Source organism: Actinacidiphila epipremni (assembly GCF_012034175.1).
Lineage (GTDB): Bacteria > Actinomycetota > Actinomycetes > Streptomycetales > Streptomycetaceae > Actinacidiphila > Actinacidiphila epipremni.
The window spans coordinates 1-227,973 of sequence record NZ_JAATEJ010000010.1; the positions used below are offsets into that span (position 1 = coordinate 1).

A 227,973-nucleotide genomic window follows, 5' to 3' on the forward strand; every position below is an offset into this window, starting at 1 on the left:
AAACCACCCCTGATACCCGACAGTGATCTTGCCCACAACATCGCCCGGGGAACTGGCCGCGGAGGCGCTTCCGGCGAGTGCGGTCTGTGCGATTCCCACCGTTCCGGTTGCGGTGGCTGCAAGCGCGGCCTGTAACACCGTCCGGCGTGTGACACCCATCTGGACTCCTCGCAGCGGTCGGCAACTCCCGCCGTCGCACGGCCGATCGGTCTACGGCAGCGGACCGGGAGTCTGGTGCGGGGATCGTAACGACGGGGTTACGCCTCCGCAATAGATCGCGCATCAGGCGAAATATTTGACAGAAGTCACGCAAGAAGCGCTCACCCTCGCGTGACACCCTGACCTGCGGAAAACACCCCACTCAGCCAAGTCGGTACGAAAATCTTAGGAGAATGAAATATTCCGGTCTTAGCGTCTGGACCATGACGCACGCACCACCAGGACCACCGCACGGCGGGCGCGCCCGAGGGCGTTCCCGATCCCACCGGCGGCGGCCCAGGACACCGTGGTGGAAGCGCCCCGCGGTCGTCTCGGCGGCCGTGCTCGGCACGATAGGGCTGGTGACGCTGGCGGTCGTCACCCGCTCGCCGTCGGCGAAGGCCCATGACGACGACCCCGCCGCCGACGCCAAGGCGTCCGGCCCCACGACCGCCGCGAGCACCGCGCCGGCCACGACCGCGGCCCCCACCACGACCGCCGCCCCGACCCCCACCGCGCTGCCCACCAAGTCGCCGGCGCAGGCCAAGAGCGAGCTCAGCGCGGCGATCAAGGAGCTGTCCGACAAGCGCGGCGGCCGGCTGTCGGTCGCGGTCACCGAACTCGACGGCGACGCGGGCGTGAGCTACGACGACGGCTCGTCGACGTACGACACCGCGAGCATCGTCAAGGTCGACATCCTCGCCACCGTCCTGCTGCGGCACCAGAAGGCCGGCACGACGCTCACCTCCACCGAGCGGTCCGAGGCCACGGTGATGATCCGGCAGAGCGACAACGACGCGGCGACCGCGCTGTGGCACGCCGCCGGCGGTACGTCCGGGATCAACGCGGCCAACAAGACCTTCGGCCTGAAGCACACCAGGGCCGGCGCGGGCGACCTGTGGGGCCTGACGCAGACCACGACCGCCGACCAGCTCGCGCTGCTGCGGGTGGTCTTCGGCGGCTCCGACTCCCCGCTGTCGGAGGCGTCCCGCACGTACATGAAGGGCCTGATGGGCACGGTCACCAAGGGCCAGCAGTGGGGCGCGTCGGCGGCCGACGAGGACCACGCGGGCTTCGCGCTGAAGAACGGCTGGCTCCAGCGCAGCGGCACCGGGCTGTGGGACATCAACAGCGTCGGGCAGGTGCAGTACGGCGGGAAGACGCTGCTGGTGTGCGTGCTGTCGTCCGGCAACAAGTCGGAGCAGGCCGGGATAGACAAGGTCGAGGCCGCCGCGCTGGCCGCGGCGAAGGCGCTGCTGTCCTGACGCCGGGCCGCGGTACGGGCCGGCAGCCGGTGTCGGCAGCCGGCCCCGCGCCGGCAGCGGGCCCGGCGTAGGCACCGGCACCGGGCCCGTACCGCGGCCCGGCGTCAGGGGGCGACGTCGACGAGCACCTTGCCGATCGCGTTGCCCTCCACGGCGTCGTGCGCGTCGGCGGTGCGCTCCAGCGGGAAGCGGTGCAGCGGCAGCCCCGCGTCCTCGCCGACGCGGAAGGCGCCGTCCGCGACGGCCGCGGCCACCGCGGCGACGGCGTCGTCCTTGGCCGCGGCCGGCACGGTGTAGACCAGCACGCCCTGCCAGCGCAGGTTCCGCGACATCGACGGCCACGGCGGTACGGCCACGGTCCCGGCGTCCTGCGCGTAGAAGGCGACGACCCCGCCGGGCGCGAGCACCGCGGCGTCCAGCGCGGCGTTCGCGCCCGGCGCGACCTCCACGACGATGTGCACGCCGTCCGGGGCGAGGTCGCGGATCGCGGCGGCGGCGTCCTGCGTGCGGTAGTCCACGGTGTGGTGCGCGCCGGCCGCGGTCGCCAGCGCGGCCTTCCGCGGGCTGCTCACGGTGCTCAGCACGGTCGCGCCGGCCCAGCGGGCGAGCTGGATCGCCGCGTTGCCGACCGCGCCCGCGCCGCCGGCGACCAGCACCGTGACGCCCGACAGGGCGCCCGGGGCGAGCCGGGCGGGGCCGCCGTCGGCGACGGTCAGGGTGCGGTGGGCGGTCAGTGCGGGGATGCCGAGGCTCGCGCCGAGGTCGAAGGAGGCGCCCTCGGAGAGCGGGACGGCCTGCCGGGCGGGCAGGGTGACGTACTCCTGGGCGGTGCCGTTCTCCCGCTGCCAGGCCGCCTCCCACAGCCATACCCGCTCGCCGATCCGGGCCTCGTCGACGCCGGGGCCGACGGCGTCGACGACGCCGGAGCCGTCCTGGTTCGGCACCTGCTCGGTGCGGGGCGCGGTGTTCGCGCGGGCCTTCCAGTCCGTCGGGTTGACGCCCGAGACCCGGACCGCGACGCGCACCTCGCCCTCGCCGGGCGCGGGCAGGGGGCGCTCGGTCAGCGCCAGGACGGAGGAGGGGCCGTTGCCGGTGTACGTGATCGCCTTCATAGCGCGTACAAGCTACCGGCCCCGCGCTTTCTTCCCCCGGCGCCGCGCCCGGCCCCGCTCAACCGAGCAACTCCTCCGCCTTCGCCAGGATCTCGGTCACCCGCAGCCCGAACCGGGCGTCGCACGCGTGCGGTTCGGCCGAGGTGAGGGCGTCGATCGCCCGGGCGTACGCGTCCGTCGCGGCGAACTCGCCGCCGGGGTAGGTGGCGACGCCGTGCGTGCCGCGGAACTCGACGCAGACCCCGGCGGCGGCCGGCGGCGCGGTGAGGGTCAGGGCGGCGGTGCTGGAGGCGCCGCTGTCGTGACGCAGCGTCAAGTGCACGGTGTCGCCCGGCCCGTGGGCGGCGGCGAGGTCCGTGACGTCGCCGAGCACCGGCAGCAGTACGGACAGCGCGTGCGGCCCGACGTCCCACAGCCCGCCCTTCTCCTTGCGCCACGGCGAGTCGGCGAACGGGCTCGCGCCGGGGCCGAAGACGGCGCCGTACCAGTCGGCGCGGGCGGTGAACCAGCCGCCGGCGGCGGCCTGTTCGGCGAGCCAGTCGCTGGTGGGCCCGTCGAAGCGCAGGGTGAAGAAGACCACCGACCGCACCCCGCTCGCCTCGACGGCGGCGGCGACCTCCCGGGCGCCGGCGACGGTCGCGGCGAGCGGCTTGTCCAGCAGCAGATGCCGCCCGGCGCGGGCGGCCCGGGCGGCGAGCGGCGCCTGGAGGGCCGGCGGCAGCGCGATCGCCACCGCGTCGACGTCGGCGATCAGCGCGTCGGGGTCGGCGTAGGCGCGGGCGCCGAACTGCCCGGCGACCTCCGCGGCGGCCTCCGGCCGGCGGCCCCACACCCCGGCGAGCTCGACGCCCGGGTGCGCGGCGAGCGCGGGGCCGTGCGCGAGCCGCGCCCACGGGCCCGTACCGAGCAGTCCCACCCGCAGGGCGCTCATGGCGCCACCGCCCGCGGCTCCTCGTGCCGCGCGTACGCCTCGCGGTCCAGGTCGCGCAGGTCGACGGAGAACTGCACCTCGAACTGCGGGGTCGGCGCGGTGTGTTCGCGCAGGGCGGCGAGCACCGCAGCGGTCAGGGCGCGCTTGGTTTCCGGGTCGCGGCCGGACAGCAGCGCGACCTCGACGTGGATCATCGCGCGGTGCGGTGAACCGTCGCCGATCCACAGGTCGTCATGGCGTACGAAACGGGTCTTGCAACCGGCGGCGCGACCGCCGGCGATGGTGACCAGGGCCTCGTGCAGGGCTGTGCCGAAGCCCGGTTTGTCCAGGGCCCCGGTGAGCGTTCCGGAGTATTCCACGGTGGTATGCGGCATGTCCGGACCCTAATCCCGGCTGGTCGCGGGCGGTAAGTGCGTCTCACGGCGCAGGACGGTGACGTCCGACACCTCGGTTACGTCCTGTTAACACAAGGGCAATGGACGGGAAAACCGTCCTTGCGACGCTGCCCTCGGCCCGATCGCAGACGCTCGGCCGCCCACGCGCTCACGTTCGTTAAGGATGGCGTCACCGTGACCTACAAGGCTGAGTACATCTGGATAGACGGCACCTCGCCGACCGCGAAGCTCCGCTCCAAGACGCGGATCCTGGCCGACGGCGCGGAACTGCCGATCTGGGGCTTCGACGGATCCAGCACCAACCAGGCCGAGGGCCACGCCTCGGACCGGGTGCTCAAGCCGGTCGCGTCCTTCCCCGACCCGATCCGCGGCGGCGACGACGTCCTCGTGATGTGCGAGGTCCTCAACATCGACGGGACGCCGCACGAGTCCAACACGCGTGCGGCGCTGCGCGAGGTCGCCGAGAAGTACGCGGCGCAGGAGTCGCTGTTCGGCATCGAGCAGGAGTACACCTTCTTCCAGGGCTCGCGCCCGCTGGGCTTCCCGGAGAACGGCTTCCCCGCCCCGCAGGGCGGCTACTACTGCGGGGTCGGCGCCGACGAGATCTTCGGCCGCCCCGTCGTCGAGAAGCACCTGGAGAACTGCCTGGCCGCCGGCATCGGCATCTCCGGCATCAACGCCGAGGTCATGCCCGGCCAGTGGGAGTTCCAGGTCGGCCCGCTCAGCCCGCTGGAGGTCGCCGACCACCTGTGGGTCGCGCGCTGGCTGCTCTACCGCACCGCCGAGGACTTCGGCATCTCCGCGACGCTGGACCCCAAGCCCGCCAAGGGCGACTGGAACGGCGCGGGCGCGCACACCAACTTCTCCACCAAGGCGATGCGCGAGAACTACGCGGCGATCATCGAGGCCGCCGAGTCGCTGGGCCGCGACGACAAGCCGCTGGAGCACATCAAGAACTACGGCGCCGGCGTCGAGGCCCGCCTCACCGGCGCGCACGAGACCGCGCCGTGGAACGAGTACAGCTACGGCGTGTCCGACCGCGGCGCGTCGGTGCGCATCCCGTGGCAGGTCGAGGTGGACCAGAAGGGCTACATCGAGGACCGCCGGCCGAACGCGAACGTCGACCCGTACGTCGTGACGCGGCTGATCGTGGACACGTGCTGCACCGCGCTGGAGAAGGCCGACCTGGTCTGAGGCGGACCGCTGCCGCGAGCGCGGTCCGGTCGAGCCGTCACCGGGCCCGGGCGGCGGCCCGGACCCGGTACGCCGTGGAGGGCGCCCGTCGCGTGGCGGGCGCCCTCCGGCGTGCCCGGCGGGGGTGACCAACGCCGAGGTCACTCGTTTGACGCAGCGTGAAGAGCCGACCGCAGCGTGCCGCCGTGAATCCGCCGAAGCCCGGCCCGTCCGGGGGCTCCCGGGCTCCGGGGCGGGCAGCCGGCGCCCGGGGCTCGCGGCGGCGCGGGCGCCGGCGGGGCGCGCCTGCCGGGCCGGCCGCGGCCGAGGCGGCGCTGGTCGAGCACTACCCGCGGCTGGTGCGGCTGGCGTATCTGGCGCTGCCCGACTCCGCCGGCCCGCACGGCAGGGTGCTCACCGCGCACCGCCTCGTGCAGCGCTCGCTGCGGGCCGCCTCCGCCGCGCGGGGCGGCGGCCCGCAAGGCTACGAGCTGCTGCGCCGCGAGGTGCTGCGGGCCGCGCTGGGCCGGCCGCCCGCCGGGCGGCTGCGCGGGGCGCTCGCGGCGGCCGGGCTGCCGCAGGTGCTGGGGCTGCGGCTGCACCCGCGGGCCGGTGGCGGCGCCGGACTCGCCCTGGACCGCGCGCTCGCCGCGCTGCCCGCGCCGGCCAGGGCCGCGTACGCGCTGCTCGGCTTCGAGGGCCTGGACGAGCCGGCCGCCCGCGCGGTGCTGGACGCGGCGGGCGTCGCCGACCCGCGGGAGGCGGTGCGCAAGGCCGCGGGCCTGGAGGGCGACCGGCGGCTGCTCGCGGCCGGCGAATTCGACCCCTGCACGGTGCAGTTGCGGCCCACCGACCTGCTGCGGCGGCGGCAGCGCGGCCGGGCCGGGCTCACGGTCGGCGCGGTGGTCGCGGTCGGGGCGGTGCTGCTGGGCCTCTCGGCGGCGGGCGGCTCGCCGCGGCCGTACGGGGCGGCGGGCCCGCCGGGCGCGTCGGCCGCGTCGGCGCAGGCGCTGGACCCGGCGTCCGTGGTGCGGGTCGCCCCGCAGGCGTGGACGCGGACCGGGCGGCTGGACTTCACCGTGTGGCCCGCGCGCGGCAGCCGCACCGACGACACCGCGCTGCTGCGCCGGGCCCTCGCGGTGTGGGCGAGCCCCGGCCCGTCCGTCCAGGTCTCCGCGACGCCGGGCACCGCCCGCACCGCCCCCGTACAGCCCCCGCAGCTGCTCTACGCGGGGGACGCCGACAAGGCGACGGTGGTGCTCTTCTTCGACGGGCTGCGGATCATCCGGTACGCCGAGGCGCGCGGCGGCGACGGCTCGGGCGGTGCGGCGCTGGACTTCGCGCAGGTGCCGGGCGCGGATGTGACGACCGCGGCGGCGGTCGTCGTCGACCGGATCGACGGCAACACCCGCTTCCTGACCGCCCCTTGGGTCGCCCAGGCGCAGACCCGGGACCTGCTGCGGCCCGACCAGGCGGCGGCGCCGCTGCACCTCGCGGCGGACGGCACGACCGATCCGGTACGGATGCCGGGCGCCGGCGCGGCGGCGGGGGCGTGCGGGGCGAGCTGGCCGGCGCTGCAACTGCGGTCCTCGGCGCAGGTCTTGCCGCAGCACGCGTTTGTGCTGAGTGACCTGGGTGACCTCAGCCCGGTGCACCTGACCTTCACGCCGCCGCCGTCTTCGGGGGACTCCCCCGATGCCGCCCCGCGCGAGGCCACGGGGCCTGCGGCGCTGGCGAGTTGGGCGCACAGCGCGTGCCGGCTCGGCGAGTTGCGGGGGCAGGGGGTGCGGGCCGTCAACGACTGGGAGTTCGCCCGCACGCCGCTGCCCGAGGGCGCGGGGCCCGCGCTGTGGACCTGCGACCGCGCCGACACGTGGCGCGGGCCGGGCCGCGCGACGGTCCAGTTCGTCCCCCCGGACGCGTCCCCCGCCGCGACCGGCACGCTGGCCGGCCGGCAGTCCGACGGTGCGGCGTGCAGCCGCTACGGCCAGGACGTCATGGCGGGCGTGATGTGGAAGTCCCCCGCGGGCCACTGGTACGTCGTGGCCGCGGGCAGCCGCGAGGTGGTTTCCCTGACGGCCACGAATGGCCTGACGGCGTCTTCCGAAGGCCCCTACCTCGCCGCAAGGGCCCCCCAATCCGCCCGCCCCACCCTGACCGCCCGCACCTCCGCAGGCCAGACCCTCCACCCCCTCGACGCCTCCTGACCTCCCCCTCCCCGAGCTGCTGCTTGCTGCTGTGCCGAGACCGTCCGCCGGTGGTTGACCTCACACGTCGAGGCCGGGCACGGGCGGGGGCTGCCGTTGCGCGTGAGGGGCACAAACCAGGGGCGCGGGGAACGGCGCGACAAGCCACCCACCGGCAGAAGGTCTCGCGACCGGCACAAGGGCGCAGCCCGGAGAGAGGGGCGCGGGGAACGGCGCGACAAGCCACCCACCGGCGGGTGGTCTCGGGGCCGGCGCAAGGGGCAGGTCGGGGAGACGCCGTGAAAGAGCGCCGCGGAGGCCCCGCTCCGGTGTCAGGGGCCGGAGCGGGGCCGCCGCGGGGTTCAGCGGGCCGTGAAGACGGCCACCGTGCGGGGTGGGACGGTGAACGTACCGGTCGAGCGGCTGTACGTGGAGCTCTTCACGACCGGGTCCGTGCCATCCGCCTGCACAGGGTGCAGAGCGTACGCCGTCCCGGCGAGTGAGCCCACGCGCTGGGACTGCTTCTGCGGTGTCGCGTTGAAGACGACCACCAGATCTCCCGCCCTCATCGTGATGACGCCCGGCGTCTCGTGCGTCCCGGACAGCGGGAAGGAGACCTCCTGCTGCACCTGCGCGGCCGTCGTGAGGTGGAAGGCGGGCTCGGCGGTGCGGATCCGCAGCAGGTCCTGGTAGGCCGCGGACGCCGCGGTGATCTGCGCGCAGCCGGGGACGGCCGCCGGGTCGGTCAGCAACGGCGTGGCGTAAGGCCACTTGTCCTCGTTGTCGGCGGCCGGCGGCAACCCCCGCCCCATACCGTTGCCTTGGCCGCAGCTCCAGTGGATCGCGTTGAACCAGTCCCCGGAGTCGAACGAATTGCGGTCCAGCGACTTGGAGCGCAGCAGGTCCGAGCCGGCCTGGTAGAGCGCCGGGCCCTGGGAGAGCGCCGCGGTCGCCTCGGCGATGACCTGCATACGGGCCCGGTCCGCGGCCGACGTGCCGGCCGGCAGCTTGTAGGCCAGCGCGTCGTAGAGGGACTCGTTGTCGTGCGCGTCGGCGTACGCGAGCGCGTCACCGGGCGCGTCGGCGTATCCGGCGGGCGCCCCGTTGTAGTCGATCTCCGCCCCGGTGACCTGCTTGCCCTCGGAGTCGGTGAAGCCGAACTGCCGCAGGTTGCCGGTGAGTCCGACCTTGATGAGGTCCTGGTAGTGCAGCAGCCGCGCCTTCTGCTCCGCCGGACTGCCGTTGGCCGTGGACGAGTTGGGGTCGGTGTAGAGCCCGGAGGCGAAGCCCTGCACGCCGGGGTCGGCGTCGAAGGGGCTGCCGCCGCGCACGGCGTCCCGCGCCCGGTCGGAGAACGTCGCGATCCCGGTGCCCGCCATGTTCGCCTGCGTGGCCTGCACGAACCGCGCGTTGTCGGCGACCTCGCCGAAGTTCCAGCCCTCCCCGTAGAGAATGATCTTCTTGCCGTCCACGCCGTCCTTGGCGGGCGTCAGCGCGTCGAGCGCCTTGCGGACGGCGAGGATGTTGGCCTTGGGGTGGTGGCCCATGAGGTCAAAACGGAAGCCGTCGACCTTGTACTCCTTGGCCCAGGTGACGATCGAGTCCACCACGAGCTTGCCCATCATCGCGTTCTCCGGCGCGGTCCCGGCGCAGCAGGTGGACGTGGCCACCGAGCTGTCCGGCATGAGCCGCTGGTAGTAGCCGGGCACGATCTTGTCGAGCACGGACGTGTCGGCCTGGCCGCTGGCCGAGGTGTGGTTGTAGACGACGTCCATCACCACCCGCAGCCCGGCCCCGTTGAGCCCCTGCACCATCTGCCGGAATTCGGTCGTACGGCTCGCCCCGTCCGGATTCTTCGCGTAGGAGCCCTCGGGCACGGTGAAGTGGTACGGGTCGTAGCCCCAGTTGTACGCGTCGGTCGCCTGCTGGGCGGTGACGCACGCCTGTTGCTGCTCGCTCGCCGGCCCGTACGAGGCCAGGTCGCAGTCGGGGGTGGTCTGGTCGGCGGTGCGCTCGGGCACGGTCGCGAAGTCGAACACGGGCAGCAGGTGCACGTAGTTGACGCCGGCCTTCGCGAGGTCGCGCAGATGCGTCATGCCGGCCGACGAGGTGTCGGTGAAGGCCGCGTACTTCCCGCGGTCGGCGGCCGGCACGGTGGTGTCGGCGACGGAGAAGTCCCGGACGTGCAGCTCCTGGATCTCGGCCTGGCTCATCGGCACGGCGGCGGGCTTGTGCTCGGTGGCCCAGCCCTTGGGGGCGAGCTTCGGGTCGTCGAGGTCCACCAGCAGGCTCTGCTTCGAGTCCGCCGTGAGCGCGACCGAATACGGGTCGGTGACCTTGTTGACGACGAGCTTCTGCACGCTCGGCGCCCACACCGTCACGTCGTACAGATACGCCTTGCCCGTCCAGGACTTGGGCCCGCGCACCGACCACACCCCGCTCGCGGGGTCCTCGCGCATCGCTACGGTCTTCCCGCCGATCCCGACCGCGACGCTGTGCGCGGTGGGCGCCCACACCGACAGGCTCGGCGTGCCGTGGGCGTCGAACACCGGGCCCAGGGTGGCGTGTTGGGCGGCGCCGGCGTAGAGGTCGTCGAGGACGCCTTGCGTCTGCACGCCCGTCGCGGCCAACAGCGCGCCGGAGGCGGCCCGTTGGGTGGCGATGAGCTGTCCGCGCAGCGCGTCGCGCACCCGCCCGCGGTCGCGCGGGTCCACGGTGAAGGCCGAATAGCCCTTCAGCTGCGGGAATTTCGCGAGCTGCGCGGCGGTGAGCCCACCGGCGACCTTCTGCAGCCGCAGCCAGCGGCCCTCGCCGGACAGCGCCCCGTCCTGGACGGTGATGCCGCCGTCGGCGGAGTAGACGAGCTGCTGCGAGGCGGCGGGCGCGGAGGTCTGCCAGGCGACGGTGTCCCGGTCGATCCACTGGGCCTGCGCCTTGCCCAGGTCCAGGTCGGCGCCGCCGCCCTGGGGCTGCGGCAGCAGGTAGGCGGGCGTGCCGTCGAGCAGCCACGCCTCGTGCCCGGTGCCGGTGAGGTCGAGGGACTGGTCGCTGGGCAGGTCCTTGGTGTCGCCGTTGTGGAGGATGTAGCTCAGCGATGTGGCGCCCGCGGCGAGCGGCACCTCGAAGACGGCCCCGTAGGAGTCGATGCGGGTGGGCTGGAGCGGCGCGGTCCAGTCGGTGGGGTTCGCGGCGCCGGTCCACACGTGCAGGCCCCAGCCGGCGTAATTCCCGTCCGCCCGGTGGTAGTGCAGGACGGCCTTCGAGGTGTCCTGCGGCGGGTAGGCGCCGTCCGGCGGGCTGGTCGCGACGGCCGCGCTGCCCTGGCCGACCCACACCTCGGCGCTCACGCCGAGGTCGATCGTGCGGTCGCCGTCGGTGTCCTTGACGCCGTCCTTGTCGACCACGATGAAGCCGACGCTGGAGGCGCCCGGCGTGAGCTTGACGTAGGCGAAGGCGCCGTAGGCGTCCCGCCCGGTGAAGGGGTGGCCGGCCGGCCAGGTGGTGGCCTCGCCGTCGGCGATGTCGCCCCAGGCGTAGAGGTTCCAATCGGCGTAGTCCGCATCGGACCGCTGGTAGTGCACGATCGCGTAGTCGTGGCTGACCGCGGTGGGCGGCGCGGTCACCGGTGTGGCGCCGGTGACGGTCGCGGCGGTCGCGGCGGAGGTGTGCCCGGCGGCGTCCACGACGACGGCCTTGTAGCGCACCGGGGTGCCCGCGGCCGTCTTCGGGTCGATCACCTGCGTGACCTTGTACGGGGCGTGGTCGGCCGAACCGAGCACCTTCCAGGGCGCGTTGCCGACCTGCGCGGCGAAGACGACCCGGTTCAGGCCGCCGCCGGTGACGTCGGCGGCGAGCTCGACCGTGCCGGTGGCGCCGGCGGCGGGCGCGGTGAGCGCCAGGTGCGCGGCGGCGGAGGGCTTGGCGAGCGGCCCGGCGGCGTGCAGCACCACGGACTGGAGCGGCGGCACGGTGAGCACCAGGGTGCCGCCGGAGCCGGCGGTGGAGGTGCCGGTGGTGCCGTAGATCGCGGTGTAGCGGGCGCCCGCGGTGTTGCCGGTGGGCACGGTCACGGTCTGGGCGCTGGTGGAGTTGTTGACGGCCACCAGGTAGTCGTCGCGGCTCGCGGCGTCGGTGCGCGAGTAGGCGTAGACGCCCGGGCCGTCGCCGGCGGAGACGTAGCGCTCGGTCTGGACGCCGTCGCGCAGCGCCGGGTGGTCCTTGGTGAGCTTGGACAGCGCGGCGATCGCCCGGTAGAGCGGGTGGCCGGGGTCGTAGGCGTCGGCGGCGGCGGTGCGGTCGGTGCCGATCTCGTCGTCGTCGAGGTAGTCGGCGACCTGGGAGGCGAACATCGTCTGCCGGGCGTTCTTGTCGCCGCCGGGGGCGCCGGTGAAGCCCTGCTCGTCGCCGTAGTAGACGACCGGGTTGCCGCGGCCGAGGAACATCACCTGGTTGGCGAGCTCGTCGCGCTTGAGCAGTTCGGCGTCGCTCGCGCCGGGGTTGTCCTGGGCGAGGAAGCTGCCGATGCGGCCCATGTCGTGGTTGCCGAGGAAGGTGACCTCCTCGTACGCGTTGGCCTTGTCGGTGGTGTAGCGGTAGTCCTGCCCGTAGACGGCGGCGAGCTTGCCGGGCGCGGCGCCCTGCGAGGCGTAGGCGCGGGCGGCGTCCTGGAAGGGGAAGTCGAGCGTCGCGTCGAGCCGGCCCTGCGTGACGTAGGGGGAGGTGACGGCGGGGTCGGCGTCGTAGGTCTCGCCGAACAGGAAGAAGTTCTTGCGGCCGTGCTGGGCGGCGTAGGCGTCCAGGGCGGTCGCCCACTGCGTCCAGAACGGCATGTCGACGTTCTTGACGGTGTCGATGCGGAAGCCGTCGACGGCGAAGTCGCGCACCCACTTCTCGTAGATCTGCTCCATGCCGTGCACGACCTCGGGCCGCTGGGTCCACAGGTCGTCCAGGCCGGAGAAGTCGCCCTGGTCGGCGCTCTCGCCGGCGAAGGTGGAGTCCCCGCGGTTGTGGTACATCGTGGGGTCGTTGAGCCAGTCGGGCACCTTGGTGTGCTGCTCGCCGGCCGGCACGGTGGGGGTGCGCGGGAAGGACGCGGTGGTGACCTTGGGGAAGGGTGCCGACCCGGCGGCGTAGGTGTCGTCGTCGAAGGGGGTGCCGTCGGCGGACAGGTACGGGAAGGCGCCCTTGGACAGGTAGCTGCTGGTGGTGTCGGTGGTGCCGATGACGTCGGCGGTGTGGTTGGTGATGACGTCGAAGAAGACCTTCATGCCCTTGGCGTGGGCGGCGGAGATGAGCTTCCTGAGGTCGTCGTTGGTGCCGAAGTGCGGGTCCACCTGGGTGAAGTCGGTGATCCAGTACCCGTGGTAGCCGGCCGACACATCGCTGCCAGTTCCCTGCACGGGCTGGTTCTTGAAGATCGGCGCCATCCATATCGCGGTGGTGCCGAGCCCCTTGATGTAGTCCAGCTTCTGCGTCAGGCCCTTGAGGTCGCCGCCCTGGTAGAAGCCCTTGTCGGTGGGGTCGTAGCCGGTGGCCAGCCGGCTCCCGGTCAGGCCGCCGCGGTCGTTGGACGGGTCGCCGTTCGCGAAGCGGTCGGGCATCACGAAGTAGAACTGCTCGCGCGTGTCGTCGTGCCGGGCGGCCTGCCCGGCCAGCGTCCGGTCGGAGGGCGGCGCGGGCGGCGGCGGGGTGCCGTGCGCGTAGGCGGGCGCGGCGAGGGGTACGAGTGCGGCCAGCGCCGTGAGGGCGGTGAGCGCGGCGCGGCGCCGCAGCCGGCGGCGTCGGGGGCGGTACGCGGGCAGCCTGAACTCCAGGGCCACGGGCGGTTCTCCTTGCTGGGGACAGCCTCCGCGGCCGGGTCCACGCGCATGAACCGGTCGCCACTGCGGCGTCGGTGCCGAAGCTGTCCGGGACCGTATCCCTGCAAGGGCGGTTGCAGCAAGAGTCTGCAACGACTTCCCGCCCGCAGGCGGACGCGCGGGCGACACGCGCTGGTCACGGCGGTGTCACGGACGGGGGATCTTGCAGAAAGTTTCTTGCAGCCTCTTTCGCAAACCATTTCAACGCTGTTACGGTCCTCCCCAGCCCGACGGCCCGCAGGGACGACAGCGGCCGGCACCCAGCCTGGCCAGGGCGAACGGGCACTTCCCTCATCAAGGAGTCAGGTATGCGACGCGGCATATCCGCCGTGGCGATGGCCGCGGCCATCGTTCTCGGGGTCACCGCCTGTGGCGGCAGTGGTAGCGACGACACGAGCGACAAGGGGGCAGCCGCCAAGGACCCGGCGGCGGTCTCCGGGACGATCACCTACTGGGACACCTCCGACGCCAAGAACGAGGCCCCGACCTACCAGGCCCTCATCAAGGACTTCGAGGCGAAGTACCCCAAGATCAAGGTCAACTACCAGAACGTCGACTTCGGCACGGTGGAGCAGAAGTTCAAGGCGGCGGCGCAGAGCGGCAAGGGCGCGCCCGACGTGATCCGTACCGACGTCGGCCTGATCCCGGAGTACGCCTCGCTGCACTACATCGCCCCGCTGGACGGCACCGCGGCGCTCAGCGACACCCAGGACTTCCTCGCCGGGCCGATGAACACCACCAAGTACGAGGGCAAGACGTACGGTGTGCCGTCGGTGACCGACACCCTCGGCCTGCTCTACAACAAGGACATCTTCGCCAAGGCCGGTATCACCGCCCCGCCCACCACGTGGGACGAGCTGATCGCCGACTCCGCGACGATCAAGGCGAAGGTGCCGGGCGTCGCCGGCACGTACGTCAACCCCGACTCGTACTTCCTCTTCCCGGTGCTGTTCGGCGAGGGCGCCGACCTCGCCGACCCGGCGGGCAAGAAGGTCACGATCAACTCGCCGGAGGCCGTCAAGGCGGTCACCGAGGCGAAGAAGATCTACGACACGTCCTCGCTGAAGATCGACTTCGCGAGCGCGTACGACAACATGCAGACCTCGTTCAAGACCGGCAAGGTCGCCATGCTCATCCAGGGCCCGTGGTCGGTCGGCGACGACCTGACCGGCTCGGCCTTCCAGGGCAAGGAGTCCAACCTCGGTTACGCGCCCGTCCCGGCCGGCTCCACCGGCAAGGCGCAGGCGCCGACCGGCGGCCATGACCTCGCGGTCTACCAGGGCTCGAAGAACCTCGACGCGTCCTACCTGTTCACGCAGTTCATGACGTCCTCGGCGAGCCAGCAGACGATCGCCGGCAAGAACGGCACGCTGCCGACCCGGACGTCGGCCTACACCCCCGAGGTGCTGAAGAACCAGACGATCGCGGGCTTCAAGCCGATCATGGACACCGCCCGGCCGCGCGTGGCGCTGCCGCAGGTGGGCAGCCTGTTCACGCCGCTGCAGCAGGAGTACATCAAGATCCTCCAGGGCAAGTCGTCGGTCCAGGACGGCCTGGACGCCGCCGCCAAGGAGTTCGGCAAGCTGCTGCCGGGCTACACCGTGCAGTAGCCGGCCGCACAGGTTCCGGACCGGCCGGCCGGGGCCCCGCCTCCCGCAGGGAGCACGGGGCCCACGCGCCCGGCCGGCCGGTCCGGTCAGGCCCCTCCCCCCCCCATCCCGCTGTCCCCCGTCCCGCCCGCCCCGCCCGTAGCACCCACCGCCGACAGAGCCGAGGAGCGATGACCACCGCCACCATGGACGACCCCGCCGCGGGTACGGCCGCCCGCCCGCCGCGCGAGCCGCGGCCCGGCCTCATGACGTCGATCAGGCGTTCCTGGGACCGGTACTGGTACGCCTGGGCGATGATCGCCCCGGTCGTGATCGTGCTCGCCGTCCTGGTGTTCTATCCGCTCGGCTACGGCGCCTACCTGTCGCTGACCAACGCCAACGAGACCAATGTCGCCAAGGACATCGGCCCGGTCCACATCGGCGCCACCTACCACTGGGTGGGCCTGCACAACTACTGGCAGGTGCTGTCCGGCAGGGACGGCGACTTCTACCCGCGCCTGGAGTGGACGCTGGTGTGGACGGTCGCATGCGTGGCGATCACCTACTCCATCGGCCTGGGCATGGCGATGCTGCTCAACCGCAAGGTGAAGTTCCGGCTGTTCTACCGGCTGTGCCTGATCATGCCGTGGGCGGTGCCGGCCTTCATCGGGGTGTTCGCCTGGCGGCTGATGCTCAACTCGCAGTACGGCGTCTTCAACGACATCATCACCAGCGTCGGGCTGCCCGCGCAGGACTGGCTCGGCTCGCCGCTGTCGCAGAAGATCGCGGTGATCATGGTGAACATCTGGGTCGGCGTGCCCTTCATGATGGTCGCCCTGCTCGGCGGCCTGCAGTCGATACCCGGAGAGCTCTACGAGGCCGCCGAGATGGACGGCGCCTCGCCGCGGCAGCGGTTCTGGAACGTCACCGTCCCCGGGCTGCGCCCGGTGACCAGCACCGTCGTCCTGCTCAGCACGGTGTGGACGTTCAACATGTTCGCGATCATCTACCTGCTGCTGGGCAACAACACCACCGGCGACACGGACATCCTGGTGACGTACGCCTACGAGAAGGCGTTCACCGGAGTGTCCGATTATTCCGCGGCAGCCACCTACGGAATCGTCATCCTCCTCATCCTCGTGGCCTTCTCCACCTTCTACCGCCGCCAGTTGAAGCCCGAGCAGGCCTAGGAGCCGGATCACCATGACCGCCACCACCCCCCTCAAATACCGCGGGCGCGGCGAGCGCAGCCGCGGCGCGTCGCTGGCGCTGCACGGCACGCTCATCGTCGCGAGCGTCATCGCCGTCTTCCCCGTGCTGTGGATCCTGTTCATCTCGCTCGGCCCCAGCTCCGCCTGGCAGCAGCCGCACGAGGTGCTGCACCACCTGGGCCTGTCCAACTACCGCTTCGTGCTGCTGCACTCGGACTTCCCGAAGTGGTTCCGCAACTCGCTGATCGTGGCCGGCGCCACCACCGTGCTCGGTGTGCTGGTCTCGGCGAGCGCCGGCTACGCGATCTCCCGGATGCGCTTCCCCGGGCACCGGACGCTGATGTGGACCTTCCTGGTCACGCAGATGTTCCCGATGGCGGTACTGATCGTGCCGCTGTACAACCTGCTGGCGCAGCTGGACCTCATCGACACCTACCTGGGCCTGATCCTGGTCTACTGCACCATCGCGGTGCCGTTCTGCGCCTGGATGCTCAAGGGCTACTTCGACACCATCCCGCGGGACATCGACGAGGCCGGCCGGGTCGACGGGCTCACCCCGTTCGGCACGTTCTGGCGGCTGATCGTGCCGCTGGCCCGCCCGGGACTGGCCGTCACCGCCTTCTACAGCTTCCTGACCGCCTGGGGCGAAGTGGCGTACGCGGCGCAGTTCATGAGCAGCGACCACTCCACGCTGGCGGCCGGCATCCGCACCTTCGCCTCCGACCAGCGCGCCGACTGGGGCAGCATGACGGCCGCCTCGGTGCTGATCGCGATACCCGCGTCCCTCGTCTTCCTGCTCGTCCAGCGCCACCTGGTGACCGGCCTGACGGCCGGCGGCACCAAGGGCTGACGCCCGCGGGGCCGTGCGCCCCGACCCGTACTCCCCACGCACCCGGAACCGCACAGACGTCCGCTCCGCACCGGCCGACCGCCGGGAGCAGGACCGGACCCGCACCCGACAAGGGAATCCATGAGCCAGCACCTCTCCGACGCGCCCCGCTCCGCCGCCGCTCCCGCTGCCGCCGACCGCGCCAGAGACTGGTGGCGCGACGCGGTGATCTACCAGGTCTACCCGCGCAGCTTCGCCGACGGCAACGGCGACGGCATGGGCGACCTGCCCGGCGTCACGGCCCGGCTGCCCTACCTGCGGGACCTCGGTGTGGACGCGGTGTGGCTGTCGCCCTTCTACTCCTCCCCGCAGGCCGACGCCGGCTACGACGTCGCGGACTACCGCGAGGTGGACCCGATGTTCGGCACCCTCAGCGACGCCGACGAGCTGGTACGGGCCGCGCACGCGCTGGACCTGCGGGTCATCGTCGACCTGGTGCCCAACCACTGCTCCGACCAGCACGAGTGGTTCAAGCAGGCGCTGCGCGAGGGCCCGGGCTCCGCGCTGCGGGACCGCTTCCACTTCCGCCCCGGCAAGGGCGTGAGCGGCGAACTGCCGCCCAACGACTGGGAGTCCATCTTCGGCGGCCCGGCCTGGACCCGCACCACCAACCCGGACGGCACGCCCGGCGAGTGGTATCTGCACCTGTTCGCGCCCGAGCAGCCGGACTTCGACTGGGACCACCCGGCGGTGCACGAGGAGTTCCGCTCGGTGCTGCGCTTCTGGCTGGACCTGGGCGTCGACGGCTTCCGGATCGACGTCGCGCACGGCCTGGTCAAGGCCGCGGGGCTGCCCGACATCGGGCACAGCGAGCAGCTGGCGCTGCTGGGCAGCGCGCCCATGCCGTACTTCGACCAGGACGGCGTGCACGAGATCTACCGCGGCTGGCGGCGCATCCTGGACGAATACCCCGGGCAGCGCATCGGTGTCGCCGAGGCGTGGACGCCGACGATCGAGCGGGCGGCCCTCTACCTGCGGCCCGACGAGCTGCACCAGGCGTTCAACTTCGAGTACCTGGGCACCGCGTGGGACGCCGCCGAGCTGCGCCGGGTCATCGACGGCTGCCTGGCGGCGATGGCCGGTGTCGGGGCGCCGGCGACCTGGGTGCTGTCCAACCACGACGTGACGCGGCACGCGACCCGGTTCGCCAACCCGCCCGGCCTGGGCACGCAGCTGCGCGAGCCCGGTGACCGGGAGCTGGGGCTGCGCAGGGCGCGGGCGGCGACGCTGCTGATGCTCGCGCTGCCGGGCTCGGCGTACCTCTACCAGGGCGAGGAGCTGGGCCTGCCGGACGTCACCGACCTGCCGGACGAGGTGCGGCAGGACCCGTCGTTCTTCCGCGCCGCCGGGCAGGACGGCTTCCGCGACGGCTGCCGGGTGCCGATCCCGTGGTCGGGCGACGAGCCGCCGTACGGCTTCGGGCCGGTGGCCGGCGGGCCGAGCTGGCTGCCGCAGCCGGCGAGCTGGGCGGGGCTGAGCGTCGAGGCGCAGACCGGTGACCCGGCGTCCACGCTGGAGATGTACCGGGCGGCGCTGCGGCTGCGGCGCGAGCTGCCGGCGCTGGGCGCGGGCGAGGCGGTGCGGTGGCTGCCGGCGCCCGAGGGGGTGCTGGCCTTCCGCCGCGATCCGGGGGCCGGGCGCGACGGCTCCGGCCGGGGCGGCGGCCTGCTGTGCCTGGTGAACCTCACCGCGCGCCCGGTGACGCTGGCGGTGCCGGCCGGCCGGGCGGTGCTGTCGAGCGCGCCGGCGGTGTCCGTACCGTCCGCGCCGGCGGTTTCCGGGGCCGGCGCGGGTTCGGGGGCCGGCGCGGTTTCCGCGGTTTCCGGGGTAGTCGGCCGGCAGGCGACCGGGGCGGCGGGCGGCGCCGACGGCATCAACCGGATGGACGTCACAATCGCCGCCGACACGACAATTTGGTGGGCGATCTGACGTGGTGGCATTCCGTCCAATAGCATCCGGTGCTGTGACCGCGCGGCTAGCCGACATCGCAGCCCAGGCGGGGGTCAGCGAAGCGACGGTCAGCCGGGTCCTCAACGGCAAGCCGGGGGTTTCCGCCACCACCCGCGAGTCCGTGCTGGCCGCGCTGGACCTGCTCGGCTACGAGCGCCCGGTCCGGCTGCGGCAGCGCAGCGCGGGCCTGGTCGGGCTCATCACACCCGAGCTGGAGAACCCGATCTTCCCGGCGTTCGCCCAGGTCATCGGGCAGGCGCTGACCCGTGAGGGCTATACGCCGGTGCTGGCGACCCAGACGCCCGGCGGCTCCACCGAGGACGAGCTGGTGGAGATGCTGGTCGAGCGCGGGGTCGCGGGCATCATCTTCGTCTCCGGGCTGCACGCCGATTCCACCGCGGACATGGAGCGCTACGCCCGGCTGCAGGGCCAGGGCGTGCCGTTCGTGCTGATCAACGGCTTCACCGAGAAGGTCAACGCGCCCTTCGTCTCGCCCGACGACCGCGGTGCGATGCGGCTGGCCGTGACGCATCTGGCGGCGCTCGGGCACCGGCAGATCGGCCTCGCGGTCGGGCAGAAGCGTTTCGTCCCCGTGCAGCGCAAGATCGAGGGCTTCATCGCCTCGATGGGCGATGTGCTCGGCAGCTCCGAGGACGACGCGCACGCGCTGATCCAGCACTCGCTGTTCACCCTGGAGGGCGGGCAGGCCGCCGCGACCGCGCTGATATCCGCCGGCTGCACCGCGATCGTGTGCGCGTCGGACATGATGGCGCTCGGCGCGATACGCGCGGCCCGGCAGCAGGGCCTGAGCGTGCCGGAGGACGTGTCGGTGGTCGGCTTCGACGACTCGCCGCTCATCGCCTTCACCGACCCGCCGCTGACCACCATCCGGCAGCCCGTGCCGGCGATGGGGCAGGCCGCGGTCAACGCGCTGCTGGAGGAGATCGGCGGGACGCCCGCCCCGCACAGCGAGTTCGTCTTCCTGCCCGAGCTGGTCGTCCGCGGCTCCACGGCGGCCGGTCCCAGCGGGCAGGGCGCGCCGCTGCCGGCGCCGGGCGGGCCGGCCGCCGCCCGGCTCACCCGACCGGGTGGCGATCAGACCGGGGTCTGAGCCTCAGCACGGGACAGATCTGGCAGACTGGTGTCCTATGGGGGAACCGACTGCGAAAACCGCGCGCCAGACGGATGGACGGTCCGCCGCAGCGCAGCGATCCAGCGGGTCCCGGGCGGCCGACGGGGGCGGCGGCTCCGGTGAGCCCAGTCTCGCGCGTACGCTGCTGGAGCGCCTGCGGACGCCCCGGCAGCCCAAGTTCTGGTTCGAGATACTGCTGATCGGGGTCAGCTACTGGCTGTACTCGCAGATCAGGAACGCGGTGCCGCAGCAGGAGTCGGTCGCGCTGCGGCACGCCGACGCCATCTGGGCGTTCGAACACCACCTCGGCCTTGCCGTGGAGCGCTCGGTCAACCACGCCGTCAACTCGGTGACGTGGGTGATCGTGGGGATGAACTACTACTACGCCACGCTGCACTTCTTCATCACCATCGGCGTGTTGATATGGCTCTACATCTACCACCCCTCGCGCTACGGCCCGGCCCGGCTGGTGCTGTTCCTCACCACATGGCTGGCGCTCATCGGCTTCTGGGCGTATCCGCTGGCGCCGCCGCGGCTGATGACCGGCGGCGGCTTCATCGACACGGTGGCGGTGCACCACACCTGGGGCTCGCTGTCGCAGGGCAGCCTGGCGAAGGTGTCCAACCAGTACGCGGCCATGCCGTCGATGCACATCGGCTGGTCGCTGTGGTCGGGCATCACCGTCATCACGCTCGCGAAACCGCTGTGGGCGAAGATCCTGGGCGGGCTCTACCCGGTGTTCACGCTGCTGGTGATCATCTCGACCGGCAACCACTTCTGGATGGACGCGGTCGGTGGCGCCTTCTGCCTGGGCGTGGGCTTCCTGGTCGTGTCGCTGATCTACGGGCGGTGGGTGTACGCGCTGCCGAAGTTCTCCACGGGCGCGCTGGCGCTGGAGGACCAGAAGGACAAGCGGACGCTGAGCCCGCGCCGGGACCAGCAGTGAGGTCCGGGGCCGGGGGCGGCGGGGCGTCGCTGCGGCGCCCCGGGGCCGGCGGCGTGGGGGCTCAGCCCTCGTAGAAGATGCGCTCCACGACGGCCCGGGCCCGGCGGGTGCGGCGGCGGTAGTCGTCGAGCATCTCGCCGACGTGCCCGGGCGGGAAGCCCAGGTAGCGGCCGACGGCGGCGAGCTCGCGGCCCTCGACGGGGAAGGTGTCGCCGGGCCGGCCGCGTACCAGCATCACCGCGTTGCGGACCCGGGTGGCCAGCACCCACGCCTCGTCGAGCACCTCGGCGTCCGCCGGCTCGATCAGGCCCGCCTCGGTGGCCGCGGCGAGGGCGGTACGGGTGCCGGTGGTGCGCAGCTGCGGGAGCCGCCCGGCGTGCTGGAGCTGGAGCAGCTGCACCGTCCACTCGACGTCGGACAGCCCGCCGCGGCCGAGCTTGGCGTGCAGCGCCGGGTCGGCGCCGCGCGGCAGCCGCTCGGACTCCATGCGCGCCTTGAGCCGGCGGATCTCGCGTACCGACTCCTCCGCCAGCCCGCCGGCCGGGTAGCGCAGCGGGTCGACCAGCTCGGTGAAGCGCGCGCCGAGCCCGGCGTCGCCGGCGACCGGCGCGGCCCGCAGCAGCGCCTGGCTCTCCCACACCAGCGACCAGCGGCGGTAGTAGGCGGCGTACGAGGCCAGGCTGCGGCTGAGCGGGCCGGTCTTGCCCTCGGGCCGCAGGTCGGCGTCGACCAGCAGCGGCGGGTCGGCGGTCGGGATCTGCAGCAGCCGGCGCAGCTCGTTGGCGACGGCGAGCGCGGAGCGGTTGGCCTCCTCCTGGCCGACGCCGTCCAGCGGCTCGTGCACGAACAGCACATCGGCGTCCGAGCCGTAGCCGAGCTCCCGGCCGCCGAAGCGGCCCATGCCGATGACGGCGAAGCGCACCGGGAGCGGGCGGGCGTCGTTGTCGGTGACCGCGTTGACCGCGGCCCGCAGCGCGCCGGCGACCGTCGCCGCGGTGAGCCCGAAGACGGCGCAGCCGACCCGGTCGACCAGCTCGGCCGGCGGCACCCGGCCGGCGGCGCTCCCCGGGTCCCCGGCTTCCCCGGCCTCCTCGGCGTCGTCGCCATAGGTGTCGATGAGGTCGGCCGCGGCGGTACGGAACAGCTCGCGCCGCCGCACCCCCCGTACCGCGGCGATGGCCTGCTCGGGCCCGGCGGCGCGGTCGACGGCGGCCAGCACCTCCTGCTCCAGGGCGGTGTGCTCGCGGGGTACCAGCCCGCCGTCGACGGAGCCGAGGACGGCGACGGCCTCGGGGGCGCGCATCAGCAGGTCGGGGGCGAGCCGGCCGGAGGACAGCACACGGGCCAGCCGCTGGGCGGCGGCGCCCTCGTCGCGCAGCAGCCGCAGGTACCAGGGGGTCTTGCCGAGGGCTTCGGAGACCTTGCGGAAGCCCAGCAGCCCGGCGTCGGGGTCGGCGGAGTCGGCGAACCAGCCGAGCAGCACCGGCAGCAGGGTGCGCTGGATCGACGAGGCCCGGCTGACGCCGCTGGCCAGCGCCTCCAGATGGCGCATCGCGGCGGCCGGGTCGGCGTATCCGAGGGCCTGGAGGCGCTGGAGGGCGGCGCCGGTGCTCAGCCGGGTGTCCTCGCGGCCGAGCTGGGCGACCGATTCCAGCAGCGGGCGGTAGAAGAGCTTCTCGTGCAGCCGCCGGACCTCCATGGCGTGCCGCTTCCACTCCCGGGTGAGGGTGGCGACCGGCTCGGAGCGCAGGCCCAGGCCCCGGCCGAGCCGGCGCAGGCCCGCCTCGTCGTCGGGGACGAGGTGGGTGCGGCGCAGTTTGTGCAGCTGGATGCGGTGCTCCATGAGCCGCAGGAAGCGGTAGGCGGCGTCCAGGGAGGCGGCGTCGGTGCGGCCGACGTAGCCGCCGTCGGCGAGCGCGGCGAGCGCGGTCAGGGTGGTGCTGCTGCGCAGCGAGGTGTCGGTGCGGCCGTGCACGAGCTGCAGCAGCTGCACGGCGAACTCCACGTCCCGCAGGCCGCCGGGCCCGAGCTTGAGCTCGCGGTCCACCTGGGCGGCGGGGATGTTGTCGACGACCCGGCGGCGCATCTGCTGCACGTCGGTGACGAAGTGCTCGCGCTCGGCGGCCTGCCACACCAGGGGGCGGATCGCCTCGACGTACGCGGCGCCGAGCGCCGGGTCGCCGGCGACCGGGCGGGCCTTGAGCAGCGCCTGGAACTCCCAGGTCTTGGCCCAGCGGGCGTAGTAGGCGAGGTGGCTGGACAAGGTCCGCACCAGCGGGCCGTTCTTGCCCTCGGGCCGCAGGTTGGCGTCGACCGGCCAGATGGTGCCCTCGGCGGTGGTGTCGGAGCACACCCGCATCATGCGGGCGGCGAGCCGGGTCGCCGCGCGCAGCGCCTCGGTCTCGTCGGCGCCCTCGGTTCCCTCGGCCGGCTCGGCGACGAAGATGACGTCCACGTCCGAGACGTAGTTCAGCTCGTGGCCGCCGCACTTGCCCATGCCGATGACGGCGAGCCGGGCCGCGGCGGCGTCCTGCGGGCTCTCCGCGGCGGCGATGGCCAGCGCCGCACGCAGCGTGGCGACGGCCAGGTCGGCGAGTTCGCCCGCGGTACGCACCAGGTCGCTGGTGCCGCACACGTCGCGGGCGGCTATGCCGAGCAGGCAGCGCCGGTAGGCCGCCCGCAGCGCGTCCGGGTCGGTGGCGGCGGCGAGCCCGCGCTCGAACTCCGCGACACCCGGGTGCAGGTCGGCCGCCTCGTACGTGACGAGCGCGTGCCAGTCCGCGGGGTGCCTGGCCAGGTGGTCCCCCAGCGCCTCGGAGGCGCCCAGCACCCCGAGCAGCCGGTCGCGCAGCGGCTTGGCGGTCGTGACGGTGTCCAGCAGCGTGCGCCGCTCGGCCTCCCCCAGCGCCTCGACCAGCCGCACCAGCCCGAGCAGCGCCTGATCGGGGTCGGCGGTGCCCCCCAGCGCCTCCAGCAGCACCGGATCACTGCGCACCCCGTGCAACTCGTCCACCCCGAGCAGCCGCTCGGCCCCCCCGGGATCGGTGAACCCGTGCCGGAGCAGCCGGGTGAACGTACTGCTCCGTCGTCCCTGCATCAACCCTCCCGGCGCGTCCCGTCCCACCTTATCCGCGCGCGTTCGGGGGCGCCTCCGGCGCGGGGGCGCGGACCTGCGGGGCGGGTCGGTCGCGGCGGGCGGCGGGCGCAAGCGGCCGGGGGGTCTGCTCAGCGTTCGCCCGCTCTTCACCTGGCGCACCGTTCGCACGTTCCCCGGGCGCCCCTACTTTTGGCATGTGCACGTAGGAGCCCGGGGCCGGGGTAGGGGTCCGGGGCTGTACGTGTGCGCGTACGTCTCACACGTCGCCCCCTTACCGGAGGTAATCCGTGCGCAGCCGCAGCCGTACCGCATTGTTGACCGCCGGCGGTCTCGCCGCCGCCTCCGCCGGGCTGTGGGCCGGGCTCGGCAGCGACGCCCATGCGGCCGGTTCCGTCCCCCACCCCGACCACGTCGTCGTCGTGGTCATGGAGAACCACGCCTACAGCCAGGTGATCGGCAGCTCCAGCGCCCCGTACATCAACTCGCTCAAGTCCGGCGGCGCCAACCTCACGCAGGCGCACGCCATCACGCACCCCAGCCAGCCGAACTACTACGCCCTCTTCTCCGGCTCCACGCAGGGCGTCACGTCCGACAGCTGCGTCACGATCGGCTTCAGCTCGGCGGCCAACCTCGGCTCCGAGGTCGCCGCGGCCGGCAAGACCTTCGGCAGCTACAACGAGACGCTGCCCAGCCAGGGCTCGACCACCTGCAAGAGCGGCAACTACGCGCAGAAGCACAACCCGTGGTTCGGCTTCTCCAACGTGCCGACCTCCAGTGCGAAGACCTTCGCGCAGTTCCCGGCCGACTACGCGACGCTGCCGAACGTGTCGTTCGTCGTGCCGAACCTGTGCAGCGACATGCACGACTGCTCGGTGTCCACCGGCGACACCTGGATCAAGAACAACCTGGGCGCGTACGCGACCTGGGCGAAGACGCACAACAGCCTGCTCGTCGTCACCTTCGACGAGGACAACTCGCTCAGCGGCAACCGCATCCCGACGGTCTTCTACGGCCAGCCGGTCACCGCGGGCTCGTCCACCTCGACCACGTACAACCACTACAACCTGCTGCGGACGCTGGAGGACCTGGCGGGCACGTCCACGCACGCCGGGCAGGCGGCCTCGGCGGCGGACATCACCGGCATCTGGTCCAGCTGACCGATGTACGTCAGCGAGAGCCGCGCGAGCACACCCGCGGTCGCCTCGCCGGCCGCCGCCCGGGGCATCCGACGCCCCGGGCGGCGGTCCGCCGTGGCCTCCACCGTGCTGGCGCTGGGCGCGGTCAGCCTCATCACGGACATCTCCTCGGAGATGGTCACCGCGGTGCTGCCGCTCTACCTGGTCACCGGACTCGGCCTGTCCCCGCTGGGTTTCGGCCTGCTCGACGGCGTCTACAACGGCTTCAGCGCGCTCGTCCGGCTCGTCGGCGGCCACCTCGCCGACCGCGGCGGGCGGCACAAGCGGGTGGCCGTCCTCGGCTACGGCCTGTCCGCGCTGTGCAAGCCGCTGCTGCTGGCCGTGCACACCCTGCCGCTGATCGGCGCGGTGCTCGCCGCCGACCGCACCGGCAAGGGCCTGCGCACCGCGCCGCGCGACGCGCTGATCTCCCTGTCGTCGGACCCCGCGAGCCGGGGCCGCGCCTTCGGGGTGCACCGGGCGATGGACACGACGGGGGCGCTGCTGGGGCCGCTGGTCGCCTTCCTGATCCTGCGCCGGGCGGCGGAGGGCTACGACGCGGTGTTCACCGTGAGCTTCTGCGTGGCGGCGGTGGGGGTGCTGGTGCTGCTGCTGTTCGTGCCCGCGCGGGTACGGCAGGCGGGGGCGGCGACCGGGTCCGCGGAGCCGGCCGGCGGGGGCGCGCGGCCGTCGCTGCGGGCCGCGGTGGGGCTGCTCGGGCGGCGGGAGCTGCGCGGGCTCGCGCTGTGCGCGATGGCGCTGGGCCTGGCCACCGTCAGCGACTCCTTCGTCTACCTCATGCTCCAGCGCCGGCTCGGCGTCCCCGACCGCTGGTTCGCCCTCCTCCCGCTCGGCACGGCGGGCGCGTTCCTGCTGCTGGCGGTGCCGCTCGGCCGCTGGGCCGACCGCGTCGGGCGCTGGCGGGTCTTCGTCGGCGGCCACCTCGCGCTGCTGCTCGCGTACGGCCTGCTGCTGACGCACCTGCGGGCCGGCGTGCTGCCGTACGCGGTGCTCGCCCTGCACGGCACCTTCTACGCCGCCACCGACGGCGTCCTGATGGCCGCCGCGGCCGGGTCCGTACCCGCCGCGCTGCGCTCCAGCGGCCTCGCCCTCGTCCAGACCGGCCAGGCCGCGGCGCGCTTCGTGTGCTCGATCGCCTTCGGCGCGGCCTGGACGGCGTTCGGCGACCGCTCGGCGCTCAGCGGCGCGGCGGTCGCGCTGCTGGTGAGCGTGCTGCTGTCGGTACGGCTGCGGCCCCGGGAGGGCGCCGTATGACCGACGACCTCGCGACCCGCCGGGACGCGGCCGACGACTCGGCCCCGGACGGCCCGGGCCCGCAGGACTCCGCCCCGGACGACCCCGCCCCGTACGACTCCCCCCTCGCGCGGCTGAGCCCCCGCGGCCGGGTGCTGGTGCTGCTCGCCGGGGTGGTGGTGCTGGCGCTCCTGGCCGGCGTGGCGGTGTGGCGGGCGGCGGACCGGGCCGACCGCAGGAACCAGGTCCAGGCGGGCGGCCCGGCGGTGCACGCCGGCACGGTGTCGCTCGCGGCGGGCGACAGCCCGCGGATCGTCTTCCGCTCCATGGCCTGGGGCCCGCACCGCGACGAGCTGGCGAGCGTCCCGGCCGCCGACCCGAACGGCCCCCGTACCGCCTCCGGCGTGCAGTGCCTGCGCTTCTACGCCGCCGGCGGCACCGGCATCTGCCTCCAGGCCGAGCGCGGCGCGGTCAACGACTCCTACCGGGCGCTCGTGCTGGACGCCCGGCTGCGCACCACCCGCCATGTCGACCTCGCGGGCATCCCGACCCGCGCCCGGGTCTCGCCGAGCGGCCGGATGGTGGCCTGGACGGTCTTCGTCGGCGGCGACTCCTACGCGGGCACGAACTTCTCCACCCGCACCTCGATCCTCGACACCCGCACCGGCGCGCTCCAACCGACGCTGGAGGACTACGCGTTGACGCGCGACGGCACGCGCGTGCGGGCCGCCGACCTCAACTACTGGGGCGTCACCTTCGCCGACGACACGCACTTCTACGCGACGGCGGCGACGGGCGGCCACACGTACCTGATCCGCGGCGACACCGCGACCCGCACCGCGGTCACCCTGCGCACGAACGTCGAATGCCCCTCCCTGTCCCCCGACGGCACGCGCATCGCCTTCAAGAAGCGCGTCCCGGGCCTGTCCCCGGACGCGCCCTGGCGCCTGTACGTCCTCGACCTCGGCACGCTCAAGGACCACCCCACGGCGGAGTCCCGCAACGTCGACGACCAGGCGGTCTGGCGCGACGACGGCACCCTCTCCTACTCCCTCCCCGGCGACTACGGCTCCGACCTCTTCACCGTCCCCGCCGACGGCACCGGCCGCCCGTCCCTGCTCACCCCCTCGGCCCTCTCCCCCTCCTGGCTCGGCTGACCCGGGGCCCGCTCAACCGCACGGGGCCTCGGCGAACACCGGGCCCGCCGCCGCCAGGCACAGGGCCAGGGAGGTGGCGCCGGGGTCGGGCGAGCCCAGGCTGCGCTCGGCCAGCGGGCGGGCCCGGCCGAGCCGGGGGCGCAGCTCCGCGGTGCGCTCGGCGGCCCGGGTGGCGACCCGGGCCGCCGCCGTCCACGCGGCGGCGAGCGTGGCGCCGTCCTGCACCTGGGCGCGGAAGGTCTCGGCGAACGGGACGAGCGCGTCCAGCATGGTCTTGTCGCCGACGGCGGCGTGGCCGACCGCCTGGAGCCGTGCGACGCCGTGGTCGAGGGCGCCGGACAGCCGCCGGGCGGTACGGCCGGGTCCTGCCGCGTCGCCGGCCAGGTGGGCGCCGACGGCGTCGAGCAGCACGCCCCACAGCGCGCCGCTGGTGCCGCCGCTCTTGTCCGACCAGGCGGCGCCGGCCGCGCGCAGCAGCGAGCCGGGGTCCGCGGCGTGCCGGCCGGTGGCGTCGAGGGCGGCCCGCAGGCCCCGGGTCATGCCGATGCCGTGGTCGCCGTCCCCGGCGACGGCGTCCAGCCGGCCCAGCTCCTCCTCGGCGGCGCTCACGGCCGAGAGCATCGCGGCCAGCACCCGGCGGGCGACCTCGGCCCCGGGGGCGTCCGGGGCCGGTGCGGCGGCCGGGTCCGGGTCAGAGGCCGGGTCCAGAGCCGGGGCCGGGGCCTCCTCCCGTACGGACGTCACCGCGGGCGCGGCGGCCCGCGGACCGGGCGCGGGCGGGCGCGCATCGCCCGGGGCGCGGCGCAGGGCCGGGGTGTCGGCCGGGGCCGCCCACAGCTCCTCCAGCGTGTCGTCGAGCCAGGTCAGGCTCAGGGAGCAGCCGGCCATGTTCAGGCTCGTGACGTACTCCCCGACCTCCGGCAGCACCACCTCGACGCCGGCCCGGGCGAGGTGCCGGGCGATGCCGCTCCACAGCACGAACAGCTCGTCCTGCCCGGTCGCGCCGAGCCCGTTGAGCAGCACGGCGGCCCGGGCCGGGCCGTCGCCGGGCGCCTCGGCCAACAGCGCGTCGACCAGGGTGCGGGCCAGCGCCTCGGCGGGCATCCGCGCGACGGTGCGGATGCCCGGCTCGCCGTGGATGCCCAGGCCGATGGCCATGGCGTCGGCGTCCACCCGGAAGAGGGGTTCTGCGGCTCCGGGCAGGGTGCAGCCGCTGAAGGCGACGCCGATGCTGCGGGTGCGGTCGTTGGTGCGCCGGGCGATGCTCTCGACATCGTCGATGCCGTCACCGCGGGTGGCCGCGGCGCCGGTGGTCTTGAAGACGACGACGCTGCCGGCGATGCCCCGGCGTATCGCGGCGTCGGCGCTGTCCGCGGAGGCGATGTCGTCGGTGACCTGCACGCTGCGGCAGTCGATGCCCTCGGCCTTGAGCCGGTCCTGGGCCATGGTGAAGTTCAGTACGTCGCCGGCGTAGTTGCCGTAGCAGAAGAGCACGGGCGCGCCGTCGGGCAGGGCGCGGACGAGCCGGTGGATCTGCTCGGTGGACGGCGAGGCGAAGACGTTGCCCAGCACCGCCGCGTCGGCCATGCCGTGGCCGACGAACCCGGCGGTCCAGGGGAAGTGGCCGCTGCCGCCCCCGAGGACCAGCCGGGTGGCGCGGTCGCCGGGGCGTGCGTGCCGCAGCACCCCGCCGTCGGGGACGGCGCGCACATAGCGGGCGTAGGCCGAGGTGAAGCCGTCGACCATGTCGAGGGCGAAGTCCTGCGGATCGTTGGCGATCGTCGTCATGCTGTGGTTCCGGTCCTTTCCAGCAACCCCACTCGTCCTGCTTCGGTTCGTGCGCCGCGCGCGCGGCCGGGCATCGGTGTCAAGGGCTCTCCTGTACGTCGGCCGGCGTGCCGGGCGGCCAGCCGACCGGGTGGGCCGGCAGGTCCCGGGGGACGCGGGTGGTGAAGGCGGGCGGGCGCTTGCCGAGGAAGGCCGCGACCCCCTCCGCGACGTCGGGTCCGAGCTTGAGCTCGTGGTTGACGTGCGACTCGGCGAGGTGGGCCCGCTCCGGGCCGGGCGCCAGCAGGCCGGCCCACAGCAGGCGCCTGGTCATCGCGGTGGCGGCGGGCGAGGTGCCGAGGGTCATCCGGCGGGCCAGTGCCAGCGCGGCCGGCAGCAGCTCGGCCGGCTCGTGCACGGACCGCACCAGGCCCGCCCGGTGGGCCTCGCCGGCGTCGAACAGCTCGGCGGTGAGCATCCATTCCAGGGCCTGGGCGACGCCGACGACGCGGGGCAGGAACCAGCTGGACGCGGCTTCCGGGCCGAGTCCGCGGCGGGTGTGGACGAACCCGAAGCGGGCGCTGGTGCTGGCCAGCCGGGCGTCCATGGCAAGGGTCATGGACGCGCCGAGGCCCACGGCGGGGCCGTTGACCGCCGCGATCACCGGCTTGGTGCAGGCGGCGATGCGCAGCGTGAGCTGTCCGCCGCGGTCGCGCGGCACCCCGTCGATCATGTCCACCGGGCGCTGCGCGGCAACCGGCGCGGCGGTGAAGGCCCGGTCCGGGTCGCTCATGTCGGCGCCGGCGCAGAAGGCCCGCCCGGCGCCGGTGACCACGACGGCGCGGATGGTGTCGTCGGCGTCGGCCGCGTCGAGGGCGGCGATCAGTTCGTCGCGCATCACGGCGGTGAACGCGTTGAGTTTCCGCGGCCGGTCCAGGGTGATGACGGCGCAGTCGTCGTCGGTCGTGCAGCCGATCGTGGTGTACGGGCCCGTCATGACGCCGGCACCTCCAGGATCGCCGGGGCGATACGTGCCCGGTGCTCGGCGGGCGTGCCGAGCAGGGCGCGGCCGGCCCGGGCGCGCTTGAGGTACAGGTGGGCGGGGTGCTCGGCGGTGAAGCCGATGCCGCCGAGCACCTGGAGGGCCGATTCGGCGACGGCCACGTAGGCGTCGGCGTTGTGCGCGAAGAGCGCCGCGGCGACGAGCGGGAACTGCCCGTCGTCCGTGCCGAGGGCCCACGCCAGGGTCTCCGCGGCGCGTTCGCCGAGGTCGGCGGCGACGACCATGTCGGCGACCCGGTGCTTGACCGCCTGGAAGGAGCCGATGGGCGCGCCGAACTGCTCCCGGGTGCGGGCGTGCTCGGCGGCGAGGTCGGTGAGCCGGGCCATGCCGCCGACCGCTTCGGCGGCCAGCGCGGCGAGCGCGGTGTCGCGGACCTGCTCCAGGGTGCGCCGGCCGGCGCCCTCCTCGCCGACGAGCCGCGCGGGGGCGTCGTCGAGGACGACGTCGCAAAGACGCCGGGTCACGTCGATGCCGGGCCGCGGGGTGATGGCGACGCCCGGCGCGGTGCGCGCGACCCGCAGCAGGCTCACGCCCTCGCCGGTGCGTGCCGCGACGAGCAGGTCGTCGGCGGTGTGCGCGTCGACCACCGCGGTCTTGGTCCCGCGCAGGCGCCGGGTGCGGCCGGTGCCGGTCGCCGTGGCGGCGACCCCGGCGGGCGTCCACCCCGGGCGGCGCTCGGAGACCGCGACGGTGGCGGTCCGCTCGCCGGCGACGATCCCGGGCAGCAGCTCCCGGCAGGCGTCGTCGTCGCCGCTCGCCAGCAGCGCGGTGGTGGCGAGCACGACCGAGGAGAACAGCGGCGCGGGGCACAGCGCCCGGCCGGACTCCACGAGGATCCACACCAGTTCGGCCGGCGAGAAGCCGCTGCCGCCGTACTGCTCGGGCACGGCGATGCCCGGCAGGCCCAGTTCGGCCGCGGCGCGCCGCCAGGCCGCGCGGTCGAAGCCGGCCGGCTGCGCGGTCTGGGCGAGCAGGTGCTCGTACGAGCAGGTCGCGGCGAGGAAGTCCCGTACGGTGGCGCGCAGTTGGCGCTGCTCGTCGGTGGGGGTGATCATCGTGGCTCCCGTCCGCGCCCGGGTACGGTTCGCCGGGTGCGTTGTCGCAGCTTGGTGTCCATGGGGCCGCTCCTCACGGGCGTTCGACCAGGACGGCGATGCCTTGGCCGACGCCGATGCACAGGGTGGCGACCGCGCGGGCGGCGTCCCGGCGGCCGAGTTCGCGCGCGGCGGTGAGGACCAGCCGGGCGCCGCTCATGCCCACCGGGTGGCCGAGCGCGATGGCGCCGCCGCCGGGGTTGACGTGCTCGGCGTCGTCGGGCAGGCCCCAGTGCCGGACGACGGCCAGGCTCTGGGCGGCGAACGCCTCGTTGAGCTCGATGACGTCGATGTCGCCGATGGTGCGGCCGGCGCGGCCCAGCAGCTTGCCGGTCGCCGGGATCGGGCCCAGCCCCATGACGCGCGGGGCGACCCCGGCGGTGGCCGCGCCGGTGATCCGGGCGATCGGGGTCAGCCCGTAGCGGGCCACGGCACGCGGTGAGGCGAGCAGCAGGGCGGCGGCGCCGTCGTTGATGCCGGAGGAGTTGCCGGCCGTCACGGTGCCGCCGGCGCGGAAGGCCGGGCGGAGCGCGGCGAGCTTGTCGGGGGTGGTCGTGCGGGGGTGCTCGTCGGTGTCCACCGGCGGCGCGTCGGGCCGCTGGACGGGCAGGATCTCCTCGGCCATCCGCCCGTCGGCGATCTTCCCGGCGGTACGTTCCTGGGAGCGCAGCGCGAAAGCGTCCTGGTCCTCGCGGGAGACGCCGTGTTCTGCGGCGACGTTCTCCGCGGTCTCGCCCATGGTGTCGACGCCGTAGCGGCGCTCCAGCTCGGGGTTGACGAACCGCCAGCCCAGCGTGGTGTCGTGGAGCTCGGCCCGGCGGGAGAAGGGCTTGTCGGCCTTGCCCTGCACGAAGGGGGCGCGGCTCATGCTCTCCACGCCGCCGGCGACGACCAGGTCCTGCTCGCCGGCGGCGATGGCGCGGGCGGCGACCGCGACGGCCTCGGCCCCCGAGCCGCACAGCCGGTTGACGGTGACGCCGGGGACCTGCTCGGGCAGCCCGGCCAGCAGCAGCGCCATCCGGGCGACGTTGCGGTTGTCCTCGCCGGCCTGGTTGGTGGCGCCGAGGACCACGTCGTCGAGTGCGGCCCAGTCCACGCCGGGGTGCCGGGCGGTGAGCCCGGAGAGCACCTGGGCGGCCAGGTCGTCGGGGCGGATGCCGGCGAGGGCGCCGCCGTAGCGGCCGATGGGGGTGCGCAGGCCGTCGACCAGGTAGGCGTGGGTCATGACGCCACCGCCGGCTTGTCGTAGGCGTACACGCCGCGCCCGGTCTTGCGGCCGAGCCGGCCGGCGCTGACGTACTGCTCCAGCAGCGGTGCCGGCCGGTACTTGTCGCCCAGGACGCGGTGCAGCTCGCGGGTCGCGGCGAGCCGCACGTCGAGGCCGACGAGGTCGGCGAGCTGGAAGGGGCCCATGGGGTGGTTGAGGGCGAGCCGGACCGCCCGGTCGATGCCCTCGGCGGAGGCCACGCCCTGCTCCAGCATCAGGAACGCCTCGTTGCCGATGACGATGTTGATCCGGGAGGTGACGAAGCCGGCGAGGTCGCGGACCTGCACCGTCTGCTTGCCGAGGGCGGCGGCGGCCTGCTCGGCGCGGTCGATCGTGGCGGGGGCGGTTTCCAGGCCGACCACGATCTCGCACAGCTGCATGGCCCGTACCGGGTTGAAGAAGTGCATGCCGACGCCGCGGGCCGGGTCGTCCAGGGCGGACATCAGGTGGGTGACGGACAGCGCCGAGGTGTTGCTGGCGAGGACCGCGTCCCGCGGGGCGGCGGCCTCGGCCTGGCGCAGCACGTCCTGCTTGACGACCGGGTCCTCGATGACGGCCTCGACGACCAGGTCGGCGCCGGCGACGCAGTCGGCGAGACCGGTGGCGGGCCGCACCCGGGCGAGCGCGGCGTCGCGGCCGGCCGGGTCGAGCTTGCCGCGGCGTACCCCGTCGTCGAGGTCCGCGGTGATACGGGCCAGGCCCGCCTCGCGGGCGGCGGGCACGAAGTCGAAGACGCTGACGTCCTGGCCGCGGGCGGCGGCGACGTAGGCGATGCCGGCGCCCATGGTGCCGGTGCCGATGACGGCGATGTGCATGGAGGGGTTCCCTTCGGTTGGGCGGGGATCCGGGCGGGAGGCCCTGGGGTGCCCGCGCCTGGTGGTCCGCGCCTAGTTGCCCGCGAGGGCGGCGACCACGGGGGCGAACGCGGTGATGTCGTTGCCGGGCGCCAGGGTCCAGTAGCTGATACCCCAGCGTTCGCGGCGCCGGCGCAGGTCGTCGGTGATCTGCGCGGCCGTGCCGACCAGGAAATGCGGGGAGCTGCGCAGGTGGTCCGGCGGCAGGTTCTGGGCGCGGGCCAGCCGGTCGATCGCCTCGTCGCGGCGGTCGGTCACGACGAGCTTGAGGATCAGCGCGTGCAGCGTGAGCGCGGGCAGCCGGGGCCCGGCGGCCTCGGTGATCCAGGCGACCTTCTTCGCCATCGCGTCCAGGTGCGGCCCCTGGTCGCCGGTCTCGGCCTGCCAGGACTTCGCGGCCGACCCGTGCTCCATGTTGCGGTGGACGCTGACGATGTCGGCGTGCCGCGCGGCCAGTTGCAGCACCCGGCGGGATCCGCCGCCGACGAGCAGCGGGATGTGCGGGAGGTCCGCCGGCCGCCACGGCGTGCCGCCGCTGTCGATCCGGTAGTGCTCGCCGGCGTGGTCCACCGGGCGGCCGGACAGCGCCGCGTCCAGGACGCGCAGGGTCTCGCCGAGCCGGTCGACCCGGGTGCCGGGGCCGTGCCGGGTGATGCCGGCGCCGGTGTAGTCGCCGGCGTTCCAGCCGGCGCCGATGCCGATCTCCAGGCTGTGGTCGGTGAGCAGGTCGGTGGTGGCCGCCTCGCGGGCCAGGACCGCCGGGTTCCACAGGTCGTTGTTGAGCACCAGGGTGCCCACGCGCAGCCCGGGGGCGGCGTCGTGCGCGCTGACCAGGGCGGACCAGATGCCGGGTGAGCCGATGTGGTCGACGACGGTGAGCACGTCGTAGCCGGTGTCGGCGACCTGCCGTGCGGTCTGCTGCCAGCCGGCCCGGTCGGTCAGCTGCGCGCAGGTGGCGCCGAACCTGAAGGGCTTGCCGGCGCTCATGCGGCTGCTCCGCCGTCGAGTTCCCGCTGCATGAATTCCGCGATCCTTTCCGCGACCGTCATCGTGGTCACCGCCGTGTTGGCCCGCACCATGCGCGGGAAGACCGACGCGTCGGCGACGCGCAGGTTCTGCAGCCCGTGGACGCGCCCGTACTGGTCCACCACCGCCGAGGGGTCCGCGGCCGGGCCCATCCGGCAGGTGCCGCCGGTGTGGTGGGAGGTGCGCACCGTCGCCCGCAGCCATCGGTCGACCGCGCCGTCGTCGGCGAGTTCGCGGTCGGTGAGGGTGGTACGGCGGCCCAGCAGCGCCGCCATCGGGGCGCGCCGGGAGATGTCCACCGTGAGGCGTACCGCCTCGCGCAGCCGGCGCAGGTCCCCGGGCTCGTGCAGGAAGCGCAGCTCGACGGCCGGCTGGACGGCGGGGTCCGCCGAGGTCAGGGTCACCGAGCCGGTGGAGTGGGGCAGTTCGATGGCCGGCACCAGGGAGACCAGGCTGTCGCCGTGGCGCCCGGGGGCGGCGGTCCGCACGGTGATCTGCATGTCGTCGGCGTCGGCGGAGCCGTCGGCGGTGTAGCGCAGCGCGACCTGGACGCGCGGGGTGGCCGCGCCCGCCCGGACCGTCTCGGGGGCGACCTCCCACACCAGGTCGGCGACCTGGTGGTCGGCGAGGTTGCGGCCGACCGCGGGCAGCTTCGCCACCGGGGCGATGCCCAGCCGTACGAGCGCGTCCGGGTCGCCGACGCCGGAGAGCATGAGCAGCTGGGGCGAGCCGATCACGCCGGCCGACAGCACGATCTGCCCGGCGGTGACGGTCTCGACGCGGCCGGCGTGCTCGACCTCGACGCCGGTGGCCCGGGTGCCGCTGAACAGCAGCCGGCGCGCACGGGTGTCGGGCAGCAGGGTGAAGTCCGGCCGGGCGCGGGCGGCGGGCAGGTAGGTCAGGGCGGTGCTGGCGCGGATGCCGCCGACGTTGTTGAAGGGGATCGGGCCGACTCCGGTGGCGTCGGGCGCGTTGGCGTCGGGGCAGTCGGCGAAGTCCTGCCGGCATGCCTCGTAGAAGGCGGTCTGCGGCGGCAGCCACTCCTCGCGGGGGTAGCGCCGCACCTTGATGGGGCCGCGGGTGCCGTGCCAGGGGTCGGTGAAGTCGAGGTCGTGCTCGATCGCGCGCATGGCGGGCAGCAGGCTGTCGTAGTCCCACAGGTCGTTGCCGAGGTCGCGCCAGGCGCGGAAGTCGTCGCGCAGGCCGCGCAGGAAGACCTGGCCGTTGATGGCGCTGGTGCCGCCGACGACCTTGCCGCGGGGCAGCGGGCGCAGCGGCTGCCCTTGGGCGGCGCGGGCCTGGTAGCCCCACATGTGGCCGTGGGTCGTGACGTAGGCGGCGGTGGCGTTGCCGTAGCGCAGTTCGCCGGGCAGCGTGTCCGGGTCGGGGTAGTCGGGGCCCGCCTCGATCAGCGCCACGCGCAGTCCCGGCAGCTGCGACAGGCGTGCGGCCAGGACGGCTCCCGCCGATCCGGCACCGATGACGACGACGTCGAAGCTCATGGGTTACGTCTCTCCGTTCTGGGGCGCGAGGCCCGGGTCCATGCGGTCCACCATGCGCAGCACCTCTTCCGCGCTGCCCGCGCGCAGGGCCCGGGCGGCGGCGGGCGCGAGCCGGCCGGTGTCGAGGCGGCGCACCTGCTCCTTGACCGCGGCGATGTCAACCGCGGGGACGGCGAGTTCGCGTACGCCGAGGCCCAGCAGCAGCGGCAGCATGCGCGGGTCGCGGGCGGCGGCGCCGAGGACGGCCACGGGCACGCCGCTCTCGCCGCTCTCGCCGGCCGCGGCGGCGACCGAGGCGATCAGCCGCAGCACCGCCGGGTCCCATTCCCGCAGCAGGTGGGCGACGTCGGCGTCGCCGCGCTCGGCGGCGAGGGTGTAGCGGGTGAGGTCGTCGGTGCCGATGGCCACGAAGTCGGCTGCGCCGAGCAGGGTGCCGGCCTTCAGGGCCGCGGCGGGCGTGTCGACCGTGATGCCGAGCGGGAGGTGCCCGGGCGGGTGCAGTCCCTCGGCCGCGAGGTCGGCGCGGGCCTGGCGCAGCAGCTCCCGGGTGCGGTGGATCTCGTCGGCGACGGTGACCATGGGCAGCAGGAGCCGCAGCGGATGCCCCGCCGCGGCGGTCCGCAGCGCCGCGCGCAACTGGGGCACCATCAACTCCGGTTGCCGCAGCGTGAGCCGGATGCCGCGCAGCCCGGGCGGGGCGGGCGCGGTGTCCCCGCCGGCGTCGAGGGTGCGCAGCACCACGGGCCGGCCGGGCAGCGCGGAGCAGATCCGGGCGTAGAGGGCGGCCTGCTCGTCCTCGCCGGGCAGCACGGGGTCCCCGCCGAAGAGCGACTCCGCCCGCACCACCCCGATCCCGTCCGCCCCGGCCGCCTCCGCGTCCGCCACGTCGCCGACCCGCCCGACATCCGCCACGACCCGGATGCGCACGCCGTCTTGCGTGTACGCGGCGGCGCCGGCCGCGGCGCGGGGCCGGGCACGGTCGGCCTCGACGTCGCGTCGGGCGCGGGCTGCGCCGGCGCCGGGCCGGGCGCGGTTGCCGTCGGTGTCGCGCCGGGTGCCGGCGTCCGCGGTGTCGGGCAGGACGCCCTCGGCCGTGACGCCACGCCGGGTGCCGGTGGCGCCGGCGGCGGGCCGGCCGTCTTCGTCCCCGGCGCCGGGCAGGCCGTCTTCGTCCGCGGCGTCGCGCGGAGCGCCCTCGGGCTGGGTGAAGTCGCGGGCGGCCAGGGCGCGGAGGTCGGCGGTGAGGGCGGGGGCTTCGGGGCCGGTGGCGGCGACCTGGACCTGGTGGCCCTGGCGGACGCCCAGGGTGAGGAGGCCGTTGAGGCTGGTCGCGGGGACCGGGCCGGTGCCGGAGGTGAGGTTGCGGAGCACCGCCGTGGCCCGCCGGCGGCCCGCGGCGCGGACGATCGCGGCGGCCGGGCGGGCGTGCAGGCCCTGCGGCGTGCGGACGGTGAAGGTCACGACCGCGGCCGGCGGTGCCGCCTCGTCAAAGGCGAGGGCGGCGTGCGCGTCGGCGCCCGGGGCGTGGCCGCGCCCGGCGAGGTGCTCGCGCTTGGGCTGGAGCGCGGCACGGGCGTGCCCGGCGACCTCGGTGAGGCCGGCGCCGGACATGGACGCCACCGCGGCGGCGACCAGGCCCTCCACGAAGGGGGCGTCGCACAGCAGCACCCGCCCGCGGGCCTCGGGCGCCAGCAGGCCCAGCGCGAACTCCGCGGACAGCAGCGCGCTGCCGAGGTCCATCAGCACCAGGACCCCGTCGGCGCCGTCGACCTCCTCGATCGCCGCCCGTACCCGCAGCGGGTCGCAGCCCAGCGGGTGCCGGGGGTCGTCGATGCCGGCCGCGACGGCGAGCCGGACGGCCGTGGTGGACACGGCCCGGGCCAGTTCCGCGGCGCCTTCGGCGAGCCGGGCGCTGTGCGAGACCACGACGATTGCGACGCTCATGGCCGGCTAGCCCGCCAGCGTCGTGGTCGCGGCCCGGACCAGCAGCCAGCTCGACCGCGCCCCGGGGTCCTGGTGCCCGGCGCTGCGCGGGCCGATGTAGCTGGCCCGACCCTTGCGCGCGACCAGCGGCACCGTCGCCTCCAGCCCCTGCTCGGCGGCGTCCAGCGCGGCCTTGAGCATGCCGCCCAGGTCCACCGTGTGCCAGGCGGCGGTGTCGAGGGCGTCGCGTACGGGGGCGAGGACGTCGAGCATGGTCTTGTCGCCCACCTCGGCCCGGCCCCTGGCCACGACGGCGGCGACCCCGGCGTGCCACGCGGCGGCGAACCCGCGCGGGGTCAGGCCCTGCGCGCCGGGCGCGCTCGCCCCGAAGTCCAGGAAGAAGCTGCCGTAGAGCACCCCGCTGGCGCCGCCCACGTGCGCGAGCAGCTGCATGCCGACGGTGCGGCCGAAGTCGCCGACGGTGCGCGGCGGTTCCGCGTGGAGCGTGCGCAGCGCCTCCCGGCAGCCCCGGTTGAGGTTGGTGCCGTGGTCGGCGTCGCCGATCGCGCCGTCCAGCGCGCTGAGTTCGTCGGCGTGCAGGGCGACGTCGCGGGTGAAGCCGGCGAACCAGCCGACCAGGCGCGGGACCGGGACGAGCTGCTCGCCCTGGCGGCCCGTCACACCGTCCCCCAGGTGAGAGCCGGGGTGGCCACCGGTGCGTCCCACAGACTCGTCATCTCCTCGTCGAGCCGCAGCACGGTCAGCGAGCAGCCGGCCATGTCGAGTGCGGCCATGTACGTGCCGGTCAGGGTCCGTTGAAGGGTCAGTCCGCGTGCGTCCAGCAGCCGGGCGACCTCGTCGAGGACGATGTAGAGCTCCATCAGCGGGGTCGCGCCCATGCCGTTGACGAAGGCGAGCACCTGCTCGCCGGGCTCCAGCGGCATGTCGGCGAGCACCCGGTCGAGCAGGATCGCGGCGACTTCCCTGGCCGGTACGAGCTTGTGCCGGAACCGGCCGGTCTCGCCGTGCATCCCGATGCCGACCTCCATCTCGTCCTCGCCGAGGGTGAAGGTCGGCCGGCGGGCGGACGGCACGGTGCAGGACGTGAGGGCGATGCCCATGCTGCGGGCGTTGGCGATGACGCGGTTGCCGAGGTCGGCGACCCGGGCCAGCGGCCAGCGCCGTTCGGCCGCGGCCCCGCAGATCTTCTCGACCAGGACGGTGGCCCCGACGCCGCGGCGGCCCGCGGTGGTCAGGCCGTCGTTGGCGACGTCGTCCCCGACGGTGACGGCCCGCACCTCGATGCCCCGGGCGCGGGCGAGGTCGCCGGCCATCTCGAAGTTCATCACGTCGCCCGTGTAGTTCTTGACGATGTGCAGGACGCCGCGGCCACCGTCGACGCGCCGGGTCGCTTCGAGGATCTGCTGCGGTGAGGGCGAGGTGAAGATCTCGCCGGGGCAGGCCGCGTCGAGCATGCCGCGCCCCACGTAGCCGACGTGCAGCGGTTCATGGCCGGAGCCGCCGCCCGACAGGATCCCGACCTTTCCGGGCACGGGCGCGTCACCGCGGACGACGACCCGCTTGCCGACGTCGACCGACAGTTCCCGGTGGGCGATGGCCAGTCCGCGCAGGCTGTCGGCGACGACGGTCTCGGGGCTGTTGATGAGCTTCTTCATCGCACGTGTCCTCCCGCTGCGTCCGCCGAGACGTCGGGTCGCACTGCCGGTGCCGGGCCGGGGTGGAGACCGGCCACGTACACGCCCATGAGATCCGGGGGCGGTCCGGCACTCTCGGACCGCATTCGGCATAATCGAATGGAGCACACTTAAGTCCACGACAGGCCGGTTGTAAAGGGGTGTGACGGCGAAATCCGGTCCGTCAGGCCGGGCGGGCCCTGGACGCCGAACAGGCACGGCCCCCGGGGGTCATGGGGCTCCACACCCCGTCACCTGCCCGTGAGGACCGTGCCTGTCGTCGTGCCGCGCGTGCGGTCGCCCGCGCCCGTCGCCTTGCCGGTCGCCTTGCCGGTCGCCTTGCTCGGCGCCTACGCGCCGCCTCGCTCGCCGCCGTTACGGCGCGCTGCCGTCCATCGCCCGGCCGGGGGTCCTGCGCTGCCGCTGGGCGGGGCGGGGGTGCCGGGCGCCGGACTGGTCCATCGGCCAGGACAGCGCCCCCATGCTGCGCGAGATCCCGATCGCCGCCTCGCGTACCGCGCTCATCACGGTGACGCCGAAGATCGCCGGACCCGGGTCGGCGCTGCCGTGCGCCTCCTCCGGGGTCGGCAGCACGACGCTGACCGCGCCGACCGCGGTGCCCCGCGCGTCGAAGATCGCGGCGGCGACCTCGGACTCGCCGAGCACGACCTCGTCGAGCTCGTACGCCATGCCGTCCTGGCGCACCTGCTCCAGCGAGGCCCGCAGCACCTCGCGGACGGCCACGGTCCGGCCGGTGAGCCGGCGCAGCGGGACGTCCTCGGGCAGCAGCACGTCGAGGTTGGGCTGGAAGGCGAGCAGCACCTTGCCGAGCGCGGTGGCGTGCGCGGGGATCGCGATGCCCAGCTCGCGCATCTGCCGGCTGCCGTCGGGGCGCAGGACGTGGTGCACCACGACCACGTCGGAGCCGAGCAGGACCGCGACCCGCACCGCGTGCCCGGTGCGCTCGGACAGCGCCTCGGCCGCGCTGAGGCTGCGCAGCCGGAACTCGTTGCTGTCCAGGAAGGCGTTGCCCAGCCCCAGGACCCGGGGGCCGAGCATGTACTGCCCGGACGAGTCCTGTTCGATCATGCCGTCCATGGCGAGCGTACGGACCAGGCCGTGCACCGTGGAGCTGGGCAGCATGACCCGGTGCGCGAGCTCGGACAGGGGCAACCGCCGGGCCCCCTGGAGCTCGAAGAGGATCCGCACCGCGCGGCTGACCGACTGGATCATCATTGCCCTTCCCTAGCGAACTGCGTCACGACGCTCATGGACCGACGGCGAGCCTGAGCGCTTCGAACAGCAGCGCCGAGGAGGTGGCACCCGGGTCCTGGTGCCCCTCGCTGCGGGGCCCGAGGTAGGCGGCACGGCCTTTGCGCGCCCGCAGCGGGATCGTCGAGCGGGCCCCGCGCGCGGCGGCCTCGGCCGCCGCCGCCACCGCCTCGGGGAACGGGGCGCCGACCGAGACCAGTTGCTCCAGCTCGGCCACGGCGGGCGCGATGGCGTCGACCATCGTCTTGTCGCCGACCACGGCCGCGCCCAGGTTGTGCAGGCTGATCAGCGCCTCGCGCATGCCGGCGACCAGGTCGCCGGCGCCGATGTCGGTGGTCGCGGGGACCGAGTCGCCCAGGGCCAGGAAGATGGCGCCGTAGAGCGGACCGCTCGCGCCGCCGATGTACTGGGCCAGCGCCTCGCCGACCTCGCTGAAGGCCGCCGCGGTGGTCAGCGGCGGTACGTCGCCGAGCACGGCCTTGCACGCGCAGGTCGCGCGCGTCATGTTCGCACCGTGGTCGGCGTCGCCTATCGCGGCGTCGAACTCGGTCAACTGCGGCTCCGCCTCGACGACGAGCCTGTCCAGGATATCGATCCATCTCATGACGAATCGCGCATCGAGCCGATGATCGGCCATCGGTCCTGACCTCCATCCGCTGGGCCTTGCCGGGAGTCGTTCACTGATCGCGCGGTGGTGGTCGAACCGGGGATCCGGTGCACGGACCCCGACTGCAGAGAACCCTTGCACCTGAGCGGCCTCCCACAATAGCGGCGATCCGCCCGGGCGAACCCCGGCCGTAACAGGGGCCACGCCCGGTGGGGACGGCGCGGATCCGGACGTGTTCGAGGGGTTGACAACGCCGGTTTCGCGCGAGTTACATGACGTGCATTCGAGGATACCGAATGACATTCGGAAGCTTCCGATCGATGCAGTGTCTCGAATCTGCTCCCTCAGAGCCCTCCCGGACACCTCTCGCCGCACGCGGAACGCTGCCGGGCATCCACCTATCCCATGGAGGTTGGCGATGGCATCACGACCCCGCAGAACCAGAAACCTCACCCGTACGGTCCTCGCCGTCCTCTGCGTGGCCGCGGTGACCGGCGTCGCGGCCTGCGGTACCGCCCCCAAGTCGGACGCCGACAAGCCCAAGGACGTCGCCGGCACGATCGGCGGGAGCCTGGACTCCCTGGTCGCGGCGGCGAAGAAGGAGGGCACGCTGACCCTCTACTCCGGCGACGCGCAGGACACCCTGAACATCGAGGCCGCCGAGTTCAAGAGCAAGTACGGCATCGACGTCAAGATCGTCCGCGCCCTGACCGACCCGCTCGACGCCCGTATCGCCAGCGAGTACAAGTCGGGCGTCCACAACGCCGACGTCTACCAGGCTGGCTCGACCGAGCCGTTCCTGGCCCAGAACAAGGACTACTTCCTGCCGCTGTCGGCGTCGAACGTGCCCGGCTGGGACGACTACCCGGCGGCGGCCCGGCAGCAGAACAGCTACGTCTACCTGCGCGAGAACCCGACCGTCATCCAGTACAACACCACGCTGGTGCCCAAGGACAAGGTGCCCACCAGCTGGCAGGACCTGCTCGACCCGTTCTGGAAGGGCCACCTCCAGCTGACCGACCTGACCTCGTCCGGCTCCTACATGCAGTGGGCCGAGATCATGAAGCAGCAGTACGGCATCTCCTACCTGCAGAAGCTCAAGGCCCAGGGGCTCAAGATCGCCGCCAGCGGCACCGCGGCGGCCCAGGACATCGCCGCCGGCAGCGCCTACGCCGACTTCCCCGGCCGCATCGTGCACTCGGTGACGCTGCGCAAGGAGAAGGCGCCGATCGCCTACCAGGTCATGCCGGGCAGCGGGGTGCCGATCTTCGCCGCCGTCTTCGCCAAGGCCCCGCACCCGTACGCCTCGCTGCTGTTCGTGGACTACCTGATGTCCGTCGAGGGCCAGAAGGACATGTGCGCCAAGGTCGAAGGCACGCTCAGCTTCTACAACATCGACGGCAAGTCGCCGGACCAGCAGATCGAGGGGTGCCTGCCGCCGGAGAAGGGCTGGCAGCTCAACCCCTTCAACGTCACCGACGAGTCCGAGCGCAACGCCCTGCTCACCGCCATCGGCCAGAAGTGACCCCGCCGGACCGTGAGCTCCCCAAGAACCCGTAGCGCTTCACGCACCCGTAGCACTTCGGGCACCCGAAGCACCTCGCGCACTCGAAGCACCTCAAGCACCTCAAGCACTCGAAGAAGGGGCGGGCAATGAGCCTTGGCGGACCGAAGACCCAGGCGAATCATCCGCCGCCGGACGGTGGCACCGGCTCCGTGGACGACCCACGCGGCAGCCGGGCCACCCGCCCCGCGATCGACATGCGCCGCATCAGCAAGCGTTTCCAGCGCGTCTCCGGCTCCACCACGGTGGCGATCGACGAGGTCTCCCTGTCGGTGGCCCCGGGCGAGCTGGTGGCCGTCGTCGGGCCCAGCGGTTGCGGCAAGACCACGCTGCTGCGCTGCCTGGCCGGCCTGGAGCGGCCCGACGAGGGCGAGATCCACATCGACGGCAAGGCCGTCTTCGACTCCGCCCGGCGCAAGTTCACCCCGCCCGAGCGCCGCGAGATCGGCATGATGTTCCAGAGCTACGCGCTGTGGCCGCACATGACGGTGGCGCAGAACGTCGGCTACCCCTTGCGCTGCCGTGGCGTCTCCGGCCGGCAGACCGCCGCCCGGGTCAGCGCGATCCTGGCCACCGTGGGCTTGGCGGGGCTGGAGAACGAGCCGCCCAACCGGCTCAGCGGCGGCCAGCAGCAGCGCGTGGCGCTCGCCCGCAGCCTCGTCGCCGAGCCCTCCGTCGTCCTGTTCGACGAGCCGCTGTCCAACGTGGACGCCCGGGTGCGGGAGGAACTGCGCCTGGAGCTGGTGCAGATCCACACCAAGCTCGGCTTCTCCGGCCTCTACGTCACCCACGACCAGGAGGACGCGATGGAGGTCTGCGACCGGCTCGTGGTCCTGAAGGGCGGCCGTATCGAGCAGATCGGCACACCCGCCGAGGTCTACCGGGCGCCGCGTACGACGTACGTGGCCGAGTTCGTCGGCATGGTCAACCGGGTCGGCGTGAGCGCGGCGGCGTACGAGGGCTCGTCGGTGCTGCTGACCAGCGACCTGGGCCGGCTCGTGGCCGCCGAGCAGCCCGCCACCGACGCCGCGGACCCGGCCACCGACACCACCACCGGCGCGGCCTCCGGCTCGGCCGACGGTGAGCTCACCGCCCTCATCCGGCCCGAGCACGTCCGGCTGGCCGCCGGGCAGGCGCCGCCGGAGGGCGCCGCGAACAGCTGGCCCGGCACCGTCGCCTTCAGCCTCTTCCGCGGCTCGTGGATGCAGTACCTGGTCAGGATCGGCGACGTGGAGCTGTCGGTGCTCAGCGCCGACCACTCGCTGCGGCCGGGCACGGCCGTCGTGGTGAGCGTCGCGCCCGAGCACGTCATGGTCCGGTCGGCGCGATGACGGCGACCACGACGACCCCCGGAGCCGGCGCGGACCAGGACCGGTCCGGCACCCGGCGCACCCGTACCGCACTGGCCCGCGCCACCTGGAGCGGCCGGATCTTCGCCGTGTGCTGCGCGGCGCTGACCCTGGTGCTGCTCGCGCTGCTGGTCTTCCCGCTCGGCTCGATGCTCGTGCGGGAGCTGGACACCGCCGCGATCCGCGACGTGCTCGGCGACGACGCCTTCTACGAGGCCGCCCGCAACACCGCGATCCTGGTGGTGGTGCCCGGTGTGTTCGCCGTGGCGATCGGCTCCTTCTTCGCCTGGGTCAACGAGCGCACCGACGCCAAGATGGGCGCGGTCTCCACGATGCTGCCGCTGGCCCCGCTGGTGCTGCCGCAGATCGCGCTGAGCGTCGGCTGGATCTTCCTGGCCGACTCCCACTCCGGGGTGCTCAACGTCTTCCTGCGCAGCGTGCTGCGGCATGTGGGCATCCACCTCGCGAGCGGCCCCTTCGACGTCGACTCCTGGTACGGGATGATCTTCCTGTACACCATCGTGCTGGTGCCGCTGGTGCACATCATGGTCTCGGCGGCGCTGCGCAACCTCGACCCGTCGCTGGAGGAGGCCGCCCGGGTCAGCGGCGCCCCGGTCTGGCGGACGCTGCGCACCGTCTCGCTGCCGGCGATCCGCCCGGCGATCGGCGCCTCCTGCTTCCTGGTGCTGCTCATGGGGGTGGCGCAGTATTCCGTCCCGCGGACGATCGGCGTCTCGGCCCGTATCGACGTGCTGTCCACCTACCTGGTCCGGCTGTTCCAGAGCTTCCCGCCCAAGACGGGCTCCGCGGTCTTCGTCGGCGTGCTGGTGCTGGTGGTCATGGCCGCGGCGTGGCTGCTGGAGCGGCGGCTGACCAGGCGGCAGAGCCACAGCACGATCGGCGGGCGCGGCCAGACGCCCTCGCTGGTCCGGCTGGGCCCGCTGCGCTGGGTGGTGCGGGTGGTCATGCTGGGCTACCTGGCGGTCGCCTCGCTGCTGCCGCTCGTGGCGCTGCTGATCGTGGCCTTCCTGCCCTACTGGACGGCCCACCCGGACTTCTCCGCGATGACGCTGGCCAACTTCCGTACCTACTTCGCCGACGACGGCTTCCGCCGGGCGCTGACCGACAGCGCGGAGCTGGGCGCGGTCGGCGCCACCGCCGGGGTGCTCATCGCCGCCGTGCTGGTGTCGTTCGCGCGGCTGCGCGGCGGGCGGGCGGTGCGCGGCATCGACATGGTCGCCCGCGCGCCCGGGGCGATCTCGCACATCGTGCTCGCCGTGGCGTTCCTGATCGCGCTGGGCGGCGCGCCCTTCTACTGGGCCAACACCCTGCGCATCCTCATCCTCGTCTACGTCGTGATGAACCTGCCGCAGGCGTGGGTCGCCGCCGACACGGCCGTGGACCAGATCGGGCAGCCGCTGACGGAGGCGTCGGCGATCTCGGGCGCGTCCAGCCTGCGGACCATGGTGCGCATCCACCTGCCGCTGATGGCCGGCGGCCTCGCCGCGGCCTGGGCGATGCTCTTCGTCGTCATCGTCGGCGACCTCAACGCCTCGTCGATCCTCGCCGGCCCCGACACCCCCGTCGTCGGATCGGTGATCCTCAGCATCTTCGACAACGGCACCTACTCGCAGCTGGCCGCCCTCGGATCGATCATCGCCGTCGCCTCGGGCGTGATCGTCTCGCTGGTCATGCTGCTCACCCGCCGGCTGCAGGCGGCAGCCTCCCAGCCCAGGCGCTCCCGGGCCCGCCGCAACCGCCCGCGCAGCGCGCAGGAGAGTCGATGAATCCCCGTATACCGCCGTTCGACGAGCTCCCGATGATCGACACCCTCGGCCTGCGTCACTCCTGGGACGTCTTCGGCCGCGACGACAACGTCGGGACGATCAACCACCTCACCCCCGAGCGGGTGGTGCAGGCCGCCTCGCTGGTCCGCACCGGGCAGGTCCTCGACCTGACGTGGCCCGTGGACGAGCCCGACCCGCCGATGTACGGCCGGCGCCCGTACGCCCACACCATCTACCCGCCCGCCCGCAACGAGCTGGACGACTACCTGGACGGCTTCTACCTCCAGGGCTCCACCCAGTGGGACGGCCTGCGCCACGTGCGGGCCCGCGAGTTCGGCTTCTACACCGGCTTCACCGGCGAGATGGCCCCGGGCCCGGGCCGGCTGGGCATCGAGCACTGGGTGCAGCACGGCATCGTGGGCCGCGGCGTTCTCGTCGACGTCGCCCGCCACCAGCAGCAGCTCGGCACCCCGCTGGTGCACACCGAGGGCCGTTCCATCGAGGCCGACGAGATCGCCGCGGCGGCTGCGGCCCAAGGCGTGGAGCTGCGCCCGGGGGACGTGCTGTGCGTACGGCTCGGCTGGCCCGCCTACTACGAGCCGCTGACGCACGACGAGCGGGTCGAGGTCAACAAGACCATGGCCTTCCCGGGGCTGTCGGCCCGCGAGTCGACGGCCAGGTTCCTGTGGGACCACCAGGTCGCCGCCGTCACCTGCGACAACCCGTCGTTCGAGGTGTCGCCGGGAGACGCCTCGATCGGCTATCTGCACCGCCGGCTGATCCCGTCGCTGGGCATGGCCATCGGCGAGTTCTTCCGCTTCGAGCAGCTCGCCGAGGCGTGCGCCGCCGAAGGGCGGTGGGACTTCCTGTTCGTCTCCGTACCCCTGCACGTGCGCGGCGCGATCGGCTCTCCGGCCAACGCGATCGCGGTGCGGTGAGCGGGGAGGCCGCCGATGCGTGACCTGGACGTCGTACTGGAACCGCGGCACGAGCTGCTGCGTACGGAGCTGCGTGGGTGGCTCGCCCGCAACGCCCCGCCGCGCCCTGCCGATGACGACAACGATTCAGACGAGCAGACAATGCTCGCCCACCGGCGGGAGTGGCACGCGCGGCTGTCCGCCGGGGGCTGGTCGGCCGTCGGCTGGCCGGAGCGGTTCGGCGGGCGCGCCGCCGACGCGCTGGACCGCTACCTCTACCACGAGGAGCTGACGCGTGCCGGGGTGCCGCGGCTGCTGACCACCGCCGGGATCGCGCTGGTCGGGCCGGTCCTGATGCGGCACGGCACACCGGAGCAGCAGGCCCGCCACCTGCCGCGGATCCTGTCCGGCGAGGAGCTGTGGTGCCTCGGCCTGACCGAGCCGGACGCCGGCTCCGACCTGGCCGGGCTGCGCGCCGAGGCCCGGCTGGAGGACGGCGGCTGGGTGCTCAGCGGCCGTAAGACATGGGTCCGCTGGGCCGAACCCGCCACGCACTGCGCGGTGCTGGTCCGCACCGAGCAGGCGCCCCGGCACCGGGGCCTGTCCTTCCTGGCCGTCGCCCTCAACGACCCGGCGGTCACCGTCCGCCCGCTGCGCTCGGCCGACGGCCGGCACACCTGGGACACCGTGGACTTCGACGCGGTACGGGTGCCCGCCGACGCGCTCATCGGCGAGCGGGGCGGCGGATGGGCCGTCGCCATGGGCCTGATGGAACTCGAACGCGCCGACCAGAGCTTCGCCGACCACACCGACCTGCTGGAGCTGCTGCGCACCGCCCTGGCCGCCGCCGGCGCCCGGCACCGGCGCGGCGAGATCGACGACGCGGCGCTGAGCCGGCTGCACCGGGGCGCGGTCGCGGTCTGGACGCGGTGCCAGCTCTTCCGCGCCGTCAACCTGCGCACCGCCCGGCGGCTGCGGGCCGGTGAGCCGGTCGGCGACGAGGGCTCGCTGATCAGGCTGCACTGGACCCGGGCCTACCAGGAGCTCGCGGCCGTCGTGGAGGACGCCTGCGGGCCCGGCCTGCTCGCCGCGGACGCCTGGAGCCGCCGCTACCTGGACGCCCGCGCCACCTCGATCTTCTCCGGGTCGTCGGAGATCCAGCGCACCGTCGTCGGCGAGCGGATCGCCCGACTGCCGCGCACCCGCACCCGCACCCGCACCACGCCGAAGGGATGACATGAGCTACCAGACGCTGCTGATCGAACACGAGGGACCCCTGTCCTGGATCACCCTGAACCGCCCGCACCGGCTGAACGCGATGAACGACCAGCTGCTCGGCGAACTCGGCGCCGCGCTCGCCGAGTTGCGCGACAGCGGCGGACCGGTCCTGGGCATCCGCGGGGCCGGCCGGGCCTTCTCCAGCGGATACGACATCGAGAACGACTCCGAGGAGATGACCGGCGCCGCCGAGCGCGACATCACCGAGGACCACGACCGGCTGGAGGGCAACCTCAAGCGGTTCCTGGAGATATGGGACCACCCCAAGCCGGTGATCGCCGCCGTGCACGGCTACTGCCTGGCCGGCGCGACCCAGTTGTGCATGTTCACCGACATCACCGTCGTCGCCGAGGACGCCAAGATCGGCCTGCCCTCGCTGCCGATGGGCGGCGGCTACATCACCCCGCTGTGGACGCCGTTCGTCGGGCCCAAGCGCGCCAAGCAGATGTCGTTCGTGCCGTCCAGCCGGATCGACGGCAGGACCGCGGAGCTGTGGGGGTGGGCCAACTACGCGGTGCCGGCCGACGACCTGATGGACGACGTCCGCGCCCTCGCCGAGAAGATCGCCACCATCCCCTCGCCCATCCTGCGGGTGAAGAAGATGGCGATCAACCGGGTGTGGGACGCGATGGGCTTCCGCAACACCGTGCTGATGGGCGCCGAGTCCGACGCGATGCTGCACGCCTCCCGGCCGGTACGGGCGCTGAGCGCGCTGATCACCGAGCACGGGCTCAAGGGCGCGATCGCCAAGTACAGCGCCGGCGACTGGGACCCCGACCGTGGCTGACGGCGGGACGGCGACCGGGATGGCGGCAACCGGCACGGCGCCCGGCGCGGTGGCGGACTCGGCGACCGGCGCGGCGGCCGGCGCTTCGGCGGGGCGGGGCGGGCGCCATGCGTAGATCGATCGTCTTCGGCACCGACGCCTTCACCGAGCTGGTCCCGGTCGCCCGGGCGGCGGAGGAAGCCGGCTTCCACCGGCTGTGGACCACCGAGTACACCGGCCGGGACGCCGTCCTGCGGTCGCTGCTGCTGGCCGGCGCCACCTCGACCATCGGCGTGGGCACCGGTATCGCCTACGCCTTCTCCCGGGCGCCGCTGGCCATGGCGGCGACCGCCGCCGACGCCTACATGGCCACCGGCGGGCGCTTCACCCTGGGCATCGGCGCCGGCACCCGCGGCATGCGGACCCGGTGGTACGCCGCCGAGTTCGACCACCCGGCGCCGCGGCTCGCCGACTACGTCCGGCTGATGCGCGCCACCTGGTCGGCCGGCGCCGGCGGCCTGGACTACGCCGGCGACCACTACACCCTGCGCATCCCCGCCTTCCGCCCCGGCCACCCGGCCGAAGCGCTCGCCGGCCTGCCCGTCTACGGGGCCGGGCTCAACCGGATCATGCTGCGGCACGCCGCGCAGGCGTGCGACGGGGTGGCGCTGCACCCGCTGGCCGCGTCCGAGCACTACCTGCACGAGGTGGCCGCCCCCGCGATCCGGCTCGGCCGGCAGCACGCGGAGCGCCCGGACGGCTCGCTGGCCGTATGGCTGATCACCTCGGTCGACGACGACGCCGAGACCGCCCGGCGGCGGGCCCGGATCAGCCTGGCCTTCTACTTCTCCACCCCCAGCTACCGCACCATCGTCGCGGGCACCCCCTGGGAGCGGGCCGGCGAGGCGATCCGCGCCGGCTTCCTCGACGAGGGCGCCGACTGGCAGTCGCTGGCGCGGCTGGTGCCGGAAGCGATGGTCGACGCCTTCGCGCTGGCCGGCACCCCCGAGGACGTACGGGCCCGCGTCGGCGCGTACGAGCGGCGGTTCGCCGAGGCCGGCGCCGACGAGCTGGTGTTCCAGACGGTCGGCGAGACGCTCGGCCGCGAGCAGGTCGTCGCCAACTGCGCCCGGATCGTCCAGGTCCTCGCCCCGCCCGCCCGCACCGACCCCCTTGACCGTATCCCGACCCCCGGCAGCACCGGATTGGACGTAACCCGATGACACTCAGCCAGGTACCCGGCAACGACGAAGGCGTCGTGTACGCCGGGGTGCAGAACAACCCGACGATCGGCGACAAGCTCCAGCCGGTCGACATCGTCGCCGACGAGGAGTTCGTCCGCGACTACGTCAACGCCACCGGCGACGAGACCTTCTGGGCGTTCCGCGCGAGCACCCGGGCCCGGCACGGCATCGACGTGTCGCCGCTGACGATGTTCGACCGGGACATCGGCGCCCGGCTGGTCGGCATCAGCGCCCGCTTCGGCCTGCACGCCAAGCAGGAGTTCACCTTCAACGGGCCGGTCACCCCCGGTGGCGCGTACCGGCTGGCCGGCGAGGTCGTCAACGTCTTCGAGAAGCGCGGCATCGAATACTTCACCACCCGCTGCTACTGCCACCCGATCGACGAGCCGGACAACGTCCTGCTGGACTCGCTCTACACCCGCGCCTACAAATTCCCGCAGAACCAGTACCCGCAGAGCCGGGAGGACCGCCGCGCCCGGCTGAGCGACTGGCTGCAGGCCAGCGGCGGCCGGGCCCGCGAGACGTTCCCGCACCCCGGCGCGATCGTGGAGGGACGCACCCGGCTGCTCGACCAGGCCCGGCTCAACCTCTACTCCGGGCCCGGCTCCGGCGCGCACACCGACAACCTGCTGGCCCGGCAGGGCGGGCTGCGCGGCACCGTCGGGCAGGCGCTGATGCTCACCGAGCTGGAGAGCGAGCTCTACCGGGACCTGTTCGGCATCGACTTCTACCGCAAGGGCGCGATGCGCTCGTCGTTCATCGCGACCATCCCGGTGGGCGTGGAGGTGCGCGCCGCGACCGTCGTGGAGTCGGTCGCGGACGGGGTGCTGACGCTGCGCAGCGCGGTCGCCTCGACGTCCGGGGACCTGCTGTCGGTCGGCACGGCCACCATCAGGGACTGGCTGTGACCGGCGGCGACGCCGGGCCGTCACCGGGGGCGGGTCCGGGCGCGGGCGCTCCGGTGCCGCCACTGGGGGTCGGTGTCGTCGGCGCGAGCCCCGACCGGGGGTGGGCGCTGGACGCCCACCTCCCGGCGGTCGCCGGGCTGGCGGAGTACCGGCTGGCGGCGGTCGCGACGACCCGTCCGGAGACCGCCCGGCGGGCCGCCGAGGTGTTCGGGGCCGCCGCCGCGTACACCGACCCGGCGGCGCTGGCCGCGGACCCGGCGGTGGACCTGGTGGTCGTCTGCGTGAAGGTGCCCGCCCACGCGGAGGTCGTGGAGCGGGCGCTGCGGGCCGGCAAGCACGTGTACTGCGAGTGGCCGCTGGGCCTGACCACCGCCGAGGCGGAGCGGCTGGCCGCGCTCGCCGGCGAGCGCGGCGTCCGGCACGCCGTGGGCCTCCAGGCCCGCAGCTCACCGCTGCTGGCCACGCTGCGCGCGGCCCTCGCCGACGGCCTGCTCGGCACCGTCCTGAGCTGCACCGCCTACTCCCCCACCGGCTCCGGCGGCCCGCACCGCGACCTCGCCCGCCGCTACACCGCCGACCGGGCCAACGCCGCGCACACCCTCACGATCAACACCGGCCACACCCTCGACACGCTCGGCTGGCTGCTGGGCCCGCTGGACTGCTTCGACGCGCGCGTGGCGGTACGGCAGCCGGCCGCGACGGTGACCGAGACCGGCGAGGAGCTGGCCGTCACCGCGCCCGACCAGGTCGTGGTGTCCGCCACGACCGGGGACGGCTGCGTGGTGAGCGTCCACGCCCACAGCGGGGCGCGGCCGAACGGCACGCACTTCGCCGCGCGCTTCCACGGCACCCGAGGCGACCTCGTCCTGCGCTCCACCGGTGTGCGCGGCCTGCAGATCGAGGACCTGTCCGCGCGGTTCTGCCCGGCCGGCTCGACCCGCTGGCGGGCCGTCAGGACCGACCCGCGGCACTACCGGGTGCCCGAGCCGCTGCGCGCGCAGCCGGTCCTCAACGTCGCGCAGGCCCTGCGCCGGCTCGCGGTCGCGATCCGCGGCGGCACCCGCTTCGAGCCGGACTTCGGCACGGCCGTCGCGCTGCACCGCCGGCTCGACGCGGTGGAGCGGGCCGCCGCGACCGGGCGGCGGCAGTGCGCCGGCGCCAGGACCGGGGGCACCCCGGGGCCCGGCGGGAACAGGGGGCCCGGCGGGACGAGCGGGACCGGCGGAAGCAGCGGGCCCCGAGACCTTTCCGACCCAGCCGGCGTCGCCGGCGCCGCATAGGAGCGCCATCGTGCTTGAAGGCATCGTTGTTCTCGAACTGTCCCAGGTCTTCGCCGGCCCGCTGGCCGCCCGGCTGCTCGCCGAGATGGGCGCCACCGTCATCAAGGTCGAGCGGCCCACCGGGGACGTCTCCCGCCAGCAGCTGTGGCGCACCGGCGGGCGCAGCGGCTACTTCGTCCAGCAGAACCGCGGCAAGTACGGCGTGAGCGTGGACCTGCGCACCCCGGAGGGCGTCGAGCTGCTGTGGCGGCTGGTCGAGCGGGCCGATGTGCTGCTCGACGGCTTCGCGCCCGGCGTGCTGGCCAAGTACGGCTTCACCTACGACACGATGGCGGCGCGCAACGAGCGGATCGTGGTCTGCGAGCTGTCCGCCCTCGGCCGTACCGGCGAACTCGGCACGGTCCGCGGCTACGACCAGGTCGGCGCCTGCTACTCCGGGGTCGCCTACACCTCATCGGACGGCGCCGGCCCGTCCATCATGCCCTCGGTGGCGCTCGGCGACTCCGCGATGGGCCTGTGCGCGTACGCCGGCATCCTCTCCGCGCTGTACGCGGTACGCGACACCGGCCGCGGCCAGCTGGTGGACGTCTCCCTCGTGGACGCCTACATCCAGTCGCACTCCAGCAACCTGGAGGCGTACAGCATCAGCGGCGGCCGGATCAACGCCCGCCCGGTGGGCGGCCAGAACGCCTACATCTGCCCGGCCGGCGTGTTCGAGACCCCGGACGGGCGCGAGCTGTACATCGTGGCGATGAGCAACCACGAGTGGGTCCGGCTGGCCGGCTGCATCGGCCGCCCCGAGCTGGGCACCGACCCGCGCTACGACACCACCGAGCACCGCATCGCCCACCGCCAGGACGTGCTCGACCTGCTCGACGCGTGGCTCGTCGGCTTCCCGACCCGCGACGACGCGGTGGCGGCGCTGCGCCGCGCCGGGGTGGTCGCCGCGCCCGTACTGGACATCGGCGAGGTCATCGACAACCCGCACCTGCGGGCGCGGGGCACCGTGGAGATGGTCCACGACGACGTGCTCGGCGAGTTCGCCGTTCCCGGGCCGCCGTTCCGGCTCAGCGGCAGCGCGCGGAGCCCGCTCGGCCCGGCGCCGGAGATCGGCGAGCACAACCACGAGGTCTTCGCCCGGGTCGGCGGGCTGAGCGACGAGGAGATCGACGCGTATGTCGCCTCGGGCGCGCTGTTCGCGGCGCCGCCGGCCGCCGAGGGGGCGAGCGCCTGATGGCCGCGACGGTGCCGGCGGGGCGTACGCATGCGTGACCTGACCGTACGGCTGGACGAGGAGAGCGAGGAGCTGCGCCGCGAGTTCCGGGCGTGGCTGCGCGGCCACCTGCCCGAGCCGGCCCCTTCCGGCGACCGGGCCGACCGGGCCGACCGGGAGGAGTCGCAGGACGAGATGTACGCGCGGCAGCTGGCGTGGCACCGCAGCCTGTACGAGGGCGGCTGGATGGGGCTCGACTGGCCGGTCGCGTACGGCGGGCGGGGCGCGTCGGCGGCGCAGAAGTACGTCTACTACGAGGAGCTGGCCCGGGTGCGGGCGCCGCGGCTGCTCAACCACCCGGCGGTCGCGCTGGTCGGGCCGACGATGATGCGGCTGGCCGCCGGCCACCTCACCGCGCGCTACCTGCCGCGCATCCTGTCCGGCGAGGACGTGTGGTGCCAGGGCTTCAGCGAGCCCGACGCCGGCTCGGACCTGGCGGGGCTGCGCACCTCGGCGGTGCTCGACGGCGACCGGTGGGTCGTCAACGGCCAGAAGGTCTGGACGACCTGGGCGATGTACGCGACCCGGTGCGCGCTGCTGTGCCGCACCGACCCGGCGGCGCCCCGGCACCGGGGCCTGACGATGCTCGTCCTCGACATGGACCAGCCCGGCGTCCGGGTGCGGCCGATCCGCCAGATGACCGGGCGGCAGGAGTTCTGCGAGGTGTTCCTCACGGACGCGGTCGCCCCGGCCGACCACGTCATCGGCGCACCGGGGCAGGGGTGGGCGGCGGCGATGACGATGCTGGAGTTCGAGCGGTCCGACCAGAGCTTCACCGATCACACGCGGCTGCTGGGGATGCTCGGGGGGATGGCTTCCGGGCTGGGCCCGGAGGGCGAGGAGGCTGCGGGCGGCGGGGCCGCAGGTGGCTGGGCCGCCGACGGCGGGGTCGCGGCCGGCGAGGCTGCGGGGGCCGCCAGTGGCGGGGCCGGCGGGGCGGCGGGCGGCCGGCTCGTGGCCGGCGGGGCGGTGGCCGACGACGCGCGGCAGGATTTCGTCGCCCTGTGGACCCGCACCCAGCTGCTGCGGGCGACCAACCTCGCCGCGGCCCGCGACGTCGCCGCCGGTGGCGCCGTCGGCTCGCGCGGGTCGCTGGTCAAGCTCGCCTGGAGCGAGTTGCTGCGTGACATCGCGAGCCTCGGCGACGACCTCGCGGAGCCCGGTTCCGCCGACGCCGCGTGGTGGAGCGACCTGTACCTGGAGACGCGCTCGGCGACCGTCTACTCCGGCACCTCCGAGATCCAGCGCACCATCATCGCCGAACGCCTCGCGGGCATGCCGCGCCCGTGACGGACCCGTACGTATATGTGAGGGACATGAAGTGACCGTGATCACCGACGACGGGGACCAGCCCTGGACGACACCCGGGGTGTACCGGGTGGCCCCGGGCGTCTTCCGGATACCCATGCCGCTGCCGGACGAGAGCCGGCTGCGGGCCGTCAACGTCTACGCCGTCCGGTCCGGCGCGGACCTCGTGCTCGTCGACTCGGGCTGGGCCATGCGCGGCGCCCGCGACCGGCTCGCCGCGGGCCTGGCCGCGCTCGGCGCCGAGCTGGGCGACGTCGGCCGCTTCCTCGTCACGCACCAGCACCGCGACCACTACACGCTGGCGGTCGAGGTGCGGCGGGCGTTCGGCACGAGGATCAGCGTCGGGATCGGCGAGCAGCCCGGGCTGGCCCTCGCCGCGACGCCGGGGCGGCAGCAGTTGCAGGCCCAGGCGGACGCGCTGCGCCGGCACGGGGCCGGCGCGCTGGCCGACGAGGTGCTGGCCGGCCTCCGCGACGTGGACACCTCGCAGCTGTGGGAGCCGCCCGACGACTGGCTACGTCCCCCGCAGGAGGTGGCGGTGGGCGACCGGCTGCTGCGGGCCGTGCCGACGCCCGGCCACACGCGCGGGCATGTCGTCTTCGTCGAGCCGGGCGCGGGGCTGCTGTTCGCCGGCGACCATGTGCTGCCGCACATCACGCCGTCGATCGGCTTCGAGCCCGTCGCCTTCGAGCATCCGCTGCGCGACTACCTGGCCTCGCTGCGGCTGGTCCGCGGCCTGCCCGACGCCCGGCTGCTGCCCGCGCACGGGCCGGTCCAGGAGCGGGCCCACCCCCGGGTCGACGCGCTCCTGGCCCACCACGAGCGCCGGCTCGACGCGACGCAGGCCCTCGTCGAGCGCGGCGCGCACACCGCGTACGAGGTGGCTCGCGGGCTGCGCTGGACGCGCCGGGAGCTGCCGCTGCGCGAGCTGGACACCTTCAACCGGATGCTCGCGGTGCTGGAGACGGCGGCGCATCTGGATGTGCTGGAGGGGCTGGGGCGGGTGGGCACGGTCCTGGCCGAGGGGCCGGAGGTCCACTACACGCCGGGCGGCGGTCCTGGTCCGGCCCCGGGCCCGCCCGGGTCCGGGGGTCCGGGGGCCTCGGGGCCCGCCACCCCGGAAGCGCCCGGGGCTGCCGCCGCGGGTCCGTCCGCCGATGCGGGCCCGCCCGCCGTCCCGGGCCCGTCCGCTGCCGCGGGCCCGTCCGCCGGCCGTACCGCCGAACGCTAGGAGCCGCCGTATGCAACCCCCGTTCGTCGCCGTCGAGATCGACGCGCCCGTCGCCACCGTCACCCTCAGCCGCCCCGAGGCACGTAACGCCCTCTCCCCCGGCGGCATCGCCGAGCTGATGGGAGCGCTCGGCGCGCTGGACGAGGACGACCGGGTACGGGCGGTCGTGCTCACCGGCGGCCCCAAGGTCTTCGCGGCCGGCGCGGACATCGCCGAGATGGTGACCCGTACGCCCGCCGACCAGCTCGCCATCGAGCGCGGGCCGCGCTGGCAGCCCCTGCTGCGCTTCACCAAGCCGCTGATCGCCGCCGTCAACGGCTATGCGCTGGGCGGCGGCTGCGAGCTGGCGATGATGTGCGACATGATCATCGCCGGGGACGGCGCGCGGTTCGGCCAGCCCGAGGTCAACCTCGGCATCCTGCCCGGCGCCGGCGGCACCCAGCGGTGGCCGCGCACGGCCGGCAAGTACGTCGCCATGGAGGCCAACCTCACCGGCGACCTCGTCGACGCGGAGCGCGCGTACCAACTGGGCATCGCCAACCGGGTGGTGCCGGCTGCGGAGACCGTCGCCACCGCCCAGGAGCTGGCCCGGCGCATCGCCGCGAAGCCGCCGATCGCGGTGCGGCTGATCAAGGAAGCCGTCAACGCCGCGTACGAGACCACCCTGACCGCCGGGCTCGCCGGTGAACGGCGCTCCTTCCACCTGCTGTTCGCCACCGACGACCAGACCGAGGGCATGCGGGCGTTCCTCGACAAGCGCCCGCCTCACTTCAAGGGGATGTGACCCATGCCGAACGACAAGACCACCGACTACGAGACGGGCCTGCGGATCCGCAAGGAGGTGGTGGGCGCCGACCACGTCGAGCGATCCCTCGCGCAGGCCGACGAGTTCACCGGCCCCTTGCAGCAACTGGTGACGGAGTATTGCTGGGGGCGGGTGTGGGGGCGGCTCGAACTGCCGCGCGCCACGCGCAGTTTGCTGAACGTCGCCATGCTCACCGTGCTGAACCGGCCGCACGAGTTGAAGCTGCATGTCACGGGCGCGCTGCGCAACGGCTGCTCGGTGGAGGAGATCCGGGAGGTGCTGCTCCAGACCGCGATCTACTGCGGCGTGCCGGCCGCGCTGGACGCGACCCGGGTGGCGCGGGAGGCGGTCACCGCGTACGAGGCGGGGCAGCGGGGCGAGGCCGTATGAGCGGCCCGCTTGCGGAGGTGGCTCCGGGCGCGCGCGTCGGCTTCGTGGGGCTCGGGCGGATGGGGCGGCCGATGCTCGGCAGGCTGGTGGCCGCGGGTTACCGGGTGACGGGTTACGACGCCGACGCCGCCGTACGGGAACGGGTCCGCGGGGAGGTGCCCGCGGCGGACGTGGCCGAGGAGCTGACCGCCGTGGCGGCCGGAGCGGCGGCGGTGGTGCTGATGCTGCCGGACTCCGCGGTCGTGGCGGCGGTGCTGGGCGCGCTGGCCGGGCGGCTGCGGTCCGGCCAGGTCGTGGTGGACATGGGCTCCTCGGAGCCCGCCGAGACGGTCCGGCACGCCCGTTCACTCGCCGCCGCCCAGGTCGGCCTGGTGGACGCGCCGGTGTCCGGCGGGGTGGCCGGGGCGGAGTCGGGCACCCTGACCGTCATGGTCGGCGGCGAGGAGGCGGACGCCCTGCGGGTGACGCCCCTGCTGTCGCAGCTGGGCGCCCGTATCGTACGGGTCGGCCCCGCGGGCGCCGGGCACGCGGTCAAGGCGCTCAACAACCTGCTCTCGGCGAGCCATCTGCTGGCCACGTCCGAGGCGTTGGCCGTGGCGGCGAGGTTCGGCCTGGACGCGCCGACCGTCCTGGACGCGATCAACACCTCCAGCGGGCGCAGCGGTTCCTCGGAGGTCAAGTGGCCCCGCCATGTCCTCCCGGGGACGTACGACTCGGGTTTCGCGCTGCGGCTGATGCTCAAGGACGTCGGGATCGCGGTGTCGCTGGCCCGCTCGGTGGGCGGCGCGGCGCCGCATGCGGAGGAGACGGTACGGCTGTGGTCGCAGGCCGCGGCGGCGCTGCCGGCGGACGCGGACCACACGGAGGTCGCCCGCTGGGTGGCCGAACGCTCCGGCGCGGCTGCCGGGTCCGGCGGGAAGGGGTGACGATGGCGGTCGACTTCACGCAGAGCGACGGCGTCGGGCTGCTGACCCTCTCCCAGCCGGACCGGCTGAACCCGATGAACGACGCGACGTGGACGGCGATGGACGCGCTGCTCGACGAGCTGGAGGCGGGGCCCTCCGGCGGGTTGCGCGCGCTGGTCGTCACGGGCGCGGGGCGTGTCTTCTCGGCCGGCGGCGACATCAACCGTATGCGCGCGGTGCTCACCAGCGGCCGGTCGGAGGAGGAGTTCCGGCGCTCCGAGCTGGCCCGGCTGCGGCGGATCGCCGCGTCCTTGGTGCGGTTCGTGCGCCTGCCCGTGGTGCGGGTGGCGGCGGTCAACCACTGCGCGGTCGGCGCGGGCCTGGCGCTGGCCTGCGCGTGCGACTACCGGATCATCGACGAGGACGGCTTCCTCGACACCTCGTTCGGCCGCCTGGGCCTGCCCGGCGACACCGGCATCACCCACTTCCTCCCCCAGCTCATCGGCCCCCACCGCGCCCGGGACTGGCTCCTCCGCCCCCGCCGCGTCCCCGCACCGCAAGCCCTGTCCCTCGGCCTGGTCGACGAGGTCGTCCCCACCCCTCAACTCCTCCCCCGCGCCCACGAACTGGCCACGCAATACGCCCAAGCGTCCCCGCCGCTGCTGCGCTCCGTCCACCACCTGGTCGACACCCTCCCCGGCCTCGAACCAGCCCTGGAGGCCGAGGCCCAGGCCACAGTGACCTGCAAACTCTCCCCCGCCCACCGCGCGGCCGTCACCGCCTTCCTCAACCACCAGGCCCAACGCTGACATTCACCCGCCGAATCCGTACTCCAGCACGTAGGGAGCGCAGCTCCTCCTTCCCGCGGGGCGGGAAGGGGCTCAGGTGGGGAAGTCGGAGCGGGTGGGGAGTGGGGGGCCGGGGAGGCAGGGGGTTTGGGCGTAGAGGGTGACGGTGGTGAGGCGTTTTTCGAGTTCCAGGGTGTAACCCGCCTGGATCGCGCCGGTGAAGCGGGTGTCGGGGGTCGGGGTGTCGGAGCTCCAGGCGGGGAGGTGCCAGCCGTGGGCGAGGAGGTTGCCCAGGACGGTGGTGGCGTAGGCGTCGCTCGCGCCGACGGCGACCTCCGTGACCACGTGGGCCGCCCGGCCGGCCGGGCAGTTGGTGCGGACGGCGGAGTCGGGCAGGACGGAGCCCCGGCGGACGACCGCCTTCTTGCCGCCGGCCGGCATCATGGACTCCAGGTAGGCGTGCAGCTGCGGGTCCACCTCGGCGAGCGTGGTGGCGGCGGGGAGTTGCGCTCCCGCGGAGGTCGCGCCGCCGGCCTTGCCGCAGGCGGTGAGCAGGACGGCCGCGGACGCGGCGACGAGCAGGGCCGGTATGCCGGCTCTGGGAGGGCGCATGGGGATGCGGGTGCCTTTCGCTGTCCCGGGGCGCACGGAACGCGCCGGGAGTGCCACGGTGGGGTGCGCCCGCGCGAGGGGAGCGGTGCGTACCGGAGGGGCGCGCGGCAAGCTTAGGGCCGGGGGCTGACCGGCGCGTTCCACAGGCCCGTCAGGGCGTCGATGAGGCCGGAGGCCAGGGCGGACCAGGTGGGGTGGGCCAGCGGGGCGTTGTCGGCCAGGGCGCGTTCGCGCTCGACGCACATCTGGACGATGAGGTGGCGGGCCATGACGCCGCGGTCGGCCTTGACGTCGGCGGGGAGGCCGGGCAGGCACGCGTTGAGGCCGTCGAGCAGGACGCGCAGCGAGGGCGAGGCCATGGTCTCGGGGACGACGGCGTCGTAAAGCGCCGGGTCGGCGAAGACCTGCGCGTTGAAGCGGGCGTACCACGTGGGGCTGCCGAGCGCTTCGAGGTGCTCGGTGAGGGGCCGCACCATGCACGCGACCCAGTCGCGCAACTCGCCCGAGCCCTCGGTCCGCGCGACCTGCCGGACCCGGATCCGCTCGATCTGCTCGGTGTGCCGCGCGGCGATCGCCCGTACGAGGTCGGTCTTGCCGCCGAAGTGGTAGTTGACGGCCGCGGTGTTGCCCTGGCCGGCAGCGTTGCTGATCTGCCGGTTGGAGATGTTGTAGACGCCGTGCTCGGCGAAGAGCTGCTCCGCGGCGGCCAGGATCGCCTCCCGGGTCGCCGCGACCTTCTCCTGCCGGACGCCGCCCCTGCCAGACATGTCCCCACCGCCGCTCGCCGTTCGCTTCTCCCCTGCGACCTTAACGATCCGCTCGCGCCGTCCGCGCCCGCGACCTCGGCGTACGCCCCGTACTTGACGAGTGCTTGACGTACCGGCCCGCACCGCCCTACGTTTAATTCAACCGGTTTAATTAAAAGATTACGCCGGTGTCCGCGCCGGGTCCAGACGCCACGGCCGCCGCGGACGCCACAGACGCCACGACGGAGGCCCCATGTCCCCCGGCTCCACGTCCCCCGCCCCCGACGAGCCCGCGGCGGCGAAGTCGGCCGGCGTGCCCGCCGAGGGCACGGTCGCCCACGCCCGGGCCGACGCCGTCGTCGTGGTGCTGGCCTTCGCCGGGATCGTCGTCTCCCTCATGCAGACCCTGGTCATCCCGCTGGTCCCGGAGCTGCCCGACCTCCTGCACGCCTCCGCCTCCGACGCCACCTGGGCGGTCACCGCGACCCTGCTGGCCTCCGCCGTCGCCACCCCCGTCTTCGGCCGGCTCGGCGACATGTACGGCAAGCGCCGCCTGCTGCTGCTCAGCCTCGCGCTGCTGACCGCCGGCTCCGTGGTGTGCGCGCTGTCGGACACGCTCGCCCCGATGGTCGTCGGGCGCGCCCTGCAAGGCGTGTCGGCCGGCGTGATCCCGCTCGGCATCAGCATCATGCGCGACGAGCTGCCCGTCGAGAAGCTCGCCTCCGCGACCGCCGTGATGAGCGCGTCGCTGGGTGTCGGCGGCGCGCTCGGGCTGCCCGCGGCGGCGCTGCTGGCCGACCACTTCGACTGGCACATGCTCTTCTGGGTCTCGGCCGCGGCCGGCGTCGTGGCCACGGGCCTGGTGCTGGCGCTGGTGCCCGAGTCGCGCGTCCGCAGCGGCGGGCGGTTCGACGTCGCCGGTGCGCTGGGGCTGTCGGCGGCGCTGGTCTGCCTGCTGCTGGCGATCTCCAAGGGCGCGCAGTGGGGGTGGGCGAGCGGGACGACGCTGGGGCTGTTCGGGGCGGGCGCGGTGATCCTGCTGGCGTGGGGAGCCTTCCAACTGCGCGTCCCCTACGCCCTGGTGGACCTGCGGGTCGCCGCCCGCCGCCAGGTGCTCTTCACCAACCTGGCGTCGGTCTCGTTCGGCTTCTCGATGTTCGCGCTGTCGCTGGTGATGCCGCAGCTGCTCCAGCTGCCCACCGCCACCGGTTACGGGCTCGGCAAGTCGCTGCTGGTCTCCGGCCTGGTGCTGGCCCCGCAGGGCCTGGTCATGATGGCGACCGCCCCGCTCTCGGCCCGTATCACCCGGGCCCGCGGGCCGAAGGTGACGCTCATGCTCGGCACGGTCACGGTGGCGGCGGGCTATGTCGTCAACATCGCGCTGATGTCGCAGGTGTGGCAGCTGGTGCTGGTCTCCTGCATCATCGGCGCGGGCGTCGGCCTGGGGTACGGTGCGATGCCGGCGCTGGTCATGGGTGCGGTGCCGGTGTCCGAGACGGCGGCGGCCAACAGCCTCAACTCCCTGATGAGGGCGGTCGGTACGTCCGTCTCCAGCGCGGTGGCGGGCGTGGTGCTGGCCCAGATGACCCTCACCTTCGGCGCCGCGCGGCTGCCGTCCCAGAACGGCTTCCGCACGGTGATGGCGATCGGCGCGGGCGCGGCCCTGCTCGCCCTGGCGCTGGCCTCCTTCATCCCCGCCCGCCGCGCCCCCGCCCCGTCCGCCACCCCCCAGGGCACCCCGGAACCGGCACTGACCTCGGGCGACGCGACCTGACCGAGCCGCCCCGGGCTCGACGCTCCCGGCAGCCCGGCGCCGGGCCCGGGCGGGTGCCGTGCGGGGTCACCAGCCGCCGCCCCCGTGGTGCCCGCCGTCGTGCCCGTGGTGGCCGCCCCCGCCGTGCCCGTGGTGGCCGCCGCCGTACGCGTCACCGGCCGACGCGCCGCTGCCGTGGCCGTCAGCGCCGCTGAAAGTCCGGAGGCAGACGGTGTCGATCCCGGAGTAGAGGCCGCGGGTCAGCGCCTGGACGTCCCGGGCCCGGGCGGCGGCCCCGTACGCCGCCTCCACCGCGCCGGCCGGTGCGCCGGGTCGGCCGCCGGCCGCCGCGAGGGCCTTGAGCCGGCGCCGGGCGGGGAGGCCGCGCAGGCCCGGGTGGACGGCGCGCGACAGGTGCGCGGAGTGCGCCAGCACCGCGAGGACGACGTCGTGTTCGGCCTGCGCGCCGCCCGCCCCGTCCTGCGCCGCCGCCCGCAGCGAGGCGGTGACGCGCGAGACCAGGGCCCGGCGGCGTACGGGATCGACCGCGAGGATGTCATGGCGGGTCCGGCCGACGCGGTCCCGGCTGCGGTGCACCCGGACCACTTTCCGGTCGTGCAGCCGGGACAGGTATTCGGAGGTCAGGGAGCGCGGCGTGGCCCGCAGCCAACTCTCCACGGTCGCGGGCGGGTTGGCACCCTCCAGCGCACGCAGCACGCCGTCCAGCCGCCCGGTGCCGACCGGCGCCCGGTCGACCACCTCGATCCGCCGCTCCCCCACCGCGATCCGCCCGAGCAGCCCCAGCTCCGCCAACTCCGCACCCCGCAGGGCGAACCGCAGCCGCTGCGGCGACCGCACACGTATCCGCATCCCCCGCCGGCCGGGCGATATCGCCAGCAGGAGCAATTCATCCCCCATCATCACATCCGCCAGGCTACGTCCCCCCTCACCCCGAACGTCCAGCCCCAGCCCCGAACATGGCGCTTAGCCGCCACCTCACCCCGCCGCGGGAACCGCGGGACGCGCGTCACGCGTCCGTGCGGGTCAGGACGACGACGGGGATGCGGCGCTTGCCGGCGCGGTCCTGGAAGCCGGCGAAGTAGGGGGCGGTGGTGAGTTGGCGGGACCAGAGGCGTTCGCGTTCGGCGCCTTCGGCCTCGGACGCGGTCACGGCGTAGGCGTCGGTGCCGACCTCGACGTGGGCGGTCGGGGCGGCCAGCAGGTTGTGGTACCAGCCGGGGTGGTGGGGACGGCCGCCGTTCGCGGCGAAGACCACGAGGCGCTCCCCGTCGGCGAGATACATCACCGGCATCGTGCGCGGCTCGCCGCTGCGGGCCCCCGTCGTGGTGAGCAGCAGCAGCGGCGTGCCCGTGTAGTCGCCGCCCACCACCCCGCCGGCGGACCGGAATTCGTCGATGACCGCCTGGTTCATCTGCAACCGCTCGGCAGACACGCCCCGCCTCCCCCCGGCAGCCCGGCGCCGGGCCACGCGTGCCCACCCTACTGCCGGGCCGCCGGGCCCGGCAGCGGGAACGGCGGACGGGCGTACCGTCCTCAACCGGCGGGCAGCGCCTACAGGTTGGGGAGGTTCTTGATGAGCTCGAAGGGGGTGACCTGGGAGCGGTATTCCTCCCATTCCTGCTTCTTGTTGCGGAGGAAGAACTCGAAGACGTGCTCGCCCAGCGTCTCGGCGACGAGTTCGCTGTGCTGCATGAGGTTGATGGCCTCGCCCAGGTTCTGCGGGAGGGGTTCGATGCCCAGGGCGCGGCGTTCCGCGTCGGTGAGGGCCCAGACGTCGTCGTCGGCGCCGGGGGGGAGTTCGTAGCCCTCCTGGATGCCCTTCATGCCGGCGGCGAGGAGGACGGCGTAGGAGAGGTAGGGGTTGGCGCCGGAGTCGAGGGAGCGGACCTCGACGCGGGTGGAGCCGGTCTTGCCGGGCTTGTACATGGGGACGCGGATCAGGGCGGAGCGGTTGTTGTGGCCCCAGCAGATGTACGAGGGGGCCTCGCCGCCGGCGCCGGCGGTGCGCTGGGAGCCGCCCCAGATGCGCTTGTAGGAGTTGACCCACTGGTTGGTGACCGCGGAGATCTCGCCGGCGTGCCGCAGCAGGCCCGCGATGAAGGAGCGGCCGACCTTGGAGAGCTGGAACTCCGAGCCGGACTCGTAGAACGCGTTGCGGTCGCCCTCGAAGAGGGACAGGTGGGTGTGCATGCCCGAGCCCGGGTGCTCGGAGAAGGGCTTGGGCATGAAGGTCGCGTGCACGCCCTGCTCCAGCGCGACCTGCTTCATCACCAGCCGGAAGGTCATGACGTTGTCGGCGGTGGACAGCGCGTCGGCGTACCGCAGGTCGATCTCCTGCTGGCCGGGGGCGCCCTCGTGGTGGGAGAACTCCACCGAGATGCCCATCGACTCCAGCATCGTGATGGCCTGCCGGCGGAAGTCCATGCCGACGGCCTGCGGGGTGTGGTCGAAGTAGCCGGAGTTGTCGGCGGGGGTGGGCCGGCCGCCGTCCAGGGGGCGGTTCTTGAGCAGGTAGAACTCGATCTCGGGGTGGGTGTAGAAGGTGAACCCGAGGTCGGAGACCTTGGCGAGCGCGCGCTTGAGGACAAAGCGCGGGTCGGCGTAGGAGGGCGAGCCGTCGGGCATGAGGATGTCGCAGAACATCCGGGCGGTGCCGGGGCCCTCGGCGCGCCAGGGCAGGATCTGGAAGGTGCCGGGGTCCGGCTTGGCGATCATGTCGGACTCGTACACCCGGGCGAAGCCCTCGATGGCGGAGCCGTCGAACCCGATCCCCTCGTCGAATGCCTGTTCGAGCTCGGCGGGGGCGACGGCGACCGACTTCAGATAGCCCAGCACGTCGGTGAACCACAGCCGCACGAAGCGGATGTCCCGCTCCTCCAGGGTCCGGAGCACGAACTCCTGCTGCTTATCCATATCCATCCATCCTCGCCGGTCAGGCACCGCCCCCCGCCTGGTCCGGGCGGGGGATCACGAGCATTGCATCACACCGTTTCGGGTGCGTTGCAGTCACGGCTCACCCCCATAGTGCCCGCCCGGAGGGCTCATCCGAAGGTGCCGATCGCGGCGATCCGCCATGTGCCGCCCTGCCGGACGGCGTCCACCGTGAACATCGCCGCGGCGTACGTGCTGCCGGCGCCCGCCTTCGCCGTGCTGGTGTTGCGCTGGTCGGCGAAGACCAGGACGTGCGCGCGGTCGCCGTCGATCGTCGTGACGCCGGTGTCGGTCACGGTGGTGGTCAGCACGAGCTTCTGCACGGGGGCCTGCTTGCGCACCTCGGCGAGCATGGCCGCGTACTGCTGTACCGCCTTTCCGGTGAGCAGCCGCTTGGCGGCGGTGTCGGTACGGGCCGGGTCGGCGTAGTCGTACGAGAAGACGGCGTTGACGGCCTGCGCGATCTGGCCCTTGACCTCGCTGGTACGGGCGGTGTCGGTGAGGGCGGTGTTGTGCTCGGCCACGGAGTCGTGCAGGGCGGCGGTACGGCTCGCGGCGAGCGCGGCGAAGCCGCCGAGCAGGACGGTGAGCGCGGCGAGGAGGGCCGGGAGGACGCGCCTGGCCCTGCGGGGCGCCGGGGCCTCCTCGGTGGCTTCGGCTGCCGCCGTCCGGGGGGTGGCGGTACGGGGCGTGGCGGTACGGGGGCGGGCCGGCGGGCGTACGGTCCGCTCCCCCGCCGCGGGGGCCGGGGCGGCGGTGCGCTCGGCCGCCGCCGCGGAGACGGCCGCGAGCCGGCGCTGCCGGTTGATCAGGTGCCGGGTGGTCGACATGGTGCGTCGGTCCTCTCGCGTACGGCCGTCAGCGGCTCGCGGTGGGCTGCGGGGTGGTGGGCTGCGGGCCGGTGGGCGCCGCGGTGGGGCCGCCCGCCGCCGGGTCGGGGGCGCTGTCGCCCATCGGTGCCTGGCCCAGCGCGCTGAGCTTCCAGCCGTCGGCGGTACGGGTCAGCTCGCCGAGCATCCGCGACTCCTTCACCGCGGGCGCGGCCTTCGGCGCCTGGACGGTGATCCGCAGCGCGACCATGACGCTCGCCTTGCCGGTGCGGGTGTCCAGCTCGGTGACCGCGCCGGAGAGCACCTTGGCGGTGCTGGTGGTCTGCGCCTGCCGCACCTGGGCGGCGAAGTCGCTGCGGCCTTGGGTGAGTTGGGTGTGCAGGTCGCCGGTGGTGGAGGACTCCCAGATGTCCAGGCCGTGGTCGAGGTCGGTGTAGGCGAGGGTGTTGAGGTTCTGTACGGCCTGCTCGCCGGCCGCGAGGACGGTGTCGCGGGTACGGGCGAAGGCCGCGTCGTCGTCATGGGCGGCGCCGTACCAGGCCCAGCCGCTGACCGCGGCGGCGACGGCCGCGACGACGGCGAGCGCGAGCGCGACGAGCAGCACGGGGTGCCTTCCGTCCCGCCGGGCGCCGGGGCGCGGGCCCGGCGCCGGCGTCTGCGTCCGGCCGCGCTTGCGCTCGGGCCGGTCCGGGGCGGCGGGCTCGCTCCGGGCGGGCTCGGGCGGCTCGGTCCCGTCCGGCTCCTCCGGCTCTGTGCGATCGGCCTTACCGCGCTCGGTCCCGCCCGGCTCCCCGGGCTCGGAGGCATGGTCCGGGGCCGGGGCGGCGCTCGGGGGCGCGGGGTCTTCCGGGGGGTGCGGCGTGCGTGCCATCGGGGCTTCTCCTACCGGGCCTTGAGTTCCGTGATCCGCCAGTGGCCGGCCACCAGGTGGGCCTGGACGGACAGTTGGGCCGCCGCGCTGGTGGCGGCGGCGCCGGCGCGCTGGGCGGTCTGGTCGAGGAAGATCAGCAGCCGGGCCCGGTCACCGGTGAGGGAGACCACCGCGCAGCGCACGACCCTGGTGCTGAGGGTGAGTTGCTGCGCGGCCACCTGGTCGCGGATCTGCGCGAAGAGCTGCTGGTACTGCGTGGCCGCCGCGCCCTCCAGCGTGTCGTGGGCGGCCTGCTCGGTGGACCGCGTGTCCTCGGGCGTGTAGCCGAAGATCCGGCTCAGCGCGTCGCTGACGTCACCGGTGAGCCGGCTGGTGGCCCCGGTGTCGGTCAGCGCGTGGTTGCGCTCCGCGCCCGGGTCCTGCAACTGCTGGGCTGCGAGGGCGAATCCGCCGCCGGTGAGCAGCAGCGCGACGATGCCGGCGAGCGCGGCGGCCCGCCGCGGATTCCGCCGCACGACCTGCGGCAGCCGTACGTGCCCGCGCCAACGCCGCACGAGAGCCGCGGACTTGGCCGCGAGGCGGAGTACGGCCCCGGTCCCGGCGACTCGCCCGGCCCCGCCCCCGGAGCCCCCAGCCGCACCGGGCCCGCCCTCCGCGCCCTCCGCACCGCCGGCCTCCGCAAGTCCGGCCCTCTCCCCCGCCGCAGAGCCGCCGGCCTCCGCGAGGCCCGCCCCCGCCTCGCCCGGCCCGGCAGCCTCCGCCCCGGAGCCGGCGGACTCCGCAAGCCCCGCGGCAGCCGACCCCCCGGACTCGGCGGACTCCGCAAGCCCCGCGTCATCCGCAGCCGCGGACTCCGTCCGCTTCTGCTCTGTCGTCGTCACCTTCGCCACTCCCCCTCCCCTCAGCTCGCCCCGACCGGTACCGCCGTGAGGGCGGTCAGCTTCCAGCCGGTGGACGTGTGCGACAGGCCCGCCTCGAAGCGTTTGCGGTCGGTCGTGGCGGCGCCCGAGCGCGGGGTGAGGTGGACCTCGACCGTGGCGATGAGCTTGGCCGTGCCCGCCCGGGTGTCCAGCTCCGTGACCGCCGCGTCCGTGACCGTGCCCTTCGTCGAGGTGCCGGACTGCCTGACGGTCGCCGTGTCGGCGCTGTGCGTGGCGGTCATCCGGTCGTGCAGCGGGCCCGCCGTGACGTCCAGCCATGCGTCGAGGTCGGCCGCCGCGCGGCTCGCGTCCACCGTGTTGAGCCGGGCGATGTCCAGCCGGCCGTCGGCGAGCGCGGCGTCCCGCGCCTTGCCGTAGCTCAGCGCGTCGTCGCCGCGCGTGGCGGCGTACGACCACACGCCGAGCCCGCACGCCACGACGGCGGCCGTCCACGCCGCGGCCCACACCACACGCCCCGGCACCCGCATCCGCACGCGTAACCTCCTCACCGCGCCACCCCCAGCAGCCCCGCCAGGTCCGAGGGCCCACCCGGCGGCAGCGCCGGCAGCGCAAGAGCGCCCGGCAACTGCGGCCCCGCCATCGCGGGTTGAGCCGCCGCAGCCGCCCGCGTCGGCAGTACGGACCCGGGCTCCGCCGGAGCCGGGACGCCGCCGCCGCCCGGCGCATGCGCCGAGCCGCGCACATCCGTGCCGGACGAGGCCGGCTCCGTACAGCGGGCCGCGGTGTTGAAGGCGACCGCCGGCGCGCTCGTGTCCAGGCCGTTGCGGTAGGCCGTGCCGCCGTAACCGGACGTGCAGGGCAGCGGGTTGAAGAAGGTGACGGCCATGCCGAAGTGCAGCCCCTTGGAATCGACGGCGGACGAGCCCGCGGCGACGACGGCCGGCACCCGGACCAGATACTCCTCGATGCCGTTCTGCCGGGTCGCGGCGATGTCGGAGGTCGTGAGGAGGTTCGCGAGCACCACGCTGAGCTGCGGCCCGACGTCCCGCAGCAGCGCGCTGACCTGCGTGGCCGCGTCCGGCGCGGCGGTGATGAGCCGCCGCAGGTCCGCGTCGGAGGTGTCGAGTTGCGCGGCGAGTTGCTGGGCGCTGTCCGCGAAGGACCTGATCGCGGCGCCCTCGTCGGCCTGCGTGTGCAGCACCGTCTGCCCGTCCACGACGAGTTGCGTGTCCGCCGGGAGGTTGCGGTCGGCCGCGGAGATGAAGTCGCCGCTGGTGTCCAGCAGCGACTGGAGGTTGTCGGCCTGCCCGTCGAAGACCTTCCCGAACTCGTCGACGACCGTCCGCAGCGACTCCAACGGCACGGACCCGGCGAGGTTGTTGACGCTGGTGAGCAGGTTCGTGACGGGTGCCGGCACTTGCGTCGATGCCTGCTCGACGCGTGAACCGTCGTGCAGGTAGGGGCCCTTGTCGGTGCTGGGCCGGAGGTCGATGTACTGCTCGCCGACCGCCGACAGGCTCGCGACGACGGCGGTGAGGCGCTGCGGGATGTGCGGCGCGGAGTGGTCGATGCGCAGGTCCGCCTCGACGCCGTCCGGGGTGAGCCGGATGGGCCCGACCCGGCCCACCGACACACCCCGGTAGGTGACGTCGGAGTGCTCGAACAGGCCGCCGGTCTCGGGGAGTTCGACCCGGACGGTGTAGTAGTCGTGGACGCCGGCGTAGCGGCCGAGGTCGGCGTAGTGGACGCCGGTGTAGCCGAGGACGAGCACGGCGACCAGCAGGAAGGCGATGTTCTTGGCGATGGTGGCCCGGGTGAGCATCAGCGCACCCCCGTCGTGGTCACCGAGGGCAGCGGCAGCGGGAGTTGCAGCGGCAGCCGCGGGGTGGCAGCACCGCCGGACCCCTTCTTCGCGCCCGGCGCGGACTTCCTCAGCGGCACCGGGTCGTAGACGTTCTGGTCGTGCGTGAGGATCGGGATCAGCTCGGTGCCGGGCACGGCGGTCAGGTCGAGGTAGACGTTGAGGTAGTCGCCCTTGACGCCGTTCAGGACCTCGTCGGTGAAGGGGTAGGTGAGCAGCACCTGGAGCGAGTCGGGCAGGTCCTTGCCGGAGTCGGCGAGCCGTTGCAGGGTGGGCGCGAGGGCCTTGAGGTCGGCGACCATGTCGTCCTTGCTCCGGTTGACGGTGTCGACGGCGACGCCCGAGAGGGTGTCGAGGGCGCGCAGCATGGTGACGAGCGAGCCGCGCTGCTCGTCGAGGACCTTCAGGCCGGGGCTGAGGCCGGTGAGCACCGCGCCGATCTTCTGGTCGCGGGTGGCGAGCGTCGCGGACAGCTCGTTGACGCCGTCGAGCGCGTCGGTGATGTCCTGCTTGTGGGTGTCGAGTCGGGTGACGAGCGTGTCTACCTGGCCGAGCATGTCGCGCACTTGCGGCTCGTTGCCCGAAAGCGCCTTGTCCAGCTCGGTGTCGATGGTCTTGAGCTGCTGGATGCCGCCGCCGTTGAGCAGCATCGACAGGGCGCCGAAGACCTCTTCGACCTCGGGGTTGCGGTTGGTGTGCGTCTCGGGGATCACCGGGGCGCCCTTGAGCTGCCCGTGGGAGCCCTCGGCGGCCGGCGGCGCGGACAGTTGCACGTACTTCTCGCCGAGCAGGCTGGACTGCTCCAGGTGCGCGTAGGCGTTGGCGGGCAGCCGGACGTCGCCGTTGACCTTCATGGTGACCAGCGCGGACCAGCCGTCGCCGGCGACCTTGATCGAGGTGACCCGGCCGACGGCGACGTCGTTGACGCGTACCGACGCCTGCGGCACGAGGTCGAGGACGTCGGCGAACTGCGCCCTGACGGTGTACGGGTGGCCGCCGAGGTCGGCGCCGCCGGGCAGCGGCAGGCTCTGCACCCCGCCGACGGAGCAGCCGGTCAGGGCGAGGCCGAGCAGCGCAGCCGCGGCGGCGGTGGTGGTCGTACGGCGTCGGCTCATCGCGCGGCCCCCTCGGTGGTGGCGTCCCCCACGGCGGGGAAGGGCAGCGGCAGGCCCGCGGTGTCCTTGCCGGCGGGCGCGGCGGCCGTCGTCCCGGGCTGCGTCCGGGCCGCCGCCGTCCCGGATGGCGTCCGGGCCGGCGAAGTCCCGCCCCCGCTCAGCTCGTTGATGTTCGTGCGGCCGTCGATGACGCGGTGCGCCGGGTCGTAGGCGTTGAGCAGGTTGTCCGCGGCGAGCGGCGCGGTGTCGAGGAGTTCGGCGAGCGAGGCCCGCTGGTCGACCAATGTCTGCGTGAGGGGCTGGAGTTTGTCGATGCTGGTCTTCAGCCGCGCCCGGTTGGTGTCGATGAACGACTTGACCTGGCCGAGCGCGGTGGACAACTGCTGGAGCGCGCCGCCGAGATCCTGCTTGTCGGCGGCCAGGAAGCCGGTGACGGTGGCGAGTTGGTCGGCGGCGGCCTTCACCTTGCCGTCGTTGGTCTTGAGCATGCCGGTGAAGGACTGGAGGTAGGCGAGGTTGGCGAACAGGTCGTCGCTGTGGCTGTCGAGGGTCTTCGACGCCTGGCCGAGCTGGGTGATGCTGTCGCCGATGGCCTTGCCGTTGCCGTCGAGGTTCGCCGCTCCCACGTCGAGGAGCTGGGAGAGCGCGCCGGTGGTGTTGGCGCCGTTCGGGCCGAGGGCGTCGCTGAGCTGGGTGACGCTGTCGTAGAGCTGGTCGATCTCGACGGGTGTCGCGGTGTGGGCCGCGGTGATGACGGCGTGGTCCTTGATCTGCGGGCCGCCGGTGTAGGCGGGGGTGAGCTGGACGTAGCGGTCGGCGACGACGCTGGGGGCGACGACGACGGCGCCGGCGTCCGCGGGCACCTTGACGCCGTGGTCGAGCCGCAGCCGCACCTCGACCTGCGTGCCCCGGGGCGTCACCGCTTCGACCCGGCCCACCGTGACGCCGAGGATGCGCAGGTCGGAGCCCTTGTAGACGCCGACCGTACGGTCGAAGTAGGCGGTGATGTGCTTGCCGCCGGGCCCACCGAAGGCGGCGAAGCCGGCGGTGACGGCGCCGGCGGCGACCAGCGCCAGGACGACGGCGGTCACCAGTACGCGGGCCGGGATGCCGCGCGGGATCCTCACTTGGCTCCTCCCGTCGCCTTGGGCGGCAAGCAGCCCTGCGCGGGCGGGGTGCCGGCAGGCAGGTAGCTCTTGGGCAGCAGCCCGCACAGGTAGCTGTCGAACCAGCGGCCGTTGCCGAGGGTGTTGCCGACCAGCCGGTAGTAGGGGCCGGCGAGCGCGAGGGCCTGGTCGAGGCTGGACTGGTTGGCGAGCAGGACGTCCGTGACCCGGTCGAGGGCGTCGAGGGTCGGGCCGAGCTGCCGGTTGTTGTCGGCGACCAGGCCGCTGAGCTGGGTGCCGAGGTCCTGGGTGCCGGTGAGCAGCGCGTGGATGGCGTCGCGGCGCTGCTGGATCTCGCCGAGCAGCAGGTCGCCGTCGGAGATGAGGCTCTGGAAGCGGCTGTTCTGGCCGGCGATGGTCTGGGTGAGCTGCTTGCTGCCGCTGAGGAGCTGGGCGAGTGCGGCGTCCCGGCTGGAGATGGTCTGCGACAGCGCGGACAGTCCGTCGGCGGCGCTGCGCACGGAGGCCGGGGTGTCCTTGAAGGTGTCGGAGAGGGTCCGGAAGCTCGCCGCGAGCTGCTGGGTGTCGATGGCGCCGAGCGTCTGTCCCAGCCCGTCGAAGGCCTGGGTGACGTCGTACGGGGAGGTGGTGCGGCTCTTGGGGATGGTGCGGCCGGGGTCCTGCTCACGGCTGCCGAGCGGGTCCAGGGCCAGGTATTTCTCGCCGAGCAGCGTCTTGATGCCGATGGCGGCGGTGCTGGCGTCGCCGACCCAGGTGTGCCGGACCTTGAAGGTGACCTCGACCTGGTCGCCGTCGAGCGCCACGCCCGTCACCTTGCCGACCTTGACGCCGGCGACGCGTACTTCGTTGCCGGTCCGCAGGCCCGCGGCTTCGGTGAAGTCGGCGGAGTAGGTGGTGCCGCCGCCGATGACGGGCAGCGCGTCGGCGTTGTAGGCGACGAGCGCGAGCAGCACGAGCACCAGCAGCCCGGCGGCGCCCACGGCGACGGGGTTGCGCTCGCGCAGCGGCCGGAAGAGGGGCCGGCCGCGGTCGGCGCGGTCCCGGCGCAGCCGCCCCGGCCGTACAGAGCGCGGGAGTTGCGGGAGATGCGGGCGGTTCATGACCGGCACCTCGATTCGGTGATCGCTATGCCGGTCGGCGGCGCGCTGCCGTCGGAGGTGGTGACGCCGCCGACGGTGGCCTGGCACAGGTAGAGGTTGAGCCAGGAGCCGTAGGACGACAGCCGCCCGATGGCCTGGAATTTCTGCGGGGTCTTGACCAGGAAGTCCTGCAACTGGGGTGTGGCGTCACCGAGGTTGGTGGAGAGCCTGCCGAGCTGGGCGATGGACTGCTTGAGCGGTGCGCGTCCCTGCGTCAGCAGGTCCGCGGTGCTGGTGGTGAGTCGGGAGATCGCGGTGATGGACTGGCCGATGGGCTCGCGGTCGCCGGCGAAGCCGGTGACGAGCTGCTGGAGGGTGGTGACGAGGTCGTTGAAGTTCGCCTCGCGGGAGTTGACGGTGGCGAGCACGCTGTTGAGGTTGTCGATGACCTGGCCGATGACCTGGTCCTTGGCGGCCAGCGTGGTGGTGAGCGAGCCGATGCTGCCGATGAGGCTGTCGACGGTGCCGCCCTCGCCCTGGAGCACCTGGACGATCTCGCCGGCGAGTTGGTTGACCTCTTTGGGCGACAGGCCCTCGAAGAGCGGCTGGAAGCCGTCGAAGAGCTGGGTGAGGTCCAGCGCGGGTGTGGTGTGGTCGAGCGGGATGGTCTGGCCGGGTTGCAGGGTCCGGCCGACCGGCCCGGTGCCCTGCTCCAGGTCGATGTAGCGCTGGCCGACCAGGTTGAGGTACTTGATGGTCAGGCTCGCGGACTGCGGCAGGGTGCGTTCGCGCTGCACGGAGAAGTGCACTTTGGCGAGGTTGTGCCGGTAGACGGTGATGGAGTCGACCTGGCCGACCTTGACACCGGCGATGCGTACGCTGTCGCCGGACATCAGGCCGGTGGTGTCGGTGAACAGCGCGTTGTAGCCGCGGGTGTCGCCGACGCCGGCGCCGGCGATGCTGACCGCGAGCACGGTGGTGGCGAGCGCGGTGACCAGGACGAAGATCAGCGACTTGACGATGGGGCCGGTCAGGCTGCGGCGCTTCACTCGACGGTCACCTCCGCCCCGCGGAAGACCGGCCCGGTCAGCAGGCTGCCCCAGTCGGGCAGCGCGGCGGGGTCGGTGCCGGCGCCCGGCGCGAGGAGTTCGTTGATCAGCTCGTTCTCCTGCGGGGAGTTGGCCGTGGGGGTGGTGCCCTTGCCGGTGTACGGCACGGGGTAGCACTGCGGGCCGCCGCTCGCGTCGTAGCGCGGGGTGTCCTTGCCGGGCTGGTAGGCGCCGCGCGAGGCGACGCTGGTGACGTCGACATGCAGGCCGGGCTCGTGGGTGCCCTTGCCGAGGGCCTTGTCCATGACGGGCACGAAGTCGGCGAGGGTGCGCAGGGTGCACGGGAATGACGGGGCGTACTGCGCGAGCAGGCCGAGGGTGCCGCGGCTGCCGGCGGCCAGGCGGATGAGGTTGGGGCTGTTCTGCCGCAGGTAGGTGGTGAGGTCCTGGGCGGTGCCGGTCGTGGTGCCGTAGAGCGTGTCGAGGCCGGCGCGCTCCTCGGCGATGGTGCCGCTGGTCCTGGTCAGGTCGGTGAGGGCCTGCACGAGGTCGGGGGCGGCGTCGGCGTAGACGTGGCTGACGGTGACGAGCTGCTTGATGTCGTCGGTGAGGGCGGGCAGTTCGGGGTTGAGCTTGCGCAGGTAGGTGTCGAGGTCGACCAGCGTGGTGCCGAGCTGCGTGCCGCGGCCGTCGAGGGCGGTGGCGACGGCGCCGAGGGTCGCGGCGAGTTTCTGCGGCTGGACGGCGGTCAGCAGCGGCATGACGTTGTCGAGGACCTGCTGCAGCTCGACGGCGTCCTTCGAGCGGTCCTGCGGGATGGTGCCGCCGGCCCGCAGCGTGGCGCCGCCGGGCCGGGCGCCGGCGGGCGGCACGAGGGCGACGTAGCGGGCGCCGAAGAGGGTGGTGGGCAGCATCTGGGCGGTGACGCCGGCGGGGATGCGGCGCAGCTGGTCCCTGTCGACGGCGAGGGTGAGCCGGGCGCCCTGCCCGTCGGCGTGGATGGCGCTGACCCGGCCGACGACGACACCGCGGACCTTGACGTCGGCGCCGGGGTGCATCTCGTTGCCGACGCTGCCGGTCAGCACGGTCAGCGTCGCGTCGTCGCTGAAGTCCTTGTCGTAGACGGCCACCGCGAGCCACGCCAGCAGCGCGGGCACCAGCAGGAAGACGATGCCGGCGGTGCGCCGGCCGGCCCGTCCGGCGTTCATCCGGCCACCCGCACGGTCGTGGTGGCGCCCCACAGCGCAAGCGACAGGAAGAAGTCGGTCACCGAGATGATGACGATGGCGTTGCGCACCGACCGGCCGACCGCGATGCCGACGCCGGCCGGGCCGCCCTTGGCGGTGTAGCCGTAGTAGCAGTGCGCGAGGATCACGATGACGCTGAAGATCAGCACCTTCAGGGCGGACAGCAGCACGTCGGTGGGCGACAGGAAGAGGGTGAAGTAGTGGTCGTAGGTGCCCGGTGACTGGCCGTTGAAGAAGACGGTCACCAGCCGGGAGGCGGCGTAGCTGCTGAGCAGGCCGACGCCGTACAGCGGCACGATCGCCACGACGCCGGCGATGATGCGGGTGCTGACCAGGTACGGCATGGAGCGGATGCCCATGCCCTCCAGGGCGTCGACCTCCTCGTTGATGCGCATGGCGCCGAGTTGGGCGGTGAAGCCGGCGCCGACGGTGGCCGACAGGGCGAGGCCGGCCACCAGCGGGGCGATCTCGCGGGTGTTGAAGTAGGCGGAGATGAAGCCGGTGAAGGCGGCGGTGCCGAGCTGGTTCATGGCCGCGTAGCCCTGGAGGCCGACGACGGTGCCGGTGGCGAGCGTCATGCCGATCATCACGCCGACGGTGCCGCCGATGACGCCGAGCCCGCCGCTGCCGAACGCGACCTCGGCGAGCAGGCGTTGGACCTCCCGCAGGTAGCGGCGCAGGGTGCGGGGGATCCACAGCACGGCAGTGACGTGGAAGATGAAGTGGTCGCCGGTCTCGTCGAGCCAGCGCAGGGGGCGGTCGAGCAGTGCCATCGGCTCAGGCCCCCTTCTGCGGGACGAGTTGCAGGTAGATCGCGGTGATCACGACGTTGACGACGAACAGCAGCAGGAAGGTGATGACGACGGACTGGTTGACGGCGTCGCCGACGCCCTTGGGCCCGCCGCGGGGGTTGAGGCCGCGGTAGGCGGCGACGATGCCGGCGATGAAGCCGAAGACCAGCGCCTTGATCTCGCTGATGTAGAGGTCGGGCAGCTGGGCGAGCGAGGAGAAGCTGGACAGGTAGGCGCCCGGAGTGCCGTGCTGGATCACGACGTTGAAGAAGTAGCCGCCGGCGGTGCCGACGACCGACACCAGGCCGTTGAGCAGCACCGCGACCAGCATGGTGGCCAGCACCCGTGGCACGACGAGGCGTTGGACGGGCGAGACGCCCATGACCTCCATCGCGTCCAGCTCCTCGCGGATCTTGCGCGAGCCGAGGTCGGCGCAGATGGCGCTGCCGCCGGCGCCGGCGATGAGCAGCGCCACGATGAGCGGGCTGGCCTGCTGGATGACGGCGAGGACGCTGGCGCCGCCGGTGAAGGACTGCGCGCCGAGCTGCTGGGTGAGCGAGCCGACCTGGAGGGCGATGACGGCGCCGAACGGGATCGACACCAGCGCGGCGGGCAGGATCGTCACGCTGGCCACGAACCAGAACTGCTCGATGAGCTCGCGGACCTGGAAGGGCCGCCGGAAGGTGTCCCGGACGGTGGTCGCGGCGAGCGTCATGAGCTGCCCGGTCTGCCGCAGCGCGCCGGTGCCGGGGATCTCCCGCCGCCCGGCCGGGCCGCGGCGCCGCGCGGGGTCGCGCAGCCGTACCGGAGCGCTCATGCCGGCTCTCCCTGTACGGGGCTCAGGCCGGTCTGCGCGGCGGTGCGGGCGGCGGCGGGCAGCTGGTCCCACATGCCCAGCACCCGCGCCCGGCGCCGCTGCACGGCCTGCCGCGGCGGCAGGCCGGGGCTCGGCTCCAGCTGCGGTACGAGCCGGGTCGGCGGGGGCGGCGCGGTGGCGGTCCCGGCGAGCTGCTCGGCGGCGAGGGTGGCCTCGTCCTTCTCCTCGGCCATGCCGATGGGGCCTTCGCGACGGCCGCTGAGGAACTGCCGTACGACCGGGATGTCGCTGGTCAGCAGCACCTCGCGGGGGCCGAAGGCGACCAGCTCGCGGCGGAAGAGCATGCCCATGTTGTCGGGCACGGTCGCGGCGATGTCGAGGTTGTGGGTGACGATGAGCATGGTCGCGTCGATCTGCGCGTTGAGGTCGATCAGCAGCTGCGAGATGTAGGAGGTGCGCACCGGGTCCAGGCCGGAGTCGGGTTCGTCGCACAGGATGATCTGCGGGTCCAGGACCAGGGCGCGGGCGAGCCCGGCGCGTTTGCGCATGCCGCCGGAGATCTCGCCGGGGAGCTTGGCCTCGGAGCCGAGCAGGCCGACCATGTCCATCCGCTCCATGACGACGCGGCGGATCTCGCTCTCCTTCTTGCGGGTGTGCTCGCGCAAGGGGAAGGCGATGTTGTCGAAGAGGTTCATGGAGCCGAACAGGGCGCCGTCCTGGAACATCAGGCCGAACAGCTTGCGGGTGCGGTAGATGTCGCGCTCACTGCCGCCCACCATGTCGACGCCGTCGACGAGGACCCGGCCGCGTTCGGGCTTGAGCAGCCCGATGAGCGACTTGAGGAAGACGGTCTTGCCGGTGCCGGAGGGGCCCAGCATGACGCTGACCTCGCCGGGCGGCAGGGTGAGCGTGACGTCCTGCCAGACGGTCTGCTTGCCGAAGGACTTCGTCAGTCCTTCGACGGTCACTTCGATTCCCACGGGGCGCACCTCCTTGGGGCGTTCGGGGCCGGACTCAGCGGTGCGGCGGGGTCGGGTAGCCGATCTCGGGGTCGCAGTTGAGGAAGGCGCTCGGGATGCACAGCGGCCCCTGGATGAGGTTGAGCGAGTTGCCGGGCCCGGAGATGGACGCGGTGAGCAGCGCGTCGACGTCGTCGCCGTGGGCGGTGCAGCCGGTGAACGGCGGGATGGTGAGCTCGTCCTGGTAGAGCGGGCCGCCGCTGATCTCGTTGTAGTCGGTGGGCTTGATGACACCGCCGCCCCCGGCGGTGTTGCTCAGGTCGATGCCGAGCAGCTTGATGTCCAGCGGCTCGACGGTGCGGCAGTCGGGCCCGACGTCGAGCGGGGTGCCGTTGACCTCGATGTGGCTCAGGCGCAGTTGGAGCTTGCCGTAGACGGTGGTCGTGGTGACGTAGTCGTCGCCGCTGCTGCCGACGATGACCAGGGTGAGCGGGCCGACCTGGGTGAGCGTCATGACGGCGGAGGTCGGCATGAAGCCGAACGTCAGGAAGGTGGAGGGGCCGGGCGGCAGTTGCATGGTGGCCACGGAGTCGAACTCGCTGTAGAGGGAGCCGTCCTCCTGGAAGCCGATCCAGGTGCCCGTCTGCGTCACGTTGGTGAGGGCCGGATGGTGGTTCAGGTCGTTGACGACGGAGGCGCCGCCGAGCTTGCCGACGTTGGACAGGCCGGTGAGGAAGGTGCATTCGGCCTGCCGGTCCTCCTTGGCGACCGGGATGAAGAAGGAGCCGGGCGGGCGCGGCAGCGAGTCCAGGAGGTCCTGGTCGGGGTCGTCGGTGGGCGGCGGCGGGCAGGTGTCGATGCCGGAGTGCGGGGGTTCGGCCAGGGCGATGGTGCCGTGCCGGGTGGTGGGCCCGGTCCCGGTGGTGCCGCCCGGGGCGCCGGGCGCGGCCGGCGTGCTGCCGGTGGGCGCGGGGGCCGCGGGGCTCGCGGCCGGGGTGACGGTGACCTCGCCGAGGGTGGTGGCCTGGCCCGGCTCGGGCGTGCAGGCGGCGGTGAGGCCGCCGGTGCCGGCGGCGGGGACGGCGAGGCCGGCCGCGGTACGGGCGGTGCGCTCGGCGGCGGCGGTGACGGCGGGGCGGGCGGCTGCGGCGGTGGTCGCGGCGCCCTCCGGCGTCCCGGTGCCGTCCGGCGTGCCGCCGGGGGCCCCGGGCTCAGCGGTCGGCGTCGGGGTGTCCGGCGGGGTCGTGGCGTCGCCGGCGGCGTGGACGGCCAGGTCCAGCCGCCCGGCGTCGAAGCGGACGGTGCCCGGCGCGGTGACGCTGAGCGCGCCGGCCTCGCCGGTGAAGGTCAGGTCCAGGCCGTGCGCGGCGGGCGTGGCGGCGGCCCGCAGGCCGGGCCAGAGCGCGTCGGCGGTGGAGCCGCCCTGCGTGACGCGGGCGGTGAGCGACGCCTCGGCGGTGGCCGAGGTCGCGCCCGCGGGCAGGACCGCGCCGGCGGCGTCCGCGTCCAGGGCGACCTCGACGGTGAGCGGGCCGGGCTGGATACGGGCGCCGACCGCGCCGGTCGCGGGGTAGCGCTGGTGGACGGTGACGGCGGCCTCCACGGTCACCGGGGCGCCGGCGGAGGGCGCGGGCCCGGCGGTGGGCGTCGGGGAGTCGGTCGTGCCGGCGGCCGGCCCGGTGCCGTCGCCCGTCGAGAACGCGCAGGTGTAAGCCAGTGCGACCGCGCCACCCGGGCCCGAGGCCGCGGAGGGCGTGCCGGGCAGTATCCCGGCCAGTACGGCGACCGACGCCGTGGCGGCCGTCAGCGCCGCCCGGCGCGGGTTCACGGCACCTCGCATCGACTGTGACTCCTCTGGGTGGCGCGTCGGCGACGCACGGACATTACGAGCGGGTAATAAGACCGTTCAAGTGATCGACCGGGGCGATTTCGGCGAGCCCGCCGAGGGGCGCTTTTCTTGTCAACCGGTGACAATCCGGCCGCCCGTTCTTGTCGCCGGGTGAGTGCCGGCGCCGCGGCGGGCGGGGACGGCGAACCCCGGCGGGAAGGGTGCCCGCCGGGGTTCGGTGGTACGGGGCCGGCCTCAGGTCGCGTTGACGGCGAGGGTGGCCGGGGTGACGACGTAGTTGGCGTTGTAGACGACCGCGTCGCCGTTGTTGATCAGCCCCAGGCACAGCCCGCTGACGCCGGAGACGGTCAGGCTGCCGGCGTTGATGGCCAGCGTGTGCGTGGAGTTGGTGTACGTGCCGGTGACCGCGCCGGTGACGGTGGCGTTGCACGCGCCGGTGAGCGAGGCGTTGACGCCGGTGATGGAGCCGGGGGTGACGTCCCCGGTGGAGTCGGTGGCGCCGGTGGCGTTCAGGCTCCACGGGGTGGCGTTGGCGGTCACCGAGAAGCCGATGCCGCTGATCGTGCACTGGTTCCACTTCAGGGTGGTCAGCGAGGCGACCGAGATCGCGTTGGGCGCGCCGGCGGTGTAGGTGCCGTTCTTGGCGATGCCGGAGGCCGTGGCGGAGGCGCAGGTGAGCTTGACCTTGGTCTTGCTGTCGGTCAGCGTCGGGCCGGTGGCGGTGGCCGAGAAGGATCCGTCGGAGTTGGTGTTGCCGCTGACCGTCGCGGTGTTGACGGTGGCGAAGGCCGGGGCCGCGGCGAGCGCGACGGCCGCGACGATCGCCGCGCCCGTGGCCGCCGTACCGGTGAACGCCCTGGTGAGCTTGCGCATGGGCTGATTCCTTCCGTGATACCGAGGAGTTCGACGTACCTGATAAACCGAAACCGCGCATGCGCGCCGCGGCGCACGTGGGGGGCGGAATTCGGCTGCGACTGCTACCTGGAACGTGGGGCACCGATTCCCTCGGGTGCCCTTGCAGGGCTGGACGTTACGCACGGGTAACCGAGGGGCGCAACAATCGCGTCCAAGATTCCGCTTGGGACGCTACCGCCGGGTAATTTTCTGTCACCGCGGCAACATTGCAGCCCCGGCTTTTGTCGGCGAGTGAGCATTCGCCCGCCCCGGCCCGCCGCCCGGCGGCCCGGTCCCCGCCCGGCTGACAACGTCGGCCCACCGGCGGGGCTGCGCGCCTTGCACATTTGGTCTATGTTGCAGCGAGGCCACCGACGCGATGAGGCGGTACGGGAGGGGGTGCGGGATGTCCGTCATGCGGCAGATCCCGGATCAAGGGGAGATCGCGGGTCCCATACCCCGGGAGTTCGCCGCCGTCATGCGCCCGGAACTGCCGAGCCTTTTAAAAGAGATGGCGGCTGAAATCGTCGCCGCGATCCCCGAATACGGGCATCTCCTGGAAGGCCCGAACAGCAAGGTCATCCGCTTCGGCATCGAGCAGAGCATCGCCAGTTTCGTGGACCGGGTGGCCGCCCCCACCGCGACCACCTCGGCGCGCGACGACCTGTGCCGGCGCTTCGGCCGCTACGAGGCGTACGAGGGCCGGAGCCTGGACAACCTCCAGGCCGCCTACCGGATCGGCTGCCAGGTGGCGCTGCGCCGGGTGCGCGCGGTCGGCCGCCGCTACAACCTGTCGGCGTCCTTCATGCTCACCTTCGCCGACGCGCTGTTCGCGTACATGGGCGATCTGGCCGAGCTCTCCCGCGAGGGCTACGTGCAGGCGCTCGCCGAGCTCGGCGAGGAGCCGGACAACCGGCGCCGGCGGCTGCTGCGCCGGATCCTCGGCGGCACCGCGGTGGCCCGCAGCGCGCTGGCCGAACTCGCCGAGCACTGCGCGTGGCGGTTACCGGACGAGGTGACCATGGTGGCGCTCGCCCCGGGCACCCGGCCGCGGCGGCAGGCGCTGGACGCCGACATGCTCGCGGACTTCGCCGACCCCGAGCCGCATCTGCTGGTGCCGGGGCCGCTGACCGGGGAGCGCCGGGCGTGCCTGGACGAGGCGCTGGGCGGCTGCCGGGCCGCGGTGGGGCTCACCACCGGGCTCGGTGAGGCGGCGGACTCGCTGCGCTGGGCGCGGCAGACGCTGTCGCTGGCCGGCAGCGGGGCGGTGGCGGGCGGGCAGTTGCTGCTGTGCGAGGACCATCTGCTGCCGCTGTGGCTGCTGGGCGACCCGGCGCTGGCCGACCAGATGGCCGCCCGCTACCTCGCGCCGCTGGCCGCGCTGACCCCGGCGCAGCAGGCCCGGCTGGTCGACACGCTGCGGATCTGGCTGACGACCCGGGGCACCGCGGCGCAGATCGCCGAGCAGCTGGGCGTCCACCCGCAGACGGTGCGCTACCGGATGCGCATCCTGGAGCGCGCCTTCGGCGAGCAGCTGACCCGTCCCGACGAGCGGTTCGCCACCGAGATCGCGTTACGGGCGCTGCACCTGCGCGACGGCGGCGGTGACGGCGCCCGCTCCCCGCGGCGCAAGGCGGCGGGCGGCGGCACCCCCCAGAAGCGCCGCCGCCCGCCGTCGCATGCCGGCTCCGGCCACGAGGCGTAGGCCCTACGAGGCGTACGCCTGACGGAGCCCGGACCCTACGGGGCGTACGCCTCCAGCTCGGACAACTGGCCCGCGGGCCAACCGGTGTTGCCGGTGAAGGTCAGCCGCAGGTAGCGGACGCTCGGCGAACCCAGCGTGATGGTCGCGGTGTTGCCGCTGGAGGGGTTGAACGTGTAGCCGGCCGACGACTTCAGCGTGCTCCAGGAGGAGTTGTCCGTGGAGCCCAGCACCGACAGCGTCTCGGTACGGGTCGCCCACGCGCTGGCCGGCGGCAGCTTGAGCACGAGCCGGCCCACCTTCTGCGCCGAGCCGAGGTCGACGGTCAGCGACTGCGGGAAGGCGTTGTTGGTGCTCTCCCAGTACGTGTTGGCGTTGCCGTCGACCGCGTTGCCCGCGGTGTAGACGTCGGCGTGGCCGGTGTCGCTCGCCGGGCGGCCCAGCGCGAGGTTGCCGCTCGCCGGGGGCGGGGTCGTACCGCCCGTGCCGCCGCCGGTGGTGCTGCCGCCGCTGGTGCCGGGACCGCTGCCGGGCTGCGGCCAGGTGCTGCAGTTGCCCCACACGCCGTCCCAACCGCTGTTGCCGGAGCCCTTGTTGATGCTGAAGGCGGGCAGGTTCGCCGGGTAGGAGCAGTTGTAGACGCCGGTGGCGCCGGTGTTGGTGGCGGTGACGTTGCTGAAGGACGCCGAGCCGGGCGTCTCGGCCTGCACCACGACGGTGCCGGTGCCGCTCGCGGTCGCGCCGCTGACCGTCACGCCGGAGACGGTATAGCCGTGGCCGCCGCCGGAGACGAACTCGAAGTCGCTGTACGGGCTGTCGATGAAGCTGGTGTTGCTGATCCGGATGTCGTTGCTGATGGCGTAGTCGTAGGAGTCCACGCGCAACGCGCCCATCGGGTGGCCCCAGTTGGGGTTGAGGGCGCCGGTGCGGATGAGGGTGTTGCCGGAGACGGTGACCGTACCGGACAGCGGGTTGAAGGGCTGCAGGAAGGCCTGGTTGGAGATGGCGATACCGCTGCCGAGCGCGTTGGTGTCGGCGATCACGTTGTTGGAGGCGGTGTTGTTGCTGCCGCCGTAGATCGCGATGCCGTTGGCGAGGTTGGGCTGCACGATGGTGTTGCCGGTGAAGGTGTTGCCGGTGTCGGGCGAGCCGAGCGACCACATGGCGAGCGAGTCGTCGCCCTGGTTGCGCAGGAAGTTGTTCTTGACGGTGACGTTGTGGGCGCTGCCGTCGAGGTTGAGGCCGTCGGCGGTGGTGCCGATGATGCGGCTGTTCTGCACCACGAGGTTGTCGTTGTTGCCGGTCAGCCACAGGCCGACCTTCTCGCGCTGGATCCACATGCCGGACACCACGGAGTTGGGGCCGAGGCTGCCGGTGACGAAGTTGTCGGGCGAGTTGTCGTTGCGGACGCTGACGTCGCCGAAGACGGCGAAGTCGTAGAGCTTGGTGTTGCCGCCCGCCGAGGTCTGGTCGATGAAGTGCGAACTGCGCACGACGGAGTACCAGTTGCCGGCGCCGCGCAGGGTCACGCCGTCGGCCGGGATCTGCGAGGTGACCCGGAAGGTGCCCGGCGGGATCCAGACCTCCTTGCCCTGTGCCTTGGCGTCGGATATCGCCTGCCGGAAGGCCTGGGTGGAGTCGCCGTTGCCGCTGGCGTCGGCGCCGTCGCTGACGACCGAGACGGAGTTCGCGGGCTGGGTGGCGGCGCCCGCGACCTGCTCGAAGTCCGCGACGTCGACGGTGGCGCTGCCGGTGTCGCCCGCGTCCAGCTGGAGCTTGACCTTGCCGCCGGCGGCGACGTTCTGGCCGAGCAGCAGCCGTGAGTCGTCGAAGTAGTGGTGCGTCTTGGAGCCGGCGATCCAGCCGGTGTCGACGTAGGAATACTGCGAGGTGACCGCGAGCTTCCCGGAGATCTTGGCGCCGTTGACGTACACCGAGATGGTGCCGGAGGCGCCGCGCGGCAGGTTGACAGCGACATCGACGGCGTTGGCGGCCTTGCTGAGGGTGAACTCGACGTACTTGCCCTGGCCGCTGAGGGTGACCGCGCGGCGCCCCGATGCCTCGGAGGCGACCGTTGACTGGGTGTAGTCGGGGCCGAGCTGGCTGCCGTTGGTGGCCGCGGACTCGGCTTCGTACTCGGTGAACGGTACGGTGGCACCGCCGCTGACCGCGAACGGCGAGACGGCCTGCGCGGTGGGGGCGGCGCTGGCCTGCGGGACGAGGGCGGTGACGGCGAGTCCGCCGGCGGCGAGTGCCGCCGCGGTGGCGGCGCCGAGCCACCTGCTGCTGTGACGACTGGTGTCCATGCGGTGGGGGGTTCCCTTCGTACGGGAGTCGCTGGTGTGACGCCCGACACCCTAGGGACGTCGACGAGGTACAGCAATATGTCGACCAGGTTTCGCAAAATTTGGATGACTTGCAGAGATTCCGCAAAATCACCGCAAGAATCTTGCGCCTCCTGTACTAGAATCGACGCCATGACACGACGACTTGCCGAGGTGGCAAAGAAGGTCGGGGTGAGCGAGGCCACCGTCAGCCGGGTGCTGAACGGAAAGCCCGGCGTCTCCGACGCGACCCGGGCCGCGGTCCTCACCGCTCTCGACGTGCTCGGATACGAACGGCCCACCCAGCTGCGCGGGGAACGCGCCCGGCTGGTCGGCATGGTCATGCCCGAGCTGCAGAACCCGATCTTCCCCGCTTTCGCGGAGGTGGTCGGTGGCGCGCTGGCCCAGCAGGGCTTCACGCCGGTGCTGTGCACCCAGACCGCGGGCGGCGTGTCCGAGGCCGACTACGTGGAGTTGCTGCTCCAGCAGCATGTGTCCGGGGTGGTCTTCTTCGGCGGGCTGTACGCCCAGGCCGAGTCGCCGCACGACCACTACGCACGGCTCGCCGAGCGCAACCTGCCGACCGTGCTGATGAACGCGGCGATCGACCATCTGGACTTCCCCCGGGTCTCCTGCGACGACGCGGTGGCGGTCGAGCAGGCGATGAACCACCTGATGTCGCTCGGCCACCAGCGCATCGCGCTGGTGCTGGGCCCGCCGGACCACGTGCCCTCGCGCCGCAAGCTCGCCGCCGCCCGCCGGGTGGACCCCTCGGTGACGGTGGAGCACGCGCTGTTCACCCTGGAGGGCGGCCAGGCCGCCGCGAGCCGGCTGCTGGCCCGCGGCATCACCGCCTTCATCTGCGCCTCCGACCTGCTGGCGCTCGGCACGATCCGGGCCGCCCGGCGGCGCCGGCTGTCGGTGCCGGAGGACGTGTCGGTCATCGGCTACGACGACTCCTCGCTGATGAACTGCACCGAGCCGCCGCTGACCACGGTGCGGCAGCCCATCGAGGCGATGGGCCGGGCCGCGGTCGACCTGCTGGCCGGCGAGATCAGCGGCGCCTCGGTCGACCACGACGAGCTGTTCTTCGAGCCGGAACTGGTGGTGCGCGGCTCCACCGGCCCGGCCCCGCACCCGGCCCGCATCCCGCACCCGGAGGCGCGTACGAACGCCTAGCCGCCCCTGGCCGCCGTACCGGCCGTGCAGGGCCCGCAAACGCGGTCCCAGGCAGCGAGCGCGCAGCTCAGCGCACCGGGCTCCGGTGTGCCGGATCTGCGCGCTCTGCCGTCTCCGCTGCGTGACGTGCTCACCAGGCTTCGTAACCAAGTCGTGTCTTTGCGAAATTCGCGCGACATCTTGCGGACATCTATCGGGTTAAGTACGTTGAGCCAACCCGAGACGGTCGCGCTGCACCTGCGCCGGACATCATGTGCATCATGCGCCGCGGGGGTCCCGATCGCAGTCCAACGACGCGCAGTGGTTCAGGGGAAGGGTTTGATCATGAGCAGAATCCGCTACCGCAGACTGGTGGCATTCGCGCTGGTCGCAGGCATCGGATTGACGAGCGCCGCGTGCTCCGACAGCAACGACAAGAAGGACGACGGCGGCAGCAAGACCAGCAGCAACGCCAGCGCCGGTACGCCCTTGGACCCCAACACCAAGGTGACGATCAGCGTCGACTGCATGCCGCCCACCACCAAGAAGCCCGAGCGCAAGCAGTGGCTGGACGACATCGCGGAGTTCCACAAGACGTACCCGAACGTGACGATCAACAGCAAGGACGCGTTCCCCTGCGAGGAGACGGACAAGTTCACCGCCCAGCTCCAGGGCGGGTCCGAGACCGACGCGTTCTACAGCTACGTCACCGACCTCCAGCAGGTCCTCGACGCCGGCCAGGCCGCCGACATCACCGACTACGTCAACGACAAGACGGTGCCCAACCTCAAGGACATCGACCCGGGCGTCCTGGACATCCTCAAGGACAACGGGCGGCTGTACGGCCTGCCGACCACCAACTACTCGATGGGCCTGATCTACAACCGCAAGATCTTCCAGGAGGCCGGCCTCGACCCGAACAAGCCGCCGACGACCTGGGACGAGATCCGCGCCGACGCCAAGACCATCCAGGACAAGCTCGGCAGCAAGGGCATCCACGGCTTCTTCGAGTACGGCGCCGGCAACCAGGGCGGCTGGCACCTGACCTCCGCGCTCTACGGCGCCGGCAACACCGTGGTCAGCGACGACGGCTCCAAGGCGACCTTCAACGGCCCCGAGGCCAAGTCGATCCTGCAGACCATCCACGACATGCGGTGGGTCGACAACAGCATGCCGCAGAGCGCCGGCAAGGAGTGGGGCGAGAGCCAGAAGGCGATGGGCGCCGGCCAGATCGGCATGTACCTCGCGGCTCCCGACGACATCCAGCTCATGGTCCAGCAGTACGGCGCCAACTTCGACGACCTCGGCATGGCGCCGATCCCCGGCGGCAAGACCTCGCTGATGGGCGGCAACGACTACTTCTTCAAGAAGTCGGACACCCCCGACCAGATCAAGGCCGGCATCGCCTGGATCAACTTCAAGTTCCTGACCCTGAAGAAGGGCCAGTTCAACTACGCGCGCAACAAGGCCGACGGCATCCCGGTCGGCCTGCCTCAGCCCTTCTTCTTCACCGGCCAGTCCAAGGCGACCGACACCGCGGACAAGACGCAGTACGCGACCGTGCCGGTCGAGAACTACAAGTCCTACGTGGACGCGCAGGTGCCGGTGAAGGGTGAGCCGCCGAACGCGCAGAAGCTCTACACCGTCCTGGACACCGTGATGTCCGGTGTGCTCAGCAACAAGAGCGCCAACGTCGACAAGCTGCTCTCCGACGCCGAGACGCAGGCGAACCAGCTGCTGGCCGCGAGCCAGTAACAGCGCAAGCCCCCGGGGGGCCGGTCGGCGACCGGCCCCCCGCGGCGCGACACCGCACCGCACGCGCCGCACGCACCGCACCGCGCCACACAGCGCATCACGCAACGCTTCCAGCCGAGGAGCTTCCATGGCGGCGACGACCGTCCCCGACAAGACAACACGGCGCCACGCCGGGCGCGGCACCGCCGGCCCCAAAGCCGCAGGCGGCCGGGGCGGCCTCAGCCGCAAGCTGACCCACAACCTCCAGGCCTACGGCTTCCTGATCGGCGCGATCATCTGCTTCGGGCTCTTCTCGTGGTACCCGATGGTCCGCGAGTTCATCATGAGCTTCCAGCAGACCAAGCGCGGGGTGACCAGCTGGGTCGGCTTCCACAACATCAAGACGGTCTACCACGACCCGTATTTCTGGACGGCCTGGAAGAACACCGGGCTGTTCACGCTCTACGCGCTCGTCATCGGATTCGCGGTGCCTTTCCTGGTCGCGATCCTGCTCAACGAACTGCGGCACGCGCGGGCCTACCTGCGGGTCCTGGTCTATCTGCCGGTGATGCTCCCGCCGGTCGCCGGGGCGCTGCTCTTCAAGTACTTCTACAACCCGGAATACGGCCTCTTCAACCGCATTCTGAAATTCTTCCACCTGCCCACGTCGCAATGGCTGGACTCCTCGCACACCGCGCTGATCTCGGTGGTGATCGCGGCCACCTGGATGAGCATGGGCAGCGCCACCCTGATCTACCTCGCGGCGCTGCAGAACATCCCCGGTGAGCTGTACGAGGCCGCCGACCTGGACGGCGCGGGCCTGTGGAGCAAGATCTGGCACGTGACGATCCCGCAGACCCGGCTGGTGCTGTCGCTCATGCTGCTGCTGCAGATCGTGGCGACGATGCAGGAATTCACCAACGTGTTCCTGATGGCCGGCGGAAACGGCCCGGAGAACTCCACGATGACGGTCGTCTACATGGTCTACCAGTACGGCTACCGCTACAACAACTTCGGCGGCGCCGCGGCGCTCGGCCTCTTCCTGCTCCTGGTACTGGTCGGGTTCTCCGGTCTGTACGCACGGCTCAACCGGAACAGCGACTAGGACGGATCACACGTCATGGCAGAGTTCACTCCGCAGAACCGGACGCTGATATCGTCCGCGGCACTGGCCAGGCCGCGCGGCAAGCGCATCTACTGGACCGTGCTGACCGTGGTGATCGTGGTCTTCACCCTGGTCTTCGTCGGGCCGCTGTACTGGATGATCACCAGCGGCTTCAAATCCGTGCACGAGGTCGTGCAGAATCCGCCGACGCTCTTCCCGCACGACCCGCAGCCGTCGAACTACCACACCGCCTGGACGCAGCTGAAGCTCGCCAAGCTGCTGTGGAACACCTTCTACTACGCGTTCGGCGCGCTGGCCTTCCAGCTGGTCTTCGACGTGACGGCCGCCTACGCGCTGTCCAAGCTGCGGCCGGTGCTGGGCAACGTGGTGCTCGGCGCGATGCTCGCGACGCTGATGATCCCGTCGGCGGTGCTGATCATCCCGCAGTACATGACCGTGCTCGACCTGCCGCTGCTGCACGTCAACCTGATCAACCACCCGTGGGCGATCTGGCTGCCGACGGTCGCGAACGGCTTCAACATCTTCCTGCTCAAGCGGTTCTTCGACTCGATCCCCAACGACCTGATGGCGGCTGCCGCCATCGACGGGGCCGGGCCGACCCGCACCCTGCTGTCCATCGTGCTGCCGATGTCCCGGCCGATCCTGGGCGTCGTGTCGATCTTCGCGGTGGTCAACGTCTGGAAGGACTTCCTCTGGCCGATGCTGGTGGAGCCCGACCCGACCAAGCAGCCGATCAACATCGGCATCAACTCGCTGTCCCAGGGCGTACCGGAGAACGTGCTCATCGCCGCGCTCGCCATCTCCGCGCTGCCGACCCTGCTGATCTTCCTGCTCTTCCAGCGCAACATCATGTCCGGCCTGACCGCCGGCAGCCTCAAGGGCTGACCGGCCGCAGGAGGCCGCCCAGCCCGCCGTAACGCTCCACCCCACAGCACTCCGCCGCCGGCCCTCATGGCCCCCCTGAATGTCAAAAGCCCCATCCATTCTGGGCCGGCGGCGGGGTCCCACCTGCCCGAAAGGACGTTGACGTGGCAGACACCCCTCAGCCCGAGGCCGACGAGAACTGGTGGCGCGGCGCGGTCATCTACCAGGTCTACCCGCGGAGCTTCGCCGACAGCAACGGGGACGGGACCGGTGATCTCGCCGGCGTGCGGTCCCGGCTGCCGTACCTGGCCGAGCTGGGCGTCAACGCTCTGTGGTTCTGCCCGTGGTATCCCTCGCCGATGGCCGACGGCGGCTACGACGTCGCCGACTACCGGGACGTCGAGCCGGTCTTCGGCACCCTCGCCGAGGCCGAGAAGCTGATCTCCGAGGCCCTCGCGCTCGGCATCAGGACCATCATCGACATCGTGCCGAACCACATCTCGGCCGCCCACCCGTGGTTCCGCGAGGCGCTGGCGGCCGGGCCCGGCTCGCCCGCGCGCGAGCGGTTCTGGTTCCGCCCCGGCCGCGGCGAGCACGGCGAGCTGCCGCCCAACAACTGGCCCTCGCAGTTCGGCGGCCCGGCCTGGACCAGGACCACCGACCCGGACGGCACGCCCGGCGACTGGTTCCTCAACCTCTTCGACTCCGAGCAGCCCGACCTCAACTGGAACCACCCCGACGTGCGGGCCGAGCACGAGGACATCCTGCGGTTCTGGTTCGACCGCGGCGCCGGCGGGGTGCGGATCGACTCCGCCGCGATGGTCATGAAGGACCCGGCCCTGCCCGACCTCACCGACGAGCCGGGCGTCCCGCACCCGTACATCGACCGCGACGAGCTGCACGAGGTCTACCGCGGCTGGCGCGCCATCGCCGACTCCTACCCCGGCGCGCGGATCCTGGTCGGCGAGGTGTGGCTGCCGGACGCCGAGCGCTTCGCGCGCTACCTGCGCCCGGACGAGATGCACACCGCGTTCAACTTCGACTTCCTGGCGTGCCCGTGGGAGGCCGACCGGCTGCGCACCTCGATCGACGTCACGCTCGCCGCGCACGCGCCGGTCAGCGCGCCGGCCACCTGGGTGCTGTGCAACCACGACGTGACGCGTACGGTGACCCGCTACGGGCGGGCCGACACCGGCTTCGACTTCGCCACGAAGGCGTTCGGCATCCCGACCGACCTGGAGCTCGGCACCCGGCGGGCCCGGGCCGCGGCCCTGCTCACCCTCGCGCTGCCCGGCTCGGTCTACCTCTACCAGGGCGAGGAGCTGGGGCTGCCCGAGGTCGAGGACATCCCGCTGGACAAGCTCCAGGACCCGATGTACCTGCGCTCGGGCGACACCAACCCCGGGCGGGACGGCTGCCGGGTGCCGCTGCCGTGGAGCGGCGAGGCGCCGCCCTTCGGCTTCAGCCCCGCGGGCGCCGCCGCCGAGCCGTGGCTTCCGCAGCCGGCGGACTGGGCCGCCCGTACGGCCGAGGCGCAGGCCGCCGACCCGGACTCCATGCTCACCCTCTACCGCGCGGCCCTCCGGCTGCGCCGCGCCGAGCCGGGTCTGGGCGACGGCACGTTCGCCTGGCTGGAGTCCGCCCCCGGCGTCCTGACCTTCCGCCGCTCCCCGGACTTCGTCTTCACCCTCAACCTGGCCGAAGAACCGGCGGAGCTGCCCCCTCACACGCAGATCCTGCTGACCAGCGCCCCCCTCACCGCCGGCCGCCTCCCCGCGGACACGGCAGCCTGGCTGCGGGGCTGATCCCACGCCTGGGGGGACCACACCAGGGGCGCGGGGAACTGCGCGCGCGGCAGCGCAACCGCGCCCCTGTGACCCTCAAGACAGCGCATCTCGTCGAGGTGACGATTACACTGAGGCCGTGCCTCAACTACGACTCGCCCTCAACCAGATCGACTCGACCGTCGGAGACATCGCCGGGAACGCCGACTCGATCCTCCGGTGGACCCGGCACGCTGCCGGCCAGGGAGCCCACCTCGTCGCCTTCCCGGAGATGATGCTCACCGGCTACCCGGTGGAGGACCTGGCCCTGCGGTCGTCCTTCGTCGAGGCGAGCCGCGCCGCGCTCGCGGACCTGGCGCAGCGGCTCGCCGCCGAGGGGCTGGGCGAGCTGCCGGTCGTCGTGGGCTACCTGGGCCGCAGCGAGAACGCGCGGCCCACCCTCGGCCAGCCCGCGGGCGCCCCGCAGAACTGCGCGGCGGTGCTGCACCGCGGCGAGGTCGCGCTGCGCTTCGCCAAGCACCACCTGCCGAACTACGGCGTCTTCGACGAGTTCCGCTACTTCGTGCAGGGCGACACCATGCCCGTCATCCGGGTCCGCGGGGTGGACGTCGCGCTCGCGATCTGCGAGGACCTGTGGCAGGAGGGCGGCCGGGTGCCGGCCGCGCGTTCCGCGGGGGCCGGCCTGCTGCTGTCGGTCAACGCCTCGCCGTACGAGCGGGACAAGGACGACACGCGGCTGGAGCTGGTGCGCAAGCGGGCCCGCCAGGCGGGCTGCACGACCGCGTATCTGGCGATGGTCGGCGCGCAGGACGAGCTGGTCTTCGACGGCGACACCATCGTGTGCTCGGCCGAGGGCGATGTCATCGCGCGGGCCCCGCAGTTCACCGAGCAGTGCGTGGTGCTGGACCTGGACCTGCCGGCCGCCGCGCCGCAGCCGGCGTCCGGTGTCGTGGACGACGGCCTGCGCGTGCAGCACGTCACGCTGTCGCAGGAGCCGGTCGAGCCGTACCCGCCGCAGTTCACCGGCGAGATCGCCGAGCCGCTGGAGGACGACGCCGAGGTCTACGGCGCGCTGGTGACGGGCCTGCGCGCGTACGTGGAGAAGAACGGCTTCCGCTCGGTGCTGATCGGGCTGTCCGGCGGTATCGACTCCGCGCTCGTGGCGGCCATCGCGTGCGACGCGGTCGGCGCCGCGAACGTCTACGGCGTGTCGATGCCGTCTGCGTACTCCTCCGAGCACTCCCGGGACGACGCGGCCGACCTCGCGCACCGCACGGGGCTGAACTTCCGCACCGTGCCGATCGCGCCGATGTTCGACGCGTACATGGACGCGCTGAAGCTCACCGGGCTCGCGGAGGAGAACCTGCAGTCGCGGCTGCGCGGGGTGACGCTGATGGCGATCTCCAACCAGGAGGGCCACATCGTGCTCGCGCCGGGCAACAAGAGCGAGCTGGCGGTGGGGTATTCGACGCTGTACGGCGACTCGGTCGGCGCGTACGGGCCGATCAAGGACGTCTACAAGACGACGGTCTTCCGGCTCGCGCGCTGGCGCAACGCCGCGGCGGCGGCCAAGGGCGAGACGCCGCCGATCCCGGAGAACTCGATCAGCAAGCCGCCGAGCGCGGAGCTGCGCCCCGGGCAGGTCGACACCGACTCGCTGCCGGACTACGACGTGCTGGACCGGGTGCTGGAGCTGTACGTGGACCGCGACCAGGGCCGCGAGGCGATCGTCGCGGCGGGCTACGACCCGGAGTTGGTCACCCGGATCCTGAAGCTGACCGACACCGCGGAGTACAAGCGGCGGCAGTATCCGCCGGGCACGAAGATCTCCGCGAAGGGCTTCGGCAAGGACCGCCGGCTGCCCATCACCGACCGCTGGCGCGAGGGCGAGTGAGCGGCTAGCTGCCGGCGGGCAGTTGGAGGCGGGCGGCGACCGGGAGGTGGTCGCTGCCCGTGCGGGGCAGGGTCCACGAGGAGCGCGGTTCCGCGCCCTTGACCATGATCTGGTCGATCCGCGCCATCGGCCAGTTCGCCGGCCAGCTGAAGCCCATGCCGTTGCCGGCGGCGCCCTGCGTGGAGCGCATCTGCGAGGTCACCGACGCCAACGACCGGTCGTTCATGGTGCCGTTGAGGTCGCCGAGCAGCACCACGCTGTGCAGCGGCTCGGCGACGATGGCCTGGCCGAGCGCCTCGGCGGCGTTGTCGCGCTGCCCCGCGGTGAAGCCGGCGTCGAACTTGACGCGTACGGACGGCAGATGGGCCACGTACACGGCGACCGTCCCGTCCGGTGTGCGCACCGCGGCGCGCATCGCCCGGGTCCACCCCATGCGGATGTCCACCGGACGCACCCCGCTGAGCGGGTACTTGCTCCACAGCCCCACCGTGCCCTGCACCGAGTGGTACGGATAGCTCGCCGCGAGGTCCTTGACGTAGCGCGGCGCCTGGTTCTCGGCCAGCTCCTCCAGCGCGACGATGTCGGCACCGGCCTTGGCCACGTCCCGCGCGGTGCCGTCGGGGTCGGCGTTCTGGGCGTTGACGTTGTGGGTCAGTACGGTCAGGTCGCCGCCGGAGTGCGACTTGTCGGTGAGCTGGCCGCCGAACAGGTTCAGCCACACCGTCACCGGCAGCACCAGCGCGATGAGCGCGGTGGTGGAGCGGCGCAGCAGCGCGACGACGAGGAGCACCGGCAGGACCAGGCCCAGCCACGGCAGGAACGTCTCGGTCAGGCTGCCGAGGTTGCCGATCCGGTTGGGGATGTGGGAGTGGAAGAACAGCACGCCGGTGAGCAGCACGCACACCGCGGCGGTGACGATGCCGCGCCGCCACATCCCGGCCGGCCGCCACCACCGCGTGAACCGCCGGGCGGCCCGTTCGATCCTTCCGCCGCCTGCCGCGGGCGCGGCTTCCTCCCGCGCCGCCCCGCCGCTCGCCGTGGCGTCCGTGCCGCTGTGCGCCTGCGTCATTCGGAACCTCGCTGTGCCTTGCCGGGTGCTGTGCCGACCTTAGGCGATCGGCATGTGAAGCGACGGCCCCGACCTCCCCGCGGGTTCCGCTTCGTCCCCTCTCGTGACGAAACCCGGACTTCGTGGTCCCCAGGCCGTCTTATGGCTCCGCCGGCCCGGCTGACGGCGCGATGCCGTTCAGGATGAGGTCCACCACCCGCTCCGAGATGCCCTCGTCCAGCGACGCGCCCTGCCGGAAGGTGGTCCGCGACAGCATCGTGCCGGTCACGAAGTCGATGAGCAGCTCCATGTCGGCGCCCAGTTCCGGGCGTACCGCGCCGATGGCCATGCCGTGTTCCAGCAGCCGGGCGAGCGCCGCGCGCCGCTTGGCGATGACGGTGTCGTGGTACGCCTTCCACAGCTCGGGGCTGTTCTGCATCTGCCCCAGCATGGTGCGCAGCATCGCCGACTCGCGCTTGGCCAGCCCCCGGCGCCGTATCGCCTCGACCGCGGTGAGCAGGTGGTCGCGGAAGCTGCCGGCGGTGAAGCGCGGCGGGGGCTCGAAGCAGTCGACCGCGGCGAGCACGTCGAGCAGCAGCGCGTCCTTGCCGTTCCAGCGGCGGTAGACGGTGGCCTTGCCGACGCCCGCGGCGCGCGCGATGCCCTCCATGGTGAGGTCGCCGAAGGTGGCGCCGTCGGCGATGAGCCGCAGCACCGTCTCGACGACCTTGCGGCCGACGGCCGCGTCGCGCGGGCGTCCGCGCGGCACGGCCGTGGTATCCGGGGCCTCGGGTGCGTTCACTGCTCGGCACCGGCCATCGCCGGCTCGGTCTCACCGCCGGGCGCGGCGGGCGCGGGCGCGGACTTACCGGGCAGGAAGACCAGCACGACGAGCGCGCCGAGCAGCGCCACGCAGCCGGAGGCGGTGGCGGTGACGTGCATGGCGTGGATGAAGGCGTCGTCGGCGGGCTGCACCAGAGTGCCGCCCTTGGCGCCGAGGTGCTGGGCGGCGGCCATCGTGGACTCGATGGACTCGGCGGCGTCGTGCCGGCGGGCCGGGGGCACCGCGTCGAGGTGGTCCTTGATGCCGTTGCGGTAGACGGTGGACATCAGCGAGCCCAGCACCGCGACCCCGACCGCGCCGCCGACCTGCCGGAAGACGTTGTTGACGGCCGATCCGGAGCCGGCCTTCTCCCGCGGCAGCGACGACATGATCATCACGGTGGCGGGCGGCATGACATGCGCCATGGCGGTGCCCATGAGGAAGAACAGCACCTCCAGGACCCAGATCGGGGTGTCGGCGTCCATCAGCAGGAAGCCGATGAAGGCGAGCCCGGTGAGCGTCATGCCGGCCGCGCACACCGCGCGGGCGCCGAACTTCTGCACCAGCAGCCGGGCGCGCGGCGCGAAGACCATCTGCGCGGCGGCGAGCGGGAGCAGCAGCAGGCCGGACTGCAGGGCGCTGTAGCCGCGTACGGACTGGGTGTAGAAGACGATGAAGAAGGTCACGCCCATGAGCGCGAAGAAGACCAGGCCGATGGCGGCGACGGAGGCGGAGAACTGCCGCTTCTTGAAGTACGAGACGTCCAGCGCCGGGTGGTCGATCCGCCGCTCGTACAGGACGAAGCCGGTGAGGATGACCAGGCCGCCGAGGCCGGTGAGCCACACCTCGGGGTCGGTGAAGTCGCCGAGCTGGCCGCCCTTGATGATGCCGTAGATCAGCAGCACCAGGCCGGAGATGGACAGCAGCACGCCGACCGGGTCCAGGCGGCCGGGCCTGGGGTCCTTGGAGTCGGGGACGAGCACGAACATCGCGATCAGGCCGGCGATCACGATCGGCACGTTGACCAGGAAGACCGAGCCCCACCAGAAGTGCTGGAGCAGCAGGCCGCCGGTGATGGGGCCGATCGCGATGGCGAGCCCGACGACGCCGGCCCAGATGCCGATGGCCTTGGGCTGCTCCTCGCGCTGGAAGACGTTCATGATGATCGCGAGCGTGGCGGGCATGATGAACGCCCCGCCGAAGCCCATCACCCCGCGGTAGGCGATCAGTTCGCCCGCGGATCCGGCGGAGGCCGACAGCGCGGATCCGACGCCGAAGACGAGCATGCCGAAGAGCAGCACCTTCTTGCGCCCGAGCCGGTCGCCGAGCAGGCCCGCGGTGAACAGCAGGCCGGCGAAGACCAGGGTGTAGGAGTTGATGGCCCATTCGAGCTGGCTCTGCTTGGCGCCGAGGCCGGTCGGCTTGGGCTGGGCGATGGTCTTCATCGCCACGTTCAGGATCGAGTTGTCCAGCACCACGACGAGCAGGCTGAACAGCAGTACGACGAGGATCGCCCAGCGGCGGCGGTGTATCGCCTCCGGGACCGTGAAGGTTGCAGTGTCGGCCATGGTGCCAAGAGTAGGGGCCATTTACGATACGGGGCCGTCTCGTATCGTAAAGTCCCGGTAAAACCGGGGGTGTTGACGGCTGCCGGGGTCTGTTGCGCGGGCAGGGGGCGGCTGATAGATCTGGGGCGCGTCGTCACCGTCACATGTTCGATACCGGGGGGAGTCCCTGTGGTCGCCCCGGCTCTCGACCCGTCGCCGCGGCGGCAGGCGGACGCGCCGCGCCCGCGGCGCCGGCTGCCCGGTGTCGCCCGGCGCGCCACGCGGCACGGACTGGTCCTCGCCGCCGTCGCGGTGACCGTCCTGCTGTGCGCGACGGCGCTCGCCGCGCTCACGGCCCAGGCCGGCAGCTCGGTCCAGGCCGGCGCGGTACGCCGGCTCGCCGCCGGCGCCGATGCGCAGGTCACCGTCAGCGCGTCCTTCGAGGCCGGCGGGATGGCCGCCGCCGACCGCGGCGTACGGGCCGCCGGCGACCGGGTGTTCGGCGGGGTGCCGCAGCACACGTACGTCGGGCTGGTCGGCACGTCACCGGTCTCCGTGACCGGCGTCGACGGGGCCGCGGGCCCGCCGAAAGGCCCCGGCGGGACGGATCTTCACCCGGTCGCGGTGCAAGACGCGGGCGCCTTCGGCCAGTTGGTCGCCGGGGCGTGGCCGGCCGGCGCGGGCGACGCCCCGGCCGCCGCCTTCACCTCGCTGCCCGCCGTCCGGGTCGGCACCGGCTCCACCGCCCCGGTCGAGGCCGCGATACCGGACGCCCTGGCCCAGTTGCTCGGCCTGCGGGCCGGCTCCGTGCTCCGGGTCCAGGACGCCTTCCAGCGCCCGCTGACGCTGCGGATCACCGGCGTCTTCCGGCCGGCCGGCCCCGCCGGCTTCTGGCCCGCGACGACCGGCGACCCGGCCCGGCAGGACACCGCCGCACCCCAGGACCTGCTGGTCGTCTCCCCCGCCGCGCTCAACGGCAGCGCCGCCCTCAACGGCCACCTGACCGCGCACTGGACGATGCAGCCCGACATCGCCCGGCTCGACGCGGACGCCCTGCCCGGTCTGCGTGACCGGCTGCGGGCCTTCTCCGGCAGCAGGACCGGGGTGTCGGTCTTCGGCGGCCGGCAGCCGTCGCTGGCCGACATGACGGTCGTCTCGGGCCTGCCCGGCGCGATCGACGCGCTGTCCGTGCCGATGGTGGCGGCCCGCTCCTCGCTGTACCTGCCGAGCGCGATGCTCGCCGTCCTGGCGCTCGCCACCCTGCTGCTGGCCGCCCGCCAGCTGACGGTGCGGCGGCGCGCCGAGCTGGCCCTCCAGCGGGCCAGGGGCGCCGGCACGCTGCGGCTGCTGCGCGGCGCGGCCGGCGAGTGGGCGCTCACCGGACTGCCGGCCGCGGTCGCCGCGGTCTTCCTCGCCGGGCTGCTGCACCCCGGCACCCGGGGCACCGACGCGTGGGCCGCGGTGGGCCTGACCCTGCTGGTGCACGCCGCGGCCGTGCTGCTGCCCGTGCTGCCGCAGCCCCCGTCCCGGCCGGCCCGCGGCGAGCGCGCCGCCGCCGCGCAGCGCGCCGGGGCGGACCTGGCGCTGCTGGCCGTCGCCGTGCTGGGGCTGCTGGAGCTGCGCCGGCACCACTCGCTGCTGGGCGGATTCGGCAGCGGCGGCGCCGCCGCGGACCCGGTGATGGTCCTGGTGCCCGCGGTGGTGGCCGGCGCCGCCGCGCTGCTGCTGCCGCGGCTGCTGCCGCTGACGTCGCTGCTGCTGGACGCGTACGGCCGCCGCAGCCGGGGCCTGGTCCTGGCGCTCGCCGGCTGGCACCTGGGCCGCCGGGCGGCGCGCAATGCCGGGCCCGTGGTGCTGATGTGCCTGGCGGTGTCGGTGAGCGCCTTCGCCACCACCGCGCTGGCCTGCCTGGACGGCCTGGCCGCCGAGCAGGCCGCCTTCGCCGTCGGCGCGGACGTACGGATCCAGCCGGCCGCCGCCGACGGCTACCCCGCCGCGGTGCTCGGGGCCGGCTACCGCGGGCTGCCGGCGGCCACCGCCGTGACGCCGGTGACGCAGTCGGCGGTCAACCTGCCCGGCGGCGCCGGCGGCACCCTGGTCGGCGCGATCGGCGGCCCCGCGCCCCGTACGCCGGCGCCGGCCGTCCACGGGATACCGGTGCCGGGCCGCCCGGCCGCGCTGCTGCTGGACGAGCGGCTGAGCAGCGACGGCAGCCGCGCGGCGCCCAAGCTCGCCCTGACGGTGCAGGACGCGTACGGCCTCGACAGCACCGTGTCGGCGTTCCTGCCCGCCGCGGACGGCGCCCGGCACACCGTCGCCGTCCCGCTCGACGTGCCCGCGGGCGACGGGCGGCCCCGGGCGTATCCGCTGACGGTCACCGCCGTCGACCTGCTGCCGCAGCCCGGGGTGCGGCCCGCGCGGCTGGAGCTGGAGCTGATCCGGATCGGCGCCCGCGCCGCCACCGACACCTGGGCCGCGCCGCCGGCCGCCCTGACCTGGACGGACGGCACCGACCAGGGCGCGCGGTCCGCCGCCGCGGCCTGCGAGGGCACGCCCGATCTCGGCTACCAGCCCGGCACCCCCGCGGTGTGCGCGATCGCCCACGGCGGCCCCGACGCGCTGCGGGCCACCGTCAGCACCGGCCTCAAGGCGTCCCAGGCGAGCGCGGACTTCGCCCTCGGCATGTCCGTAAGCGATTACGACACCCGGAGCGGCGCACAGGTGCGGCTCGTGGCCGGTCCCGCCGGGAAACCGGCGCCGCTCCCCGTACGCGCCGACGCCGCCGCGCTGCACGACGCGCACGTGGGCGTGGGCGGCACCACCACGCTGGACCTGGGCGACGGCAGGCGGCTCACCGCGCGGGTCGTCGGCCGGCTCGGCTCGCTCCCGGGCCTCGGCCGCGGGCAGGGCCACCTGGTCGCCGACCAGCGGCAGCTCGCCTCGGCGCTGACGCTCGCCGGCGCCGGGCAGAAGGACCCGGCCTTCTGGTGGCTGGACAGCACCGACAGCGCCCGGACGGCCGCCGCCGCGCAGGCGCAGCCCGCGCTCGGCCGCGTCACCACCACGGCCGGCAGCACGGCGTCCCTGCGGGCCGACCCCTTCCGCAGCGGGCTGCGCCGGGTGCTGGAGCTGGTGCGCTTCATGGCGCCGGGTTTCGCGGTCGTCGCCTTCACCGTCCACGCGGTGATCTCCGCCCGGCAGCGCCGCCGTGAGTTCGCCCTGCTGCGGGCGGTCGGCGTGCGCTCCCGGAGCCTTTCGGCGCTGCTGGCCGCCGAGCAGCTGAGCCTCGCGCTCTTCGCGGTGCTGCCGGGCGCGCTGATGGGCACGGCCCTGGCCTCGGAGGTGCTGCCCCTGGTCACCGTCGACGACACCGGCCACGCCCCCTACCCGCCGCTGCCGCTGGTGATCCCCTGGGGCGTCGTGACGCTGACCGCGGTCGCGACGGCCCTGGCCATCAGCGCGGTCGTCCTGACCCTGGCCCGCCTGCTGTCCCGGGTGGACCTGGTGCGGGTACTGCGGGCGGGTGAGGACCGGTGAGGGCCGCCGGGGGCGGAGAGGGTAGGGGCGAGGCGGGGCCTACGGTCCGGGGCGGGCGCGTGGTCGGCGCGGGGCGTGCGGACCCGGCGGGACTTGCGGGCCGGGGCCCGCGTACGGACGAGGCGGGGTATACGGGCAGGCCAGCACCTGCGGGCCGGGGCGGAAGCGCCGACCGCGCGGGGCGTACGGGCCCGGCGGGACGTCCGGGTCGGCCGGGGCGTACGGTCCGCAGCCCGCGGGCGGGCGAAGGCGCGGTGTGGTGGCGGGGTGGGGAGGGTGGAGGGTGAGGCGAGGCCCAGGTGGGGGCGCCGGGATGACCGGGCGGCTCATACGCAGGGAGACCCGGGGCGATCTGCCGTTGCTGGCCTGCCTCGCGGTGCTGGTCCTGGTGCTGGCGGCGCTGTGCGCCTGGGCGCCCGCGCTCGCCGGCCGGCAGGAGGACCGGGCGCTGCGGCAGCGCGTCCAGGCGGCGCAGGCGCAGGGACCGCTCATCAGCGTGAGCACCACCTTCGCGGTCTTCTCCAACGCGCCGGAGTCCGTCGGCATGGGCGCGCTGCTCGGCGCCGGCCGCGCGCTCACCGGCCACCTCGGCGCCCCCGCGGCACGCCGCCTCGCCCCGGCCGGCGGCACCTACGACTACAGCCAGGCGTCCCTGAGCGCGCCGAGGCCGCCGGACCCCGCGGTCACCAGCACACGGCTCGCGCTGAGCTATCTGCCCGCCGCGCAGGGCCATCTGCGGTACGTCGCCGGCCGCCCGCCGGCCGACCGCACCCCGCCGGGCGCGCCGCCGCAGATCGCGCTGTCGCAGGCCACCGCGCAGGCCCTGGGCGTACGGGCCGGCTCCCGGCTGGACGCCGGGTTCGCCGCGACGCCCGGGCTGCTGGACGAGCCGCCGCACGCCGCCTTCCTGGTGAGCGGCGTCTACCTCCCCGCGGCGGCCGACGATTTCTGGACCGGCCGGGAGAGCCTGGACCAGCCCTTCCGCGCTCCCGAGGAACGCTCGGCCGGCACGGTGCTGTCCGTCCGCGGGCTGGTCGGCCTCGACACCGCCGACGTGCTCTCCCGCGCCGGGGTGCGCGGGCCGCTGGTGACCTGGCAGTTCCGCCCGGACCTGTCCGGCGCCGCGCTCGACGAGGCCCGGGATTTGACCGGGCCGCTGTCCCACTTCGGCGCCGACCTGAACGCCGCGCTGTGCCAGGGCTACGGGGTGGACGAGACCACCGGCGACGTCATCTGCCGGGTCGGCGCCCAGGCCACGGACTCCCTGCTCGTCGTCGACGCCCTCACGCCGCTGCTCAGCGCGTTCACCGCGCAGGACCAGCAGGCCAGGGCGCTCGCGACGTTCGCGGTGGACGCGCTGGCCGCGGTCGTGCTGGCCACCGTCGTCGTCGCGGTACGGCTGCTGCTGATGCGCCGCCGGGCCCACCTGCGCCTCCAGCGGGCGCGCGGGGCCTCCACGACCCGGCTGGTGCTGGTGCGCTGCGCGGTGGCGTGGACGGTGGTGCCGGTCGCGGCGCTGTCCGGCTGGGCGCTGGGGCGGGCGCTCGCGCCGGCGGGGACGTCCGGGTCGCCGCAGCCGCTGCCCGCCGTCGCCGCGGCGGTGGTCGTGGCCGCGGTGGTGCCGCTGATGACGTGGCTCGCGGTACGTGAGCCGCGCCGCAGCGGCCGGGTGCGGCGCCTCGGCCGCAGGGCCGCCGGGGCGCGGCGGGTGGTGCTGGAGCTGACGGTGCTGCTCGCGGCGGCGGCGGGCGTGGCCGCGCTGCGCGCGCAGGGCCCCGACGGCATCCTCGGCGCGGTGCCGGCGCTGGTGGCGCTGGCCGTCGTCCTGCTCCTGCTGCGCCTGTCCCCCCTCGTCCTGCGCCTCCTGCTGCGCCGGGCCCGCCGCGGCCGTGGCGCCGTGGGCTTCCTCGGCGCGGCCCGCGCCGCCCACGACGCCCCGGCGACGGGCCTGGCGCTGTTCGTCCTGGTCCTGACCCTGGGCACGGCCGTCTTCGGCGGCCTCGTCCAGCAGACGATCACCGCGGGCCTGTCCACCGGCGCGTCCTGGGCGGCAGGCGCGGACGCGAGCGCGACGGTGACGGGCCCGGTGGCGGCGCCTCCGGCGGCCTCCGGTGCCGGAGCCGGCTCGGACGCCCGCGCCGGAACCCCGACCGCCCCCGTACGGACAGCCGTTCAGCATCTGCGGACCCTCAGCATGGTGGGGCGGGCCGACGGGGCGGTGCTGACCCGGGTGGCCGTCGTCACCGTGGATCCGGCGCAGTTGCGGGCGGTCGCCCCGAAGTCGGCGCTGGCGCGGGAGCTGGCGGCCGAGCTCGGCGCGCCGCCGGGGGCGGGCGGGGCGCTGCCTGCGGTGTTGTCGCCGGAGTTGCGGGCGGCCGAGCGGACCGGCGGGTTCACCGCCTCGGTCGGGGTGCAGGGGCGCCCCGCGGTGAACCTGGCCTTCGCGCCGGTCGGCACCCTCACCCCCGCCTTGCTCCAGGACCCCTTGCTCGGGCCGGTCACCGCGCAGATCCCCGCCGGGACGCCGGTGCTGATCGCCGGCGCGACCGCGGACCGGCTCATACCGTCGCAGCCCGCCGACACCACTGTGCTGCTCCTGGCGGGCGCGGGGCCCGGACCCGCTTCGCCTGCGGTTTTGCGCTCCACGGCGGTGCGGGCGCTCGGGCCGCTCGCCCGGGTGCGGGTGCGGGCCGAGGAGTTGAGCGCCCTGCGCGCGGACGGCCTGACGCGCGGGCTCGGCACGGTCTACACCGCCGCTTCCGCCCTGGCCGCGCTGTCCGGCCTGCTCGCGCTCGCCCTGGAGCTGGCGCTGACCGCGCAGGAGCGCGGCCGGACGACGTCCTTCCTGCGGACCCTCGGGCTCGGCGGCCGGGAGAGCGGGGCGCTGCACTTCCTGCAGCTGCTGCCGCCGGCGGTGGCGTCGGCGGTGGGCGGGACGCTGCTGGGGCTGCTCGAACCGCGGCTGCTGGCAGGGACGTTGGACCTGCGGCAGTTCACCGGCGGGCCGGCCGAGCCGGCGCTGCGGACCGACTACCCGCTGATCCTCGCCCTCGTCGCCGCGGTCACCGCGCTGGTCCTGGCCGCCGCCGCGACCGAGACCGTACTCGCCCGCCGGCGCCGGCTGGGCGCCGTCCTGCGGCTGGCATGAGAGGCCCTACGCTTCCCCGGCCTCCGCGGCGGACCTCGCCTGCCGGGCGGCCTCGTCGGGCCATACGCCGATGTGGTCGCTCTCCAGGGCCAGCCGCACCCGCTTGCGCATGTGCAGCCGCTCGGTGAACTCGCCCGGCAGTTGCAGCCGGCCGCTGCCGTCCAGGACCGCGTACTCCTCGGCGGTGAGCACCTCCACGCCGTCCTCGCCGGTGGCGACCCGGCGCAGCACCTCGGTGGAGGTGCGGCCGTTGCGGATCAGGACGGTGCGCTGGACCTGCTCGGAGACCAGCGGGTCGTGCGTGACCACCAGCACCGTCACCCCCAGCTCCTCGTTGGCCCGCCGCAGCGCGGCGAAGACCTCGTCGCTGGTGGCGGTGTCGAGCTCGCCGGTGGGCTCGTCGGCGAGCAGCACCCGCGGCTCGTTGGCGTTGGCGACGGCGATCGCGACGCGCTGCTGCTCGCCGCCGGAGAGCGTGTCGGGCGTGCGGTCGCGGCAGTGGGCGACGGACAGCAGGTCCAGCAGCTCCTCGGCCCGCTCCCGGCGCCGGGAGCGCTTGACGCCGGTGTACGTCATCGGCAGCATCACGTTCTCGGCCGCCGAGAGGTACGGCAGCAGGTTGCGGGAGGTCTGCTGCCAGATGAAGCCGACCGTGCCGCGCCGGTAGCGCAGCCGGTCGCGGCCCTTCATCGCCAGCAGGTCGTGCCCGTCGACGGCGGCGGCCCCCGCGGTGGGCACGTCCTGGCCGGAGAGTATGCCCAGCAGCGTGGACTTGCCGGAGCCGGACGCGCCGATCACGGCGACCATCTCGCCCTCGGCCACGGCCAGGTCGAGACCCTGGAGCGCCTGCACCTCGACGCCCTCGGTCCGGTGGATCCGCACCAGGTTCTCGCACACGACGAGCCCGTCCTCGCGCTGCGGGGCGGCGGCCTCTGCGGCCCGCCGCCGCAGCTCGTCCAGATCCCGCGCCCCGGTGGGCTGTTGGTGAGCTGCCACGCGATCTCCCGTGGAGGTGAGGTCCGTTGTGGCCGCGGCCGGCCGACAGCCAGGCTAGAGGTTGCGAAGCCGGCAAACGACAGCGCCGGCGCGGCGGCGCGTACGCCTGCGACCTAGCCCCGGGCGCGCAGGGTGTCGTAGCCGACGAAGGTGAACATCCGCGCATCCGCCTCCAGCGCCGCCGGCTGCGCCGCGAGGCGGTGGACGCCGACGCCGAAGCCCTCGCCGGGCGCGGAGACCCAGCGCTGCTCGAAGCCCGCCTCGGCCAGCCATGCGCAGATCCGCGGTACGAGGTCGGGCTCCTTGCGGTGCCGGGTCCACACCAGCCCGGCGCCCTGCCGGCACAGGGCCCGGCAGTGGCGGACGGTGGCGCGTATGTCGTCGTCCGGGATGTTGCCGAAGACCCCGCACATGAGCACCAGGTCGGCGGGCGCGAGGTCGGCGTAGTGCCGGGTGAGGGCGGCGTCCCCGACGACGACCTCGAAGCCGTCCAGCCCCGCCTCCCGGGCGCCCCGCCGGGCGTCCTCGGCGTTGCGCTCGTCGAGCTCCACGAGCCGTACCCGGGTGTCCGCGGCCCGCGGGTGGCCGGTCAGCGCGCCGATCAGGTCGCGGCCCTGCCCTCCGCAGACGCTGAGGACGCGGACCGGCCCGGGCGGGCACGCGTCCAGCTCCTCGGCGACGCGTTCCCGGACGGCCCGCAGCCGGCGTTGCAGGGAGGAGTTCTCGACGTCGTAGGCGTCGTGCCACTGGTGCCAGTCCATGGGGCGACGGTAGGCGTCACCCGGCCGGCGGTGCACCGGGTTATCCGGGTGGGCGGCCCCCCTTTGCGCGGATCGCGGGGCGTGTCAGCATGGAAGAGGTCCGGGGACGCCGTCAGGGCGCCTCGAGATGACATGAAGGAGCCGTCGTCATGACGTCACTTTCTGCTGCCCAGGCGCAGGCCGGGGGCGGCGCAGCCCCCGCGGGCACGGACAATCCCAAGGCCCTGTACGGCGGGGCGAGCACCCGGCGGGTCACCGTACGGGACCTGGCGCTGGCCAAGGAGCGCGGGGAGCGGTGGCCGATGCTCACCGCGTACGACGCGATGACCGCCTCGGTCTTCGACGAGGCCGGGATCCCGGTGCTGCTGGTCGGGGACTCGATGGGCAACTGCCACCTGGGCTTCGACAGCACCGTGCCGGTCACGATGGAGCACATGGTGATGCTGGCCGCCGCGGTAGTGCGGGGCACGAAGCGCGCGCTGGTCGTCGGCGACCTGACCTTCGGGTCGTATCAGGAGGGCGCCGTGCAGGCGCTGCGCAGCGCGACCCGGCTGGTCAAGGAGGCCGGGGTCGGCGCGGTCAAGCTGGAGGGCGGCGAGCGGTCGCTCGCGCAGACCGAGACGATCGTGCAGGCCGGCATCCCGGTCATGGCGCACCTGGGCCTGACCCCGCAGTCGGTCCACACCCTGGGGCACCGGGTGCAGGGCCGCGGCGAGGAGGCCGCGCAGCAGCTCATCCGGGACGCGAAGGCCGCGCAGGACGCGGGCGCCTTCGCGGTGGTGCTGGAGCTGGTGCCGGCCGAGGTCGCCGCGGAGGTCACGCGGTCGCTGCACATCCCGGTGATCGGCATCGGGGCGGGCCCGGACACCGACGCGCAGGTGCTGGTGTGGACGGACATGGCGGGCCTGACCGGCGGCAAGGTGCCGCGCTTCACCAAGCAGTACCTGGACCTGCGGCGGTCGCTGGGCGACGCGGCCAAGGCGTACGCCGAGGAGGTCGTCGGCGGCTCCTTCCCCGCCGAGGAGCACACCTTCCACTGAGCGCACCGCCCGCACGCCCGCTGCGGTGACTTCCGTCACATGAGGTCCGGAAACTTCCGGGTTCGCCGGAAAACGCCAGGGCCTTTTGAGACAACCGCAGCTCCCGTCCGTACCAGCCGGTGAGCCGCCCCATCCCGGGGCGGCCACCGGTACACGGGACGTCGCATGAACCTGACAGGCGAACTCGACCAGAAGCGTCGGGTAGGGCAGGATGCGCCCGTGGACGGACCACCGCTCGGACCCTCGGGGCCCGCCGGCCAGGCTCCGGAGGAGGAGCTGATGCGGGCGCTCTACCGGGAGCACGCCGGCGCGCTCTACGCGTATGTGCTGCGGCTCGTGGCGGGCGACCGCTTCCTGGCCGAGGACATCGTGCAGGAGACCCTCCTGCGGGCCTGGAAGAGCGCGTCCAAGCTCGACCCGGAGGCGCGCTCGCTGCGGCCCTGGCTGGTCACGGTCGCCCGGCGGCTGGTGATCGACGGGCACCGCAGCCGGCAGGCGCGCCCGCCGGAGACGTCGCCCGCGGCGCTGGAGCAGCTGCCGGCGAGCGACGAGATGGAGCGCTCGCTGCGCCTGATGACGATCTCCGACGCCCTCCAGGACCTGTCGGACGCCCACCGGGAGGCCCTCGTCGAGACCTATTTCCGCGGCCGTACGGTCAACGAGGCCGCCGCGGAGCTGGGGCTGCCGGCCGGCACCGTGCGCTCCCGGGTCTTCTACGCGCTGCGGGCGCTGCGGAACGCGCTGGAGGAGCGGGGGGTCACGACGTCATGAACGAGCATGTGGACGTGGGCGCCTATCTGCTCGGCGCCCTGGACGACGACGAGATGGCCCGCTTCGAGGCGCATCTGGCCGGCTGCGAGCTGTGCGGGGACGAGCTGGACCAGCTCAGCGGGGTCGTGCCGGTGCTGGAGGAGCTGCGGGTGGACGGCCTGGGGCTGGCCGAGATGCCCAGCGGCGACGCGATGCTGGACCGGCTGCTGGCGCAGGTCGCCGGCGAGCGGCGCTCCTACCGGCGGCGCCGGCTGGTGGCGATCGCGGCGGCTGCGGTGCTGGTGGTGGGCGGCCCGGTGGTCGCGGTGGTGGCCACCAGCGGCGACGGCGGCCACTCCTCCGTCGCCTCCCAGGACTTCGGCACCGACCAGCACCGCGCCTCGGACCCGGCGACGGGCGTCTCGGCGGTCGTGGGCGTGACCGACAAGGGCTGGGGCAGCGTGGTCGACCTGCGCCTGATGGGGGTGCACGGGCCGCTGACGTGCAGCCTGATCGCCTTCGGCGCGGACGGCAGCCAGCAGACGGTGGCCTCCTGGTCGGTCCCGCAGGACGGCTACGGCACCGACAGCCAGCCCGCCCCGCTGACCGTGCACGGGGCCGCGGGACTGCACGCCGGCGAGATCACCCACTTCGAGGTCCGCTCGGCCGCCGGCGCGCTGCTGCTGAACGTGCCGACGTAAACCCGCCCGCTTACGACGCCGCAGGTCAGCGCGCCGACACGGCGCCGACACGGCCGCCGGCAGGCCGTGTCGGCGCCATGTCGGCGCCGTGTCAGGGGCGACCGGCACCGTAGAGGGCATGACGACGCGACTGAGCACGACGAAGGGGTCCGCCGTCGAGGTACGGGGGCTGGTCAAGCACTACGGCCAGACCAAGGCACTCGACGGCGTCGACCTGGACGTACGACAGGGCACGGTGCTGGGGGTACTCGGACCCAACGGCGCCGGCAAGACCACGCTGGTGCGGGTGCTGTCCACACTGATCCGGCCGGACGCCGGGACGGCCGTGGTGGCCGGCTACGACGTGCTGAAGCAGCCCCGGCAGCTGCGCCGGGTGATCGGCCTGACCGGGCAGTACGCCTCGGTGGACGAGAAGCTCTCCGGCCGGGAGAACCTGTACATGATCGGCCGGCTGCTCGACCTGTCCAGCCGGGACGCCAAGGCCAGGGCCGACGCGCTGCTGGAGCGGTTCTCGCTGACGGAGGCCGCCAAGCGCCCGGCGATGCAGTATTCGGGCGGCATGCGCCGCCGCCTGGACCTGGCGGCGAGCATGATCGGCCACCCGCAGGTGCTCTACCTCGACGAGCCGACGACCGGCCTGGACCCCCGTACCCGCAACGAGGTGTGGGAGGAGGTCCAGCGGATGGTCGCCGACGGCGCGACCGTGCTGCTGACCACGCAGTACATGGAGGAGGCCGAGCAGTTGGCGAGCGAGCTGACGGTCATCGACCGCGGCCGGGTGGTCGCCAACGGCCGGGTCGCCGAGCTCAAGGCGAAGGTCGGCGGCCGGACTCTGGTGATCAGCCCGTCCGACCCGGCCCAACTGGCCGCGATGGGCGCGGCGATCGGCGACGCGGGGCTGGACGGCCTGGGCGGGGTGCAGACCGACACCGCCGCCGGCCAGATCTCCGTGCCGATCCTCACCGACGCCCAACTGACCTCGGTGGTCGGCCTGCTGGCCGCGCGCGGCTTCGGCATCGCGCACATCGAGACGCATCTGCCGAGCCTGGACGAGGTGTTCCTGGCGATCACCGGCAAGAAGGCCGAGTCGCAGGACGGTTCGGCTTCCGCATCCGCTGACGGCCCGGCCGCCGGCTCCGCCCACGACAAGCAAGAGGTGACGGTATGACCACGGCCACTGCCACCCTCGACCGGCCGGCGCAGGCCGCGGCGGCCGGTGAGGGCCGGATCGGCCTGCGGGCCAACCTGCGGCACATCGGCGCCCTTTCCCGCCGCAATCTGCTCCAGCTCAAGCAGGACCCGGAGTCGATGTTCGACGCCCTGCTGATGCCGGTGATCTTCACCCTGCTGTTCGTGTACGTCTTCGGCGGCGCGGTGTCCGGCAAGGGCCACCAGCACGACTACGTCAACTACGTGGTGCCGGGCCTGATGGCGATGATGGGCATGAACATCTCGCAGGCCGTGGGCACCGGTATCAACGACGACTTCAAGAAGGGGGTCATGGACCGGTTCCGCACGATGCCCATCGCGCGGTCCTCGGTGCTGATCGCCAAGATCGTCGTGGAGCTGGGCCGGATGATGATCGCCACCGCGATCCTGCTGGTCATGGGCTTCGCGCTGGGTCTGACCATCCACACCGACGTGCTGCACCTGCTGGCCGCGATCGGGCTGTCCGCGGTGTTCGGCGCCTCGCTGATGTGGATCTTCATCCTGCTGGGACTGACCATGAGGACGCCGCAGGCGGTTCAGGGGGTCGCGATGCTGGTGCTGATGCCGCTGCAGTTCGGCAGCTCGATCTTCGCCAAGCCGACGACGATGCCGGGCTGGCTGGAGAACTTCACGAAGGTCAACCCGCTGTCCAACCTCGCGGACGCGGCCCGCAACCTGATCAACGGCGGCCCGGTCGCCCACTCGGTGTGGATGACGCTGGCCTGGGCGGTGGGCATCACCGTGGTGACCGCGCCGCTGGCGGTGGCCCGCTTCCGCAAGAAGACCTGATCCCCGGCCGGATCACGGGGATCACGGGGATCACGGGGATCGCATACGCACGATCAGTCGACGTCGCGCATCAGGGCGACGGCCTCGCCGAGGGTGAGGCCGTCGCCTTCGGCGTACGCGGCCCGGTAGCCGTCCGCGCCGAGCACCCGGTGCAGCCGGTCCTTGGTGCGGTGGAGCGATCTGACCTCGGCGGGCGGCATCGCGGAGGGCCGCAGCCGGTCCGAGGCGTTGACCAGGGCGGCTGCCCGCCGGGCCCGGCGGGCGGCGGGCCCGGCCGGGTCGAGGGGCCCGGGGCCGGTGCCCTGCGCGGCGGCGGTCCTGGCCGCGGCCTTGACCTCGGACTCCGCGAGCAGCGAGAGCAGTTCGGCCGCGCCGGGCGCCAGCAGGATGCCCAGCCGCGGGGTGATGACGTTGGCCAGCGGGTGGCCGCCGAGCACGCCCTGGCCCTCCTCGATCAGCGCGAGGCCCTGGAGCGGGGCGCCGAGGATGCCGACCAGATAGCCCTTGATGCCCAGCAGCATGCCGAGCACGAAGCCGGGCTGGCCGCTGCCCTCGGCGCCCTCCCGGATCGTCTCCTCGATCAGCTCCAGCGCGTCCCGCGGCCGGCCGGTGTGGGTGTAGGCCGCCGACAGCAGGATCTTGCCGTAGAAGTGCGCGCCGACGCTGTCGCCGCCGAAGCGCGTCGCGTCCTCGATGCCCTCGTGCAGGGCGGCCATGCCGCGGTCGACCTCGCCGGCGTTGATCAGCGCGTCGCCGAGCCGCACGGTCAGCACCGGGACGTGCTGGTGCGAGCCGATCTTGCGGGCCAGCGCGATGCCCTTGCGGCAGCATTCCGCGGCGTGCGCCCAGTCCCCGGCGTTGCCGGCCGCCTCGGCCTCGGCGGACAGCGTCTCGGCCATGCCCCACTCGTCGCCGAGCCGTTCGAAGATCCGCCGGCTCTCGGCGATGTCGCGGACCGCGGTGGGGACGTACTCGGTGACGTCGTTGTTGACCTTGGCGCGCATCTGGAGCGAGAACGCCAGCTCCCAGTCCTGGTGGTGCCGCCGGCAGGACTCCACCGTCTCGTCGACCAGGACCCGCAGCTGGTCGAAGTCGCCGGTGAGGAAGGCGGCGTAGGGGCGCAGGATGCCGGGGAAGCGGGCCGACTGCGGCAGGTGCGAGGGGTAGCTCGCCAGCATCGCCCGGCCGAGCTCCACCATGCCGGGGTCGTTCCACCACTCGGTGTCGCCCTCGGCGGCCGACATCTGCACCACCCGCACCCAGCGGCGGGCCTCGACGCGCTGGACCTCGGTGAGCGGCGGCCGGCCGTCCAGCGGCCCGTGCTCCAACGGTTCGAGGTACGGCGGCACATGGAAGGGATCCGGGCCCATCGCGGCCACCAGCGCCGGCCAGTGGCGGCGCTCGGAGACGTAGTTGCGCACCTCCCAGAACCACGTGCACGACAGCACCAGCAGCAGCGCCTCGTCCTCGTCGCCCAGGTCGACCGCGCGGCGCAGCGCGGCCTGGAGGTTCTCGTGGTCGCGCTCCAGCCGCTCGAACCAGGCCAGTTGGCCGGCGCGGCGCAGCTTCGGGTTGGCGGTGCGGGCGAACTCGCGGAAGTACGTGAGGTGCCGGCGTTCGACCGCGGGCCGCTCGCCGGACTGGCCGAGGCGCTCGGCGGAGTATTCGTAGATCGTCTCCAGCATGCGGTAGCGCTCGCCGTCGGCGGTGAACTCGGCGAGGACCAGGGACTTGTCGACGAGGGAGGCGAGCAGCGGGGCGGCGTCGGCGGGGTGGATACGGGCGGTGTGCGGGGCGGCAGGGGCAGCCGTGCCCGGGGCGGCCGTGCCCGGCTCGGTGGTGTCCGGGCCGGCCGTGCCCGGCTCGGTGGTGTGCGGCGCCCGGGGCGCGGGGTCCTCGGCGGCCGGGTCGGCGCAGATCGCCTCGACCGCCTCCAGCGTCCAGCCGCCGCGGAAGACCGCCAGCCGGCGCAGCAGGGTGCGCTCGGCCGGGTCCAGCAGGTCCCAGGACCAGTCGACGACCGCGCGCAGCGTCTGCTGGCGCGGCAGCAGGGTGCGGCTGCCGCCGGTCAGCAGCCGGAAGCGGTCGTCGAGCCGGTCGGCGAGGCCGCGCGGCGAAAGGCTGCGCAGCCGGGCGGCGGCCAGCTCGATGGCCAGCGGCAGCCCGTCGAGCCGGTGGCACAGCTCCGCGCAGGCCACCGGGTCGTCGTCGACGGAGAAGCCGGGGCGGGCGGCGGCGCCGCGGTCGGCCAGCAGCCGCAGCGCGACCGGGTCCGGCAGCGGGTCCAGTGGGCGGACCAACTCCCCCGGTACGCCCAGCGGTTCGCGGCTGGTGGCGAGCACCGCGACGCCCGGGCAGTCGGCGAGCAGCCGTTCGGCGAGGGTCGCCGCGGCGTCGATGACATGCTCGCAGTTGTCGAGCACGAGCAGCAGCTCACGGCCGGCGAGGTGGTCGGCGAGGCGGTGCAGCGGGTCCTTGTTCTTGTTCTCCACCGCCATGGCCTCGCTGGTCAGGCCGTGCAGTTGTGTGTCGCGCAGGCCGAGCGAGCTGATGACCGCCTCGGGGAGGGTGCGCGGGTCGCTGACCGGGGCGAGTTCGGCGTACCAGACGCCGTCCGCCCAGCGGTCGGCGACCAGGTCGCCGGCCTCCTGCGACAGCCGGGTCTTGCCGGTGCCGCCGGGCCCGGTGATCGTCACCAGCCGGGCGCGGCCCAGGTCGGCGCCGACCGCGGCGATCTCGGCCTCGCGGCCGACGAAGCTGGTGAGCCGGGTGCGGGCGTTGCCGTGCCGGGGCGCGAGGCGCCGCGGGCGCGGGCCCGGCGGCCGTACCGGCGCGGCCTGTTCCGGTCCGGGGTTGAGCAACTCGGCGTGCAGGGCCCGCAGTTCCGGGCTCGGGTCGGCGCCCAGCTCCTCGGCCAGCGCGCGCCGGACCGTCTCGTACGCGGTGAGCGCGTCGGCGGTGCGGCCGGCCGCGCGCAGGGCGCGGATGTGCAGGGCGTGCAGCGGCTCGTCCAGCGGGTGGCCGGCGGCCAGTTCGGCGAGCTCGGGCAGCACGTGCGCGGCCCGGCCCAGTTCCAGCTCCGCGGCGAGCCGCTGCCGCCGGGTGTCGTCGCGCAGCGCGTCGGCGCGGACGGCGGTGGGGCCGGGGTCGGGCAGGTCGGCGAGCGCCGGGCCGCGCCACAGGCCCAGCGCGTCGGCCAGCAGGCCGCTCGCCTTGACCGGGTCGCCGTCGGCGAGCGCCCGGGCGCCCTCGTCGGCGAGCCGTTCGAAGCGGTAGAGGTCGATGTCGTCCCGCTCGGCGACCAGCCGGTAGCCGCCCTCGACCGAGTCCAGCGCGTCGTGCCCGATGGCCCGGCGCAGCCGCCCGACGAGCGCCTGCAGCGCGCCCGCGGCGCCCGCGGGCGGGTCGCCGTCCCACACGTCCTCGATCAGCGCGTCCGCCGGGACGACCCTCCCGGGGCGCAGCGCCAGCGCCGTGAGCAGCGCGCGCAGCCGCCCGCCGGCCAGCCCCACCGCCTCGCCGCCGTCCCGCCACGCCTCGGCGCCCCCGAGGATCCCGTATCGCACGCCCCCATTCTTGCGGACGGCCCGCCGCTCCCGCGCCGGGCGGGCGCCCGGAACCGGCGCGACGTGGAATGATGCACGCCAACAGGGGGTGACCGGCGCCCCGGACCCGGAAGAGGAAGCCATGAGCGTCACCCCGTTTCGTCAGGCACGCCGCGGCGAGGAGCGGTGGGTCAGCCCCGTCTTCCTCGGTATCGCCGCCGTCATGGGCGTGTCCGGGTGGGCGCTGTGGACGGGCTTCGCCTCCGACCCGGGCTTCGCGGTCTTCCTGTTCGTGGTGTCCGGCTGGGTGGTCTCGCTGTGCCTGCACGAGTACGCGCACGCCCGCACCGCCCTGCACAGCGGTGACATCAGCATCGGCGCGAAGGGCTATCTGACCCTCAACCCGCTGAAGTACGCCAACGCGGCGCTGTCGATCGTGCTGCCGGTGATCTTCGTGATCATGGGCGGCATCGGCCTGCCCGGCGGCGCGGTCTTCATCGAGCGGGGCCGCATCCACGGGCGCTGGAAGCACAGCCTGATCTCGGCGGCGGGCCCGCTGACGAACGTGCTGTTCGCGGTGCTGCTCATGGTGCCGTTCACGATGGGCGTGCTCGGCGACTGGCCGGTGGACTTCCTGTGCGCGCTGGCCTTCCTGGCGCTGCTCCAGGTGAGCGCGGCGCTGCTGAACCTGCTGCCGATCCCGGGCCTCGACGGCTACGGGATCTGGGAGCCGTGGCTGTCGTACAACATCCGGCGGCAGGCGGAGTCCTTCGCGCCGTTCGGCATCTTCGCGACGTTCGGCCTGCTGTACATCCCGGCGGTCAACGACAAGTTCTTCGACGTCGTCTACCACGTGATGGCGTGGTTCGACGTGCCGCCGGAGGCGGCGGCGCGCGGCTACTGGCTGTTCAAGTTCTGGACCAGCATGGGCAAGAACTGATCTTCTGCGGGGCGTCTCTCAGCGCGCGGGGGTGTGACCCGGGGACGGGGCCGCTGCCGCGGTGAGCTTGGCCTTGCGGCGGTAGAACCACCACATGTTGCTGGCGGCGCCGGCCAGGAGCACCCACACGATGCCGAGCCAGTTGCCGTTCACGAAGGACACGACGGCGGCGGCCAGGGCGAGCACGCACACCACGAGGGCGTAGACGGCGAGGCGGGGCATGGGCGTACGGCTCCTGTCCTGAAGCGGTTCTTCTTCGTACGGGCGGCTTCATGCGGGCGGCGCGGCGGTCGGGGCCGGCTGCCACCGGGTCATTCTCCCCCACCGCGGGCGGCGGGCCTGCGGCGGCCATATCTTTTACGAGTGAAACACCTGTTAATATTTTAGGTATGCTCCCGCTTCCGCTGACCGGCCTGCTGCGGCTCGCCGGGCCCTCGCAGACGTGGTTCAAGCCCGCGCTGAGCGTCGTCGCCTCCGTCGCGCCGCCGAACCTGCTGCTGGTCGCGCTCGGCCGGCTGGACCTGGCCGGCTACACGATGGCCGGCTCGCTGTGCGCCCTCTACGCCCACAACCGCCCGTACGCCGCCAGGGCGCGGGTGCTGGCGTGGGTGGTCCTCGGCATGCTCACGGGCCTGGCGGCGGCGCTGGTGACGGCGTCGCTGACCGGCAGCGCGGTGGTGCTCGTCACGGTGGGCGCGCTGCTCGCGGCGGGCCAGAAGGCGGTGTGCGACGCGAGCAGGATCGGGCCGCCGGGCAATGTGATCTTCGCCTTCGTCAGCTCCGCGAGCCTTTTCGCCCCGCAGCAGCTGTGGCAGGTCCCCGCGCACGTGGGCCTCGCCGCGCTGGCCGGCGCGTGGGCCTGGGCGGTCGGCATGGCGCCGGGCCTGCTCCGCCCGCACGGCCCGGAACGCCGCGCCACGGCGGCGGCCCTGCGGGCGGCGGCGGCCTACGCGTACGCCTGCGGCGGCGCTTCCGGCAGCCCGTCCGGCGGCGCTTCCGGCGACCCCTCCGGCGGCTTCTCCGGCGGTCCGGAGGGCGGGCACGCCCGCGCGGCGGCGGCTGCGGCGCTGCACACCGCATGGCAGACGCTCGCCGCGTCCGGCCCCCGCTCGGCCGCCCGGCCCGCGCTGGAGCGGCTGCTCACCCGCGCCGAGGCCGCGCTCGCCGCCCCGCGCGCCGCGGACCCGGCGCTGCTGCGGGCCTGGGCGCACGCCCTGCGGGGCAGCGGCCCGCTCCCGGCGGCGGGCGGGACGGCCGCTGTCGGGCCGGTACGGGCCCTGCGCGCGAGCACGCCGGCCGGCGCGTCCGCCGCCTGGCCCACCGCCGGCCCCGCGGGTCCGGCCCGGGTGCGGGACCTCGCCCGTACCGTACGGGCGCGGTGCGGGGCGGTCGGGCCGCTGGCGGTGCGGACCGGCGTGGGGTGCGCGCTCGCCGGGTACGGGTCGCTCGCGCTCGGGGTGGGGCGGCCGTACTGGGCGCTGGTCACCGCCGCGTCGCTCTACCAGGCGAACGTCACGCTCACCTGGAGCCGCGGGGTGCAGCGCGTCGTCGGCAACCTGCTCGGCGTCGTCCTGTTCGCCGCCCTCGCGCCGCTCACTCAGCTGAGCCCGTGGGCGCTCGTGCTGTGCTGCGTCGCGCTGAACTTCGGCGCGGAGGCCCTGATCACCCGCAACTACTGGCTCGGCAGCGTGTGCGTGACACCCATGGCGCTGCTCATCAGCGACTTCGCCCGCCACCAGGAGCCCGGCGCGCTGATGGCCGACCGGGTGCTGGACACGCTCGTGGGCGCGCTCGTCGGCTTCGCCGCGGCCATCGCCGTCACCAACCGGCGGGCCGGCGACCGTATCGAGCACGCGCTCGCCGCGGTCCACCGGGCCCGCGAGCGCTCCGACGGGCTGCTCAGCGCCGCCGAGCCCGACCCCGGCGCGCTCACCGCCGCGCACCGCGCCCTCACCGGCGCGCTCGTCGACCTGCGCGCGGCGGCCGACACCGCCGCCGGCGAGTGGTGGCAGCGGGCCGTCCCCGCCGAGCGGGTGCTGCACGCCGAGCGGACCGGGCACCGTACGCTCGCGGTGGCGATACGGCGGCAGGCGCCGCCTCCTGCGGAGGGCGTACACGTATGACGGCGGCGAACGCGGCGGACCCGGACGACGGCCCCGGGGGCGCGGGCGGCGGGGCCCCGCCGCCCGCGGCGCCGGCGGGCGGGCGGGCCGCCGGGGACGACATCGTCGCCGGGGTCGTACGGCAGTGGTACGCCGTGCGGCCGGACGTCGACACCGGGCCGATGGAGATCATCGGGCGGATCAACCGGTGTGCCGCGCTGCTCCAGCAGGCCGAGGACGCGCCGCTGCGGCACGCCGGGCTCAACCGCGCGGAGTTCGACGTGCTCGGGACGCTGCGCCGCACCGGGCACGAGCTGACGCCGGGCGAGCTCGCCCGCGAGACGTTCTCCTCCGGCGCGGCGGTGACCAAGCGGCTCAAGCAGCTCGGCGAGCGCGGCCTCGTCGAGCGGCGGGCCGACACGCGCGACCGCCGGGTCGTCCTCGTGCGGCTCACCGACGCCGGCCGCGCCCTCGTCGACGCGCTGCTGCCCGAGCAGCTGTCGTACGAGGCCGCGGTCCTGTCCGGGGTCGAGGCCGGCCGCCGGGACGACCTGGCCCGCCTGCTGGGCGAGCTGCTCGTCCAGCTGGAGGGCCGGCTCGGCCTGCCGCGCGGCTGACCTCACACGCCGGTCACCCGGCCCTCACACGTCGGTCAGGCGCAGGCCCGCGTGGGCCTTGTAGCGGCGGTTGACGGAGATGAGGTTGGCCACCAGCGACTCGACCTGGTGGGCGTTGCGCAGCCGGCCGGCGAAGACGCCGCGCATGCCGGGGATGCGGGCGGCCAGCGCCTGGACGATGTCGGTGTCGGCGCGCGAGTCGCCGAGGACCATCACGTCGGTGTCGATCTGCTCGACCTCCGGGTTCTGCAGCAGCACCGCCGAGAGGTGGTGGAAGGCCGCCGCGACCCGCGAGTCGGGCAGCAGCGCGGCGGCCTGCTGGGCGGCGCTGCCCTCGTCGGGCGTGAGGGCGTACGCGCCCTGCTTGTCGAAGCCGAGCGGGTTGACGCAGTCCACCACGAGCTTGCCGGCCAGCTCGGCGCGCAGCGACTCCAGGGTCTTGGCGTGGCCCTCCCAGGGCACGGCGACGATCACCACGTCGCTGCGCCGGGCGCACTCGGCGTTGTCCGCGCCCGCCACGCCGTGGCCGAGCTCGGCCGCCGCGGCCTCGGCGCGGTCCGCGCTGCGGGAGCCGATGACCACCCGCTGGCCGGCCCTGGCCAGCCGGTAGGCCAGGCCCCGGCCCTGGTCGCCGGTGCCGCCGAGCACCCCGACGACCAGGTCGGAGACGTCGGGCAGCGCCCAGGGGTCCTTCGCGGGGGCCTTCGCCGGGGCGGACTTGGTGGCGTCGGTGGAGTCAGCGTTCGTCATGACCGCGATCCTGCCAGGTGCGGTGCCGTGCGGCGCGCCGGGCCCCGGGGTGCCCGCCGCGCCGCGCGGCCCCGCGTCCTCAGGCCGCCGGGGGCCTGAGCTCCATCGTGCAGCACTTCACGCTGCCGCCCGCCTTGTGGAACTCCGTCATGTCGACGCCCAACGGCTCGTACCCGCGCTCGCGCAGCGCCGCCGCCAGGCCGGCCGCCTCGCGCGGCAGCAGGACGTGCAGGCCGTCGCTCACGGCGTTCAGGCCGAAGACCGCCGCGTCCTCGGCCGTCGCGAGCAGCGCGTCCGGGAAGAGCCGGGCGAGCACCTGGCGGGAGCCCGGCGAGAAGGCGCCGGGGTAGTACATGATCTCGTCGGCCGCGTCGTCCAGGACGGCGAGCGCGGTGTCGAGGTGGTAGTAGCGCGGGTCGGTGAGCTCCAGGCTGATCACCGGGCGGCCGAAGAACTCCTGCGCCTCGTCGTGCGCGAGCGGGCTGCTGCGGAAGCCCTGCCCGGCCAGCAGCCAGGAGGAGGTGACGGCGAAGTCGCCCTCCGCCTCGTTGACGTGCTCCGGTTCGCGTATGTCGGCGAAGCCGACCGCGCGGGCGCGGAACCACGCCAGGTGCGCGGGGGCCTCGGCGGCCCGCTCGGGGTTCGCGAACTTCGCGCCGAGGACCCGGCCGTCGACGACGGTGGCGCCGTTCGCGGCGAAGACCATGTCCGGCAGGCCGGGTTCGGGGTCGAGGATCTCGACGGTGTGGCCGAGGGCGCGGTAGCGGTCGCGCAGGTCCTCCCACTGGAAGAGGGCGATCGCCGGATCGACCGGCTTGCGCGGGTCCATCCACGGGTTGATGCAGTACGCGACCCGGAAATGCGCGGGTGGGCACATCAGGTAGCGGCGGGGTGTCGCGTGGCGCAATGCGGGCTCCTCGGGGTGATGGGCGTCCGTTTGCGGGGGCGGGCGGGGTGGGCCCGCGCCCCTGGCAGGATTGTGCGCTCGTTTCGCGCGGGCGGCGCCCTTTTCGTTGCTGCGCGCGCGTGCTCCGTCGCGGGGGTGCTTTTACGCGGTGGCGCTCACGGGGTGGGGTTGTGCGGGGTGCGCTTACGGAGTGGGGTCCCGGAGCGGGTGAATGAGGGGGTGGCCGGTGCGCGGGTGCGGCAGCACCTCCACGGGGTGCCGGTAGACCTCGCTGAGCAGGTCGGCCGTCAGCACGTCGGCGGGTGCGCCGTACGCGGTGCGGCGGCCCGCCGCGAGGACGGCGACGCGGTCCGCGTGCGCGGCGGCCAGGCCCAGGTCGTGCAGCACGATCACGATCGCCTTCCCCGCGGCGGCCTGCTCGCGGCACACCCGCAGCACCAGCTCCTGGTGGTGCAGGTCCAGCGCCGCCGTCGGCTCGTCGAGCAGCAGCAGCGCCGCACGCTGGGCCAGTACGCGGGCCAGCGCGACCCGGGCGCGCTCGCCGCCGGAGAGGGCGGGGTACGGGCGGTCCGCGAAGCCGGTGGTCTCGGTGACCGCCATGGCCTCGGCGACCGCCGCGTCGTCCTCGTCGGCGAGCGGTGTGCCCGCCCACGGCGCGCGGCCCATCCGTACGACGTCGCCGGCGGTGAAGGGGAAGGCGAGCGGGGCGGACTGCGGCAACACCGCCCGGCGCATGGCCAGTTGGCGCGGGGTCCAGGTGGTGAGGGGTGCGCCGGCGAGAGCGATCCCGCCGCTCTCGGCCGGTACGTCGCCGGCGAGCGCGCCCAACAGGGTGGACTTCCCCGCGCCGTTCGGGCCGACGAGGGCGAGGACGTGGCCGGCGGTGACGTCGAGGTCCACGTCGTGCAGGACCGGGCGGGGGCCGAGCCGTACGGTCAATTCCCTTGCCCGGGCGAGGACTTCGCCGGGGCGGGGCGGTGGCGGCGGGGCCGTGCGGTCGCGGCGCAGGGCGGCGGGCAGCAGGCTCATGCCCAACCTCCTTGGCGGGCGCGGGTCCTGCGCAGCAGCCAGAAGAAGAAGGGGCTGCCGAGCAGGGCGGTGATGACGCCGAGGGGCAGTTCGGCCGGCACCGCGAGGGTGCGGGCGCCGAGATCCGCGGCGGCCAGCACGAGCGCGCCGCCGAGGGCGCTGCCCGGGACGAGGAAGCGGTGGCCCGGCCCCGCGGCCATGCGCAGCAGATGCGGTACGACCAGGCCGACGAACGCGACGATGCCGGCGACGGCGACGGCCGCGGCGGTGAGCAGCGCCACGACGCACACCAGGGTCAGCCGCATGCGTTCGACGTCCACGCCGAGGTGGCCGGCCTGGCGTTCGCCGAGCGCGAGGAGGTCCAGGCGGCGGGCGAAGAAGGGCGCGGCGAGCAGGCCGGCGGCGGCGCACGGCAGGACGGCGAGGACCTTGGGCCAGGTGGCCTGGGCGAGGGAGCCGAGCTGCCAGAAGGTGATCTGGGTGAGCTGGGAGTTGTCGGCGTAGAAGACGCACAGGCCGATGAGGGCACCGCAGAAGGCGTTTACGGCGATGCCGGTGAGGACGAGGGTGACGACTTCGGTGCGGCCTGCGGAGCGGGACAGGCCGTAGACGAGGAGGACGGTGAGCAGGCCGGCGGCGAAGGCGCACACGGTGACCGTCCAGGTGCCGGCGAAGGTCAGGCCGAGGGCGATGGAGCCGACGGCGCCGACGGCGGCGCCGGAGGAGATGCCGATGACGCCGGGTTCGGCGAGGGGGTTGCCGAAGACGCCCTGCATCAGGGCGCCGGCGCAGCCGAGGGAGGCGCCGACGAGGAGGGCGAGGGTGAGGCGGGGGAGGCGGACGTCCCACAGGACGGATTCGGGGACGCGGGGGAGGGGGTGGCCGCCGAGGTGGGCTCGGTGGGCGGTGGAGGCGAGGATGTCGGGGGCGGGGATGTGGTAGGCGCCGGTGGTGGTGGAGGCGAGGGTTATGGCGAGGAGGGTGGCGGTGAGGGCGAGGGTGAGCAGGGTTTTTCGGGTGAGTGTGTGGGTGCGGCTTCGGGTGGCGCCGGCTGGGGGTGGGGTGGTCGGGGCCGCTCCGGGGGGCACCTCCTCGGACTGCGCACATTGACCTCGCTGCATGTCCGGTGACCCCTTGTCGTGCGCAGTCCTGCGGGGGCACCCCCCGAATCGACCCCGCCCGCTCTCCGTTGGCGGCTTTCCGCTGACGGGGGCTGGGGTGGGTGGGGTCGAGCGGGCCCTCCCGCTGTCCGTTGGCGGCTCTTCGCCGGTGGGGGCTGGGGTGGGTGGGGCGGATCGGCCGTCCGTCGGCGGCTTTCCGTTGGCGGGGGTGGGGGTGGGTGGGGCGGATCGGGCCCTCCCGCTGTCCGTTGGCGGGTTTCCGGTGCTGTCCGTGGGCGGCTCTTCGCCGGTGGGGGCTTCTGTTGAGGTCATGAGGTCTTGTGGAGGGCGGTGGTGAGGGTGTGGAGGACCGTGGCGGTGCGGGGGCCGAAGTTGAGGAGGGTGCCGTCGTCGATGGCGATGACGCGGTGGTCGAGGCCGGCGGGGGTTTGGGCGACGCCGGGGACTTTTTCGAGGCCGGGGATGCCGCCGACGGATTCGAGGCCCTTGGTCATGACGAGGATGACGTCGGGGGCGGCCTTGACGAGGGCCTCGCTGGTGATGGGGGTGAAGTCCTTGGTCAGGCCGGAGGCGACGCCCGCGTCGATGCCGCCGGCGGCGGCGATGAGGGAGTCGGCGCCGGAGCCGCGACCGCCGATGAGGTAGACGGAGGCCGTGCCGCGCAGGTAGAGGAACGCCACGCGGGGCTTGTCGGCGGTGGCGGGGACGGAGTCGCGTACCGCGGCGATGCGTTGCTCGGTGCGGGTGCGCAGTTGGGTGCCCGCGGTGGGGACGCCGAGGGCGGCGGCGACGGCGGTGATGCGGGGGCCGACCTCTTCGAGTGAGGTGGCCGCCGGGAGGATCAGCAGCGGGACGCCCGCCTGGCGGATCTGGGCGATCGCCTCGGCCGGGCCGGTCGTCGGCTCGGCCAGTACGAGCGTGGGGTGCAGGGAGAGGACCCCTTCGGCCGACACGTCGTGCGCGCGGGTGATGAGCGGGAGCTTGGCCGCCTGCGGGAAGGTCGCGGTGATGTCGCGGGCGACGACGTGCGCGCCGAGGCCGAGCGTGAAGACGATCTCGGACAGGCCGCCGGTGAGCGGCACGATCCGGTCGTCGCTCGCGACGGTGACCTCGCGGCCGTCCGCCGACTTCACCGTGGTGGGGAGGGTCGGCGTGGGGGTGGGGAGCGGTTCGATCGTGTCGGCGGGGGTGGCTGCGCCGGTGCTTGTTCCGGTGGCTGAGGTGTGTGTTCCCGAGCCGCCGCATGCGGTGAGGGCGAGCAGCAGGGCCGTGGCGGCGGCTGTCACCGCCGGCCGACCGCGCCTCGGCGCCCTGCGCGTACGGTCCGCCGGCCGTCTGCTCCCTCGGGGGCCCTGGGCCCAAGACCTTCGCACTGCCGCGCCCGCCTTTCGCTGGGTGTGGGTGGTTCCCACCGTTGCCCGCATAGCTTAGGTTAGCCTTACCTAAAATGCCCAGCCCGGAGGGGTTCCGATGCCGTCGCTTCGCCATGCCCGCGCGCAGATCGCGCCCAGAGCGCGGGGTTTCCGCCGTGTGCGGCGCTGGTGGGTCGGCGTGGCCGGCGCCGTGCTGCTCGGCGGGCTCGTCGTGCCGGTCGCGGACGCCGCCGGGCCCGCGGTGGTGAGCGGGGGGCGGCTGGACTGGGGGATCAAGGCGTCCTTCCAGAGCTATGTCACCGGGCCCATCGCGCAGGGCAGTTGGAGCCTGACGGGCGGGGCCGACACCGTGGGGAGCGAGCAGTTCCGGTTCCCCTCGGCGCAGGGGTCGTACGACGCCGGGTCCGGGGCGCTGAGTGCCGCGTTCACCGGCGGGGTGCACTTCCTCGGGCACCGGCAGAGCAACGGGGTCTACCAGCTGGACCTCGCCATCTCCCGGCCCTCGGTACGGATTTCCGGCCGCGGCGGGACGCTCTACGCCGACATGAGCAGCAAGGACAAGGACACCGGCAAGGTCACCACGTCGCGTCAAGTGCCGCTGGCCAAGCTGGCGTTGGGCGGGGTGGACACCCGCGGGGTGACCGGGGCGCGGCTCACGCTGAGCAATGTGCCGGCGACGCTCACCTCGCAGGGCGCCCGGGCGTTCGCGGGCTACTACACCGCCGGGACGGTCCTCGATCCGGTCAGCCTGTCGGTGGACCTGCACCCGAAGCCGGCGGTGACCCGGTCGGTGAAGCCGTCGCCTTCGGCCACCCCGCAGGCGCCGGGCCACTTCGCGGACGGCGCCGTCGACTGGGGCGTGCGGCGGACCTTCCGCGAGTACGTCACCGGCGATATCGCGCAGGGCAGTTGGCAACTGGCCGGCGGGGCGAAGGAGGGCGGCGCGCTCTTCCGGTTCGGGGCGGGCACGGGCACGTACGACGCCGCGCGGCACACCCTGGACGCCCGGTTCTCCGGCAGCGTGCGCTTCCTGGGCATGAAGGGCGCGGACGGTGCGTACGGGCTGGACCTGACGATCGGCGGGGTGCGGGTCACCGTGGCGGGCGGCAAGGGCACGCTGTACGCGAACGGCCGGCCCTTCGTGACCTTCCCGGCCCAACTCGCCCCGAAGGACGGGCTGCTGAGCGTGCGGGAGGCGCCGGCCACGCTGACCGCGCAGGGCGCCGGCGCGTTCGGCGGGCTCTACACCGCGGGCACCGCGATGGACCCGCTCACGCTGTCGATCGCCCTCGACCCGGCGGCGACGCTGCCCGCCCTGCCCGACATCGGCTCGGCGCCCGTCACCACTCCCCCTCCGTCTGGCACTCCCCCGACTCCCCCGACGGCCCGCCCGCAGCCGGTCGCGTCGTCCCGCAGCGGCGGGTCGTCGGGGGTCACCGTCGCGGTCGCCGCCGGCTGCGCCGTCCTGGTCGCCGCTCTGGCCACCGTGTGGTCCGTACGCCGGCGCCGGCATGCACCTGCCGGGGGCGCCCCGTCCGCCGGCGACGACCGCGACTCCGGTGCGCCGCACGGCGACTGACGCCGCGGCGCCTTCCCTGCCGTACCTTCCGATCCCTTACAGGAGAGAACCACCCATGACCCCCCGTACCCACACCCGCAGAATCGCGCTGGCGACCTCCGTCGTGCTCGCCGCGGGCGGCGTCGCGCTCGGGTTGCCCGCGCTCGCGTCCGCCGCCGGGCCGGCGACCGTGCCGATCACCGGCGGCACCTTCGACTGGGGGGTGAAGCAGTCGTTCCGGTCGTACGTGACCGGGATCGCGCAGGGCACCATCACCACCGCGGGCGGCGCCACCACCAACAGCGACGGCACCTTCCGGTTCGGCGCCGGCACCGGCTCGTACGACACCTCGACGCACGCGGTGACGGTGGGCTTCCGGGGCAGTGTGGAGTTCGCCTCGACCGCGCACGGCTTCGACATCACGCTCGCGGACCTCAAGGTGAGCACGCAGGGCACCTCCGGGACGCTGAGCGCCGATGTGACGGCGGGCGGCAGCACGAGCGACGACGTGGAGTTCGCCACGCTGGACCTGTCGTCGGTGCGGCCGGGCGGGGGCGCGGACGGGGCGATGACCTTCGACGGGATACCGGCGAAGCTGACGGCGGCGGGCGCGCAGGCCTTCAACGGGATGTACGCGGAGGGGACGGTGCTGGACCCGGCCGACCTGTCCGTGACGGCCGGCGCGCCGACCACGCCGCCGACGATGCCCCCGACCACGCCGCCCACCACGCCGGTGACGACGCCCCCCACGACCGCGCCGGGGACGCCCGCGGGCCCCGCGTCCCTCGTGGACGGCAACCTGGACTGGGGCGTCAAGGAGTCCTTCCGTACGTACGTCACCGGGCCGATCGCGGCGGGCAAGGTGGAGCTGACGGGCGGGGCCACCGCCACCGCGGCCGGCTACCGCTTCCCCAAGGGCACCGGCACCTGGACGGCGGACGGGAAGGAGCTCGACGCGTCCTTCGCCGGCGGGGTGCACTTCCTCGGCCACCTCCAGCAGGGCTCGTACGCGCTGGACCTGGAGCTGTCGGACCTGAAGGTGCACACCGAGGGCGCGACCGGCACGCTGACCGCCGACGTGTCCAGCAAGGACCTGGCCAGCGGGAAGACCACCGACTACGACGACCTGGCCGTCGCGGCGCTCAGCGGCGTCGCACCGGCGCAGAAGGGGTCGGTGGTGACGGTGGACGCCGCGGGCGCGAAGCTCACCTCGGACGGCGCGAAGGTCTTCTCCGGCTTCTACGAGGCCGGCGCCGCGCTCGACCCGGTCACGCTCGCGGTGTCGCTGAGCGGTGACGCCGGGCTGCCCACGCCGCCGGCCGGTACGGGCGGCACGTCGGGCGGCTCCGCGGGCGCCGGGGGGACGTCCACGGGCGGGGCGGGTACGGCCGGCGGTGACGCGGGGAGCGTCGGCGGTACGGGCGCGCAGCTCGCGGAGACCGGTGCGGGCATGCCGTCCGGCGCGCTGCTCGGGGCCGCGGGCGCGCTGGTCGTCGCCGGCGCCGCGGTCACCGTGACGGCCGCGCGCCGGCGCCGGGTGTGACGTAGCGGCCGGGTCCGGCACGGACGGCGCCGGGCGGACCGCTGCGGTCCGCCCGGCGCCGTCGCCGGCCCGGTCAGGCGCTGCGCGGGAAGACCTCGCCCAGCTCGGCGAACAGCTCGCTGTTGAGCCGGAAGGCCTGCCGGCACTCCTCCACCACGCGCTGGCGCTCCAGTTCGCCCACGGGCAGGGCGTCGAGCAGCTCGCGGTACTCGCGCTTGAAGGCGGCCGGGTTGCCGATGGCCTCGAAGACGTAGAAGCGGACGCCGTCGCCCTTGTGCGGCAGGTCCCACGCCTTCTCGGCGATGCCCCGGATGACCTGGCCGCCGGACAGGTCGCCGAGGTAGCGGGTGTAGTGGTGGGCGACGTAGCCGGCCGGCCACTCCTCGGCCGCGCGGGTGATACGGGCCGCGTACCGGGCGGTGGCCGGCAGCGGGGAGGCGCGCTGCCGCCAGCCGTCGCCGAGCAGATGCTCCAGGTCGCGTTCGAGCGAGGGGACCCTGCGCAGTTCCGGGCGCAGGAAGGGGCCGGCGACCGGGTCGCCCGCGAGGGTGTCGGCGGCGTCCTCCAGGGCCCGGTAGACGTACCACAGCTGCTCGGTGAGCCGGGCGTAGGCGGTCACGCCGAGCCGGCCGCCGAGGAGGTCGGACATGAAGCGCGAGTTCTCCGCCTCGGTGTGCTGCTGCCGGCTCGCGTCGCGGATCACGGCGGAGAAGGGCGGGGCGGTCTGCGGCATGGGCGCTGACATGGGAATCCTCCGGTTTCCTGCCGGCGGCCCGTGCGGTGCCGGCAGCTCGATCCTGGCAACTTAGGTATACCTAAGTCAATGGGTTGCCGACGTGTTGTCGGCAAGACGCCACATGAGGTCTTCCACACGGCCGTCCGGGGAACACGCGGACCCCGGGTAGGTGTTCATTCCCGGCAAGAGGGAGGATGTCCTCCACCAGCCGCGTACCGTTGACAGGGCGGGACGGGGGCGAGGGAAGGAGCTCGATGGCAGGCAAAGGCAGGTTGTCGGAGTGGGTGCGCCGCCGTACGGAAGGCGCCTCGGGCCCCGCCAGGACGGCGGAACCCGACCTGCGCCGGGACCCGCTGGTCAGGGCCGCCGCCACCGCCGGATTCCCGGTCGCGCCTGCCGCGCACCCCGCCAACTACGGCTGTTCGTGCGAGCGCATCGGCTGTCCCATCCCCGCCGTCCACCCCGTCTCCCCCGCCTGGCAGACCCAGGCCAGCACCGAGGACGCCACGCTGGAGCGCTGGCTGCGGTCCGACCCGCTGGCCAACTTCATCACCGCGACGGGCGTCGGCCATGACGTCCTGGACGTGCCCGCGGAGGCCGGCCGGCTCGCCCTCGAACGGCTGATCGCCGACGGCGCCACGCTCGGCCCGGTCGCCGCGCGCGACGACCGGCTGCTGTTCTTCACCGCGACCCGCGGCAATCCCGCCGACGAGGACGAGTGGTGGCCCTGCGAGCTGGACTGCCATCCGGAGACCGCCGACGAGCACCCCGGCATCCGCTGGCATTCGCGCGGCAGCTATGTGCTGCTGCCGCCGTCCCGGCTGCCGTCCGGCGGCACCGTCGAATGGCTGCCGGGCCACGGCCCCGACCTGCCGCTGCCCGACCCGCTGCCGGTGCTGGACGTGCTGGCGGACGCGTGCGCGCAGTTCGCGTACGAGCCGGAGCGGCAGCCGGCGACCTGGCTGCGCTGAGGCGCTTGTGGGCGCGGCGGGCTACTCGCCCTCGGCCGTCACCAGGCCGACGACGCGGCTGAGGAAGGCCACCTTGCCGCCGCCACCCGCCCTGGGCACGGTCACCGCGCTGTCGGCGACCCGGGAGAGGGTGATCGACGTCTTCGGGGTGCCCGTCATGAGGGCCTTGGTGTCGTCGTCGAGCTGGAGGTTGTAGCCGGCCCGGAAAGTGGCCCGCGACTGGTGCCGGCTGGCGAAGAAGACCAGCGCCCCGCCGTCGGTCGTGCGCAGCGCGACGGGCGTGTAGTCGCCGCCCGCCGAGGGCTGGTCGGCGTACTGCGTCACGGAGTTGGGGGTCCTGGCGTGCGCGTCGCGGTCGGCGCGCACCTGCGAGGTGGCGGGGCCGTCGGCGAAGACGCCGCTGCCGCCCTTGCCGAGGTAGTCGGCGTAGCCCTGGCTCAACCGGCCCGGCTGGACCAGCAGATCGGTGCCGCCGAGGCCGAGGTCTTCGGCGTAGCCGTCCTTGTCCTTGGCGAAGCCGGGTATGCGGTCGGCGGCTATCGAGGCGACGTAGACCGCCTTCCACGGCTGCCCGGCGGCCGAGCGGCGGAAGACCAGCAGCCAACGGCCGTTCTTGTCGCGGTTGGTGGCCGCGTCGGCGACGAAGAACTTCGGCCAGCCGACCTGGCGGGGTATCAGGTACTGGATGTCGGAGAAGACCAGCGGCTGGTAACCGGGGTTGCCCTGCGGGTGGTTGGTGTGCCGGGCCCGCAACCCCGCCTCGTCGGTGGCGCCGAGGACCCCGGACTCGACGGTGAGGATGGACCCCGGGTCGTACGAGGCGCCGGCGCGGTTGTTGACGGTGAGGAACTTCGCGACCACGGAGGCGGCTTCGTCCCCGCGCACCGACGGGATGTCCGCGCGCTCGCCGTGCACCGTCACGCATCCGGCGAGCGGCACGGCCAGCGCGATCGCGGCGGCCCCGAGGGACACCCTGCGGCGGTTCATGGCGCGTCGGCTCCTCAACTCGTGCCCCGCGGGGCGCTCTGCGCGAGATCGCCGCAACATTACAGGCCGGCCGGGCGGCGCCGGTCACGGCAGGGTCAGGATCTCCGCCCCGTCCGCGGTGACCACGAGGGTGTGCTCGAACTGCGCGGTGCGCTTGCGGTCCTTGGTCACGACCGTCCAGCCGTCGTCCCACACGTCGTACTCGTGCGTGCCGAGGGTCAGCATCGGCTCGATGGTGAACGTCATGCCGGGCTTGATCACGGTGGTGGCGCGCGGGTCGTCGTAGTGCGGGATGATCAGCCCGGAGTGGAACGAGGTGTTGATGCCGTGGCCGGTGAAGTCGCGCACCACGCCGTAGCCGAAGCGCTTGGCGTACGACTCGATGACGCGGCCGATGACGTTGATCTGCCGGCCCGGGCGTACCGCCTTGATGGCCCGGGTGAGGGACTCGCGGGTGCGCTCCACCAGCAGCCGGGACTCCTCGTCGACGTCGCCGACGAGGTAGGTGGCGTTGCAGTCGCCGTGCACGCCGTGGATGTACGCGGTGACGTCGATGTTCACGATGTCGCCGTCGCGCAGCACGGTGGAGTCGGGGATGCCGTGGCAGATGACCTCGTTGACCGAGGTGCACACGGACTTCGGGAAGCCGCGGTAGCCCAGGTCGGAGGGGTACGCTCCGTGGTCGACCATGTACGCGTGCGCGACGGCGTCCAGCTCGTCGGTCGTCACGCCCGGCGCGATCGCCCCGGCGGCGGCCTCCATCGCCCGCGCGGCGATCCGCGAGGCGTCCCGCATCCGCTCCACCGTCTGCGCGTCCTGCACCTCGGGCCCGGTGTACGGGGTCGGCCCGGGCTTGCCCACGTATTCGGGGCGCGGGATCGAGGCGGGCACCTGCCGGGTGGGCGAGAGCTTGCCGGGGACGAGCAGCGACTGACCAGACATGCGGTCGAGTGTATCGGCGCGGGAAAATGGGCTGCGCCCTGCTGTGCGGGGTAGGTGTGCCGCGTGGGGGCTGACGAAGGAGAGGCGGATGGCGTTCTTCCGAGCGAAGAAGCCGGCTGGCAAGCCGGGCGAGTGGTTCTACTGCCTGGAGCACAAGCGGGCCGAGGAGGGCCCGGACTGCCCGTCCAAGAACCGCTTCGGCCCGTACCCGAGCAAGGAGGCTGCGGAGCACGCGATGCAGCAGGCTGCTGAGCGCAACCTCGCCTGGGACACGGACCCCAACTGGAACGACAGATCCTGACCCGCACGCCCCGCCCTGCCCCGCCTCACCCGTCCCACGACCACCCGCCGGTCGATGGCTGGTCGCGCAGTTCCCCGCCCCTGAACGCCCGGGGCTGCCCCGTCCTGTCCGTGCCGCGACCATCCGCCCGGTGGGTGGCTTGTCGCTCCGTTCTCCCCCAGCGCTTCGCCTGGGGGTACCCCCACGCAGCCCCTGGGGTGGTGCCCTCGCGCCGCGGACGCCGACCGCGGGCACGACCGCCCCGGGCTGCCCCGTCCTGTGCGTGCCGCGACCATCCGCCCGGTGGGTGGTTTCTCGCGCAGTTCCCCGCGCCCCTGAGGGGCACCCTCCTGCGTGGGATTGCCCGCGCTTCGCGCAGGGCACGTCAGCGGCGCGAGGCCGGCAAACCAGGGGCGCGGGGAACTGCGCGACCAGCCAGGGGCGGCAGAAGATCGCGGCACGGACAGGACGGGGCAGCCCCGGGCGTTGACGGGTGCGGGGGACGGAGCGACAAGCCAGTCACCGGGGGGTGGTCGCGACACGGCGGGGTGGGGCAGGGCCGGGCGTGCCCGGGGGCGGCGGAGCTAAAGTGCGGCAATGGAGAATGACGTCGCCGTCATCGGCGGAGGGCACAACGGGCTGGTCGCCGCGGCGTACTTGGCACGGGCCGGGCGCCGGGTCACCGTGCTGGAGCGGCAGCGCAAGCTCGGCGGGGCGGCGGTGTCGAGCCAAGCGTTCCGCGGCGTGGACGCGCGGCTCTCGCGCTACTCGTACCTCGTCAGCCTGCTGCCCCGCAAAATCCTCGACGACCTGGGCCTGGGATTCACCCTGCGGCGCCGCCGCATCTCCTCGTACACCCCGCACCCCGCCGGCGGCCTCCTCGTGGACGCCGAGCACCCCTCCCGTACCCGCGAGCGCTTCGCGCGGCTCACCGGCTCGGACCGGGAATACGAGGCGTGGCAGGCCTTCTACGGCATGACGCGCCGCGTCGCCGAAGCCGTCTTCCCGACGCTCACCCAGCCGCTGCCCAGCCGCGCGGAGCTGGAGCGGCGGATCGGCGACCCGGCGGTGTGGGGCGCGCTGTTCGAGCAGCCGCTCGGCCCCACCGTGGAGGCGGCCTTCGCGGACGACGTCGTGCGCGGCGTCGTGCTGACCGACGCGCTGATCGGCACGTTCACGCACGCCCACGACCCGTCCCTGAAGCAGAACCGCTGCTTCCTCTACCACGTCATCGGCGGCGGCACCGGCGACTGGGACGTCCCCGTCGGCGGCATGGGCGCCCTGACCTCCGCGCTGGAGGAGGCCGCCCGCGCGGCCGGCGCGCAGATCCGGACGGACGCCGAGGTCACCGCCCTGGCCACGGACGGCCGCAGCGCGGAGCTCACCCTCGCGGACGGCGGCACCGTCGCGGCCACCGACGTCCTGGTCAACGCCGCCCCCCACGTACTGGCCGGCCTGCTGGGCGAGCAGCCGCCGCAGCCGGCCCCGGAGGGCGCCCAGCTCAAGGTCAACATGCTGCTGCGCCGCCTGCCGCGGCTGCGGGACACCTCCGTGGACCCGCGGGACGCCTTCGCCGGCACCTTCCACGTCGCCGAGGGCTACACCGCGCTCCAGACGGCGTACGAGCAGGCCGCCGCCGGCCGGGTACCGGACGCGCCGCCGTCGGAGATCTACTGCCACAGCCTGACCGACCCCTCGATCCTCTCCCCGCAGCTGGCCGCCGAGGGCGCCCACACCCTCACGCTGTTCGGCCTGCACGCCCCGGCGCGGCTTTTCACCACCGACCCGGCGGGTACGAAGGACGCGCTGCTGCGGGCCACCCTCGCGCAGCTGGACGCCGTGCTGGCCGAGCCGCTCGCGGACTGCCTGGCGCTGGACGCCGACGGGCGGCCCTGCATCGAGGCGAAGTCGCCGCAGGACCTGGAGCGCGAGGTGTGCCTGCCCGGCGGGCACATCTTCCACCGGGACCTGTCGTGGCCGTTCGCGGACGGCGAGGTGACCGGCGCCACAGGGCGGTGGGGCGTCGGCACGCGGCATGCGAACGTCTACGTATGCGGTGCGGGCGCGGTCCGCGGCGGCGGGGTCAGCGGCGTCCCCGGGCACAACGCGGCGATGGCGGTCTTGGAGAAGGCACGATGAAGCAGCACACCCGTTCGGCGGACCGGCGGCGTACGGGCCGCCAGTGGCGGCGCGCGGCCCGGTGGCACACCCTGGAGGGCGCCGGCACCGTACCGGAGCAGCGCCGCTGCACCGCGGACGTCGTGGTGGACTGCGCGGTGTACGAGGACGGCTGCCGGGCGGCCTCGCTGCCGCCGCAGGAGGCGCTGGACGAGGCCCGCAAGCGCGGCGGCTTCGCGTGGATAGGGCTGCACCAGCCGGAGGCGGTGCACCTGGCGGAGATCGCCCGGGTCTTCGGCCTGCACCCGCTGGCCGTCGAGGACGCGGTGCAGGCCCATCAGCGGCCCAAGCTGGAGCGGTACGGCGACACGCTCTTCCTGGTGCTGAAGACCATCGTCTTCGTCGAGCACGAGAAGCTGACGGCCACCAGCGAGGTCGTCGACACCGGCGAGGTGATGATCTTCCTCGGCCCGGACTTCGTGGTCGTCGTGCGGCACGGCAGCGCGCCGGGCCTGGCCCGGGTCCGCAGGGCGCTGGAGGCCCGGCCCGAGATGCTGCGGCACGGGCCGGTGGCCGTGCTGCACGCGATCACCGACCAGGTCACCGACGACTACCTGGACGTCGCGGACGCGGTCGAACTCGACGTGGACAACCTGGAGTTGGAGGTCTTCTCCAGCACCCACGGCGACGACGCCGAGCGCATCTACCAACTCAAGCGCGAGCTCATCGAGTTCAAGCACGCGGTCTTCCCGCTGACCCGCCCCATGGAGCGGCTCACCGAGGGCGCGGACGACCTGATCGACACCGAGATGCGCCGCTACTTCCGCGACGTGTCCGACCACTTGTCGCATGTCCGCGAACGCCTGGTGTCCAACAGCGAGTTGGTGGACGGCCTGCTCGCGGCGAATCTGAGCCAGCTCGCGGTGCAGCAGAACGTCGACATGCGCCGGATCTCGGCGGGCGCGGCGATCCTGGCCATCCCGACGATGATCGCCGGCTTCTACGGCATGAACTTTGACCATATGCCGGAGCTGCGCTGGACGTTCGGCTATCCGCTGGTGCTCGGCGTGACGGCGGTCCTGTCGGGCGTCGTCTACCGCGCCTTCCGCCGCATCGGCTGGCTGTAGCGGCTCATCCGATCTGCTCGGGCGGCCACGGGTCGCCCCATTCGGTGTCGCGGGCCGCGCGGTAGAGGGCGCCGTGGCGCTTGCTGACCGTGGTGCGGTGCAGTGCCGGGGGCACGTCGCAGGTGTCGAGGAGGACCAGGCCCTTGCGGATCTGCGGGTGCCGTACCACCCGCCCGGCGGCGGGCGCGGCCGGGAAGCGCGCGGCGGCGACGTAGCTGAACTTCTCGTCCTCGTACGGCAGTGTCGCGCCCTTGATCTGCCGGTGCAGCGCGGTGCGTTGGACGCGGGCGGCGAAGTGGCACCAGTCGGTGCCGGTGACCGGGCAGGCGGCGTCGTGCGGGCAGGGCGCGAGCACGTGCAGCCCCGCGGCGAGGAGCCGGTCGCGGGCGGCGATGACGCGGGCGTAGCCCTCGGGCGTGCCGGGTTCGACGATGACGACGGCGCCGCCGGCGGCGTCCGCGGCGGCGCCGACGAGGGCGTCGCGGTCGGCTTCGGTGAGCTCGCCCAGGACGTAGCTGACGGTGACGAGGTCGCTCGCCGGCAGTCCGGCCGCCCCGCCGAGCGGCTGCCGCCGCCAGCTCGCGCCGCGGACCGGCCCGGTGTGCGCGCCGCGGGCGAGGGCGGCGCCGAGGGTGAGGGCGGGCTGCGACCAGTCCAGCACCGTGCTGGTGTGCTTGGCGCCGGGCCAGGCGTCGGCGACCGCCCAGGTGGCCGCGCCGGTGCCGCCGCCGAGGTCGAGGTGGGTGCCCGGCGCCCACCCGCCGGCGCGCAAGCGGAACGCGCCCAGCGCGGTCCTGGCCGCCGCGTAGGTCGCCGGCATCCGGTAGGCGGCGTAGGCGGCGACGTCCGCCGCGTCGCGCAGGACGGGCGCGGCGGTGGGCGTCGTCCCGCGGTAGGCGACCATGAGCCGCTCGACCTGCGCGGAGGCGGCGCTCGGGGCGGTGGCGGCCAGCTGGCCGGCGAGCGCGGCCCGCAGGTCGTCGGGGAGGGGCACGGTAGGCACGGGCCCCAACTGTACGGGGCGTTCACTGGTGTCACGGGACCTCTACACTGCGTGGTCACCCTGACGCCATAGCAGTGTTAACTCGGTCAAAACATCGGCCCGAATATACGTAAACCGCAGCGGAAGAGCCGTGTGGTGCCCTAGCGTTCGCGTGGTATGCACGACGCGCCCCCGCTTGGGGAAGCGGAGGCGTGAAGTCGCGAGGTGTGCCTGGGGGGTACATGCGGCGTGTCGGATCGCAGTCGGCCATACCAGTGTTACCCGATGCACGTGAGCGGCGAACGGAGCGGACGAGCGGTCCGCGGGCGTTCGGAGCACGACCCGCACTCCCCGGCGCGATCGACGCGCCGGTTCCGCTGTGCCCGTCCGCGCCGTCACCGGCGTCGCCGTACGGGCGGGGCGGTGCCGCGGCGACGCGGGCGGGCCGTACGGCCGCCGCGGCCTGGCAGGGCGCGCAGCGCGGCAGCGGCGGCAAGGCCGGGTGGTACGTGCTGAACCTGGCGGTCGACGCGGCGGGCACCGGCGTGCCCACCGCGCTGGCGCTGCGTAGCGCCGGCGCCCCGCACCCGCTGCTGTGCGCCCTGGCGGCGGCGGTGGCGTGGCCCGCGGTCCGGGCGGCACGGCGGCGGTACGCGGCGGGCGCGCTCGGCGAGACCCGCGGCGGCTTACCGGTCCTGGTGGACTGGCTGCTGCTGCTCGGCGTGCTGTTCGTGCTGCGCGGGCTCACCGGTGACGGCACGGCGCCCTCGACGGCGCTGGCCGGGCTGGTGTTCGCGCCGCCGCTGACGGCGCTGTGCCGGCGGCTCACGTACCACCGGCTGCTCGCCGCCCGCCGGGAGGCGCACGCGGTGCGCCGGGTGCTGGTGGTGGGCGAGCCGGGCGCCGTGGACCACGCGGTGGGGCATCTGGCGGCCAGGACCGAGCATCCGTACGTCGTCGTCGGCGTGGTGCCGGTGGGCGGCGCGAAGCTGGAGTGCGGGGCGCCGGTGGCCGCCCGGCTCGCGGTGCCCGACCCGGCCGGGGTGCGCCAGGACGCCACGGCGGTGCTGCGGGCGGCGCGTGACCTGCGCGCCGAGCAGGTGCTGGTGGCGCCGGGGCCGCGGCTGTCGGCGGAGCGGCTGCGCCGCCTGTCGTGGGGCCTGCACGACGCGGGGCTGCCGGTGGCGCTGCTGCCGGGCCTGGTGGACGTACGGGCCCGGCGGCTGCGGCTGGACGACCCGGCGGGGCTGGTGCTGCTGCACCTGGCGCCGCCGGTGCGGCACGGGGTGCAACTGCGGGTGAAGGCCGCGCTGGACCGTACGGGAGCCGCGTTCGGGCTGGTGCTGCTCGCGCCGCTGCTGTTCGCGCTGGCGGCGCTGGTCAAGGCGACCTCGCGGGGCCCGGCCTTCCACCGGCAGGTGCGCTGCGGGCAGCACCGTACGCCGTTCACCATGTGGAAGTTCCGCACGATGGTGGTGGACGCCGAGGCGCGCCGGGCGGAGTTGGAGCAGGACGGCGCCAACGAGCACGACGGGCTGATGTTCAAGATGCGCCGCGACCCGCGGACCACCGCCGTGGGGCGCTTCCTGCGGCGCTGCTCGCTGGACGAACTGCCGCAGCTGCTCAACGTGGTGCGCGGCGAGATGTCGCTGGTGGGGCCGCGCCCGCCGCTGCCCGAGGAGGTGGACCGCTACGACGAGGTGGCGCTGCGCCGGCTGGTGGTCAAGCCCGGCATCACGGGGCTGTGGCAGGTCAGCGGGCGCTCGGACCTGTCGTGGGACGAGACGCTGGCGCTGGACCTGCGGTACGTGGACAACTGGTCGCTGGCCGGCGACCTGGAGGTCATGTCCCGCACCCTGCGGGCCGTGGTCGACGGGCGCGGGGCCTACTAGTGGCTGCCCGCCGGTGCGCCGGCCCCCGGGTCCGCCGCCGGCCCGGGGGCCGCGTCCGCGCCCTGCGCGCGCCATTGGGCGTAGACCTGCGCGATGCCGTCGCGCAGTGCGATGCGCGGGCGCCAGCCGAGGGCGGACAGCCGGGAGATGTCGAGGAGCTTGCGCGGGGTGCCGTCGGGCTTGGTGGTGTCCCAGCCGATCTCGCCGCGGTAGCCGACCACCTCCCGTACGGTCTCGGCGAGTTCGCGGATCGTCAGGTCGGTGCCGCAGCCGACGTTGACCGGCTCGTCGGCGTCGTAGCGGCGCAGCAGCAGGGTGCAGGCGGCGGCGAGGTCGTCGACGTGCAGAAACTCCCGGCGCGGTGTTCCGCTGCCCCACAGGGCCAGTTGAGGCGCGCCGGCCTGCGCGGCCTCGTGGAAGCGGCGGATGAGGGCGGGCAGGACGTGCGAGGTCGCCAGGTCGAAGTTGTCGCCGGGGCCGTAGAGGTTGGTCGGCATCGCGCTGATGTAGCCGGCGCCGTACTGCCGCCGGTAGGACTGGACTTGGACGATGCCGGCGATCTTAGCGAGCGCGTACGCCTCGTTGGTCGGCTCCAGCGGGCCGGTCAGCAGCGCGTCCTCGCGGATGGGCTGCGGGGCGAGCCTGGGGTAGATGCAGGAGGAGCCGAGGAAGAGCAGCCGCGGCACCCCGGCGGCGTGCGCCCCGGCGACGACGCTGAGCTGGATGCGCAGGTTGTCCTCCAGGAACTGCACGGGGTAGGTCGCGTTGGCCATGATCCCCCCGACCCGGGCGGCGGCGAGCACGACCGCGTCGGGGCGGGTCGCGCGCAGCCAGCGGGCGGTCGACTCGGCGTCGCGCAGGTCGAGTTCGGCGCGGTCGCGGGTGAGCACGGCATGGCCCTCAGCGGTCAGCCGGCGGGCGATCGCCGAGCCGACCAGGCCGCGGTGGCCGGCGACGACGACGCGCGCCCGGTCGGGGAGCAGTGACCGCGCTCCCCCGGCCGGGGTCCCGTCCGGTGTCCGGCCCGCGGGGCCGGTGTCCGCCTGATCCGTCATGAACAGCAGTGTGTCAGCACACTTCACCCTTCCGGGTTGTATTTCGGCATTCCGCACGGCTCTCGACGACGACCACTTTGGGGGAACGCGTGAGAAAGACCGCGCTCATCACCGGCGTGACCGGGCAGGACGGCTCCTACCTGGCCGAACTCCTGCTGGGCAAGGGCTACACCGTGCACGGGATCGTGCGCCGCTCGTCGACCTTCAACACCGAGCGCATCGACCACATCTACCAGGGCCCGCAGGACGCGGGCCGCACCTTCGTGCTGCACCACGCGGACCTCACCGACGGGGTCGCGCTGGTCAACTTGCTGCGGGACCTGCAACCGGACGAGATCTACAACCTGGGCGCCCAGTCGCACGTACGGGTCTCCTTCGACGCGCCGCTGTACACCGGTGACGTGACGGGCCTGTCGGCGCTGCGGCTGCTGGAGGCGGTGCGGGCCAGCGGCACCCGGGCGCGGGTCTACCAGGCGTCGTCCTCGGAGATGTTCGGCTCGGCGCCGCCGCCGCAGAACGAGCACACCCCGTTCCACCCGCGCAGCCCGTACGGCTGCGCGAAGGTCTTCGGCTACTGGGCGACGGTCAACTACCGGGAGGCGTACGGGATCCACGCGGTCAACGGCATCCTGTTCAACCACGAGTCGCCGCGCCGCGGGGAGACCTTCGTGACCCGCAAGATCACCCGGGCGGTCGCCCGGATCAAGGCGGGCCTCCAGGACCGGCTCTACCTCGGCAACCTGGACGCGGTCCGCGACTGGGGCTACGCGCCGGAGTACGTCGAGGCGATGTGGCGGATGCTGCAACGCGACGAGCCGGACGACTACGTCGTGGCCACCGGCGAGGCCGCCACCGTACGGCAGTTCGCGGAGATCGCCTTCGCGCACGCGGACCTGGACTGGACCGCCCACGTCCGCTACGACCCCAAGTACGAGCGGCCCACCGAGGTGGACGCGCTCATCGGCGACCCGGGCAAGGCCCGCGACCTGCTGGGCTGGCAGCCGCGGGTGCGGGTCGCGGAGCTGGCCGGAATCATGGTGGAGGCCGACATCCGGCAACTGGACGACCAGTTGGCGGGCGCCACCGTGCGGATCGACCGGTGAGGGCGCGGCGGGTGGCCGCCGGGGGAGGTATGGACCGGATCTGGCCAAAAGCCTCACCGCGGCAAGCGGAACGTCCTAGTCTGCCCAGCACCGCGGCGGTCGGCCCCGACCGCCGCTCCTCAGCGCATCGGGGGGCAACTCATGCGTAAATGGCCGGTGTTCACCGCTGCCTTAGCCCTGGCAGCCGCAAGCCTGGCGGCGTTGCCGGCGCCGCCCGCGACCGCGCTGCAGGCGCCCGTCGCGCTCACCGCCGACAACCTCGCCACGTACCAGACCAACGGCATCGTATGGGCGATGGCCCAGGCGAACGGCATCGTCTACACCGCGGGCACCTTCTCCGCGATCCGCCCGGCCGGCTCGGCGGCCGGCACGAACGAGACGGCGGTGGCGAACTTCGCCGCCTTCGACGCGGCGACCGGCCAACCGGCGGGCTGCCAGCTGAACTTCACCGTCGGCTCGGACAACGCCACCGTACGGGCGCTCGCCGTCTCACCGGACGGCCACACCCTCTACGCCGGCGGCTTCTTCGGCCAGGTCAACGGCGTCGGGGTGAGCAGCCTCGCCGCGATCGACCTCGACACCTGCCAGGTCAGCGGCAGCTTCCACCCGGCCGTCGCCGGCACCGTGCGGACCGTCCAGGCCACCGCCGACACCGTCTTCTTCGGCGGCGACGTCACCAGCGTGGCGGGCCAGCACCGCGGACGGTACGCGGCCGTCACCACCGCGGGCGCGCTGCTGCCGTGGGCGCCGGACGCCGACAACCCCGGCCGCGCCCTCGCGCTCACCCCGAACGGCCAGGACGCCATCCTGGGCGGCGACTTCAACACCGTCGACGGCGTCAACTCGCACTCGCTGGCGGTGGTGGACACCTCGGCCGGCGCGCTGGTCAAGGCGTATCCGACCGGCTTCATCGACGCCACGTCGGTGACCAAGACCATCATCGTCGACCCGGCGAGCAACAGCTTCTACACCGGCAACGAGGGCACCGGCACCGGGGTCTTCGACGGCCGGATCCGCTTCAGCCTCACCGACTTCAACCAGGTCTGGCGGGACAACTGCCTGGGCGCCACCCAGTCGTTGGAGGTCTACCGGACCGTCCTGTACAGCGGCAGCCACGCGCACGACTGCTCCAGCATGGGCGAATACCCCGACTCGGTGCGCAAGCACCTGCTGGCGGAGTCCGTGGACGACCCGCACCTGCTGGCGTGGTTCCCGGACACCAACGACGGCATCGGCGAGAAGATCGGCCCGCGCGTGATGGCCCTCGCGTCGGTCGGCGGCACCGACTACCTGTGGGTGGGCGGCGAGTTCACCACCGTCAACGGCACGGCCCAGCAGGGCCTCACCCGGTTCGCCAGCGGCCCCGACACCGGGGCGCCGTCGCTGCCGCAGACGTCGGTGACAAGCATCGCGCCGGGCGCGGTGAAGGTCAGCTGGCAGTCCAGCATCGACAACGACGACGGCCTGCTGACGTACCGCGTCTACCGCAACGGCGGCACCACGCCGGTCTACACCGTCTCCGCCAGTTCCCTGCCGTGGGTGCGCCCGCAGATCACCTACACCGACACCGATGTGACGCCGGGCGTGAAGTACACCTACCGCGTCTCGGCGAGCGACGGCACCAACACCAGCGCACTGTCGCCCAACGCGTCGGCGACCGTGCCGACTTCGGCCGAGGCGTACCCGACGCAGGTGCTCGCGGACGGCGCGACGCTCTACTGGCGCTACGACGCGGCCTCCGGGTCGTACAACGCCGACTCCTCCACCGGTGACGACAGCGGCATCTCGGTCGGCGGGCCGGTGCACGGCGTGACGCCGGGCGCGGTGCCGGGCTCCAAGGCGTACACCTTCAACGGCAGTTCGCAGTGGACGTACAGCGACCGGCTGCACCCGAAGCCGACGACGTACAGCATCGAGGCGTGGTTCAAGACCACCACGACCGCGGGCGGGAAGATCATGGGCTTCGGCGCCAACACCACCCACCCCAGCAACCACTACGACAAGCACGTCTACATGACCAACAACGGCCGGCTGACCTTCGGCGTCAACCCCGGCGCGATCCGCACGATCTCGACCCCGGCCGCCTACAACGACGGCAAGTGGCACCTGGTCGTCGCCACCGAGGGCACGAACGGCATCAAGCTGTACGTGGACGGGGTGCAGCGGGCGGCGGACGCGTCCGTCACCGGCAGCGAGAGCTACTCCGGCTACTGGCGGGTCGGCTACGACAAGCTCGTCGGCTGGCCCAACGTGCCGACGAGCCTGTATTTCGCCGGCTCGATCGACGAGGTCGCCGTCTATCCGGGCGTCCTCACGCCGACGCAGATCGCGCACCACTACGCCCTCGGGACCGCCGGGTGAGGCGTGCGCGCATGGTGAGGCGTGGGCGCCGTACAGGCGCTGCCGCCGCCGTCGTCGTGACGGCGGCGGCGGTGCTGCTGCTCGGCGGGTGCTCCTCGGGGTCGCCGGCGCCGTCCGCCGCGGCCCCTGGGGCGCGCACGGCGGCCGGGCAGGCGTCCGCGGGCGCCACGGGCCCGTCGGCGGGCTCCGCGGGCTCCACGGGCGCCTCTGCGGGCGCTACGGCGGACTCCGCCGCGGGCTCCTCCGGTGCCTCCGCCGAGGCGCCCGGCTCCGCGGCCGACGAGCCCAAGGTGCCCGACGCCCAGCTCACCCCGCCGGGCGGCGGCACGTTCACCGCGCAGCAGAAGAAGTACCTGTCCGGGCGGGTGCCGCGCGGCACCGACCCGGTGGCGGTGCTGGAGGGCGGCCAGGAGATCTGCGAGCGCCTGACCCGTACCTCGGCGATCGACCCGGACGCGGCGGCGAGCGCCGTCCTGGGCGGCGACATCTCGCCGGACGGCGCCGCGGCGGCCGTCGCGGGCCTGTGCCCGGACCAGCAGGGCGTGGTGGACGCCGCCCGCCACGGCTTCGGCGACGGCACGTTCACGGTGGGCGCCAAGTCCGTGCCGGGGACGGTCGTCGCGCCCGGGACCTACCGGGCGCCGCACACGTCGCCGTCGTGCGCCTGGCGGGTGACCGGGGCGAACGGCACCGTACTGTCCTCGGGCGGCGGGGCCCGGCTGACCGTACCGGCCGCCGCGAGCGGCGTCACGTCCAGCGGGTGCTACGCCTGGCTGGCGAGCGGGAGGAGCTGAGGTGGGCCAACCGGCCGCGCAGGGGCGGCAGTCGGACCGGCTGCCGCTGGTCGTGGTGATACCGACGAAGAACGAGGCGGAGAACATCGCGCGCACCGTCGCCTCGGTCGTCGACCATGTGCGGGCCGTCGTGGTCGTCGACTCGCACAGCACCGACGACACGTGCAAGATCGCCGCCGGGCTCGGCGCGGAGACCGTCGACTACACGTGGGACGGCCGCTACCCGAAGAAGAAGCAGTGGTGCCTGGACCATGTGCGCACCGACATCCCGTGGGTGCTCTTCCTCGACGGCGACGAGACGCCGAGCCCCCAACTCCTCGGCGAGCTGCGGGCGGTGTTCGCCGGCGGGCCGCCGTCGGTGGCCGCGTTCGACATCCCGCTCGGCTACTGGTTCGCCGGGCGGCGGCTTCGGCACGGCTACACCATCGTCAAGCGCGCCCTGCTGGACCGCACCCGCTGCCGCTTCCCCGAGGTCGGCGACCTCGGCGCGCCGGGCATGGGCGAGCAGGAGGGCCACTACCAGCCGGTCGCCGAATCCGCCGCCCGGCTGCGCTCCCCCATCGAGCACGAGGACCTGGACCCGGTGCGCACCTGGTTCGAGCGGCACAACCGCTACTCGGACTGGGAGGCGTGGCTGGAGCTCCACCCGGAGGTCAAGGAGCGCATCCGGCAGGTCAAGACCCGGCAGGGGCAGCTCTTCCACAAGGTGCCGTTCAAGCCGCTGGTGAGCTTCGGCTACGCGTACGTCTACAAGCGCGGCTTCCTCGACGGGCGGGCGGGGTTCGACTACGCGCTGGCGATGAGCTTCTACCGCTGGCAGATCGGGCTCAAGACCCGTGAACTGCGGCGGGACGGGGGTGCGTCCGGGCCATGACCTCGCCGTAGACGCCGAGCAGGGTGTCCACGACCGCGTCGATCGAGAAGCGGTCGTGGACCAACTGCCGTGCCGCCCGCGAGGCTTGCTCGTTGGCGTCGGGCTCCAGCAGTTCCAGCACCGCCTGGCCGACGAGCGGCCCGTTGTCGGCGTCCGGCAGGCTGTCGGTGACCCGCCCGGCGCCGGCCGCCGCGACGTCCGGCGAGAGCCCGCCGGTGCGGGCGACCACGACCGGCAGCCCCACCGACATCGCCTCCAGCACGGAGACGGCGAACGGCTCGACGACGGACGGCAGTACGTACACGTCCGCGCCCCGCAGCAGCGCCAGCACCTCGGCGTGCCCGAGCGGCCCCGGGCACTCCAGGGCGCCCGCGACGCCCAGTTCGGCGGCGAGCCGCCGCATGGGCCCGGTGAGCCCGCCGGTGTCGGGCCCGGCCAGCACGAACCGGGCGTCCGGGTGCCGCGCCAGGACGGTGGGCATGGCCCGGACGAAGTCCTCCGGCCGCTTGCGCTTCTGTACCCGCGCGCAGTAGACGACGGTCGGCGGCCGGTCCCCGCGCGGCGGCCTGGGCTCCTGCACCTGCACGCCGTTGACCAGCCGCCGGAAGCTCCCCAGCGGCGTCCCCGGCACCACGGCCTGCACACCGTCCCGCTCCATGGCCGTCAGGTGCAAGATCGCGTCCGCCCCCCGCAGCACCCGCTTCATCCCGAGCACGTCCACGGCCTTGGCGAACAGCTTCTCGGTCGGGTCGATCATCCCGTGCGTCTGCACGACCAGCGGCGTGCCCAACTCCCGCGCGATCAGCGCGAACGGCAGCGTGATCAGATCCCGCATGAGGTGCACATGCACGACGTCGGCCCCCCGCACCATCCGCCGCGCCCGCGCGAGCAGCCCCGGCGAGGTGATCCCGCTGACCTCGAACGCCGGCAGCACATGCCGCGCCTGATGCACGAACGAGGGCACCCCCTCCACCTCGCTCGGCAACGGCCCGACGAACTTGTCCCCCAACGTCGCGATCCGCGCGTCGACCCCCCGCCGCCGAAGCCCCTTGCTGAGATTGAGCGCGACCCGCGTGGGCCCCCCGAAGTCATTGCTCGGCGTATGCAACGTCACCACATGCAAGACCCGCACGCAGCCTCCCCCTTCCCCCACGCCTGCCCCGCACACTACCCGCGCCCCGCCGCATCCGCGCCGCTTTGCGAGGATTGCGACGGCAGGGAGGGCGCGGGCGGAGGTCAACTTCCGATGGCGGCGGTCACGGCTGAAGGGCCGACGAAGTCCTCGGGCAGGGCGTCCATGAGGAGTTCGTCCACGGGCTGCCCGAGCCAGTATCCGGAGTTGCGCAGCCGGCCGGCGTCCCGGAATCCGGCCTTCCCGTAGGCGCGGACGGCCGCCCCGTTGGGTGCGAGCACCTTGAGCCACACCATGCGGACGGCCCCCAGGCGGAACGCCCAGTCGAGGGTCAGCCGGGTCGCCTCTGTCGCATAGCCCTTTCCGCGCTCCTCCGGAGCGATGAGCATGACGTACTCGCTGGTGCGTACGGCCTGGTCCACGTAGAGCACGGTCATGCCCACTGCCCGCATGTCCTCCCGGCGGACGACTTCGAAGGCGGTGCGCACGGGGCTGCCGGCCTGCCCCTGCCAGCCGGCCGAGCGGGTCTCCCAGGACTGCGGCATCTGGGTCCCGTACCCCAGCACTGTGCCGGGGTGGTTCTCCCACCGGTGGTAGGTGGGCAGCATGTCCTGACGGGGCAGGCTGAGGGCCAGGCGGTCACCGTCGAGCAGGATATGGGGCTCGCTCACGGGGTGTGCTCCTCTCGTGGCCCGGGCGGTGCTCCCGGGCCGTCCGGTGTGCAGATCGGGGTGTAGAGACACGTCTCGTCCGGCTCCTCGACCGGCCGGCCCGCGGAATCGGCGATCCAGGCATGCAGGCGTATCGGGTCCGTGGCCATGCCGTGTCGCCATTCGGCTCGCCGCCCGGCGCATGCGAGCAGCAAGGCCGCGACCACCGACTGCTCCAGGCACCCCCACCGTGCGGGGACGAGGCGTGCGGCCCAACGCACAGCACGCACCGCGTGGACAGCCTGTTCGCGTGTGGCCGGTCGCCGGCACCGACCGTAGCAGCCCAGTTCCACGAGACGGGCGAATCGGCCCCGCCGCGGGCCGATGACGCGGACTCCCACGACGACGATCAGTACGGGAAGCGCGGCTGCCCGCCAGCGCGCGGGCGCGCTCCCGGCGGCGGGGAGGACGGCCAGGGTCTCGCTCGTGCCCCATGACGGCCCGCCGCGCACGTGGCGCAGGGTCGGGTGGGGTGCTGTCCGGCACGTTCCCGGTCGCAGCTCGATCCGGCCGGTCCGGTAGTCGACGGTGACCGAGGCGTTGTCCGTGAGCACGGTCACGACGGCACCGGCGTTCACCGGGCCCTCGCAAGGTCGTGCCACCGGGGCGCCGCACTGTGCTCGACGGCGGCCAGCCACAACTCCGCGTTCAGAGCGGGCACCAGCATGGGCCAGGCGGTCTCGGCGCCGAGCGCCGCCGCGTGCAGTGCGGCCCGCAACGGTGCGGGCCGGACGAGGCCCAGGGCGGCGAGGCGTCCGTCCGCCAGGGCGAGGGCCCGCCGGAGATTGGCCCGCACGCCACGGTGGAACTCGCCGACGAACACGCCTTTGGTCACCCGCTCGCGGGTCATGGGGGGAAGCAAGGAACCCACGGCGGCGGTCAGGAGTGGTTTGTACCGCGTGGCAGAGCAGCGCCGCCACGGGGCCGCCGACAGGACCGCGTCGAGTACCGGCCCGTCCAGGAAGGGGTTGCGCAGTTCGATGCCGAAGGCTTCGGCGAGCTGCTGCTCGGTGTGTGCCGAGCGTGCCGTGTAGCGCACCTCCGCGAGCAGCAGTGCGTCGCAGGTCCCCAGGTGTGCTGGTGCGGCCGGCGGCTCGGGAGCGGCGGCGGGCACCCACGGCGGGCGCCGGCCCCCACCACCGATGAGCGCGTGGTGGTCGCCCCGGACGGCCGCGCGCACCAGACCCCATGGGCTTGCCCGGCGCAGCAGCGCCCACGCCTGCGCTTCCGCAGCGAGTCGCCCCCATCGCCGGGCGTGAGCGAGGTCGATCAGGTGGGTGGGGGGCGGCAGGAACAGCGAGTCCCCTCCGTCCCCGGTCAGATGGCAGACGACGCGGCTGTCGGCCAGCGCGAGCAGTTGGGCGGACAGTCGCGACCAGGTGACCGAGGAGGGAGCGGGTTCGTCGGTTGCCGGTAGCCGCGACGGCGCCTGGCTCAGGGGCGAATGGCGCTGCTCCAGGGGTAGGAGCATGTGGCGCAGGTTCGGCAGGGTGCCGGCGAGCGTCCGCGCGTAGGCGACATCACCGCCTTCGTCCACCGCGGCGGGGTGAACCGTCATCCCGAGTACGGGGCCGTGCTCCGCGGCAAGGACCGCGAGGGTGCTCGAATCCATGCCCGCCAGATCGCAGGACGTCGCCACGCCGGTCACCGCGGCCCGTACGCCTTCGCGCAGCGCCCCTCGCAGTGCCGCGGCGGCGTCGTCCCACGGCCGCGGCGCGGATGTCCACCACGGCGAGATCTGCATCTCGCCGTCGCGCAGCAGCATGCGATGCCCCGCCGGGACCATGCCGACACCCGACCACGCGCTGCGCCCCGCCGTGTCGCGGCGGCTGTCCGCCAGGTAGCCGGCCAGCCATGCGGTATCGACCAGTCCGCCGGTCAGACCGGACAGCGCCCGGGAGCTGGACCCCCACACGACTCCGCCCCGGTGAGCCACGGTGTAGACGGGACACGCGCCGGCCGCATCCGTCATGACTTCCACGGCGCCGTCGTCGAGCCGCCGGACCAGGGTGAACGAGCCTCCCCATGCCCGAGTCGCCGCGGACAGGTCCCGGCTGTCCACCACCCGGGCGAGGTCGGCCGTGCCGGCCGCGCAGGGACCCAGGACGGCGAGTCGGGCAGTCCGGCCGCTCACCGTACGCAGCAGGCGGCCGGGCCAATGGCCCGCCGTCCACAGCGGAGGATCGCCCCAGATCACCCGGGCGCCCACGGGTACGACCGCTCGCGTGCCGGGCGAGCACCCACCGAACCAGTTCACCGCGTGCCTCCCCCGGATGCGGTGGCGCTCCTCGGCGAAGAAGGAGCGCCGCCCGTCGTCGTCAGCCGTACTGGTACCGCTTGTCCTCGGTGCTGCTGCCCTGCCCGCCCTTCGTCAGCGTGGCGGCGTCGCCCAGGACGATCACCCGGGGCGAGACCAGGGGGTCCTCGTCGTCCGTCCCGCCCGGCACCGGGCCCGGTCGCTGTTCCATGTCGTTTCCTCCTCTCCGGTGAGCCCGCACACGGACCATCGCGTACAGTCGTCGACCGATTACACTCGGCTCATCAGTCAGTAGGGTTGGGCCTCCTGGCCGTACGCTCCGCGCTCGTCGCGCTGCACATCCACGAACGTACGGCCGACCCCGGCCGGCTTGGACTGACTGCCGGTACGGGTTTGGCACGGATCGCTGAGACTCCCTCGGAGACACGATGGCCGGGCAAGCGCCGCACGGACGCAGCCGCACCTCGAACGGTGCCGTCGCCGGGTACGTCCTGCGGCTGGCCCGCGAGAGCATCCCGGCTGTGCAGAGTTCGTTCGCCGAGGCGCTGGGCCTGGACCTCGCCACCGTGCAGGGATGGGAGTCCGGCAGAAGACCCCTGGCCAACATGAAGGCGGGGGCACTGCTCGCCTTGAAGCGGCGGCTTCCGCACCTCGGCGCCGACCAGCGCTTGGTGGGGCTGCTCGACGCCGCCCTGGACGCGGACCGGATCATCGGCGCCGCCCTCGATCCCCGGGACCGGATCGGTGAGCACCCACTGGCGGGGTGGGTGCACAACCGCCAGACGGCGCACATGATCGCGTGGGCGGTGAACGGAACCGCCCCGCCGGCCATCGGTGCCCGGGAGGTCCGAGGCCGCCGAGGACCCGTGCCGGCCGCCCCGCTTCTGCCGCCGGGCGAGCGGATGCAGCTCTTCGACCACCTCCGCGCCATGGCCGAGGTCGCTTCGGCCGCCGACGGTGGCGGCATGCTCCTGCGTCGCCAGTCCCTGTATCTCGCAAGCTACGACCAGGGTGCCGACGCCCCTGCCTGGACCACACACACGCTGCGCTCACGCCGGGATGTGCTGTCCGTACGCGGCTGGTCCGAGCACTGGTCCGAGGCCCGGTCCACGGCAACTGCCCTTGCCCGTATGGGAGATCCCCAGCCGCTTCGCGACTTCATCGGCCGGTCGATGGCCGGCGACGACAGGGGGGAGGCGGCGAACCTGAACTACTGGGCCTATTGGCTCGGCGCGATGCCTTCCCAGACCGAGCCGGACGATTCGTTCATGGCTGATCGCCATCTGGCCGGCTTCGACCCCGTCACGCTCATGCGCCGCCTCGCGCAGGGGATGGCCGAAGCCCCGACCTATGTGGATTTGTACGCGCACTCCGTGTGGGTGCTGCTGTTCGCCCGCCCGTGGCTGCCTCTGGCGGATCCTGCCGTCGCCGCTCGGCTCGGGCGGCAGGTCATCCATGCGCTCGAAGCGCAGCAGGTGTCGGCGCAAACGCGTCGCGACCTCGGGGCAGTGCAATACCTTCTTACCGAGCACCGCGTCTGATCACCGGAGGCCAGCCATGGACGACGAGAACGCCGCAACGGGCACCGCGGGGTACCTGCTCGAACTGGGCATGCTCAAGCGGGCGAAGCGCTCGGGCTGGTGGATCGCCGGTGTCAAGGACCCCGAGACCATCGCCGAGCACTCGTTCAGGACCGCGGTCGTCGGCTCGGTGCTGGCGCTCATGGAGGGTGCGGACCCGGCGAGGGTCGCGTTGATGTGCGTCTTCCACGACACCCAGGAGACCCGCATCGGCGACATCCCGCACATCGGTCGCCGGTATGTGACCGCCGCGAGCAACGAGCAGGTGACGGCGGACCAGGTGTCGGCCGCGCACCCGGCGGTCGCCGCGGGCATCGGCCGGGTCGTCGACGAGTACGAGAACGGTGACAGCCTGGAAGTCGTCGTGGCGCACGATGCCGACAAGCTCGAATGCCTGCTCCAGGCCGTCGAGTACCGGGAACAGGGGTATGCCAACGTGCAGAACTGGATCGACACCAGCAAGGCATCCCTGAAGACCGCGTCCGCCCAGGAACTGGCCGAAGCGGCACTGAACATGACGTCCGTGGAGTGGCAGCAGACCTATCTCCGGTAGTCGCTCCGAAGCCGAGGGGGAGGGGGGTCACGTGGCGGCTACGAGACCGATGACGTACCGGGAGGCGTTGGGGAGGTTGCGGGGGGCGCAGAAGGGGGCCAGGGGGGTTTCGCTGTATTCGCGGTATGTGAACCGGCCGGTGGGGCGGGTGCTGGCGGCGGGGGCGTATCGGGTGGGGCTGACGCCGAATCAGGTCACGGTCGTCAGTGCGGGGTTGAGTTACGGGGGGATCGCGGTGCTCGCCGTCGTCGCGCCGGGGTGGGGGGTGGGGCTGGGGGTGTACGCGGCGCTCGCGTTGGGGTTCGCGTGCGACTCGGCGGACGGGCAGCTCGCACGGCTGCTGGGGGCGGGCGGGGCGGCGGGTGAGTGGCTGGACCATGTCGTGGACGCCGCGAAGATCACCGCCGTGCACGCCGCCGTGCTCATCACCTTCTACCGGCACTTCGCCCTGCCGGGCGACCGCTGGCTGCTGCTCCCGCTGGGCTTCCAGCTCGCCGCCGTCATGATCTTCTTCGGCGGGCTGCTCACCGACAAGCTCACCCCGAAGGTGCCGGGCGCCCCGCCCGCGGCGCCCTCGCGGCTGCGGGCCGTCGCCCTGCTGCCGGTCGACTACGGGGTCTTCTGCGCCGTCTTCCTGCTTCTGGGCAGCGAACGCGCCTTCCGCTACGCCTACTTCGCGCTCTTCCTCGCGCACGCCGCCGCCCTCGCGGCCTTCCTCACGAAGTGGTTCCGCGGGCTTCGGCGGCTGGCTGCGCCCTGACCGGCTCGGCCAGCACGTCGAGCGCCCGGCGCAGCAGTGTGCTGGAGGTGTGCACGGTGTACGGGAAGTAGACGACCTCCACGCCGACCGCCGCGAAGTCCCGTTCCAGCTTGCGGCCCTTGTCGGTGCCGCGCCAGTCGTCGCCCTTGAACAGCACGTCGAACCGCACCTGCCGCCATGTCTCGACCTTGTCCGGCACCGTCTCGACGAAGGCCGCGTCCACATGCCGCACGCTGCGGACGATCTCCAGCCGCTCCACCAGCGGCACCACCGGTGCCCGCCCCTTGGCGAGCAGGGCCATCTCGTCGGAGACGACGCCGGCGACGAGGTAGTCGCAGCGGGCGCGGGCGTGCCGCAGGATGTTCAGGTGCCCGACGTGGAAGAGGTCGTAGACCCCCGGCGCGTAGCCGACGCGGTACGCCCGCGGCGCCCCGCCCCCGCCCCCGCCCCCGTCCCTGCCCCCGCCGGCCGCCGCGCCCTCCGTGCCCGCCACGCCCCGTAAGCCGTCCTCGTGCGTCATGACTCGCCCCCAACCGCCCGGCCATTTCGGACTTTCCGACGATAGCCGGGCCGCCGCGCGGCAAAGCGGTGATTTGCCAAAGTCCAACGCTGGGCAAGACACGGCGGGATGCCCAAGTGAACGGTTAGTGTGGGCAGTTGGCCGCCTCGTGGCGAAATCAGGGGGGAAGGGGCACTCGTGGCCGGTTCCGGTGCGCGCCGAAGACTCCTGCTGGTCTCCACCAACTACGCCCCCGAGCACGCCGGGATCGGGCCGTACGCGACGCAGATCGCCGAGCACTGGGCGGCGGGCGGCGCCGAGGTGCACGTCCTGGCCGGGATGCCGCACTACCCGGCCTGGCGGCTCGACCCGGCGTACGAAGGGCGCTGGCGGGCCCAGGAGTTACGCGGCGGGGTGCGGGTGCACCGGCGGCGGCACACCGTACCGGCCCGGCAGACGGCCGTGCGGCGGGCGGTGTTCGAGGCGTCCGTGCTCGGGCACGCGCTGTGGGCGCCGCCCGTGATGCGCCGGCCCGACGCGGTGGTCGCCCAGATGCCGAGCCTGGCCGGCGGGGTCGTCGCGGCCCGGCTGGCCGCACGCCACCGGGTGCCGTATGTGCCGGTCGTGCAGGACCTGATGGGCGCGGCGGCGGCGCAGAGCGGGATACGCGGCGGGGGGCGGGTCGCCGCGGCGGCCGGGGCGGCGGAGGCGTACGCGCTGCGGCGGGCCACGCTCGTGGGCGTCATCCACGAGACGTTCGTGCCGAAGGTCACCGCGCTCGGCGTGCCCGAGGCGCGTATCCGGGTCGTGCCCAACTGGTCGCACGTCAGCGGCCCTTCACGTCCCCGCGAGCAGACCAGGGCGCGGCTGGGCTGGCCGCCGGACCAAACCGTGCTGCTGCACAGCGGCAACATGGGGCTCAAGCAGGGCCTTGAAGTGCTGGTCGAGGCGGCCCGGCTGGACCCGGCGCTGCGGGTGGTGCTGATGGGCGACGGCAACCAGCGCTCCGTCTTACGGGAGTTGGCGGGCGCGCTGCCCAACGTGGACTTCCTGCCGCCCGCCGCCGACGCGGACTTCCCCGACGTGCTCGCCGCCGCCGACGTGCTGGCCGTCACGCAGCGCGCCTCGGTGCTGGACATGAGCGTGCCGTCCAAGCTCACCTCGTATTTCGCGGCCGGCCGCCCCGTCGTGGCCTCGGTCGCGGCGGCCGGCGGCACCGCGCAGGAGGTGCTGCGCTCCGGGGCCGGCGTCGTCGTCGGGCCCGAGGACCCGCGCGGCCTGCTGGACGCGGTCCGCGCGCTGGCCGATGATCCTTGCAGGGCCGAGGAGTTGGGGGCGCGCGGACCGGTGTACGTGACGGAGCACCTGAGCCGCAGCGCGGGGCTGGCACGGATGGACGCGCTGCTCGCGGAAGCGCTCGGGGACGAAGGGACGCGGAGCTCGTGACCGACGTGACGCGCACGGAGCAGCGGCAGCCCGACGAACCCGACCTGCTGCGGGACCAGTTCCGCCAGCTCGTCCGCTACCGGGGCCTGCTCGTGGCCGGTGTGCTGCTCGGGCTGCTGGGCGGCGCGTACCTCGCCTTCAGCGGCGCGGACGCGTACACCGCGACGAGCGAGGTGATGGTCAGGGCGGCCACCGAGGACCCGTTCGCGATCGGCGCCACCGTCGACAAGAACATCAACATCGGCACCGAGCGGCAGACCGCCCTCAGCAGCACGGTCGCCGACGCCGCGGCGAAGGCGGCGAAGGCGCCGGTCGCCCCGATGTCGCGCTGCCTCCAGGTGAGCAATCCGCCCAACACGCTGGTGCTGCGCTTCACTTGTACGACGCCCGACGCGCACCGCTCGGCGGACTGGGTCAACGCGTTCACCACGGCGTATCTGGACAACCGGCAGGCGCAGACGAAGGCCACCATCGACCGGATGGTGGCCAGTTACCAGGCGCAGCTCGACCCGATGGTCGCGCAGCGCAACGACCTGCTGGACCAGATCCAGCGCGCCAAGTCCGCTCAGATCGCCGGGACTTTGGTTTCCGCGCAAACCAACCTGCTCAGCCGGATCACCGAACTGACCTCCGACATCAGCCAGTTGCGCGGCCTGGACACCACGCCCGGCATCGTCATCAAGCCCGGTGTGCCGCCCCGCGCGCCCTCCGGGCCCGGCCTCGCGATGATGCTGGGCCTCGGCGGGGCGGTCGGCATCGGGCTCGGGCTGCTCGGCGCGTGGGTGCGGCTGGTCTTCGACCCGACCGTGCGCAGCGACGCCGAGGTGACGCGCACCCTGGGCGCGCCCGTGCTGGGCACGCTGCCGCGGCTGCGCCGCCGGGACGCCGCGCGGGCCGCGGACGAGGGCGGTACGCCGGGGCTGCTGGCCGGCGGGCGCGGCGGCGGGCGGCTCGCCGAGGAATACCGCGCGGTCGCCTTCCGGCTCACCCACGACAAGCGCTTCTCCGAGCGCCGCCGGCTGCTGGTCGTGGGCCCGCGCGGCGGGGCCGGCGAGACGCCCGCGGCGGTCGCCGCGAACCTGTCGGCCTCCTTCGCGGAGATGGGCATGGAGGTGCTGCTCGTCGAGGCCGACCTGCGCACCCCGACGCTCGCGGACCGGCTGCGCACCGCGGACGGCAGCCGGCCCGGCTGGGCGAGGTCGCCCGGGCTCGGCGAGGGCGGCTGGCCCGCGGGGCTCCAAGTGCCCATCGACGCGGGCGAGTCGGGCTCCTTCGACCTCGTGCCGGGCCGCCGGGTGCGCAATGTCGCCCGCGCGCTGACCTCCGCGCCCGCCGGGCGGCTGTTCGCCGAGGCCGACGAGCCGGGCTCGGTCGTCGTCGTCCTCGCGCCGCCGGTGCTGGCGTACGCGGACGCCGTCGCGCTCGCCGACCGCGTCGACGGCGTCGTGGTGGTGTGCGACCCGCGGGCGGTGCGCCGCGCGGACCTGGAGCGGGTGGGCGAACTCATCGACGCGGCAGGGGCGTCGGTCCTCGGCGTCGTCCTGCACTCCGCCGAGCCCGGCGCCAAGCGCCGCTTCCCGCCCCGCCGTTCGCCCCGTACGCCGGCGCCCGCCGCCGACCGCCGCGGCACCGACTTCCCCCACCCGTCCCCCGCGACCGCCCCGGAGCGCCACCCGGTCCCTTGACCGGCCCCGCCCCGCGGCCCCCCGCCGCGGCTCCCGGGGCCGCCCCCGACCCCGCGCCGGGCGCGGATCCGTACGACGGCGAGGCGTACCCGGCCCCGTACGACCCGGAGCCCGACCCGTACGACCCGCACGGCGACCCGTACGACCCGGACCGTGACCCGTACGCCCCGGGCCGTGACCTCTACGGCGATCCGGACGCCGACCCGTACGACCTCCCCGGCGACGGGGACAGCGCCGGGACCTCCGGCGAGGCTCCCGGTCTCGGGGCCAAGGCGGCCATCGCCGCCTCCGTCGCCGACCAGGGTGTCGCCGCCTTCACCAACATCATCGTGCTGGTCGTCGCCGCCCGGCTGTCCAGCGCCGCGGGCTTCGCGGTCTTCTCGATGGTCTACATGGTCTTCACGGTGCTGCTCGGCATCAACGTCTCGTACGTCGGCCAGGCGCTCGTCCTGGAGCGCGGCACCGCCCGGGTACGGGCCGCCTGCCGGTCCGCGGCGGTCTTCACCGCGCTCGCGTCCACCGCGATCGGCCTCGCGATGGCCGCCGGGCTCGGCATGTTCGCGCGCGGCGCGACCGCGCACGGGCTCGCCGTCCTCGGCCTCGTGCTGCCCGTCGTGCTCACGCAGGACGGCCTGCGCTACTGCTTCTCCGCGCTGCGGCTGCCGCACTACGCGCTGGCCGGCGACACCGTGCGGCTGCTCGTCGCGGTGCCGGCGCTCGCGGTGCAGCCGCACGGGGCCGGCCCTGAGCGGCTGGTGGCGGTGTGGGGGGTCTCGGCGGTGCCCGCGCTGCTGGTGGCCGGCGCGCTGCTGTGGCCGCGGGTGCGGGGCGCGCGGGCGGACGTACGGGCGTACGTGCGGCGCGGGCATCTGGGGCGGCGGTTCGTCGTGGAGTTCGGCGTCGGCAACGCGACAAGCCAACTGGCCGTCGTGGGGCTGGGGTTGTTCGCCGCGCCGCTCGCGGTGGGCGCCCTGCGCGGCGCGACGACGCTCTTCGGCCCGATGAACGTCCTCTTCAACTCCGCGACCGCGTTCGGCCCGCCGCTGCTCAACCGGGTGCGCGGCACCGCCGGGAAGGTGCGGGCGACCGCCGTGCTGGCCGTCGCGCTGGCATGGGTCGCCGCGCTGTGGACGCTCGTGCTGATGCTGCTGCCCGCGCACGCGGGCCGCCAACTCCTGGGCGACACCTGGGCGGCGTCCGCCGCGCTGCTCGCCGCGTCCGGCAGCCAGTACGCGGCGATCGCGCTGGGCACCAGCGCGCTGCTGACCCTGCGGGTGCTCCGGCCGAGGGCGACGCTGCCGATCCAGGTGGTCTTCTCGCTGCTGTCCGTCGCCTTCATGCTGGCCGGCTACCGCGTCGACGGGGTGTACGGGGCCGCGTGGGGGCTGTTCGCCGGCTCGGCCCTCAAGGCGCTGGCGCTGTGGCTGCGGATCGCGTCCGTACGGCGGGCGGGCCCGGCGGCCGACGACGACGTGCCCGGCGAGGACGCGGAGCCGGTCAGCGCAGGATCGTCCGCCGGTCCTCGCTGAAGGTCGTCACAAGTGCCAGGCACAGCGCGGCGATCGCGATCCGCCCGGACGCCTGGAGCAGCGGCCCGCGCAGCAGGATGAACGAATAGCCGCACACCAGCGGGATCACGACCGCGGCGACCGTGCCGGGCCGCCCGTCCTCCACCGTCCGCTGCGCGTACCGGCGGTCGCCGCGGGCGCACAGGTAGCCGATCGCGAGGAAGCCGCCGGTCATTCCCAACGGGCCGAAGTCCAGCCACAGTTCGGCCCACAGCGGGGAGGAGAGGTTGGTGTTGGTCATGCCCATCCACTGGCCCACGACCACGCCCGAATCCTGCGGCTTGCCGTGCCACACCGAGCGCGGCACGAAGAACAGCACGTCGGCGGCGAGTTGCCGCCCGTCGGTGTGCCCGGCGCCGGAATGCGCGTACGTCAGGGTGTTGGCGAACATCCCGATCTGGTCGTAGTCCTTGACGGTCAGCGGCTCCAGCACGGAGGTCGTCTCGACCGGGTGGTAGCCGCCGCTGTCGTAGCGGAAGCGGTCCAGGAACGGGAAGAGCAGCAGCGCCGCGACCACGCCGGTGACCAGCGCGGCCCGGTACATCACCGGGCTGCGCGGGAAGGCGGTGAAGAGCAGCGCGAAGACGACCGTCAGGAACCAGTAACGCGGGTTGGAGACGGGGTTGTTGACGATCGCGTTGAGAACGACGAGACCGCCGAGCGCGGCGATCGCCGGGATGCTGCGGCGGGCGATGTGCGAGGTGATCATCCAGCGGGTCAGGAACAGCATCGCCAGCAGCGCCGGCACGGTCCCGAAGCCGCGCAGGAAGGCCGAGCCGACGTGGCTCTGCCCGCTCGCCCCGGCAAGCCCGCTGCTCCGCACGGACTCGCTGATCGCCTGCCGGCTGTCGAAGAAGACGGCGGGGCCGCCGAGTTTGAGGATCGAGTACGCGCTCCCGGCGTACGCGACCAGCACGAGCAGCCACAGCCGGCGCCGCGAGACCTGCGCCGGCGGCCGGGGCCTGCGCAGCCGCAGGGCGGGCCGGTTGCGGGCGAGCAGCGCGCCCACGTCGAAGGCCGCGCAGGCGATGAGGACGAGGGCGACGGCCGTGGTCGTGTCCGACCGCGGGCCCACCACCGGGGTCGGCACCTGCCCGAGCACTTCCTGCGTGAGCGGCGCGACGCCCATGGCCACGTACACGAAGAGCCAGAACGCGCCCTGGATGAGCCGGCGCCGCCTGGCCAGCACCATGGCGGCGAGCCGCCCGCCCGCGTAGACGGTGAGCGTGAGCTGCAGCCAATAGGCGCTGTCGCGCGGGGTGTTGCCGCCGCCGCCCGGCTGCGCGGTGACATACGCGGGCAGAAACCCGACGAGGGCGACCGCCAGCGGCACCGCAAGAGCCCGCGACAGCGCCGCCCGCGGCACGGAAGCGCTGCCGCTGAGCTTTCGGCCCTCCGGGGCCGCCTCGACCGCCATCCCCGTACCCCCTCCGGGGGGAGTTTACGGTGAGGTGCGCTGCGCCGGCGGTGAGTTGCGGCCTCCCGCCGGGGGGGTGAGTCCGCCCTCAGTACGCGCACGGGGGCGGCCCCCGCCCCTACCCTGGGGGGACGAGCCTCCAGGGAGGACAGGGCCGTGACGCCTTCGGACAACGCACCCGACCCGTACGCCGATCCGCTGGTCTTCGGCCAGCGGTTGCAGATTCTCCGCACGCGGCGGGGCATGACGCGCGAGCAGTTGGGCGGCCTGCTGGGCCGCACCGGCTCGTGGGTGAAGGCCGTGGAGAGCGGCCGGCTCAAGACGCCGAAGCTGGAAGTGATTTTGCGGGTCGCCGAGGTCCTGCGGGTACGGGACCTGTCCGACCTCACCGGCAACCAGGCCGTGCGGGTCGAGCTGTTCCAGGGCCCGGGGCACCCGCGGCTCGCCGCGGTGAAGGCGGCGGTGGACGCGTATCCGGTCGGCCCCGGGGCGGCGGCGCCGCCGGTCGCGCATCTGCGGGCCCGGCTCGACCACGCGTGGACCGCGCGGCACCGGTCGCCGCACCACCGCGAGGTGCTGGGCGCGCTGCTGCCGGACCTGATCCGGGACGCGCAGGCGGCCGTGCGGCAGTCCGAGGGGCCGGTGCAGCGCCGGGCGGCGCAGGCGCTCCTGAGCGAGACGTACTCGCTGTGCCAGTTCTTCGTCGCCTTCCAGCCGGACGCGGCGCTGCTGTGGCGGGTCGCCGAGCGCGGCCTGGTCGCGGCGCAGGAGAGCGAGGACCCGCGGGCCATCGGGGTCGCCGCATGGCTCGCGGGCCAGGCGCACCGGGACTCCGGGCCCGCGCACTTCGACGCGGCCGACCAAGTCGTGCTGGACAGCCTGGAGTTCCTGCGGCCCCTGCTGCCGGACGCGCCGGACGACGTACTGGCCATCGCCGGCGCGCTGACCTTCGAGGCCGGCTACACGGCCGCGCGGCGCGGTGCGACGGGTACGGCCTGGGGCCACTGGGACCGGGCCCGCGCCATGGCAGAGCGCCTGCCGGCCGACCACTACGACCCGGTCACGTCCTTCTCGCGGGCGATCATGGGCGCGCACGCCGTCACCGTCGCCGTCGAGCTCCACTCGGGCGGCGAGTCCGTCCGCCAGGCCGCCGCGGCCGAGGCGACCACCATCCCCTCCCGCCCGCGCCGGGCCCGGCACCGCATCGAGGAGGCCCGCGCCTACCACCTGGACGGCCAGCCCGACGCGGCCCTCGCGACCCTCGCCAAGGCGCACGAGGCCGCGCCCGAGACGATCCGCTACAACGGCTACGCCAAGCGCATCGTGCTGGAGGAGACGGAGTCCCGCGACCCCGCCCGCCGCCGCCGGGCGTCGCAACTCGCGGTGAAGCTCGGCATGTTGGCCGCGTGACCGAGGGGGCACAATCTGTGCCCGTGCGGTGCGGTGCGGGCCCTTAGCGTTGCTGCCGGCGAAGGCCCCGGCGTCCGGGGCGCGGCGCAACGCAGTGAGGAGCACCCACCGTGGCGAAGAACACCACCCGCCGGCCGAGCGAGGTGCGGTCGTGAACGGGATGCGGCTGCTGCCCTGGACGGGTGAGGGCGGCAAGCCCGCGTACCTGGCCCCGGGCAGCGGCGAGAGCTCGTTCGTGAACCGGCTCGCGGACGGCCTGGAGGCCGTGCAACTAGGCATGGCAGACGACCTGTTGGACCACGTCGAGACCTCGCTGCGCGAGCAGCCCCGCCCCGGTGAAGCGCAACTCGCCCTCACGGTCACGCACTTGTGCCACGCCCTGCGTGATGTACTGCGCGTGGCGCACAGCCGCGGCGACCGCCTCCCGGCCCGCGAGCCCGACGCCTGGACCGCCGCGGCCGACGCGGTCCTGGACCGCGAGGTCGACCGCTGAGAGCCGGGAGCTTCGGGGGGGCGAGTGCTGGCCGCACCCGGACGTCAGCTCCCCGCACCGCCTGCTCTGCACCCCTGCGCCACCGCCAGGCACCACACTCCACCCACCGGCGTACGCCATCGGCACCAGCACCCCCGCCCGTGAGCGGCATCGCCGACGTACTCCGTCCGGCGCAGCGCCTCCGCCGTCGGCGGGAGAAATGCGACAATCCGTCTTAAGCTCGGCGCTGATGTCGATCACTCGCCGCAACCTCCTCCAGCTCGGCGCCACCGGCGCGCTGCTCACCGGCTGCTCCGCCGGCCAGGCACCGCACCCCGCCGCCGCGCGGTCCGGCGTGCCCGCCGCACCCTCCGCGAGCCCCGCGGCGGGCAGCTCCGCCTCCCCCACCGCCGGCGCAGCCACCGCGCTGCCCGCGCAGATCGAGCACGGGCCCCGGAGCCGCCCGCAGCTCGCCCTCACCTTTCACGGGCAGGGCGACCCCGCGCAGGCCGAGGCGATGCTGAGCGCGGCGGAGAAAGGGGGTGCCCGGCTCACCGTGCTGGCGGTGGGGAGCTGGCTCGACGCGTATCCGCAGCTCGCGAAGCGTGTCCTGGGCGGCGGGCATGAGCTGGGCAACCACACGCAGACGCATGGCGACATCGGCTCCATGGACGAAGCCGAGGCCGGCGCGGAGATCACGCGGTGCGCGGCGCGGCTGCGCCAACTGACCGGCAGCCAGGGACGCTGGTTCCGGCCCTCGCAGGCCCGGCTGACGACGCCCCGGGTCGTCGCCCTGGCCCAGCAGGCGGGCTACCCGCACCTGCTGTCGTACGACGTGGACACCCTCGACTACACCGACCCCGGCCCCACGGCCGTCCGGCAGGCGGTCGCCGACCAGGCCGGCCCCGGCTCGGTGGTCTCGCTGCACTTCGGGCACCCCGGCACGCTCGCCGCGCTGCCCGGCATCCTCGACGACCTGCGCCGCCGCGGCCTCCGCGCGGTCACGACCACGGAGCTGCTGACCTGATGCGTAGCCCCTCCCCCCGCGCCGCGTCCCGCCCCGCCGCGAAGACTCCCGCCCGGCGCAGCCGCCTGCTCCCCCGTACGGCCGCCGCCGCCCTCGTCGCCGTCACCGCACTGCTCGCCGCGGCCTGCGGCGACTCCGGCGCCCGTTCCCTCGCCCCCTCCCGCGCCCAGGCGGCGGTCGCCGCGCAGGCGGCAGCGGCGGCTGCGGCGGCCAGGGCCCAGCAGCGGGCCGCCGCGGCCCACCCGGGCCTGCCCGGCATGCCCCCGCTGCTCGACCAGCACGACGTCTACGCCGCCGACCGCCCCGGCAACCTCTCCCCCGCCGTGCGCGGCATGCCCTCCCTGGTCTATGTGCCGAACACCGAGTCCGACACCGTCTCCGTCATCGACCCGAAGACGTACAAGGTCATCCGTACGATCCCGGTCGGCCGGCAGCCGCAGCACGTCGTGCCGTCGTGGGACCTCAAGACGCTGTGGGTCAACAACGACGTCGGCAACAGCCTGACCCCCATCGACCCGGCGACCGGCAAGGTCGGCAAGCCGGTGGACGTGCACGACCCGTACAACCTTTACTTCACGCCGAACGGCAAGTACGCGATCGTCATGGCCTCGCTCGACCGGCAGCTCGTCTTCCGCGACGCGCACACGATGGCGATCGCCAAGACCGTGCCGGTGAGCTGCTACGGGGTGAACCACGCGGACTTCTCACCCGACGGGCGCTACTTCATCGTCTCGTGCGAGTTCTCCGGCGAGCTGCTGAAGGTGGACACCGCCGCGATGAAGGTGGTCGCCCAGCAGAAGATCCCGTTCGAGGGCTCGATGCCGCAGGACGTGAAGATCTCGCCGGACGGGCGGACGTGGTACATCGCGGACATGGTCGCGAACGGCGTCTGGACGATGAACGGCGACACCTTCTCCACGCCGAAGCTGATCCCGACCGGCGCGGGCGCGCACGGGCTGTACGTCTCGCGCGACTCGCGCTACCTGTACATCTCCAACCGCGGCGAGGGCTCGGTCTCGCTGCTGGACTTCCGCACCGGCAAGCTCACCGCGAAGTGGCACATCGACGGCGGCGGCTCCCCCGACATGGGCGGCGTCTCCGCCGACGGCAAGGTGCTGTGGCTCACCGGCCGCTACAACGCCGAGGTCTACGCCCTCGACACCGCCACCGGCCGCACGCTCGCCAAGATCCCCGTCGGCTCCGGCCCGCACGGCCTCGCCGTCTACCCGCAGCCCGGCCGCTACTCCCTCGGCCACACCGGCATCTTCCGCTGACGCCCCACGCCCACGCCCACGCCCGCACCCGCACCCGCACCCGCACCCGCACCCGCACCCGCACCCATACTTACGCCCGCACCCGCGGGCATATCAGGGCATCATGGGAATATCCGACCCCCTTCCGCCCGCTTCAGCAGATCGCGCCCCCAGCGCCGTCACCCGCGGGGGGCGAGGGGCAGCGCGGAGGAGAGAGGACGTATGCGGGTCGGGTGGAGGCGTCGGATGGCGGCGTGGAATCCCACCGGGAGCCTCGGCTACCGGTGGAACGTGGTCGCGGCGGTGGCCATCGCGCTCGTACCGATCGTCGACCACTTCGTGCCGCGCAATGTGCACCTCGCGCACGCCCTGGTCGTGCCCGTCGCGGTGACGGCCGTCTTCTTCGGGGCCCGGCGCACCGCCGTCATCGCCGGTCTGGCGATCGTCGCGCTGGTGGCCGCCGGCGCGGAGCGCATGTCGCTCGGTACGGAGAGCGTCCTGGTCGAGCTGGGGTCGCTCGCCGCGCTGTCGGCGCTGCTCGTGCTGGTCAGCGGGCTGCTGGAGCGGCGCGGGCGGGAGCTGGCCGGGCTGCGGCATGTGTCGGAGGCGGTGCTGCCGCCGCTGCCGGGGCGGGTCGGGCCGGTCTCGCTCGCCTCGGTCTACCGGGCGGCGGACGCCGACACCCCGGTCGGCGGCGACCTCTACGCGGTGGCGCGCACCGCCGACGCCACCCGGGTGCTCATCGGGGACGTGCGCGGCAAGGGCCTGGCGTCGGTCGGCGACACCGAGACCGTGCTGGGCGCCTTCCGGGCCGCCGCGCACCGGCAGTCGCCGCTGCCGGAGCTGGTCGCGCTGCTGGAGGGCAGCGTCCGCTGGGGCTTGACCGGCCACGGCGGGGTGGCCGCGCCGCAGGACGCCGCCGAGCGGTTCGTCACCGCGGCGGTCGTGGAGATCCCGGACGGCGAGCCGACCCTGCGGGTGATCAGCTGCGGCCATCTGCCGCTGCTGCTCTTCCACGACGACTCGGTGACCTCGCTGAGCGCCGAGCACCCGGCGCCGCCGCTGGGCCTGGGCGCGCTGGCGGACGAGGGCTACACCGCGACGAGCTTCCCCTTCGCGCCGGGCGACCGGCTGCTGCTCTACACCGACGGCGTCACCGAGGCGCGGGACGGCAAGGGCGACTTCTTCCCGCTGCTGGAGCGCGCGGCCGACTGGGCCGGCCACGGGCCCGACCGGCTCGTCGAGGCCCTGACGGAGGAGCTGGAGATTTACGCGCCGGCCGGCCTGACCGACGACATGGCCGCGGTCGCCATCCGCCGCGAGGGGTGACCTACGCGGCCGGTGACGTTACGTGACTGGCACCCGCGCGCCCACCCTCCCCGTACCGCGATCCCTGGCCCGCAGGCTACTGACGGGTTATCGTGAATGGTCCGGGGTCCGCTCAACGGGCCCGTCAGGCAGGGGGAATGCCATGGTTCTGATCCTTGCGGCGGCAGCCGTACTCGTCGTCGGCGTGATCGCCGGCATCGTCGTGCTGGCCCGGCGCGGCTCCGCCCGGGGCGATCTGCACGCCGAGGGCACGCACCGCGCGGTGCGCGAGTTCGAGCGCGCCTTCCACGACTCCCGCACGGTCCACAACGCCGCCGCGATGGGCGACGGCTACCACCGCTGACGCGACCCGCTACCCCGTACGCCGCAGCGCCCGCGCCAGGTGCGTGGCCGCGGCGGCGCGCGGGGCGCTGCCCTGGCGGTGGCGTACGGGGTGGACGGTGTTGGCCAGCAGCACCAGGAACGCACCCGACGCCGGGTCGAGGACCAGGCTCGTCCCCGTGAAGCCGGTGTGGCCGGCGGCGCCCCGGCCTGGGGCGGCCAGCTCGCCCATGAACCACGCCTGGTCGGTCTCGAAGCCCAGCTCGGGCCGCAGCGGCAGCGCGCCGGTGAGCAGGGCGTGGGCGAAGAGGGCCAGGTCCCAGGCGGTGGAGAAGAGCCCCGCGTGACCGGCGACGCCGCCCATCGCGTACGCGTTCTCGTCGTGGACGGTGCCGTGCACGAGCCCGCGGTCGAGCTTGCCCCACGGGCGCCGCTGGTCCTCGGTCGCGGCGATACGGGGCCGCCAGTCGGCCGGCGGCGCGAAACGCGTCGAGGTCATGCCGAGCGGCCCGGTGATGCCCTCGGCGACGAGCCGGTCCAGCGGGCGGCCGGTCACCCGCTCCAGCAGCGTCTGGGTGAGCAGCAGGTTCAGGTCGGAGTACGTGCGCTGCGCGCCGGGCGGGGTGAGCGGCTGCTCCGCGGCCAGCCGGGCGGTGCGCGCGGCGGCGTCCGGGAGGTCGTAGAGCGGCAGCTCGGGGCGCAGGCCCGAGGTGTGGGTGAGCAGGTGGCGCAGGGTGAGACCGGGCGCGACGAGGCCGGGGACGTACGCGGTCAGCTCGCGCTCGGGGTCCAGGACGCCGGCCTCGATCTGCTGGGCGGCGACCACGGCGGTGAAGAGCTTGGTCAGGGAGGCCAGGTCGAAGACGGTGCCGGGGCGCATCGGCACCCGCTCCCCCGCCGGCAGCTCCACCCCGCGGCCGGTGTGCTCGTCGTACGAGCGGTAGCGCAGCGCCCAGCCCACGGCCTCGTGCAGCGCGACCACGTCCCCGCGCCCGGCCAGCACGACGGCCCCCGCGCACCACGGATGCCCCGCCGCGGCGAGCTCGGCCCGCAGGCCCGGGACGATCCGCCCTACCTCGTCGGCGTCGAGGCCCGCCTCAGGGCAGGTACCTCTCGACAGCGGCGGCGCCATTTTCCTCCAGCTCTCTGCGGGCCTTCTCGATCCGCTCGGGTGTGCAGTCCGCTCCGGAGGCCATCACCAGGTCCTCCGGGTCCACCGGGGACTCCGCCCCCGTCCGCAGTGCGCTGTCGGCTGTCTTGAACGCCCAGGTGCGTTCGTCCGGATCGGACATCGCTTCCTCCATACGGGCTAGGTACGGGCGAGAACGCCTATAGTCCCTCCACACTACGTCGGCGCGGCACGCAGAGCCCGACAAATGCCACGCACGCGATGAGTGTGCAGGTCACGATGGTGATCGCCATCGGCACCGCGGTGCCGTCCCCGGCGATCCCGGCGAGCGGCGAGATCACCGCGCCGATCAGGAAGGACGACGTCCCGATGAGCGCGGAGGCCGCGCCGGCGTTGCGCTTGGTCCGCAGCAGCGCCTGCGTGTTGGTCGTGGGCAGCACCAGGCCCATCGAGGCCATCATCACGAACAGCGACCCGGCGATCTCGGGCAGCGAGGCCCGGCCGAATACGCCGGTGGTGAACAGCAGCAGCATCACCGCGGCGCCGGTGATGAGGACCAGGCCGACCGCGAGCACCCGGTCCAGGTCCACCCGGCCCACCAGCATCTTGCCGTTGAGCTGGCCGATGCCGACGATGCCGATCGAGTTGAGCCCGAACAGCAGGCTGAAGGTCTGCGGCGAGGCGCCGTAGATGTCCTGCACGACGAACGACGACGCGGACACGTACGTGAACAGCGCGGCGAAGGCGAAGCTGCCGGCGACGACGTAGCCGCTGAAGACCCGGTCGGCCAGCAGCCCGCGGAAGGCGCCGAAGGTGCCGGCCAGCTCGCCGCAGTGGCGGTCCTCGGGCGGCAGCGTCTCGCCGAGGCTGCGCCACACCACGGCGGTGAGCAGGATGCCGATGGCGGTGCAGACGACGAAGACGCCGCGCCAGTCGGTCAGCCGCAGGATCTGGCCGCCGATGACGGGCGCGACGATCGGGGCGACACCGGAGATCAGCATCAGGGTGGAGAAGAAGCGGGCCATCTCCACGCCGTCGTAGAGGTCGCGGACGATCGCCCGGGAGATGACGATGCCGGCCGCGCCCGCGAGGCCCTGGACGAGCCGGAAGCCGACCAGCAGCGGGGCGGTCGGCGCGAACGCGCACACCGCGGTGGCGACGACGTAGACGACCATGCCGATCAGCAGCGGGCCGCGGCGGCCGAAGCGGTCGCTGAGCGGGCCGACGAGGAGCTGGCCGAGGGCCATGCCGGCCAGGCACGCGGTGAGGGTGAGCTGGACGGTGGAGGTGGTGCTGTGCAGGGCGTCGGTGACCTGGGGCAGCGCGGGCAGGTACATGTCCATGGACAGCGGCGGCAGCGCCGTCAGCCCGCCGAGGACCAGGGTGACCAGCAGGCCGACCCGGGCCTGGCGGGCCGCGCCCGGGGTGAGGGAGGAAGCGGGGGACTGGGGGGTGGGCGGGGCGGCAGATCTCGGCCCGGCGTCCTGCACGGTAGGCACTCTCTCTCGGAGGTCGTTGAATCGTTGCCTATTCTTTCAGTCGTCGGGGACGGCCGAGACCAGGTTTTGGGGCATCGATGAGTGACGTGAACCGCACGATCCGCTGGGGCGTGCTGGCGACCGGCGGCATAGCCGCGACCTTCACGGAGGCGCTGGCCACCGTGCCGGGCACCGAGGTGGTGGCGGTGGGCTCGCGCAGCCTGGACAGCGCCAAGGCGTTCGCCGGCCGGTACGGGATACCGCGCGCGTACGGCAGCTGGGCCGAGCTCGCGGCCGACGACGGCGTGGACGTCGTCTACGTCGCGACCCCGCACTCGGCGCACCGGGAGGCCGCCGGGCTGTGCCTGGAGGCGGGGCGGGCGGTGCTGTGCGAGAAGGCGTTCACCCTCAACTCCCGTGAGGCGCACGAGTTGGTGGGCCTTGCCCGGGAGCGCGGGCTGTTCCTCATGGAGGCCATGTGGACGTACTGCAACCCGCTGGTCCGGCACCTGGTCGCGCTGGTCGCCGACGGCATCATCGGTGACATCCGCACGGTCTCCGCGGACTTCGGCTTCGCCGGCGACTTCGCGCCCACCCACCGCATGCGCGACCCCGGACAGGGCGGCGGCGCGCTGCTGGACCTCGGCGTCTACCCGGTCTCCTTCGCCCAACTGCTGCTGGGCGAGCCGGACAGCGTCGACGCGTGGGCGCATCTGACGCCCGAGCGCGTCGACGACACCACCGGGGTGCTGCTGGGCTGGAACAGCGGCGCGCTGGCCACCTTGACCTGCACCTTCGCCGCCGACACCGGCGCGCCGGCGGCGATCAGCGGCACGCGTGGCCGGATCGAGCTGCCCGAAGGCTTCTTCAACCCGGGGAAGTTCGTCGTCCACCGGCAGGGCGAGACCCCGCACACCGTGGAGTTCGCCGACGTCACCGACGACGGCCTGATCCGCGGCACGATGCGCTACGAGGCGATCGAGGTCAACCGCTGTTTGCGCGAGGGGCTTACGCAGTCGCCGCTGGTGCCGCTGGAGGGCTCGCTGTCGGTGATGCGCACGCTGGACGCGATCCGCGGGCGCATCGGCGTGCGCTACCCGGGCGTCGACTGACGCCGCGGCCCGGGGAGTCGGCCCCTTCACCGCGCCGGCGGCCGGCTCCCGGGCCGGGCACGGCCGTCACCGCTCGTCCGGCGGCGGCGGTGCCTTCGGCGCCCACGGCGTGAAGGTCACCGGCAGCGAGGTGAGCGCGCGGTGGAAGGGCCCGGGGCGCCAGCGCAACTGCTCGGCGGGCACGGCCAGTTCCATGTCGCACAGCCGGCTGGTCAGCTCCTCGATCGCGGTGATCGCGATGAGCAGCGCCGGCTGCCGGGCCGGGCAGCTGTGCGGGCCCGCGCCCCACGCCAGGTGCGCGCTCTCGCTCGCGCCCCACGCGTCGGTCTCGCCGCCGGGCTGCGAGGAGCCGTTGGCGGCGGCGTAGGAGACCAGCACCAACTGGCCGGCGCGCAGGCCCACTCCGTGGAAGGTGGTGTCGTAGCGCACGTAGTAGCCGGTGGAGGTGGACTGCGGCGGGTTGCGCCACAGCACCTCGTTGATGGCCTCGTGCGCGGTCATGGCGCCGGCGTAGACCGAGCCGTCGTAGCGCGGGTCGGCGATCATGTGCTGGAGGGTGTTGGCGATCAGGTTGGTGGTGAAGTCGTGCCCGCCGCCGAAGGTGACACCGATCTGCCGAATCGTTTCCGCGTCGTCCAGCCCGGCCGGGTGCTGGAGGAAGTACGAGGTCAGGTCGCGGCGCGGCCGGGCCCGCCGCTCGGCGACCAGGGCGCCGATGACCTCGCCCAGCTCCTCGTAGCCGGTCTGCGCGTCGGCCCCGGAGCCGGACAGCGCCGCCAGCCGCGCCACCAGGCGCTCGCCGTCCGCCTCGGGCACCCCGAACCACAGGTTGAACACCCGCAAGGGGATCTGCAGCGCGTAGTCGGCGACGAGGTCGGCGCGCCCGGTGCCGGCGAAGCGGCCGATGAGGCGGGCGGCGACGTCGGAGACCTGGGTCTGGAGCAGGTGTGGGCCGAGCAGCGCCAGGCTGTCGCCGATGACCCGGCGGTAGCGGGCGTGGGTGTCGCCGTCGGAGAAGGTCACGGCGGGCCGGTAGCCGAGCACCGAGCGCACCGGGCTGTCCTCGGGCACCGCGTCGGGCCAGGGCCGCGGGTCCTTGGAGAAGGTGTGGGTGTCGCGCAGCACGTCGAGCGCGGCCTCGTAGTCGGTGACCAGCACGGCCTCGACGCCGGGCGCGATCTCCACCCGGGTGAGCGGGCCGAGCCGGCGCAGCTCGCGGTAGCCGCGGGCGGGGTCGGCGGCGAAGTCCTCGCCGTACAGCGCGGGCAGGGTGCCGGCGGGCATCAGTCGTCCTCCGGGAGGCGGGTCAGGACATGCTCGGCGAGGGCGATGAGGGTGCCGATGCTGTCCCGGCGGTTGCGGGCGTCGCACTGCACGAGCGGGGTCTGCGGGGCGAGGTCCAGGTGCTTGCGCAGCGTGTCGTCGCTGTGCGCGGGCGCGCCGGGGAAGCGGTTGACGGCCACCGCGTAGGGCAGGCCCTCCTCCTCGACCATGTCCATCACCGGGAAGGAGTCGGCCAGCCGCCGGGTGTCGGCCATCACCAGCGCGCCGAGCGCGCCGCGCGCGATGTCCTGCCACAGCGGGAAGAACCGCTCCTGGCCCGGGGTGCCGAACAGGTACAGCACCAGGTCGCCGGGCACGGTGAGCCGCCCGAAGTCGACCGCGACGGTGGTGGTGGCCTTCTCCGGCAGTCCCTTGAGGTCGTCGTGGCCGACGCTGGAGCGGGTCATCACCTCCTCGGTGTGCAGGGTGGGGATCTCCGACAGGGTGCGGATGAGGGTGGTCTTGCCGACGCCGAACGGGCCGGTGATGATCAGCTTCATCAGGGTCTGCCCGGTCGCGGGCAGATAGCGGACCTGGCCTGGCCGCGGTTCGGCGGCCGGGGCGGTCGCCGGTTCAGGGGAGGGCACGGAGTCCAACGAGCAGCCTCTCGATGAGCGTTCGGTCGATCTCCTCGGCCTTGGGGACCGGGGACCGGGCGAGCAGGTGGCCGCCGCCGACCAGGTCGGCGGCCAGGAAGACGGTGGCGCTGACCGGCAGCCCGAGATGGGCCGCGCACTCCACGACGGTCAGTGCGCCCGGGCGCAGCAGCGTCCACAGCCTGCGGTGCTCGGGTCCGAAGTCCAGTTCCGGCGGCTGCTGGTCGGTGGCGACCAGCAGCGTCAGCCGGTCGAAGCCGGCCGTGCCGCGCGGGCGTTCCCGGCCACCGGTGGCCAGGTAGGCCGGTATCAGGCGGCGCCCCCGTCCGCCCGGCGGCCCGCCCTTGGGGGCAGCCGCCGCTCCTGAAGTGCCGGGCCGGCCTGCTGTCATGGCCGGCCGGCTGCGTCCGGCTCGCGGGCGGGTGCGCTCATCGCCCGGGCGAGGGCGGCGACCTGCACCTGCATCTGGTAGGCGATGTTGCCCAGTTGGGTGTCCGGGGCGGCGAACACCGCGAGCGAGGTGTTCTGCCCGGCGGGCACGACGATCGCGAAGCCCTGCTCGGACTCCACCACCGTCTGCTGCAGCCGCGGCGACTCGTCGTCGGTGAAGGCGGTGGTGAAGGCGCGGGCCGAGGCGTGCAGGGTGGCGGTCATCGCGGCCACCCGTTCGGCGGCGGCGCGGTCGAGGCCGGGTGAGGAGCCCTCCAGCAGCCCGTCGCCGGTGGCGATCACGGCGTGCTGGACGCCCGGCAGTTCGAGCAGCGGCTCCAGGACCCAGGCCAGGTCCTGTGCCTGGGGCTGGGGTCGGCGGGTGGTCATGAACGGATGTCTCCTTGCTCGTCGCCGGTGGCGTTCCCGGCCGCGGTCCTGCCGCTGCGGGTGCCGTCCTGCAGTGCGCCCCACAGCGCGCCTGCCTGCTCTGGTGTGCGTGCCGCGGGCGCCGCCTCGGGCTGCGGCACCGCCGCGACCGGGCGGGCCGCGGCGGTCTTCGGGCTGCGGCGGCGGCGCGAGGGCAGCGGCACGGCCTCGGTCACCGGGGAGTCCTCCAGGGGTTCGGCCGGCCGCTGCGGGGCGGCGGTGTCGGCCGGCGCGGGCACCAGCACGGAAAGGGTGTGCTCCTCGTCGAGTACGGTCAGCAGCTCGGCCGGCACCCGCAGCATCGCGCGGACCCCGCCGTACGGCGAGGACTCGATGTGCACGGAGAAGCCGTACTGCTTGACCAGCCGGCCCACGACGGCGAAGCCGGCCTGCGGCGGGTTGCCGAGCTCGGTCAGCAGCAGCGTGTCGGGCCCGGCGAGCAGCCGCCGGGCGCGGGCCAGGGTCTCGTCGTCCATGCCGATACCGGCGTCGTCCACCACGACCAGCGCGCCGCGCCCGCCGCTCTGCTGGATCGTGACCGGCACGGCGGTGTCGGGGTGGGAGTACGAGGTCGCGTTCGCCAGCAGCTCGGCGACCGCGATGGCCAGCGGCTCGGCGGCCCTGGCGACCACGCCGAGGCGCTGCTCGCGCAGGTGGTTGGCCATCTTGATACGCGCGTAGCCGGCGACCCGGGACTGCGCGCCGATCACGACCTCGGCGAGCGGCGAGTCGCTGCGGGCCAGGCCCGGCCACGCCTCGCACAGCACGGCGGTGGCCTGGATGCGGCGCAGCGCCAGCTCGTTGCGGAAGTCCAGCTCCAGCAGCCGCGGGTCGTCCAGCTCGTGCTGGAGGTCGTGCAGCACGCTCTGCGTCTGGTACAGCAGCGACTGCACCTTGGAGGTGGCGCCGCGCATCGCGGCCCGGGCCGCGGCGTCGACCCGGTCGCGCTCGCCCGCGGCGGCGTCGGTGGCCGACGACAGCACGTCCCGCATCGCCTTTGCCAGCTGGGCGTTGGCCGCCTGCGGGTGCAACAGGCCCGGTACGGGGGCGTGTTCGTGGGTCAGGGCGAGGACGGCGGCCGGGATGCGGTCGGCGGCGAGGTAGCGCAGCTCCTCGATGGCGACCTGGAGTTGCTCCTCGGCGTTCTTGGCCCTCACCTCCGCCGTCTGGACGGTGGTGCGGGCCATGCGCACCAGTTGGGCGTCCCGCACATGTCTGAGGCCGGACCAGATGCCGCCGATGGCGGCGGCCAGGAGTACAGCGATGAAAGCTATGAGCACGACGCGATCCCACCCCGCAACAGTCTTGGAGCGTGATTATGCCGTGGCGAGTTCCCGCCACAAGGTTTGGCGGCAAAATTCGTTGCACTTTCGTGCGCTTCCGGAAGTCGGACGACGATTTCGGACGATCGGACGGCCTCCGTGCTGCCGACGGGTGGTCAGGGGGTGGACGTCCGGCGGTGGTTGTGTGAAGGCGCGGGCGCCGGGGTGCGGCCGAGGGGGTCGTCGAGCAGCGGGGCGAAGGCGCGTTCGGCGGCGCCGACCAGCGGGGCGCGGTAGCCGAGGGCCGAGCGGCGCAGCACGTAGGGGGCGCGGGCGCGGGCCAGGCCGGTGGAGGCGCCGTAGTGGGCGATGCGCTCGGCGGTGGCGTCGTGGATGTCCTGGAGCCCGCCGCCGAAGACGACCAGGCGCGGGCTGAGGACGACCGCGAGGTTGCCCAGGCCGATCGCGAGCCAGCGGGCGGCGTCGTCCAGCGCGCGGGCGGCGCGCTCGTCGCCGGCCTCGGCGGCCTCGACGACGCCGGTGAGGGCGTGGTCGTACGGCACGGGGAGCCCGGCGGCCTCGATGATGACGTCGGTGCCGATCTCGGTCTCCCAGCAGCCGCGGGCCCCGCAGCGGCAGCGGCGGCCGTCCGGGTTGACGGTCATGTGGCCGATCTCGCCGGCGTATCCGCCCTGCCCTGGCACGGGCCGGCCGCCGCAGAACAGCCCGCCGCCGACGCCGACGTTCGCCGAGAGGTAGACGAAGTCCCGGCAGCCGCGGGCCGCGCCCCGGCTGTACTCGCCGAGCGCGCCGAGGTCGGCGTCGTTGCCGACGGCGATTTCCAGCCGGTCCAGGGGCGCGGGGAGCCGCGCGCTCAGCGCCCGCGCGAACGGCGCGTCGGTCCAGTCGAGGTTCGGGGCGTACCGTACGAGGCCGTCCGCGCGGCGGACGAGGCCGGGGACGGCGACGCCGATGCCGGTGATCGGGGCGGGGTGCGCGGGAGCGCCCTCGGGGCCGGGAGGGGGCGCGGGGGCGTCGGCCCCGGGTCGTACGGGCGGGTCGACCTCGGGTCGTACGGGCGGGGCGGCGCCGGCGCGTACCGGCGGGTCGGCCTCCGGTCGTACGGGCTCGTCCGCCCCCGGGCGTACGGGTGCCGGCTCCGCTGCTCCGAGGGCCGGCGTGGCGACCGACGTGACGAGGGCGGCGATCCGGTCGACCGTGGCGTCGAAGGTCATCGGCTCGCCGGCTCCGGGCAGGGTACGGCGCTCCAGCACCTCGCCGCCGAGGCCCACCCGCTCGATCCGGATCCGCTCGACGCCGACCTCCAGCGCGAGGGCCTGCGCGCGGGCCGGCACCGGCAGCACAAGGGGCGAGGGCCGCCCGGCGGCGCGGTGGCTGCGCGGCGTCTCCTCGCGGACCAGCCCCGCCTCCGCGAGGGCCGCGACCAGCGCGCCGGTGGTGCTGCGGTTGAGCCCGGTGAGCCGGGTCAGCTCCGCGCGTGCGACGGCGCCGCCGAGGTGCACCCTGCGCAGCACCTGGCCGAGGTTGTGCTGCCGCACCTCCGCCTGCGGGCCCTGCCCGGGCGGGCGGTCCGTCGCCGGGGGCATGGCGGCCTCCTCGTCCCGGGCCGGCGCAGCGCCGCTAGGGGGCGTCCTGCGCGGCGAATTCCGCCCAGGCCAGGGTGCCGGCCGGGCCCACGTGGCGGCCGTGCGCCTGGGAGAGGGCCTCGACGAGCGCGAGGCCGCGCCCGCCGTCGCCCGGGTCGCGCTCCCGGCGCGCCCCGCACGGGCCGCCGTCGGCGACCTCGACGCGCAGGATGCCGCACGGCAGCCGCGACAGGTGCAGGCAGACCTCGGGCAGCGCGTGGTTCAGGGCGTTGGTGACGAGCTCCGAGACGACCAGGACGACGTCGTCCGCGGTCGGCGCCGGCACCTGCCAGCCGTCCAGCACGCCCTGCGCGGCCGTGCGGGCCTGCCGGCCGGCCTCCGGGCGGTGCGGGAGCGGGAGGCACCCGGCGAAGCGGTGCGGGCCGCTCCCGCGCGGACCGGCGAGCCACGGGGTGCGGGGCAGGTCCAGGCCCGCCCGCTGCGGCCGGCGCGGCGGGTGGAATACCGGGAGGGCGGAGTCGGGGGTGATCATGCGCATGTCGATACCGTCGATACCTGGGCGTCGGAGGGGTCCCGGCCGCCGGGCGGAGCCGGCAGACCTGGCGGGTGACGCGCCGTGCGTCGGAGCCGGTCGTCGTCGCCTCGTATGTACGTACACACGTACGCGCGTACGGGCGCGGTGCGGCACGGGCCGCGCATCGGGCCGGGCGGGCACACGCCACGTCGGCCGGCGGCCTATTTGTTGTCGATCACCACAATACGACTGTTCGGGGCAAATACCCCCCTTGGTCCGGAGAAGTTTTCCGCGCGCCCATATCCCGGCACTCCGCCGCACCCACGGTGACCGCCAGGACCGGCTCCGTGGCCCTCCCCCGCCGCCCGCCGCCCGGCGCCCGGGGGAGGGCGTCCGGGGAGGGCGGCGGCTCAGCCGGTGAAGGTGTAGACCGGGGTCGTGTTCTGGTAGGTCTGCGTGCTCGGCTGGTAGTCGAAGAAGTACGTGAGCGTGTGCCCGGCGGGCACGGTGACGGGCAGCTCCCAGCGGCCGGCGGCGGCGTCGTAGGTCGCCATGTAGTTGAGCCGGCCACCGCCGTCGAGGGCGTAGTGGACGGCCACGAAGGTCTCGGTGCCGCCGTTCGGCCGGAACCAGACGGTGTCGTGGCCGCCGCTGCCGGCCGCCACGCCTTGCGTGTAGTCCCCCGAGCCGGGCGGCGTGGTCGGGGGCGTCGTCGGCGGTGTGGTCGGGGGCGTCGTGCCGCCGCCCGGGCAGTCCCCCGCCGTACCGCCGACGAAGACGCATTTGCGCAGCTCGTTCAGGAACGCGTCCCGGATCGCGGGGTTCGCCTGGATGCGGGCGTCGCCCCAGTAGCCGTTGCCGCACCCGGCCCCGCCCGCGGCGGCGCCGTCGGCGCACTGCCACTGCGTCTGCGCGTCCCAGTCGGTGTTGATGTAGGAGGCGATCCGGATGACGTCACGGTTCTGCTCGATCCAGCTCCAGTAGCCCGCGTACCACTCGCTCAGCACCGCGGCTGCGGTCGTGGCCTGCGGGCCCTTGCGCATGATGCAGCTCCTGCTCGGGCCGGACGTGGTGTAGCCCTGCGGGGACGCCTCGGCGATCATGACGGGCTTGCCGTGCGAGCGGGCGAAGTCCAGGACGCGGTTCTGCAGGGTGACGGGGTTGACGTCGTAGCTGCTGCACCCCCACTGGGTGGCCAGCGACCCGGCATTGTAGAAGTCGGACAGGCCCACGTAGTCGACGTAGGCGTCCCCCGGGTACCAGGGGTCCAGGTGGTCGGGGTCGGTGACCAGGTAGCCGTACTCGGGGTGGTCGGGCGAGGCGTCGAGCGGCCAGGCGGCGGACTACCACACGGTGGCGACTTTGGTGGCGCCGAGCGCGTCGATGCGGCCCTTGATGTACTGGAAGGCCTGCTTGTAGAAGTCGGCGTTGTAGCAGTTCCACGGGCCGTCGAACTCGTAGCCGATGCGCAGGAAGACCGCGCGGTCCCAGCTCTTGAACCGGTTGATCATCCGGTCGACGTCGCCGCGGTACTGCGCGGTGAGCTGCGGGGTGATGTCGGCGTCGGCGCGGCCGATGATCGCGCGCAGCGGCTGGTTGCCGCAGCCCGCGGTGGCGTCGGACAGGTACAGGCCCACGCGAGGGCGGCGCCCGGGTACTGGTTCAGCGTCGTGGTGAAGTCGACCGTGCCGCTGCCCCAGTCGGCGGGCGAGAACATCCCGGCCAGCGGCGCCGGGCTGCCGCCTTCGACGAGGTTGGTGTAGAGCGTGACGCCGCCGGGCCGCGGGGCGTCCAGCGCCGCGTCGTCCAGGACCTGGCTGCGGTAGTCGGCGAGGGTGCCGGAGTCCTGGCCCATGACGGGCAGGATCTTCCCGTCGGCGGGCAGGTTGCGGGCGGTCGGTCCGACCCCTCGGCGGAAAGTTCCCACTCGCGGGTCGGAAACTATCTCGGTGTTTCCGATGCGGAACCGTAGAAGCCGAGGCATGCCGCGTCAATGGATCGGACCGGATCTCCCCCGCCCGGTCTCGACGCCCGATGTCGCGCACCCGAAACACCACCGGCGGGACGCCGCGTCCGGGCAGCACAAAGCCCCTGCCCGGAGCGGGATTCCGGCGGGCAGGGGCAGGCAGGCGCGGGCAGGGCCGGGCAGGGGGCGCGGCAGGCGGGGCGTCAGCGCGCGGGCACGGGCGCGGTGCTCTCGCGTTCGACGAGCGCGGTGGCCAGCTCCGCGCGGCGCATCTCGCCGGGCAGCACGGTCTCGACGCCCTCCAGGACGATACGGGCGGCCATCGCCGCCATGTCGCTGAGCGGCTGGCGGACCGTGGTCAGCGGCGGTGAGGCCCAGCTCGCCACCGGCAGGTCGTCGAACCCGACGATGCTGACGTCGGGCCCGACCCGCAGCCCCGCCCGGCGCACGGCGTCGTACGCGCCGAGGGCCTGCAGGTCGCTGCTGGCGAAGATCGCGGTGGGCGGCTGCGGCAGCGACAGCAGGTGCCGCGCGCCGGAGAAGCCGGTCTCGTGGTGGAAGTCGCCGCGGACCTCCAGCGCCGGGTCCACCCCGACGCCGGCGCCTTCCAGCGCGGCGCGGTAGCCGTCGAGCCGGGCGCGGGCGCTGAGGATGTCGTCGGGGCCGGTGATGATGCCGACCCTGCGGTGGCCGAGGGCGAGCAGATGCTGCGTGGCGGCCAGGCCGCCGTGCCAGTTGGTCGCGCCGACCGAGGGGATCGTGGGGTCGGGATGCCCTATCGGGTCCACCACGACCAGCGGAATCCCGAACTCCTCGACCTTGCGCCACTGGGCGGGCGCGAGCGCGGTCACCGCGAGGATCACCCCGTCGCTGCCGCGCTTGACGAGGTTGTCCAGCCAGCGCCGGGTGTCGGCGGCGCGGCCGTGCACGGCGGTGACGACCAGGCCGCTGTCGTGGCTCGCGGTGGTCTCCTCGACCCCGCGCACGACCTCGATCGACCAGGGGCTGTCCAGCTCGTTGATGACCAGGTCGATCAGGCCGACGGTACGGACCGTGCGGCTGCGCCGGCGCAGGTAGTTGTGCCCGGCGAGCAGCGCCTCGACCTTCTGCCGGGTGGCGTCGGCGACATGGGCGTGGCCGTTGAGGACCTTCGACACCGTCGCGACCGACACACCCGCCTCCTCGGCGATGTCCGCGATCGTCACCCGCGGCACGCGGGCGGCCTGCCGGGGCGCGTGCGTACGGCCCTCTTCCTCCACGGTCACCTCACTGGTCGGTCGGTCGCGGGCAGCCTAGAGGACCGCCCGCGCATTTCTCGATTCCCGCCCCGCGGAGCGGACGGTACGGCCCGCCGGCGCCGCCGGCCGCCGTGACCGCACTGTGACCCGTTCCGGCGTTGACGCGCCCGCTCGTAAACTCTACGTTCCTGCGAGCAGAAACTATCGTAACTTTCCAAGGCCAGGAGCAGCAATGTTTCCGGCACCGAAGGAGCGTGTTCCGGGATGAAGAGTGCCCCGACCCTCGGAGTGACCCTCGGCGCAACCCTCAGAGCGACGGCCGCGGTGAGCGCCGCGGCGGTGCTCGCCGTCACCGCGACGGCGTGCGGCAGCAGCGGCCCCGGCGCAGCCGGCGGCAGCGGGGGCGGCGGCCGGGTCACCGTGTGGACGTTGCAGGACACGGCGTTCAACCCCGTGCAGAAGAAGTCCGTCAGCGCCTACAACGCGGCGTCCAAGGACACCAGGGCCACGATGCAGACCTTCGTCAACGACCCCTACAAGCAGAAGCTGCAGACCGCGCTCGGCTCCCCGAACGCCCCCGACGTCTTCCTCAACTGGGGCGGCGGCAACCTGTCGACGTATGTGAAGTCCGGCGAGGTCGCCGACCTGAGCGCCGATCTCGACGCGACGTTCACCGCAAAGTTCCTGCCCAGCGTGCTCGCCGCCGGCACCCTGGACGGCAAGGTCTACGGTGTGCCGATGGAGGGCGTGCAGCCGGTCGCCCTGTTCTCCAACAAGGACGTCTTCGCCGCGGCCGGCATCACCGCCCCGCCCGCCACCTGGCAGGACCTGCTGGCCGACATCGACACGCTCAAGGCGAAGAAGGTCACGCCCATCGCGCTCGCCGGCTCGCAGGCGTGGACCGAGCTGATGTGGCTGGAGTACCTGCTCGACCGGGTCGGCGGCCCCGAGGTCTTCGCCGGCATCCAGGCGGGCACGCCCGGCGCATGGGACGACCCCGCCGTCGCGACCGCCCTCGGCATGATCAGGGACCTCGTCGAGCGCGGTGCCTTCGGCACCAACTACGGCTCGGTCAGCCAGGATTCGGGCGGCGCCGACGCGCTGCTGGCCAAGGGCCGGGCCGGCATGGAGCTGATGGGCTCCTGGGAGTACGCCGGCCAGCTCGCGACCGCCCCGAAGTTCGTCAAGGACGGCAAACTCGGCTGGACCACCTTCCCGACCGTGCCCGGCGGCAAGGGCGACCCGAAGAACGTCGTCGGCAACCCGTCCAACTTCTTCTCCGTCACCGCCAAGTCCGCGAACAGGTCCGACGCGGTGGACTTCGTCAAGAAGACCGTCACCGAACCGTCGTACGTCTCCGACCTGTTGTCCATCGGCCAGGTCCCGGCGGTCGCCGGCATCGACGCGCAGATCAAGGCGAGCCCCAACGCCGACTACACCGGCTTCATCTACCAACTGGTCGCCGGCGCCCCGTCGTTCACCCAGTCCTGGGACCAGGCGCTGGACCCGGCCACCGCCCAGAAGCTGCTGACGAACCTGCAGAAGGTCTTCAACAAGCAGTCCACACCGCAGCAGTTCGTCTCCGCGATGGACGCGAAGTGAGCATCGCGGTCCCGCGCGGGAGCGACGGACGGCCCGGAGCCCTCTGGGCCGTCCCCGCCCTGCTGTACTTCGCCCTGTTCGCCGTGGTGCCGATGGCCCTGGTGGTCGCGCTGAGCTTCACCGACTGGAGCGGCCTCGGCAGTCCGCACTGGGCCGGCGCCCGCAACTGGACCCGGCTGCTGCACGACCCCGGGCTCGGCCAGAGCCTGCGGCTCTCGCTGCTGCTGACCGTGGTCACCTGGGCGGTGCAGACCCTCATCTGCCTGCCGCTGGGCGTGTGGTGCGCCGGGCCGCAACGCTCCCGGGCGGTGCTCGGCACCCTGTTCTTCGTACCGCTGCTGATGTCCAGCGCGGCCGTCGCACTGCTCTTCGGCGCGCTGCTCGACCCCAACTTCGGCCTGGCGCACACCGTGGGCCCGTGGATCGGCGTCGACGACGGCAACTTCATCGGCGACCCGCACAAGGCGCTGTGGACCGTGACGGCCGTCATCACCTGGCAGTTCGTGCCCTTCCACACCCTGCTCTACCAGGCCGCCGCACGCCAGGTGCCGGCCCAGCTCTACGAGGCCGCGACGATCGACGGGGCGGGCCGGTGGCGGCAGTTCGCGTCCATCACGCTGCCGCAGCTGCGCAACACCGTCGTCACGTCCTCGGTGCTGATCCTCGTCGGCTCGCTGACGTACTTCGACATCGTGCTGATCCTCACCGACGGCGGCCCGGGCACGTCCACCCGCATCCTGCCGCTGCACATGTACCTCACCGGCTTCAGCAGCTTCGACATGGGCTACGCCAGTGTGCTCGCCGTGCTGCTGCTCGCCGCCGGCACCACCTTGTCCCTGCTGGTCGTCCGCATCACCGGCTTCCGGCGCATGACCAGCCAGCGGGAGGGCCTGTGAGCACCACCGACACCCTGACCCGGGAACGCCGCCCGCACCGTACCGCCGCCGCCCGCAGCCCGCGCCGGGCCCGCGCCCGGCGGACCGGCCGGCCGTACCGCCGCGCCGACTGGGCCGGCGGGGCCGCGGCGGCGGTGTGGCTGGTGATCGTGGCCGTACCGCTGTACTACGTGGTGGCCTCCAGCCTGCGCGACCGCAGCGACTACCTGGACGCCGGGCCGCTGTCGCTGCCGCACCACCTGGTCTTCTCCAACTACCGCACGGTGCTGGACTCCGGCTTCCCGACCTACCTGTGGAACAGCATCGTGGTGTCCGCCGCGACGGTCGCGCTGGTCCTGCTGCTCGCGCTGCCCGCGGCGTACGCCGTCGTCCGCAGCCGCAGCCGGTTCGTGTCGGCCGGCTTCTCGGTGATGCTGATGGGCCTGGCGATCCCCGCGCAGGCCACGATCGTGCCGGTCTACCTGATCATCACCCGGCTGCACGTCTACGACACCCTGCTCGCCGTCATCCTGCCCACCGCGGCCTTCTCGCTGCCGATGGCGATCCTCGTGCTCACCTCCACGATGCGCGACATCCCCGGCGAGCTCTACGAGGCGATGACGATGGACGGCGCCGCCGCGCTGCAGACGCTGCGCTCGCTCGTACTGCCGCTGAGCCGGCCGGGCCTGGTCACCATCGGCATCTACACCGCGCTGGGCGCCTGGAACGGCTTCATCTTCCCGCTGGTGCTCACCCAGAGTGACGCCCGCCGCACCGTGACGCTGGGCCTGTGGAACTACCAGGGCCAGCAGGGCGGGGTGAACGTACCGGCGACCATGGCCGCCGTCCTGCTGTCGCTGCTGCCGCTGCTCGTGGCGTACCTCTTCGGCCGCCGGCAGCTGCTCAGCGGGCTCACCGCGGGCTTCGGCAAGTAGCCCCCGCGCTCCCTCGCCCTTGCCCCCTTCTGGCCCCCTCTGCCTTCCTCCGTCTTCTTCTGTCTTCTTCTGTCTTCGCCGAAGGTCTCCCTGAAAGGCATCCATGTCCACCGGAGCCACCACCTCCCCCGCCGCTCCCCCGGCGGCCGGGGCGACCGACCGCCGGGCCGTCATCGCCAACCCGGTGCTGACCGGCTTCCACCCCGACCCGTCGATCCTGCGGGTCGGCGACGACTACTACCTGGCCACCTCGACCTTCGAGTGGTGCCCGGGCGTGCGCCTGCACCACTCGCGCGACCTCGTCCACTGGCGCCCGCTGCCCGGCGTCCTCGACGAGCGCCGGCTGCTGGACCTGACCGGCGTGCCCGACTCCGGCGGGGTGTGGGCGCCGTGCCTGTCGTACGCGCACGGGCTGTTCCACCTGGTCTTCACCCGGGTCGACAACCACCACGGCGGCTGGTGGGACGCGCAGAACTACGTCGTGACCGCGCCCGCCCCCGAGGGCCCGTGGTCCGATCCGGTGCCGGTGCATGCGCGCGGCTTTGACCCGTCGCTCTTCCACGACGAGGACGGCACCTGTTGGATGCTCGCCCTCACCGGCGACTGGCGGCCCGGCCGTACGCCCTTCGCCGGCATCCAGGCGCAGGCGTGGGACTGCGCCGCGGGCCGGCTCACCGGCGCGGCGCACCCGCTCTTCGCCGGCACCGACGCCGGTGTCACCGAGGGCCCGCACCTCTACCGGCACGGCGGCTGGTACTACCTGATGACCGCCGAGGGCGGCACGTCCTACGACCACCAGGTGACCGTCGCCCGCTCCCGCACCCTGCTCGGGCCCTACGAGCCCGACCCCGCCGGGCCCACCCTGACCTCGCGCGGCCGGCCGGGACTCGCGCTGCAGAAGGCCGGGCACGGCAGCCTGGTCGAGACCGCCTCCGGCGAGTGGTACCTCGCCCACCTCACCGGCCGGCCGCTCACCCCGCTCGGGCGCTGCGTGCTCGGCCGGGAGACCGCGATCCAGCGCGTGGAGTGGAGCCCGGACGGCTGGCCCCGGGTCGCCGGCGGCGTCCCCGCCGAGCAGGTGCCCGCGCCGCGGCTCGCACCGCACCCCTTCCCCGCCGCGCCCGCCCGCGACGACTTCGACGGCGACCGGCTCGGCCCGCACTGGGCCACCCTGCGCCGGCACGCCGCCGCCGACTGGGCCGACCTCACCTCCCGGCCCTCCCATCTGCGCCTGCACGGCGGCCAGTCGCCGCGCGGCCTGCGCTCCCCGAGCCTGGTCGCCCGCCGCGCCGGCAGCCTGCACTGCTCGCTGGAGACGTCGCTGGAGGCCGCCCCCGCGGACGTACGGCAGCTCGCGGGCGTCACCGCGTACTACGACACCCGCAACTGGCACTACGCCTACGTCTCCCGCGACGACGAGGGCCGTACCGTGCTGGCCGTGCTGACCTGCGACGACGGGGTGCGGGTGGCCGGCGCGCAGGTGGTGCTCGCCGAGGGGGCACGCAGCGGGCCGGTGGAGCTGCGGGTGACGCTGGACGAGCCGCATGTGCTCTTCGACCACCGGACGCCGGGCCGGGACTGGACGGAGCTGGGGCCGCCGCTCGACGCGACGATCCTGTCCGACGAGTACGCCGGCGAGAAGCAGGACACCGACGGGCGGGCGGCCAGCCCCGCCTTCACCGGTGCCTTTCTCGGCCTGTGGGTGCAGGACATCGGGGCGGACGGCGGCTACGCCGACTTCGACCACGCCACCTACCGGCAGCACTGAGGTCTTCGCGGGCGGGGGCATCACCGTCAGGGTCTGTGCCGGTGGGGGCTTTGCCGGGACGTGCCGGCGGGCCGGCGGGCCCGAGGGGGGTCCGCCGGCCCACCGGCCGTGCAGAGGCTGTGCTTCAGGGGGTGTGCACAGGGGTGCCGGTCAGCTCGGGTCCGGGCACAGGTGCAGCGCCAGGACGTTGCCGCCGGAGACGGTCACCGCGACGCGGCCGAGCGTGCCGGCGTCGCCGCTGTTGGCGACCCGGAAGTCGCTGCCGGCGTTCTCCCCGTTGTGGAAGACCGCGTCGTCCAGCGTGAAGGTCGCCGTCTTCCAGGTGTCGGTGCCGGTCTTGGCCACCGACGGCGACTGCTTGTAGGCGCCGGACGCGGAGTCGTACTGCAACGCCCAACTGCCGGTGCCGTGGTCGTAGTAGTCGATAGTGACGGTGGCGTGGTAGGGCGAGCCGGCCGCGGCGCCGGGCACGATCGTGTTGTCGACGTCGAAGTACTCGAACGGCGAACCGTCCGTCGTGGACCGGCCGCTGCGTCCGCCGAGGGTCACCGCGACGGTGTGGCCGTCGCCGTTGTCCCGGAAGCGCAGCCCGCATTCGGTGTCGGTCGCGCCGAGCGTGTCGCACGCGGTGGCCGCGCCGTCCGCCGCCGGTACGGTCACCACGGCGGCGCCGCCCGGCAGTTGGGTGCCGTCCGCGGTGCGGAAGGCGACCTCGACCGGGTGGTAGCCGGACGGGGTGCCGGCCGCGACGGCGATCGTGACCGGCACGCTCGCCCGGTCGGCGCGGCGCAGGTCGAGGGTGCCGGAGGACGGGGTGACCGTCACGCCCGGCACGTCGGAGGTCGCCGTCCAGCGTACGGAGCCGGCGTGCCCGGCCAGCGTCGAGGCGCCGACCGTCGCGGGCAGGGTGCTGCCGCCGGGCAGGACCTGCGTACCGGTCGGGGTGAGGTAGCCGACCGCCGGGACCTCACCGGTGCGCCAGGACGGCGGGGCCGCCTTGGGGCTGGTGGCCCAGTGGGTGTCGGGCCGCGTCGCGAGGTCCACGTCGAGGTCGCCGCCGCGCAGGGCGAAGTCGGCGGGCAGCGCGGTGGACTCGAAGTGCCGCCCGTCCAGGCGCATTCCGGTGACGTAGGGGGCGTTCGTGGCGGCCCTGGGCGCGTCGATGGTGATGCGGTGGCCGTTGCCGAGGCTGATCACCGCCCGCTTGACCAGTGGGGAGTTGAGGGCGAGCGTGGGGGTGCCGGGGGTCGCCGGGATCATGCCGAGTGCGGCCCATACGTATTCGGACGACAGCGCGCCGTTGTCGTCGTTGCCGGGCAGCCCGTCGGGCGCGGTGGTGAACAGCTCGCTCTCGAACCGCCGGGTGACCTCCTGGGTCTTCCACGGCTGGCCCACGTAGTCGTACATCCACGGGGTGGTGGTGTCGATCTCGTTGCCGGCCCAGTCGTAGGGCGCGTTGCCGCCCGCGTTGAGCTGGCTGAAGTAGTCGTCCAGGCGCGGGACCACCTGCGCCGGGCCGCCCATCGCGGTGACCAGGCCGGCGATGTCCTGCTGGACGGAGAAGTTGTACTGCGCGGCGTTGCCCTCGTCGTAGCCGTCCTGGCCGAAGGCGCCGGCGGGCGGGGTCTGGAAGCCGGGGCCGGCCGGGAAGGCGCCGTTGTCGTCGCGCGGGCGCAGGTAGCCGGTGGCCGGGTCGTAGATGTTCTGCCAGTTGTTGCCGCGCACCGCGTACTCGCGCGCGGTCGCCTTGTCGCCGATGCGGGCGGCGAGTTGGGAGATGGTGAAGTCGTCGGTGGCCCACTCCAGGGTCTCCGAGGCGCCCTGGAGTCCGTGATCGCCTTGCGAGGTGGCGTTGTTGGGCGCGTAGCCGAGGCGGACGTAGTCCTCGACACCGGGGCGCTCGACCCAGCCCCAGCCGACCTTCTCGGAGGTCGTGGCGGCCTTCTTCATGATGGGCAGGGCGTCCTTGATGTCCACGCCGGTCGCGCCGAAGGCGACGTACTGCGCGAAGAGCGGGACGCCGTTGTCGCCGTTCATGACGTTGCCGGTCATGTTCTGCGAGGGCCACTTGGGCCACCAGCCGCCCTGCTGCTGGGCGTCGCGCAGCAGCGAGTTGGCCATGTCGCCGGCCTCGCGCGGGTAGAGCATCGTCTGCAGCGGGGCGAGCGAGCGGTAGATGTCCCAGTCGGAGAAGGTCGCGTACTGCGTGTGCCCGCGCGGCACTTGGTGGATGGCGTTGTCGAAGCCGATGTAGCGGCCGTCCACGTCGTTGAAGACGCTCGGGGATTGCAGCGAGCGGTAGAGCGAGGTGTAGAAGACGGTGAGCTCGTCCTTGGTCGCGCCGCCGACCGACACCTTGCGCAGCGCGTCCCGCCAGGCGTCGCGGGTCTGCGCCTGCACCTTCGGCACGCTCCAACCCGGTATCTCCGCCTTGGCGTTGGCCGCCGCGCCGGACGTACTGACGTAGCTCATGCCGATCTTGGCCGTGACGGTGCGGTCGGTGGCGGTGCCGAAGGTGAGGTACGTGCCGGAGCCGGAGCCGGTCGCGGTGTCCGAGCCCGGGGTGACGGTCGTCGCGCCGGAGCCGGTGCCCGTGCCGCTGCCGCGCTGCCAGGTGCCGTGCGCGGTGAAGGGGCGGTCGAAGGTGATGTCGAAGTACATCGTGTAGCGGCTGTTGTTGCACAGGCCGTGCGGTGTGGTGGTGCCCGAGATCTCGTGGTCGCTGACGACATCGACCTCGGCGGCGTAGTCGCCGCCCAGGTTCGTGCCCGACTTGACCAGCACCTGGGCGGTGCTGCCGGCCGGGTAGCCGAAGGAGGCGATGCCGGTGCGGGTCGTGGCGCCGATGTCCACCTGGACGTCGGAGTCGGTGAGGTGGACGTCGTACGCGCCGGGCGACGCGTGCTCGTCCTGGTGGCTGAAGTGCTCGGTGCGGCCGGCCGGGTCGGCGCCGACGTCGCCGGTGACCGGCAGCAGGGGGATGTCGCCGAAGGAGGAGCAGCCGCCGGAGAAGTGGTCCAGGCTGAAGCCCTTGACGGCGGTGTCGGTGTAGCCGTAGCCGGTGGGGGCGCTGGTGGTGTCCGGGCTGAACTGCATCATCCCGAAGGGCGCGGTGACGCCGGGGAAGGTGTTCTCCCAGTCGACGCCTTTCTGGGTGCCGATGAAGGGGTCGACGTACGCAGCGGGGTCCCCGACGAGTGCGACCCCACCCTTGTGCCCGCCGGGCACCCCGCTGTGCGCGCCGGGCGCGGCGGCAACGGCGGAGGGCACGGCGAGCGCCCCCACGGCGGCGAGCACGACGGCAACGAACCCGGGCCGCCGGTACGCCCGCGAGCCGCGCCTCTTCGCGTTTCCACGACCTCTGACGTGCTGTTTCTCTCGGTGTCGGTACACGTGACCTCCCTGTCACCCGGTACGGCTCCCGCGTGGGTGGTCGGTGTCAATTAACTCCCCTGACAACGTTGTCACCCACCCGCCCGAGCTTTCCCCCGCCCCTGAGCCCACGTCAACCCCTCTCCGTCCACGAGATGCCCTGTCAGACAATGCCTACCAACACGTCCGACGCAGCATCCAAGCCCGGCACGACGGGGCGCGGCCGGCGATGCGCGTGCCGCGGTTCCCGCGCTCCTGGGCAGTAGCGCGGGGCCAGGACAGACACTCGCGGTCATCCCAGACCGGCGACAGCATCAGCGGCGGGCCGCCAAGCTCAGCAACACATCGCCGGCAGCAACCGCGGCCTTCCCGCACCCTCCGCACGGGCGGCTTGGCCACGTGGCTGACGTACCGGCTTCACACATCGCCGTCCATCAGCTTTACCGGAACCCGCATACCCGCCACACCCTTGTGTGCGCCTCCATCTGTTGCCTGGCCTCGGCCGGAAGAAGGTCGCCAAGCTCACCCCCAAGAGACGTCCACACCTGGCTCGACCGCTTGCACACCACCTGCCGGTGCCGCACACACGGCCTCAACACCGCCCACGACCAGCCCCAGCGCTGTGCCATCGGAAAGTGCTGCCGCAAGCAAAGAGCCCCACCACAAAGTCTGACGCGCGACAGGAAGACCTCGACCTAACCGGCGGAATGGCCAGCATCCGCCGCACCCTCCAACGCACCAACAGTGCCGGCCTGACCGCCCTCCCCGACGAAGACTCAGAGCTCCGAACGCCGTATCGCCCTGCCCAGGCCGTGTCTGCGCTCCCTTGAACAGCACCGCGACCACCAGTCCCAGGAGCATGAAGCGGCGGGGACGGGATGGAAGGACAGCGGCTACGTCTTCACCCGGACCGACGGCAACCCGATCGAGGGAGCCACCCTCACCCGAGACTTCAACGCCCTGCTCCGCCGAGCCGCCCTCCGCCGCATCCGCTTCCACGACCTCCGCCATTCGGCGGCCACCCTCTTCCTGGAACAGGGCGTCGAACTCGTCGTCATCAAGCAACTACTGGGCCACGCCCACATCGGCGTGACCGCCACCGTGTACGCCCACGTCCGGCTCCACCTCCAGCGCGACGCCATCGACCTCCTCGGACGCGCCCTCCGCAACCCCACCGAGATCACCGGCAAGCCCGACGGCGGCAACGAACCACCCCTCGTCGGAGCCGCCGTCCGCTGACATTGCCGTCAGCTACGGCCGTCACTCCGCCCATACGCCCCGCCAGATGTCATCTGACGGGGCATCATATTCGCTCGCGCACGCACCTCAAGGTCAGCAAGTGGCGAGATCTACGCTGAATTCTCGCATTAGTCCCACAATCGAATCCAGGAAGGTATGATCAAGAAATTCTTGAGACGTCTGAAAGTTCCGCCAAATAATCCTCGCCGGCGGCCCCTCGCCGAAACTCGAAGAAATACAGTCCGCGAGAGCGTCAAGATTTGATCCAAAGTAACCGCCCGGGCCATTGACCGCCTCACCCAATGCGCAGTAGAACCCCGACTTCGTGGAAATTTGCCCACCGTCCAAGTGGACAACGTCCTCCACTCCATAACGAGCAGCCCTACGGTTCGAAGCGAACCAGGAATTCTGAACAACGTGCAGCCATGCGCCCTGATAGTTCACAGGCCACCGAAACCATTCACCCTTCTCCAGGGCGACCCCTGATGCCCAACGCGGCCAAATTCTCTCAGCTTCGGGATACTCGCAACGATTACCAAAGAACCGGAAAGCGACTCTTGGAATATTTCCGCCTGGCTCCCATACGCCAGGGTCTCCGAGCACAGCCCGACCAATGAAGTACTCCCCAATCTTCTCCCGTTGACGATTCATGACCGCCATCACTGCATCTTCGACCCTCCGCCTACCCTTCTCGACCTCATGGGCCCTCAGGAAGGCCACTTCCGGCGATTCCGCTTCCGGGTCGACAAAAAACCCCTCCACTCCCTCAGCCGCAACAAGCACCCCCCCGGACTCTTCATCCGATACCACGTACAGCGGAAAATCTGCCTTGCCCACGACGGGCAGTTCGCCAGCCACGCCTAATCCCCAAACCGGAACTGGTGCAGCGACAATCAAGTCGCTGCACCAGTTAACCAATAGAGCTACTAATTCCACCCCGAGTCAGGGAAATGGGGTGCACTGAAGCGTTGAATCTTCGCGTAATGCGTGGACGTCCAGCCGTATACCTTGACGCCGTTCGGCAGCTCCTTTTCCAGGATTCTGTCAGTGTCAGGCCTGCCCGGCACGCGGTACTCCTTAGAACCTGCCCACCAGGAGTATTCACGTCCCTTATACGTAGCGTGCGAAGGAATCCGCCCTGCCCTCACGTCGTCGTAGGCCGAAGCGATCTTATTGTTCATCCCATCCGGCAGGGGACTCGACAACCTCCCAGTGGGACAGCCATCGCTGTTGTGAACGAGTACCGGCGTATGGCCCGCGAGTACATAGTACGTGTGCAGGTCCTGGACGGTGAGGTTGTACATGTTCCGGGCTGGACTCGGGATGCGCCGGAGGGCGGAGACTACTGCGTTGCGGTCCGTCTGCGTGTTGAGGTTGTGGCCGACTTGCAGCTTGCCGGCCGCGGTCCAGGCGTGGGTGGTGTTGTCCCAGAAGGGGTGGTTCGCGGTGGTGTGCAAGGTGGCGAGCTGACCTTCAGGGCCTTTGACGATGACGTCGAGGAGGTTGGCGTCATGGTTTATCCAGGTGGCGGTGACGGAGTGCGGCCCTTCGTGCTTCCCGGTGACGGGGTCTCCCGCTTCGACTTTCTCGCCGGGCTTGATCTTGCTGATGGGCGTTGTTTTGCCGCCGTCCATCAACACAGGTGTGTCGGGATCGAAGCTGCACCCACCGCCCCCGCCGCCACTCCCGCCCTGGCCCCCGCCGCCTCCGGAGTACGAGAACACTCCGAACGCAAGGGCGGTCACAAAGCCCTTTACATTGACCGCTGTCAGCTCTTGGGCTTGCTCGTCCGATGCGCATTCGGAGGCATGAGTGAGACAGTACGTTGCAGCGACAGCCCTGGCTCCATCAAGATCGTCCTGGTGGTGCAACAGGTATTTGTATGCCCGACTGCAGCCTGTACGACCGAGGCAGAGGTTGGTCATGTGGCCGTCTATGTTGGCCTGAGGTTCCCAGTAGTCCGCACCGCTTCCCCAGTTTCCGTTGCCGCCCTCCCAGAGCCATCCCAACAACTCCTGGGTGTTGCTGGCAGGCGGCGACCAATGATTGATCTCGCTGCGCTTTATCGAGGCGATGTCGTTGGCAGAAGGTTTTCCGCTGGATGTACCGCAGCTTCCTGGCCGGCAGCCGCCACCGTGAGTGGGGGATTGGCCGTGGTTCTTACCCCATTCCTGGTTTGCGGTGGTGCCGCAGCCGCCGGGGCATCCGTTCTGGGGGCTGTAGCCGTAACAGGCGCCTTCGGTGCCGCAGCCGAGGGGGATGAGGCCGGATGGGTCGGCTTGGCCGATGGGGTTGTCGCGGGTGTAGGTGTAGCCGTTGAGGAGTTGGTCGTCGGTGGCTTCGAAGAGGGGGTCGAGGCTGATGAAGCGGCCGAGGGTGGGGTCGTACTGGCGGGCGCCGAGTTGGGTGAGGCCGGTGTTGGTGTTGGTCGGGGCGTCGAGGAATCCGCGGTTGTCGGTCCAGGTGACGGTGGTGCCGCGGGTGTCGCCGTAGGGGGTGAACTGGCGCCAGGTGGGGGTTTGGGCGGTGCTGTCGAGGCGGATGCCGTTGGTGCCGTGGAGGTCGCCGAACTCGAAGCCGTAGTTGGTGCCGAGGCCTGTGCGTACGGCGGTGCCGCCGCCGGGAAGGGCGAGATAGCGGACGCCGGTGGCGGTGTCGGTGGCGGTGTTGAGGGTGATCTGCTGGCCGGGCAGGTACAGGATCGTGCTGCCGGGGTCCTTCTGCAGCAGGACGTTGCCGTCGGCGTCGTAGACGTAGGAGGTGGTGCCGGAGGCGGTGGCGGTGATCTGGCTGAGGCGGCCGGTGTCGTCCCACGTCAGGTTCTGGGTGCCGGCGGCGGTGTTGCGGGTGAGGGTGTTGCCGTCGGCGTCGTAGGTGTAGGCGGTCGAGGCGGTGGTGGCGCCGGTGGACTGGGTGCCGGTGAGGGTGTGGGGCTGGTTGGCGGTGTTGCCGTTGCCGGTGCCCTTGTACATGTAGCCGGTGGTGGTGTCGGTGCCGCCGGCGGTGGTGGCGTGGTCGGTCTGGCTGGTGCGCTGGCCGAGGATGTCGAAGGTCCAGCTGGTCCAGTACGCGGTGCCGCCGGTGAGCTGGTCGCCGACCTGGGCGTGGCTGCCTGGCGTGGGCGCGGCGGCGCAGGAGTCGGTGGCGGTCCAGGCAGAGGTGAGGCGGTCGAGGTGGTCGTAGGCGTAGCACTGGGTCTCGGTGGCGGCGGTGGCACCGAGGCGGGTGCTGGTCTGGCGGGTGATGTTGCCGGCCGGGTCGTAGTCGTAGGCCTCGTCGTCGATCGCGGCCGGTGTGATGGTGCGGGTGAGGAGCTGGTCTTTGACCGCTCCGGTGTGCGGGTCGTAGGTGTTGGTGAGGTAGGCGTTGTTGCCGCTGTTGCCGATGGTCTCCTGCAGGACCTGCCCGTAGGCGGAGTAGGTGGTGTCGTGGGCGTAGGTGTAGGAGGTGTCGGCGACGCTGTTGGGCAGGTCCAGGGCCGTGGAGTAGCCGTGGGCGACCGTCTGGGCCGGCAGGCCGCCTGCCGCGGGGTAGTTGTCGGTCAGGGGGAGGCCGGCGTTCGCGGAGTAGGTGTGCTTGAACGTCCAGACCCGGCCCAGGGCCGCACCCTCGGTGGTGGGGATGTTGACGGTTTCGCCGAGCGACTCGCCGAAGGCGTTGAAGCCGGTCTGCTGTGTGACGTAGGCAGCGCCGCCGCTGTAAGAGGTCTCTGTGGTGAGCTTCCCGATCGCGTTTGTGACGTTTGCGACGCCGTTGTCGTTGTCGTAGACCCACGACGCCGTCTGGTTGGCCGACGCTTGCGCGTTCAGCGGCGCCGCGTACTGGGAGGTCTTGCGGTTCAGGGCGTCGTAGACGAAGGAGACGCTCTTGCCGCGGGCGTCGGTGGTCTGGGTGAGGTTGCCGTTGTCGTCGTAGACCATGGTGCTCGTGCCGGCGTCCGGGTCGGACTTGGAGATGGCCCGGCCGAGCAGGTCGTAGGTGGTGGACCAGGTGCTGCCCCCGCTGGCGACGGTGTCCTGGTTGCCGTGCCCGTCGTAGCCGTAGGTGATCGCGTTGGACGTACCGCCGCTGATCGACCAGATGCCGGTGAAGGTGTCGGCCGGCTTGGACAGCGTCGGCGGCGTGCTGTACGAGGCGACCGACGTGGTACGGCCGAGCGGGTCGGTCGTGGTCGACTTCACCGTTCCGCCGTCCGGCGGGATCACGGTGGTGGTGTCCCCGTTGTAGACCGTGGTGGTGGTCTGCTTGGTCACCCCGTACTGCAGGGAGTCGTCGACTACGACGCGCCCTAGGCCGTCGAAGGTGTAGACGTCCTGGTCGGGGATGACGGAGTCCTCGTCGTTGTCGCCCTTGGCGATCTCCAGGGCGGGGGCGTGGTCCTTGTCCCAGTAGGCGGTGTTCTTCTTGCGGACCCAGCCGTGGGAGTCGTAGAAGGACTCGGTGATCAGCCGTCCGAGCTGCGGTGTCGGGGTCTGGGTCTGCCGGTCGCGGCCCAGGGAGTCGTACAGGGTCGTCGAAGTGACGTAACCGAGCGAGTTGTTGAGCGTCTGGGTGGTGATGCCGGAGTAACTGGTCTGCGAGACCGTGTAGGTGTAGAGGGCGTCGGCCGGTGCGCTGGTGGGGCGGTTGTCCTGCCAGACGGCGGTGGTGCGGCCGAGAGTGTCGTACCGTGCGGTGCTGACCAGCCCGTTGACGTCCGTGCTGGTCAGGGTCAGCGAGCGGGCGGGGTCGAGCGTCGTCGTGGCGCTCTGGTTCTTGGCGTTGGTGGAGGTGACCGCGGTGGTCAGGCCGACGCTGTCGAGGGTGTAGGCGGTGGTGGTCTTGTTGCCGTTGCTGTCGTACGCGGCGGTCGCGCGGCCGTAGGCGTCGAAAGTGCTGCGGCTGCCGGTGATCCAGGTGAAGGAGCCGGCCGCGTAGCCGGAGGCGTGACGGACCATGGTGAGGTCGCCGATGGTGGGCGCGGCAGCCTGCGGGAAGGTGGTGGAGAAGGTGGGGTCGTCGTAGAAGTTCTGGGCGGCCGAGACGACCTGGGCGGGTCGGTTCACGGAGGCCGGTGCGCTCAGTGAGTTGAGGGTCTTCGGGACGGTGGCGGTGCTGTTCTCGGTGAAGCCGGAGCAGGCGACCGAGTCCGTTTCCTCGAAGGAGACCAGGCCGACAAGGTTCTTCGCGGTGTTGGCCGGTGCGTAAGTGGTGGACGTACACCGGTCGTAGTCCGCCTGGGCGGGGACGGTGTGCGTGTAGACGTGAGTGGGGAACGCGAAGGTGGCGCTGGAGGGACTGGCGTCGTAGGTGGTGTCGGTCTCGGTGTACCGCCAGTGGGTCGTGCCGCCGTCGGTGAGTGCCTGGCGGGCCCAGGTCTCGGCGGCCTGGACCGCGTGGGCGGTCAGGTCCGGAACGCCGGTCCTCGCCCGGGTGGCGGTTGCGGCGGAGATCCAGTAGGAGGTGACGGTGGAGTCGTTGACCGCGCCGCCGTCACCGAGGTAGTTCGTGGTCTCCAGGGTGTTGCCGGCGAGCTGGTCGCTGTCGGTGTGCTGGCCGCCCTGGGAGTCGGTGAGCGTGACCGAGCGGGTCGAGGTGGAGGACAGCCAGTCGCCGTCCATGCCGCGGTAGTACGTGGTGACGGACTTGGTCTGCGCGTCGTTGGTGCCGTCGCCGGTGCGCGTCGTGACGGTGCCGTATCCGCGGAACTGGCCCCAGGTGCGGTACTTGGCCTTGACGACCTCGTTGTCGTCGTAGTGCCAGGCCGCGCCGCCGGTGTAGTCGTAGTCGGTCTCCTGGGCGACCGCACCGCCGGTGATGTCGGTCTGCACGATCTTGGTGGCGGCGTACTTCTCGAACCAGTCGGTGATCGGTGCGGTGTAGTCCTTCGGGGTCCAACTCACCGGGTAGCAGGACTTGGCGTTGGACGACGGACTGGCGCTCGCGACGTAAGTGGCGGTGCACGGCTCGGGAAGGCCGTAGGTGACCGCGGTGATGCCGCCCATCTCGTTGGTGACCGACGAGATCCGGTAGCGGTACAGGCCCGGGAAGGAGGAGGTGTCGACCCGGTTCTGCAGGTCGATGCCGGTGAACTTGACGTCGGGAAGTGTGACCGTGTTCGCCGGGCCGCCCGGGGAGGCGTGGTTGCCGGTGTGCGAGATCGAGGACAGCCACAGCGTCGGGGAGTTGCCGTCGCCGGTCGCCGGCTCGGTCTCGTGGAGGGTGTAGGTGTCCACCGGCAGGTGGTCGTTCGCGGTCGCGGACCACTGCTTGGTGGTGATCGACGCCAGGCGGGCGGTGGAGAAGAACGACGGTGACTGCTGGTCGCAGTCGGTGCCTTGCACGCACACCAGGTCGTAGGGCACGTCGGGGTACTGGGTGGGGGCGGTGGTGGTGGACAAGGCGTCGCAGGTGGCCAGGGTGCAGCGCTTGTCGGAGGTGAAGACGACCTGGTCCGGGACGGTGCCGTAGGCGCCGCCGTCGCGGAAGCCGTAGTCGATCCGGGTCAGGTAGGAGTCACGGACGTAGGAGACGTCGTGGGCGCCCTTGTCCTCGCCGTAGTAGTTGGTGTCCTGGTGGTAGTAGTACGCCATCGCTTCGCCGTGGGTGTCGGTGACGTAGTCCAGGTGCCAGCGGTAGGCCATCGTGCACACCGACGAGGTGAAGCCCGCCGAGTCGTAGCAGGGGTCGCCGGAATGGGCGGAGTACACCGGCTCGGTGTCGACCGAGTTGGTGGTCGGCTTGCCCGAAGTCCAGCCCGGGAGCTGGTTGCGGCCGAACTGGTAGGTGTCGCCGTTGCGTTCGGTGACGGTCCAGTAGTCGGTGTTGTAGGTGCCGCTGCCGTTGCCGGAGTTGGTGACGTGCTTGACCACCTCGCCGTTGTCGGCTGCCGGTTTCCAGTCGCCGGTGGTGTCGTCCTTGACCAGCGAGGTGGAGGACCCGTTCAGCGACAGCGTCAGCAGCGGGCCGGCGTAGCAGTTGTCACCGGTGGCGACGGGCGAGGCCGTACCTTCCGGGTCGTCGGCGCAGGAGGTGAAGGTCTGCTCGATGAACGAGTCCGGGGTGCTCCAGCCATCACCGGCCCAGGACGCCTGGGCCTGCGTGGAGGCGGTCTGGCCGTCGACCGAGCCGGAGTTGTAGCTCAGGTCCGCCGAGGGCTGCAAGGAGCCCGAGGAGCCGGGCAGGTCGATCGGGTAGCTGTAGGAGAACGAGCCGGACGAGCCACCGGACGACCATGAGCCCGAAGGCTTGAGCGACGTCGCCGAGTACGTGCCCGCGCCGCTGTCCGTGGACGCGGTAGCCGCCAGCACAGTCGCCGCGGCGAAAGTGTCCTGCGCGGAGGACGACGCAGTCGGGGCCGGCGCAAAGGTACGTGTCGGGCTCGTCGTGCCGGGCCGGGTGAGGTTCAGCGTGGTCGACAGGTCCGTCGCGCTGTCGTGAGTGGTGGCCAGCGGCGTCTGGGTACGGCACGCCGGCAGCTGCGGTGTGGTCAGGGCGCAGGCCGGAAGCTGGACCAGGTGCAGACGGGAGGCGTAGTTGCCCCCGGCGGCCTGCACGAACGAAGCGGTGTTCAGCCCGATCTGGACGGGGCCGGTCCCGCCCGCCGCGGCTCCGACCGTGAAGACCACGCCGTCGAGTCCGAGGTCCGTCGCGTCCTGGTGCGCGAGCATCGTGACGTTGAGGCTGCTGGGCCCTGTGTAGCTGCCCTTCTTGGGGGCAACCGTCCGGGCCCACAGCGGCGTTCCTGCTGCGCCGGCTTTGGCGCCTGGCTGCTTGCCCGCAGGGGCAGTGAGGGCGGTGGTGGCAACTACGGCAGCAGGCCACCGGGCCGGGGCTGCGTGGAACGCCCTCTTGGTCTGGTCCTCGACCTGGATCTTCTTGACCTTCACCGTCGTCACGTCCTTGACGGGAGTGACGTCGTGAACGGGCGGTGGGCCCGCATGAGCCGGGCCGGCGAGCGCCGGGTTGGCGCCGGCCAGCGACGCGGTGAGCGTGAGCGCCCCGACTACGCCTATCCAGCGGCGGTGCCTGCGGACAGGGCGAAAGCCGCGGCCGAACCATGCAACCCGAGCCATGGACTACACCGGTCCCATCTCTCAAACCAGCCTGCGAGCAGGCACGACGAGCTACCGGCAGACGTCTGACCGGTGAAGCGACGTTGACTATCGCACGACAACGAAGGCCAGGCCGAGATCTTCATATCCGGAATGTCAGAACATCGAAATGTAATGATTACGCAAAGAACCTATGAAAGAATTGTGATGAATCTGGGCACACACTCTCCATCTCCTCCTTCGGGGCCTCGGGTTGCCGCAACCCGGTCTCGACCGAACCGCGAGGTCCAAGGGATGCTCTGCCGGTAGTTGCCACACACATCGTCCCGTTCGCAGGGCCACGATGCGGAACCCGGGGAGAGAAACGCTGTGAGACCCGCTCGGACTCGGCGCGCTGCGGCGGCCTTGCTCGCTACCGCGCTCGGCGCGCTGTCACTGACGGCTTTGGCCGAGCCTGCTCATGCAGCTGGTGCCTCTGCGCCAGCTGCAGTGGGGCAGGACACGTCCAGAACCCCGGTGAGCGAGGCCGAAGCCTCTGCCCGGGCCACCGCCACAGGCAAGGCCGTCAGCGTCGAGGCGGCCACCACGCCCACGGAAGTCGAGTCGGCCAACCCTGACGGCACCTTCACCCTGACCCAGAACGCCGCACCGGTACGCAAGTACGCCGACGGTATGTGGAAGCCGCTGGACGCCACGCTGGTCCGCCGCGCGGACGGCTCCGTCTCCCCCGCACTGACCACCGGCACGCTGACTCTGCCCGGCAGCGGGTCGAGGACCCTCGCGGTGATGAAAGACGGCGCACGCACCCTGTCGCTGACGCTTCCTGACGCGATCGGCGTCCTGCCCGCGCCGTCCCTGTCGGGCCCGACCGCCACCTACGCCGATGTCCTGCCCGGGGTCGACCTCACCGTCACCGCGGACGACCAGGGCGGCTTCTCCGAGACACTGGTCGTCAAGAACGCCTCGGCTGCCGCCGACCCGGCCCTCAGGAAACTGACGTTCGCCACCCAGACGAACGGGGTCACCCCGGCCACCGACGCGGCGGGCAACTTCACGGCCACCGACACCCTCGGCCGTACCGTCTTTTCCGCCCCCGCGCCCATCATGTGGGACTCCGCCACCGCAGACGCCGGCGGCTCCGCGCAAACGCGAGCCGCGATCACGCAGGGCGATACCGAGGAGCCGTCCGGCTCCGGCGTCCAGGTAGCGTCCACCAGCCTGAGCCCGGGCGCCGGCGCGCATGTCGCACCGGTCAAGGCCGTCTACACCGACAGCGCAGGGCCGGGCACGGCCTCGGGGACGATGGCGCTGACTCCCGACGCGGCTCTGCTGAGCGGCGGCTCCACGGTCTACCCCGTCTACATCGACCCGTCCTACGCCGCCGGCGGCTCGGTACAGGGCTGGACCTACACCTCGTCGTACTACCACAGCTCCAGCTTCTGGAAGACCAAGGACTCCGAGGGAGTCAGGGTCGGCTACAACGGCTGGGACTCGCCGTACTACAAGGCGCATGCCTTCGCGCGGATGAGCGTCGACAGCAGAATCTACGGCGCCACCATCGACCCCACCCGCACGCACTTCTACGCCACGGAGATCCACTCCGCCTCGTGCACCGCGGAGCCGGTGGAGCTGTGGACGACCGGCGCGATCTCCTCGGCCACCACCTGGGACAACGAACCGGCGTGGAAGACCAAGGTCGACACCCAGACCGTCGCCCACGGCTGGTCCTCCTCCTGCCCGGCCGCCTCGGTCGGCTGGGACACCCACACCGCCATGCAGGCCATCGCCAACAGTCCCGCCTCCTCCATCACCCTGGGCCTCAGGGCAGGTGACGACGGTGACAAGGACCAGTGGAAGAAGTTCGACCCTTCCACCATGACGATGACCACCACCTACGACCACAAGCCGGCCACGCCCACAGGTCTCACGACTTCCCCGGCACGTGCCTGCACCGGCGGGGTCATGGGCGACGGCGACATCACCCTCTACGCAGGCGTCAGCGACCCCGAAGGCGGCACCCTCAGCGCGACGTTCAAGGTCACCCGAACGTCCGGCGGTGCAACCGTCACCACCAAGACCGTCAACGCCGTTTCCGGCACCAAGGCCGCCTACACGCTGACCAAGGCCAACCTCGAAAGCTGGCTCGGCACCACCACGACCACCGGCCTGTCCTGGAACCTGACTGCCAGCGACGGCAGCTACACCTCCGCGCCATCCACCACCTGCCAGTTCACCTTCGACCCCACCAGGCCCGGCGCCCCCACCGTCAACGACGCCGTGGGCACCGACTGCAGCGAGTCGGCGGCGAACTACCAGGTCGGCACCGCAGCCAACTTCACCCTGGTCCCCAACAGCAAGGGGACAACACCCGACCACTACCTCTACCAGCTCAACGGCGCCGCGCCCGTCTCCGCCAAGACCCCCGACGTGACGATCAAGCCCACCCGCGGCACGAACATCCTGAACGTCACATCGGTCTCCCCCGGCGGCAACATCGGCGACACGGCAACCTGCGTGATCAACGCGTCCGCCGCCGCAACAGCCCCGGACGGTGACCTGACCGGCGACGGCGTTCCCGACCTGACGCTCGTGGGCGGTCAGGCCCAGCTCCCGCCCGGCCTCTGGCTCGCGCACGGAGCGCCCAACGGCCAGATCGTCACGGCGGCCTCCCAGATCGGCGCCCAGGGCACCGGCGTCTCCGATCCCGGCTCGACCACCGACTGGGTCGGCACCCAAGCCGTCACCGGCCACTTCGCCACCGGCAACGGTTTCAACGACGTCCTGGACTACAACCCGGCCACGGGGGCGGGCTGGGTCCTCTACGGCAACGGCGACGGCTCCGCCCTCTCACCCGCCAGCGGTCATCAGGCCGACATCGACCCCTTGGCCTTCACCGACCCCATCACCGGGCTCACCGCCGACGCCGTGGCCAACGGCGGCGGGTTCAACGCGGCCGTCAACGGCGGCGACTTCTCCGGCTACCCGGACCTCCTGCTGATCATCGACGGAACGCTCTCCTACGAGGCGTCCTTCGCCCAGCCCGGCACCTTCGTCGGTGTCGAGGACGCTCAACCGATCACGGCCTCCAATCCCGCCGATGGCGGCGACTGGACCGGATGGCAGATCACCACCAGCCTCGTCCACGGACTGCCCGCCCTTTTCGCCCGCAGCGGCACAGGCGGCCCCGTCTACTACTACAGCCCGGACGATCTGACGGACCTCGCCCAGGGGAATCCCGCAACGGCGGTCTCGCTGGGCATGAGCACCTCCTCCGCCCTCCTGCAGGCAGCGGACCTCAACCACGACGGAACGCCGGACCTCTGGCAGACGGACGCGGTCGGCAACGTGACCGCCGATCTGCTCGACCTGGGCATCACGCCCCCGAAAATAACCACGCAAGCACCTCAGAAGGTCGCGACCGGCACCCACGAGTGGCGACTGGACGACGCCACGGACGGCAACGCCACGAATGCCGCTGACGGGACCGGAACACCGGCGCTGCCGCTGACCGCTTCCCCGAACGCCGGTGCCGGTGTCACCTGGGACAGTGGGGACCTCTTCGACCCCGACCTGCAACTGAACGGCACCGCCTACCTGCAGACGGCCGGCAAGGCCGTCGATCTCACCGGCAGCCTGACGGTGTCGGTGTGGGCCGAGCCCACCACGCTGGGCGGCGCGGTGTTCTCCCAGAACGGAGGCACCTACTCCGGGATCAAGCTCATCCCGACAGCGGCAGGCTGGCAGTTCAGCCTCAACAGTGGTGCGGGCACCGCCGGCACCTACGACACCGTCACCGGCGGCGCCGTCCACCTGGGCACGTGGACGCACCTGACCGCCACCTACGACAAGGCCGTCAAGGTCATGAACCTCTACGTCGACGAGGTGTTCGTCGCCACCGGTGGCCACACCGCCCCGAGCACCGGCGCCGCCGGGAACTTCGTCGTCGGCGCCAACCAGAACAACGGTGCCTCCCCCACGGGTTACTTCAGCGGTCACCTTTCCGACATACAGACCTGGACGGGCGCCGCCATACCTCCCACCCAGGCGTCCACACCGGCCTCGTACCACCAGGCCATCACCTCGACGCGGATCCTGGACACCCGCTACGCCAGCGGCCTGGCCAACACCAGCGGCGTCACCGCCGGCACCGCCACCATTGCCGCCGATTCGGTGACGAGCCTGCGCATCGCCGGAGACACCGTCACTTCCACCGCCGGGACTCCGGTCACCGTCCCGTCCTCGGTCACCGCCGTCGCCATCGACGTCACCGCGGTCAACCAGACCGCCAGCGGCTACGTCACCGCCTACGCCGACAGTTCCCAGCGCCCCATCACCTCATCGACCAACTTCACAGCGGCCAGCACCACCACCGGCTACCAGATCGTCCCCGTCGGCGCCGACGGCAAGATCGACCTGTTCACCCACGGCAGTGCAATCGCCCTGGTCGTCGACATGACCGGATACTTCACCACCGACCCCGCCCTGCCCGGCAACCAGACCTACACCCCGCTGGCCCCCGCGACCCGCGCCCTGGACACCCGCACCAGCACCGCCAACACCAACCTCACCTCCACCGGCACCGTACCGGGCGACTCCACCTTCACCCTCACGATCGCCGGTGTCGACGGTGTCCCGTCCGACGCCGCCGCCGTGGCCATCAACCTCACCACCGCCGACGCCACCGGCAGCGGATACCTCCAGGCCTACGCCACCGGGGCCGCACCGGCAGCTGCCACGAGCCTGAGCTACGACACCTCCAGCGCGCTGGCGTCCATGGCAGCCGACACACCCATCGGCACGAGCGGCACCATCACCATCAGCAACCACCACAGCGCCACGGCGGTCCTCGTCGACATCGCCGGCTACTACACCGACGCCACCGACGGCCAGACCTACCACCCCGTCAACCCCACCCGCCTGGTCGACACCCGCAACGGCACCGGCGGCACCGGGCAGCCCATCCCCGCCTACACCACCTACACCCTGGCCCAAGCAGACGTGCAGCAGATCACCACAGCCACCACCCCGACCCTCGCCCTCATGCTCACCGAGGCAACAGCCACCGCCGCCGGCCACGCCGACGCATACCCCGCCGGCACCGCCGCCAACAACACGTCCAACCTCGACTGGGCCGCCGGCGCCATCAACGCCAACCTCGCCCTCACACCGACCAGTGCCGGCAGCGAAATCAGCGTCGACAACCACAGCAACGGCACCCTGGACCTCGTCATCGACTGCAGCGGCTACTTCTCCCGCTGACCGGCGGCACCCTCAGACCCTCAGGGCGCAAGGGGAGGCCGGGCGGCGAGCCCGGCCTCCCGGTTTCTTGCCGGCGGGCTGCGTAGGGTCTTGCGTATGACGATCGAGGTGCGCAAGTCCCGGGGTGGAGACCGTGCGGCGATTCTGGGGCTGATGGATGCCGCGCGGGGGGAGGGGCTCAGTGCGGAGGAGCGGGGGCGGCGGGGGTTTGTGCAGGGGCGGATGACCGGGGAGGTGCTGGAGCGGTTCGAGCAAGGGCCGGGGGTGTTCGTGGCCGTGGACGGTGGGGAGCTCGCCGGGTTCGCAGGGACGAGCGAGCCGGGGGTGCTGCCGCCGGGGCATCCGGCGACGGTGGCCGTCGAGGTGGTCAAGGAGGCCGCGGGTAGGCGGGAGTTGGGGCGGCTCTTCCATTACGGGCCCGCCGTCGTCGATGAGCGGTTCCAGGGGCGCGGGGTGCTCACGCGGCTGCTCACCGCGCTGTGCCGCGCCCTCCGGGGCGACTACGACCTCGGCGTCGCGTTCGTCGAGACCGCCAATACGCGCTCGCTGGCGGTGCACCGGCACTACGGGATGACCGAGGCCGCCGGCTTCGAGGTGGACGGGCGCGAGTACGTCGCCTTCACCTTCGCGCCGGCCGACTTCGTACCCGAAGAGGGTTGACGTGGCGGTGCGTTCAGCCGGCCTTGGGGCGGCGGTGCCGGCCGGCCGAGGGCGCCGGGTCGGACTCCGGGGGCTCCGGAGAGGCGGGGCCGCGGTGGCGGCCGGCGGGCGGCTCGGCGTTGCGGTCGGCGGTGGTGGACGCGCTGGCGTCGGACAACTTCGTACTCCCCGTGGTGTGGCGACGGCGCCGGAAGCGGGCGAGCAGCGACCACGCGTGCTCACGTTGCGTCCCCCGGTGCGCAACGGCGAGTGGTGATTCTAACCACGTCCGTTCCGCGCCCCGCACCGGGGTCCACCCGTTCGGCGACCGCACCGGCGCGGCCTCGGGACCTGCCGTGACGGGCCGGGGTTCGCCCGCCGCGCCCACTCCCGTGCCCGCGCCCCACTGCACCCGGCGTACCGCCTCCGGCGGGTGCGGCGCCCAGCGCGCCGGGTCGGCCGCCGGCGCCACCAGGGCGCGGCTCATATCGCGGGCGCCGCGGCCAGGGGCGCTTGCTGGAGCGGCAGTACGGTCAGCGCCCGCCGCACCGCCCGCCCCGCGGGCAGCGCCGCCCGCACCCGCTCCCCGGCGGCGGCGCCCGGACGGCTCACCATCCGGTCACCGGCGCCCGGGGCGTAGAAACCCGCCCCCGCACTGGCCGCGTACGGGCCTGTACCGGCGCCCGGGGGGTACGAGCTCGTACCAGCGCCGGGAGCGTAAGAACCCGCGCCGTACGACCCGGCCGACGACCACGCCGGCGCACCGGCCGAGCGCATCGGTGTGCGTTCCGGCCACGTCGCCGGCGGCTCGTACGCGGCCAGCCCGCACGTGAAGTCGCCCTCGGCGCGGGCCGGTTGACCGGCGGAGCCACTTGCGTACGGCAGCCGCAGCTCATCCCCCGGCAGCCACATGCCCGCCGCCCCCAGCCAGCCCAACGGCGAGGCCCGCCAGTGCAGTCGGCGGTCGCCGGGGCGCCACAGGGCCAATGACTCGGCGCCGCCCGGCACTTCGGCGCGGAAGGCGATGACGGACGCCTCGGGCGTGAGGATCTGGCCGGGCTGCGCGGCCACCGGGGTGAGTTGGACGCCGGGCACGCGCAGCGCGTCGGGGAAGCGGACGGGGCGGTGGCTGCCGAGCACGCCCCAGCCGAGCCGGGACTCGCCCGGCGCGTCACTGCGCAGCAGGAGCAGGCCGCTGTCGGGTTCGGCGAGCAGCAGCCGGTCGTCGCTCTCGTCGGTGATCTGGAGCAGCGGGCTGGTGCGGCCGGTGTGCAGGTCGGCGGCGACCGCCTTCGTACGCCCGGCCAGTTCGCGGTCGAGGGCGAGCAGCCGCCCGGACCGGTCGAGCCAGACGCCGCCCGTGCAGCGGCCCGGCACCGTCATGACCAGCTCCGGCGCCGCCGCTCCGTGCACGCGCCAGATGTCCGTACGGCACGCCTGCGCCTCGTACGCGAGGGCGTACGCGACCGGCGCGGCGGTCGGGGCCGGCGGCAGCAGCCGTACGTCGTCGCCGGTCAGCGAGCCGACGGGCAGCTCGCCGGTGTCCGGGCCGGAGGGGTAGAGGAGCGCGAGGTCGTAGCGGTCGGCGACCCGGCGCCGGATGAGGACCCGGCCGTCGGCCAGCGGCAGCACCTGCGTACCGGGCTCCTCGGGCTGCGGCCCGGGCAGCGGTACGGCGTAGGGCTCGGGCCCGGAGAGCGTCCAGCGCTCGGCGAGCAGCCCCCTGGCGGTACCCGACCCGGCCTCCGGGGAGCCGCCCGGGACGCCGTCCGGGACGCCCTCCGTCACGCCACCCGTACGGCCGGCCGTCACGCCACCCGAGCCGCCTGTCGGCGAGCCGCCGCCCGAGCCACCCGCGCCGCCCGCCGGCGAGCCGCCCGGGGAGCCCGTCACCCCGCCCCCGTCCCCGACGATCTCCGCGAGGCACGCCGCATACGCCCCGTCCGCCGTGATCGTGAAGCCCGTCCGGCGCACGACCGTGCGCGGTACGCCTCCCGCGGCCCCGAGCACACCCCCCGCACCCCTCGCGCCGGCCACACCCACCGCGTTGACGGCGCTCACTGCACTGACGGTCATACGAATCGACCTCCTCCGCCTCCGACCGTAGGTTTCGTACTTCCGGACGATCAACGCGAGAGGGTGCAGTTCACACGTAAGGGTGTCGCTTTCCGCGATTCCCCCGCGCGGCGCGGGCCGGTTGTGCTCGCCGGCAGGGGGCGGGGCCGAGCGTTCCTGTCCGTGGGGCCGGGCTCGCCCAAGGATCTCGTCCGGGCTCAACGACGCCCGGCCGCCTCCCGCGCCCCCGGTCCCGGCTGAGCTCGTGCCCCGACCCGACCGGGGCCGCCCCCACGGGACAGCGCGGGACCGTGCGGACCCCGAGTGGAACCCGTGCGGACCCCGGGCGGACCCCGGGCGGACCCGGGCGGGACGGTGCGGCGCCCGCGGCGGGTAATCTTCGTAGACGTGCCACGTCTATCCGACCTCATCGACGCCCTCGACGCCCTGTGGCCCCCCGCCCTGGCCGAGAGCTGGGACGCCGTGGGGCTGGTGTGCGGCGACCCGGCGGCCGAGGTCTCCCGGGTCGTCTTCGCCGTGGACCCGGTGCAGGAGGTCGTGGACGAGGCGGTCGCCGCCGGCGCCGGGCTCCTCGTCACGCACCACCCGCTGTATCTGCGCGGTACGACCACGGTCGCGCCGGTCGGCCCGGCCGGCTTCAAGGGCCGGGTCGTGCACGACCTGATCCGGGGCGGCGTCGCCCTCTACGTGGCCCACACCAACGCCGACCGCGCCGACCCCGGCGTCTCCGACGCGCTCGCCGCGGCGGTGGGGCTGCGGGTCACCGGGCCGCTCGTGCCGGACCCGGCCGACCCCGCGGGGCGCCGCGGGCTCGGCAGGATCGGCGTGCTGGAGGAGCCGCTGAGCCTCGCCGAGTTCGCCGGGCAGGCCGCGCGCGGGCTGCCCGCGACCGCGACCGGCCTGCGGGTGGCCGGCGACCCGGCCGCCCCGATCCGCCGCGTCGCGGTGTGCGGCGGCTCGGGCGACAGCCTCTTCGCGCAGGTCAGGGCGGCGGGCGTGGACGCGTACCTGACCGCCGACCTGCGCCACCACCCCGCCTCCGAGGCCCGCGAGGCCGGCCCGCCGGCGCTGATCGATGCCGCGCACTGGGCCACCGAGTGGCCGTGGTGCCCGCAGGCCGCCCGCGAGGTGGACGCGCTCGCCGAGCGGTACGGCTGGGCGCTGAGCACCCAGGTCTCGTACGCCGTCACCGACCCGTGGACGGCGCACGCACCCTCCGCTTCTCCCGTCCCTTCCAGCAGCCCAGGAGCCCCCCGCTGAACGCCGAGCCCGCCGACCAGATCCGCCTCCTCGAAGTCCAGGCCCTCGACGCGCGCATCGCGCAGCTGGACCACAAGCGCAGGAACCTTCCCGAGCACGCCGAGCTCGAACAGCTCGGCGCCGACCTCACGCAGCTGCGCGACCTGCTGGTCGCCGCGCAGACCGAGGAGAGCGACACCGCCCGCGAGCAGACCAAGGCCGAGCAGGACGTCGACCAGGTGCGGCAGCGCGCCACCCGCGACCAGCAGCGGCTGGACTCCGGGGCGCTCGGCGCGAAGGACCTGGAGAACGTGCAGCGCGAACTGGCCTCGCTGGCCAAGCGGCAGTCCGACCTGGAGGACGTCGTCCTCGACGTCATGGAGCGCCGCGAGACCGCGCAGGCCCGGGCCGCCGAACTCGCCGAGCGGGTCGCGACGGTGAGCGCCGCCGTGCAGGCGGCCGAGGCCCGCAAGACCGAGGCGCTGGCCGGCATCGACGCGGAGGGCTTCGAAGTCGCCCAGCAGCGCGAGCGGTTGGCGGCGGACGTGCCCGAGGACCTGATCAAGCTCTACGACAAGCTGCGCGCCCAGCAGGGCGGCGTCGGCGCGGCCCGCCTCTACCAGAAGCGCTGCGAGGGCTGCCGGTTGGAGCTCAACATCACCGAGCTGAACGAACTGCGGGCGGCGCCGGCCAACCAGGTCGTGCGGTGCGAGAACTGCCGCCGCATCCTGGTCCGGACGGCGGACTCGGGCCTCTGAGCATGTCCGACGCCGGTACGGGCGCGGCCCCTTCCGGCGGGAGCGCGGCGCCCGACCTCGGGGCGCCGACCGTGCTCGTACTGCTGCGGCACGGGGAGACCGCGCTCACCGCCGGGCGGCGGTTCTCCGGCAGCGGCGGGGCGGATCCGGCGCTGTCGGAGCGCGGGCGGGAGCAAGCGGCGGGCGCGGCACGCGCGTTGGCCGCGGCCCCGGGCACGGTCCCGGATACGGGCACGGATACGGGCACGGGCACGGGTACAGGTACGGCGGGCCTGCTCGCGGTCGGAGCGGTCGAGGCGGTCGTGTCCTCGCCGCTCGCCCGCTGCCGGCAGACCGCCGGCGTCGTGGCCGAACGCCTCGGCCTCACCGTCGAGTTGGCGCAGGACCTGCGCGAGACGGCGTTCGGCGCCTGGGAGGGCCTGACCTTCGCCGAGGTACGTGAGCGGTATCCGGCGCAGCTCGCCGCGTGGTTCGCCGACCCGACCGCCGCGCCGCCCGGCGGCGAAAGCTTCGCCGAGGTCACCGCCCGGGTCGCCGCCGCCCGTGACGCGCTGCTCGCCGCGCACCGCGGACGTACCGTCCTGGTCGTCAGCCATGTCACGCCGGTCAAGACGCTGTTGCGGCTCGCGCTCGGTGCGCCGCCCCAGGCGCTGTTCCGGATGGACCTGGCGCCCGCGTCCCTGTCGGCGGTGGCCTACTACACCGACGGCAACGCCTCCGTCCGCTTCCTCAACTCCACGGCCCATCTGCCGCGCTGAGCGGCCCCGAGGTCAACTTCCCAGCGCCGCGGCTTCCTTGGCGAGCGCGCTGACGCCCTCCCAGTCACGGGCGGCGAGCAGGTCCTGGGGGATCATCCAACTCCCGCCGACGCAGGCCACGTTGGGCAGCGCCAGATACCCGGGCGCGCGGCCCGCGTCGATCCCGCCGGTCGGGCAGAACCGCACCTGCGGGAAGGGCGAGGCGAGCGAGCGCAGGAACGGCACACCGCCGGCGGCCTCCGCGGGGAAGAACTTGACGTCGGTGATGCCGCGCTCCAGCAGGTTCAGCACCTCCGAGGCGGTCGAGGCGCCCGGCAGGTACGGCAGCCCGGTCCCGCACATCGCGTCCAGCAGCCGCTCGCTCCACCCGGGGCTGACCAGGAAGCGCGCCCCGGCCGCCGACGCCGCCGCCGCGTGGTCCGGCGTGAGCACCGTCCCGGCCCCGACGACCGCGTCCGGCACGCCGTGCGCGACCGCCTGGATCGCGTCCAGCGCGGCGGGCGTACGCAGCGTGATCTCGATCGCCCGCAGCCCGCCGGCGAGCAGCGCGCGGGCGAGCGGCACGGCGTCGTCGGCGTCGTCGAGGACGACGACGGGTATCACGGGGGCGAGGCCGAACACGGAGTCCATGCGCTTATCCTGACCGCCCGGTCCACCCCCTGCAACGCCTGTTGCACCCTGCGCAACGCACCCGGCGCGCACGGGCCCGTACCCCCTCGAAGGAACCCGCGGCGTAAAGCGGAGAGCGGCAAGCAGAGACCAGAAAGCGGAAGCTCACAACTCCCGTACGAGGACGTCCAGTCGCGGCCCGTCCTCCTCGACGGTGAAGCCGAGGTCGCGCAGGTCGGCGGCGAGCGCGTGCGGGGTGCGCGGCTTGGCGCCGGCGGTGAGCAGGGCGCGGACCAGCCGGCCCTTGGTGGCCTTGTTGAAGTGCGAGACGATCTGCCGCCGCTCCACCCCGTCGACCACGCTCACCTGGAGCACCCGCACGCTCGCCGTCCGCGCGGCCAGTTCGCCGCGGGGCCGCCACGCGGCGGCGTAGGCGGACGAGCGCAGGTCCAGTACGAGCCCGCCGCCGGCCAGCTCCGGCAGGACCCGCTCCAGGTGCGGCTTCCAGTACGCGGCGAGCCCGCCCGCGCCCGGCAGCCGTACCGTCATCGAGCAGCGGTAGGCGGGGATGCGGTCGGCGGGCCGCACCGCGCCCCACAGCCCCGAGAAGACCAGCAGCGACTGCCCGGCCCGCCGCTTGGCGGCGGCGTCGAGGGTGCCGAGGCCGAGCGCGTCGTACAGCACGCCGGTGTAGAGCCGCCCGGCGGGCAGCGCGGGTGCGGTGCGCAGCCCGGCGTTCCTGGCGACCTCGCCGCGCAGCCCGGGGGTGAGGCCGAGCACGTCCGCGGCCTTGTCCTGGTCGCCCTCGCACAGCGCGACCAGCTCGTCCAGGACAGCCGCCCGGGCGCCGGTGAGCCCCGGCAGCGACAGCGCGTCCAGCGCGACCGGCCGCCCCCGTACGGCGGTGGCCTTCCCCTCGGACGGCGGCAGCAGGACCAGCACGTTCTCTCCTCCGACGTATGCGCTCTCGCGTGACCAACCCGGCCTGCCAGCGTACGCGCCCGGCCGGCCTGATCCACTACGATGGCGGGTACGGCAGACGAGCCGGGCGGACGGTCGCGTCGGGGCCTCAGGGTCCCGCCGAGGAAGGTCCGGGCTCCACAGGGCAGGGTGATGGCTAACGGCCACCCGGGGTGACCCGCGGGAAAGTGCCACAGAAAACAGACCGCCGGGGAATCCGTTCCCCGGTAAGGGTGAAACGGTGGTGTAAGAGACCACCAGTGCCCAGGGCGACCTGGGCAGCTAGGTAAACCCCACCCGGAGCAAGGTCAGGAGGGCGGCGCGCAGGCCTGCGCACCGCCCGCGCGGACGTTCGAGGGCTGCCCGCCCGAGTCCGCGGGTAGACCGCATGAGGCTGTCGGCAACGGCAGCCCTAGATGGATGGCCGTCGCCCGGGGCGCCGCGAGGCCCCCGGGGTCACAGAACCCGGCCTACAGCCCGACTCGTCTGCCGCTCCCACCTCCTGGCTCTGCCGGCTCTTCCGGCCGGGAGCGCAGGACGCGGGCGGCACTTCGGTCCGATGTATTGCTGCGGCACGGCGGCGCCGGTACGGTGCACGACCGCCGGGCCGTTGCGGTCCCACGACGATCCCAACTTACATAGATTAATTATCAAACTAAGCCGAAGGAGCCCAGCCCCATGCGCCCCCTCCCCCCGCACCCCCTACGAGCCGGCAGCCGCCGGAAAGGGCTGACCGGCGTCGCCGTCACCTTCTTCCTGCTGCTCGCGATGGCGCTCCAGACCTCGGCGTCCCACGCCGCCGACACCCCCGTCAACCTGGCCCGCAACCCCGGCGCCCGAGCCGTCGCCTCCTACCAGGACGGCAGCTACGTCGCCGCCAACGCGATCGACGGCAACACCGCCACCCGCTGGTCCAGCGACCACAGCAACGACAACAACGCCTGGATCTACGTCGACCTCGGCGGCGAATACGCCGTCTCCTCCACCTCGCTGACGTGGGAGGCCGCCTACGCCGGCGCCTACAAGATCCAGGTCTCCGACGACTCCACCCACTGGACCGACGCCTACTCCACCACCAGCGGCCACGGCGGCACCGAAACCGCCACCGTCAACAAGAACGCCCACTACGTGCGCATGCAGGGCGTCACCCCCGCCACCCAATACGGCTACTCCCTCTGGGAGTTCGCCGTCTACGGCACGAGCACCGGCGGCGGCAGCAGCACCGGGCCCGTCGGCACCTGGGGCACCGCGATGCAGTCCGCGGGCTCGACGTTCGCCCAGCAGACGCTGCGGCAGGTCGTGCACAGCACCATCGGCGGCACCGGCGCACGTATCCACCTGTCGAACGCCTTCGGCAACGCGCCGGTGACACTCTCCGACGTGCACCTGGCCATGCCGGTCGCCAACGGCGGCATCGACCCCGCCACCGACCGCGCCCTCACCTTCGGCGGCGCCTCGTCGGTGACGATCCCGGCTGGCGGCAGCGCGGTCAGCGACGCCGCCGCCTTCACCGTGCCCGCGGACGCCGACCTCGCGGTGAGCCTCTACGTGCCGCAGTCCGCGCTGTCGACCTGGCACCAGACCGCGAACGTCACGAACTACGTCGCCCCCGGCGACCAGAGCGGCGCCACGGCGCTCTCCGGCGCCCAGACCAACACCAGCACCTACTTCCTCGCCGGCCTCGACGTGCAGAACCCCGCCTCGCCCGGCGCGGTGGTCGCCTTCGGCGCCTCGATCACCGACGCGATCTCCTCCACCTTCGGGGCCTACCACCGCTGGCCCGACCTGCTCTCCGACCGCCTGCTGGACAGCGGCCGGGCGGTCGGCGTGATCAACGAGGGCATCTCCGGCAACGGCCTGGTCTTCGACGGCGGCGGCCAGAAGGCCACCACCCGCTTCCAGCGCGACGTCCTGGACCAACCCGGCGTGAAATGGGTCATCTTCGGCGACGACGTCGTCAACGACCTGCTCAACCCCAACCCGCCGTCCCTCGCCCAGATCCAGTCCGCCCTCGGCCAACTGGTCGGCGCCGCCCACGCCCAGGGCGTCACCTTCATCTGCTCGACGCTCACCCCGTTCAAGGGCACCAACGGCTGGACGCAGAGCCGCGAGGACGAACGGGCCGCGTACAACGCCTACTTGCGTACGCCGGCGAGCGGCTGCGACGCCGTCAACGACGTGGACGCCGCCACCCACGACCCGGCCAACCCGCAGGCGTACCTGCCGGCTTACGACGCCGGCGACCACCTGCACCCCAACGACGCCGGGATGCAGGCCATCGCGAACGCCGTGCAGCTGAGCCTGTTCGGCGCCCCCACGACCGCGCCCCGCGTCAATCTCGCGCTCGGCCGCCCCACCCAGGCCAGCAGCGTCGAGGCCGGCAGCACGCTGGTCGCCGCCAACGCGACCGACGGCAACCGCACCACCCGCTGGGCCAGCGCCGCCGCCGACCCGCAGTCCCTGACGGTGGACCTCGGCCAGACCCGCACGCTGACCCAGGTCGAGCTGGACTGGGAGGCCGCGTACGCCGCCGCCTACCAGATCCAGGTCTCCCCCGACGGCGTGTCCCAGTGGCAGACGGTCGCCTCGTCCACCACGGGCCACGGCGGTGACGTCTGGGTCCCGGTCAGCGGCACCGGCCGCTGGGTGCGCCTGCTCGGCACCACCCGCGGCACCCCGTACGGCTACTCCCTCTGGGAGTTCGGCGTCTACGGCCAGTAGCCGCCCGCCCCGGCGGGTCGGGCGGCTGCCGACCCGCCGGGGCTCCGGGCGCACGGACCCGGCCCCCGCCCTCCCGCGGGCTCAGCCGTTCGGCGTCAGGCCGTAGACGCCCACCTCGCTCAGGGCCATCTGGCCGCCGAGCTGCGCCCCGTTGTCGGGCCGGTCGGCGATGACGCGGACGTACCGGGCCAGGACGGGGGAATCGAGCCGGACGCCGGACAGGCCGCCCGCGGTGTCGTCGTGCCGGGCGACGGTCCGGAAGGTCCAGCCGTCGAGCGAGACGTCGATGTGCCAGTGCGTCGCGAACGCGGTGTCCGGCTGGAGCAGCGAGACCACGTCGACCGAGGTGGCGCGGCCGAGGTCGATCTGCTGCATCCAGCGGAACTGCGCGGTGGCCTGCGTCGAGGTCGCCGGGTCGCCGTCGGTGGCGTACGTGGGGCGCGAGCCGGGCTGGAGGAGGGCCTGGGTGCCGTCCATGTAGCGGGCCTGCGTGGGCTTGCCCAGCGCGAGGTCGGTACCGACGCCGTACGCGCCGACCTCGGCGACGGCCATCTGGCTGCCGCGCTGGGCGCCCTGGTCGGGGTGGTCGGCGACGACGCGCAGGTAGCGGGCGGTGACCGGGGTGGCGAAGGTGACGGGGACGGTGCCCCAGCCGGTGCCGGTCGCCGTGCCGGCGGTGGTCCAGGTCGTGCCGTCGGCGGAGGTGTCGACGTGGAAGGCGGTCGCGAAGTTCGACCGCGGCATGGTGACGGTCACGCAGCCGAGCTGCCTGCCGGCCCGGAGGTCCACCACGAGCTGCCACAGGTACCGGTTCGTGGCCTGCGCGGCGGTGGCGGGGTCGCCGTCGGTGGCGTAGGCGGCCTGCGAGCCGGGCTGGAGCGCGGCGGTGCTGCCGTCCAGGTACTGCGCCTGGACGGGCTTGTGCAGGGCGTAGTCGACCGGGGTGCGGCCGGCCGGGGCGGCGGCGAGGTGCGCGTAGGCCGGCTCCAGACCTGCGTCGGCCAGCAGGGATGCGGGGACGCCGCTGCCGTCCGGGCCGATCAGGGTGTTGCCGGTGAGGGTGGCGTCGTCGGGGTCGCCGCAGGAGAAGCCGGGGGTGAGGGATTCGTAGTAGTTGCCGGTGAAGCGGAAGTCGCCGTAGGGCGCGGCGGGTTCGCGGCAGCCGCCGAAGGAGGCGGTGTCGTTGCCGTAGACGGCGTTGCCGGTCTCGGTGACGTACTGGCTGCCGCCGTCGGTGTAGATGCCGTTGCCGTAACCGGCGTCGTAGCGGACCACGTTGCCGCTGATCAGCAGGCCGTCGGCGAAGGAGTCGCCCTGCTGGCCGAGGACGTAGATGCCGCCGCCGTCGCCGCGCTGCTGCATGGCGTCCTCGACGAGGTTGTCGGTGATCCGGTTGCCGGCGGTTTTGACGACCGGGACGCGGCCCCATCCCCAGTTGGAGCTGATGCCGCTGTAGGGGACGTCGTCGATCTGGTTGTGGGTGAGGGTGTCGTAGCGGGTGTAGCCCTGGAAGATGCCGACGCCGCCGGTGTATTCGACGGCGATGTGGTGGATCCAGTTGTCGGCGACGGTGTTGTGGGAGGGCAGCAGGGCGGCGTCGGCCGCGTCGGATCCGTTGCCGATCTCGATGCCGCTGGAGGAGATGTCGGTGAAGACGTTGCCGGTGATGTCCGCGCCGGTGACGGCCCGGCCGAGTTGCAGGCCGGCGGCGCCGAGGTGGGTGAAGGTGTCGCCGGTGAGGCTGAGTGCGGTGGCGTGGTCGAAGACGACGTTGCCGGGGGTCATGGTCCAGTCGCCGTAGGGGCAGGTGCCGGGGTCGGTGGTGGAGAACTTCTCGCACGTGCCCTGGTACTTCCAGGCGTCCTCGCCGGTGAAGCGCATGTTGGCCTGTGTCTCGGCGAAGCCGTCGGGGCCGTCCGGCGCGGTCCAGCCGGCGTACGCGAAGGACAGGCCGCGGAAGGCGACGCCGGTCAGCGGCTGGGCGGCGGTGCCGGTGCCGGAGACGAGGGTCTGCAGGCGCGGGATCTCGACGTCCGCGGTGCGCATGTCCTGGCCTTCGCGGGGGCGGTAGTAGACGGTGTGCGCGGTCTCGTCGAGATACCACTCGCCGGGGTCGTCCAGCAGTTCCTTCGCGTTCTGGATCTGGGCGAGGACGTCGGTGCTGACCGGGTACTGCCGGTTGAGGGCGTTCTGGAAGCAGGGCTCGTCCATGGTGAGGGTGGTGCCGGCGGCCGAGGCGACCCGGCAGCGTATCTGCACCCAGCCGATGTCGTAGACGAACTCCACGTCGGAGAGGTGGTGGAAGCCCTCGATGGTCGAGTCGGCCGTGGTGTAGCCGGTCGCGGTCTGGGTGAGGCCGCCGGGGGCCGCCTCGGAGGCGATGTCGGCGCGCACGCCGTCGACGTACAGCTGCCGGGTGCGGGTGCCGGCCGGCACGCGGGCCTGCCAGACGCCGTCCGGGCCCCGCTGCCAGCCGCCGATCCGCTCGCCGCCGCTGAGCACGGGGTGGGCGCCGGGCGCGGCTTGGTACGTGACGTGGTGGCCGGCGCGGGCGCCGTCGCCCTTGGCGGCGTCGAGGGCGAGGGTGCGGTCCAGGCGGTAGGTGCCGTCGGCCAGCACGACATCGATGTCGGCGCCGCCGCCGCGGTTGGCGGTACGCACCTTGGCCTGGGCGGTGGTCAGGGCGCACGGGTCGTGCGGGGAGCAGGCCGAGCCGCGGCCGTCGGGGGCGACGGAGAAGGTGGTGGTACGCGGGGCCGGGTGTGCGGGGGTGGACGCGGCGGCACCGCCGCCGGTGAGGAAGCCGGTGAGCAGGGCGGCGACGGCGCCCGCGGTCACGGTGAGACCGCGCAGCCGCGGTCCGGGTCTGGTCATGGGGGGCTCCTGGGCTCGGTTGCTCCGGTGTTCGTTCGGTCGGGACGTGCTCATGTGCGAGGCCGCGGCGAGGTCCTGGCGCGGGGTTCGGCGCGGGTCATCGGGCGGTCATTCCTTCGTCGCTCCCGCGAGCATCCCGGAGACGAGGGTGCGCTGGGAGAACAGGAAGAGCACCAGCACCGGCAGGATCGCCACGATGATCGCCAGCGACAGCTCGGGGATGGTGATGTTCAGGCCGGCGCCCGCCACGGGGTTGAAGGACGGCGTGGACGTCAGGAGCTGGTTGAGGCCGACCTGGATGGGGAACTGGTCGCTGTTGGGCAGGACCAGGTAGGGCAGGAAGAAGTTGTTCCAGTTGCCGACGAAGCTGAAGAAGGCGACCAGGCCGACGACGGGCCTGGCCAGCGGCAGCGCGATCCTGGTGAACAGCTGCCACTGCGTGCAGCCGTCGATACGGGCCGCGGCGAGCAGGTCGCGCGGCAGGCTGGTGGCGAAGTAGATGTACACCAGGTACACGCCGAACGGGTAGAACGAGAACGGCAGGATCACCGACCAGACGGTGCCGATGAGGTGGAAGCGGTTGAGCTCCAGGAAGATCGGCAGCACCAGCGTCGCGGACGGCATGATCATGGTGACGAGCGTCGCGACCAGCAGGGTCGTACGGCCGCGGAAGCGGGTCAGCGCGAGCGCGTAGCCGGCCGGCAGGCTGGTGGCGAGCGTGAGCACGAGCGAACCGAGCGAGTAGACGGCGGAGTTGCGCAGCCACGTCAGCAGCGCGTGGTCCTGGAAGTCGTAGAGATGACGCCAGGCGGTGCCGATGTGCCGGAAGGAGCCGAACGACAGCGGGTTGTCGTGCACGATCTGGCCGGCGGTCTTGGTCGGCGCGAGCAGCAGCCAGATCACCGGGAGCACGAAGAACACCAGCAGCGCGGCCAGCAGGACCCCGATGACCAGGGCGGAGACCGCCGCGGACGGGGTGGCGCGGCGGGCGGCCGGGCGCGGTGCGGGGGCGGTGGCGGTCATGGCGTCATTTCTCTTCGATCGTGAACATGTTGGTGCGGGCCACCAGCAGCCCGGCGCACAGCAGGCCGAGGGCCAGCAGGAAGACCGAGATGGCGGCGGCGCCGTTGAAGTCGCCCTGCTGGAAGGCGTAGACGTAGGCGAGCTGGTTGGGTGACCAGGTGGGGCTGACCCGTCCCAGGCTCGCGGTCTGGAGCAGTTGCGGCTCGACGAAGAGCTGGGTGCCGCCGGCGAAGGCCAGGATGGTCATGTAGGCGATCCACTGGCGGATCATCGGGATCTGGATGTGCCAGGCGGTGCGCCAGTGGCCGGCGCCGTCCATCCGGGCGGCCTCCAGCACCTCGTCGGGGATGTTGTTCAGGGCCCCGTACATCACCACCATCCAGCCGCCCGCGCCGGTCCAGAACGCGATGAGCACGAAGATCACCGGAAGGTTGCCGGGGGCGAGGACGGCGGCGAAGCTGTGCAGGCCGAGGGCGTCCAGCAGCCGGGAGACCGGGCTGACGTCCGGGTCGAGCATGAACAGCCACACCAGCACACTGGCGACGCCGGCGAGCGCGCCGGGGATGTAGTAGAGGAACCGCAGCAGCGCCGACAAGCCCGGCCGCACCCGGCTGCGCAGCACCACCGCGGCGAGCACGGTGAGCACCACCAGGGCAACCAGCCACAGCACCAGGTAGACCAGCACATGGCTGAAGGCGGGGCCGAAGCGGTAGTCGCGGGCGACCTTGGTGAACTGGTTGATCCCGGTGAACTGGCCGCGGTCGTTGGTGAAGGCCAGGTAGAAGGCGTAGCAGGTGGGGAAGACGCCGAAGGCGAGCAGCAGCACGGTGTAGCCGCCGGCGAAGAGCCAGCCGGCCGGGCCCGCGGCCCGCCGCCGCGGCGGGGTGCCGCGACGGCGGGCGGGTGCGGCGACGGGCGCGGTGTCCACGAGCGTCACTTGTCGGTCACCTGGTACCCGTCGGCCTTGGCCTCGTTGCTGATCGCGCTCTGCCAGGCGGGCAAGGTGGAGGTCAGCGTCTTGCCGGCGGTCAGCGCGGGCAGCACGACGCTGGACCAGGCGGTGGCGTCGGAGAACTTGGTGTTCGACCAGCCGGTCCACACCTCGTCCGCGGCCTGCTGGAAGGGGCCGCTGACGTCGGCGGCGAAGTAGTCGCGGTTGGCGGGGTTGGCCAGCCACGCCTTGGCGGCCGGGACGTAGGCGGGGTAGGTGGGGGCGGCGGCCTGGTTGGCGTCGGAGGTGGTCAGCCAGGTGGCGAGGTCGGTGGACGCCGCGAGGTTCTTGCTGTGCGCGGAGACCATCCACACCCCGCCGCCGACGTTGCCGGTGGCCGCGGTGGTCTCACCGGGCCAGGTGAGCGGGGCGGCTGCGGCCATCTGCTTGGCGGGGGTCTTGAAGGCGGTCTTGAACAGGTACTGGCCGTACCAGGACGGGCCGTAGGCCATCAGCACCTTGTCGCCGCTGTCTTTGGCGAAGCCCTGGCTGAAGAAGCCCTGGGTGCTGACCGCCTTCGCGGAGATCAGGGAGTCCAGCAGGCTCGCCATCCGGGTGCAGTTCGGGTCCTGGAGCGCGACGCGCAGGGTGCCGGGGCTGGTCTCCTGGAAGGCGGGGCACTGGCTGGACCAGAAGTACGACTCCTGGGAGTTGGTGTCGCCGACCGAGCCGACGAGGTAGCCGGGGTGCTCCTTGGCGACCTTCTCGCCGAGCGCCTGGTACTGCGCCCAGGTGGTGGGGACGGGGTAGCCCCACTGGTCCATGAGCGTCTTGTTGTACCAGAGCACGACCTGGGCGATGTCGTTGCGCAGGCAGTAGGTGTGGCCGTTGAACCGGCAGGGCGCGAGGGAGCCCTTGGCGAAGCCGTCCAGGGTGGCGGCCGGGACCAGCTTCTGGTCCAGCGGGGCGGCGAACGGGATCGCGCCGGGCTTGGTGGGCGCCGAGGCCCAGGTGACGTCGGTGGGCGAGCCGAACACGACGTCGGGCCAGCCGCTGCCGGTGCGGTCGAAGAGCTGCACCTTGGTCTGGAGGTAGGTGGAGCCGTCGGCGCCGCCGTCGTACGTGACGATCTTCATCTTCACGTCCGGGTGCGCCTTCTGGTACGCCTGCACGGAGGGGAGCCGGGTGGAGTCGGCCCACACGGTGATCTGCGAGCCGGCCTGCTGTGCGGCGGGCGTGAACTGCGCGTGCCCGGACGTGGCGGCCGAGCCGCTGGTGGTGTCGGCGCTGGCGCCGCAGCCGGCCAGCAGCGCCGCCGCCGCGGCCAGGGCGGTGGCGGCCAGCGCGGTACGGGCCGCGCGGGGGCGGGGGGCGCGGCGGGGGGATCTGGAGCCGGAAGACAGCTCTGTCTTCATGGTGGTGCCTTTCGTGGTGCGGGTCGGGGGTGGTGCCCGGCGGTGCGGCGGGTTCCGGCCGGTCAGCGGGGCTGTTCGACGAAGCGGGCCAGCGCGCTGGGGTAACCGAAGTCGAGGGGCAGGGCGATGCCGGGCCCGGTGGGCGCGTGGACGAGGCCCTGGTCGTCGACATGGCGCTCGCGCACGACCTTCGTGGCGGTCACCAGCGACTCGTAGTAGGTGGTGTTGGAAATGGCCATGCACAGGTGGTGGTTGGGCAGGTCCGAGCCGTGCACCTCGGCGCGCAGCCGGAAGGCGTCGGCGAGGTGGGCGGTGCGCATGGCGCCGGTGATGCCGCCGCGCAGCGTGGTGCCGGCCCGCACCCCGAAGGTGGCGGCGCCGGCGCGGATGAAGTCGGCGGAGTTCATGTGGACGCCGTCGGAGGTCTCGGCGACCAGCAGCGGTACGTCGACGCGTTCGGCCAGCTGCCGGTAGGCGCTGACGCTGAACTCGCGCATCGGCTCCTCGTACCAGAGGTAGCCGGCCTCGGAGAGCGCCTTGCCGAGGTGGATCGCGTCGGGCAGGTCGAAGCCGGCCGAACCGTCGTACATCAGCGGTACGTCCGGGCCGACGTGCTCGCGCAGCGCCGCGCACAGGGCGGCGTCGCGGCGGGCGTCGCCCCAGGCGTGCAGCTTGATGCCGGCGTAGCCGAGCGCCAGGCACTGGTCGGCGACGTCGAGGAACTCCTCGGTGGTGGCGAAGGTGGACGTGGAGGCGTAGGCGGGGATCGACTCGCGGAAGCCGCCGAGCAGTTGCCACACCGGCATGCCCTGGGCGCGGCCGGCGAGGTCCCACAGGGCGGTGTCGACCAGGCCGAGGGTGGGCAGCGGCAGTTCGTGGATGCGGTCGAGCTCCCAGATCCGGTGCCAGATCCACTCGCGCCGGTAGGGGTCGGCGCCGGTCAGCTCGTCGCGGAAGACCCGGTCGACGAGGTCGGTGAGCGTGGCGGCGGCGCCGGGCCGGGCGAACAGCGCGACTCCTTCGGCGCCTTCGTCGGTGCCTATGTGCAGCACCGCGCCGTCGCCGACCGGGGCGCTGCCGGCCAGGCCGTGCCGCCAGCTGAAGGGCGGGTCGGCCGGGGGGACGTCGATCCGGTGGACCTCGACGTGGGTGATCCTCATCGTGCGTGTCGTTTCTCTACGGGGGCCGGTGCGATGCGGTGCCCGCGGCGGTCAGGGGCCATGGGGCGGTACGCGGCGCACCGGCCCGGCGGGCGGGGTTCGCGGCGGTTGCGGCGTGCGCCGCGCGTCAGGGCGTCAGGGCGTCAGGGCGTCAGGGCGTCGAGAGGTAGCCGTCCCGCGGCCGGGGAGGGCGGCGCGCGGGGCCGGGGCGGGGCGAGCTGTGGGGTCTGTGCGGGCAGCTCGGGGGGGACGTGCTCCGTACGGGCTACGAGGCCGAGGTCTGCGGGGGTTGCTGCCGGGCGGCCTCGTCCGGCACCCGGTGCGGCTTCGCGGGCGGGGCCGTATGCGTACCGCCGAGGTTGAACAGCCGGTCGCGGATCTTGCGTTCGACCTGCTGGCGGGTGGTGTTGATATGCCCCTGCATCAGTTCCGCGGCCTGCTGCGCGCCGCCCGAGGCGATGGCCTCGGCGATGGCGAGGTGCTGGCGGCCGGCGACCTCCAGCGAACCGGGCACGTCACCGTGGAAGAGCAGGATGTCGGTCTGGGACATCAGCCGGCGGATCGTGGTGATGCTGGAGCGGAGGAACACGTTGTGCGCGGCCACCGCGACCAGGTTGTGGAACTCCTCGTCCGCGGTGGCGAAAGCGGAGACGTCGTCGGCGAGCGCGGCGGCCAGCGACGCCTGCGCGCTCTCGGTGATGGCCCGCACCTCGATGGGCGCGGCCAGCCGGGCCGCCTTGTCGGCGGTGTCGGACTCGATGAGCTGCCGGAAGTCGATGAGCATCATGACGTGTTCCATGCGCGTGGGCTGGAAGTGCGCGAGCCGGTCGTCGACCGGGCCCGCGGGTGCGTCCGCCACGAAGATGCCCGCGCCGCGCCGTACGCTCAGCCGGCCGATCGCGGCCAGCACCTTGATCGCCTCCCGGGTGACGTTGCGGCTGGCGCCCAGGATCTGCGCGAGGCCCTGCTCGGTGGGCAGCCGGTCCCCGGGCAGCAGGTTCTGCTCCTCGATGTGGACCAGCAGCTGCTCGGCGACCACCTCGTACCCCGGACGGTACGGGGCGGCGCCGTCGGCTCCCGCGGACCGGGTTGTGTGTGCGCCAGCCACAGCGGCACTCCCTCTCGGCTCGATCGACCGGACTCGTTTGCGCCGTCACTATGACACTTGGATGTCGCGCGGGGAAGAGTCAGGTCAATTTTGCTTCCGCTCGCCTCGATGACACCTGATGGGGGTGCTCCACGCAGGTGAGGGCGGCGCCAGATCGGCACATTGCGCCGCCAACCACCCCGGCCTATCGTGCTCGCGGCGCAATGAGTCGGATTCATTCGCCCCCCGCACCACTCCCCCGCTGGCCGATGAAGGAGACCCATGACAGCCGCACCGGGCGCCGCGTAGTGCACGGCACCCCCCTCGGCCGTACCGGTGTCGCGGTCGGCGCGCTCGGCTTCGGAGCGGCGCCGCTCGGCAATCTGTACCGCCCCGTGCCGGACGGCGATGCGAAGGCCGCCGTCGATGCCGCCTGGGAGAGCGGCATCCGCTACTTCGACACCGCCCCGCACTACGGACTCGGCCTGTCCGAACGCCGGTTGGGCGCGGCGCTGGCGGGCCGGCCGCGGCGCGACTACGTCGTCTCGACGAAGGTGGGCCGGCTGCTGGTGCCCAACCCGTCGCCCCGCGGGTCCGATCTGGCCGCGGGCGGCTTCGCCGTGCCCGACACGCTGGCCCGGCGGCCCGACTACTCCCGCGACGGCGTACTGCGCAGCCTGGAGGCGAGCCTGCGGCGGCTGCGCCTGGACCGGGTGGACATCGTCTACGTGCACGACCCGGACGACCACATGGACCAGGCCCTCGCGCAGGCGCTGCCCGCCCTCGCCGAGCTGCGGGATCAGGGGGTCGTCGGGGCGATCGGCGCGGGCATGAACCGCGTGGCGCCGCTGGTCCGTATCGCGGAAGAGGGCTGCGCCGACGTACTGATGGTGGCCGGCCGCTGGACCCTGGCCGACCGCAGCGCCCTGCCGCTGCTCGACCTGTGCGCCGCCCGCGGGATCGGCGTCGTGGCCGCCGCTCCCTTCAACTCCGGTCTGCTGAGCAGGCCGTGGCCGCCCGAGGACGCGTCGTACGACTACGGCCGGGCGCCCGCCGCGGTATTGGAGCGCGCCCGCGCCTTCGCCCGGGTGTGCCGGGAGCACGGCACGGTCCTGCCGCACGCCGCGCTCCGCTTCCCGCTGCGGCACCCGGCGGTGGCCTGCGTCGTGGCCGGCACGCGTACCGCGGCGGAGGCGGTGTCGGCCGCCGGGTGGGCCTCCCGCGACCTGCCGCCGGGCACCTGGGCGGCACTGGATCCGCCGGCGCGCGGGGACGGCGCCTGATCCCGCCCGGCCCGTACGGCCGGGCGGGATCCGCCGGGGCTCGGCCGCGCGGGTCAGACGGCGACGATGCCCTCGCCGCCCGCGGCGCCGGGCACGGTGACGGTGCCGGTCTTCGTCAGCGAGCCGTCGCGGTTGATCCGGAAGCTGTCGACGCCCCCGTCCACACCGGTCTGGACGTGCAGGAACCTCCCGTCGGAGGTGACCGCCGCATCCACGGTGCCCGCGCCGGTGCCGGTGTCGCCGAGGACGGTGAGGGAGCCGCGGCGGCCTTCGGTCAGCCCGGTGAGGGTGCTGCTGCCGGCGTTGGAGGCGTAGAAGTGGTCGCCGGAGCCGATCACCCAGCAGGTGGCCTGCTGCCCGGTGGCGGCCTCGGCGACCTTGGTGAGGGTGGCGCCGCGGCCGAAGGCGAAGGTGGCGACGGAGTTGGTGGCGCTCTCGGTGACGACGATCCGGCCGGCGGCGTCGAAGGTGAAGCCGAACGGGCCCTGGCCCGGGGTGCGCGTCACCGCGGGCCGGGCGGCGGGGCCGAGCAGGCCGAGCGGGAAGACGTCGATGCTGTCGCCGACCTTCGTGGTGACCACCAGCCGGCGGCCGTCGGGCGTCACGCCCACCTGGCCGGGGGTCGTGCCCGCGGGCAGGCCGAGCCCCCGGTGCCAGGACGCCACCTCGACCAGCCGGCCCGCGAGGCTGACGTATCCCTGGACGGAGCCGCCGTCCGCGGCGTTCAGGACGTAGACGGAGCTGCCGTGGACCGCCACGCTGACCGGGAAGCCGCCCCCGGAGGCGATGACCTGCCGCCGGACGAGCCGGTCGCCGTCCACGGCGAAGACGGTGAGGGTGTCGCTGCCGGCGTTGACCGCGTAGAGCAGGTGGTGCGCCCGGTCGTACGCCAGGGCGCCCTGCGAGGCGAGGTGGTCCGGGCCGGTGCCGGGCAGCTGCCCGCCGAGGCCGCCGGTGGCGTACGTACCCGCCTGGTGCAGCGAACCGTCGGCGGCCTGGTCGTAGGCCACGACGGTGTTGCCGCGGAGGTTGTCCGTCTGAACGAAGACGGCGGCGCCGCGGTGCGGGGAGTGCGCGCTCGCCGGGGTGGCGAGGACCGCCCCGCTGACGGCGGAGGCGAGGACCGCGCCGAGGAGGCCGGCGGCGCGCAGGGGTCGGGAGGTCATGGTCGTCCCTTTCCGGAGGGTGCCCGCGGAGGCGGGCGGCGGGGAGGTTTCCCCGCCGTTACGTCTGCGGCGGCGCGCGCCCGGCCCTTACATGACGCAACTCTTACGGCACACGGGGCGGCCCTCACGGCGCGAGGTCCGCCGGTGGGGCCGCTGTTAGCATCGCGGCCATGGGACAGCGGGACGTCGCGGGCACGGCCGGCCCCGCCGTGGAGGTGTCGCCGGACCCGGTGCGGGGGCCGCTCGCCCCGGAGTCCGACCCGGTACGTGGACTGCTCGGCCCGGAGTCCGACCCGGCGCGGGGGCCGCTCGACCGGGAGTCCGCCGCGTGGGTGGCCGCGCTGGGCGACCCGTCCGAGCGGGTCCGCGAGGACGCCTGCACCCGGCTGCACGGCGTGCTGCTGCGGATCGCCCGCAGCGAGCTGGGCCGCCGCCGGGGCTCCGACACCCGGGTCACCGGGCCGGAGCTGGACGACCTGGCGCACCAGGCGGCGGCCGACGCGCTGCTCGCCGTCACCCGCAAGCTGCCGGACTTCCGCGGGGAGAGCCGCTTCACGACCTGGGCGTACCGGTTCGTGATCCTGGAGGTGTCCGCCAAGCTGGGCCGGCACTTCTGGCGCAACCCGGCCGAGGCGCTGGGCGCGCGGGACTGGGACCGGCTGCCGGACCGCCTCGGCGTCGACCCGGCCCAGGAGCCGCAGTGGCGCGAGCTGGCGCACGCCCTGCGCCGGGCGGTGGACGACGTGCTGACCGACCACCAGCGCCGGGTCTTCCTCGCGGTGGTCGTCGACGGGGTGCCGCTGGACGCGCTGGTGGCGCGGTGGGACACCAACCGCAACGCGATCTACAAGACCGTCTTCGACGCGCGGCGCAAGCTGCGCGACCGCCTCGTCGCCCAGGGGCACCTCGACCGCAAGGCGGGCGAGCGGTGAGCGGGTCGGAAGGGAGGAGCGCGGTGAACGAGGCAGCCGCGCGGCTCGACCGCTTCCTGCGCACCGACCCGCGCGACGTGGGCTGCGAGGAGGCGATGGAGGTGCTCCACATCTACGTCGACCTCCTCACGGCCGACGCCTCCGCCGCGGCCCGCTTCCCGGGCGTGACGGCCCACCTGCGCGCCTGCGGCCCCTGCGCCAACGACTTCGAGGGCCTCCTGGCGGCGGTCGCCGGCTGACCGGGCCGCGAGCGGTGCGTGCCGGGCGGGCCCCGGGGGTCGGGGCCCGCCGCAGGGTCAGTGCCGGTGGGGCGCGCGCAGGGTGCGGCCGAAGGCGTTCATGCCGTTGACCTGGGGCTTGACCGGGCCGGGGTGGTGGTGGTCGTGGCCGTGGCCGTCGTGGTGGGTGCCGACGGGGTCGGGCGAGATCGACGGGGTGCTGGCGGCGCTGCAAATGGCCGCCGCGTCGCTCACCGGGCCGAGGACGTCGCTGCTGCGGGGGATCGCGCCGTGCGGGACCGGGCGGCGGGGGGTGTGCTGGAGGACCTGGCCCAGGTCCTCGGCGTGGGCGTCGCGGGCGGTGAGCGCGCGCAGGCCGAAGGTGGACTCGATCATCTTCAGCGTGGACGCGTGCTCGAAGGGGCCGTGGTGGACGACCTTGCTCGGGGCGCGGTCGGAGACCACGACGGTCGGCACCCGGAAGCCCAGCTGCCGGTAGTCGGGCTGCAGCCGGCCCTCGGTCGGCTCCGTGCCGTCCCCGGTGTGGTCGACGTCGGCCGGGTCGGTGTCGTCGCGGACCCGCGGCGGCGGCACGTGGTCGTAGAAGCCGCCCCACTCGTCGTAGGTGATGACGAGCACCGTCTTGTCCAGATACCCCGCGTCGGCGAGCGCGTGGTAGGTGTCGGCGATGAAGCGCTCGCCGAGCCGGATGTCCGCGAAGGGGTGGTCGTCGGCGGAGGTGCCGTTGCCCTCGGCGTCGAAGGCCGGGTCGATGAAGCTGACGTTGGGCAGCTGCCCGCTCGCGACCGTGTCCAGGAAGGACGGCGTGGTGACGGGGATGCCGAGCGCGTCGGTGTCGCCGTCGGCGAAGGGGTGCCAGAAGGGGAAGTATTTCGTGCCCCACAGCGCCAGGAAGGGCGAGTCGCGGAAGAAGTAGCCGCCGGTGGGGATGCCCTGGTCGTTCGGGATCGGCGAGAGCTGGTCCCAGATGGTCGGCATCGTGGAGAGAGTGTTGGAGTTGTGGTCGCGGTCGGTGCGGGCCGCGTGCTGGTAGAAGCGGTTGGGGAAGGTCTCCCCCGCGAACGAGCAGAAGTAGCGGTCGAGGACCGTGTAGTGCTCGGCCAGCGCGCCGAGGACCGGCAGGTCGGGCACGGCCTTGCGGCGGTGGTGCCGGTCGAGGTTGGTGTAGTAGCCGACCGGGAAGGTGTTCGCGGCGGCGGGCGGCAGGCCCGGGACGGGCTCGGCGAGGGTGGGCCGCTGGAGGAAGCCGTCCATCCGCCCGCCGTGGGACTGGACGAGGAAGCCCTCCCAGCTGTGGTCGGGGTCGCTGTAGCCGCAGCCCTGGAAGTCCGGCGCGAGCGGGTAGTTGGGGTAGAGCTTGCCGTCGGGGGCGGGGAAGACCAGGTCCTGGCGGCCGTCCGCGCCGGGCAGCCAGCCGAGGAAGTGGTCGAAGGAGCGGTTCTCCATCATGAGCACGACCACGTGCTCGATCCCATTGGCCCCGCGGGTGCGCACCCCGGGCGGGGCGGCGGCTGCCGCGCGCGCGAGGAGTTCGGTGCCGCTGAAGGCGGCCAGTCCCGTGGAGACACTCATCAGTCGAAGCACGTCTCTGCGTGTGAGCATGGCCACAGCCTGGGAAGACCGCACGAACTGCGCGAGGCCGCGCGGTGGCGGGCCGGCGACCATCGCTCCAACAGCCCCTGGGGGGCGGTGTGGTGGGGCGCGACGGCCGGCGGCCCGCGGGGCGCGCGGGGGTCAGTGGCGGGGGAGCCGGACGTCGAGCTGGTAGAAGCGGGTGATCTGCTGGGCGCTCTGGTTGTCGTCGCTCACCAGGAGCAGCCGCAGCCGGTCGCCGGGGGCGTGCGCGGTGACGGCCATGCCCTCGATGTTGTCCAGCAGCGGGTTGGGCTGCGGCTGGTGGGCGGTGGCGCCCCGCGAGGGGCAGTCGCCGATGTCGGCGAGCAGCGTCTTGCGGATCGTGCGCACCCCGCGCTGCCCGGTGAGGTCCGTGACGTTGCGGACGTCGGTGGCGCGGGAGGGGTCGGCGAGGTAGAGCCGTACGGTGTTGCCGACGCCGGAGGTGTAGCCGCGCTCCAGCACCAGCAGCCGCCCGTCGCCGGTCGCGGCGATGTCCGAGACGCCCAGGATCGTGCCGTGCGCGTCGGTGTCGACGTCGTACGCGTACTGCGCCCCGAGCGCGAAGTTCCGACCGCCGCCCAGGCGCTGCCAGGTCTGGAAGCGCACGGTCGTGGCGTCGTCGCCGGTGAGCGCGCCCTCCATCGAGGCGACGAGCGTACGGCCGCCGGGCTGGAGCGCCAGGCCCTCGAAGGTCAGGTTGCCGGTCGCCCGGCCGGCGGGCGCGACCTTGAGCGGCTGCGGCACGGGCAGGCTGCCGAGGATCGTGGCGCCGTCCCGGCTGTAGCGGCGGATCGTCGGCTCGACCTCGGAGGTGATCAGCCGGGTGCCGTCCCGGTCGACGACCAGCGCCTCGGAGTCCAGCGGCTGCCCCTTGTCGTCGGCGAGCTGCACGACCTTCTCCGGCCGCAGGTCGCCGAGGGTGTGGCCGCTGAGGGTGAAGAGGGAGGAGCGGTCCGAGAGCGCGTCGAGCGTGCCGTGCGCGTCGGTGGCGAGCGCGGAGAAGTTGCCGACGAAGGTGCCGTCGAAGGTGGTCTTGTCGAGCGCGTCGGAGAAGCCGCCGAGCGTGACGGACGCCGAGCAGGCCGCGGGGCGCGGCGGTACGCCGGACCCGGGGCCCCGGCCCCCGTGCGCCTGGGCGGGACCGGCGGCGGCCAGTACGGCGGCCGAGGTCAGGACGGCGGACGACCCTGCGAGCAGTGCTTTCAGACGCACAGCGACTCTCCCTGTGGGCGTTGCGGGCTCAGTTGGCGTGGCGGGCTGACGTGGCTCAGCAGCCCGATTCTGCCCCTGGTGTGCTGTGCGGCGGGTGTACGCCGGCGAACCCCCCGCCCAACTCCCGGCGTCCGGGGCGGCCGAGCCGGTGCCGACACCCCCGAAAAAGGCGACTTGTCCGTTTTCTGGCACTAAGCGATAAATGAAAGCTTAAGGAAGTTGAGGACTTATTCATGTGATAAGGCCGCCGACCGGGAACCCGGCGGGACGTGATGCGCGGCATAGGACGTACGTCACTTACTACGCCCGATAGTGGCCGCGGGCCCGCCCCAAGGCCCGCGAATAGCGCGGCAATCGCGTCCGAGTTCGGCGACGGCCGCGTCCGCCCGGGCAATCCGTCTACTACCCCGCTTAGCACAACAGGTAATTGTGGCGTCAAATTCGGACTGATACCAATGTGCTCGCCGCAGCGCACCGCAGAAGAAATGCGGGTCGGATTACGGAGGAGGGGGCCGGCGTCTGCGGACAGGCAATCACTGGAACGAGGTCCGCAATGCCCAAGCACGCCCGCACCCGCTCGCTCGCAAAGCGTCTGGTCTCCGCGCGCGGAGCCGTCGTCGTCGGCACGTTCGCCGCTCTGTCCTGCGCGACGCTGGCCGGCACGGCGCACGCCGCCGCCCCCGAGACGGCCAAGACCGCCGCCCCGGCCGCCAAGAAGCCGGCCGCCGCGCACCACCACCACCGCACGTACAAGGTGAAGAAGGGCGACACCCTGATCGGTATCGCCCGCCACCACAAGGTACGCGGCGGCTGGAAGGGCATCGCGTCCCTCAACCACCTCAGCAGCCCGTACATCATCCACCCGGGCCAGGTCCTGCGCCTCCCGCCGGCCCCGCACACCGCGTCGACGACGGCGAAGAAGCCGGCGACCAAGGCCGCCACGACGACGAAGCCGGCGACGACGACCTCGACGACCTCGACCTCGACCGCGACCAGCACCACCACCGCCGCGCCGGCGTCGAGCACCACCGCCTACCCGGACAACCTCGACGGCTGGATCAACCACTCGCTGGCGATCATGGCGGAGAAGGGCATCCCCGGTACGTACGACGGCATTTACCGCAACATCATGCGGGAGTCGTCGGGCAACCCGAACGCCATCAACCTGTGGGACTCCAACGCCGCCGCCGGCACGCCGTCCATCGGCCTGCTCCAGGTCATCCAGCCGACCTTCGACGCGTACCACGTCGAGGGCACGTCCACGAACATCTACGACCCGGTCGCGAACATCACCGCCGCGTGCAATTACGCGTACCACGTCTACGGCTCGATCGACAACGTCAACGGCCCCTACTAAGCCGCTGATTCGCGCCCTCAGGGGATGTGCCCGCAACCGCGGGGGCATCCCCTGAGGGCGTTTTCCCGCACCTCCGAAATCCTTCGCCGTACATAGTGTTTCGCTCCCGGAATACGTTTCCGGCGGGGCGTTGTCGTACCCCCGTGCCACAGTGGTGGACGGACCCGGTCCCGGCCGACCCCGCTACGAACGGAGCATCCGATGAGCCGTCACCTCCAGGTCACCTTCGACGCGCACGACCCGCGCGCGCTCGCCTCCTTCTGGCGCGAGGTGCTGGATTACGTCGTCCCCGGCCCGCCCGGGATGGAGCTCGCGGAGGGCACGGACCCGCTGGCGGCGTGGGAGGACTTCCTCGACGGGCTCGGCGTCCCGGCGGATCGGCGCAACGAGCGCTTCGCGATCGACGACCCCGAGGGCCGCGGCCCCCGGGTCTTCTTCCAGCGCGTCCCCGAGGAGAAGGCGGGCAAGAACCGCGTCCACCTCGACATCCGCGCAGCCCCCGGCCTGCAGGGCGAGCAGCGGATGGCGGCGCTCGAAGCCGAAGCCGCCCGCCTCGTCGCCCTCGGCGCGACCCGGCTGCGCCGCTTCGACCCCGCTCCCCCGCTCGCCGCGGGCCACCTCGTGCTGACCGACCCGGAGGGCAACGAGTTCTGCCTCGACTGAGCTTCGGTTCACGGCGCGGTTCGGGGCGCGGCTCGGGGCGCGGCTCGGGGTTTCGGCTGGCGGCGCGATTGGCAGCTGGGCTCGCGGCACCGATGAGTCCGCCGCCCGCGGACGGTCCACCCTTGACGCGACCGTTCCCGACAGGAGTGCGCATGTCCACCATCCAGCCCGTGATCGTCACCGCCGACCTGGACGCCCTGCTCGCCTTCTACACGCAGCTGTTCGACGCCGAGCGGATCTTCCGCGAGCCGGCGGAAGGCCCGGCCTTCTACCTCGGCCTGCGCATCGGCGACACCGACCTCGGCCTGGTGACCCGCCCGGACGCGCCGACGTCCACCCCATCCGGCACGCAGACCGCCACGCCGCCCGGCACCCCGGCCCGCATCGTGCTCAGCATCGCCGTCGACGACGTCGCCGCAACCCTCACCCGCGTCCCGCCCCTCGGCGGCTCCGTCACCGGCGGCCCCACCGACATGCCCTGGGGCCAACGCGTCGCCCACATCACCGACCCCGCCGGCAACCCCCTGAACCTGACCCAGCCCGTCCCGGCGAGCTGACACCGAGGCCGTCAACTGCCACCGTGCGGGCCCAGTTTGCGGAGGGCGGCGAGGCGGGCACGCTGTGGTCCTCCGGCATGCGCTGCGAGGTGTGCGCCAAGATCGTCGCTGACCAGCGCCGGGCCCGCGGTGGTCGACGGCCTGTGCCGGGGGTGCCGCCAGGAGCAGGAGGGCCGGGTCATCGCGCCGGAGCCGGGCGCGGGCAGGCCGACGAGCTCCGGGCTGGACGGTGTGCCGTGCGACCGGCCCGCGCTGCCGACCCGGCCGGTGTGCCGGGTGCACCGGGCGCAGCAGGTCGCCCTCGCAGACGCGGCCGGGGCGTGATGCATGCGATGCGCGGGCAGTTCGAGCGGGCGAGGTCAGGGCTGCCGGGGAGCGGGCCTCGGTCACCGGCCGGCGTTCATGACGAGCGAGACTACGGCCACCATGGCGGTCAGGGCTCCCATTGCCGTGGCGACGGGCGCGGCCAGGACGTGGTGCTGGTGGACGAGGTAGGCGAGCGCTCCAGCGCCCAGGAGTGCTACTACGACCAGCAGCAGCACGATCAGCAGCATGACGATCGACATGACGAACCCCCTGGTCCTGATGCATCGGGACTCTCCCGGTGCGGGCGGTCGGCGTGCTGCGCCGGACGATGCGCACGGTGCGCCATCTGGTGCGGTGCTGTGCCGACCGTGGTAGGAGTCTTCGGGGCGGCACGGCTGTCGGAGAAGCGCAACAGAATGTTTTTCGGGCCGCGATAATCGCTGGGTTCTTTTGGTCTTTCATTGAGGGGGGACACCGCGTTGGCGGATGAGAAGTTCGTTCAGGTGCCACAGGATGCAATGCGGGAGCGTCGGGGGCTGGCTGAGCGTCTGAAGATGCTCCGGCAGGCCACGCAGAAGAGCCAGCGGGAGTTCGCCGACATCCTGGGTGTGGACCACTCCACGGTTTCCGTCTACGAGAAGCCGGATGGTCGCGTGCCCGACCTGGAGTACATAGACGGCTTCCTGGCCGAAGTCGCCGGCAGGACCGACGTCACAGCGGACGTCCTCAAGGACACCCGCGACAGCTACGGCCGGCTGCTCCGTCTGTTATGCGACCAGCCCCATGAACGGGGGCGCACCCACAACTACCGCCAACTCCTGCGCGTGTACGAACTCACCGTGGAACGCGAGGCCCTCACCGCCGAGCTGGCCCAGGTCCGCGAGCAGCAGCGGGACGTGGAAGAGGAACTGACCAGACTCCAGCAGGACAGCAGCGCCGGTACGTCAGCCGACCCCGAGCGGGAACAGCAGCTGCGGGAAACCGCCGCGGCCCTGCAACAGCGTCGCGGCGTACTGATCCACCGCAGGGACACCGTCGTCTCCGACCTGGACGCCTACCACGCACAGCTGCGCCAGTCCCGCATACCGGCGCCTCCCAACAGCCCGCCCACCATCCCGAACAACGGCGGTCGGACCGTTGGGCCCCCGCAACAGCGGTCCCTGCCGCCCTCGCCACCGCGCAACACCCGTCCCCACGCCCCTACGACAGCCATCGTGGCCGGCGCCCTGGTCGTCCTGCTGCTGGGCGGCTGGCTGATCTATCGAACTACCAGCCCCAGCCCCGACCCCCGTCACGACACCGCTGACCAGCAGCCCGCTCACTCGCCCACTGTCGCGGCCAGCCGCACCCGCAGCCCAAGCCCCTACCCGAGCCTCACGCCGACGCCGACCAAGCCCGCAACGATGTTGCTGACCGATCTTCCCTCAGTTGCTGTAGAGAAAGACAACCTCGCCACCAGGAGCTTCGAGGTCGGCGACGGCACAGTGGACAACATCCACTATGCCAATGCCCTCGTATCCAGCATCAAAAGCGACGCCAGCTTCCTCGGCTGCGAAGACGCCAGTGGCTACTCCGAGTACAACCTCGGTCACCAGTGGAAGAAGCTCACCATGGTCTTGGGCATAGACGACAATTCGACCGAAAAATCAGCCCAGATCACCATAGCCTTGGACGACAGAACACTCTACAAAAACGAGATCCGACTCGACAAAACCCAACGAGTCCCTCTCGATGTCACCAATGGCCTGCGTCTGCGTATCAGCTTTGACGACACTGATCCAGACGACTACGCATGCCACCTCGGCAAAGTCGTCATCGGAAATCCCACTCTTAGCTGATGATTGCGCCGCCGTTCGTGGCAACAGTCCGGCCCTGCCCGAACCTGTTGGCCGGTGGCATGGAGTCCGACCACGCCATCACCTCTCGGCAACACGAGGGGCACGGCGAGCAGTGGCCGTGATCACCGGCTTGTCGTCGTCCGTGAGAGGCAGCATCCACATCCGGTGGGGCGACTTCCTCGCCGCGACCGCGCCGGAACTCGCCGGTCACGTGGCGGCGGTGGCGTTCGACGTCGACTGGGGCCTGGCTCGCCGGCGCGGTCTTCGGCTCGCGGCTGCGCGCCGGCGTCCCGGCCGCGGAGCTGTACGCGCGCCGGCTCTCGGGCGCGGACGCGGTCCACCTGGCGGTGACCCTGCGTCAGACGGCGGCCTTCCTCCGGGCGGCTCTGCGGGCGCGGACCGGTCCCGAGGCGGAGGTCTTCGACACGCTCGGCGCGCTGCTGGGCGACGTACGCGACTGGCCCGCGCGCGACCTGTGGATCGCCGCGGTCGACGCGGAGAGTGGGCAGGTCGGGGCGTTCGACTCGCGCTCCGGGGTGACACTCCTGGAGGCGGTCGCGGCGAGCTGCGCCGTACCCCTGGTGTGGCCGCCGGTCACGGTGGCCGGCCGACGCTGGGAGAGCTGAGGGGGCCGGGCCGCAGCCCCGGCCGGGGCTCGGTGCAGCTCGACGGAGAACGGGCAACCGGCAACCGGCAACGGGGAACGGGGAACGGCGGAACGGACAGGGCCTGACCGACACCTCAGTCCAGACAGAACTCGTTGCCCTCGATGTCCTGCATCCCGATGCAGGACTCCTCGTACTCGTCAGCGAGCAGCACCCGCTCGCGCACCGCCCCCAGGGCGATCAGTCGCTCGCACTCCACTTCGAGCGCGGCCAGCCGCTCCTCCCCCACGAGCCCGGTGCCGACCCGTACGTCGAGGTGGACCCGGTTCTTGACGACCTTGCCCTCGGGCACGCGCTGGAAGTACAGCCGCGGCCCCACCCCCGTGGGATCGACGGCGACGAACCCCGCGCCCTGCCGCTCGGGCGGCAACGAGCGCTCGTAGTCCGCCCACGTCTCGAACCCCTCCGGTGGCGCCGGCACGGCGTACCCCAGCACCTCGCACCAGAACCGCGCGACGCGCTCCGGCTCGGCGCAGTCGAAGGTGACCTGGACCTGCCTGATCGAAGACATCCGCGCACCCTAGCAGCGCCCCCGACACCCGGGCGCCCCCTTTTATCCGGCGCCGCCCGCCCCCTTCCCCCACCCGCGCGCCTCACACGCCCCGCACACCATTCGGTCCCCCGCCAACGGCCCCCGGCACCCCGGGCAATGAAACACCGGCGGCCCCGCCACCGGCACAGTCGGCGGCGTATGCGTCGGCCACCCCCACCGCTCCCGCCGACTCCACCAACCCCGCACAAAGACTCGCACAGCCCCATTCTGCGCCCGCGCAGCAACCCTCGCTGTGACAGCAGCGCGGTATAGGTCGCCCTGATCGCGGCCCTTGCCCGAAGGGGTCGCAACCCGG

At 73.2% G+C, this 227,973-nt stretch carries 180 protein-coding genes, 1 other RNA gene and 4 pseudogenes; 91 read left to right on the forward strand and 94 right to left on the reverse strand.

From position 1 onward, the window contains the following. Positions 1-560 precede the first annotated feature (560 nt). Positions 561-1,463 (forward strand): serine hydrolase, encoded by a 903-nt coding sequence (locus tag HCN08_RS14570; protein WP_322974448.1) that lies wholly within the window; start codon positions 561-563, stop codon positions 1,461-1,463. A gap of 104 nt (positions 1,464-1,567) precedes the next feature. On the opposite strand, the gene HCN08_RS14575 is transcribed toward HCN08_RS14570, so the two are convergent. Genes HCN08_RS14575 through HCN08_RS14585 form a run of 3 tightly spaced genes read right to left on the reverse strand, consistent with a single transcriptional unit; the run spans position 1,568 to position 3,880 of the window. Then, entirely contained in the window at positions 1,568-2,575 is a 1,008-nt protein-coding gene (locus HCN08_RS14575; protein ID WP_167983484.1) for an NADPH:quinone reductase, read from the reverse strand. A 58-nt stretch (positions 2,576-2,633) separates the two neighbouring features. Further along, on the reverse strand, positions 2,634-3,497 hold the full coding sequence (locus HCN08_RS14580; protein ID WP_167983633.1) for a Gfo/Idh/MocA family protein: 864 nt from the start codon (positions 3,495-3,497) through the stop codon (positions 2,634-2,636). Between the two features lie 5 nt (positions 3,498-3,502). Beyond that, entirely contained in the window at positions 3,503-3,880 is a 378-nt protein-coding gene (locus tag HCN08_RS14585; RefSeq protein ID WP_167983485.1) for a 5-carboxymethyl-2-hydroxymuconate Delta-isomerase, read from the reverse strand. 195 nt (positions 3,881-4,075) lie between these two features. Here HCN08_RS14585 and glnII point away from each other — a divergent pair, with 195 nt between their 5' ends. Both glnII and HCN08_RS14595 read left to right on the forward strand, forming a co-directional pair. Further along, the gene (glnII, locus tag HCN08_RS14590) at positions 4,076-5,095 is read left to right on the forward strand and encodes a glutamine synthetase (RefSeq protein WP_167983486.1); all 1,020 of its coding nucleotides are present in this window, start codon (positions 4,076-4,078) and stop codon (positions 5,093-5,095) included. Positions 5,096-5,280: 185 nt separating this feature from the next. Next, positions 5,281-7,281, forward strand: coding sequence for a hypothetical protein (locus HCN08_RS14595; RefSeq protein WP_206318793.1), 2,001 nt, complete (start codon positions 5,281-5,283; stop codon positions 7,279-7,281). 341 nt (positions 7,282-7,622) lie between these two features. Here the strand turns inward: HCN08_RS14595 and pulA are convergent, their stop codons facing one another. Beyond that, positions 7,623-13,079 carry a pullulanase-type alpha-1,6-glucosidase gene (gene pulA / locus HCN08_RS14600; RefSeq protein ID WP_407648768.1) on the reverse strand — a complete coding sequence of 1,819 codons (5,457 nt, stop codon included), beginning with the start codon at positions 13,077-13,079 and terminating at the stop codon, positions 7,623-7,625. Positions 13,080-13,426: 347 nt separating this feature from the next. Between pulA and HCN08_RS14605 the strand changes: the two genes are divergently transcribed. The 6 genes from HCN08_RS14605 (at position 13,427) to HCN08_RS14630 (ending at position 20,835) form a co-directional block, all read left to right on the forward strand. Beyond that, on the forward strand, positions 13,427-14,728 hold the full coding sequence (locus HCN08_RS14605) for an extracellular solute-binding protein (protein WP_167983487.1): 1,302 nt from the start codon (positions 13,427-13,429) through the stop codon (positions 14,726-14,728). Positions 14,729-14,898: 170 nt separating this feature from the next. Beyond that, positions 14,899-15,897: a carbohydrate ABC transporter permease gene (locus HCN08_RS14610; RefSeq protein ID WP_167983488.1), complete on the forward strand. Its 999-nt coding sequence runs from the start codon at positions 14,899-14,901 to the stop codon at positions 15,895-15,897. 13 nt (positions 15,898-15,910) lie between these two features. Beyond that, positions 15,911-16,768 (forward strand): sugar ABC transporter permease, encoded by an 858-nt coding sequence (locus HCN08_RS14615; protein ID WP_167983489.1) that lies wholly within the window; start codon positions 15,911-15,913, stop codon positions 16,766-16,768. Positions 16,769-16,888: 120 nt separating this feature from the next. After that, positions 16,889-18,736, forward strand: coding sequence for a glycoside hydrolase family 13 protein (locus tag HCN08_RS14620; RefSeq protein WP_167983490.1), 1,848 nt, complete (start codon positions 16,889-16,891; stop codon positions 18,734-18,736). Between the two features lie 34 nt (positions 18,737-18,770). After that, positions 18,771-19,868, forward strand: coding sequence for a LacI family DNA-binding transcriptional regulator (locus tag HCN08_RS14625; RefSeq protein ID WP_322974449.1), 1,098 nt, complete (start codon positions 18,771-18,773; stop codon positions 19,866-19,868). A 37-nt stretch (positions 19,869-19,905) separates the two neighbouring features. Beyond that, entirely contained in the window at positions 19,906-20,835 is a 930-nt protein-coding gene (locus HCN08_RS14630; protein WP_167983491.1) for a phosphatase PAP2 family protein, read from the forward strand. Between the two features lie 61 nt (positions 20,836-20,896). Here HCN08_RS14630 and HCN08_RS14635 read toward each other — a convergent pair whose 3' ends face one another. Then, entirely contained in the window at positions 20,897-23,932 is a 3,036-nt protein-coding gene (locus HCN08_RS14635; protein ID WP_167983492.1) for a bifunctional [glutamine synthetase] adenylyltransferase/[glutamine synthetase]-adenylyl-L-tyrosine phosphorylase, read from the reverse strand. Between the two features lie 287 nt (positions 23,933-24,219). Here HCN08_RS14635 and HCN08_RS14640 point away from each other — a divergent pair, with 287 nt between their 5' ends. From HCN08_RS14640 to HCN08_RS14650, 3 genes are all read left to right on the forward strand, one after another. After that, positions 24,220-25,089 carry an alkaline phosphatase family protein gene (locus HCN08_RS14640; protein ID WP_167983493.1) on the forward strand — a complete coding sequence of 290 codons (870 nt, stop codon included), beginning with the start codon at positions 24,220-24,222 and terminating at the stop codon, positions 25,087-25,089. 3 nt (positions 25,090-25,092) lie between these two features. Continuing rightward, on the forward strand, positions 25,093-26,382 hold the full coding sequence (locus HCN08_RS14645) for an MFS transporter (RefSeq protein WP_167983494.1): 1,290 nt from the start codon (positions 25,093-25,095) through the stop codon (positions 26,380-26,382). Positions 26,383-26,495: 113 nt separating this feature from the next. Continuing rightward, positions 26,496-27,518 carry a TolB-like translocation protein gene (locus HCN08_RS14650; RefSeq protein ID WP_167983636.1) on the forward strand — a complete coding sequence of 341 codons (1,023 nt, stop codon included), beginning with the start codon at positions 26,496-26,498 and terminating at the stop codon, positions 27,516-27,518. A 12-nt stretch (positions 27,519-27,530) separates the two neighbouring features. Here the strand turns inward: HCN08_RS14650 and HCN08_RS14655 are convergent, their stop codons facing one another. The 12 genes from HCN08_RS14655 to dhaL (HCN08_RS14710) form a co-directional block, all read right to left on the reverse strand. Then, positions 27,531-29,306, reverse strand: coding sequence for a dihydroxyacetone kinase family protein (locus tag HCN08_RS14655; protein ID WP_167983495.1), 1,776 nt, complete (start codon positions 29,304-29,306; stop codon positions 27,531-27,533). 79 nt (positions 29,307-29,385) lie between these two features. Beyond that, entirely contained in the window at positions 29,386-30,282 is an 897-nt protein-coding gene (locus tag HCN08_RS14660; protein WP_167983496.1) for an enoyl-CoA hydratase-related protein, read from the reverse strand. Continuing rightward, the gene (locus HCN08_RS14665) at positions 30,279-31,403 is read right to left on the reverse strand and encodes an acyl-CoA dehydrogenase family protein (protein WP_167983497.1); all 1,125 of its coding nucleotides are present in this window, start codon (positions 31,401-31,403) and stop codon (positions 30,279-30,281) included. The genes HCN08_RS14660 and HCN08_RS14665 overlap by 4 nt, the downstream gene beginning before the upstream one ends. A gap of 73 nt (positions 31,404-31,476) precedes the next feature. Beyond that, positions 31,477-32,667: a 3-oxoadipyl-CoA thiolase gene (gene pcaF / locus HCN08_RS14670; protein ID WP_167983498.1), complete on the reverse strand. Its 1,191-nt coding sequence runs from the start codon at positions 32,665-32,667 to the stop codon at positions 31,477-31,479. Then, positions 32,664-33,524 carry a 3-hydroxyacyl-CoA dehydrogenase family protein gene (locus HCN08_RS14675; protein WP_167983499.1) on the reverse strand — a complete coding sequence of 287 codons (861 nt, stop codon included), beginning with the start codon at positions 33,522-33,524 and terminating at the stop codon, positions 32,664-32,666. The genes pcaF and HCN08_RS14675 overlap by 4 nt, the downstream gene beginning before the upstream one ends. A gap of 72 nt (positions 33,525-33,596) precedes the next feature. Then, on the reverse strand, positions 33,597-34,550 hold the full coding sequence (locus HCN08_RS14680) for a TIGR03621 family F420-dependent LLM class oxidoreductase (RefSeq protein ID WP_167983500.1): 954 nt from the start codon (positions 34,548-34,550) through the stop codon (positions 33,597-33,599). Beyond that, entirely contained in the window at positions 34,547-36,091 is a 1,545-nt protein-coding gene (locus HCN08_RS14685) for a GMC family oxidoreductase (protein ID WP_167983501.1), read from the reverse strand. The genes HCN08_RS14680 and HCN08_RS14685 overlap by 4 nt, the downstream gene beginning before the upstream one ends. A gap of 3 nt (positions 36,092-36,094) precedes the next feature. Then, positions 36,095-38,035: a dihydroxyacetone kinase phosphoryl donor subunit DhaM gene (gene dhaM / locus HCN08_RS14690; protein ID WP_167983502.1), complete on the reverse strand. Its 1,941-nt coding sequence runs from the start codon at positions 38,033-38,035 to the stop codon at positions 36,095-36,097. Between the two features lie 6 nt (positions 38,036-38,041). After that, complete coding sequence (dhaL, locus tag HCN08_RS14695; RefSeq protein ID WP_206318794.1) at positions 38,042-38,695, reverse strand: dihydroxyacetone kinase subunit DhaL; 654 nt, start codon at positions 38,693-38,695, stop codon at positions 38,042-38,044. Then, the gene (gene dhaK / locus HCN08_RS14700; protein WP_167983503.1) at positions 38,692-39,690 is read right to left on the reverse strand and encodes a dihydroxyacetone kinase subunit DhaK; all 999 of its coding nucleotides are present in this window, start codon (positions 39,688-39,690) and stop codon (positions 38,692-38,694) included. Before dhaK ends, dhaL (HCN08_RS14695) begins: the two co-directional genes overlap by 4 nt. A gap of 393 nt (positions 39,691-40,083) precedes the next feature. Further along, positions 40,084-40,944 (reverse strand): IclR family transcriptional regulator, encoded by an 861-nt coding sequence (locus HCN08_RS14705; protein ID WP_206318795.1) that lies wholly within the window; start codon positions 40,942-40,944, stop codon positions 40,084-40,086. A 31-nt stretch (positions 40,945-40,975) separates the two neighbouring features. Continuing rightward, positions 40,976-41,584 carry a dihydroxyacetone kinase subunit DhaL gene (gene dhaL / locus HCN08_RS14710; protein ID WP_240970101.1) on the reverse strand — a complete coding sequence of 203 codons (609 nt, stop codon included), beginning with the start codon at positions 41,582-41,584 and terminating at the stop codon, positions 40,976-40,978. Between the two features lie 421 nt (positions 41,585-42,005). Between dhaL (HCN08_RS14710) and HCN08_RS14715 the strand changes: the two genes are divergently transcribed. The 16 genes from HCN08_RS14715 to HCN08_RS14790 all read left to right on the forward strand — a co-directional run bounded on the left by HCN08_RS14715 (position 42,006) and on the right by HCN08_RS14790 (position 59,401). Next, positions 42,006-43,112 (forward strand): ABC transporter substrate-binding protein, encoded by a 1,107-nt coding sequence (locus HCN08_RS14715; protein WP_167983505.1) that lies wholly within the window; start codon positions 42,006-42,008, stop codon positions 43,110-43,112. Between the two features lie 191 nt (positions 43,113-43,303). Continuing rightward, the gene (locus tag HCN08_RS14720) at positions 43,304-44,482 is read left to right on the forward strand and encodes an ABC transporter ATP-binding protein (protein WP_167983506.1); all 1,179 of its coding nucleotides are present in this window, start codon (positions 43,304-43,306) and stop codon (positions 44,480-44,482) included. After that, on the forward strand, positions 44,479-46,287 hold the full coding sequence (locus HCN08_RS14725; protein WP_167983507.1) for an ABC transporter permease: 1,809 nt from the start codon (positions 44,479-44,481) through the stop codon (positions 46,285-46,287). The genes HCN08_RS14720 and HCN08_RS14725 overlap by 4 nt, the downstream gene beginning before the upstream one ends. Further along, the gene (locus tag HCN08_RS14730; RefSeq protein ID WP_167983508.1) at positions 46,284-47,225 is read left to right on the forward strand and encodes a cyclase family protein; all 942 of its coding nucleotides are present in this window, start codon (positions 46,284-46,286) and stop codon (positions 47,223-47,225) included. Before HCN08_RS14725 ends, HCN08_RS14730 begins: the two co-directional genes overlap by 4 nt. 15 nt (positions 47,226-47,240) lie before the next feature. Continuing rightward, the gene (locus HCN08_RS14735) at positions 47,241-48,440 is read left to right on the forward strand and encodes an acyl-CoA dehydrogenase family protein (protein ID WP_167983509.1); all 1,200 of its coding nucleotides are present in this window, start codon (positions 47,241-47,243) and stop codon (positions 48,438-48,440) included. Position 48,441: 1 nt separating this feature from the next. Beyond that, positions 48,442-49,269 (forward strand): enoyl-CoA hydratase-related protein, encoded by an 828-nt coding sequence (locus HCN08_RS14740; RefSeq protein ID WP_167983510.1) that lies wholly within the window; start codon positions 48,442-48,444, stop codon positions 49,267-49,269. Between the two features lie 107 nt (positions 49,270-49,376). Beyond that, positions 49,377-50,471: an LLM class flavin-dependent oxidoreductase gene (locus tag HCN08_RS14745; protein WP_167983511.1), complete on the forward strand. Its 1,095-nt coding sequence runs from the start codon at positions 49,377-49,379 to the stop codon at positions 50,469-50,471. Further along, on the forward strand, positions 50,468-51,400 hold the full coding sequence (locus HCN08_RS14750) for a MaoC family dehydratase (RefSeq protein ID WP_167983512.1): 933 nt from the start codon (positions 50,468-50,470) through the stop codon (positions 51,398-51,400). The genes HCN08_RS14745 and HCN08_RS14750 overlap by 4 nt, the downstream gene beginning before the upstream one ends. Positions 51,401-51,453: 53 nt before the next feature. Continuing rightward, on the forward strand, positions 51,454-52,680 hold the full coding sequence (locus tag HCN08_RS14755) for a Gfo/Idh/MocA family protein (RefSeq protein ID WP_167983513.1): 1,227 nt from the start codon (positions 51,454-51,456) through the stop codon (positions 52,678-52,680). Positions 52,681-52,690: 10 nt separating this feature from the next. After that, positions 52,691-53,914, forward strand: a complete 1,224-nt coding sequence (locus HCN08_RS14760) for a CaiB/BaiF CoA transferase family protein (protein ID WP_167983514.1) — start codon at positions 52,691-52,693, stop codon at positions 53,912-53,914. A 30-nt stretch (positions 53,915-53,944) separates the two neighbouring features. After that, complete coding sequence (locus HCN08_RS14765) at positions 53,945-55,243, forward strand: acyl-CoA dehydrogenase family protein (RefSeq protein WP_167983515.1); 1,299 nt, start codon at positions 53,945-53,947, stop codon at positions 55,241-55,243. A 31-nt stretch (positions 55,244-55,274) separates the two neighbouring features. Then, positions 55,275-56,492: an MBL fold metallo-hydrolase gene (locus tag HCN08_RS14770; RefSeq protein ID WP_322974450.1), complete on the forward strand. Its 1,218-nt coding sequence runs from the start codon at positions 55,275-55,277 to the stop codon at positions 56,490-56,492. A gap of 10 nt (positions 56,493-56,502) precedes the next feature. Then, the gene (locus HCN08_RS14775; RefSeq protein ID WP_167983516.1) at positions 56,503-57,276 is read left to right on the forward strand and encodes an enoyl-CoA hydratase-related protein; all 774 of its coding nucleotides are present in this window, start codon (positions 56,503-56,505) and stop codon (positions 57,274-57,276) included. A gap of 3 nt (positions 57,277-57,279) precedes the next feature. After that, entirely contained in the window at positions 57,280-57,687 is a 408-nt protein-coding gene (locus HCN08_RS14780; protein WP_167983517.1) for a carboxymuconolactone decarboxylase family protein, read from the forward strand. After that, a complete protein-coding gene (locus tag HCN08_RS14785) occupies positions 57,684-58,613 on the forward strand; it encodes an NAD(P)-dependent oxidoreductase (RefSeq protein ID WP_167983518.1) in 930 nt (309 codons plus the stop codon). Before HCN08_RS14780 ends, HCN08_RS14785 begins: the two co-directional genes overlap by 4 nt. 2 nt (positions 58,614-58,615) lie before the next feature. Beyond that, positions 58,616-59,401, forward strand: a complete 786-nt coding sequence (locus HCN08_RS14790; RefSeq protein ID WP_167983519.1) for an enoyl-CoA hydratase/isomerase family protein — start codon at positions 58,616-58,618, stop codon at positions 59,399-59,401. Positions 59,402-59,473: 72 nt separating this feature from the next. Here the strand turns inward: HCN08_RS14790 and HCN08_RS14795 are convergent, their stop codons facing one another. Both HCN08_RS14795 and HCN08_RS14800 read right to left on the reverse strand, forming a co-directional pair. Further along, the gene (locus HCN08_RS14795; protein ID WP_167983520.1) at positions 59,474-59,992 is read right to left on the reverse strand and encodes a hypothetical protein; all 519 of its coding nucleotides are present in this window, start codon (positions 59,990-59,992) and stop codon (positions 59,474-59,476) included. 113 nt (positions 59,993-60,105) lie between these two features. Next, entirely contained in the window at positions 60,106-60,759 is a 654-nt protein-coding gene (locus HCN08_RS14800; protein ID WP_167983521.1) for a TetR/AcrR family transcriptional regulator, read from the reverse strand. Between the two features lie 232 nt (positions 60,760-60,991). On the opposite strand from HCN08_RS14800, the gene HCN08_RS14805 reads away from it, so the two are divergent. Further along, positions 60,992-62,512 carry an MFS transporter gene (locus HCN08_RS14805; RefSeq protein WP_167983522.1) on the forward strand — a complete coding sequence of 507 codons (1,521 nt, stop codon included), beginning with the start codon at positions 60,992-60,994 and terminating at the stop codon, positions 62,510-62,512. 66 nt (positions 62,513-62,578) lie between these two features. Here the strand turns inward: HCN08_RS14805 and HCN08_RS14810 are convergent, their stop codons facing one another. The 18 genes from HCN08_RS14810 to HCN08_RS14895 all read right to left on the reverse strand — a co-directional run bounded on the left by HCN08_RS14810 (position 62,579) and on the right by HCN08_RS14895 (position 80,792). After that, on the reverse strand, positions 62,579-63,412 hold the full coding sequence (locus tag HCN08_RS14810) for a GOLPH3/VPS74 family protein (RefSeq protein WP_240970110.1): 834 nt from the start codon (positions 63,410-63,412) through the stop codon (positions 62,579-62,581). A gap of 106 nt (positions 63,413-63,518) precedes the next feature. Beyond that, a complete protein-coding gene (locus HCN08_RS14815; protein WP_322974451.1) occupies positions 63,519-63,944 on the reverse strand; it encodes a nitroreductase/quinone reductase family protein in 426 nt (141 codons plus the stop codon). Between the two features lie 119 nt (positions 63,945-64,063). Further along, positions 64,064-65,425 carry a glutamine synthetase family protein gene (locus HCN08_RS14820; RefSeq protein ID WP_167983524.1) on the reverse strand — a complete coding sequence of 454 codons (1,362 nt, stop codon included), beginning with the start codon at positions 65,423-65,425 and terminating at the stop codon, positions 64,064-64,066. Positions 65,426-65,553: 128 nt separating this feature from the next. Further along, positions 65,554-66,273, reverse strand: a complete 720-nt coding sequence (locus tag HCN08_RS14825; RefSeq protein WP_167983525.1) for a nuclear transport factor 2 family protein — start codon at positions 66,271-66,273, stop codon at positions 65,554-65,556. A 28-nt stretch (positions 66,274-66,301) separates the two neighbouring features. Further along, positions 66,302-66,874 carry a hypothetical protein gene (locus HCN08_RS14830; protein ID WP_240970111.1) on the reverse strand — a complete coding sequence of 191 codons (573 nt, stop codon included), beginning with the start codon at positions 66,872-66,874 and terminating at the stop codon, positions 66,302-66,304. A gap of 281 nt (positions 66,875-67,155) precedes the next feature. Continuing rightward, entirely contained in the window at positions 67,156-68,025 is an 870-nt protein-coding gene (locus tag HCN08_RS14835; protein ID WP_167983526.1) for a hypothetical protein, read from the reverse strand. A 20-nt stretch (positions 68,026-68,045) separates the two neighbouring features. Beyond that, positions 68,046-68,552 carry a hypothetical protein gene (locus tag HCN08_RS14840; RefSeq protein ID WP_167983640.1) on the reverse strand — a complete coding sequence of 169 codons (507 nt, stop codon included), beginning with the start codon at positions 68,550-68,552 and terminating at the stop codon, positions 68,046-68,048. A gap of 17 nt (positions 68,553-68,569) precedes the next feature. Continuing rightward, a complete protein-coding gene (locus HCN08_RS14845) occupies positions 68,570-69,847 on the reverse strand; it encodes an MCE family protein (protein ID WP_167983527.1) in 1,278 nt (425 codons plus the stop codon). Then, entirely contained in the window at positions 69,847-71,001 is a 1,155-nt protein-coding gene (locus tag HCN08_RS14850) for an MCE family protein (RefSeq protein WP_167983528.1), read from the reverse strand. Before HCN08_RS14850 ends, HCN08_RS14845 begins: the two co-directional genes overlap by 1 nt. After that, positions 70,998-72,128 (reverse strand): MCE family protein, encoded by a 1,131-nt coding sequence (locus tag HCN08_RS14855; protein WP_167983529.1) that lies wholly within the window; start codon positions 72,126-72,128, stop codon positions 70,998-71,000. The genes HCN08_RS14850 and HCN08_RS14855 overlap by 4 nt, the downstream gene beginning before the upstream one ends. Further along, complete coding sequence (locus tag HCN08_RS14860) at positions 72,125-73,228, reverse strand: MCE family protein (RefSeq protein ID WP_167983530.1); 1,104 nt, start codon at positions 73,226-73,228, stop codon at positions 72,125-72,127. The genes HCN08_RS14855 and HCN08_RS14860 overlap by 4 nt, the downstream gene beginning before the upstream one ends. Further along, on the reverse strand, positions 73,225-74,256 hold the full coding sequence (locus HCN08_RS14865) for an MCE family protein (protein WP_167983531.1): 1,032 nt from the start codon (positions 74,254-74,256) through the stop codon (positions 73,225-73,227). Before HCN08_RS14865 ends, HCN08_RS14860 begins: the two co-directional genes overlap by 4 nt. Continuing rightward, positions 74,253-75,464 carry an MCE family protein gene (locus HCN08_RS14870; protein WP_167983532.1) on the reverse strand — a complete coding sequence of 404 codons (1,212 nt, stop codon included), beginning with the start codon at positions 75,462-75,464 and terminating at the stop codon, positions 74,253-74,255. Before HCN08_RS14870 ends, HCN08_RS14865 begins: the two co-directional genes overlap by 4 nt. After that, positions 75,461-76,276, reverse strand: coding sequence for an MlaE family ABC transporter permease (locus HCN08_RS14875; protein WP_167983533.1), 816 nt, complete (start codon positions 76,274-76,276; stop codon positions 75,461-75,463). Before HCN08_RS14875 ends, HCN08_RS14870 begins: the two co-directional genes overlap by 4 nt. Positions 76,277-76,280: 4 nt before the next feature. Continuing rightward, positions 76,281-77,009, reverse strand: coding sequence for an MlaE family ABC transporter permease (locus tag HCN08_RS14880; RefSeq protein WP_167983641.1), 729 nt, complete (start codon positions 77,007-77,009; stop codon positions 76,281-76,283). Between the two features lie 98 nt (positions 77,010-77,107). Next, complete coding sequence (locus HCN08_RS14885; RefSeq protein WP_167983534.1) at positions 77,108-78,091, reverse strand: ABC transporter ATP-binding protein; 984 nt, start codon at positions 78,089-78,091, stop codon at positions 77,108-77,110. 34 nt (positions 78,092-78,125) lie between these two features. Further along, complete coding sequence (locus tag HCN08_RS14890; protein WP_167983535.1) at positions 78,126-79,910, reverse strand: hypothetical protein; 1,785 nt, start codon at positions 79,908-79,910, stop codon at positions 78,126-78,128. Positions 79,911-80,153: 243 nt separating this feature from the next. After that, entirely contained in the window at positions 80,154-80,792 is a 639-nt protein-coding gene (locus HCN08_RS14895) for a hypothetical protein (protein ID WP_167983536.1), read from the reverse strand. Between the two features lie 427 nt (positions 80,793-81,219). Between HCN08_RS14895 and HCN08_RS14900 the strand changes: the two genes are divergently transcribed. Then, positions 81,220-82,518 (forward strand): helix-turn-helix domain-containing protein, encoded by a 1,299-nt coding sequence (locus tag HCN08_RS14900; RefSeq protein ID WP_167983537.1) that lies wholly within the window; start codon positions 81,220-81,222, stop codon positions 82,516-82,518. A 35-nt stretch (positions 82,519-82,553) separates the two neighbouring features. Here HCN08_RS14900 and HCN08_RS14905 read toward each other — a convergent pair whose 3' ends face one another. After that, positions 82,554-84,821, reverse strand: coding sequence for a galactose-binding domain-containing protein (locus tag HCN08_RS14905; RefSeq protein WP_167983538.1), 2,268 nt, complete (start codon positions 84,819-84,821; stop codon positions 82,554-82,556). 171 nt (positions 84,822-84,992) lie between these two features. Here HCN08_RS14905 and HCN08_RS14910 point away from each other — a divergent pair, with 171 nt between their 5' ends. The 6 genes from HCN08_RS14910 (at position 84,993) to HCN08_RS14935 (ending at position 93,399) form a co-directional block, all read left to right on the forward strand. Then, positions 84,993-86,018, forward strand: a complete 1,026-nt coding sequence (locus HCN08_RS14910; RefSeq protein WP_031518284.1) for a LacI family DNA-binding transcriptional regulator — start codon at positions 84,993-84,995, stop codon at positions 86,016-86,018. A 324-nt stretch (positions 86,019-86,342) separates the two neighbouring features. Beyond that, a complete protein-coding gene (locus HCN08_RS14915) occupies positions 86,343-87,752 on the forward strand; it encodes an ABC transporter substrate-binding protein (RefSeq protein ID WP_167983539.1) in 1,410 nt (469 codons plus the stop codon). A 127-nt stretch (positions 87,753-87,879) separates the two neighbouring features. Further along, positions 87,880-88,836 (forward strand): carbohydrate ABC transporter permease, encoded by a 957-nt coding sequence (locus HCN08_RS14920; RefSeq protein ID WP_167983540.1) that lies wholly within the window; start codon positions 87,880-87,882, stop codon positions 88,834-88,836. Between the two features lie 15 nt (positions 88,837-88,851). Next, entirely contained in the window at positions 88,852-89,742 is an 891-nt protein-coding gene (locus HCN08_RS14925; RefSeq protein ID WP_167983541.1) for a carbohydrate ABC transporter permease, read from the forward strand. A gap of 143 nt (positions 89,743-89,885) precedes the next feature. Then, positions 89,886-91,526 carry a glycoside hydrolase family 13 protein gene (locus tag HCN08_RS14930; protein ID WP_167983542.1) on the forward strand — a complete coding sequence of 547 codons (1,641 nt, stop codon included), beginning with the start codon at positions 89,886-89,888 and terminating at the stop codon, positions 91,524-91,526. A gap of 118 nt (positions 91,527-91,644) precedes the next feature. Continuing rightward, positions 91,645-93,399, forward strand: coding sequence for an NAD+ synthase (locus HCN08_RS14935; RefSeq protein WP_167983543.1), 1,755 nt, complete (start codon positions 91,645-91,647; stop codon positions 93,397-93,399). A gap of 4 nt (positions 93,400-93,403) precedes the next feature. Here HCN08_RS14935 and HCN08_RS14940 read toward each other — a convergent pair whose 3' ends face one another. The 3 genes from HCN08_RS14940 to HCN08_RS14950 form a co-directional block, all read right to left on the reverse strand. Beyond that, entirely contained in the window at positions 93,404-94,333 is a 930-nt protein-coding gene (locus HCN08_RS14940; RefSeq protein WP_407648778.1) for an endonuclease/exonuclease/phosphatase family protein, read from the reverse strand. A 274-nt stretch (positions 94,334-94,607) separates the two neighbouring features. After that, entirely contained in the window at positions 94,608-95,216 is a 609-nt protein-coding gene (locus tag HCN08_RS14945; protein ID WP_322974452.1) for a TetR/AcrR family transcriptional regulator, read from the reverse strand. Positions 95,217-95,245: 29 nt separating this feature from the next. Then, a complete protein-coding gene (locus tag HCN08_RS14950; RefSeq protein ID WP_456319010.1) occupies positions 95,246-96,859 on the reverse strand; it encodes an MFS transporter in 1,614 nt (537 codons plus the stop codon). A gap of 147 nt (positions 96,860-97,006) precedes the next feature. Between HCN08_RS14950 and HCN08_RS14955 the strand changes: the two genes are divergently transcribed. Both HCN08_RS14955 and HCN08_RS14960 read left to right on the forward strand, forming a co-directional pair. Beyond that, the gene (locus HCN08_RS14955) at positions 97,007-100,354 is read left to right on the forward strand and encodes an FtsX-like permease family protein (protein ID WP_322974453.1); all 3,348 of its coding nucleotides are present in this window, start codon (positions 97,007-97,009) and stop codon (positions 100,352-100,354) included. 313 nt (positions 100,355-100,667) lie between these two features. Next, on the forward strand, positions 100,668-103,502 hold the full coding sequence (locus tag HCN08_RS14960) for a hypothetical protein (RefSeq protein WP_167983547.1): 2,835 nt from the start codon (positions 100,668-100,670) through the stop codon (positions 103,500-103,502). Positions 103,503-103,508: 6 nt separating this feature from the next. Here the strand turns inward: HCN08_RS14960 and HCN08_RS14965 are convergent, their stop codons facing one another. Together HCN08_RS14965 and HCN08_RS14970 are read right to left on the reverse strand one after the other, a co-directional pair. After that, positions 103,509-104,498 carry an ABC transporter ATP-binding protein gene (locus tag HCN08_RS14965; RefSeq protein WP_407648772.1) on the reverse strand — a complete coding sequence of 330 codons (990 nt, stop codon included), beginning with the start codon at positions 104,496-104,498 and terminating at the stop codon, positions 103,509-103,511. A 113-nt stretch (positions 104,499-104,611) separates the two neighbouring features. After that, a complete protein-coding gene (locus HCN08_RS14970) occupies positions 104,612-105,259 on the reverse strand; it encodes a class I SAM-dependent methyltransferase (protein WP_167983548.1) in 648 nt (215 codons plus the stop codon). Positions 105,260-105,408: 149 nt separating this feature from the next. Between HCN08_RS14970 and panB the strand changes: the two genes are divergently transcribed. The 5 genes from panB (at position 105,409) to HCN08_RS14995 (ending at position 109,748) form a co-directional block, all read left to right on the forward strand. After that, complete coding sequence (gene panB, locus HCN08_RS14975; RefSeq protein ID WP_167983549.1) at positions 105,409-106,299, forward strand: 3-methyl-2-oxobutanoate hydroxymethyltransferase; 891 nt, start codon at positions 105,409-105,411, stop codon at positions 106,297-106,299. A gap of 279 nt (positions 106,300-106,578) precedes the next feature. Beyond that, positions 106,579-107,070 (forward strand): sigma-70 family RNA polymerase sigma factor, encoded by a 492-nt coding sequence (locus tag HCN08_RS14980; protein ID WP_240970114.1) that lies wholly within the window; start codon positions 106,579-106,581, stop codon positions 107,068-107,070. After that, a complete protein-coding gene (locus tag HCN08_RS14985) occupies positions 107,067-107,750 on the forward strand; it encodes an anti-sigma factor family protein (protein WP_167983551.1) in 684 nt (227 codons plus the stop codon). Before HCN08_RS14980 ends, HCN08_RS14985 begins: the two co-directional genes overlap by 4 nt. Positions 107,751-107,868: 118 nt before the next feature. Then, complete coding sequence (locus tag HCN08_RS14990; protein WP_167983552.1) at positions 107,869-108,918, forward strand: ATP-binding cassette domain-containing protein; 1,050 nt, start codon at positions 107,869-107,871, stop codon at positions 108,916-108,918. Further along, entirely contained in the window at positions 108,915-109,748 is an 834-nt protein-coding gene (locus tag HCN08_RS14995; protein WP_167983553.1) for an ABC transporter permease, read from the forward strand. Before HCN08_RS14990 ends, HCN08_RS14995 begins: the two co-directional genes overlap by 4 nt. 53 nt (positions 109,749-109,801) lie before the next feature. Here HCN08_RS14995 and HCN08_RS15000 read toward each other — a convergent pair whose 3' ends face one another. Next, entirely contained in the window at positions 109,802-113,314 is a 3,513-nt protein-coding gene (locus tag HCN08_RS15000; RefSeq protein ID WP_167983554.1) for an ATP-binding protein, read from the reverse strand. A gap of 121 nt (positions 113,315-113,435) precedes the next feature. On the opposite strand from HCN08_RS15000, the gene HCN08_RS15005 reads away from it, so the two are divergent. Then, positions 113,436-114,233, forward strand: coding sequence for a site-2 protease family protein (locus HCN08_RS15005; RefSeq protein ID WP_167983555.1), 798 nt, complete (start codon positions 113,436-113,438; stop codon positions 114,231-114,233). Between the two features lie 18 nt (positions 114,234-114,251). On the opposite strand, the gene HCN08_RS15010 is transcribed toward HCN08_RS15005, so the two are convergent. Then, positions 114,252-114,455 carry a hypothetical protein gene (locus HCN08_RS15010; protein WP_167983556.1) on the reverse strand — a complete coding sequence of 68 codons (204 nt, stop codon included), beginning with the start codon at positions 114,453-114,455 and terminating at the stop codon, positions 114,252-114,254. Between the two features lie 167 nt (positions 114,456-114,622). Between HCN08_RS15010 and HCN08_RS15015 the strand changes: the two genes are divergently transcribed. Beyond that, the gene (locus HCN08_RS15015) at positions 114,623-116,356 is read left to right on the forward strand and encodes an FUSC family protein (protein ID WP_167983557.1); all 1,734 of its coding nucleotides are present in this window, start codon (positions 114,623-114,625) and stop codon (positions 116,354-116,356) included. Further along, positions 116,353-116,952, forward strand: coding sequence for a MarR family winged helix-turn-helix transcriptional regulator (locus HCN08_RS15020; protein WP_167983558.1), 600 nt, complete (start codon positions 116,353-116,355; stop codon positions 116,950-116,952). The genes HCN08_RS15015 and HCN08_RS15020 overlap by 4 nt, the downstream gene beginning before the upstream one ends. Before the next feature lie 24 nt (positions 116,953-116,976). Here HCN08_RS15020 and npdG read toward each other — a convergent pair whose 3' ends face one another. From npdG to HCN08_RS15045, 5 genes and pseudogenes are all read right to left on the reverse strand, one after another. Continuing rightward, positions 116,977-117,702: an NADPH-dependent F420 reductase gene (gene npdG / locus HCN08_RS15025; RefSeq protein WP_167983559.1), complete on the reverse strand. Its 726-nt coding sequence runs from the start codon at positions 117,700-117,702 to the stop codon at positions 116,977-116,979. A gap of 79 nt (positions 117,703-117,781) precedes the next feature. Next, a pseudogene (gene ddaH, locus HCN08_RS15030) lies at positions 117,782-118,687 on the reverse strand (dimethylargininase); the annotation flags it as partial. Between the two features lie 105 nt (positions 118,688-118,792). Continuing rightward, positions 118,793-119,638: a heme ABC transporter ATP-binding protein gene (locus HCN08_RS15035; protein WP_167983560.1), complete on the reverse strand. Its 846-nt coding sequence runs from the start codon at positions 119,636-119,638 to the stop codon at positions 118,793-118,795. Continuing rightward, entirely contained in the window at positions 119,635-120,759 is a 1,125-nt protein-coding gene (locus tag HCN08_RS15040) for a FecCD family ABC transporter permease (RefSeq protein ID WP_167983561.1), read from the reverse strand. The genes HCN08_RS15035 and HCN08_RS15040 overlap by 4 nt, the downstream gene beginning before the upstream one ends. A 308-nt stretch (positions 120,760-121,067) precedes the next feature. Continuing rightward, a complete protein-coding gene (locus HCN08_RS15045) occupies positions 121,068-122,132 on the reverse strand; it encodes a heme/hemin ABC transporter substrate-binding protein (protein WP_407648774.1) in 1,065 nt (354 codons plus the stop codon). Between the two features lie 97 nt (positions 122,133-122,229). Between HCN08_RS15045 and HCN08_RS15050 the strand changes: the two genes are divergently transcribed. Next, positions 122,230-123,711 carry an HtaA domain-containing protein gene (locus HCN08_RS15050; RefSeq protein ID WP_167983563.1) on the forward strand — a complete coding sequence of 494 codons (1,482 nt, stop codon included), beginning with the start codon at positions 122,230-122,232 and terminating at the stop codon, positions 123,709-123,711. Between the two features lie 55 nt (positions 123,712-123,766). Further along, positions 123,767-125,233, forward strand: coding sequence for an HtaA domain-containing protein (locus tag HCN08_RS15055; RefSeq protein WP_167983564.1), 1,467 nt, complete (start codon positions 123,767-123,769; stop codon positions 125,231-125,233). 73 nt (positions 125,234-125,306) lie between these two features. Here HCN08_RS15055 and HCN08_RS15060 read toward each other — a convergent pair whose 3' ends face one another. Further along, a complete protein-coding gene (locus HCN08_RS15060) occupies positions 125,307-125,978 on the reverse strand; it encodes a biliverdin-producing heme oxygenase (RefSeq protein WP_167983565.1) in 672 nt (223 codons plus the stop codon). A 245-nt stretch (positions 125,979-126,223) separates the two neighbouring features. Here HCN08_RS15060 and HCN08_RS15065 point away from each other — a divergent pair, with 245 nt between their 5' ends. Then, on the forward strand, positions 126,224-126,940 hold the full coding sequence (locus tag HCN08_RS15065) for a bifunctional DNA primase/polymerase (protein ID WP_167983566.1): 717 nt from the start codon (positions 126,224-126,226) through the stop codon (positions 126,938-126,940). 21 nt (positions 126,941-126,961) lie between these two features. Here HCN08_RS15065 and HCN08_RS15070 read toward each other — a convergent pair whose 3' ends face one another. Continuing rightward, positions 126,962-127,927: a hypothetical protein gene (locus HCN08_RS15070; protein WP_167983567.1), complete on the reverse strand. Its 966-nt coding sequence runs from the start codon at positions 127,925-127,927 to the stop codon at positions 126,962-126,964. Between the two features lie 84 nt (positions 127,928-128,011). Further along, the gene (gene map / locus HCN08_RS15075) at positions 128,012-128,869 is read right to left on the reverse strand and encodes a type I methionyl aminopeptidase (protein WP_167983568.1); all 858 of its coding nucleotides are present in this window, start codon (positions 128,867-128,869) and stop codon (positions 128,012-128,014) included. Between the two features lie 88 nt (positions 128,870-128,957). On the opposite strand from map, the gene HCN08_RS15080 reads away from it, so the two are divergent. From HCN08_RS15080 to corA, 3 genes are all read left to right on the forward strand, one after another. Continuing rightward, positions 128,958-129,170, forward strand: a complete 213-nt coding sequence (locus HCN08_RS15080) for a hypothetical protein (RefSeq protein ID WP_167983569.1) — start codon at positions 128,958-128,960, stop codon at positions 129,168-129,170. A gap of 576 nt (positions 129,171-129,746) precedes the next feature. Then, positions 129,747-131,288 carry a phytoene desaturase family protein gene (locus HCN08_RS15085; protein WP_167983570.1) on the forward strand — a complete coding sequence of 514 codons (1,542 nt, stop codon included), beginning with the start codon at positions 129,747-129,749 and terminating at the stop codon, positions 131,286-131,288. Beyond that, the gene (gene corA, locus HCN08_RS15090) at positions 131,285-132,394 is read left to right on the forward strand and encodes a magnesium/cobalt transporter CorA (RefSeq protein ID WP_167983571.1); all 1,110 of its coding nucleotides are present in this window, start codon (positions 131,285-131,287) and stop codon (positions 132,392-132,394) included. Before HCN08_RS15085 ends, corA begins: the two co-directional genes overlap by 4 nt. 4 nt (positions 132,395-132,398) lie before the next feature. Here the strand turns inward: corA and HCN08_RS15095 are convergent, their stop codons facing one another. After that, the gene (locus HCN08_RS15095) at positions 132,399-133,397 is read right to left on the reverse strand and encodes a small ribosomal subunit Rsm22 family protein (protein ID WP_167983572.1); all 999 of its coding nucleotides are present in this window, start codon (positions 133,395-133,397) and stop codon (positions 132,399-132,401) included. Positions 133,398-133,885: 488 nt separating this feature from the next. Between HCN08_RS15095 and HCN08_RS15100 the strand changes: the two genes are divergently transcribed. Beyond that, positions 133,886-135,268, forward strand: a complete 1,383-nt coding sequence (locus HCN08_RS15100) for an exopolysaccharide biosynthesis polyprenyl glycosylphosphotransferase (RefSeq protein WP_407648775.1) — start codon at positions 133,886-133,888, stop codon at positions 135,266-135,268. Here the strand turns inward: HCN08_RS15100 and HCN08_RS15105 are convergent. After that, entirely contained in the window at positions 135,265-136,323 is a 1,059-nt protein-coding gene (locus tag HCN08_RS15105; protein ID WP_167983574.1) for a GDP-L-fucose synthase family protein, read from the reverse strand. The two genes, HCN08_RS15100 and HCN08_RS15105, sit on opposite strands and share 4 nt — an antisense overlap. An 89-nt stretch (positions 136,324-136,412) precedes the next feature. On the opposite strand from HCN08_RS15105, the gene gmd reads away from it, so the two are divergent. The 4 genes from gmd to HCN08_RS15125 all read left to right on the forward strand — a co-directional run bounded on the left by gmd (position 136,413) and on the right by HCN08_RS15125 (position 141,455). Further along, positions 136,413-137,426, forward strand: coding sequence for a GDP-mannose 4,6-dehydratase (gene gmd / locus HCN08_RS15110; protein WP_167983575.1), 1,014 nt, complete (start codon positions 136,413-136,415; stop codon positions 137,424-137,426). A gap of 201 nt (positions 137,427-137,627) precedes the next feature. Next, the gene (locus tag HCN08_RS15115) at positions 137,628-139,787 is read left to right on the forward strand and encodes a LamG-like jellyroll fold domain-containing protein (protein ID WP_322974456.1); all 2,160 of its coding nucleotides are present in this window, start codon (positions 137,628-137,630) and stop codon (positions 139,785-139,787) included. An 11-nt stretch (positions 139,788-139,798) separates the two neighbouring features. After that, the gene (locus HCN08_RS15120) at positions 139,799-140,581 is read left to right on the forward strand and encodes a hypothetical protein (RefSeq protein WP_167983577.1); all 783 of its coding nucleotides are present in this window, start codon (positions 139,799-139,801) and stop codon (positions 140,579-140,581) included. 1 nt (position 140,582) lies between these two features. Then, on the forward strand, positions 140,583-141,455 hold the full coding sequence (locus HCN08_RS15125; RefSeq protein ID WP_167983578.1) for a glycosyltransferase family 2 protein: 873 nt from the start codon (positions 140,583-140,585) through the stop codon (positions 141,453-141,455). Here the strand turns inward: HCN08_RS15125 and HCN08_RS15130 are convergent. The 5 genes from HCN08_RS15130 to HCN08_RS15150 form a co-directional block, all read right to left on the reverse strand. Then, positions 141,409-142,587 (reverse strand): glycosyltransferase, encoded by a 1,179-nt coding sequence (locus tag HCN08_RS15130; RefSeq protein WP_167983579.1) that lies wholly within the window; start codon positions 142,585-142,587, stop codon positions 141,409-141,411. The genes HCN08_RS15125 and HCN08_RS15130 overlap by 47 nt on opposite strands. Before the next feature lie 104 nt (positions 142,588-142,691). Continuing rightward, positions 142,692-143,258, reverse strand: coding sequence for a GNAT family N-acetyltransferase (locus tag HCN08_RS15135; protein ID WP_167983482.1), 567 nt, complete (start codon positions 143,256-143,258; stop codon positions 142,692-142,694). Then, positions 143,255-143,935, reverse strand: a complete 681-nt coding sequence (locus tag HCN08_RS15140) for a lasso peptide biosynthesis B2 protein (protein WP_322974457.1) — start codon at positions 143,933-143,935, stop codon at positions 143,255-143,257. Before HCN08_RS15140 ends, HCN08_RS15135 begins: the two co-directional genes overlap by 4 nt. Beyond that, positions 143,872-145,554, reverse strand: coding sequence for an albusnodin/ikarugamycin family macrolactam cyclase (locus HCN08_RS15145; protein ID WP_322974458.1), 1,683 nt, complete (start codon positions 145,552-145,554; stop codon positions 143,872-143,874). Before HCN08_RS15145 ends, HCN08_RS15140 begins: the two co-directional genes overlap by 64 nt. A 61-nt stretch (positions 145,555-145,615) precedes the next feature. Further along, positions 145,616-145,765, reverse strand: a complete 150-nt coding sequence (locus HCN08_RS15150; protein ID WP_167983581.1) for an albusnodin family lasso peptide — start codon at positions 145,763-145,765, stop codon at positions 145,616-145,618. A gap of 217 nt (positions 145,766-145,982) precedes the next feature. Here HCN08_RS15150 and HCN08_RS15155 point away from each other — a divergent pair, with 217 nt between their 5' ends. From HCN08_RS15155 to HCN08_RS15165, 3 genes are read left to right on the forward strand one after another with little or no spacing between them, the layout of a single operon-like run. Then, positions 145,983-147,095 (forward strand): helix-turn-helix domain-containing protein, encoded by a 1,113-nt coding sequence (locus HCN08_RS15155; protein ID WP_167983582.1) that lies wholly within the window; start codon positions 145,983-145,985, stop codon positions 147,093-147,095. 16 nt (positions 147,096-147,111) lie between these two features. Beyond that, the gene (locus HCN08_RS15160) at positions 147,112-147,687 is read left to right on the forward strand and encodes an HD domain-containing protein (protein WP_167983583.1); all 576 of its coding nucleotides are present in this window, start codon (positions 147,112-147,114) and stop codon (positions 147,685-147,687) included. A 49-nt stretch (positions 147,688-147,736) separates the two neighbouring features. Beyond that, positions 147,737-148,447, forward strand: a complete 711-nt coding sequence (locus tag HCN08_RS15165) for a CDP-alcohol phosphatidyltransferase family protein (protein ID WP_206318809.1) — start codon at positions 147,737-147,739, stop codon at positions 148,445-148,447. On the opposite strand, the gene HCN08_RS15170 is transcribed toward HCN08_RS15165, so the two are convergent. Further along, a complete protein-coding gene (locus HCN08_RS15170; protein WP_167983646.1) occupies positions 148,404-148,814 on the reverse strand; it encodes a cytidyltransferase in 411 nt (136 codons plus the stop codon). The genes HCN08_RS15165 and HCN08_RS15170 overlap by 44 nt on opposite strands. Positions 148,815-149,177: 363 nt before the next feature. On the opposite strand from HCN08_RS15170, the gene HCN08_RS15175 reads away from it, so the two are divergent. From HCN08_RS15175 to HCN08_RS15185, 3 genes are all read left to right on the forward strand, one after another. Beyond that, the gene (locus tag HCN08_RS15175; protein ID WP_167983648.1) at positions 149,178-150,392 is read left to right on the forward strand and encodes a glycosyltransferase; all 1,215 of its coding nucleotides are present in this window, start codon (positions 149,178-149,180) and stop codon (positions 150,390-150,392) included. Beyond that, entirely contained in the window at positions 150,389-152,077 is a 1,689-nt protein-coding gene (locus HCN08_RS15180) for a lipopolysaccharide biosynthesis protein (RefSeq protein WP_167983584.1), read from the forward strand. Before HCN08_RS15175 ends, HCN08_RS15180 begins: the two co-directional genes overlap by 4 nt. A 278-nt stretch (positions 152,078-152,355) precedes the next feature. Then, positions 152,356-153,606 carry an MATE family efflux transporter gene (locus tag HCN08_RS15185; protein WP_322974465.1) on the forward strand — a complete coding sequence of 417 codons (1,251 nt, stop codon included), beginning with the start codon at positions 152,356-152,358 and terminating at the stop codon, positions 153,604-153,606. Here HCN08_RS15185 and HCN08_RS15190 read toward each other — a convergent pair. After that, on the reverse strand, positions 153,575-155,062 hold the full coding sequence (locus HCN08_RS15190) for an oligosaccharide repeat unit polymerase (protein WP_167983585.1): 1,488 nt from the start codon (positions 155,060-155,062) through the stop codon (positions 153,575-153,577). The genes HCN08_RS15185 and HCN08_RS15190 overlap by 32 nt on opposite strands. A gap of 156 nt (positions 155,063-155,218) precedes the next feature. Here HCN08_RS15190 and HCN08_RS15195 point away from each other — a divergent pair, with 156 nt between their 5' ends. From HCN08_RS15195 to HCN08_RS15220, 6 genes are all read left to right on the forward strand, one after another. Continuing rightward, the gene (locus HCN08_RS15195; protein WP_322974459.1) at positions 155,219-156,472 is read left to right on the forward strand and encodes a helix-turn-helix domain-containing protein; all 1,254 of its coding nucleotides are present in this window, start codon (positions 155,219-155,221) and stop codon (positions 156,470-156,472) included. A 160-nt stretch (positions 156,473-156,632) separates the two neighbouring features. After that, entirely contained in the window at positions 156,633-156,965 is a 333-nt protein-coding gene (locus HCN08_RS15200) for a hypothetical protein (RefSeq protein WP_167983650.1), read from the forward strand. A 229-nt stretch (positions 156,966-157,194) separates the two neighbouring features. Then, positions 157,195-157,971, forward strand: coding sequence for a polysaccharide deacetylase family protein (locus HCN08_RS15205; protein ID WP_167983586.1), 777 nt, complete (start codon positions 157,195-157,197; stop codon positions 157,969-157,971). Then, positions 157,971-159,245 carry a YVTN family beta-propeller repeat protein gene (locus HCN08_RS15210; protein WP_167983587.1) on the forward strand — a complete coding sequence of 425 codons (1,275 nt, stop codon included), beginning with the start codon at positions 157,971-157,973 and terminating at the stop codon, positions 159,243-159,245. Before HCN08_RS15205 ends, HCN08_RS15210 begins: the two co-directional genes overlap by 1 nt. Before the next feature lie 225 nt (positions 159,246-159,470). Beyond that, a complete protein-coding gene (locus HCN08_RS15215; RefSeq protein ID WP_167983588.1) occupies positions 159,471-160,553 on the forward strand; it encodes a PP2C family protein-serine/threonine phosphatase in 1,083 nt (360 codons plus the stop codon). Between the two features lie 142 nt (positions 160,554-160,695). Beyond that, the gene (locus HCN08_RS15220) at positions 160,696-160,896 is read left to right on the forward strand and encodes a hypothetical protein (protein WP_167983589.1); all 201 of its coding nucleotides are present in this window, start codon (positions 160,696-160,698) and stop codon (positions 160,894-160,896) included. Positions 160,897-160,905: 9 nt separating this feature from the next. On the opposite strand, the gene HCN08_RS15225 is transcribed toward HCN08_RS15220, so the two are convergent. Genes HCN08_RS15225 through HCN08_RS15235 form a run of 3 tightly spaced genes read right to left on the reverse strand, consistent with a single transcriptional unit; the run spans position 160,906 to position 163,493 of the window. Next, positions 160,906-162,006 (reverse strand): serine hydrolase domain-containing protein, encoded by a 1,101-nt coding sequence (locus HCN08_RS15225; protein WP_167983590.1) that lies wholly within the window; start codon positions 162,004-162,006, stop codon positions 160,906-160,908. Then, positions 161,972-162,166: a hypothetical protein gene (locus HCN08_RS15230; protein ID WP_167983591.1), complete on the reverse strand. Its 195-nt coding sequence runs from the start codon at positions 162,164-162,166 to the stop codon at positions 161,972-161,974. The genes HCN08_RS15225 and HCN08_RS15230 overlap by 35 nt, the downstream gene beginning before the upstream one ends. A 37-nt stretch (positions 162,167-162,203) precedes the next feature. Next, on the reverse strand, positions 162,204-163,493 hold the full coding sequence (locus HCN08_RS15235) for a multidrug effflux MFS transporter (protein ID WP_322974460.1): 1,290 nt from the start codon (positions 163,491-163,493) through the stop codon (positions 162,204-162,206). Positions 163,494-163,579: 86 nt separating this feature from the next. Between HCN08_RS15235 and HCN08_RS15240 the strand changes: the two genes are divergently transcribed. After that, entirely contained in the window at positions 163,580-164,593 is a 1,014-nt protein-coding gene (locus HCN08_RS15240) for a Gfo/Idh/MocA family protein (RefSeq protein ID WP_167983593.1), read from the forward strand. A gap of 66 nt (positions 164,594-164,659) precedes the next feature. On the opposite strand, the gene HCN08_RS15245 is transcribed toward HCN08_RS15240, so the two are convergent. From HCN08_RS15245 to HCN08_RS15295, 11 genes are all read right to left on the reverse strand, one after another. Further along, a complete protein-coding gene (locus tag HCN08_RS15245) occupies positions 164,660-165,877 on the reverse strand; it encodes a cytochrome P450 (RefSeq protein WP_167983594.1) in 1,218 nt (405 codons plus the stop codon). Further along, positions 165,877-166,512, reverse strand: a complete 636-nt coding sequence (locus HCN08_RS15250; RefSeq protein WP_407648776.1) for a GTP-binding protein — start codon at positions 166,510-166,512, stop codon at positions 165,877-165,879. The genes HCN08_RS15245 and HCN08_RS15250 overlap by 1 nt, the downstream gene beginning before the upstream one ends. Then, the gene (locus HCN08_RS15255) at positions 166,490-166,903 is read right to left on the reverse strand and encodes a DUF742 domain-containing protein (RefSeq protein WP_167983595.1); all 414 of its coding nucleotides are present in this window, start codon (positions 166,901-166,903) and stop codon (positions 166,490-166,492) included. The genes HCN08_RS15250 and HCN08_RS15255 overlap by 23 nt, the downstream gene beginning before the upstream one ends. Next, complete coding sequence (locus HCN08_RS15260) at positions 166,900-167,331, reverse strand: roadblock/LC7 domain-containing protein (RefSeq protein ID WP_167983596.1); 432 nt, start codon at positions 167,329-167,331, stop codon at positions 166,900-166,902. The genes HCN08_RS15255 and HCN08_RS15260 overlap by 4 nt, the downstream gene beginning before the upstream one ends. Further along, positions 167,328-168,650, reverse strand: a complete 1,323-nt coding sequence (locus HCN08_RS15265) for an ATP-binding protein (RefSeq protein ID WP_167983597.1) — start codon at positions 168,648-168,650, stop codon at positions 167,328-167,330. The genes HCN08_RS15260 and HCN08_RS15265 overlap by 4 nt, the downstream gene beginning before the upstream one ends. 158 nt (positions 168,651-168,808) lie before the next feature. After that, positions 168,809-170,239: an ROK family transcriptional regulator gene (locus HCN08_RS15270; protein ID WP_167983598.1), complete on the reverse strand. Its 1,431-nt coding sequence runs from the start codon at positions 170,237-170,239 to the stop codon at positions 168,809-168,811. Between the two features lie 34 nt (positions 170,240-170,273). Then, positions 170,274-170,777 (reverse strand): ATP-binding protein, encoded by a 504-nt coding sequence (locus HCN08_RS15275; protein WP_240970103.1) that lies wholly within the window; start codon positions 170,775-170,777, stop codon positions 170,274-170,276. A gap of 386 nt (positions 170,778-171,163) precedes the next feature. Beyond that, positions 171,164-171,985: a hypothetical protein gene (locus HCN08_RS15280; protein ID WP_167983599.1), complete on the reverse strand. Its 822-nt coding sequence runs from the start codon at positions 171,983-171,985 to the stop codon at positions 171,164-171,166. A gap of 111 nt (positions 171,986-172,096) precedes the next feature. Further along, positions 172,097-172,264, reverse strand: coding sequence for a hypothetical protein (locus tag HCN08_RS15285; RefSeq protein WP_167983600.1), 168 nt, complete (start codon positions 172,262-172,264; stop codon positions 172,097-172,099). Then, complete coding sequence (locus HCN08_RS15290; RefSeq protein ID WP_167983601.1) at positions 172,261-172,608, reverse strand: hypothetical protein; 348 nt, start codon at positions 172,606-172,608, stop codon at positions 172,261-172,263. Before HCN08_RS15290 ends, HCN08_RS15285 begins: the two co-directional genes overlap by 4 nt. Before the next feature lie 314 nt (positions 172,609-172,922). Then, positions 172,923-173,984 (reverse strand): LacI family DNA-binding transcriptional regulator, encoded by a 1,062-nt coding sequence (locus tag HCN08_RS15295; protein ID WP_322974461.1) that lies wholly within the window; start codon positions 173,982-173,984, stop codon positions 172,923-172,925. Between the two features lie 237 nt (positions 173,985-174,221). Between HCN08_RS15295 and HCN08_RS15300 the strand changes: the two genes are divergently transcribed. From HCN08_RS15300 to HCN08_RS15315, 4 genes are all read left to right on the forward strand, one after another. After that, complete coding sequence (locus tag HCN08_RS15300; protein WP_167983602.1) at positions 174,222-175,559, forward strand: extracellular solute-binding protein; 1,338 nt, start codon at positions 174,222-174,224, stop codon at positions 175,557-175,559. Beyond that, positions 175,556-176,455: a carbohydrate ABC transporter permease gene (locus HCN08_RS15305; protein ID WP_322974462.1), complete on the forward strand. Its 900-nt coding sequence runs from the start codon at positions 175,556-175,558 to the stop codon at positions 176,453-176,455. Before HCN08_RS15300 ends, HCN08_RS15305 begins: the two co-directional genes overlap by 4 nt. Beyond that, the gene (locus HCN08_RS15310; protein ID WP_167983603.1) at positions 176,452-177,369 is read left to right on the forward strand and encodes a carbohydrate ABC transporter permease; all 918 of its coding nucleotides are present in this window, start codon (positions 176,452-176,454) and stop codon (positions 177,367-177,369) included. Before HCN08_RS15305 ends, HCN08_RS15310 begins: the two co-directional genes overlap by 4 nt. A 103-nt stretch (positions 177,370-177,472) precedes the next feature. Then, entirely contained in the window at positions 177,473-179,137 is a 1,665-nt protein-coding gene (locus HCN08_RS15315) for a glycoside hydrolase family 43 protein (protein WP_167983604.1), read from the forward strand. Between the two features lie 150 nt (positions 179,138-179,287). Here the strand turns inward: HCN08_RS15315 and HCN08_RS15320 are convergent, their stop codons facing one another. Next, complete coding sequence (locus HCN08_RS15320; RefSeq protein ID WP_322974463.1) at positions 179,288-182,434, reverse strand: GH92 family glycosyl hydrolase; 3,147 nt, start codon at positions 182,432-182,434, stop codon at positions 179,288-179,290. A 513-nt stretch (positions 182,435-182,947) separates the two neighbouring features. Here HCN08_RS15320 and HCN08_RS37070 point away from each other — a divergent pair. Further along, positions 182,948-183,748: pseudogene (locus HCN08_RS37070) on the forward strand (tyrosine-type recombinase/integrase); the annotation flags it as partial. Between the two features lie 93 nt (positions 183,749-183,841). On the opposite strand, the gene HCN08_RS15330 reads toward HCN08_RS37070, so the two are convergent. Then, on the reverse strand, positions 183,842-184,606 hold the full coding sequence (locus HCN08_RS15330) for a barstar family protein (RefSeq protein ID WP_167983605.1): 765 nt from the start codon (positions 184,604-184,606) through the stop codon (positions 183,842-183,844). A 68-nt stretch (positions 184,607-184,674) separates the two neighbouring features. Next, complete coding sequence (locus HCN08_RS36170; RefSeq protein WP_167983606.1) at positions 184,675-191,802, reverse strand: polymorphic toxin-type HINT domain-containing protein; 7,128 nt, start codon at positions 191,800-191,802, stop codon at positions 184,675-184,677. A 495-nt stretch (positions 191,803-192,297) separates the two neighbouring features. Between HCN08_RS36170 and HCN08_RS15340 the strand changes: the two genes are divergently transcribed. Continuing rightward, positions 192,298-197,040, forward strand: coding sequence for a LamG domain-containing protein (locus HCN08_RS15340; RefSeq protein WP_167983607.1), 4,743 nt, complete (start codon positions 192,298-192,300; stop codon positions 197,038-197,040). Positions 197,041-197,136: 96 nt separating this feature from the next. Then, positions 197,137-197,700 carry a GNAT family N-acetyltransferase gene (locus HCN08_RS15345; RefSeq protein ID WP_167983608.1) on the forward strand — a complete coding sequence of 188 codons (564 nt, stop codon included), beginning with the start codon at positions 197,137-197,139 and terminating at the stop codon, positions 197,698-197,700. 13 nt (positions 197,701-197,713) lie between these two features. On the opposite strand, the gene HCN08_RS15350 is transcribed toward HCN08_RS15345, so the two are convergent. Both HCN08_RS15350 and HCN08_RS15355 read right to left on the reverse strand, forming a co-directional pair. Further along, a complete protein-coding gene (locus HCN08_RS15350) occupies positions 197,714-197,857 on the reverse strand; it encodes a hypothetical protein (protein ID WP_167983609.1) in 144 nt (47 codons plus the stop codon). 305 nt (positions 197,858-198,162) lie between these two features. Next, complete coding sequence (locus HCN08_RS15355) at positions 198,163-199,755, reverse strand: hypothetical protein (RefSeq protein WP_167983610.1); 1,593 nt, start codon at positions 199,753-199,755, stop codon at positions 198,163-198,165. 387 nt (positions 199,756-200,142) lie between these two features. Between HCN08_RS15355 and HCN08_RS15360 the strand changes: the two genes are divergently transcribed. From HCN08_RS15360 to HCN08_RS15370, 3 genes and pseudogenes are all read left to right on the forward strand, one after another. Beyond that, on the forward strand, positions 200,143-201,015 hold the full coding sequence (locus HCN08_RS15360) for a Nif3-like dinuclear metal center hexameric protein (RefSeq protein ID WP_167983611.1): 873 nt from the start codon (positions 200,143-200,145) through the stop codon (positions 201,013-201,015). Continuing rightward, positions 201,012-201,752: a zinc ribbon domain-containing protein gene (locus tag HCN08_RS15365; RefSeq protein ID WP_167983656.1), complete on the forward strand. Its 741-nt coding sequence runs from the start codon at positions 201,012-201,014 to the stop codon at positions 201,750-201,752. Before HCN08_RS15360 ends, HCN08_RS15365 begins: the two co-directional genes overlap by 4 nt. Next, positions 201,644-202,510, forward strand: a pseudogene (locus HCN08_RS15370) (histidine phosphatase family protein); the annotation flags it as partial. The gene HCN08_RS15365 and the pseudogene HCN08_RS15370, both read left to right, overlap by 109 nt. Before the next feature lie 12 nt (positions 202,511-202,522). Here HCN08_RS15370 and eda read toward each other — a convergent pair. Next, positions 202,523-203,140, reverse strand: a complete 618-nt coding sequence (eda, locus tag HCN08_RS15375) for a bifunctional 4-hydroxy-2-oxoglutarate aldolase/2-dehydro-3-deoxy-phosphogluconate aldolase (protein WP_167983613.1) — start codon at positions 203,138-203,140, stop codon at positions 202,523-202,525. Positions 203,141-203,284: 144 nt separating this feature from the next. Further along, on the reverse strand, positions 203,285-204,061 hold the full coding sequence (gene yaaA, locus HCN08_RS15380; RefSeq protein ID WP_167983614.1) for a peroxide stress protein YaaA: 777 nt from the start codon (positions 204,059-204,061) through the stop codon (positions 203,285-203,287). Between the two features lie 98 nt (positions 204,062-204,159). Here yaaA and rnpB point away from each other — a divergent pair. Continuing rightward, an RNA gene (rnpB, locus tag HCN08_RS15385) (RNase P RNA component class A) lies at positions 204,160-204,568 on the forward strand. Between the two features lie 189 nt (positions 204,569-204,757). Continuing rightward, positions 204,758-206,800: a discoidin domain-containing protein gene (locus tag HCN08_RS34790; RefSeq protein WP_206318799.1), complete on the forward strand. Its 2,043-nt coding sequence runs from the start codon at positions 204,758-204,760 to the stop codon at positions 206,798-206,800. An 81-nt stretch (positions 206,801-206,881) separates the two neighbouring features. On the opposite strand, the gene HCN08_RS15400 is transcribed toward HCN08_RS34790, so the two are convergent. The 6 genes from HCN08_RS15400 to HCN08_RS36580 all read right to left on the reverse strand — a co-directional run bounded on the left by HCN08_RS15400 (position 206,882) and on the right by HCN08_RS36580 (position 215,311). Continuing rightward, the gene (locus HCN08_RS15400) at positions 206,882-209,674 is read right to left on the reverse strand and encodes a discoidin domain-containing protein (RefSeq protein ID WP_167983615.1); all 2,793 of its coding nucleotides are present in this window, start codon (positions 209,672-209,674) and stop codon (positions 206,882-206,884) included. Between the two features lie 108 nt (positions 209,675-209,782). Then, complete coding sequence (locus HCN08_RS15405) at positions 209,783-210,697, reverse strand: carbohydrate ABC transporter permease (protein WP_167983616.1); 915 nt, start codon at positions 210,695-210,697, stop codon at positions 209,783-209,785. A gap of 4 nt (positions 210,698-210,701) precedes the next feature. Beyond that, positions 210,702-211,634: a carbohydrate ABC transporter permease gene (locus HCN08_RS15410; RefSeq protein ID WP_167983617.1), complete on the reverse strand. Its 933-nt coding sequence runs from the start codon at positions 211,632-211,634 to the stop codon at positions 210,702-210,704. Beyond that, complete coding sequence (locus tag HCN08_RS15415) at positions 211,631-213,043, reverse strand: ABC transporter substrate-binding protein (protein WP_167983618.1); 1,413 nt, start codon at positions 213,041-213,043, stop codon at positions 211,631-211,633. The genes HCN08_RS15410 and HCN08_RS15415 overlap by 4 nt, the downstream gene beginning before the upstream one ends. 62 nt (positions 213,044-213,105) lie before the next feature. Further along, a complete protein-coding gene (locus tag HCN08_RS15420) occupies positions 213,106-214,203 on the reverse strand; it encodes an enolase C-terminal domain-like protein (RefSeq protein ID WP_167983619.1) in 1,098 nt (365 codons plus the stop codon). Between the two features lie 265 nt (positions 214,204-214,468). After that, on the reverse strand, positions 214,469-215,311 hold the full coding sequence (locus tag HCN08_RS36580) for a FadR/GntR family transcriptional regulator (protein WP_167983620.1): 843 nt from the start codon (positions 215,309-215,311) through the stop codon (positions 214,469-214,471). A gap of 248 nt (positions 215,312-215,559) precedes the next feature. Between HCN08_RS36580 and HCN08_RS15430 the strand changes: the two genes are divergently transcribed. Further along, the gene (locus HCN08_RS15430; RefSeq protein ID WP_167983621.1) at positions 215,560-216,573 is read left to right on the forward strand and encodes an aldo/keto reductase; all 1,014 of its coding nucleotides are present in this window, start codon (positions 215,560-215,562) and stop codon (positions 216,571-216,573) included. A gap of 53 nt (positions 216,574-216,626) precedes the next feature. Here the strand turns inward: HCN08_RS15430 and HCN08_RS15435 are convergent, their stop codons facing one another. After that, positions 216,627-217,739 carry a lactonase family protein gene (locus HCN08_RS15435; protein WP_167983622.1) on the reverse strand — a complete coding sequence of 371 codons (1,113 nt, stop codon included), beginning with the start codon at positions 217,737-217,739 and terminating at the stop codon, positions 216,627-216,629. Positions 217,740-217,909: 170 nt separating this feature from the next. Between HCN08_RS15435 and HCN08_RS15440 the strand changes: the two genes are divergently transcribed. Both HCN08_RS15440 and HCN08_RS15445 read left to right on the forward strand, forming a co-directional pair. Further along, positions 217,910-218,671, forward strand: a complete 762-nt coding sequence (locus HCN08_RS15440; RefSeq protein ID WP_240970104.1) for an RNA polymerase sigma factor — start codon at positions 217,910-217,912, stop codon at positions 218,669-218,671. A 23-nt stretch (positions 218,672-218,694) separates the two neighbouring features. Continuing rightward, complete coding sequence (locus HCN08_RS15445; protein ID WP_167983623.1) at positions 218,695-218,910, forward strand: hypothetical protein; 216 nt, start codon at positions 218,695-218,697, stop codon at positions 218,908-218,910. Positions 218,911-218,967: 57 nt separating this feature from the next. Here HCN08_RS15445 and HCN08_RS15450 read toward each other — a convergent pair whose 3' ends face one another. After that, a complete protein-coding gene (locus tag HCN08_RS15450; RefSeq protein ID WP_167983624.1) occupies positions 218,968-220,482 on the reverse strand; it encodes an alkaline phosphatase family protein in 1,515 nt (504 codons plus the stop codon). Positions 220,483-220,644: 162 nt separating this feature from the next. Further along, positions 220,645-221,739 (reverse strand): esterase-like activity of phytase family protein, encoded by a 1,095-nt coding sequence (locus HCN08_RS15455; RefSeq protein WP_167983625.1) that lies wholly within the window; start codon positions 221,737-221,739, stop codon positions 220,645-220,647. 553 nt (positions 221,740-222,292) lie between these two features. On the opposite strand from HCN08_RS15455, the gene HCN08_RS15460 reads away from it, so the two are divergent. From HCN08_RS15460 to HCN08_RS15475, 4 genes are all read left to right on the forward strand, one after another. Further along, positions 222,293-223,096: a LysM peptidoglycan-binding domain-containing protein gene (locus HCN08_RS15460; protein WP_167983626.1), complete on the forward strand. Its 804-nt coding sequence runs from the start codon at positions 222,293-222,295 to the stop codon at positions 223,094-223,096. Between the two features lie 201 nt (positions 223,097-223,297). Further along, complete coding sequence (locus HCN08_RS15465; protein WP_167983627.1) at positions 223,298-223,759, forward strand: VOC family protein; 462 nt, start codon at positions 223,298-223,300, stop codon at positions 223,757-223,759. A 152-nt stretch (positions 223,760-223,911) separates the two neighbouring features. After that, on the forward strand, positions 223,912-224,316 hold the full coding sequence (locus tag HCN08_RS15470; RefSeq protein ID WP_167983628.1) for a VOC family protein: 405 nt from the start codon (positions 223,912-223,914) through the stop codon (positions 224,314-224,316). Positions 224,317-224,445: 129 nt separating this feature from the next. Then, on the forward strand, positions 224,446-224,640 hold the full coding sequence (locus HCN08_RS15475) for a hypothetical protein (protein ID WP_167983629.1): 195 nt from the start codon (positions 224,446-224,448) through the stop codon (positions 224,638-224,640). Between the two features lie 62 nt (positions 224,641-224,702). Here HCN08_RS15475 and HCN08_RS15480 read toward each other — a convergent pair whose 3' ends face one another. Then, positions 224,703-224,882, reverse strand: coding sequence for a hypothetical protein (locus HCN08_RS15480; RefSeq protein WP_167983630.1), 180 nt, complete (start codon positions 224,880-224,882; stop codon positions 224,703-224,705). A gap of 219 nt (positions 224,883-225,101) precedes the next feature. Between HCN08_RS15480 and HCN08_RS15485 the strand changes: the two genes are divergently transcribed. Together HCN08_RS15485 and HCN08_RS15490 are read left to right on the forward strand one after the other, a co-directional pair. Beyond that, entirely contained in the window at positions 225,102-226,460 is a 1,359-nt protein-coding gene (locus HCN08_RS15485) for an NPCBM/NEW2 domain-containing protein (protein ID WP_167983631.1), read from the forward strand. A gap of 251 nt (positions 226,461-226,711) precedes the next feature. Further along, positions 226,712-227,077 (forward strand): annotated as a pseudogene (locus HCN08_RS15490) (patatin-like phospholipase family protein); the annotation flags it as partial. A gap of 124 nt (positions 227,078-227,201) precedes the next feature. On the opposite strand, the gene HCN08_RS15495 reads toward HCN08_RS15490, so the two are convergent. Beyond that, the gene (locus tag HCN08_RS15495; protein WP_167983632.1) at positions 227,202-227,636 is read right to left on the reverse strand and encodes a VOC family protein; all 435 of its coding nucleotides are present in this window, start codon (positions 227,634-227,636) and stop codon (positions 227,202-227,204) included. Between the last annotated feature and the right edge of the window lie 337 nt (positions 227,637-227,973).

Excerpts from the sequence above, each read along its gene's own strand:
- HCN08_RS14910 (WP_031518284.1), top strand. The coding sequence starts at position 84,993 with ATGACACGACGACTTGCCGAGGTGGCAAAGAAGGTCGGGGTGAGCGAG.
- HCN08_RS15270 (WP_167983598.1), bottom strand. The coding sequence starts at position 170,239 with ATGCCCCCGGCGACGGACCGCCCGCCCGGGCAGGGCCCGCAGGCGGAG.
- HCN08_RS14940 (WP_407648778.1), bottom strand. The coding sequence starts at position 94,333 with ATGTGGCGGCGCGGCATCGTCACCGCCGCGGTGTGCGTGCTGCTCACC.
- HCN08_RS14850 (WP_167983528.1), bottom strand. The coding sequence starts at position 71,001 with ATGAGCCGACGCCGTACGACCACCACCGCCGCCGCGGCTGCGCTGCTC.
- HCN08_RS14630 (WP_167983491.1), top strand. The coding sequence starts at position 19,906 with ATGGGGGAACCGACTGCGAAAACCGCGCGCCAGACGGATGGACGGTCC.
- HCN08_RS15420 (WP_167983619.1), bottom strand. The coding sequence starts at position 214,203 with ATGAGGATCACCCACGTCGAGGTCCACCGGATCGACGTCCCCCCGGCC.
- HCN08_RS14765 (WP_167983515.1), top strand. The coding sequence starts at position 53,945 with ATGCGTGACCTGACCGTACGGCTGGACGAGGAGAGCGAGGAGCTGCGC.
- HCN08_RS14635 (WP_167983492.1), bottom strand. The coding sequence starts at position 23,932 with ATGCAGGGACGACGGAGCAGTACGTTCACCCGGCTGCTCCGGCACGGG.
- HCN08_RS14680 (WP_167983500.1), bottom strand. The coding sequence starts at position 34,550 with ATGAGCGCCGGCAAGCCCTTCAGGTTCGGCGCCACCTGCGCGCAGCTG.
- HCN08_RS15225 (WP_167983590.1), bottom strand. The coding sequence starts at position 162,006 with ATGGCGCCGCCGCTGTCGAGAGGTACCTGCCCTGAGGCGGGCCTCGAC.
- HCN08_RS15220 (WP_167983589.1), top strand. The coding sequence starts at position 160,696 with ATGGTTCTGATCCTTGCGGCGGCAGCCGTACTCGTCGTCGGCGTGATC.
- corA (WP_167983571.1), top strand. The coding sequence starts at position 131,285 with ATGAAGCAGCACACCCGTTCGGCGGACCGGCGGCGTACGGGCCGCCAG.
- HCN08_RS15460 (WP_167983626.1), top strand. The coding sequence starts at position 222,293 with ATGCCCAAGCACGCCCGCACCCGCTCGCTCGCAAAGCGTCTGGTCTCC.
- HCN08_RS15355 (WP_167983610.1), bottom strand. The coding sequence starts at position 199,755 with ATGACCGTCAGTGCAGTGAGCGCCGTCAACGCGGTGGGTGTGGCCGGC.
- HCN08_RS15240 (WP_167983593.1), top strand. The coding sequence starts at position 163,580 with ATGAGTGACGTGAACCGCACGATCCGCTGGGGCGTGCTGGCGACCGGC.
- dhaL (WP_240970101.1), bottom strand. The coding sequence starts at position 41,584 with ATGAGATGGATCGATATCCTGGACAGGCTCGTCGTCGAGGCGGAGCCG.
- HCN08_RS14890 (WP_167983535.1), bottom strand. The coding sequence starts at position 79,910 with ATGCGAGGTGCCGTGAACCCGCGCCGGGCGGCGCTGACGGCCGCCACG.
- HCN08_RS14655 (WP_167983495.1), bottom strand. The coding sequence starts at position 29,306 with ATGACGACGATCGCCAACGATCCGCAGGACTTCGCCCTCGACATGGTC.
- HCN08_RS14605 (WP_167983487.1), top strand. The coding sequence starts at position 13,427 with ATGCGACGCGGCATATCCGCCGTGGCGATGGCCGCGGCCATCGTTCTC.
- HCN08_RS14845 (WP_167983527.1), bottom strand. The coding sequence starts at position 69,847 with ATGCTCACCCGGGCCACCATCGCCAAGAACATCGCCTTCCTGCTGGTC.
- HCN08_RS14585 (WP_167983485.1), bottom strand. The coding sequence starts at position 3,880 with ATGCCGCATACCACCGTGGAATACTCCGGAACGCTCACCGGGGCCCTG.
- HCN08_RS15285 (WP_167983600.1), bottom strand. The coding sequence starts at position 172,264 with ATGATCAACCGGTTCAAGAGCTGGGACCGCGCGGTCTTCCTGCGCATC.
- HCN08_RS15050 (WP_167983563.1), top strand. The coding sequence starts at position 122,230 with ATGCCGTCGCTTCGCCATGCCCGCGCGCAGATCGCGCCCAGAGCGCGG.
- HCN08_RS14960 (WP_167983547.1), top strand. The coding sequence starts at position 100,668 with ATGACCGGGCGGCTCATACGCAGGGAGACCCGGGGCGATCTGCCGTTG.
- HCN08_RS15450 (WP_167983624.1), bottom strand. The coding sequence starts at position 220,482 with ATGAGTGTCTCCACGGGACTGGCCGCCTTCAGCGGCACCGAACTCCTC.
- HCN08_RS14795 (WP_167983520.1), bottom strand. The coding sequence starts at position 59,992 with ATGCGCCCTCCCAGAGCCGGCATACCGGCCCTGCTCGTCGCCGCGTCC.
- HCN08_RS14610 (WP_167983488.1), top strand. The coding sequence starts at position 14,899 with ATGACCACCGCCACCATGGACGACCCCGCCGCGGGTACGGCCGCCCGC.
- HCN08_RS14685 (WP_167983501.1), bottom strand. The coding sequence starts at position 36,091 with ATGAGCTTCGACGTCGTCGTCATCGGTGCCGGATCGGCGGGAGCCGTC.
- HCN08_RS14825 (WP_167983525.1), bottom strand. The coding sequence starts at position 66,273 with ATGTCGACCACCCGGCACCTGATCAACCGGCAGCGCCGGCTCGCGGCC.
- HCN08_RS15415 (WP_167983618.1), bottom strand. The coding sequence starts at position 213,043 with ATGAAGACAGAGCTGTCTTCCGGCTCCAGATCCCCCCGCCGCGCCCCC.
- HCN08_RS14925 (WP_167983541.1), top strand. The coding sequence starts at position 88,852 with ATGGCAGAGTTCACTCCGCAGAACCGGACGCTGATATCGTCCGCGGCA.
- HCN08_RS14675 (WP_167983499.1), bottom strand. The coding sequence starts at position 33,524 with ATGCACATCGCCGTCATCGGCACCGGCACCATGGGCGCCGGCATCGCC.
- HCN08_RS15155 (WP_167983582.1), top strand. The coding sequence starts at position 145,983 with ATGGCCGGGCAAGCGCCGCACGGACGCAGCCGCACCTCGAACGGTGCC.
- map (WP_167983568.1), bottom strand. The coding sequence starts at position 128,869 with ATGTCTGGTCAGTCGCTGCTCGTCCCCGGCAAGCTCTCGCCCACCCGG.
- HCN08_RS14790 (WP_167983519.1), top strand. The coding sequence starts at position 58,616 with ATGGCGGTCGACTTCACGCAGAGCGACGGCGTCGGGCTGCTGACCCTC.
- panB (WP_167983549.1), top strand. The coding sequence starts at position 105,409 with ATGACGTCACTTTCTGCTGCCCAGGCGCAGGCCGGGGGCGGCGCAGCC.
- HCN08_RS15005 (WP_167983555.1), top strand. The coding sequence starts at position 113,436 with ATGAGCGTCACCCCGTTTCGTCAGGCACGCCGCGGCGAGGAGCGGTGG.
- HCN08_RS14915 (WP_167983539.1), top strand. The coding sequence starts at position 86,343 with ATGAGCAGAATCCGCTACCGCAGACTGGTGGCATTCGCGCTGGTCGCA.
- HCN08_RS15160 (WP_167983583.1), top strand. The coding sequence starts at position 147,112 with ATGGACGACGAGAACGCCGCAACGGGCACCGCGGGGTACCTGCTCGAA.
- dhaM (WP_167983502.1), bottom strand. The coding sequence starts at position 38,035 with ATGAGCGTCGCAATCGTCGTGGTCTCGCACAGCGCCCGGCTCGCCGAA.
- HCN08_RS14745 (WP_167983511.1), top strand. The coding sequence starts at position 49,377 with ATGCGTAGATCGATCGTCTTCGGCACCGACGCCTTCACCGAGCTGGTC.
- HCN08_RS15070 (WP_167983567.1), bottom strand. The coding sequence starts at position 127,927 with ATGAACCGCCGCAGGGTGTCCCTCGGGGCCGCCGCGATCGCGCTGGCC.
- HCN08_RS15470 (WP_167983628.1), top strand. The coding sequence starts at position 223,912 with ATGTCCACCATCCAGCCCGTGATCGTCACCGCCGACCTGGACGCCCTG.
- HCN08_RS14725 (WP_167983507.1), top strand. The coding sequence starts at position 44,479 with ATGACGGCGACCACGACGACCCCCGGAGCCGGCGCGGACCAGGACCGG.
- HCN08_RS15015 (WP_167983557.1), top strand. The coding sequence starts at position 114,623 with ATGCTCCCGCTTCCGCTGACCGGCCTGCTGCGGCTCGCCGGGCCCTCG.
- HCN08_RS15315 (WP_167983604.1), top strand. The coding sequence starts at position 177,473 with ATGTCCACCGGAGCCACCACCTCCCCCGCCGCTCCCCCGGCGGCCGGG.
- HCN08_RS36170 (WP_167983606.1), bottom strand. The coding sequence starts at position 191,802 with ATGGCTCGGGTTGCATGGTTCGGCCGCGGCTTTCGCCCTGTCCGCAGG.
- HCN08_RS15105 (WP_167983574.1), bottom strand. The coding sequence starts at position 136,323 with ATGACGGATCAGGCGGACACCGGCCCCGCGGGCCGGACACCGGACGGG.
- HCN08_RS15435 (WP_167983622.1), bottom strand. The coding sequence starts at position 217,739 with ATGACCTCCCGACCCCTGCGCGCCGCCGGCCTCCTCGGCGCGGTCCTC.
- HCN08_RS14730 (WP_167983508.1), top strand. The coding sequence starts at position 46,284 with ATGAATCCCCGTATACCGCCGTTCGACGAGCTCCCGATGATCGACACC.
- HCN08_RS14875 (WP_167983533.1), bottom strand. The coding sequence starts at position 76,276 with ATGGCACTGCTCGACCGCCCCCTGCGCTGGCTCGACGAGACCGGCGAC.
- HCN08_RS14820 (WP_167983524.1), bottom strand. The coding sequence starts at position 65,425 with ATGGATAAGCAGCAGGAGTTCGTGCTCCGGACCCTGGAGGAGCGGGAC.
- HCN08_RS15245 (WP_167983594.1), bottom strand. The coding sequence starts at position 165,877 with ATGCCCGCCGGCACCCTGCCCGCGCTGTACGGCGAGGACTTCGCCGCC.
- HCN08_RS15230 (WP_167983591.1), bottom strand. The coding sequence starts at position 162,166 with ATGTCCGATCCGGACGAACGCACCTGGGCGTTCAAGACAGCCGACAGC.
- HCN08_RS14995 (WP_167983553.1), top strand. The coding sequence starts at position 108,915 with ATGACCACGGCCACTGCCACCCTCGACCGGCCGGCGCAGGCCGCGGCG.
- HCN08_RS15020 (WP_167983558.1), top strand. The coding sequence starts at position 116,353 with ATGACGGCGGCGAACGCGGCGGACCCGGACGACGGCCCCGGGGGCGCG.
- HCN08_RS15150 (WP_167983581.1), bottom strand. The coding sequence starts at position 145,765 with ATGGAACAGCGACCGGGCCCGGTGCCGGGCGGGACGGACGACGAGGAC.
- HCN08_RS15040 (WP_167983561.1), bottom strand. The coding sequence starts at position 120,759 with ATGCAGCGAGGTCAATGTGCGCAGTCCGAGGAGGTGCCCCCCGGAGCG.
- HCN08_RS15495 (WP_167983632.1), bottom strand. The coding sequence starts at position 227,636 with ATGTCTTCGATCAGGCAGGTCCAGGTCACCTTCGACTGCGCCGAGCCG.
- HCN08_RS14980 (WP_240970114.1), top strand. The coding sequence starts at position 106,579 with ATGCGGGCGCTCTACCGGGAGCACGCCGGCGCGCTCTACGCGTATGTG.
- HCN08_RS15275 (WP_240970103.1), bottom strand. The coding sequence starts at position 170,777 with ATGCGCATGATCACCCCCGACTCCGCCCTCCCGGTATTCCACCCGCCG.
- HCN08_RS14840 (WP_167983640.1), bottom strand. The coding sequence starts at position 68,552 with ATGCGGGTGCCGGGGCGTGTGGTGTGGGCCGCGGCGTGGACGGCCGCC.
- HCN08_RS14575 (WP_167983484.1), bottom strand. The coding sequence starts at position 2,575 with ATGAAGGCGATCACGTACACCGGCAACGGCCCCTCCTCCGTCCTGGCG.
- HCN08_RS15035 (WP_167983560.1), bottom strand. The coding sequence starts at position 119,638 with ATGAGCCTGCTGCCCGCCGCCCTGCGCCGCGACCGCACGGCCCCGCCG.
- HCN08_RS15190 (WP_167983585.1), bottom strand. The coding sequence starts at position 155,062 with ATGGCGGTCGAGGCGGCCCCGGAGGGCCGAAAGCTCAGCGGCAGCGCT.
- HCN08_RS15165 (WP_206318809.1), top strand. The coding sequence starts at position 147,737 with ATGACGTACCGGGAGGCGTTGGGGAGGTTGCGGGGGGCGCAGAAGGGG.
- HCN08_RS14860 (WP_167983530.1), bottom strand. The coding sequence starts at position 73,228 with ATGAACCGCCCGCATCTCCCGCAACTCCCGCGCTCTGTACGGCCGGGG.
- HCN08_RS15215 (WP_167983588.1), top strand. The coding sequence starts at position 159,471 with ATGGCGGCGTGGAATCCCACCGGGAGCCTCGGCTACCGGTGGAACGTG.
- HCN08_RS14895 (WP_167983536.1), bottom strand. The coding sequence starts at position 80,792 with ATGCGCAAGCTCACCAGGGCGTTCACCGGTACGGCGGCCACGGGCGCG.
- HCN08_RS14735 (WP_167983509.1), top strand. The coding sequence starts at position 47,241 with ATGCGTGACCTGGACGTCGTACTGGAACCGCGGCACGAGCTGCTGCGT.
- npdG (WP_167983559.1), bottom strand. The coding sequence starts at position 117,702 with ATGACGAACGCTGACTCCACCGACGCCACCAAGTCCGCCCCGGCGAAG.
- HCN08_RS14970 (WP_167983548.1), bottom strand. The coding sequence starts at position 105,259 with ATGGACTGGCACCAGTGGCACGACGCCTACGACGTCGAGAACTCCTCC.
- HCN08_RS15465 (WP_167983627.1), top strand. The coding sequence starts at position 223,298 with ATGAGCCGTCACCTCCAGGTCACCTTCGACGCGCACGACCCGCGCGCG.
- HCN08_RS15400 (WP_167983615.1), bottom strand. The coding sequence starts at position 209,674 with ATGACCAGACCCGGACCGCGGCTGCGCGGTCTCACCGTGACCGCGGGC.
- HCN08_RS14950 (WP_456319010.1), bottom strand. The coding sequence starts at position 96,859 with ATGGCCCCTACTCTTGGCACCATGGCCGACACTGCAACCTTCACGGTC.
- HCN08_RS15200 (WP_167983650.1), top strand. The coding sequence starts at position 156,633 with ATGCGGCTGCTGCCCTGGACGGGTGAGGGCGGCAAGCCCGCGTACCTG.
- HCN08_RS15480 (WP_167983630.1), bottom strand. The coding sequence starts at position 224,882 with ATGTCGATCGTCATGCTGCTGATCGTGCTGCTGCTGGTCGTAGTAGCA.
- HCN08_RS14990 (WP_167983552.1), top strand. The coding sequence starts at position 107,869 with ATGACGACGCGACTGAGCACGACGAAGGGGTCCGCCGTCGAGGTACGG.
- HCN08_RS15065 (WP_167983566.1), top strand. The coding sequence starts at position 126,224 with ATGGCAGGCAAAGGCAGGTTGTCGGAGTGGGTGCGCCGCCGTACGGAA.
- HCN08_RS14805 (WP_167983522.1), top strand. The coding sequence starts at position 60,992 with ATGTCCCCCGGCTCCACGTCCCCCGCCCCCGACGAGCCCGCGGCGGCG.
- HCN08_RS14750 (WP_167983512.1), top strand. The coding sequence starts at position 50,468 with ATGACACTCAGCCAGGTACCCGGCAACGACGAAGGCGTCGTGTACGCC.
- pcaF (WP_167983498.1), bottom strand. The coding sequence starts at position 32,667 with ATGACCCACGCCTACCTGGTCGACGGCCTGCGCACCCCCATCGGCCGC.
- HCN08_RS15430 (WP_167983621.1), top strand. The coding sequence starts at position 215,560 with ATGAAGGAGACCCATGACAGCCGCACCGGGCGCCGCGTAGTGCACGGC.
- HCN08_RS15120 (WP_167983577.1), top strand. The coding sequence starts at position 139,799 with ATGGTGAGGCGTGGGCGCCGTACAGGCGCTGCCGCCGCCGTCGTCGTG.
- HCN08_RS15080 (WP_167983569.1), top strand. The coding sequence starts at position 128,958 with ATGGCGTTCTTCCGAGCGAAGAAGCCGGCTGGCAAGCCGGGCGAGTGG.
- HCN08_RS15300 (WP_167983602.1), top strand. The coding sequence starts at position 174,222 with ATGAAGAGTGCCCCGACCCTCGGAGTGACCCTCGGCGCAACCCTCAGA.
- HCN08_RS14880 (WP_167983641.1), bottom strand. The coding sequence starts at position 77,009 with ATGACGCTCGCCGCGACCACCGTCCGGGACACCTTCCGGCGGCCCTTC.
- HCN08_RS14615 (WP_167983489.1), top strand. The coding sequence starts at position 15,911 with ATGACCGCCACCACCCCCCTCAAATACCGCGGGCGCGGCGAGCGCAGC.
- HCN08_RS15010 (WP_167983556.1), bottom strand. The coding sequence starts at position 114,455 with ATGCCCCGCCTCGCCGTCTACGCCCTCGTGGTGTGCGTGCTCGCCCTG.
- HCN08_RS15440 (WP_240970104.1), top strand. The coding sequence starts at position 217,910 with ATGGGACAGCGGGACGTCGCGGGCACGGCCGGCCCCGCCGTGGAGGTG.
- HCN08_RS15210 (WP_167983587.1), top strand. The coding sequence starts at position 157,971 with ATGCGTAGCCCCTCCCCCCGCGCCGCGTCCCGCCCCGCCGCGAAGACT.
- HCN08_RS15345 (WP_167983608.1), top strand. The coding sequence starts at position 197,137 with ATGACGATCGAGGTGCGCAAGTCCCGGGGTGGAGACCGTGCGGCGATT.
- HCN08_RS34790 (WP_206318799.1), top strand. The coding sequence starts at position 204,758 with ATGCGCCCCCTCCCCCCGCACCCCCTACGAGCCGGCAGCCGCCGGAAA.
- HCN08_RS14620 (WP_167983490.1), top strand. The coding sequence starts at position 16,889 with ATGAGCCAGCACCTCTCCGACGCGCCCCGCTCCGCCGCCGCTCCCGCT.
- HCN08_RS14705 (WP_206318795.1), bottom strand. The coding sequence starts at position 40,944 with ATGATGATCCAGTCGGTCAGCCGCGCGGTGCGGATCCTCTTCGAGCTC.
- HCN08_RS15260 (WP_167983596.1), bottom strand. The coding sequence starts at position 167,331 with ATGACCACCCGCCGACCCCAGCCCCAGGCACAGGACCTGGCCTGGGTC.
- HCN08_RS14740 (WP_167983510.1), top strand. The coding sequence starts at position 48,442 with ATGAGCTACCAGACGCTGCTGATCGAACACGAGGGACCCCTGTCCTGG.
- eda (WP_167983613.1), bottom strand. The coding sequence starts at position 203,140 with ATGGACTCCGTGTTCGGCCTCGCCCCCGTGATACCCGTCGTCGTCCTC.
- HCN08_RS14665 (WP_167983497.1), bottom strand. The coding sequence starts at position 31,403 with ATGATCACCCCCACCGACGAGCAGCGCCAACTGCGCGCCACCGTACGG.
- HCN08_RS15255 (WP_167983595.1), bottom strand. The coding sequence starts at position 166,903 with ATGACAGCAGGCCGGCCCGGCACTTCAGGAGCGGCGGCTGCCCCCAAG.
- HCN08_RS15060 (WP_167983565.1), bottom strand. The coding sequence starts at position 125,978 with ATGTCAGCGCCCATGCCGCAGACCGCCCCGCCCTTCTCCGCCGTGATC.
- HCN08_RS14985 (WP_167983551.1), top strand. The coding sequence starts at position 107,067 with ATGAACGAGCATGTGGACGTGGGCGCCTATCTGCTCGGCGCCCTGGAC.
- dhaK (WP_167983503.1), bottom strand. The coding sequence starts at position 39,690 with ATGAAGAAGCTCATCAACAGCCCCGAGACCGTCGTCGCCGACAGCCTG.
- HCN08_RS14785 (WP_167983518.1), top strand. The coding sequence starts at position 57,684 with ATGAGCGGCCCGCTTGCGGAGGTGGCTCCGGGCGCGCGCGTCGGCTTC.
- HCN08_RS14900 (WP_167983537.1), top strand. The coding sequence starts at position 81,220 with ATGTCCGTCATGCGGCAGATCCCGGATCAAGGGGAGATCGCGGGTCCC.
- HCN08_RS14645 (WP_167983494.1), top strand. The coding sequence starts at position 25,093 with ATGTACGTCAGCGAGAGCCGCGCGAGCACACCCGCGGTCGCCTCGCCG.
- HCN08_RS14800 (WP_167983521.1), bottom strand. The coding sequence starts at position 60,759 with ATGTCTGGCAGGGGCGGCGTCCGGCAGGAGAAGGTCGCGGCGACCCGG.
- HCN08_RS14870 (WP_167983532.1), bottom strand. The coding sequence starts at position 75,464 with ATGAACGCCGGACGGGCCGGCCGGCGCACCGCCGGCATCGTCTTCCTG.
- HCN08_RS14715 (WP_167983505.1), top strand. The coding sequence starts at position 42,006 with ATGGCATCACGACCCCGCAGAACCAGAAACCTCACCCGTACGGTCCTC.
- HCN08_RS14905 (WP_167983538.1), bottom strand. The coding sequence starts at position 84,821 with ATGGACACCAGTCGTCACAGCAGCAGGTGGCTCGGCGCCGCCACCGCG.
- HCN08_RS14780 (WP_167983517.1), top strand. The coding sequence starts at position 57,280 with ATGCCGAACGACAAGACCACCGACTACGAGACGGGCCTGCGGATCCGC.
- HCN08_RS14775 (WP_167983516.1), top strand. The coding sequence starts at position 56,503 with ATGCAACCCCCGTTCGTCGCCGTCGAGATCGACGCGCCCGTCGCCACC.
- HCN08_RS15085 (WP_167983570.1), top strand. The coding sequence starts at position 129,747 with ATGGAGAATGACGTCGCCGTCATCGGCGGAGGGCACAACGGGCTGGTC.
- HCN08_RS15055 (WP_167983564.1), top strand. The coding sequence starts at position 123,767 with ATGACCCCCCGTACCCACACCCGCAGAATCGCGCTGGCGACCTCCGTC.
- HCN08_RS15405 (WP_167983616.1), bottom strand. The coding sequence starts at position 210,697 with ATGACCGCCACCGCCCCCGCACCGCGCCCGGCCGCCCGCCGCGCCACC.
- HCN08_RS14660 (WP_167983496.1), bottom strand. The coding sequence starts at position 30,282 with ATGACGGGCCCGTACACCACGATCGGCTGCACGACCGACGACGACTGC.
- HCN08_RS14810 (WP_240970110.1), bottom strand. The coding sequence starts at position 63,412 with ATGATGGGGGATGAATTGCTCCTGCTGGCGATATCGCCCGGCCGGCGG.
- HCN08_RS15205 (WP_167983586.1), top strand. The coding sequence starts at position 157,195 with ATGTCGATCACTCGCCGCAACCTCCTCCAGCTCGGCGCCACCGGCGCG.
- HCN08_RS14920 (WP_167983540.1), top strand. The coding sequence starts at position 87,880 with ATGGCGGCGACGACCGTCCCCGACAAGACAACACGGCGCCACGCCGGG.
- HCN08_RS15290 (WP_167983601.1), bottom strand. The coding sequence starts at position 172,608 with ATGGGCCAGGACTCCGGCACCCTCGCCGACTACCGCAGCCAGGTCCTG.